Below are 166,354 nucleotides of genomic sequence, written 5' to 3'. Positions count from 1 at the left end.
TTCTCCGGCGGTACCGCCACCTTCATGATCATGGGTGACATCTGCACCCGTCGCTGCCCCTTCTGCGACGTCGGCCATGGCCGGCCAAAGCCGCTGAATGCCGATGAGCCGACGAACCTGGCCATCGCCATCGCCGATCTGCATCTCAAGTACGTGGTGATCACCTCGGTGGACCGCGACGACCTGCGCGACGGCGGTGCCCAGCACTTCGTCGATTGCCTGCGCGAGATCCGCAAGCTGTCCCCCGGCGTCCAGCTGGAAACCCTGGTGCCGGACTATCGTGGGCGCATGGACGCGGCGCTCGCCATCACCGAGCAGGAGCCGCCGGATGTGTTCAACCACAACCTGGAAACCGTGCCGCGCCTGTACAAGGCCGCACGTCCGGGTTCGGACTTCGAGTGGTCGCTGGACCTCTTGGAGAATTTCAAGAAGCGCGTGCCGCAGGTACCGACCAAGTCCGGCCTGATGCTGGGCCTGGGCGAGACGGACGATGAAGTGATCGAAGTCATGCAACGCATGCGCGAGCACAACATCGACATGCTCACCCTCGGCCAGTACCTGCAACCGTCACGTAGTCACTTGCCAGTGCAACGCTTCGTGCACCCCGACACCTTCGCGCGGTTCGCCGAACTGGGCGCCGAGATGGGCTTTTCGAATGTGGCCTCAGGCCCCTTGGTGCGTTCCTCGTACCACGCCGACCAGCAGGTACATGGAAGGAAGATCGGCTAAGCGATTCTGGGAGACTCCATATCCATCAGCCGCAACGGCCCGTAGGTTGGTCCGAGCCCACGATGCCCAACGCAGCAAGGCACAAACGCCGAAACGTTGGGCTTCGCTGCGCTCTGCACCAACCTACGAAAACCTCCTCAGCCCGGCAGACCGAAGGCCTGCCCGGCGTTACCCTCAGGCGAACTCCGCCCGCAACTGCCGCGCCGCCGCCACCATGTTCACCAGGGCCGCTTCGGTTTCCGGCCATGCGCGGGTCTTCAGGCCGCAATCGGGATTGACCCACAGGCGCTCGGCGGGAATGCGTTCGGCGGCCTTGCGCAGCAGCGCGGCCATTTCGGCGCTGTCCGGCACGCGTGGCGAGTGGATGTCGTAGACGCCCGGACCGATCTCATTCGGATAGGCAAAAGCCTCGAAGGCATCCAGCAGTTCCATGTCCGAGCGCGAGGTCTCGATGGTGATGACGTCGGCGTCCATGGCGGCGATGGACTCGATCACATCGTTGAACTCGCTGTAGCACATGTGGGTATGGATCTGGGTCTCGTCGCGCGCACCGCTGGCGGTCAGGCGGAAGGCTTCGGTGGCCCAGTCCAGATAGTGCTGCCACTCGGCCCGGCGTAGCGGCAGGCCCTCGCGGAAGGCCGCCTCGTCGATCTGCACGATGCGGATGCCGGCCTCCTCCAGGTCCACCACTTCGTCACGGATGGCCAGCGCCAGCTGGCGGGCCTGCACTTCGCGAGACACGTCCTCACGCGGGAAGGACCACATCAGCATGGTCACCGGCCCGGTCAGCATGCCCTTCATCCACTTGGCGGTCAGGCCCTGTGCGTAGCGGATCCACTCCACGGTCATCGCCTGCGGACGGCTCAGGTCGCCGACGATCACCGCCGGTTTCACGCAGCGGGAACCGTAGCTCTGCACCCAACCGAAACGGGTGAAGGCATAGCCGTCCAACTGCTCGGCGAAGTACTCCACCATGTCGTTGCGCTCAGCCTCGCCATGCACCAGCACATCGAGTCCCAGTTGCTCCTGCACCTCCACCGCATGACGGATTTCGCTGTGCATGGCCTCGGTGTACTCGGCCGCCGACAGCTTGCCTTGCCTGAAGGCCTGCCGTGCCAGACGAATGGCCGAAGTCTGCGGGAAGGAGCCGATGGTGGTGGTGGGGAAGGCCGGCAGATACAGACGCTCACGCTGCTCGGCGATGCGCACGGCGAAAGGTGACGAACGCTGGCTGTCTTCCGGTTTCAGTGCTGCAACACGGGCCTGCACCTCGGCCTTGTGGATGCGCGGCGAGGCGGCGCGACCGGCCTGTACCGCACGGCTGGCGGCCAAGGCATCGAGCACGGCCGGCGTTTCGGGTTCGGTCAGGGCGCGGGACAGCACGGCCACTTCCTCGCATTTCTGCACGGCGAAGGCCAGCCAGCTCTTCAGCTCGGCATCCAGCTTGTCTTCCCGGGCCAGGTCCACCGGGCTGTGCAGCAGCGAGCAGGACGGTGCGACCCAGAGGCGCTCGCCCAGACGCTCGTGGGCATGGCGCAGCACGTCGAGGGCCTTTTCCAGGTCGCAGCGCCAGACGTTGCGGCCGTTCACCACGCCAAGGGACAGCACCTTGTAGGCCGGCAGGCGGTCGAGGATGGTCGGGAACTGCTCGGGCGCGCGCACCAGGTCAATGTGCAGGCCATCCAGCGGCAGGCTGGCAGCCAGGCCGAGGTTGTCTTCCAGGCCGCCGAAATAGGTGGCGATCAGCTTCTTCAGCGGTTCTTTCTGCAACAGGTTATAGGCGCGTTCGAAGGCGTTCTTCCAGTCCTGGGGCAGGTCCAGCACCAGGATCGGTTCGTCGATCTGCACCCACTCCACCCCCTGGGCGGCCAGGCGCTGGAAAATCTCGCCATACACCGGCAGCAGGCGTTCCAGCAGGTCGAGCCGGTCGAAGTCGCCTCCCTTGGCCTTGCCCAGCCAGAGGTACGTCAGCGGACCGATCAGCACCGGCTTGACGTTGTGGCCAAGGGCGCGGGCCTCATCCACTTCCTCGAACAATTGCTCCCAGCTCAGGGCGAACTGCTGGTCAGCGGTGAATTCGGGGACGAGGTAGTGGTAGTTGGTGTCGAACCACTTCGTCATTTCCTGGGCATGGGCACCGCCGCAGCAGCCCTTGCTGACCCCACGGGCCATGGCGAACAGCGTCTGCAGGCCCGGTTTGCCGTCGTGGGGGCGGAAGCGCTCGGGAATGACGCCGAACGTGAGGGAATGGGTCAGCACCTGGTCGTACCAGGCGAAATCGCCCACCGGCAGCAGGTCGATACCCGCGTCCTTCTGCAGTTGCCAGTGCTCGGCACGCAAATGGCGGCCGACCGCACGCAGGCCAGCTTCATCCAGCTCGCCCTTCCAGAAGGCTTCCAGCGCCTTCTTCAGTTCACGGTCGCGGCCGATGCGCGGGAAGCCGAGGGAATGGGACAGGGCCATGTTGAAAATCTCCATACAAATGATGGAGCGATTGTCGACAGCCCCCACCACTTGAGACAAACTCAACAAATTCGCGTTGATCTCAAATTCTGCTCATGGAGGGCCGCCATGCTCGAGCTTCGCCATCTCAAGACCCTGCACGCCCTGCGCGAAGCCGACAGCCTGGTGGAAGCGGCCGAACGCCTGCACCTGACCCAATCGGCCCTGTCCCACCAATTCAAGGAACTGGAAGAACGCCTCGGCATGCAGCTGTTCGTGCGCAAGACCAAGCCCGTGCGATTCACCAGCGCCGGCCTGCGCCTGCTGCAACTGGCCGACAGCCTCCTGCCGCAACTGCGCAGCGCCGAGCGCGACCTGGCGCGCCTGGCCGGCGGCACCGCTGGCCGGCTGCACATGGCCATCGAGTGCCATAGCTGCTTCCAGTGGCTGATGCCCACCATCGACCAGTTCCGCGATGCCTGGCCGGAAGTGGAGCTGGACCTGGCTTCGGGTTTCTCCTTCGCCCCCCTGCCCGCCCTGGCCCGTGGCGACCTGGACCTGGTGGTAACTGCCGACCCGGTGGACCTGGCCGGGATCACCTACGTACCGCTGTTCACCTACGAGGCACTGCTGGCGGTGGACAACCAGCACGCCCTGGCGAACAAACCCTTCATCGTGCCCGAAGACCTGGCCAGCCTGACCCTGATCACCTACCCGGTGGAACGCGACCGCCTGGACGTCTTCACCCGCTTCCTCGAACCGGCCGACGTGGAACCGGCCCAGGTACGCACCTCGGAACTCACGGTGATGATGATGCAGTTGGTGGCCAGCGGCCGTGGGGTCTGCTGCCTGCCCAACTGGGCGCTGCATGAATACAGCTCGCGGGGCTATGTCACTGCCAAGCGCCTGGGGGAGAAAGGGTTGTATTGCACGCTCTACGCGGCGATCCGCGCCGACATGCTGGACGCGCCGTTCATGCGCGACTTCCTGCTGACGGCGAAGGACACCTCGTTTGCGACGCTCGAAGGGGTGAGTGCAGCGCGGTGAACCACCCTCACCCCCGGCCCCTCTCCCAGAGGTAGAGGGGTGACTCGCGCCTGTCAGGCCCTGCCTGGGCACATCCCCTGTAGGGGCGATTTCAATCGCCAAGCAGAACGCAGTTCTGCCGTAGGTTGGGTAGAGGAACGAAACCCAACGTGCCCATGCCCGGCACAGTACAACCTGGAACCAGCCCCTCCCCCACCCTCACGGATGCATCGAAAGCGACGGCCCCAGGTATTCATTCGCATGCTGGATATCGTCCTCCCCCAACGACCCCACCGCAGCCGCAAGCCGTAGGCGCGACAGCAGGTAGCGCAGCTTGGCCTCCAGCAGATCGCGGCGGGCGATGAAGGCTTGTTCTTCGGCATTGAGGATATCCAGGTTGGTACTGGTGCCGGCCTGGAACCCCTTGCGGGCCGAATCCTGGGCTCGCTCGCTGGATACCACCGCCTTCTCCAGTGCCCTCACCCGCTGTTCGCCGCTCTGCACGCCGCGGAATTCGCGGGTGGTGCCTGACAAAACTTCCTCACGGCTGGAGTTCAACTGGTCGTTGGCCAGTTCCCGGTTGGCGCTCGCTTGGCGCACCTGGGCGTTGGTGGCGCCGCCGGTGAAGATCGGCATGCGAAATTCCACTCCCACCGAGCCGTACTTGTTCGTCTGGTTCTGAGTGGAAACGGAATCGCTTTCCGAGTCGTTGTAGGCGGCGACGAAATCCAGGGTCGGCCAGTGCCCGGCCTTGGCCCGGTTCACCTCTTCGTCGGCAATGTCCAGGCTGCGGCTGCGAGCGATGATGGTCGGGTTGTTGGCCCGCGCATCGCTGATCCAGTCCTGCAGGGTCGGCGGCTCCAGCGGCGGCGTGGGGAACTCGGTGCGCAAGGTGGACATTTCATCGGGCAGCACGCCAAGTAATTCCTGCAACAGGCGCCGCGCCACCAGCAGGCTGTCCTCGGCCTCGATCAGCTCGGCCTGGGCCAGGTCACGCCGGGCGGAGGCCTGGTCGACGTCGATCACGGTACCGTCGCCCAGCTGGAAGCGCCGCTTGGCGGCCATCACCTGTTGATCCAGGTTCTTCAGCTTCACCTTGGCCAGGTCGATGGTTTCCAGCGCCAGCAGCACCGAGAAATAACGGCTGGCTAGGCTGACCGCCGATTCCTGGGTCTTGGCGTCGAACACCGCGTCACTGAACAGGGTGCGCTGATTGCCCTGGCGGTACTCGGCCATCCTCTGCTTGTTGAACAGGGGTTGGCGCAACTCCACCACCCCCCCCTTTGAGTCGTACTCCAGGTCGCTCTCCACGGAGCGCCCCAGGAAGTTGTCCTGCTCGCTGGTGCCATCCACCCGTTTCCAGTAGGCAGTGGCGTTGATGTTCGGCAGCAGGCCAGCCTTGCCCAGCTCCTTGAATTCCTGGCCGGCCTGGCGCTCGTGCACCGAAGCCAGATAGGTCGGTCCCTGGTTCTGGTAGACGTTCCAGGCTTCGTTCAAATCCATGGCCGTCGCGGGCAGGGCGACAGCTCCGAGAAAACCGGCTATGGCCATCCGGGCTCTCATTTCACTGCTCCTTGAATGCGTTACCGACGCGGCCCAACAGCGGTTTCATCAGGTAGCTCATCAGGCTGCGCTCACCGGTCTTGATGGTTACGGTGGCCGGCATGCCTGCCCGGATATTGTTCGGCCCGAGCATCTTCATGCCTTCTTCGGTCACTTCCACCTGCGTCAAGTAATAGGGCTGTTTGCTGGCTTCGTCCACCAGCCGGTCGGCGGCGACCGTCAGCACCCGTCCGGGAATGTTCGGCGTCTGTGCATGGTTGAAGGCCGGGAAGGTGATATCCACGGGCAGGCCCGGCACCATCTTGTCGATCGCCTGCACCGGCACCTGGGCGTCCACCTGCAGGGGCTCGCTGTCCGGTACCACGTCCATGAGCCGCGCGCCGGGCTGGATCACACCACCAACCGTGGTGATGGTCAGGCCGAGGACGATGCCGTCGATGGGCGAACGGATCACGGTGTTCTCCACCTGGTAGTCCACCGAACGCAGGCGCTCGGCCAGGGAAGTGGTCTCCTTCTGGATATCGGTGAGCTGGGATTCCACTTCCTTCTGGAAATCCTGCTCGCGCTGGAGGATGCGCAGCTTGAGTTCGGCGATCTGATTCCGGGTGCGCCCGATGTCCGCGATGTTCTGCGCCATGGAACCGTTCAGTTCCGAGGCGTTGCGTTCCAGTTCCAGCATGCGGTTGCGCGGGATATAGCCCTCCGCCGCCAGGCTGCGCACACCGTCGAGTTCTTCGCCCAGGAGCTTCGACTGGCTGGAACGGGTGGCCTGCACCTGGCGCAGGCCCTTGAGCTGTTCCTCGGCGCCATTGAGGTTCTCATGCAGGATGCTGATTTCCCCCAGCAGGGCCTTGCGCCGGGTGTGGAACAGCCGTTGCTGCAGGGCGATGGCTTCTTGCAGCCGTGGATCACCGCCGAAGCGCTCCAGCAGTCCCGGGGTGAAAGTGACGGTGTCGGCGCCATCGCGTTCGGCCATCAGGCGGTCTTCCACGGTCTTGGCGACGATGTACTGGGAACTCAGGGCGCCCTGCTCGGCAATCGCTTGGGTCGGGTCCAGGCGCACCAGCTCCTGGCCGGCGCGCACCTTGTCGCCTTCGCGCACCAGGATGGCGTCCACCTCGCCGCCAGTGAGGTGCTGCACCGTCTTGCGGGCATTGGTGACGTTGACCGTGGCGTTGGCCACCACGCCAGCATCCAGCGGGGCCAGCACGGCCCAGACCAGGAAGCCGCCGAACCCTGCCAGCACCATCCACACGCCCCAACGGGCCGGGCGGGTGTCATCCAGGTCCACCACCGTCGGTTTTTCGACCCTTACCAGGGCCTTGCTTTCGCTTGCCGCTTGCATGATCGATTACTCCTTGGCCCGCATCGAAGCCAGGTTTGGCGTGCCCACGGAGGGCATGACGCTCGCCTGGCGCAATGCTGCGAAGACCTCTTCACGAGGACCAAACAACTGCACGCCGCCGTCGCGCATCAGCAGGACCTTGTCCACAGTGCTGAGCACGCTGGGACGATGGGAAATCAGGACCAGTGTCTTGCCACGTTTCTTCAGGTCGAGGATCGCTTCCACCAGCGCCGCTTCGCCCAGGTCGTCGAGGTTGGCGTTGGGCTCATCGAGCACGATCATCGAGGGGTCGCCATAGATGGCCCGAGCCAGGGCGATGCGCTGTTTCTGGCCGCCCGACAGCGGGCTGCCATCCACGCCGAGCGGCGTGTCGTAGCCCTTCTCGAAGCGCAGGATCATGTCGTGCACCCCGGCACGCCTGGCGGCGAGGATCACCTCCTCGCTGTTCATCTCGCCGAAGCGGGCGATGTTGTCGGCAATGGTGCCTTCGAACAGTTCCACGTCCTGCGGCAGGTAACCGATCCAGGGACCGAGTTCCTCCTTGTTCCACTGGAAGATGTCGGCACCGTCCAGGCGCACCTTGCCCGCTTGCGCCGGCCACACGCCTACCAGCAGGCGCGCCAGGGTGGACTTGCCGGAGGCCGACGGGCCGATGATGCCGAGGGCTTCACCGGGCGAGAGACTGAAGTTGATCCCGCGCAGGATGGTGACGACGCCACCGGGCGCGGCGGTCATGGCCTGTTCCACCGACAGCGCGCCCTGGGGCTTGGGCAAGGCCATGGCGGTGTTGCGCGCCGGGAAGTCCTGCAGCAGCTTGGACAGCCGTTCCCAGGAGCCGCGGGCCGCGAGCAACTGCTTCCAGACACCGATGGCCTGTTCCACAGGCGCCATGGCGCGGCCGCTGAGGATGGAACTGGCGATCATCATCCCCGCGGTGATCTCGCCCTTGATCGCCAGCAGTGCGCCGGCGCCGAGGATCACCGATTGCAGGGTGACCCGCACGAAGCGGCTGGCGCCGTTGATGTAGGCGGCACGGTCAGAAGCCTGGGTCTGCTTCTCCAGAATGCGCTGGTGGCTGCCGAACCAGCGCTCACGAATCGCCGGCAGCATGCCCATGGCTTCGATCACTTCGGTATTGCGCAGGTTGTTGTTCGCGAAGGAACTGGAGGCCATGGCCGCCTGGTTGGCCTCCATCAGCGGGCCGCGGGTCACCACTTCGGTGAGCAGGGCCAGGAAGAAGAGGATCGCCGAACCGACCAGGGTGATGACGCCCAGCAACGGGTGCACGAGAAAGATCACCAGCAGGTAGATGGGCGTCCAGGGCGCATCGAAGAAGGCAAACAGGCCGTTGCCGGTAAGGAATTGGCGAACCATGGACAGGTCTTGCAGCGCCTGCGCCGGGTTGCCGCCGGCGCGGCGCAGGTTGCGCTCGAACGATGCGTTGAAGATCCGCTTGTTCAGGCTCATGTCCAGCCGGTTGCCAAGGCGGATCAGTACGGTCGAACGGACCACTTCCAGCAACGACATGAGCACGTACAACCCGAGCATCAGTACCGTCAGCATCGCCAGGGTGGTGATGTTGCTGCTTGCCAGCACGCGGTCGTAGACCTGCAGCATGTAGAGGGCGGGCGCGAGCATCATCAGGTTGATGATGCCGCTGAAGCCCCCCACCACATAGAAGGTATGACGGAGGCGATTCAGGGCTTCGGACAACTCGGTACGGGGCTGCGAGAAATTCTTCATCTCGGCGCTCCATTGGCTGAGTGATGGGTTCGGCCGTGCCTCGGCCGCCTTCTTATAGTTCGAGCCCCTGGAGCAATACGCCGCTGCCCCCACAGAAGCCTACAGACATGCTTAGCCAAGACTCCGACGCACCGCCAGAGCCGGACCCCACCTGCCGGACGGCTGCGGGATTAACCCCGACCAGCGACACGGGACACTCAGGCGAGAGCGCTTCTCATATAGGCCGTAATGCCCGTTCTAGAGCTGACTGACCCACTTTTGGGGAAATCTGGTCGAGCGGGGAAGGAACCCAAAGGACGAAACTGGCGCCGGATAAATGACGTATAGAGCGGACGATAGGTTCGATGCAGGTTGGATAGCGCCGATCTATGAATCCTGCGCCACAACCAACCGTAGGCAGCGCCCTGCGCACCGGGCTTTGTGTCAGGTGGATGAAGAGCGTAATCCGGCAACACCGCTGGTGCGCGCGGCGCACCCTACCGGCGCGATCCACCCTCGCGCGTAGCCAACCGCAGGGTCAGCTCGCGCTGGCTCGCAGCGCCGGGCTGGACTTGAGCATGTCCATCAGGCTGTTCACCAGGTTTTCGGCCTCGTCGGCCAGGGAGTAGCTTGCCGGCACCAGCAGCCAGTTGGTCTGGATACCCTCCAGGTAGGCGTGCACGCTGATGGCGGCGCGGCGGCAATCCAGATCGACGGGCAACTGGCCACGGATTACCGCATTGCGCAGGGCCTTGGCGATGCGCTGGTCGCACTCGACGCTCTGGTCTTCCATCTGCTGGCGCAGGTCGCCCAGTTCCTCGGTGTATTCCACCTTGTGCCGGAGAATTTCGTGGATGCGCCGGCTCTGCGGGTCCAGCTCCACACGCCGGAGCAGGCGCACCATCAACTGGTGCATGCGCCCGAGCGGATCGGGCTCGTCCTCGCTCTCGCTGGCGCGGGCCAGCTCCTCCAGTGGCGTGTGGATGCGTTCGAGCATGGCCTGGAACAGGTCGTTCTTGTTCTCGAAATGCCAGTAGATGGCGCCACGGCTGACCCCGGCGGCAGCCGCGATTTCCGCCAGTGAGGCACGGGAAACGCCCTTCTCGTGAAATACCCGTTCAGTGGCGTCGAGTATCTGCACGCGCGTTTCTTCGGCTTCCTCTTTGGTACGTCTGGCCATTCGCGGCTGGGACCTATCTGCTTGCTCTTAAAGGAAAAATCGTCTCTGCACCGTAATAAATTCTGACATCGGAAACAGAAGATTCAATTTACAAACATTCACGCATGTAAGTATATTCGTACACCTTCGCAAGAATCCAGAACCTGCCCTGCGCCCAGCTTTCCTTCAGAAAGCTGTACCCCCAAAAAATGAGGTCCCTTCAGATGCCCATGAAGCCAGCCTTTGCCGCCTTGGTTTCCGCCATGGCTCTGGCCACGCTCGCCCTGACCGGCTGCCAGGAAGCCTCGGCTCCGCCGCCCGCCCAGACGCCCAAGGTCGGCGTCGTGACCCTCCAGCCCCAGAGCTTCACCCTGACCACCGAACTGCCGGGCCGCACCGCGGCGTTCCGCATTGCCGAAGTGCGTCCGCAAGTGGACGGCATCATCCAGAAGCGCCTGTTCACCGAAGGCAGCGAGGTCAAGGCCGGCCAGCAGCTCTACCAGATCGATCCGTCCGTCTACACCGCCACCTACAAGAGCGCCCAGGCCAGCCTGGCATCGGCCAAGTCCCTGGCGGAGCGCTACAAGGACCTGGTCAGCGACCAGGCGGTGAGCAAGCAGGCCTATGACGAGTCCCAGGCTGCCCGCCTGCAGGCCGAGGCCGCGCTGGAGAAGGCCAGCATCGACGTGCGCTACACCAAGGTACTGGCGCCGATTTCCGGCCGCGTCGGTCGCTCTGCGGTCACCGAAGGTGCCCTGGTGAGCAACGGCCAGACCCTGGCCATGGCCACCATCCAGCAGCTCGACCCGATCTATGTCGACGTCACCCAATCCACCAAGGACCTGCTGCGCCTGCGCCGGGAAATGGCCGAAGGTCAGCTCGAAAAGGCCGGCGCCAGCGGCGCCAAGGTGTCCCTGCTGCTGGAAGACGGCAGCGAGTACCCGCACAAGGGCAGCCTGGAGTTCTCCGAAGTTTCCGTGGACGAAGGCACCGGCTCGGTGACCGTGCGCGCGGTCTTCCCGAACCCGGAACACACCCTGCTGCCGGGCATGTTCGTCCACGCCCGCCTGGGCTCGGCGGTGAAGCAGGAAGCCATCCTCGCACCGCAGCAAGGCGTGACCCGCGACCTCAAGGGCCAGGCCACCGCCATGGTGGTGAATGCCGAAAACAAGGTCGAGCTGCGTCACCTGAAAGCCGAACGCGCGGTCGGCGACCGCTGGCTGGTCAGCGAAGGCCTCAACCCCGGCGACCGCCTGATCACCGAAGGCCTGCAGTTCGTGCGGCCGGGCGTGGAAGTGGACGCCGCGCCGGCGACCAATGTGGCAGCCCAGCGACCTGCGGGTGACAACCTGGCCAAGAGCCACTGAGGAGCCCATAGATGTCGAGATTCTTCATCGATCGCCCAATCTTCGCCTGGGTGATCGCGCTGGTGATCATGCTCGCCGGCGGCCTGTCCATCCTCAAGTTGCCGATCAACCAGTACCCCAGCATCGCCGCGCCGGCAGTGGGCATCCAGGTGAGCTACCCCGGTGCCTCGGCGCAGACGGTGCAGGACACCGTGGTGCAGATCATCGAGCAGCAGCTCAATGGCATCGACGGCCTGCGCTACATCTCCTCGGAGAGCAACTCCGACGGCAGCATGACCATCACCGCCACCTTCGAGCAGGGCACCAACCCTGACATCGCCCAGGTGCAGGTGCAGAACAAGCTGCAGCTGGCCACCCCGCTGCTTCCGCAGGAAGTGCAGCAGCAGGGCATCCGCGTGACCAAGGCAGTGAAGAACTTCCTGCTGGTCATCGGCGTCGTCTCCGAAGACGGCAGCATGGACAAGAACGACCTGGCCAACTACATCGTCTCCAACATCCAGGACCCGATCTCGCGGACCAAGGGTGTGGGCGACTTCCAGGTATTCGGCGCCCAGTACGCCATGCGCATCTGGCTGGACCCGGCGCGGCTGAACAACTACCAGCTGACCCCGGTGGACGTGAAGACCGCCATCCAGGCGCAGAACGTGCAGATTTCCTCCGGCCAGCTCGGCGGCCTGCCCGCGTCTCCCGGCACCCAGCTCAACGCCACCATCATCGGCAAGACCCGCCTGCAGACCCCCGAGCAGTTCGGCGCCATCCTGCTGAAGGTGAACCGCGACGGCTCCCAGGTACGCCTGCGCGACGTGGCGAAGATCGAACTGGGCGGCGAAAACTACAGCATCAGCGCCCAGTTCAACGGCAAGCCGGCCTCCGGCATGGCGATCAAGCTGGCCACCGGCGCCAACGCCCTGGATACCGCCAAGGCGATCCGCGCCACCGTCGCCGAGCTGGAACCCTTCATGCCCGCCGGCATGAAAGTAGTCTTCCCCTATGACACCACTCCGGTGGTTTCCGCCTCCATCGAAGGCGTGATCCACACCCTGGGCGAAGCCATCGTCCTGGTGTTCCTGGTGATGTACCTGTTCCTGCAGAACTTCCGCGCCACCATCATCCCGACCCTCGCCGTACCCGTGGTACTGCTGGGCACCTTCGGCGTGCTGGCGATGTTCGGCTTCACCATCAACACCCTGACCATGTTCGCCATGGTGCTGGCCATCGGCCTGTTGGTGGACGACGCCATAGTGGTCGTAGAAAACGTCGAGCGGGTGATGGCCGACGAAGGCCTGTCGCCGCTGGAAGCCACCCGCAAGTCCATGGGCCAGATCCAGGGCGCGCTGGTGGGTATCGCCCTGGTGCTCTCGGCGGTGTTCCTGCCCATGGCCTTCTTCGGCGGCTCCACGGGCGTGATCTACAAGCAGTTCTCCATCACCATCGTCTCGGCCATGGCCCTGTCGGTGCTGGTGGCGCTGATTTTCACCCCGGCCCTGTGCGCCACCCTGCTCAAGCCCATCGCCAAGGGGCACCACGAAAAGCGCGGCTTCTTCGGCTGGTTCAACCGCAGCTTCGACCGTAGCGTGCAGAGTTACGAGCGCGGCGTGCGCGGCGTGCTCAAGCGCAAGGTGCCCTACCTCGCCCTGTACCTGGTGATCATCGTCGCCATGGGCTGGCTGTTCACCCGCATCCCCACCGCCTTCCTCCCCGAGGAAGACCAGGGCGTACTCTTCGCCCAGGTGCAGACTCCGTCCGGCGCCAGCGCCGAGCGTACCCAGGTGGTCGTGGACCAGATGCGCGAATACCTGCTGGACCAGGAAAAGGACACGGTGAAATCCGTGTTCACCGTGACCGGCTTCAACTTCGCCGGCCGCGGCCAGAGCTCGGGCATGGCCTTCATCATGCTCAAGCCGTGGGAAGAGCGTACGGCCGAAGGCCAGAGCGTGTTCGACCTGGCCCAGCGTGCCCAGAAGCACTTCTTCAGCTTCCGCGATGCGATGGTCTTCGCCTTCGCCCCGCCGGCGGTGATGGAGTTGGGTAACGCCACCGGCTTCAACCTGTTCCTGCAGGACCGCGCTGGCGTCGGCCACGAAGCGCTGAACGCCGCCCGCGACCAGTTCCTCGAACTGGCGGCGAAGAACCCGGTGCTCAACCGCGTGCGTGCCAACGGCCTGCGTGACGAGCCCCAGTACCAGCTGCAGATCGACGACGAGAAGGCCCGTGCCCACGGCATCTCCCTCGCCGACATCAACAACACCGTCTCCATCGCCTGGGGCGCCAGCTACGTCAACGACTTCATCGACCGTGGCCGGGTGAAGAAGGTCTACCTGCAAGGTGAACCCGAAGCGCGGATGAACCCGGACGACCTGAGCAAATGGTACGTGCGCAACGACCAGGGCCAGATGGTGCCGTTCAGCGCCTTCGCCAGTGGCGAATGGACCTACGGCGCGCCCAAGTTGGCCCGCTACAACGGCGTGCCGGCGGTGGAAATCCTCGGCGAGGCGGCTCCGGGCCACAGCTCGGGTGAAGCCATGGCCGCGGTGGAAGAAATCGCCAAGCAGCTGCCGGCCGGCGTCGGCTACTCCTGGACCGGCCTCTCCTACGAGGAGCGTCTGTCCGGCTCCCAGGCCCCGGCCCTCTATGCGCTGTCGCTGCTGGTGGTGTTCCTCTGCCTGGCGGCACTGTACGAGAGCTGGTCGATTCCGTTCTCGGTGATGCTCGTCGTGCCGCTGGGTGTGATCGGCGCGCTGATGTTCACCAGCATGCGCGGCCTGTCCAACGATGTGTTCTTCCAGGTCGGACTGCTCACCACCATTGGCCTCTCGGCGAAGAACGCGATCCTCATCGTCGAGTTCGCCAAGGAGCTGCACGAACAGGGCAAGAGCCTGTTCGAGGCTGCCGTGGAAGCCTGCCGCATGCGCCTGCGCCCGATCATCATGACCTCGCTGGCATTCATCCTCGGCGTGGTGCCCCTGGCCATCTCCAACGGTGCCGGCTCCGGCAGCCAGCACGCCATCGGTACCGGCGTAATCGGCGGCATGCTCACCGCCACCGTCCTGGCCATCTTCTGGGTGCCGCTGTTCTACGTGCTGGTCTGCTCGCTGTTCAAGGACAAGGCGAGCAAGGCTGCGATCAAGAAGGAGGCCCTGCAGTGAGGCGTTCCCTGATGTCCCTGGCCATCGCCGCGACCCTGCTCGGTGGCTGCTCCATGATCCCCGACTACCAGCGCCCGGAAGCGCCGGTGGAAAACGCCTGGCCCGAGGGCGAGGCGTACAACCAGGGCGCGGCCCAGGTAAACACCACCGCCGCCGATCTCGACTGGCAGGCATTCTTCCAGGACCCGGCGCTGCGCCAGTTGGTGCAGCTCGCCCTGGACAACAACCGTGACCTGCGCACCGCCGCGCTGAACGTCGAGGCCTACCGCGCGCTCTACCGCATCCAGCGCTCCGAGCTGTTCCCCACTATCTCGGCCGACGGCGGCGCTACCCGCCAGCGCACGCCGGGCATCATGAGCCAGAGCGGCCAGGCCGACACCAGCAGCCAGTACAGCGCCACACTCGGCACCAACGCCTGGGAGCTGGACTTCTTCGGGCGCCTGCGCAGCCTCAACGAACAGGCCCTGGAACAGTACTTCGCCACCGAACAGGCACGGCGCAGCACCCAGATCAGCCTGGTGGCCTCGGTGGCCACCGCGTACCTGGACTGGCAAGCCGACCAGGCCCTGCTGCAGCTGACCCAGGACACCCTGAAGACCTACCAGGAGAGTTACGCCCTCACCAAGCGCAGCTTCGATGTGGGCGTTGCCGACGCCCTGGCCCTGAGCCAGGCACGCACCGCCGTGGAGAGCGCCCAGGTCAGCCTGGCGCAGTACACCCGCCTGGTGGCCCAGGACCGCAACGCCCTGGCCCAACTGGTGGGCACCGGCTTGCCGGCGGACCTGCCCAAGGGCCTGGCGCTGGACGACGACCTGCTGGCCGAAGTGCCGCCGGGTCTGCCGTCCGACCTGCTGCAACGCCGCCCCGACGTGGTCCAGGCCGAGCACCTGCTCAAATCGGCCAACGCCAACATCGGCGCGGCACGTGCGGCCTTCTTCCCCAGCGTCAGCCTGACCGCCAACGCCGGCAGCATGAGCAACGAGCTGTCCGGGCTGTTCGACGCGGGCTCCGGCAGCTGGCTGTTCCAGCCGAGCATCAGCCTGCCGATCTTCACTGCCGGCCGCCTGAAGGCGAACCTCGATTACACCGAGCTGCAGAAGGACATCCAGGTGGCGCAGTACGAGAAAGCCATCCAGGTGGCCTTCCAGGAAGTCGCCGACGGCCTCGCCGCGCGCACCACCTACCAGCAGCAATTGGGCTCCCAGCGCTCCCTGGTGAAGACCACCGAGGAGTACTACCGCCTCGCCGAGCGTCGCTACCGCACCGGTGTCGACAGCTACCTGACCCTGCTGGACGCCCAGCGCCAGCTGTTCAGCGCACGCCAGCAACTGATCGGCGACCGCCTCAACCAGCTAGCCAGCGAAGTGAACCTGTACAAGGCACTCGGTGGCGGCTGGAAAGAACAGCGGGAAACCTCCCCGAACGCTTGACCCGCGACTCCCCAATCCTCACGGACGAGGAATCCACGCGGCGCCCCGCCCTTTTGGCGGGGCGTTTTTTTGTGCTGGCGATGAGTGCGGCCGGCATCGCGACCCCGCCACGTCTCCAGCTCCACCCGCAACGACGCTTCGAATCCGGGCAGAAACGTCGGAAATATCCATGCCAGTCAATGCCTTGCATTAGTCCGCCGGTCCAATTTCCTGCCATCCGTCAGTCCCTCACCTCTGCCTGTAACAATGGCCGATCCTGTAAATCCACTCGTTGGGGAGCGAGAGGGGGAAACAAGAGGTACGGATCATGAAATCGACATTCAGCACGACGGCCCTCAGCGGCCTGCTTCTGGCCCTCGCAGTGACCGCGGGACCAGGCCCGGTCTTCGCAGAAAATGGAAGCGATCGCCTGAACGAGTATCGGACGCGCAACCAACAGATCTTTCAGATGAAGGAGGATTCCAGCGAAAGCTTTACCCGGATGGTCGAGCAACAGCCGACCGCCGCCGGGCAAAAAACCCAGGATGACGACATGCGGTCCAGTGGGCGGCAGACCCAGCAGTACCAGTCGCCGATCTACAAGCAACGGCTTGAATACGGAAAGTGACCCCAAGTGACCGCCCGTCGGATGCGCACCCATTGCTGCGCACCCGGCGGGCAGCATTCTGAAGATTTTCCGACAATCGGCCCGCCCTGCCGGAGCCCATCCCAGAGCCATTCCGCCCGCCCCACCCCACTCGCACCCCTGCCACGCGTCTCCTGCCTCTTGCAGCGCTGGGCACACCGATCCTAGTGTTTGCGCATCCTCGAACTGGCGGAGGCATGCCTCTATGCCGGTGATTCGCTCAACGGATTGATCCACCGCAGAACCCGGCTTCGGCCGTCGTCCCTGGAGATTCAACCCGTTGCAGAAGCCTGCCTCCCGCCGCTTCGGCGTATCCCTGTCCTGGCATTTCCTCGCCCTCCTGCTTTTTGCTGGCAGCCTGCTGTTCGGTACCGACAGCGCCAAGGCCGCCTGGAGCCTCGATCCCGTCCTGCGCAAGGCGGAAAAACGCTACGGTCGCAGTGGCCCGGCCAACGACCGTCTTCAGGCCTGGCACGACCTCCTGGAAGGCAGCCGTCGGAAGTCCGAGCAAGAGCAACTGCAGGCGGTCAATCAGCAGATCAACCGGCAAGTCCGCTTCAGCGACGACAGCGAGCTGTGGCAGCGCCGCGACTACTGGGCCACCCCCGTGGAAACTCTGGCCAAGGGCGCTGGTGATTGCGAGGACTTCGCCCTGGCCAAGTACTTCACCCTGCTGCAGCTCGGCGTCGATCCGCAGAAGCTGCGCATCACCTACGCCCGCGCCCTGAAGCTGAACCAGGCGCACATGGTGGTGACCTACTACGAAACCCCGGACGCCGATCCCCTGGTCCTCGACAACCTGGTAGACGACATCCTCCCCGCCTCCCAGCGCAAGGACCTGGCCCTGCGCTACGCCTTCGATGCCCAAGGGCTGTACGCGATGGATCACGGTGCGCTCAAGCGCATCGGCGAACCCACTGAACTACGGCCCTGGCAGGTCGTGCTGACGCGAATGGAGCGCCAGGGCTTCCACCTCGCAAGCGTGCAATCCCAGTCCGCCGGCGGCTGAGGCCGTCAGCGCAGCGCCCCCTTGAGGACCTTGCCCGCCGCATTCATCGGCAGTGCCAATACCACCTCGACGCAGCGCGGCACCTTGTAGTTGGCCATGCGCTCACGACTCCAGGCGATCAGCTCATCAGGCGCGAGCACAGTGCCCTGGCGCGGGATCACGAAGGCCTTGCCGACCTCCCCCAGCCGCTCGTCCGGTACGCCGACCACCGCCGCCTGGGCCACTGCCGGATGTTCCATGAGCAGACGCTCGACCTCGGCCGGATAGCAGTTGAAGCCGCCAACGATGTACATGTCCTTGAGGCGGTCGGTAATCCGCAGGTAGCCGCGCTCGTCGAGCACGCCGATGTCGCCGGTATGCAGCCAGCCCTGCGCATCCACCGCCTCGCGGGTCGCCTCCGGGTCGTTGAAGTAACCCTGCATCAGGTTGTAGCCGCGGATCAGCACCTCTCCCGGCTCGCCCATTGGCACCGGAATTCCGCAGTCATCCACGCAACGCACCTCGATTCCGTCCAGTGGCCGCCCACAGGTGCCGGCGACCGTCAGCGCGTCATCGCCGGGCCGGCATAAGGTCGTCAAACCACAGCTTTCGGTCAGCCCATAGGCCGTGACCACGCTGGCAAACCCCAGCTCCTCGCGCATTCGCTCCACCAGGACCGGCGGCACAGAGGCCGCTCCGGTGACGGCGACACGTAGCGAAGACAGGTCGAATTCCCCCCGGCGCGGATGGTCCAGCATGGCGGCGTAGAGGGCGGGTGGGCCGGGCAGGAAACTCACCCGATCGCGTTCGATACAGCGCAGCACCGCCTCGGCTTCGAAGGTCCGCGCCGGCAGGATGGTTGCTCCCCTGATGAGCGCAGCGAGCCAGCCGGCCTTGAACCCGAAGCTGTGGAAGAACGGGTTGACGATCAGGTAGCGATCACCGCTGTGCAACCCGACGATCTCACTCCAGCTGTCGAACAACCGCAGGTTCTGCCCGTGGGCGCAGAGCACACCCTTCGGATACCCCGTGGTGCCGGAAGTGAACATCAGGGCGGACAGGCTGTCGCCGTCAAGGCCATCGATCCGCTGTTGCAGGTCCTCATCCGGCACTTGCCCGGACAGGGCAAGAAAGTCCTGCCAGGTCTGGTCGCCTTCACGGGCCTCTTCGAAGACGATCCTGTGCCGGAGGCCGTCCAGCGAATGCTCCGCCAGCAGCGCCGGGTAATAACTGCCCAGAAACTCGCCAATGCTGAACAGCACACGCGCACCGCTGCGCCTGAGGATATCCGCCGCCTCCCCGCCTTTCATGCGCGTGCTCAGGGGCACCAGCACTGCGCCAGCCATCAGGCTGCCCAGCGCCGCCACCAGCCACTGATGGCTGTTCGGCGCCCAGATCACGACGCGGTCACCCGGTTCCACGCCAAGGGCCAGCAATGCCCGGCCGGCAGTCCGGCTGAGCTGCTCCAGCTCTGCATAACTGATCCGTACCGCGCCTTCTTCAATGGCGATGTGCGACCCATGGCGGCGGGCGGACAGCGCCAGGGCGGCGGGGATGGTGCGCGCAATGGCGGCGGGCGGAGTCATGGGCGACCCTCCTGCGAATGGTCAGTTGCGTCCAGGGCTGGATAGTCGGTGTAACCGCGAGCCCCCGGGGTATAGAGCGTGGAACGGTCGAACCCGGCGAGTGCCTGCTGCTCGCGCAGGCGCGCCACCAGGTCCGGGTTGCCGATGAAATGACGCGCAAAGGACACCGCCTCCCCCACGCCATCTGCAATGGCCTGTGCGGCACTGGCGCCATCGAAGCCGTCGTTGAGGATCAGCGGGCCGCTGAAGTGCCGACGCGCCAGGGCAAAGGCATCCAGGCCTGGCTGCGGTGAGCGGCTGACCTGGACGTAGGCCAGGCCCAGCGGGTCCACGGCGTCCAGCAACGCACCATAGGTGGCGACGGGATCGTCGTCCTGCATGTCGTTGTAGGGATTGCCCGGGATGATCCGCAGGCCGACCCGGCCAGCGCCGATAGCTCCGGCCATGGCCTCCAGTGTTTCCACCACAAAGCGAATGCGCGTGGGCAGCGAGCCGCCATAGCCATCCTGGCGCCGGTTGCTGCAGGCCAGGAGGAACTGCATCGGCAGATAACCGCTGCTGCAGTGCAGCTCCACACCGTCGAATCCCGCTGCACGGGCATTCAGGGCCGCCTGCCGGTAGGCCTCGATCACCCTGATGATTTCCGAGGTTTCCAGGGCGCGCGGCGGGTCCATCGGCACCATGCCGTGGATGTCGCTGTACAGGCTGCCCTGCGCGGCGATGGCCGAGGGCGCCACGGTATCGGCGTCCACCGCTTTGTTGTGTCGACTCGCGACCCGTCCCACGTGCATCAATTGCAGGACCGTGCTGGCCCCGCCGCTCTCGCGCACACGCCCGGTCACTCGGCGCCAGGCTTCTATCTGCCCGGCCGTGACGATGCCCGGCGTGCGGCAATAGCCCTTGCCTTCGGGACTGGGATAGGTGCCCTCGGCAATGATCAGGCCGGCTTCCGCACGCTGGCCGTAGTAGGCCGCGTGCAGTTCGCTCGGCGCATCGAAACCGTCGGCGCGGCTGCGGGTCATGGGCGCCATGACGATGCGGTTGGCCAGGCGCAGCTCGCCCAGTTGCACCGGCTCGAACAGGCGGTCGAGGGTGGCGGATTCGACACGGGCCATCAGCGCACCCTCACCCGAGGTGCAGACGAACCGCGCCGCATGCGTTCCAGGAACGCGTCCAGCGGTGCGGGCTCGGCCACTTCCGGCAGGGCATCGCCCGGCTTTTCGCTCCAGAAGGTCTTCCAGCTCGGCCACAGCTCATGCCAGGAGCCGTCATAGGGCTCGCGACCTGGCCAACGCATCTTCTTCTCGCCAATCGGCGGGCGGTTCAGGTCGCTGGCGTAGAGGTAGCACGGCAGGCGCCGGCGGAAGTACCAGCGCCCATCGATGCGCTGATAGTCGTCCCAGTAGAGCATCTGCATGATCACCCACTCGGGGCCGGCCTCATGCTCGTTCTTCGAATAGACCACGCCACAGGCGTTATCCGGGTCCTTGAACTCGATGATGTGGCCACCGATGTGGTGCGACGTGGTGCTGAACTGCAGGCGCAGGGTGTCGTCGATCCAGGCCTTCAGGTGAGCCCGGCCGACCTTGTCCTGACCGACCTTGATGTCTTCAGGGAACAACCCGACCCAGGCGTCCAGGTCACGCATGTCCAGGGCCAGCGCGTACTTGGCTGGCAGCATGCGGATTTCCTCCAGCGACTCCAGCCGGTCCAGCCGCGCCTGCAAGCTTTGCTCGTTCATGGCGATCTCCCGGATCAGCGCTGCGAGGAAATGTTGCCGCCGTCGACGACGATCTCGGCGGCGTTGATGTAGCTGGCCTCGTCGGACAGCAGGAAGCGCACCACCCGGCCGATCTCCGCAGGCTGGCCCAGGCGGCCGAGGATGATCCGGCGCTCGAAATGACCGGGCCGCGCGGCCGCAATTGGCGCCACCATCGGGGTGAGGATCTGCCCCGGCGACACCGAGTTGACGCGGATACCGTCGGCGCCAAGGGCATCGGCCATCGAGCGAACCATCGACAGCATCCCGCCCTTGGAGGCGCTGTAGGAAGGAATCAACCCATTACCCAGGGTGGCGTTGATCGAGGCGATGCCGACCACCGCAGAGCCCGGATTGGCCCGCAGGTCCGGCAGCATGGCCTGCACCAGCAGTGCCATGGCGCGCAGGTTGACGTTCAACACCAGGTCCCAGCTGTCCGCCGTCAGATTTTCCAGGCCGCTCTGGTCAACGACGCCAGCGGCATGCACCAGGCCGCCCGGTGCCCCGAGTTCAGCACGGGTCTGCCCCAGGGCCGGGGCGATGGCGGCCGGATCGCGCAGGTCGATGCCCAGGCCCAGGCACGGCACGCCGTATTGCTCGGCCAGACGCGCCGCCACGGCCTGGGCCTTGTCGGCCTGCAGGTCCCAGATGGCGACAGGGCGTTTCACCGCTGCCAGAGCCTCGGCAGTGGCCTCACCGATACCGGAGGCGCCGCCAGTCACCAGCACCGGGCTGGCGGGAATATTCAGTTGGATATCCATGGGTCACGCCTCGCTCAGGGCCGATCTGATTTCAGTGGAGGTCGCCGAGGTGTAGTCGCTGGCGCCGACGTTGAGTTCGCAGGTCTTGCCGCCATCGACCACCAGGGTCTGGCCGGTGATGTAGGAGGACTCGTCCGTGGCGAGGAAGAGGATGGCGTTGCCGACCTCCTCCGGCTGGCCGATGCGCCCCAGCGGCACGGCCCGCGCTGTGCCCGCGATCATCTGCTCACTGCGCATCGCCTCGCGGGTGCCTTCGCTCCAGACGATGCCGGGAATGACCACGTTGACGCGGACTTTCTCGGCCGCGCCTTCCAGGGCCGCCGCGCGACTGAAGTTGACGACGCCGGCCTTGGCCGCGCCGTAGGCGCTGAGACCGGGACTGCCGAGCAGGCCGGCGACCGAGCCCATGTTGATGATCGAGCCGCCCTTGCCCTGCATCACCCGCATCGCCGCACGGGTGCCGAAGAAGGCCACATCGAGGCTGCCGCGCAGGCTCTTGTGCCACTCCTCGGTGGAAAGGCCCACCAGCGGGCCCCAGGTGTAATTCACCGCGTTGTTGACCATGACGTCGAAGCGGCCGAAGCGCTCCAGGGTCTTGCTCACGGCATTTTCCACCGACTGCTCATCGGTGACGTCGGCCTGCACCCAATCGGCCTCCCCACCTTGCGCGCGAATCTCCGCCACCACCGCCTCCAGCGGTGCCTGGCGACGTCCGCAGACCATCACCTTGCAGCCCTGGGCCGCGAACAGCCGAGCCGCCGCCGCGCCGATTCCCGTGCCGGCGCCACTGATCAGCGCCACCTTGCCTTGCAGTCGTCCACTCATGGGAAGTCCTCTCAGAGCATCATCATGCCGCCGGCGGCGGCGAGGGTTTGTCCGGTAAAAGCGCTGGCTTCATCGCTGGCCAGGAACAGGCAGGTCCGCGCGATTTCTTCCGGCTCCAGCAGGCGGCCGAGGGGAATGGCACGCTCCAGGGCCTGCTGCCATTCGCGGGAGATCGACTGCATCATCGGCGTGCGGGTCGGCCCCGGGCAGATGGTGTTGACGCGGATGCCGCGCGGGCCGAGGTCGCGAGCCAGGCACTTGCCCAGGCCGATCACGGCGGCCTTGGACGCGCAGTAGGCAAGCGGCCCTTCACCGCTGAGCGCGGACAGGCTGGCGATGTTGATGATCGAGCCCATCCGGCCGCTGGCGATCATCAGGCGCACCGCCGCACGGCTGCAGTAGAAGGTGCCATTGAGGTTGATATCGACGATTCGCTGCCAACCGGCATCGGTCAGGTCGACGATCATGTCGGTGAACACGTCGGGCTCCACGCCCGCGGCCAATTGCTCGCTGCGCTTGGCCAGGCGCTGCTGGTACTGGTCGAAGCCATCGCCGGGCACCTGGCCGACGCCGGCGTTGTTGACCAGCACATCAAGGCAGCCGTAGCGCTCGTCCACCTCGGCAAACAATCTCGCCACCGACGCGCTGTCACCGATGTCGCAGGCACTGGCGAAACTGCTCTCGCGCGTTGTCAGTTCGGCGACCGTGCGCTGCGCCGCCGCCTCGTCGATATCCACCACCACCACGCTCGCCCCTTCGGCGGCGAACAATGCCGCCGTGGCACGCCCCATTCCCGATCCCGCGCCGGTAACCAGCGCGACCTTGCCTTCGAGCCTCATGTCCCGTCCTTCCGCTTGTTGTTGTTCTGAAATGCCGCGCTCAGATCAGGTGCAGCTGGCTGCGGGCCTGTTCAGGCACCTCGTCGAGCTGCTGCCAGACACCGCCCTTGCACTCGAATACCTTCCGGGCCGGCGCAGGCAGGTCGGCGACATCGGTGTAGAACTGCTCGTACCACTCGCGCAGCTGGTACACCGGGCCATCCCCTTCGCAGAGGATCGGTTTGTCGATGCGGGTCTTGCTGTTCCAGATCTCCACGTCCTGGAAGAAGGACTTGTGCGCCTGCCCGGCATAGACCTCGGCGATGGCCTCGTTCTCGGCTTCGGAGAGTCCCGGCTGCTTCCTGACCTTGATCGCGTAGCGCAGCTCGAAGCTGTTCTGGTCGATGGGCACGTGGCAGTTGAGCAGCAGCGTGTCGAGGGTCTGCCCGCCGGCCTGCGCGGTCATGCGGGTGATGTGGTAGGCGGGCCCGAAGTAGGCGCTGTCCGCGCGCAGGCCGCTGCCCAGCAACTCGCTGTCCTCGCCCTGGAACATCTGGTAGCCCCGGTGTCCGTCGAAGGTGTTGCAGAAGTAGCTGGCCGGCGAGCCATGTACCGGCCCGAAATGCGCGAAGTCGGCGAGGTTATCCACCAGCTCGCGGCAGTTGGTCTGGATGACCATCTTGCGCATCATCCACTCCGTCCACTCGGCCGAATAACAGGCCTCGATGCGCGGCGCCTCCACCTCGGGGTCCGGCGCATTGCCTTCGGGGTCGTTCCAGACGTACAGCAGCTGGTTCTTCTCCAGCGTCGGCCACGCCTTGACCCGCGCCCGCATGGGCACGCGCTTGCAATAGGGAATCGACACGCACTTGCCGTCGCTGCCCCACTTCCAGTGGTGGAAGGGGCACACCACGGTATCGCCCTCCACATGCCCACCGGCGAGGTCCGCGCCCATGTGCGGGCAGTAGCCGTCGAGGATGTGCATCGCGCCGTCTTCGCCACGGAACGCCACGAGACGGGTGCCGAAGATGTTCAGTGGATGAGGCTTGCCGTCTGCGTAATCGGTTACCAGGCCGAGGCAGTGCCAGCCTCGCGCGAAGCGCGGCGCGGATACGCCGCCATGAAGGGGAGTCGACCGTTCCATGCTGATCTCCTGAAGGGGGATGGATGTCAACTCGAACTATTCTCCATCCCCGATTCCCGGACATCCTTGCCCGGGACTAGCCCACGCGGGTTAGACCTGCCGCCCACCCTACAAGCTATGGCATTACGTCCAAACACTGGTGCGCACAGCGCACCCCACGGCGCTGTGGGAGCGAATGAACCCGGAGGGACGTAGGGTGGACCACGCTTCACCGGTCCACCATCGGCGTGCGGCATGACAGGGACGGTGGAAATGAAAAGCGATTTCCACCCTACGGCACGATGTCCAAGCACTGGTGCACACAGCGCACCGAGAGCGGAGCTACGGGACCGGGTTGGGATAGGCCTCGAGGAACTGCCCGGCGAAGCGTTCAACAGCCCCAGCCGGCAAGCGATTGATACCGGCGGCGCGCTTGCGCCCTCCCCCGGTGGCGAACCCCCGACAGAAAGCATCCGCCTCCAGGCTGGCCGTGGCCGGCACACGCAGGCTGAACATCCAGTCACCGTCCGTCCGGACGCTCAGCAGACCGAGTGCACGCCCCGGATCGCGAGCGGCCAGCTGGTTCGCCAGCACGCCGCTGACCCGACGCGCCCAGGGCTCGGCCGGCAAACGGTAAAGCGTCGCGCCACTCCCCAGCTGCCAGGGCTCCAGGCTGGCTGCCTGCGCCATGTCAGCAGCGTGCCCGGCACGCAGGCGGGCGAAGCTGGGGCTATTCCGGATGAAGTCGAGCGGGTCCTGATACGGCAGCAATTCCGCTGCCAGGGCCACCGGGTCAAAGTGCAGGTCGGCCAGGCTGTCCCCGTAGGCGTTGTAGTTCAGCAACAGGCCCAGCTCTTCGAGCGCGCGAGTGTCCTCGTCCGCCAGCCCATGACGCGCGGCCAGCGCCCTCGCCGGGCCAGCCATGCCATCGCCGAAGACCGCTGCCACCGCCCAGCGGTGGAATCGCCCCTCCAGGAAGCGATCCACCAGCAGACTGGTGCAGACATCCGCAGCGGTGTCGATGTACGACTCGAAGCCAGGATGGTCAGGCAGCTCCCCGGCGAAGTGGTGGTCGAAGTAGCGGACACGGGCGCCCGCGCCGAGCAACCGCGCCGCATCGGCGCGGTTTTCCTCGTGGGAGACGTCGAGCACCGTCACCCGCTCCCCGGCTCCGGCCTGCACCCGTTGCAGCAAGGCAATGTCACGCTTCACCCCGCTGACCAGGCGCACATCCGCCGCCAGTTCACCCGCCAGGCGCAGCTGCTGCAGGGCGCAGAGGCCGTCCGCATCACCGTTGAAAGCACAATGATCGAGCATCGTCGTCTCCCCCTCACTCAGCGCATCAGCTCGCCGCCATTGGCGTCCAGCTGCACACCATTGATGGCGCTGGCGTAGTCGGAGGCCAGGAACAGGGCCGCACGGGCGCACTCCTCGTCCCCCGGCATACGTCCGCCGGGAATGCCCGCGCTGAATTCGGCTCGCACCTGCTCCTCGCTGACACCGCGCGCGGCGGCCGCCTCGCGTACATGGGCCTGTACCGGCTCCCCCCACATCCAGCCGCAGGCCAGGCCGTTCACCCGCAGGCCATGCTCGGCCAGTTCAGATGCCAGGTAACGCACCGCCACGGACAGCGTGCCCTTGGAGACGGCATAGGCACCACCGCCGGCATAGGGCTGGTGCACGCCCAGGGTGCTGATCATGACGATGGCGCCAGCGCGCTGGGCCTTCATCTGCGGCAGCACGGCGCGGGTCAGGTGCAGCGAGCCGAACAGGTTGACGTCCAGGGCCTCCTGCAGCAGCTCGTCCGAACAGCCTTCCAGTGAGTCGAAGCCGCCATGGGCATAGGCGCTGTTGACCAGTGCATCGATGCGCCCGAAGCGCTCCAGCGTGGCCTCGGCAAAGGCCCGGCAGGCCTTGGCGTCGCTCACATCGGTGGGCATCCAGAACACCTGGCAGTCGGTGCCCAGGGCGCGGATGCGCTGCTCCGCGTCACGCAGACGCGCCTCATTGCGGGCGCAGATGGCGACGGCGCGAGCGCCTTCACGGGCGGCTTCCAGGGCGAGCTTGATGCCCATGCCCGGGCCGATGCCGGAGATCATCACAACCTTGTCTTTCAGCAACATGTTCGGTTCCTCTTGTTGTTGGTCTTGGAATCTCAGTGCGCCAGGTGGCGGGCGCGGTACTCGCCGTAATCGCGCTGCAGCCGCGCCTCGTCGAGGCCGAACGCCTCAGCGTCGTAGTGATGCGCGGCGCGTTTCTCGCGGCCGTTGGCGGCCAGCCAGTCGGTCATGGCAGCGCGCACATCCGCCGTGAGTTCCAGCCCGGCGAAGCGGTAAATCCGCTCCACCACGTCCAGCGGCTGGCTGACGGTGTCCTCGAAGTGCACGTCGAGAAATGCCCCGTCCGGCATGGGCTCGCGGACCGCCATGGTATGGCGCAGGGCGCGGGCCATGCGGGTGTTCCACTGCTCGCCCACCTGGGCCGGGTCCGCCTCTTCGCTGTAGATCTGCCAGAGGGTGTGGATAAAGCTCGCCAGGGAGGGGATGGTCTTGCCCGGATCGCGATGGGTCAGCACCACCTGAGCGCGCGGGAAGACCTGGAACAGCAGCTCCAGGGTGTGCAGGTGTTGCGGGCTCTTCAGCAGCCAGCGGCGACCCGGTGCGATGCCACGACGGGCCTGCTGCCAGCTCAGGAACTGCAGCATCTTCTTCAGGTAGGCGTAGACCTGGACCTGGTCCTGGCGATCGAGCCAGGCGGTGTAGGCCGGCACGTTCACATAGGAATCCATGGCGCAGAGGAAGGAGTGCTCCATGAGCATGAACTCTTCGTCCGGCTGCTCCGCGTCCAACGGATGGATGGTGAGGATTTGCGGCACGAATTCGATCATCGCGGCGACCTCGGCCTTTGCCCGACCGATCCGCACTTCAGGCTGCTCCAGCGTCTCCCCGGGCAACGGCGCCGGGTAGCGGGTCTCCCACCATTGCGCCTTGCTGAACTGCGGGTCCACCGACAGCACGCGCTGCAACAGCGTGGTCCCGGTGCGCGGCAGGCCGACGATTACCAGCGGGTCGTCGATGGGCTGCTGGAGGATTTCCGGAAAGCGCTTGCAGTGGTCTTCGATCACCAGGCGGTTGACCAGTTGCGCCACCAGTTTTTCCCGGAGCAAGCCGCGCCCGTGGGTGGAAAGACGGGCCTCCCGGTTCAGGGCGCCCTCAAGGACCTTAAGGGCCTCGCGGAAGTCGCCGGGACCGAAGTCCTCCAGGCCACCAGCGCGGGCACTGGCCTCGGCCAGCAGGCTGTCGGGGGCGAATTCGCTGCCCGGTGCGATGGAATGGGTCATTGCAGCTCCTTCAGGTGGTTCAGCTTGACCACGCGGGTGGTGGGGTGGACCGGCTGGCTGGCGCCGACCCAACGCAGACAGAGGGTGCCGTTGGCATGGCCGGCGGTTTCCAGCCAGTTCGGCAGGCCGGGGTCACGGTGGCTCAGCACCAGGCGCACGCCGCCGCGCTTGTCCAGCTGCGCCGAGTGCTTGTTCAGGCAGATGCGGTGGTGGCGGTAGTCCAGCGACTCCATCCAGTAGTTGTTGATCTGCAGATTCCAGAAGTCGCAGTCGGGCACCTGGTCGACTTCGATCAGCAACGCCTCGTCGTCGGCCAGCTCCCAATAGCCGTGGTAGTAGAAGATGTTCGGATCACCGCCCACCGACTGGCACAGGGCCTGGTCCGCCGGTGGCAGGCCATTGGTGTGGGCCTGGTAGCCCTCGGCCCAATCCGCGAACAGGCGCGCGGTGTTCTCGACGAAGCTGGCGGCGCGACCCAGGCTCTGCTGCAAGCGCGCGGCGCTCAGCGGTTCGGGCTGCTGGCGACTATCCAGCCGCTCGATGCGCAGTTGCGCGGGCTGCTCGCTGGCGCGGTCGAGGAAGGTCTGGCGCACGATCAGGGCGTTGCTCTCCGGTTCCACGCGCACCCAGTTGCCCTTGGCCGGTGGCTCCTGGCTGAGGATGACCTCGAAGCTGCCATCGGCCTCCAGTTGCAGCTGGCTGGCGTCGATGAAGCCGGTCTGGATCATCTTGCCGTCGCTTTCATAGCCGCCCTTCTGGGTGCCGAAGCTGAGGTAGGACACGCTGCCGCGACGGCCGCTGACGCGGTACTGATGCTGGCCGTTCAGGCGGGCGTATTGGTAGAGGTTGTCCGGGTTGTCGGCGCCGATCTTGGCCGTCTCGTGGGACGGCGAGAAGAAGCCGGGGAAGTCCGGGTCAGCGAACTCCAGGTGCATTTCCAGGGCAATGCGCAGCAGGCGCGTGAGGTAGCGGAACCCCTCGGCGCGGGTGTGCGCATCGCTGGGTGCCTCGCTCCGCAGGATCTGCTCGCCACTACGTTTGAGCTGGTCGCAGAAATCGCTCCAGACCTGCCCGCTGCACACCTGTTGCTCGATGTTCTCGGTCGTCATCTCGGTCTCCTCTGGTCCGGCGGATGGCCCGCCACTGCGGAAACCTTAGGGAGATGGGCGGGGCGGATTCTTCGTCTGGGCGGACTAAATCACCGGCTGGCTCGCTGCTGGATGTAGCTCCACCCATCCTACGATCTGGATGTAGGTGCGAGCTTGCTCGCGAAAGCGGGCGCATCATTCGCCGGCAAGCTGGCTCCTACAGCGAGGCAATGAGCGGGAACCTAGTCCACCCGGACGAGGAAGCGGCAGCGGCGTGCGCGGAGCATCGGCCGGATCGGCGCCGCGCGGTGCGGCGCCTGTTTCCCGAGGAATCCCCGATGGCTGAAGAAAAGAACCTGGTGCGGTCGCTGACCGTGGATATCGCCGCCCCCGCCGAGCTGGTCTGGTCGGTGCTGGTCGATCTGGAACGCTACCCGCAGTGGAACCCCTTCACCGTCAAGGTAGAGTCCAGTCTGCGAATGGGCGAGCCGGTGAACCTGTACCTGCCCAACCCCGCCAGCCCCGGCGAGTTGGTGCATGTGATCGAGCAACTGGTGGCCTTCGAACCGCACCGCCTGCTCTCGTGGGAGATGTTCGCCAGCGCCGACAACCCGGACGCCGCCCGTCGCGACCAGGTGATCGAAGCCACAGGCCCCGACAGTTGCCGTTACTACACCACCGACCTGTTCCTCGGTCCTACCGCCGATCAGGTGATGGAGCTGCATGGCCCCTGGGTCAAGCAGGGCTTCGATGCGGTCGCCCTGGCGGTGAAGGCACGGGCCGAATCCCTGATTGGCACCCGCCGCTGAAACCTTGTCCGGTCAGACGAAGAACCTGCAGCGACGCATTCCCTACCGTGGAAAAAAGCCGGCCCGCCCCATGCGGCGCCGGCTCCATCCAACGGAGGCAAGCGATGCTGACACACCTACAACGACTGGAAGCGGAGAGCGTCCAGATCATCCGGGAAGTCGTCGCCGAGTGTGAAAACCCGGTGATGCTCTACTCCATCGGCAAGGACAGCGCGGTCATGCTGCACCTGGCGATGAAGGCTTTTGCCCCGGGCAAGCCACCCTTCCCCCTGCTGCACGTGGACACCACCTGGAAATTCCGCGAAATGATCGCTTTCCGCGACCAGACCGCCGAGCGCCTGGGCCTGGAACTGCTGGTGCACATCAACCCGGAAGGCCAGGAACGTGGGATCAACCCCTTCACCCACGGCTCGGCGCTGCACACCGATATCTGGAAGACCCAAGGGCTGAAGCAGGCCCTGGACCTGTACGGCTTCGACGCGGCCTTCGGCGGTGCCCGCCGCGATGAGGAGAAGTCCCGCGCCAAGGAGCGGGTGTTCTCGATCCGCTCCGAGCAGCACCGCTGGGATCCCAAGCAACAGCGCCCCGAACTCTGGCGCCTGTACAACACCCGCAAGCGCAAGGGCGAGAGCCTGCGCGTGTTCCCGCTCTCCAACTGGACCGAGCTGGATATCTGGCAATACATCTACCTCGAAGGCATCCCGATCGTACCCCTGTACTTCGCCCAAGAGCGTCCGGTGGTACGCCGGGACGGCACCCTGATCATGGTCGATGACGAGCGCCTGCCGCTGCTGCCCGGCGAAACGCCGGAACTGCGCAAGGTGCGCTTCCGCACCCTCGGCTGCTACCCGCTGACCGGTGCCATCGACAGCGAGGCCGACAGCCTCCCGGCGATCATCCAGGAAATGCTGGTGAGCCGAACCTCCGAACGCCAGGGCCGACTGATCGACAGCGATTCATCCGGTTCCATGGAGAAGAAGAAGCAAGAGGGGTACTTCTGATGAACGCCATTTCGAACCTGGACCAGTACCTGCAGCAACAACAGCGCAAGGACCTGCTGCGCTTCATCACCTGCGGCAGCGTCGACGACGGCAAGAGCACCCTGATCGGGCGCCTGCTCTACGAAACCAAAGTGCTCTTCGAGGACCAGCTCGGCCAACTGGAAGCGGACTCGAAGAAACTCGGCACCCAGGGCGGCGAGCTGGACTTCGCCCTGCTGGTGGACGGCCTGGCCGCCGAGCGTGAACAAGGCATCACCATCGACGTGGCCTACCGGTTCTTCGCCACCGACAAGCGCAAATTCATCGTCGCCGACACCCCCGGCCACGAGCAGTACACCCGCAACATGGTCACCGGCGCCTCCACCGCCGACGTGGCGGTGATTCTGGTCGACGCGCGCCAGGGCCTGCTGCCGCAGACCCGCCGGCACAGCTACCTGGTGTCCCTGCTGGGCATCCGCCGGGTGCTGGTGGCGGTGAACAAGATGGACCTGATGGGCTATTCCGAAGAGGTCTTCGCCCGAATCGAAGCCGACTACCGCGCGTTTGCCGAACAGCTCGGCCTGAGCGATATCCAGTGCATCCCGCTGTCAGCGCTCAAAGGCGACAACCTCATCGAGCGCAGCACCAGCATGCCCTGGTACCAGGGCCCCAGCCTGCTGCAGCACCTCGAAACCGTGCCCCTGGACGACGACCGTGCGAGCCACGCGCCGTTCCGCCTGCCGGTGCAGTGGGTGAACCGCCCCAACCTCGATTTCCGTGGCTACTCGGGCAACGTGGCGGCGGGCAGCATCCGTGTCGGCGAGCGCATCCGCGTGCTGCCGTCGGGCAAGCAGAGCCGGGTGAGCGGCATCCTTGGCCTCGCCGGCGAGCAGCAGGAAGCGGTCTGCGGCCAGGCGGTGACCCTGACCCTGGAAGACGAGATCGACATCAGCCGTGGCGACCTCATCGCCCTGGCCGACGCGCCGCCAGCGGTGGCCGACCAGTTCGAATCCACCCTGGTCTGGATGGGCGAAGAGCCGATGCTGCCTGGCCGCCCCTACCTGCTGAAAATCGGCTGCCGCACCTTGGGCATGAGCTGCACCACCCTCAAGCACAAGGTGGACGTGAACAGCCTGCAACAGCTGGCGGCCCGGACCCTGGAGCTGAACGAGATCGGCGTCTGCGACCTGAGCCTGGACCAGCCGATCCCCTTCGATGCCTATGCGGATAACCGCGATACCGGCGGCTTCATCATCATCGACCGCCTGACCAACCAGACCGTCGGCGCCGGCATGCTGCACTTCGCCCTGCGCCGCGCGCAGAACGTGCACTGGCAGGCCATCGACGTGAACGGTGCGGCCCGTGCCACCCTGAAGGGCCAGACGCCGCGCATCCTCTGGTTCACCGGGCTTTCCGGCGCTGGCAAGTCGACCATCGCCAATCTGGTGGAGCGCAAGCTGCACGCCCTGGGCCGTCACACCTACCTGCTGGACGGTGACAACGTGCGCCACGGCCTGAACCGCGACCTGGGCTTCAGCGAGGCGGACCGGGTGGAGAACATCCGCCGCGTAGCGGAAGTGGCGCGGCTGATGCTGGATGCCGGGCTGATCACGCTGGTGTCCTTCATCTCGCCATTCCGTGCCGAGCGCGACCTGGCACGCAGCCTGGCGGGCGAAGGGGCCTTCCTGGAGATCTTCATCGACGCATCGCTGGAGCTGGCCGAGAGCCGCGACCCCAAGGGCCTCTACCAGAAAGCCCGGCGCGGTGAACTGAAGAACTTCACCGGCATCGATTCGCCCTACGAGCCGCCGCTGGCACCGGACCTGCGCATCGATACGGCGAGCGAATCGGCCGAAGCCGCCGCCGAGCGCATCGTCGAGCACCTGTTGGCGCTCTAAGCCCGCTCCCTCGACGGGGCTGACCCGTAGGAGCGAGGGGGACGCCGAGTTCTTGCTCGCGAATGTCCTGTACTCGGACGTTCGCGAGCAGAGCTCGCTCCTACATTTCCCAGCCAACCAAATCGATCCCCTACCGCCACTAGGCCAAACGGACGATTTATCCACAGTCCGGCGCGCCAATACTCGGCCCATCCAGCCCGACAACCACAACAAGCGAGGCGAGGATGAACGACTACCGACACGCCCATGAACTTGCAGCCATCAGCTCGGCGGAACTCAGCGAGCTGCTGGCATTGACCTACCAGGGCCCCCTGGAACCCACACCCTGGGCCGGCCTGCTGGAAGCGCTGCGCCTGCGTTTCGAGGCCAGCTTCCTGACCCTGGTATTGCGCAACCCCGCCCACGAACGGCCGGGGCTGATCGTCAACGCCTCGATCCACGGGCCGCACCTGCCGGGCGAGCCGTCCTACAGCGAGCACTACTACTCGATCTGCCCCTTCCTCCACTGGTCCGCCGACCAGGTGGCCAGCGCTGACCAGGTGATGGGCAGCGACCACTGGCTGGCGCACGACTTCTACCAGAACTACCTCCAGCCGCTGGACCTGCGCTACGTACTGGTGGCCAACATGCGCACGACGGCAGGCATGCATTGCGCGCTGTTCGCCTGCCGCGAGCACGCCAGCCGGGACTTCGACGATAGTGAAATCGCCCTGGTGCGCCTGCTGCTGCCACACCTGCAGCAGGCCGTGGACTTGCACTCCACGGTGGACCAACTGGACTCCGAGCGCCTGCTCTATGCCGCCACCATTGACCGCCTGCTGGTGGGCACTGCCATCCTCGACGAAACCGGCAAGGTGATGCGCAGCAACCAGGCCGCCCAGCAGCTGTTCGACAGCCATGACGGCCTCGAATGCCGACAGGAAAAGCTCAGCGCGTTCTCTGGCCAGGACAACCGCAACCTGCAACGGGCGATCCTCGCCGCGCTGCAGCATCACCAGCACGGCCGGGAAGACTGTGTCGAAGTGCTGACTCTGACCCGCCCCACTGGCGAAGTGCCGTTGAACGTACTGCTGCGTCCCATCGCCCTGGACCACGAAAGCCGTGGGGCAGCCCGGAGACCGGCGGTGGCGGTGTTCATCCGCGACCCCAGCGACTCGCCCCAAGCCTCCCGGCGCCTGTTGCGCAGCCTGTTCCAGCTGACCCGCACGGAAACCGAGGTGGCGATGCTGATCATGGACGGCCTGACCCTTGACGAAAGCGCCGAGCGCCTCGGGGTCACGCGCAATACTGTGCGGGCGCACCTGCGCGGCGTGTTCGCCAAGACCGGCGCGACCCGCCAGGCGCAACTGGTGAAGACCCTGCTGAACAGCGTCGCTTCGCTGGCTTGAGCAGATTTCGTTCGGTAATCGGTCCCCTCGGTGCAGCCGGTCTGTCAGCGGCGGCTGCCCTGGGGACCACGTGATAAAACGCCTAGCTCGTTCGAACGATGAACGGGTCAATCATCCGGGTAACGCTGTATTCCCGGACCAGTTGATACCGCGCGACTGCCATGATTTTCGCGACGCCTGCGGGGTGAATAAGAATTATGAATCCATCCGACATCTCTCTGGATCAACTCAGCCAGCTCATCGAGCAGATCTACGAAGGCGCCAGCGAAGAGCTGCCCTGGCAGCGAAGCCTCGAACAGCTGCGGACTGCGCTGGGCGCCAACTACGTCACCCTGATCCTGCGCCCCAGTGCGCCAGGTGATCCCGGCTTCATGGTCAACGCCGGCCCGGTCGAGACCTGGGCAGTCTCCGCATACAGCGAAACCTATTACGCCCTCGACCCCTTCGTCGGCCTGCCCGCTGGCGAAGTCCACACGGTGGCCGAACTGCTGGGCGAGGAGCGCTGGCTGAAATCGGATTTCTACCTGAGTTTCAATGCACCGCTGGATGTGTTCCACATCATGGGTGCCGACCTGTACACCGCCAACGGCATCGAGTGCCGCCTGCGTGTCTGCCGCCCGCACCAGGACAGCAGTTTCACTGCGCAGGACAAGGCGTTCTGCGCACGCCTGCTGCCGCATCTGCGGCGTGCGGTAAACCTGTATGGCCAGCTCAAGCGCAGTGAAGTCGAACGCCAGCTGTATGCCTCGGCGGTCGAGCGCATGCAGATCGGCACCATCATTCTCGACAACCATCTGCAGGTCATGGAAACCAATCAGGCCGCCAATGAAATGCTAGGCGAGGGTGATGGCCTGAACGTCGCCGGAGACCGTCTCGGTGCAGCCTATCGGAGCGACAACCAGGCCTTGCAGCGCGTGATCAAGCAAGCCTTGGAGCAGCGCGTGTCGGAGGGCCCGCGAATCGCCGAAGCCATCACCCTGCAGCGCCCCTCCGGCCGCAGCAGCCTGGGGGTGGTGGTGCAAAGCCTGCCCCGCGAGGAAAGCCTGGAAGGCCGGCATCCGGCCGTGGCGGTTTTCCTGCGTGATCCGGAACGCCGGGCAGACGTGCAACAGCAGCCGCTACGCCAGCTGTTCGGCTTCACCCCCGCCGAAGCCGCCCTGGCGATCCAGCTGGCCCATGGCAACACACTGGACGAAGCCGGCGTCCAACTGAACATCCGCCGCAACACGGTGAAGGCGCACTTGCGGGCGATCTTCTCCAAGGCCGGGGTTACCCGTCAGAGCGAACTGGCCTATGTCCTGCACAACAGCGTGGCCGTGCTGGGCGGCAGTGTCGCGGGTGCGGAAAGCACCAGAAGCCTGTAGTTCGGTTGTGGGGGCGAATTTATTCGCCCCCACAGAAAAGCCGTTCGATGCCAGGCCTTTCGCCTTACACCGCCATCTTGCGCAGGGCGTCCTTGGTCACCTTGCCGGCCGCATTGAGCGGCATGGCATCGACCAGCAAGGCACGGCGCGGCACCTTGTAGTTGGCCATCTGTTCGCGGCACCAGGCGAGGAAGGCCTGGGTGTCCACCGGCTTGCCGGCGGCGGGCAGCAGGAAGGCCATGGCCACCTCCCCCAGGCGCTCGTCGGGAATGCCGATGACCGCAGCCTGGGCCACCCCCGGATAGCGCAGGATGACCTGCTCGATTTCCGCCGGATACACGTTGAAGCCACCGGTGATGAACATGTCCTTGAGGCGGTCGGTGATGCGCAGATAACCGTCCTCGTCGAGCACGCCGACATCGCCCGTGTGCAGCCAGCCATCGGCATCGATGGCTTCGGCCGTGGCCTCGGGGTTGTTGAAGTAGCCCTTCATCAGGTTGTAGCCGCGCACCAGCAGCTCTCCGGGTTCGCCGGTCGGCACCGGGTTGCCGGCGCCATCGACGCAGCGCACTTCCACATCCGGGAAAGCGCGGCCCGAGGTGGTTGCGATCCGCTCTGCGGAATCCCCCGGACGGCAGATGGTGACAAAGCCGCAAGCCTCGGTCAGGCCGTAGGCGGTGACGATGGTCTCGAAGCCCAGTTCGCTGGCCATGCGCCGCACCATTTCAACCGGCACTGAAGCGGCGCCCGTCACCGCTACACGCAGGCTGGAAAGGTCGTATTTCTGGCGATCGGGGTGGCTGAGGATCGACTGGTACAACGTCGGCGGGCCGGGCAGCACGGTAATGCGTTCGCGTGCGACACGCTCCAGCATCACCGGCACGTCGAACACCTGCTGCGGCAGGATGCAGCAGCCGCGCATCAGCGCCGCCAGCCAGCCGGCCTTGTAGCCGAAGCTGTGGAAGAACGGATTGACGATCAGGTAGCGGTCGCCCTGGCGCAGGCCGACCATGGCGCTCCAGTCACGGACGATGCGCAGGTTCTGGCCGTGGGCGGTCATCACGCCCTTGGGCTTGCCGGTGGTGCCGGACGTGAACAGCAGGTCGGACAGGCTGTCCTGGCCCACTTCGTCTTCGCGCACCGCGAGTTCCGCTGGCGAGACGTCCTTGCCCAGGGCCAGGAACGCGTCCCAGCCCAGGCAGCCCGGCGAATCCCCACGCAGGCAAACGCGCGTGCGCAGCTCTGGCAGCGCCTCGCCGGCCAGCAATGCCGGGTAGTCGGTGCCGAGGAATTCGCTGACCACGAACAGCAGGCTGGCGCCGCTTTCGCGCAGGATGAATCCGGCTTCGGCGCCCTTCATGCGGGTATTCAGCGGCACCAGCACGGCGCCCACGCTCTGCAGGGCGATGGCAGCGACGATCCATTCATGGATGTTCGGCGCCCAGACAGCCACCCGTTCGCCGGCCTGTACTTCCAGCGCCAGCAGGGCGCGGGCGGCCTGGCGGCGCAGCTCGTCGAGCCGGTGATAGCTGATGCTGGTGCTGTCGTCCTCGATGGCCATGGACTCGCCGTAACGGGTCGCGGCGGCGGCCAGCAGTTCAGGAATGGTCAGGGCGCTTTCCAGGTCGGTCATGGGCTTTTCTCGGGCGCGACGGGGCAACGGCCGGAAAGACCGGCCGTTGCAGGGAGGTTGGAATCAGGCTTGCGGTGGTGCGAAGCGTCGGCCGGCGGAGAAACCGCCGTCCACGGCGATCATCTGGCCGCTGACGAAGGAGGACTCATCGGACGCCAGGAACAGCGCCACATTAGCCACTTCCACCGGCTGCCCGGCACGGCACAGCATGTGCTGGGAGGAGAAGTAGGCGTGGAACTCCTTCTGCTCCTTGACCATCTGCGTCATGGGGGTGTCGATCAGCCCCGGGCACAGGCCGTTGACGCGGATGTTGGCGTAACCGTAGTCGATGGACATGGAGCGGGTGAGCTGGCTGATACCGCCCTTGGCGGTGTTGTAGGCGGCGTTGCCGTCGCAGCCCTGGAGGCCGAAGATCGAGCCGAAGTTGATGATCGAGCCGCTGCGCTGGGCGATCATCTGCGGCAGGGCGTACTTGCTGGTGAGCATGCTGCCGGTGAGATGGATTTCCAGCACTCGGCGCCATTCCTCGGTGCTGGTCTCGGTGATGCTGCCACGGCTGGAGATGCCGGCGGCGTTGACCAGCGCGTCGATGCGGCCGAAGCGCTTCACCACTTCGTCCATCACGGCCTGCACCCGGTCCTCGTCACGCACGTCCAGGGTCATGAACAGCGGCGCCGGCTGCAGCCCTTCCAGGCTTGCGGCAGCCTCAGGGCGCGGCTCGCCCATATCCAGCCCGACCACCTGTGCGCCTTCCTCGGCAAAACGGCGGATGCAGGCCAGACCGATACCCGAAGCGGCACCGGTGATGACCGCAACCTTGTTGGACAGACGCGCCATGGCAAACCTCGATGTCTTGTTGTTGGAATGGGGCTTTCGGCGGAGTCTACCGCCGGAGTGGGCAGGAGTGATCGTCCGTTGAGACTACGCGGCGGAATGACTATCACACCGATCGCTGTGGGGGCGAATTCATTCGCAAAGGGGAGCGCAGCTGCCCCCTTCGAGGCCACCGGGCGAACCTTCGGTCCGCATAGCGATTGAAATCGCCCCCACAGACGTCGCCCGGCCCCCACCGTAGGTTGTGGCTGAACTACGCGAAGCCCAACACCCAGTCGGGCTTCGCTGCGCTCTGCCCAACCTACATCTTCAAAATAAAAAACCCGGCCGAAGCCGGGTGTAAAGGCACAGACATACACGCTCAATACCACCGGTGAGGGCGGTAGCCCCCGGCTGTCACCCCGGAAACTTGAGTTTCAGCCGCGCACTGCCCGGGCGGCCCTGGCATGCCAGGGTCCAGCCTTCGGCGAGTTCCGCGGGGCTGAGAATATCGTTGCGGGAGAGCACCACTTCGCCCTCCTCCACCTTGCACATGCAGGCGCCACAGAAGCCTTCTTCACAGGAGTAAGGCGCGTCGAGGCCCGCATTGCGCATGCTCTGCAGCAGGGTCTCACCTGATTGCACGGGCACTTCGCTGAGCTGGCCGTCGAGTTCCACCAGCAGTTGCTCCGCCTCAACGCCAGCGACAGCCGGAACGGCTTCCTGGGCATCCGGATCGGGCGGCGAGACGAAGCGCTCCACATGGATGCGATCCGTGCTCTCACCGGCCGCCAGCAGGGCGCGCGCCACGGTGTCCATGAAAGGCCCCGGCCCGCAGATGTAGAACTCCGCACCGGCGTGACCACGCACCAGTTGGCGAACTTCGCCGTCCGTGAGGAAGCCCTGCACCGAATCCAGCACATGGATCACTTCCAGCTGGTCGACGTGGGCCTTGGCCAGCGCCTTCAGTTCATCGCGGAAGATCACCGAGGACTCGTCTCGGTTCGCGTACACCAGCTTGATGCGGCGCTGGCTGGTCTTCAGCGCCGACTTGAGGATGGAGAACACCGGGGTGATCCCCGAGCCGCCACCGAACAGCACCAGGTCATGCTCGCCGGCACTCAGATGGAAATGCCCGGCCGGCGGCAGGACTTCCAGCAGGTCGCCGGCACGGACCTGGTCGTTGAACCAGTTGGACACCCGGCCACCGTCCACCCGCTTGATGGTGACCTTCGGCAGGGTGTCGCAGTCCGGCGAACTGGACATGGAATAGCAGCGCGTCAGCCGCTTGCCGCCGACCATCACGCGGAAGCTGAGGAACTGCCCCGCCTTGTAGCGGAAGCGTTCCTCCTGCCCCGCCGGAATCCGCAGCACGACGGAACGGCTGTCGTGTGTTTCGGCGATCACCTCGGCCACTTCCAGTTGGAAGGCACCGGACTGCTGGTTTTCGATCACGATTGGCTGCGCGCTGCCCATGTCCATCTCCGGGTCAAATCAGGCCGCTGATGGTCTGCGCATTGTCGATGCGCAGCTCGCTGCCGTTGATGAAGCGCGACTCGTCCGAGGCGAGGAACAGCACCAGGTTGGCGATGTCGCGCGGGGCGCACATGCGGTTCTTCGGGTCCTGGTCCAGCACCTCTTGCGGCACGTTCTGCAGGCCCGTCAGCGGCTGGGTCATCGGTGTGTTGATGCCGTCCGGGTGCACGCTGTTGCAACGGATGCGGTAGCCCTGCTGCTTGCAGTGCAGCGCGACGGAGCGGGTCAGTGCGGCCACCGCGCCCTTGGAGGCGGAGTAGGCGCAGAAGGCCGGCATGCCACCCAGGGCGGCAACCGACGACATGTTGATGATCGAGCCGCCGCCGCTGTCCTTCATCGCCGCGATGGCGTGCTTGCAGCCGAGGAAGTAGCCGTCGCTGTTGATCCGCTGGATCTTCTGCCAGAGCTCAAGGCTGGTGTCCTCGATGCTGGCCAGGGCGAGGATACCGGCGTTGTTCACCAGCACATCGAGGCGGCCGAAGGTTTCCAGGGTGACCTTGATGACGTTCTGCCAATCGGCTTCGCTGGAAATGTCCTGGCGGACGAACACCGCGTTCGCGCCGATCTCCGCAGCTACCTGGCGGCCGGCCTCGTCATTGAGGTCGGTGAGCACCACTTTCGCCCCTTCGCTGGCCAGCAGCAGCGCGTCGTCGCGCCCCGCACCACTGGCGGCGCCGGTGACGATGCAGACCTTGCCTTCGACTCGTTTCATTGTTGTTCTCCTTTGGAAGCCTTGGCAGCCCGAACCAGACCGGCGACGTGAGCGCCGGCGCGGCGCCCTGAGTAAACGCAGTCAGCCAGGGACAGGCCGGATACATAGAAATTGGAAGCGACGCCCACCGCATTGCGGCCGGCGCTGAACAGGCCGGGAACCGGCTGGCCCTGGTGATCGAGCACCTGGCCGCTGCGTTCGCAGACCCGCAGCCCGCCGAGGGTGATCACCGCACAGGGGTAAAGCTTGCTGGCGAATGACAGGTCCAGGGCATACCACGGGCCTTCATCCAGCGGCGCGAGAAAGCCGCGCGACTTGCCCAGAGCATCTTCGCGATCACCCCGGGCAGCGGCGTTGTAGGCCGCCATCGTCTGCTCCAGGGCCTCGCGGGGAAGGCCCATACGGCCGGCCAGTTGGCCGACGCTGTTGCCGCGCCGGGCGTTGAACAGCAGGTTGAGCAAGGCCGGCATGCGCTGGAAGGACCAGACCTTGCCCGGCCCGATCTGTGCGAAGGCTTCGCGGTACAGCGCCCGGTTGATGATCAGGATGGCGCGGCCGCCCTGCTCTTCCACCATGGCGTGACCCAGCTTGGCGCCATAGACCTCTTCGTTGCAGTAGCGCTGCCCGGCGGCGTTGACGACGATGCCCCTGGCCCAGGCCAGCGGGGGGTTGAGAAAGCGCCAGGCACTGACCTTCTCCATGCGCTGCAGCTCACCACCGGCGCTACGCCCCAGGCGCATGCCACTGCCGTTGCAGCCGCTGGTGCCAAGGGGCAGGCCATCCAGATAGCGCGGCGCATGCACGGTCAGCATCGCGCGGTTGAACACGAAACCACCGGCGGAGAGCACCACGCCGTGCAGAGCACGGATCAGTCGGCGCTCCCCATGGGCCAGTTCCAGCTCCCGAACCCTGCGCCGCAGGCGCTCAGCCAGGGGCGGCGCGTAGGGATGCAGCGCGTCGGTCCAGCGTGCCAGTCGCGCATGGCGTCGCGCAGCCCGGCTGCCAGCGGGAATTTCCCAGGCCTCGACGCCAATCACCCGGCCACTGGCATCCATCACCAGACGGCGTACTTCGCACTGGCTGCGCAGGCGCACACCCTGGCGCAGCGCACTGGCCTTGAGTGGGTTGTAGAGGTTGTAACCGGACATCCCGGAGCCCAGGGCACGGTGCCCACGCGGCGCTGGCCGGGCCGTGGCGGCATAGCTCGGCACGGCTTCGTTGCCGGAGTAATAGAGGAAGTACTTGTCGCTCGGATAGGACGTCTTCATCGGCGGCACGCTGCCCTGGAAGCCGGCACCTTGCCGTTCCAGCCAGGCCAGGTTGTCGCGACTGCGCTCGCAGAAGTCCCGCAGCGTCTCTTCAGACACCGCATCGCCGACCTCCTGACGGAGGTAATCGAACATCGCCTGAGGTGAGTCCTCGACCCCAGCTTCGGCCTGGTGCGGAGTGCCGCCGCCGGCATAGACCACGCCGCCGCTGCGGGCCGTGGCGCCGCCACCGGCGAAGCGCTCCAGCGCCAGCACGGACACGCCTTGGCCGCGCGCCTCCAGGGCGGCGCAGACACCCGCGCCGCCAAGGCCCACGACCAGCAGGTCGGCACTGTCATCCCAGCTGAGCTGGGCGGCGTCGGCGACCTGCAGTGGACTGTCGAGCCCCTGCTCCATGGCGGTCATGGGCAGCCCTCAGCTCGCAACGGCCAGCGACGGCGCAGTGGTGGTATACGCGCCGTTCAGATAGACCAGAGGACTGATCTCGGCGCTGTTGTGGATCTCCACGATGCGGCCGATGAAGATGGTGTGGGTGCCGTAGCTGAACTTGCCGTCCTGCTGGCAGAGGATGGCCGACTGGGCATCGCCCAGGTAGGGAATGCCACCTTCGCTGTTGCGCCAGTCACCGCGCTGGAAGCGCGCTTCGCCCTTCACCGGGCCGCTGCACAGGTGGGACAGCTCTTCCTGTTCCAGGCCGAGGATGTTGACGCAGAAGTCCGCGCCCGCATCCAGCACGGCGTGCAGCGACGCGGTCTTGTTCACGCAGATGAGCAGCGACGGCGGCTCGGTGGAAAGCGAATCCACCGCCGTGGCGGACATGGCGAAACGCTCGCTGCCATTGCTGGTGGTAATGATGGTCACGGACTTGGCCAGACGACGCATCGCCTGGAGCATCTCGCCTTTCAGATCGGCCTGGCTCATCGCACTGCCCTCTTGTTGTTCTAACAGTGGTGCCGATTCTTCGCCTTGACCCGCCCTGCAACATCGTCCGAGGGGACTAGTCAGAACGCCGGTACGTGGGGCTCTTTACCTGTGGGGGCGAATTCATTCGCTAATGGCAGCGCAGCTGCCACCTGTTGGGCCGAAGGGCAGACCTTCGGCCTGCATAGCGAATGAATTCGCCCCCACAAAAGAGCAGTCCATGCAAGCAGGCAACTCCGCGCTCGTGCATATGGTCCGTTTGAAGGATGCCGCCCCGCTTGCCCGTTGTTTGAATGCCCGGCGATAGGTGGAAAAGCCTTCAACAGGAGAACAACAACATGCTCGACCAAGACCTGATCCGCCAACGCCTGAAACAACGTGCCAAAGAGCTGGTGCCCGTGCTGCGCGAACGCGCGCCCCTGGCCGCGAAGAACGGCCAGTTGCCCGAAGAGACGATCCGTGACTTCCAGGAAGCGGGCTTCTTCCGCATCCTCCAGCCCGCGCGCTGGGAAGGTTATGAGCTGGAGCCCAAGGACTTCTTCGAGGTGCAGATGACCCTCGCTGAAGGCTGCATGTCCTCGGCCTGGGTGCTGGGTGTGGTGGCCATCCACAACTGGCAGCTGGCGCTGTTCGACGACCGTGCCGCGCAAGACGTCTGGGGCCAGGATTCGAGCGTGCTGATCTCCTCGTCCTATATGCCGGTGGGCAAGGTCACCCGCGTCGAGGGCGGCTTCCGCCTCAGCGGCCGCTGGGGTTTCTCCTCCGGCAGCAAGCACTGCCAGTGGGCCTTCCTCGGCGCCATGGTGCCCCCGGAGAAGGAAGGCGACGGCCCGGACTACCGCACCTTCCTGGTTCCGCGCAGCAACTACAGCATCATTGACAACTGGGACGTGATGGGCCTGGAAGCCACCGGCTCCCATGACGTCCTGGTGGAAGACGTATTCGTGCCCGAGTACCACACCCACCGCTCCATCGACGGTTTCATGCAGAACAGCCCGGGCAACGCGGTAAACACCTCGCCGCTGTTCCGCCTGCCGTTCGGGCAGATCTTCGTGCGCGCGGTGTCGTCCTCCACCATCGGTGCGTTGCAAGGGGCCATAGAGCTCTTTGTCCAGGCCAACAAGGGCCGCGTCGGGGTCAACGATGGCCGCAAGATCATCCAGGACCCCGGCGCCCAGACCGCCCTGGCCAACGCCATGGTCACGGTGGACGAGTGCCGCACCGTGCTGCTGCGCAATTTCGAACTGATGATGGATCGCGCCAAGGCCGGAGAACCGCTGACCATGGCCGAGCGGGTGAAGATGCGCTACGACTCGGCCATCGTCCCGGACAAGTGCGCCGAGGCGGTGAAGGCCCTGATGTACAACAGCGGCGCCTCCACCATCTTCCGCCAGCACGGGATCAACCGCGCCTTCCGCGACATCCACACCGGCCGCGCCCACGTGGCCAACTGCCCGGGCAAGTACGCCCTTAACCTGGGCGGCGTGGAAATGGGGTTGGACAGCACTGACTTCTTCCTCTGATCCCTTTGCGCAAGAGCTAGCTTCTGTAGGATGGGTGGAGCTTGCGATACCCATCAATCCGCGGTGATGGGTATCGCTCCGCTCCACCACATCCTACGGTCCTGAGATCGCGATTCGCGAGCAAGCTCGCTCCTACGTAGGAGCCAGCTTGCTGGCGAACCCGCCTCGCCACGACGCCCGCCCCGCGCGGGCGTCGTGCTGTGCGGGGCATCAAGATGACTAGTCTCTTTGGGGGATTCAGCGCGGTTTTCGATCCCACACCATGCGCTCAAGACCCGACATCTCCGGGTTGACCGATCGAAGAACAACAAGGGCCAAGCGCATGAAATTCTCCCTGATCTACGAGGCACAGACGATCGACAGCAGCCGCGAAGGCGACCGTCGCATCTTCGACGAAACCGTCGAGCAGGCCGTGCTCGCCGACAAGCTCGGTTTCGACAACTTCTGGTGCGTGGAACACACCGCGCTGACCAACTACTCCCACATGTCGGCGCCGGAAACCATGCTGGCCTTCGTCGCCGGCAAAACCGAGCGCATCGGCATCGGCCACGGCGTGGTCTGCCTGCCGCCGGCCATGAACCACCCGGTGAAAGTGGCTGAGCGCATCGCCACCCTCGACCTGCTGTCCAAGGGCCGTGTGCATTTCGGCGTGGGCAAGGGCGGTACCCAGCAGGAAGCCGGCACCTTCGGCTACGACCTGGCCACCCTGCAACCGCAGATCGACGAAGCCATGTACCTGATCCCGAAGATGTTCGTGCAGGACGAGATCGAACATAACGGCGACTTCGTGAAGATCCCCAAGCGCCCGATCCATCCCAAGCCCTACCAGGACCCGCATCCGCCGATGTACCTGGCCTGCACCAACACCGAGTCGCTGAAGAACGCTGGCGGCCGCGGCATGGGCGCCCTGGTGCTGGGCTTCGGCGGCCCGGAGGAAATCGCCAAGAAAGTGGCCGTGTATCACGAAGCCTGGGACAACCGTGACGAGAAGAACCAGGTTGGTTTCCGCCCGAATCGCCACATCGCCGCCCTGTGCCCGGCCATCGTTCTGGAAGACAACGAGAAGGCCCGCCACATCGGCATTCGTGGCCAGCGCTACTTCATGGAATCCCTGGCCTACTGGTACGCCGGCGGCGAACGTCCGGACCCGGAGAAGTGGAAGGACGACACCTTCGTCGACGGCAACGGCCAGGCGGTGATCAAGTCGCGCTTCGCCTCCGAGGAGGTCAAGGTCGACTTCTCCGACCCGACCATGGCGATGATGAACCCCAACCATGCCTACGGCACCGTGAGCGACTGCATCGGCTATGTGCAGCGCCTGATCGACGCCGGCGCCGACGAAATCCTCTTCATCTGCCAGATGGGCACCGTGCCCCAGTGGGCACAGCTCGAGACGCTGAAGAACATCGGCGAACACGTGATTCCCTACTTCCGCAAACAGAAGGACTGACCTGAGCAGCGGAGTGAGGAATGGAAAACGGGCCTTCGGGCCCGTTTTCTTTTTTGGATGGCACAACGGCAGGGGCTCTTCCTGTGGGGGCGAATTCATTCGCTAATGCAGATCGAAGATCTGCCGTAGGTTGGTCCGAGGAACGAGGCCCAACATTGCGGTCTCGATCGTTGGGTTTCGCTTCGCTCTACCACAACCTACGCAAGGTCCGTCGCTCCTGTGGGATGTGGGAGCACATCACCTGTAGGGGCGAATTCATTCGCCATGCAGATCGAAGATCTGCCGTAGGTTGGTCCGAGGAACGAGGCCCAACGTTGCGGCTTCGATCGTTGGGTTTCGCTTCGCTCTAGCGGAACGCCGCCCGCCACAACCTACCTAGCCCGACTTCTTCACAATCGCCTCGGCAATGCTCGCCGGTGCTTCGGCGTAGCGGGCGAATTCCATGGAGAAGCTGGCGCGGCCCTGGGACATGGAGCGCACGTCGGTGGCGTAGCCGAACATCTCGCCCAGGGGCACTTCGGCGCGGATGATCTTGCCGGACACGCCGTCGTCCATGCCGTGGATCAGGCCCCGGCGGCGGTTGAGGTCGCCCATGATGTCACCCATGTAATCCTCTGGCGTCACCACTTCCAGCTTCATCACCGGCTCCAGCAGCACCGCGCCGCCCTTCTGCGAGAGCTGCTTGGTGGCCATGGAGGCGGCGATCTTGAAGGCCATCTCGCTGGAGTCCACATCGTGGTAGGAGCCGTCGAACACCGCGGCTTTCAGACCGATCAGGGGATAACCGGCAAGCACGCCGTTCTTCATCTGCTCCTCGATGCCTTTCTGGATGGCCGGAACGAACTCGCGGGGCACGACGCCGCCCACCACTTCGTTGACGAATTCCAGGCCCTCCTGCCCTTCGTCCGCTGGTGCAAAGCGAATCCAGCAATGACCGTACTGGCCACGGCCGCCGGACTGGCGAACGAACTTGCCTTCGATCTCGCAGGTCTTGCGGATGGTCTCGCGGTAGGCCACCTGAGGTTTGCCGGTGTTGGCCTCGACGCCGAATTCGCGCTTCATGCGGTCGACGATGATGTCCAGGTGCAGCTCGCCCATGCCGGAGATGATGGTCTGCCCGGTTTCCTCGTCCGTCTTCACCCGGAACGACGGGTCTTCCTGCGCCAGCCGGCCAAGGGCGATGCCCATCTTCTCCTGGTCAGCCTTGGTCTTGGGTTCGACGGCGATGGAGATCACCGGCTCGGGGAAGTCCATGCGTTCCAGCACGATCGGCTTGTTCAGGTCGCACAGCGTGTCGCCAGTGGTGACGTCCTTCATGCCGATCAGCGCGGCGATATCACCGGCGCGTACTTCCTTGATCTCCGCGCGGTGGTTGGCGTGCATCTGCACCATGCGGCCGACGCGTTCCTTCTTGCTCTTGACCGAGTTGAGCACGGCATCGCCCGAGTTCAGTACACCGGAGTAGACACGGACGAAGGTCAAGGTGCCGACGAAGGGGTCGGTGGCGATCTTGAAGGCCAGGGACGAGAAGGGTTCGGCATCGTCAGCGTGGCGTTCGTCTTCCTTCTCCGGGTGGTCCGGATGGGTGCCGCGAATGGACGGAATCTCGGTCGGTGCCGGCAGCAGCTCGACCACGGCGTCCAGCACCAGCGGCACGCCCTTGTTCTTGAAGGACGAGCCGCACACTGCCGGCACCACGTCGCAGGACAGGGTGCGAATGCGCAGGCCGGCCTTGATTTCCTCCTCGGAAAGATTGCCGCCGTCGAGGTACTTGGTCATCAGCTCCTCATTGGCCTCGGCCGCGGCTTCCAGCATCACGTTGTGCCAGTGATCGGCCTCCTCCCGCAGTTCGGCGGGAATCTCCTCTTCGCGGAAACTGGCGCCCTGGTCGGCATCGTTCCAGTAGATGGCCTTCATGCGGATGAGGTCGATCTGGCCGGTGAAGTTCTCTTCCTGGCCGATGGGCAGCTGAATCGGCACCGGGGTATGGCCGAGGCGCTTCTTGATCTGCTCCACCACCCGCAGGAAGTCGGCGCCGGCGCGGTCCATCTTGTTCACGTAGGCGATGCGCGGCACGTGGTACTTGTCGGCCTGGCGCCAGACCGTCTCGGATTGCGGTTCCACCCCGTCGGCGCCGCTGAACACCACCACCGCGCCGTCCAGCACGCGCAGGGAGCGCTCCACCTCGATGGTGAAGTCGACGTGGCCGGGGGTGTCGATGATGTTGACGCGGAACTTGTCGAGCTGCTTGCGCGAACCGCTCCAGAAGGCGGTGGTGGCGGCCGAGGTGATGGTGATGCCGCGTTCCTGTTCCTGGACCATCCAGTCCATGGTCGCGGCGCCGTCGTGCACCTCGCCCATCTTGTGGTTGACCCCGGTGTAGTAGAGGACCCGTTCGGTGGTGGTGGTCTTGCCGGCGTCCACGTGGGCCACTATGCCGATGTTGCGGTAATGGCTGATGGGAGTTGTACGGGCCATGGCAATCACCTCCGTGCGGGTTATGAGTTATGGCAGGGCCGCACGCACACCGGCGGTGCCACCGGCACCGGGTTCGAGTACAAGGGTTGTGGGCAAATGGCCTGCTGCAAGGGAATGACAGTCCCCAAGACCGCACGTCCCCTCCCCTAACGCTAGCACCGCCTCGACCACACCACCGGCCACTCATCCGCTAGTCCGGGCGGACGATGCCGGACCGCGCGCCAGGCCGCATGGTCTGGGCGCACCCATAACAACAAGGACCTTGCCGTGGAAAAGATCATCTACACCCTGTGGCGCGACCCGCAGGACAGCCTCGACAGCTTCTCCCAGCGCCTGCGTGGTGCAGTCGCCGAGCAGCTCTTCACCCTGGGCGCCCGTGGCCTGCAGGTGAACCTGGCCGACGCCGACGTCGCTCCCGCCGCCGGCCTGCGCCAGGAAAACAACCGGCCGCTGCCGGACGCTACCCTGTCGCTCTGGGCCGACAGCGCCAACACCGACGTGCGCCGCCCCTTCGATGACGTCCTGAAGGCGGTTTCCAGCCGCCTGGCGGCCTACCTGGTGAGCGAATCGGTGGTGATTCGCAATACCCGCTTCCCCGCCCACGTCGGCCAGCGCACCCACGGTTTCTCGCAGATCGCCTTCCTCAGCTGCCCGCCGCGCCTGACCCGCGACGCCTGGCTGGATATCTGGCGCAACCACCACACGCGGGTCGCCATCGACACCCAGGACAATTTCCTCTACGTGCAGAACCTGGTGGTGCGCGCCCTTACCCACGGCGCCGCACCGGTGGACGCGATAGTCGAGGAAGCCTTCCCGCCGGCCGCCATGACCGATCCCATGGCCTTCTTCGATGCACCGGGAGACGAGGCGAAGTTCCAGCAGAACCTCGCGGCGATGATGGACAGCTGCAATCGCTTCATCGACTTCGACAAACTCGACGTACTCCCCACCAGCCAGTACGTGCTCAAGACCGCGGCCTCGCTTTGAGCCCAAGGGGAGCGGCCGTCCGGCTGCTCCCCGTTCGTGGGCAGGTCCTGCTACAGGCCGCCGAGCAGGCGCCGGAACTCCTGCTCCGAGTAGCCGCGCAGTGTCTGCGTCCTGACATTGCCCAACTGGCCCGTCTTGAGCAGCAAGGTGGTCGCCGCCGCCTCGTCCCCTTCGACAATCAGCACCAGGTCGTAGCTGCCCACTGTCCAGTAGGCGGTCTTGACCGAAAGGCCAAGCTGCTCGGCCAACCCTTTGAAAGCTACGAAGCGGTCCGGGGAATCCTTGACGTTGCGAATGCCCTGATCGGTGAAAGTCGCCAGCGTGATGAAGGTAGCCATGTCTTCGCTCCAGTTGCGTTGCAGAGCGACGGTCCGATTACGGAAGCCACTGCATCGGAAGAAGGCCGACATTCTCCCGGCCATGCATGCCCACCAGGCGCGACCCGCCACGGGCCCTGTCGACAAACATGCTTCCGACGACCTCCTTCGGGTAGGAATAGCACCCCCGGGAATCGGTGCATGACCGCTGATCTTCCGCCTTCCGGGCAGCCTCGAAACCCCGACCTATACTGTTAGCCCCGGCAGGCCACAAGGCTCGCCGCGATCTGTGCTGCCCTCGCGGTAGCCCCCGACAGCCAGACACAAAGGAGGACGTACATGGCAATCCGCATTGGTGATGAAGCGCCCGATTTCACCGTGGACAGCACCGAAGGCACCATCAATTTCCACCAGTGGATCGGTGACCAGTGGGCCATCCTGTTCTCCCACCCGAAGGACTTCACCCCGGTCTGCACCACTGAGCTGGGCTACATGGCCAAGCTCAAACCCGAATTCGACAAGCGCAATACCAAGGTGATCGGCCTCTCCGTGGACCCGGTCAGCGACCACCGCAAATGGGTGGGTGATATCGAGGAAACCCAGGGGCACGCGGTCAACTACCCGATGATCGGCGACGACAACCTGGTGGTGGCCAAGCTCTACGACATGATCCACCCCAACGCCAGCGCCGGCCCGCGCACCGCCGTGGACAACGCCACGGTGCGTTCGGTGTTCATCATCGGCCCGGACAAGAAGGTCAAGGCCATGCTCATCTACCCCATGAGCGCCGGCCGCAACTTCGACGAGGTGCTGCGCCTGCTGGACTCGCTGCAGCTCAACGCCAAGCACACGGTGGCGACGCCGGTGAACTGGCGTCCGGGTGACGACGTGATCATCCCCACCTCGGTGTCCGACGAAGACGCGAAGAAGAAGTACCCCGATGGCTACAAGACCCTGAAGCCCTACCTGCGGGTCGTCGCCCAGCCGAAATGACCGCTCGCGCGCCCTCCACGGAGGGCGCGCCACGGCCTGCCATACTGTCCTGCATGGTCAGGGCAACATTCCGTTTCTACGAAGAGCTCAACGACTTTCTGCCGGCCGGACGGCGCCGACAGGCCTTCACCTGCGCCTGCGCCCGGGCGGCCACCGTCAAGCACATGATCGAGGCACTGGGCGTGCCGCACACCGAAGTCGAACTGGTGCTGCTCAACGGCGAGTCGGTGGGCTTCGAGCGGGTAATCCTCGACGGCGACCGGGTGGCGGTCTATCCCAAGTTCGAGACGCTGGACATCAGCCCGCTGCTCATGGTCCGCGCTCGCCCGCTGCGGGTGCTGCGCTTCGTCGCCGACGCGCACCTCGGCGGCTTGGCCAGCCTGCTGCGCATGTGCGGCTTCGACACGCTCTACGACAACGGCTTCGAAGACGGCCAGATCGCCGAGATCTCGGCCCATGAAGGGCGCATCGTGCTGACCCGCGACCGCGAGCTGCTCAAGCGCCGCATCATCACTCACGGCTGTTACGTGCATGCCCTGAAACCCTCGCTGCAACTGCGCGAGCTGTTCGAGCGTCTGGACCTGGCCCGCAGCGCCAACCCCTTCAGCCGCTGCCTGCACTGCAACCACCCGCTGCAGGAAATCGCCCCGGAACTGGCCCGCCCGCGCCTGCCGCCGCGCATCGGCTCGCTCTACTCACGCTTCCTCAGTTGCGCCGCCTGTGATCGCCTGTACTGGGAAGGCTCCCACTGGCGAAGCATGTGTACGCTGCTCGCGCCCTTGATGGTTGTGGATAAATCCAACGAAGCCTGATCGGCGTCTACCCACAAAAACGGTGGATGAAGCTGTGGATAACCTGTCGGGAGATGGCCAGGGGCCAGATGTCGCGCGGGGCTGCGCGCCTCGGGTCAATTTCTGAGCGGTTTCAAGTGGTTAAGGACGTCCGCGCCGGCTGATACACCCCTCACCCCCGGCCCCTCTCCCGAAGGGAGAGGGGTGACACATGCCGGTCATCCCGAGGCACGGACAGCCCCCTCTCCCTCTGGGGCGAAGAGGCACGCTTTCGAAAGCACTGCTTTCGGTGCCGATGAGCGCCTGGGAGCGAAGCGAGCTGGCCGGGGCGCAGAGCGGGGTTGGGGTGAGGGAAGTTGGCCCAGCCCCGAATTCTCCCCCTACAACGGCATCCGCGCCCGCCTCGACTGCTGCCCAACGGGCGTGGCCGCCGGCTGACGAATCAGCGCCGCGCGCCATTCGTTGGCGGTGGCAGGATCAGCGTCCTGCAACAGGTTCACCTTGCCCGCCACCAGGGTCGCCACCGGCACGCCATCGCGCAGCAGCAGGCGATTGCCTGCCACGGCCGGTACCTTGGCGCCAGCCAGCAAGGTGCCCAACAGGTTCAGCGGATCGCAGGCAGCGAGGCTGACCAGGCTGCCGTCCAGCGGGCGCTTGCGGACTTCCCGCAGCAGGCCGACAGCTTCCGGCAGGGCGAACTGCTCGCCGGACACGCCGGCCACGAAGCGCCCACCGCGAATCTCGCCGCGCGCTTCCAGGCGGTGATAGACCCGCAGCAGGTCGCGCCAGGGCGGTAGCCAATCGGCTTCCCGCTCCAGCAGGCGCCAGCCCACCACGCCATAGCGGCGCAGCAGGGTGCGCGCCACATGCTCCAGGCTTTCGGCCGGAACCTTGCCGTTGCCCTCCTCCGTCCTGCCCCGCAACAAGGCCCAGCGCCCGGCGTCCTGCATATTGGCCAGGGCCATACGCGCACGGCGGTCATGCCGGCTGCGGCGCGCGGCCGGCAGCAGCAGGGAACGCAGGCCGGCGAAGCTGTCGGCATTGGCCAGGCCCAGCGCCACCAGCTCGCCGAGGCAATCCCAGCTCACTGCGCAGCAGGTGGGCTTCGTCCATCAATTCGTCGAAGAACAGCGCGCCCTGGCTGGCCAGCACCTGGCGCACCCGCTCGGCGCGCGGGGACGGTTCCGGGGTCGGCGCATCCTGCAGGCAGGCCCGCCAGAGGCCCAGGCTCTTGCGAGGTAATAGCAGGATGGGGGTGCTGCGTACCGGTCCCGCCGCCACCTTGCCGCGTCCGCCCAGGCGGCACCAGACCAGCCGGCCGGCGCGGCACAAGTCATCCAGCCAGTTGATGCCGTAGTCGGCCACGCGGCTGGGCAATATCTCGCTTTCCCAGGCGCCAGCCGCCGCCTCAAAGCCTTCCAGCTGCCCCAGCACCGTGGCCAGGGCTTCGGCACCGCGTACCTGGGCGGAGGGCGCGACGCGCTGCCAGTCGAACAGGAAGCGCATGAAGTCGGCGCGCTCCACGGGTTCGATCTCCCGGCGCAACCGCTTGACCGTGTAGCGATGGATACGCGCCAGCAGATGGCGCTCGCACCATTCCTCTTCCGCCGCTCCGGGGGTGAAGCGGCCTCGCAGCACCTGGCCTTCACGCTCCAGGCTGGCCAGGGCGAAGGTCAGGTCCGCAGGGGGCTGGTGCAGATCAGCAGCCAGTTTCACCAGCGTCAGGGGGCCGAAACCACCAAGCCGGGCACGCACCACTTCCAGCAACGCCGTGTCCGCTGACCAATCGGCGGTGAAGCCCTCAGGCGCCGTAATAGTCGGTTTGAGAACGGCATCCGGAAAAAGCGCACGGAACTGTTCCAGCCGCTCAGCCGCCAGCCACAAGGCCGGCTGGCCATCCACGTGCAGGCAAGTAACGCGGCGTACCTTGGCCAGTTGCGCCAGCCAGCCGCTCCAGCCCTGATTGGCCTCCACTTCGGCCTGGGTGATGCAGGCCAGGGCCAGCACGGCTTCGTGCATTTCATCGGCATCGCGTACCTGCGGCCAGGCTTCCTCGGCTACCGCCGTGATGGCGTCGGCGTCCAGCGCGCCCAGGTCGTCGGCGGACTCCGGATCGGTCCAGCGGCGTTGCTGCACGGCCTGGGTGCGGCGCTCTTCCAGCGGTGCATCGTCGAGGAAGGCATAGGGGCGCGCGCCGAGGATTTCCGCGGCCAGGGATGACGGCGCCGGCAGGTCGCGGGCGACCAGTTCCACCTCGCCGCGCTCCATACGCCGCAACAGCGCCAGCCAGCCTTCGGTATCCATGGCGTCGTGCAGGCAGTCGTCCAGGGTCTGGGCCACCAGCGGGTGATCGGGAATCTCGCGCTCGCCCACCAGGTTCTCCTGGCAGGCCACCTGGTCGGGGAAGACGCTGGCCAGCAGGTCTTCGCTGCGCATGCGCTGGATCTGCGGCGCCACCTTGCGGCCACCGGAATAGCGCGGCAGGGCCAACGCGGCAGAGGCGTTCCAGCGCCAGCGCACGCCGAACAGCGGCGCGTCGAGGATGGCCTGGATCAGGAGATGCTCGGCGCTGTTGGAGTGCAGGTAGCGCCAGACTTCGTCCAGCGGAAAGCTGTGGCTGGTGGACAGCGAAAGGATCAGCGCATCCTCGGTGGCCGCCGCCTGCAGCTCGAAGTTGAAGCTGCGGCAGAAGCGCTTGCGCAGCGCCAGCCCCCAGGCGCGGTTGAGCCGGCTGCCGAAGGGCGAATGGATGATCAGCTGCATGCCGCCGGTTTCGTCGAAGAAGCGCTCCATCACCAGCCGCCGCTGAGTCGGCAACGCACCCAGCGAAGCCCTGGCCCGCGCCAGGTATTCGACGATCTGCCTCGCTGCCGCGTCGCTGAGGCCGACTTCTTCGCGCAACCCCTCGACAGCCCGCTCGATGTCTTCCCCTCGCTCGGACTGCTCCCCTCTCCCTTCTGGGGTGAAGAGGCATGCTTTCGGAAGCACCGCTTCCGTTGCCGATGAACGACTGAGCGCGAAGCGATCAGGCTGGGGCGCAGAGCGGGGGCTGGGGGTGAGGGTAGTCGCAGTCTGCTCGGTGTCTCCCAATAACGCTTCAACCATCCCCCTCAACCTCGCCACCGCCGCCGACAGTTCATCCGTGCGCCCTGGCGCTTCCCCCAGCCAGAAGGGAATGTTCGGCGGCTGGCCCTGGGCGTCTTCCACCCGCACCCGGCCCGGCTCCACCCGGAGGATGCGGTAGGACTGATTGCCCAGCTGGAACACGTCACCGGCCAGGCTCTCCACGGCAAAGTCCTCGTGCACGCTGCCCACCGGCACGCCCTGGGGTTCCAGCACCACCGCGTAATCGGCGGTCTCGGGAATCGCGCCACCGGAAGTGATGGCGGTCAGGCGCGCAGAACGCCGGCCGCGCAGACGGCGATTCACCGCATCGCGATGCAGGTAGGCGCCACGCACGCCCTGGCGGCCGTTGTAGCCCTCGGACAGCATCCTCACCAGGGCGTCGAAACGGTCCCGCGCCAGGTCCGCGTAGGGCATGGCGCGGATCATCAAGCGGTACAGCTCATCCTCGCCCCACTCCTGGCAAGCCACCTCGGCCACCATCTGCTGGGCCAGCACATCCAGCGGCGCATAGGGGATGACCAACGCGTCCAGTTCGTCGCGGCGCACGCAATCCAGCAAGGCTGCGCATTCGATCAGGTCGTCCCGTGATTGCGGGAACAGCCGCCCCTTGGGCATGCCGCCGACGCTGTGACCGGAGCGTCCGACCCGCTGCAGGAAGGCGGCGATGCTGCGTGGCGAACCGAGCTGGCAGACCAGCTCCACGTCGCCGATGTCGATGCCCAGCTCCAGCGAAGCGGTGGCCACCAGCACCTTGAGCTCGCCCCGCTTGAGGCGCTGCTCGGCGTCCAGGCGCAGGTCCCGCGCCAGGCTGCCGTGGTGCGCTGCCACAACGGCGTTTCCCAGGCGCTCGGAAAGGTGGCGGGTGGCGCGCTCGGCCAGCCGCCGGGTGTTGACGAAAACCAGGGTGGTGCGATGTTCGGCGACCAGCTCGGCGAGGCGGTCGTAGACCTTCTCCCAGGCGTCATTGCTCAGCACCGCTTCCAGCGGCACCGGCGGCACTTCGAGGGCGAGATCGCGTTCGCGGCTGTAGCCCACGTCCACCAGGGTGCAGGCATCGCGGCCCTGCCCCATGAGGAACTCTGCCACGCGCTCGACGGGCTTCTGCGTGGCGGACAGGCCGATGCGCTGCAAGCTGCGTCCGCACAGGGCCTCCAGGCGCTCGGCACTGAGCATCAGGTGGCTGCCGCGCTTGCTGCCGGCGATGGCGTGGATCTCGTCGATGATCAGGCTGCGGCAGCCGGCCAGCATGGCGCGGCCGGATTCGGAGCCGAGCAGGATGTAGAGGGATTCCGGCGTGGTCACCAGGATGTGTGGCGGGCGCTTGCGCATGGCATCGCGCTCGGCCTGGGGCGTATCGCCGGTGCGCACGGCGGTGCGGATATCCACATCCTCCAGCCCCAGCCGCGAAAGCTCCGCGCGGATGCCCGCCAGGGGCTCCTCCAGATTGATGCGGATGTCATTGGACAACGCCTTCAGCGGCGAGACGTAGACCACTGTGCAGCGGTCCGGCAGGCCGCCCTGCTCCAGCCCCTCGTGGACCAGTTCATCGATGGCTGAAAGGAAGGCGGTGAGGGTCTTGCCCGACCCGGTAGGCGCTGCCACCAATGTGCTCGCGCCAGCGCGTATGGCCGGCCAGGCGCGGGTCTGGGCTGCCGTCGGCGCGGGGAAGCTGGTGCGGAACCAGGCGGCGACGGCGGGATGGAAACCCTCCAGCGCGGCCGGTGTGGATGAGCGGGTCGAGGTCATGGCTCCCACTATGGTTGGCCCGCAACCACCGCTCAAGGGAGACGGACCGATGGTCGCCGCCCTATCCGGCAGACTGTTGCCTGTCGACGGCAAGCCCCTGCCGCAGTATTGGCACGCTAGTACTCAAAGTCCCAGCAGCCACGGGCCTTTCAGCAAACTGGCCCGAATAATGCTGATCAGGTGGTCAGATCGCGCAGAGGAACTGCCATGACCACCATTTCCACCAATTCGGCCATTTCCAGCTACCTCGGTCTCGCCTCCCGGAGCAACAGCAGCAACAGCACCGGCACAGATAAGACCGAGTCCAAGGCCGCAGACAAATCGACCGCCACCCAGGACCCGGTGGCCGACCTGCGCCGCTATGCCAACGCCCTGATCGCCCAGAGCCGTGGCGGCCTGTTCCGCGCCATGAGCGGCGGTGGCAATGCCATCGGCGGCAGCCATTTCAGCGGCACCCAGCCCACGAAGACGACCCCATCAACTGGCGGCGCCGACAAGATCCAGCTGCCGGATGTCGCCGAGCTGGACCGCGACGAAGCCCTGAAGCTCAAGGACAAGGTGCAGAAGCTGATCGACGCCGGCTTCGACGAGAAGGACAGCGGCCTCGGTTTCGTCGGCTACGACGGCGACAAGAAAACGAACTCCCTGACCACCTACCGCGACTGGCTGCAGGCCAAGGGCGGGGTCAGCATCTACGTCTGACCGCTGGCTGCCGACCGCCGGCCACTCATCGGCTGGCCTGACCGGCCGGCAATAAGCCATTGGCTGGCCACTAAACTGAAAGTGTCCCGTGATTGCGGGACACGGAGGGGGCCACTCCAGCTACACACGACTCGGCTGCCGCGGCTCCTTCCACAGTCTCTCCACGCTCCCCGCCGCTTTTCGCTAGCTGCCCGCTCATCGAAGGAGGACAGGCAATGGACGAATCCAGGCTCAACGAGTTCATGGGCAAGCTGGTCTCCGACATGGGTGGCGCAGCGATGCTCGCCAATATCATCGTCGGCGACGAACTCGGCCTGTATCGCGCCATGGCCGACAGCCAGCCGGTAAGCCCGGACGAGTTGGCCAGCCGCACCGGTTGCAACGCGCGCCTGCTGCGCGAATGGCTGAGCGCCCACGCCGCTTCCGGCTACATGGAGCACGACAACGGGCGCTTCCGCCTGCCGGAAGAACAGGCGCTCGCCCTGGCCGTGGAAGACTCGCCGGTGTACGTGGCCGGCGGTGCTTCGGTCATCGCGGCGCTCTTCCACGACAAGGACAAGCTGGTGAAAGCCATGCGCGGCGATGGCGCCCTCGCCTGGGGCGATCACCACCCCTGCATGTTCAGCGGCACCGAGCGCTTCTTCCGCCCCGGCTACCGCGCCCACCTTGTAGCCGAGTGGCTACCGTCACTGGATGGTGTGGTGGACAAGCTCCAGGCTGGCGCCAAGGTCGCCGACGTCGGCTGCGGCCACGGCGCATCCACCGTGATCCTGGCCCAGGCCTTTCCCGCCTCGCGCTTCATCGGTTTCGACTACCACGGCCCCTCCATCGAGACCGCCAACCGGCGGGCCCAGGATGGCGGTGTGGCGGACCGCGCGACCTTCGTCCAGGCCAGCGCCAAGGACTACCCCGGCGACGGGTTCGACCTGATCTGCTACTTCGACTGCCTGCACGACATGGGCGACCCGGTGGGTGCCGCCCGGCATGCCTATCAGACGTTGAAACCCGACGGCACCGTGCTTCTGGTCGAACCCTTCGCCCACGATCATCTCGACGACAACATGACGCCGGTGGGGCGCCTGTTCTACTCGGCCTCAACCTTCATCTGCACACCCAATTCCCTGTCTCAGGAAGTCGGACTCGGCCTCGGCGCCCAGGCCGGCGAAGCACGCCTGCGCAAGGTGTTCGAGGAGGCCGGCTTCACCAGCTTCCGCCGAGCCACGGAAACGCCGTTCAACCTGATCCTCGAAGCACGCAAGTGAAGCAACCGGTGGGCGGAGTTCGAACCGCCCACCGCCCACCGCCTTGAACATCTCCAAGAAAGTCCTTGTCAGACAGGGAGTAATCTCGCTATTACGCTGATCCATGACCGCCAAAACTTTCCCGCAATAAATCCGTAACTTAGTAGTGCCCAGATAAGAAACACCGCCTCAACCTGCGCCATGGAAATCGGCGCCCAGCATTCCGCCGCGTTGGGTCGACCGGCCCTCCGGCATCGTTGCAAGGAAATTCCGAATGCACAGAAGACAAGTCATCAATGCCCAGGTCAGCCCCAAGGGCGCCCTCGACACCCTCTCCCAATTCGAAGTGCAGCAGCTCAGCGAAGCCGGTTCCGGCCGCATGTACCAGCTCTTCCGCCAGTGCGCCCTGGCCATCCTCAACACCGGCGCGCACAGCGACAACGCCAAGACCATCCTCGACGCCTACAAGGACTTCGAAGTTCGCATTCACCAGCAGGACCGTGGTGTGCGCCTGGAACTGATCAACGCCCCGGCCGACGCCTTCGTCGACGGCGAGATGATCGCCGGCACCCGCGAGATGCTGTTCAGCGCCCTGCGCGACATCGTCCACACCGAGAACGAACTCAAAAGCCGCCGCTTCGACCTGGAAAGCTCCGAAGGCATCACCGACTACGTTTTCCAACTGCTGCGCAACGCCCGCACCCTGCGCGCCGGCGTCGAGCCGAAGATCGTCGTGTGCTGGGGCGGCCACTCCATCAGCACTGACGAATACAAGTACACCAAGAAGGTCGGCCACGAACTGGGCCTACGCAGCCTGGACGTCTGCACCGGCTGCGGGCCGGGCGTGATGAAGGGTCCGATGAAGGGCGCCACCATCGGCCACGCCAAGCAGCGCACCCACGGCGGTCGCTACCTGGGCCTGACCGAGCCGGGCATCATCGCCGCCGAGGCACCCAACCCCATCGTCAACGAACTGGTGATCCTCCCGGACATCGAGAAGCGCCTGGAAGCCTTCGTTCGCGTGGGCCACGGCATCATCATCTTCCCGGGCGGCGCCGGTACGGCGGAGGAATTCCTCTACCTGCTGGGCATCCTGATGCACCCGGACAACCAGGACCTGCCCTTCCCCCTGGTGCTCACCGGGCCGAAGAGTGCAGCGGCTTATCTGGAGCAATTGCACGCCTTCGTCGGCGCAACCCTGGGCGAAGCCGCACAGGGCCGCTACAAGATCATCATCGACGACCCGGCAGCAGTGGCCATCGAGATGGCCCAGGGCCTCAAGGCGGTGAAGCAGTACCGCCGCGAACGCGCGGATGCCTTCCACTTCAACTGGCTGCTGAAGATCGACGAAAGCTTCCAGCACCCGTTCGAGCCTTCCCACGAGAACATGGCCAGCCTCGAACTGCGCCGCGACCTGCCGCCACACGAGCTGGCCGCCAACCTGCGCCGGGCGTTCTCCGGCATCGTGGCCGGCAACGTGAAGGACAAGGGCATTCGCCTGATTGAGCAGCACGGCCCCTACGAGATCCACGGCGACGCGGCGGTGATGCAGCCGCTGGACGAGCTGCTCAAGGCCTTCGTCCGCCAGCACCGGATGAAACTGCCCGGCGGCGCAGCGTATGTGCCCTGCTATCGGGTGGTGCAGAGCCACGTGGCGGAGCTGGTGGGCTGAAGTTCCCACGGAAACACAATTGCGGATTCGGTCCGCAATCTTGTAGGGGCGAATTTATTCGCCAAGGGCAACGCAGTTGCCCCTGACTCCATTGGGCAGGCCGTTGGCCTGCTTGGCGAATGAATTCGCCCCTACAGGAAAAGCCATCGGCGCTATTCCGGGCCCCCAAATGGTGGCCCCCATCATTCACCCCAGGACGTGACACGAGGCACTCCGGTCGCGAGATGGCCCGCTCGGGGCTAGTCTCTCCGGGACGCTCGACAGGGGGAATAAAGCGCCATGCGATCCAGCCTTGCCTCCGGCGTGACGCGCCGGGAAATCTGGGCCTGGGCGATGTTCGACTTCGCCAACTCCGGCTACACCACGGTGATCATCACCGCCGTCTTCAACGCCTACTTCGTCGCCGTGGTGGCCGAAGGGAAATCCTGGGGCACCCTGGCCTGGACCAGTACCCTCGCCCTCTCCTACGCCCTGGTGATCCTCACCGCGCCACTGATCGGCGCCTATGCCGACGCCACCGCACGCAAGAAACGCCTGCTGTTGTTCAGCACCCTCGGCTGCGTGATCTTCACCGCCGCGCTGGCCTTGGCCGGACCGGGCGCCATGGCACTGGCGGTGCTCTTCGTGGTGCTGTCGAACTTCTGCTTCGGCACCGGGGAAAACCTGATCGCCGCCTTCCTCCCGGAGCTCGCCCGCGATGACGCACTGGGCCGTGTCTCCGGTTGGGGCTGGGGGCTGGGCTACATCGGCGGCCTGGTCAGCCTGGGCGCCTGCCTGGGTTATGTGAGCTGGGCCCAGGGGCAGGGCCAGACTGCCGCGCAGTTCGTGCCGGTCTGCGTGGTCATCACCGCCCTGCTCTTCGCCCTCGCCAGTACCCCGACCTTCCTCTACCTGAAGGAACGCAGCCAGCCGCAACCGGCCGTGGCGGGCGGCGCCTGGGCGCGTTTCGCCCGGACCATGCGCGAAGCCAGACACTACCGCGACCTGATGCGTTTCCTCGCCTGCACCGTCTGCTACCAGGCCGGCATTGCCGCAGTGATCAGCCTGGCGGCCATCTACGCCGACCAGGTGATGGGCTTCACCACCCAGGACACGCTGATGCTGATCTTCATCGTCAACATCACCGCCTCCGTCGGCGCAGTGCTGTTCGGCTGGCTGCAGGACCGCATCGGCCACCGCCCGACCCTGGCGCTGACCCTGCTGGGCTGGCTGGCCATGGTCGGCATGATCTGGCTGGCCAGCGGCCCGACCCTGTTCTGGGCCGCCGCCAACATCGCCGGCCTGTGCATGGGCGCCAGCCAGTCGGCGGGGCGCGCCATCGTCGGCCTGCTCGCCCCGCCCACGCGGCTGGCGGAGTTCTTCGGCCTCTGGGGCCAAGCGGTGAAGCTCTCCGCCATCCTCGGCCCCATGACCTACGGCCTGGCCAGTTGGCTATCCGGCGGCGACCACCGACTGGCCATGCTGATCACCGGCAGCTACTTCGTGATCGGCCTGCTGCTGCTCGCCAGCGTGCGCCTGGAGCGTGGACGGCGGGCGGCGCTGACCGGCTGAGGCTCATACGCCAAACCAGTTCAGGGCGGCCGGGCTGGTGTTCAGGTAGAGATGCTTGATCTCGCTGAACTCCTCCAGCCCGGCCCGCGACAGCTCGCGACCGATCCCGCTGGACTTGTAGCCGCCCCAGGGTGCCTGGGGGAAGGCGGCGTTGTAGTCGTTGATCCACACCGTACCGGCCCGCAGCCGGCGAGCCACGCGATGGGCCTTGGCGAGATCGCGGGTCCAGACACCGGCAGCCAGGCCGAAGGGCGTGCCGTTGGCCAGTTGCAGCGCCTCGGTCTCACCCTCGAAGCGCTCGACGGTGATCACCGGGCCGAAGATTTCTTCGCGGGCGATGCGCATGGATGCACGCACGTTGCCCAGCAGGGTCGGCTCCAGCCAGAAGCCCCGCTCGAATCCCTCGCCCTGGGGAATCTGTCCACCGGCCAGGAGCTGGGCGCCTTCCTCCAGCGCACCGTTCACCATGTCCAGAACCTGGTCGCGCTGGCTGGCGGAGATCACCGGCCCCATCTGCGTGCCGTCGGCCAACCCGGCACCCAGGCGGATGCGCCGCACCCGTTCCGCCAGCGCCTGGACGAAATCGTCATGGATGTCCGCTTCCACCAGCAGCCGCGAGCCCGCCGAGCAGACCTGGCCGGCATTGAAATAAACGGCGTTGAGCGCCTGATCCAGTGCCACCTCGAAATCGGCATCGGAGAAGACGATGTTGGGGTTCTTGCCTCCCAGCTCCAGCGCCACCCGCTTGAAGTTGCCACTGGCCGCGCGCATCACCTTGCCTCCCGCCGTTGCGCCTCCGGTCAGGGACACCAGGTCGATATCCGGGCTGGCGGCCAGACGCTCGCCGATCTCACCTGGTCCTGTGAGCAGGTTGAACACGCCTGCCGGCAATCCCACCTGCTCGATCAGCTCACACAGGCGCAGGGCCGTCAGTGGCGTCAGGCTGCTCGGCTTGACCACCAGGGTGTTACCCGCCGCCAGCGCCGGGGCGACCTTCCAGGCCAGTTGCAGCAACGGATAGTTCCAGGGCGCGATCAGTGCACAAACGCCCACCGGCTCACGCTGGTTGAGGCTGATGACATGGGCCGGCGCATGGGTGTTGACGGTCCCGCCCTCGGCTTCCAGCAAGGCGGCGTAGAAACGGAAGGTCGCCACCACATTGGCCACATCGCCCTGGCTCTCGCCGAGGGTCTTGCCGGCGTTGAGGGTTTCCAGCCGCGCCAGGTGCTCGCCATCGACCTCGATGGCGTCGGCGATGCGCCGCAGAACTGCGGCCCGCTCGCAGACACCCAGCCAGGGCCATTCACCCTGGTCGAAGGCGCGGCGCGCAGCATCGATCGCCAGGTCGGCATCCGCCGCAGCGGCGACCGCCACCTGCACCAGCACGTCCTCATTGGCCGGGTTGATCACCGGCCGCAGCCGGGGTTCGACCGGGTCACGCCATTGGCCGTCGATGAAGAGTTGGTGGGTCGCCATGGGCATCTCCTGGGTTCGGATTGAAGGTGGCGTCACTGTCGGCCACCCCACTGGCGTGCGGTTGATGGATTGCGGCGAATCGCTGGCGCATTGCGTCGGTTGAACGAACGCGCCAGGGAAGGTCGCTCCACATCAAGTCGCCCGACCTCGGCTCCCTAGACTCGAATCCAACAACCCACCCCGCATGGAGTCCCCATGGACAAACTCGATCACTGGCAGGCGCGGGTCGACCTCGCCTGCGCCTTCCGCTGGGCCGCCCGCCTGGGGCTGCACGAGGCCATCGCCAACCACTTCAGCCTGGCGGTATCCGCCGATGGCCGGCAGTTCCTGATCAACCCCTACGGCAAGCACTTCTCGGAAATCCGCGCCAGCGACCTGATCCTGGTGGACGCCGACGACCCGAGCACCCTCGACCGCCCTGATGCCCCGGACATCACCGCCTGGGCCCTGCACGGCGCCCTGCACCGCAACCAGCCCCAGGCCCGCTGCGTGCTGCACACCCACTCGAAATACGCCACCGCCCTGGCCTGCCTGGCCGACTCGCGGCTGCCGCCCATCGAGCAGAACTGCATGCGCTTTTTCGAGCGGGTGGCGATAGACGAAGGTTTCGACGGCATGGGGCTGGGTGATGAAGCGGAACGGGTCAGCCGCCTGCTGGATGGCAAGCCGGTGCTGCTGATGGGCAACCACGGCGTGATGGTCGCCGCCACCAGCGTGGCCCAGGCCTTCGACGACCTCTACTACTTCGAACGCGCCTGCGAGACCTACATCACCGCACTGGCCACCGGCCGACCGCTGCGCATCGCCAGCGATGAGGTGGCGCGCAAGACGGCTCGACAGTGGCTGGAGTATCCGGACTTCGCCGAGAAGCACTTTGCGGCGCTCAGGCGGATGCTCGATCGGGAAGAGGTGGAGTATCGGTTGTAGCCCAGCGGTCTTGCCGTAGGTTGTGGCTGAGCTCCGCGAAGCCCAACGGGGAATGTGCCCAGGATTGTTGGGCTTCGCTTCGCTCTGCCCAACCTACGGAAACATCGAGCAGGAAAATCGCTATCCCTAGCTCGGGGCTTTTCCCTGTGGGGGCGACTTCAGTCGCGAAGGCAGATCGCAGATTTGCCATTGGAAACTCGAGCCGGCCCACCACCCTCATCCGAACGCGGCCCGCCCCGGCCCCTCTCCCGCAAGCGGGCGAGGGGTGACTCGCGCCGGCCATTCGGTGCCATCCGGTAGGCACCTTTCCTGTAGGGGCGAATTCATTCGCCAAGCAGGCCGAAGGTCTGCCCTTGGGAGTTCGAGCGGGGCCTACTCCCCTCACCCCAACCCCGCTCTGCGCCCCGGCCAGCTCGCTTCGCGCCCAGGCGCTCATCGGCACCGAAAGCAGTGCTTTCGAAAGCGTGCCTCTTCGCCCCAGAGGGAGAGGGAGCTGTCCGCGCTCGGATTGGAATCTCTGTGGGGGCGATTTCAATCGCTAAAGCGGATCGCAGATCCGCCCTTCCTACGCCCCCTGCCTGGTCAGCGGCTGACGCATCACCGGGGCGGTCCAGGTCTGGCTGCGGTCCTCGCTGGGCGGGCAGCCGAAGCGGGCGCGGTAGGCGCGGGAGAAGTGTTCCAGGGAACCGAAGCCGGAACTGGCGGCCACCTGGGCGACGCTGAGGTTGGTCTGTTGCAGCAGGTTGTGGGCACGGGCCAGGCGCAGGGCGATGTAGTACTTCAGCGGCGACAACCCGGTGTGCTGCTTGAACTGGCGTTCCAGTTGCCGGCGCGACAGGCCGACGCGGCTGGCGATGGCCTCGCAGTCCAGGGGTTCTTCCAGGGTCTGCTCCATCAAGCGCACAGCCCGACGCAACTTGCCTTCGTGCAGCGGTTCACCCTTCTGGCCATCGTCCAGTTGGCTCTCCGTCGGCGCGCGCACCTGCCCCACCAGCAGGTGCATGCCGATTTCCCGGGCCAGGTCAGCGTCGATCCGGCTGCCCAGCCAGGTGAGCATCATGTCCAGGATGGCGGCGGCACCAGCGCAAGTCAGGCGCTGGCGGTCGAGGCAGTAGAGCTGGGCGCGGGAGCGCACCTTGGGATAACTCTCCTGGAAACCCGGCAGGTTGTCCCAGTGCACCGCGGCGTCGTAGCCGTCCAGTACACCAGCCGCAGCCAGCAGTTCGGTGCCGGTTTCCACCCCTACCAGCACGGCACCGAACAACGCCTGCTTGCGCAGCCAGCTCTTCAGCAGGTTGTTGCGGCAGTGCCGGTGCACATCGAAGCTGGCGATGACGAAGCAGAGGTCGAATTCCTGCTCCGGGCTGATGCCTGCCTCCACCTGGCTGGACAGGCCATTACTGGCCTGTACCGGCTGACCGTCCAGCGACAGCACGGTCCACTGGAACAGCGGCTTCTGGCTCAGCCAATTGGCGATGGCCAGCGGTTCGGCCACCGCCGCCAGCCCCAGGCTGGGGAATGACGGCAACACCAACAGGCCAACGCGCAGCGTGCTGTCGCCGCCCAGCGGGCGTTCCCGGGAGTTCAGGCCTTCCACGTTCGGCACCTCTCGTCAGTGCTCTGGTTATCGTTGTTGTCCACGCCAGTCCGGATGGGTCCATACCGGGACCTGGGCCGCAGGCAGGGGTGACTGGCCCCGGATCATATCGCTGGCCTTCTCCGCGATCATCACGGTTGGCGCATTGGTGTTGCCACTGACGATGATCGGCATGATCGACGCATCCACCACCCGTAGGCCTTCCAGCCCGTGCACCCGCAGTTCGGGATCGACCACCGCTTCCGGGTCGCTGGCCGGCCCCATCTTGCAGGTGCCACTGGCGTGGTAGCCGGTTTCGGTCACACGCCGGGCCCAGGCATCCAGGGCCTGGTCACTGAGGTTATCCGGCCCCGGCACCAGCTCCTTGCCTTTCAGCCCGCGCATGGCCGGCTGCTCGATGATCTCCCGCACCAGTCGCGCACCGGCGCGCATGTCGGCGCGGTCCTGCTCGGTCTTCAGGTAATTGAACTGGATGCGCGGCGACAGCCGTGGATCGGCGCCGCGCAGGGTGACGCTGCCGAGGCTGGTGGGGCGCATCAGGTCGATATGAATCTGGAAGGCGTGCGATGGCACGAGGTCAACGCTGCCCGGCTGTACCGCGAGCGGCATGAAGGTGAGTTGCAGGTCCGGGTGCTCGACGCCCGCCCTCGAACGGATGAAGGCCCCGGCCTCGAAATGGTTGCTCGCGGCCAGGCCGTCGTGGCTGACGAACCAGCGCGCGCCGATCCACCATTTGCCCGGCGCGCGGGTCCAGGGGTAGATCGACACCGGCTGCTTGCACAGGTACTGCACCACGGTGTCCGGATGATCGTTGAGGCGCCGGCCGACGCCGGGCAGGTCATGCACGACCGGAAGGCCATGGGCGCGAATTTCCTCCGCCGGACCGACGCCCGATAGCAACAGCAATTGCGGCGAGTTGATCGCCCCGGCGGCGAGGATCACTTCGCGGCGGGCGCGGGCCTGGTGCACCTCGCCGTTCTGCTCGTACTCGATACCGCAGGCGCGGCGCCCCTCGAAGAGAATGCGCAGGCTCAAAGCACCGGTGGCGACCGTGACATTGCCGCGTTGCAACGCCTCGGTCAGGTAGCCACGGGCGGTGCTCCAGCGCTTGCCCTTGCGGGTGGTTCGATCCACCGGACCGAAGCCTTCCTGGCGGAAGCCGTTGAGGTCGCGGCTCTGCCCATAGCCCGCTTCCACGCCGGCCTGGACGAAGGCGGAACAGAGTGGCGTGTCGATGTTGCCCGCGGTCACGTGCAGGTGACCGGCGTCGCCGTGGTAGGCGTCGGCGCCGTGCTCGTGGTTCTCCGCGCGGATGAAATAGGGCAGCACTTCCTGGTAGCTCCAGCCGTCGCAGCCCTGCTCGGCCCAGCTGTCGTAATCGCGGGCATGGCCACGGATGTAGACCATGCCGTTGATGGACGAGGAGCCACCCAGGGTACGCCCGCGCGGCGTGCCGATGCGGCGGTTGTCCAGCCAGGGCTCGGGCTCAGTGCTGTAGCTCCAGTTGTAGCGACTGCCGCCAACGACGATGCCCACGGCCGAAGGCATGTCGATGGTCCAGCTCTGGTCCAGCGGCCCGGCTTCCAGCACCAACACCTTCACACCGGGCTCGGCGCCCAGGCGGTTGGCCAGCACGCAGCCGGCCGAGCCGGCGCCGACAATCAGGTAATCGAACTCGGACATGGCACGTCCTCCGGAAGCGGGCTCAGGCCCGCTCCTCGCCATGGATGCCCTTGAACACCAGGCGGTGGAAGTGATGCACCAGGTGCTCGCTCTCGTTGCTGCGCTGGGCGTCGATCATGTAGCGGCCCTGGTCGTAGCCGAGGGAATGCAGACCCTTCTGCACGGTGATGTTGAGCTCGATGTCTTCCGGCCCCAGCTCTTCGTTCATCCAGCGCATGCAGGCCTTGCTGACCTCCGCTGTCTCTTCGTTCGAGCTGTAGTAGCCGAAGCGCAGCAGGGAACGCTCGGCATCCAGCGGAATCATGATGAAGGTGCCTAGGAACTCGGAGAACGGGAAGGTGTAGAAGGTGTTGTTCGGCCACATGCCGATGTTGAAGAAGCACTCGTCCGGATTCAGGTCTTCCCGCAACTTCACGCCGTAGGCTTCGCCGGCCTGGAGGTTGGCCGGGGCGATGTAGGTCCACCAGTTGTCGCGCTTGGTCAGGCGGTAGCCCTTGAAGTCGATCAGCTTGGCCAGATCGATGTGGCAGGGGCCGGACAGCTTGAAGTGATAACCCTCGATGGAGTTGTCCATGATCACCTTCCAGTTGGCCGGCACGATCACGTCCTGCTCCTCGATCAAGCGCATACGTTCGAGATCGGGGAACACCCGGTGCATCTCCTCGTCGGCGCCGGGGAACAGCTCGGCCAGGGACGGCGCATTGGGATCGAGGTTGAAGTAGATGAAGCCGCCCAGTTCCTCCACCCGCACCTGCGGGATGTTGAATTGCTGCAGCTCGAAGTCCTTCATCCGCTCGCAACGCGGCGCGCTGCGCAGGCTGCCGTCCATCTCGTAGCACCAGGAGTGGTAGGCGCAGCGCACCACGCCGCCGGTGGTGCCGCGACGGCCTTCCAGCAGGCGGTTGCCGCGGTGCTGGCAGACGTTGTGGAAGGCACGGATCTCGCCCTTCATGCTGCGCGCCACCACCACACTCTGGTCGAACATATCCACAACCACGTACTGGCCCGGCTCGCGGAACTCGCTCTTGTGCCCGGCCACATGCCAGGCATGCATGAAGATGCGGTCGCGTTCGGCCTTGAACAGGCTCTCATCGAAGAAATAGCGCGACGGCAGGGTGAAGGCGGATTCGGGGTCCTGTTCGGCCCAGCCTTCGATGGAGGTTTGCAGTTTGATGGCTTCGACGGATTGCATGATCGGTACTCCTCCCAGGTGTTGTTCGTGCGGCTCGGCGGCCTGCTTTGGGAGCCAATCTAGGGGAGCGGAATTTGGCTGAATTGATGTCAAGCGACGAGTTGCCAGCGCAAAAGATCAACACCCTCCCCCGCCGTTCCTGGCTGCGGCAGAAGATGTCGTTTCCCATCAAGTGGCAGGTTCCACCCCTCCTATGCTCGGGCAGGCGAAGGGGCCTGAAGAGCCCCACAGCATCCCGCTGACTTCTGCCGTAGCCGCCCGATAGGAGCGTCAACCATGTCGAAGAAAGTCCTGTGCCTGCTCGCTGCATCCCTGTTCACCAGCCACTCGCTCACCGCCCTGGCGGCCGAGCCCGCCAGCTGCAAGACCGTGCGTATGGCGGAAGTCGGTTGGGCCGATATCTCCGCCACCACGGGCCTGGCCAGCACCTTGCTCAAGGGGCTGGGCTACAAGCCGCAGACCCAGCTGGCTTCCATTCCCATGGCCTACATGGGCATGGAGAAGAACAACATCGATGTCTACCTGGGCGCCTGGATGCCCTCGATGGAAGTGATCGCCAAGCCCTTCCTGGACAAGGGCAGCGTAGAGAAGGTGCGCACCAACCTGCTGGGCGCCAAGTACACCCTGGCGGTGCCGGAGTACACCTTCGATGCCGGCCTGAAGGACTTCAAGGACATCGGCCGCTTCCGCCAGCAACTGGAAGGGCACATCTATGGCATCGAACCCGGCAATGACGGCAACCTGCTGATCCAGGGGCTGATCGACAAGGGCCAGTTCGGTCTCAACGGCTTCAAGCTGGTGGAGTCCAGCGAGGCCGGCATGCTGGTCCAGTTGCGCCGCGCCGTGCAGGCACAGAAGCCAGTCGTATTCCTGGCCTGGGAACCGCACCCGATGAACACGAAGTTCGCCATCCGCTACCTCAGCGGCGGCGACGCCAGCTTCGGCCCCAATTACGGCAGCGCGGTGGTGGATACCCATACCCGCAAGGGCTACAGCGCAGAATGCGGCAACGTCGGCACCCTGCTGAAGAACCTGGAGTTCAGCCTGGCCATGGAGAACCAGATCATGGGCGCCATCCTCGACGACAAGGAACAACCCGAAGCGGCTGCCAAGGCCTGGCTGAAAGCCAATCCACAAGTGCTGGAGCAGTGGCTGGCGGGGGTGACGACCTACGACGGAGCGGCGGCGCTGCCGGCGGTGAAAGGAAGTCTGGGCCTGTAGCCCGTAGGGTGCGCTGCGCGCACCGCATCGGCGTGCGCAGCGAATCAAAGGAACGGCGCCCGGCACATGTTGGGCTTCGCGTAGCTCAGCCACAACCTACAGGTTCGCCCCGTCTGTGCCCGCGCCGCCGTCTAGACTGCTTCCATTCCCACCGAAAGGAAGCGCCATGCCTGACGCCACGGAAGTCCTGCTCGATTTCGCCAGCGCCCTTGCCGTCGGCCTGTTGATAGGCGCAGAACGCGGCTGGCGCGAGCGCAACAAGGAAGCGCTGCGGCTGGTTGCCGGCATTCGCTCGTTCGGCCTCACCGGGCTGCTCGGCGGATTCGCCTCCTTCCTTGGCGAGCAGTTCGGCACGGCGGTGTGGGTGGCGATCTTCGCCTGCTTCGCCGTGCTGGTCATCGCCTCCTACTTTGGCGAGCTGGTGTATATCGGCGACCTCGGGCTCTCCACCGAATTGGCGTTGCTGATCACCTTCCTGCTCGGCAGCCTGGCGGTTGCCGGCCACCACGTGCTGTCCGGTGCTGGTGCCGTCGTGGTTGCGCTGCTGCTGAGTCTCAAGGACGCCCTGAACCACGCCCTGCAGCGGCTCAGCGAGGAGGAGCTGCTGGCCGCCCTCAAGCTGCTGTTCATCTCGGTGGTATTGCTGCCGATCCTGCCCAACAAGGGCTACGGCCCGTGGGAGGTGTTCAATCCCTATGCGACCTGGTGGATGGTGGTGCTGATCGCCGCGCTGGGCTTCGCCGCCTACTTCGCCATCCGCCTGGTGGGCACCCAGCGCGGGTTGCTGCTGACCGCCTTGCTCGGCGGCACCGTGTCCTCCACCGCCATGACCATCACCCTGTCCCATCTGCAGGAACACCGTGCCCTGCGCCCGCTGCTGGCGGCGGGCCTTCTGGCCACCTCGGCGCTGATGTTTCCCCGCGTGCTGCTTGAGGTAGGGCTGGTGAACCCGGCCCTGCTGTCACGCCTGGCCTGGCCGCTGGGTATCGCGGCGTTGGTCTATGCAGCGGGGGCACTGTTTTTCTGGCGAGTTGCGGCCAACCGCGAATCGCCCAACGCCGAGCCGCCGCTGAAGAACCCCTTCGAGTTGGGCCCAGCCCTGCGCTTCGCTGCCCTGCTGGCGCTGATCCTGCTTCTGGTGGAGGCCGCCCGGCGTTACCTGGGGGACGTGGGCGTCTACCTGGTCTCGCTGCTCTCAGGCCTGACGGACGTCGACGCCATCACCCTGTCCCTGGCGCGGGGTGCGAACCGTGAACTGGGGGCGGAAGTGGCCGTACGTGGCATCTTCCTGGCGGTGCTGAGCAACAGCCTGGTCAAGGCGGGACTGATCGTGGTGATCGGTGGCAAGGGGCTGGCGCTGCGCACCTTCCCCTTCATCGCCGGCGGCCTGCTGGCCGGTACGGTGGCCTTGCTGATGGTCTAGGGATTCAGCGCTTCAGGAAGCCTTTCAGCAGCTCGCCAACGCGCTCGCCCAGTTCCTGGTTGGCCGAGAGCTGCAGCCCTCGCGCCAGCTCGCTGTCCACCACCTGTTCCACCAACGGACGCAGCGCCAGCAACTGGCGATTGAGTTCGTCCAGTTCGCTGACATGGGGCAGGCTGCCGGACAGCAGCGGGTTGACCAGGTGCTCGACGATCATCCGCACGATGCCGGCGGACACCGGCTCCACTTGGCGGCGGATCGCGACGAATTGGGCCAGCAGCACGTCCAGCGGAATCCCGGAGCGGTAGAGCTGCACCCCGGCGCTGAACACACGCGGATTGAGCACCCGCAAGTGATCACCGGCGAACTCGATCAGGCCCAGCTCGCGGGCGCGGTCCATGTTGTCGTCGGTGAGGTCGGCGCCGAACAGCGCCTGCACTTCGTCGAAGCCCAGGCGCGTGGGTTCCACCAGGTTCCAGGCGCCGACTATGGCCTGCTCCAGCCCCAGCACATGGGCGAGGTCCTGCCCCTGTTCCCAGGCTTCCAGCAGTTCGCGAATGCTGGCGATGCTGTAGCCGCGCTCCAGCAACTGGCCGATCAGCCGCAGCCGGGCCAGGTGCTCGCCGTTGTAGATGCCCACCCTTCCGCGCCGCTCCGGCGGCGGCAGCAGGCCGCGGTCCTGATAGGCGCGCAGGTTCCGTACCGTGGTTCCGGCCTCAAGGGCCAGTTCGTCCACCGTGTATTCGGCGTCCGGCACTACCGGAGGCTCGGCGGCCTGGTTGAGGAGTTTGCTGAGAAAGGAGGGGACATTTTTCATGGGCCGGATCATATCGCCGCCCCTCTTCCGCCAACAACAGCCCCCGGATTGGCCCAACCATTGGCTGGACTTGTCGTGGGACACCTTTCACGGCAATGGGGAAATTTCGCTGCAGACGCTCTATTTCGCACCCTGTAACCATTCGGTAACGCGGTAACAGCGGAGGCATTGGGCATCGGCAAGCTATGGCCAGGGCCGGAATCCCTGTTCAAGAATAACCGTGACATTGACTGATGTAACAGTCACGACACGGAGATTCCCATGCCTGCCCCTGCCCTCAGTGCCCAAGATCTGTCCGAGTTCCGCAATGTGCAGCAACTGGCCTATCGCTGCGCCCAAGCCATCGCCGCCGAACTGAAACCCGGCATCAGCGAGAAGGAAGCCGCCGCCCTGATGAAGACCTGGTTGCAGGATCACGGCGTGCGCGACTGGTTCCATCAGCCTTTCGCCTGGTTCGGTCCGCGCACCGCCTTCAAGGGCTTCGACGGGCTGCGCCACCTGGGCGGATTCAACCTGGCCTTCTACCCCGGCAAGCAGCGCCTGGAGGAAGGCATGCCATTCATCCTCGACTGCGCGCCGACCCTGGGCGCCTACACGGCGGATATCGGCTACTCCGGTGCCCTGGGCAGCAACCTCGTGGTCGAGCGCCTGATGGACGACCTGATGGAGCATCGCCAACTGATCCTCGACCTCGTGCAGCAGCGCCAGCCGCTGGCCAGGGTCAGCCAGGCGGTGGACAGCCTCTGCGCCCGCCAGGGCACCCTGCCCCGGCACAAGGCCTATCCGTTCGAGGTGCTGGCCCACCGGGTGGAAAAGCTCGGCGAGCGCAAGCAGGGCCTGTCCATCGCCCGCTTCGGCGTGCGCAACATCTACACCCTGACCCGCAACGCGCTGATCACCGGCCGCCGCGAAGGCTGGTCGCCCCTGTGGTCGAGCAATAGCCGTTCGGAGCATCCGCCAACCCCCGGCCTCTGGGCGGTGGAACCGCACCTGGGTTTCCGTGGCGTCGGCGCCAAGTTCGAAGAACTGCTGGTGGTGACCGAGGACGGCGCCTTCTGGCTGGATGACGACCTGCCCCACGTGCGCCGCTGGCAGGCCCGCCAGCAGGGCAAGCAGGTGGCCGCATGAACGCGCCGCTGATGCTGGAACCCCAACGCTTCGCCGTGAAGGGCGATGGTGTCGAACTGGCCGCCTACCGCTGGGGCAATGCCGCCGGCCCGACGCTGCTGCTGGTCCACGGCTATCCCGATAACCACGAGGTCTGGTTGCCGCTGATTCGCGAGCTGGCCGCCGACTGCCAGATCATCGCCTACGACGTGCGTGGCGCCGGCGCCTCGGACATTCCGCGCAAAACCCGCGACTACCGGCTGGAGAAGCTGGCCAACGACCTGGAAGCGGTGATCAAGGCCGTCAGCCCCGATCGTCCGGTGCACCTGATCGCCCACGACTGGGGCTCGATCCAGTCCTGGGAAGCGGTGACCGAACCCCGTATCCAGCCGCTGCTGGCCTCCTACACCACGATTTCCGGTCCCTGCCTCGATCATGTCGGCCACTGGATGCGCGCCCGCCTGAAGGAAAAGCGCCCGCGCGCCCTCGGCCAGGTCATCGGGCAACTGGTCAGCTCCTGGTACATCGGCTTCTTCCATACCCCGCTGGTGCCTGAGCTGCTCTGGCGCGCCGGGCTGGCCCGCGCCTGGCCGACCCTGCTGCGGCGGCTGGAAGGCGTACGCGAATCACGCCCCAATCCGACCCAGGCGTCCGATGGCCAGCACGGGGTCAAGCTGTACCGCGCCAACTTCATCAGCAGCCTGTTCCGCCCGCGCCAGCGGCCGACCGAGGTGCCGGTGCAACTGATCGTGCCCACCCGCGACCGCTTCGTCCGTCCGCAGTTGTTCCAGGATCTCGATCGCTGGGTACCGCGCCTGTGGCGCCGTGAGGTGGCCGCCGGCCACTGGCAACTGATGGCCGATCCCAGTCGCCTGGCTGGCTGGATTCGCGAGTTCGTCGATCACCTGGAAGGAGGCGACATCAGCCGCGCCCTGCGACTGGCCAAGGTGCGCCCCGGCAGCGGCAGCTTCGCCGGCAAGCTGGTGTTGGTGACCGGTGCCGGCGGCGGTATCGGTCGCTCCACGCTGCTGGAGTTCGCTGAGCGCGGCGCCAATGTGCTGGCCGCCGATATCGACCTGGCCGCCGCCGAGCGCAGCGCGGAGCTGGCCAGGGCCCTGGGCGCGGAAGCCTGGGCCAGGCAGCTGGACGTCAGCGACAGCGCGCAGATGGAAGCCTTCGCCGACTGGGTGCGGGACGAGTTCGGCAGCCCGGACCTGGTGGTCAACAACGCCGGCATCGGCATGGCCGGCGCCATGCTCGACACCCGTCCCGAGGACTGGGAACGCCTGCTGCGGGTCAACCTGTGGAGCGTGATCGACGGCTGCCGGCTGTTCGCCCGGCAGATGCTGGAGGCCGGCAAGGGCGGGCATATCGTCAACGTCGCCTCGGCGGCCGCCTTCGTGCCCTCGCGCAACTACGCCGCCTATGCCACCAGCAAGGCGGCGGTGCTGATGCTCAGCGAATGCCTGCGTGCCGAACTGGCCGGCAAGGGCATCGGCGTTACCGCAATCTGCCCGGGGCTGGTCAACACCGGAATCATCCAGGCCACCCGCTTCAACGGCCTGGACGGGGAAGCCGAAGCCAAACGCAAGGCCAAGGTGCAGCGCCTCTACCAGCGCCGCAACCTCACCGCCGAAACCGTCGCCACCCGCATCGCCGACGCGGTGGAGCGCAACAAGCCGGTGCAGGCCGTGGGCAGTGAAGCCCACCTCAGCGTCGCCCAATGGCGCTTCGCCCCCTGGCTGTCGCGCCTGTTGGCGCGCCTCAACCTGTCTGCCTGAGGACCTGTCCATGAGCCAAGAGCATCACCGCCTGGAACAGCGCAAGGTGCGCTTCGACTTCGCCGACACGCCGCTGCACTGGGTACCCGGCGAACCGGAGGCCTCGCACATCATGAACACCCTGCACCTGATCCTGCCGGCCGGGGAATTCTGGTTCTGCCGGGTTTACAACAAGGCCCTGCCGCTGATTACCGACGAGCAGTTGCGCGAAGACGTGCGCGGCTTCGTGCGCCAGGAAGCGCAACACGCCCGCGCCCACGACAGCGCGCTCACCCCTTACCTGGAACGCCACGGCATCGACCCGACGCCCTTCACCAAGGGCATCTACTGGCTGTTCGAGAAGGTGCTGTGCGACTACCCCCTGGGCGAAAACACCTTCACCCGCTGGCTACAGCCCTGGTGGCTGCGCCAGCGGGTTGGCCTGATTGCCGCGGTGGAGCATTTCACCTGCGTGCTGGGCAACTGGATCATCACGACCCGCAGCCTGGACGACGCCGACCCGGTGATGCTCGACCTGCTGCGCTGGCACGGCGCCGAGGAAGTGGAACACCGCTGCGTGGCCCACGACCTGCACGTGCACCTGAAAGGCAGCCTGCTGATGCGCTGGTTCTACATGCTGGTGGCCAGCGGTGCGCTGATCTTCCTGTTCAGCCGCTCGATGCGCACGCTGATGCGCCAGGACCCGTCCACCCGCTACCACTGGGGCTTCCTCCGCCTCTGGCGCGCCCTGGGCAAGCGCGACCTGCTGCCGCCCATGGGCAGCATCGGCGTGGCGGTCATGCGCTACTTCCGGCCGGACTTCCACCCTCGTACCGAAGGCGACCTGCAGGTGGCGCTGGATTACCTGGCAAGCTCCCCTGCCGCGCAGCGGGCTGCGGCGGAGGCGGCGGGTTGAAGCTGGTGGGATGAATTTGTGTGCGGTGGGGAAGGTGTAGCCGAGAAGTCCGCCGCCCTCACCCCAACCCTCTCCCAGAGGGAGAGGGGTGCCTCGCGCCGGCTACTCCGTGCCAACCGGCGGACACCTTTCCTGTGGGGGCGATTTCAATCGCCAAGCAGCCTTGTAGGGTGGGCTTTAGCCCACGCTGACCTGCGATGGTGGGCTGAAGCCCACCCTACCGACCTGTGTGCGAACTCATTCGCGAATCGTAGGTTGTGGCTGAGCGACGCGAAGCCCAACAATCGGACCCCGCGAAATCTCACCCCTCGAACTGCTCATCCAGCAGCGGCAACCCCGCTGCCCTTTCCAGCAGGTCATTGGGCAGGCTCTTGCTGGCGCGGGCGCCGAGGAGCTTGAGGTTTTCCACCCGGCTGATGAGGTTGCCGCGGCCATCCACCAGCTTGTTGCGGGCGTTGGCGTAGGCCTTGTCCAGCTGTTGCAGGCGGCTGCCCATCTCATCCAGGTCCTGGACGAAGGCGACGAATTTGTCGTACAGCGCCCCGGCGCGCTCGGCGATCTCGCGGGCGTTCTGGCTCTGCCGCTCCTGGCGCCAGAGGCTGTCGATTACCCGCAGGGTGGCCAGCAGGGTGGTCGGGCTGACGATCACGATGTGCTGCTCGAAGGCTTCCTGGAACAACCCCGGATCAGCTTGCAGGGCAGCGGCGAAGGCGGCTTCGATGGGCACGAACAGCAGCACGAAGTCCAGGCTGTGCAGCCCTTCCAGGCGCTGGTAGTCCTTCACTGACAGTCCCTTGAGGTGGCTGCGCAAGGACAGCACGTGTTGCTTCAGGGCCTGGCTGCGGGCGGCTTCGTCGTCGGCGGCGATCAGCGCCTGGTAGGCGGTGAGGCTGACCTTGGCGTCCACCACCACCTGCTTGTCCCCCGGCAGCTGGATCAGTACGTCGGGCTGGAATCGCTCGCCCTCGGCACTCTTCAGGCTGACCTGGGTCTGGTATTCGCGCCCCTTCTCCAGGCCGGCGTGTTCCAGCACCCGTTCCAGCACCAGCTCGCCCCAGTTGCCCTGGGTCTTCTGGCCTTTCAGGGCGCGGGTCAGGTTGGTGGCTTCATCGCCCAGGCGTTGGTTGAGCTGTTGCAGGCGCTCCAGTTCCTTGCCCAGGGAGAAGCGCTCGCGGGCTTCCTGTTGATAGCTCTCCTCTACCCGCTTCTCGAAAGCCTGGATACGTTCCTTGAGGGGGTCGAGCAACTGGCCAAGGCGCTGCTGGCTGGTTTCGGCGAAGCGCTGCTCGCGCTCGTCGAAGATCTTCCCAGCCAGTTCGGCGAACTGCGCCCGCAGGTCGTCGCGGGCCGCCTGCAGGTCGGTCATGCGCTGCTCGTGGGACTCGCGCTGCTCCCGCAGTTCGGCTTCCAGGCTGGCGCGGTCGGCATCCAGGCGGCGCAGCTCGGCATCCTTGCGCTCACGTTCCTGGTTCCAGGCCAGCAAGGCCTCCCGGGCACTCTGGCGCTCGACGCCGAGCAGCTCGGCCTCGCGGCGCAGGGCTGCCAGTTCGGCCTGTTGGGCGGCGTTCAGGTGGTTGAGCTCGCGATTTTCCTCGCGGCTGTCGTCCAGTTGGACGGTGAGGCCATCCTGGGCCAGTTGGGCATTGGCCAGGCGCTCTTCGAGCAGGGTCTGTTCGGTTTGCAGGGCAGTGAGCTTGCGCTGCTGCTGCCAGGCCAGGCCCAGCAGGGGTAAAGCGGCGGCCAGCAGGCCGATCAACAGGTTGGGGATATCTAGGGGCATGAGCGGCTCCGCGCTGGAATGCCGGGAGTATACCCAGCGGCGCGGGGCGCGATCAGGAATGCTGAGGGAGGCGGCCGAGTAGGCGTTTGGCTTCGTGGGAACCCTGGGAAGCGGCCTGTTCCAGCCAGTGGCGGGCCTGCTCGGGTTCATTGACGCGGGGCTGGCTGCACAGGCGCCCCAATTCAAGCTGCGCGCGGCTGTCGCCGGCGCGGGCGGCCTGGCGCAGCATGTCCAGGCCGATGCGGCGGTCACGCTGGTTGCCGCAGTCGCGGCAGAGCATCTGGCCCAGGCGGCTTTGCGCCACGACCACGCCTTCCCGTGCCGGCTGCTTGAGCAACTTGCCAGCGATCCGCTTCACGCTCTGCGCCTGGCCCAGGCGCGGGCTGTCCAGCAGCCAGAGGGCAACGCGGGTGGGCAGGGTTTTCTGGCTGGAAACAGACTCAGCGGGGACGCGGAACTTCATGAAAAGGGGGCAGGTGGCCGGAAAGGCGCGCAACTCTACTCCTTTTTCGTGGCAGGTAAAGTCTTGCAATTGCCGCAGATGGCGTTCTAGAGCAAGTGCTCAGGACAAATCCACAGAACCTGTGGATAACTCTGTTGAGAAGATGCTCGAAACGTCACCGAGTGCTCATGGTTCGTGGGCTCCGCTCAAACTGATGATTTTTTCACCAATTATAAAATTCCTTATTTTTCATGTAGTTATGAAATCATCTCTGAGAATCAAGCGTTTACGGGGCATTTCATCAGCCCTTTGCGAGGCTGCATCGCAACTGTGCACAACTTGAAACTGTCAAGCCCCTACCCGCCCCGTTACGGGGCATTTTGCTCTGAAATGCGCCTGGAACCTGTGTTGCACGGGCGTTCCAGACGGCGACGAATGGCACGAAAAAAGCGCTCCGGGCACTCTCCGGAAGCTGGTACGAACGTCCTTCTGCGCCAACACTGTGCACAAGTTCGTCCCCCTCTTGTACGAACCCGTTTTCCTCCCACGCGGGAAGGCTTTTAGAATGCCCAATCCGGCCCTTCGACCCCTGCTACCCCATGGACAAAGCCCGCATCCATCGCCTGATCCTCGACAAGCTCGCCGCCGACCTGCAATTGCTGCAACGCGCGGCGCAGACCGCCTACGAGGCGGCTACCCACAAGGAGAACATTGCCGAGAACAAGTACGACACCCTCGGCCTGGAAGCCTCCTACCTGGCCACCGGCCAGGCGCGCCGTGCTGCGGAGATCAAGCAGGCACTGGGGTTGTTCGAGAGCCTCAACCTGCGCCCCTTCGACCCGGCACGCGGAATCCAGCTCAGCGCACTGGTGCTGCTGGCAGCCGAAGACGGCAGCGAACAGCGGTTGTTCCTCGGCCCCGAGGCCGCCGGCCTGAAAGTGGTCGAGGAAGGCGAGGAAATCACCGTGATCAGCCCGCGCTCACCCCTGGGCCAGGCGCTGCTGGGCAAGGCCGAAGGCGCCGAGGTGACCTTGACCATCGGCAATGGCCAGCAGACCTTCGAGGTGCTGGAGGTACACTGAATACCTGCCGCCACACCGTTTTGGAGGCTCCATGGCTCGCCCACGTCGCATCCTGCGCATCAGCTTCAATCCCCTGGTCCTGACCCTCAGCGTCGCCCTGGGGGTCTGGCTCGGTTTCATTGCCATCGGCCTGACGACCTACTTCGGTTACCAGCTCTACACGGCCGACAACAAGGCCCCGGTGGCCGAGGTTTTCATCCCGCCGCCTGCGCCGCCGCAAGCGGAACCGGAGCCGGCGCCCCTGCCGCCGGGCACGGGCGAAGAGCGCCTGCAGAAGTACGAGGAGAACTACAACGCCGCCCAGCGCGCAGACAACGAGCGCCAGGAACGGCTGGAGGAACAGCGCCGGCTGAACGATGCCAAGTGCCAGTTCTGGACCGAGCAGTACCGCAATGCGCCGACCGAGAAAGCCAAGCGCAACATGGCCCAGGAGTGTGGTTAGCAGGCGCACCTCGTCTGATTTCAGTGTGCCAGCCGACCAAAGGCAGCCGGCTTCAATTGGCCGTCACACTGACCCGGCTAGACTCATGTCGTGCGCCCTCCACTTCGGCGCCAGAGGCGGTTCGCAATGGGTCCCGAAATTTTCATAGCCCTGATGATCATGGGCTGGCTGCTGGCAGCGGTCGCGTTGCTGTGGGCCATGCTCAGGATCTCCCACCATCACCACCACCATCACAGCCGGCCTTCGCCACCCCACTCCTCCCGCTCGTTCCGACGGCACAAGGCGAAGAACGCACCGGTTATCCCGCACTGAACCTCTTGTTGAGCCGGGGGCGCTTCGCGCCCCTTGGCGAATGAATTCGCCCCTACAAAGGCCGTGTCAGGGCGAGGAGGTTTTCGTAGGTTGGTGCGGGCGGCGTTCCGCTAGAGCGCAGCGAAACCCAACGCTTCGGCGCCTGTGCCTTGCCGCGTTGGGCCTCGTGGGCTCGGACCAACCTACGAGGCCGCCGCGCGGCCCTTGGCGAATGAATTCGCCCCTACAGCTGTCGTGTCAGCCCGTAGGATGGGTGGAGCCTGAGATACCCATCTTTCGCTGCCAATGGGTAGCGATCTTCTCCGATCTAGTGGAAATCTCGGCTTCTCACATCCAGCCCCGACAGCAGCGGCGTCAGGTCGTGCAGGCGGCGGGCGATGAGGTGGCGAACGCCGTCCACCGACTCCAGGCGACCGTCCACCTGCAATAGCTGGGAGACCACCAGTACCCGGCGCTGGCGTTCGGCCAGGTCGTGCCAGACCACCACATTGACCATGCCGTGTTCGTCTTCCAGGGTGACGAAGATCACCCCGCTGGCGGTCTGCGGACGCTGGCGCCCGACCACCAGGCCGGCGACGCTGACGTTCCGTCCGTGATCCACCGCCAGCAGCTCCCGCGAGCTGCGGCAGCGCCGCTTGTGCAAGGCCGCGCGCAGCAGGGAAACGGGGTGCGGCCCGAGGGTGGTGCCCAAGGTGGCGTAGTCGGTGAGCATGTCTTCCCCCACGCTGGGCAACGGCAAGGCCACCTGCATTTCTTCCTGCTCCGGCAGGCCGGCGAAGAGCGGTGCCTGCACTTCCACCCCGGCGACCGCCCAGCGCGCCCGGTGACGATGCCCGGCCAAGCCGCGCAGGGCGCCGGAGTCGGCCAGCAATTCGCGGGCGCGGGCGTCCAGATGGGCACGCTGGACCAGGTCACCGACACTGCTGAAGGGGGTGGCCTGCCGCACGGCCTCCATGCGCCTGGCATCGTCCTCGCGAAAACCCCGCACCATCCGCAGCCCCAGGCGAATGGCCGGCTCGCCCTCCTCTCCCGCCGGCTCCAGGGAGCAATCCCAGTCGGAATAACGCACATCCACCGGACGCACCTCGATCTTGTGGCGGCGCGCGTCCTGCAGTACCTGGTCGGGGCTGTAGAAACCCATCGGCCAGCTGTTGATCAGGGCGCAGGCATAGGCGGCCGGCTCGTGGCATTTCAGCCAGCAACTGGCATAGGTGAGCAGGGCGAAACTGGCGGCGTGGGATTCGGGGAAACCGTAGCTGCCGAAGCCCTTGATCTGCTCGAAGATCCGCTCGATGAAGTCCAGTTCATAGCCCTTGGCGAGCATCCGCGACGTCAGCCGCTGACGGTGGTGCTCCAGGCCGCCATGACGCTTCCAGGCAGCCATGTTGCGGCGCAGTTCGTCCGCCTCGCCGGGCGTGTAGTCGGCGGCGACTATGGCCAGCTGCATCACCTGCTCCTGGAACAGCGGCACGCCCAGGGTGCGCTTGAACACCGGGATCAGCTCGTCCTTGGGATAGGTCACCTCCTCCTCGCCCTTACGCCGGCGCAGGTAGGGATGGACCATGTTCCCCTGGATCGGCCCCGGACGGACGATGGCGACCTGGATCACCAGGTCGTAGAACTCCCTGGGCTTCAGGCGCGGCAGCATGGACATCTGCGCCCGCGACTCGATCTGGAATACGCCGATGGTGTCGGCGCGGCCGATCATGTCGTAGGTGGCCTCGTCCTCCTTGGGCAAGGTAGCGATGGTCCACTGGATGCCTCGATAGCGCTCGATCAGGGCGAAGCAGCGGCGCAGCGCGCTGAGCATGCCCAGCGCCAGCACGTCCACTTTCAGCAGCCCCACCAGGTCGAGGTCGTCCTTGTCCCACTGGATGACGGTGCGCTCGGCCATGGTGGCGTTTTCCACCGGCACCAGGCTGTCCAGCGACGCTTCTGAAATCACGAAGCCGCCGGGGTGCTGGGACAGGTGGCGGGGAAAGCCGATCAGTTCGTTGGTCAGCGTCACGACCCGGCGCAGCACCGGGCTTTCCGGGTCGAAACCCACCTCCCGCAGACGCTCCGCCGAAGGCCCCTTGTCGCTCCAGCCGCCGCAGCAATCGGCCAGGGCGTTGACCTGGTCCGGCGGCAGGCCGAGGGCCTTGGCCACATCGCGTACCGCGCCGGCGCCGTGGTAGGTGTTGACCACCGCCGTGAGCGCCGCCCGGCCCCGTCCGTAGCGACGGAATACGTACTGGATGACCTCCTCGCGGCGCTCGTGCTCGAAGTCGACGTCGATATCCGGCGGTTCGTTGCGCTCCTTCGACATGAAGCGCTCGAACAGGAGTTCGGTGGTGCTGCAGGGGTCCAGCTCGGTGATCCCCAGGGCGAAGCACACCACCGAGTTGGCCGCCGAACCGCGCCCCTGGCAGAGGATGTTCTGACGGCGGGCGAACTCGACTATGTCGTGCACCGTGAGGAAGTAGCTCTCGTAGCCCAGCTCGGTGATCAGCGCGAGCTCCTTTTCCACCAGCGCCCGCGCCTTGGCCGGCGCGCCATCGGGCCAGCGTCTCAGCATCCCCTCCTCGGTGGCGGCGCGCAGCCAGGTGCTGGGGCTGTGCCCGTCCGGCACCAGCTCACGGGGGTACTGGTAATCCAGCTGGCTCAGGCTGAACTCGCAGCGGCGGGCGATGCGCACCGATTCGGCCAGCAACTGCGCCGGGTAGAGGCCAGCCAGCACCTCGCGGCGGCGCAGGTGGCGCTCGCCATTGGGGAACAACCGCAGCCCGGCCTCGGCCACCGTGCAGTGATGGCGCACGGCAGTCATGCAGTCCTGCAGGGCGCGGCGGCCACGGGCATGCATATGCACATCGCCAGTCGCCACGGGCGGGATGCCGACGCGCTCGGCCAGGGCCAGCAGGCGCTCCAGGCGGCCGGTGTCGTCCGGTCCCTGGTGCAGTTCCACCGCCAGCCAGAGGCGTTCGGGGAAACACTGGCGCAGCCACGAACCTTCGCGGTCGTCGTCTTCCCGGTCCGGCACCCAGAGGGCCAGCAGGCCATCCGTGGGTTCGGCCAGGTCATCACGCAGCAAGCGGTACTCGCCCTTCTTCGCCCTCCGCCGGGCCTGGGTGATGAGCCGGCAAAGGCGCTGGTAGCCGGCCAGGTTTTCCACCAGCAGCACCAGCTTCGGGCCGCCCTCGACCCGCACTTCGCTGCCGATCACCAGGGGCAGCTCGCTCTTCTTCGAGGCCTGCCAGGCGCGAACGATGCCGGCCAGGGTGCATTCGTCGGTGATCGCCAGGGCTGCGTAGCCATGATCCTTCGCGCGCTGGAACAGCTCATCGGCGCTGGAGGCCCCGCGCTGGAAGCTGAAGTTGGACAGGCAGTGCAGCTCGGCGTAGGCGTTCATGCGAACCAGCCGTGCAACAGCAGCGGCCCCTCCCCGTTCACTGGGCGGAAGGCCCAGCCACGCTGGCCACCGCGGGTTTCCACCAGGTAGTAGTCGCGGCGCACGTCGCCGCCATCCCACCAGCCGGACTCGATGCGTTCGGGGCCGGCGAGGATGCGGACGGACGAGTCCCGCAGGGGCACGGGTTCACGCAACAACCAACCGGGACGGGGCGGACCAGGCGGGAACGGCGCCTGCGGGCCCTCCGCATCCAGTTGCCAGGCGCATTCGGGACGGTGGTCGGCACGGGCAGTCAGGCCGTGCACCGCGTCGTCTCCCAGGCGTGCCCGCAGGCGTTCGCGCAATTGCTCCCAGGGCAGGGATTGCTGCGGGCGCTCGTCGAACAGCTCGCGCCGCTCCGGGACGAAGGCCGGCAGGTCCCGCGCCTGCAGGCGGAAGGCGCGCACCGGGGCCGGCACCTGCAACTGCTCCAGGCGCCCACGGGCCAGTTCGAAGAGCATGGCCGCCTCACGCTCGGCGCTGAGCAGCCCCACTGGCACCCGGGTTTCCGGCTGGTCGCGGTGTTCCAGATGGAGGGTGAAGCGCTGCACGCCGCTGTCACGGCAGGCGAGGAAAGCGGCCAGGTCAGCGGTGAGACGCCGCAGGGGGAACAGCAACGCCTGATGGGATTCCACCTCGAAGTTCAGCTCGATGCGCAGGTCGAACTCATCCGGCGGCCGATAGCACTCCAGCGCCAGGGGACGGTCGCCCAGAAGCGTATCGAGGTGCTGCAGCACTTCGGCCGGAAAGCGCCTGGCCACTGTCTCCCGGGGCAGCGCCAGCACCTGTTCCAGGTGGCGCAGGCCCATGCGGGCAAAGGCAGTGGCGGCCTCCCGTGCCAGGCCGGCGCGATCCACCGGCATGCGCCCGAGGGCTTCACGCAGTTCATCCTGGCTCGCCACCGCCAGGCCATCGTAGGCATTGGCCAGCACCCGCGCCGCCGCCGGGTTGGGAGCCGCGACGATGCGATGGCGGAAGCCCAGGGCCGTCAGCTCCCGCCGCAACCGGGCCTCGAAGCGCGGCCAGGGGCCGAACAGGGCGAAGCTGGATTCCACCTCCAGCAGCAGGCAACGCGGATAGCGCAGGCTGACCTGGGAACTGAAGCGATAGGCCCAGGCAGCCAGCAGTTGCTGCCAATGCTCGATCCGCGCCGGGTCGTACTCCACCAGGGTGAAGTCGCGGGTCAGGACGTGGGCGGCGGTCAGCGACTGGCCGGGGCGCAGTCCCAGGGCCTTGGCCGCCGGGTTGAGGGCACGCAGCACGCGGCGTTGGGGCGTGCCCGTTACCAGCGCCAGGGGCGCTTCGGGGTCGGGGTGGACGCGCAGCACGCCATCCAGTGCCAACTGCGGCAGCAATATGCAGGCCCAGCGCATGACGGCATCACCGGGACAGGGCGATCGGCGCCGCGGGCGGCAGGCCGCCCCGGCACTTGAGCACCCGCAGCTGCGCCGGCCAGCCGTCGACGGCGATGCGCAAGGCCGCCGGCGAGGGGTTCAGGGCGGCATCCAGCGGGCGGTAGGCGAAGGCCAGGGTCTGGCCGGTTTCGGCGGCCACCTGCAGGCGTCGCAGGGCGCGGTCATCGGCCTGTTGCGGCCAGCACAGCACCGCTGCGCAACTGCCGGAACGCAGGCATTGTTCGGCCGCCCAGAGGGCATCGCGGCCGCTGGCCTCCACCAGCGCCAGCCAACGCAGGTCAACGCCGGCAGCCTGCCAGGCCTGTGGATAAGGGATATGCGGCGGCGCCACCAGCACCACGCGCTCAGCGCTGGCGGTCAGCCGTGCCAGTGTGGGCCAGAGCAGACGCAGCTCGCCCAGGCCTGCGGCCGGAACGAGGATTTCGCTGAGCGCAGCCTCAGGCCAACCACCGCCGGGCAGGACCCGGTCCAGGGCAGCAAGGCCGGTGGGTTGGTCGCTATCGGACGGCAGCGCGCCGGGCTGGCCTTTCCAGACCCGCCGCTCATTGAGCAGGGCATCGAGGGCAACGACAGCGCCCATCAGCTCCACTCACTGCCAGAAGAGAAAAACGGCAGCCCCGGGGCGGGGCTGCCGAAAGGGCCAGGAACAATCATCAAGGCCATTAGGGGAAATCCTACGAATACTGTATTTATATACAGTAAATCGCAGAGACTTCCTACGGTCAATTCAGAAAAGACGGAAGGCCTGCGAAAGCACGAGGCTCCGCAGGCCCGCCGCCCTTCCGTCATTTCACGAAGTGATTACCCCAGCGCTCGGACTGGCGCACCGACTGCACACGCAGGGTCTTGGCACCCTTCGCCTGCTCGGCGGCCGCGGCGATCTCGTCATCGATGATCTTGGTCGACAGCGACAGCCAACTGGTGGCGAAGGCCATGGCGTCCCCGTTGATCTCCAGGGCGTTCAGGTCGATGTTGGCGGTGTTGTCGCAGCCCTGGTGGTAGCAGGGGTCGAAGGGCTGGCCGGCGGCGCCGCCGTACTTCTGCGCCTGCTCTTCGCTCTTGATGTCTTCGGCGCCGGTGAACAGGCCGCCGAAGGGAATGCCCACCTCGAAGAACTGCGCATAGTCGGAGCGGAAGTCGATCTGGGTGCCTTCGGCAGGCTCGCCACGCAGCTTGAAGTAGGCCTCGAACAGACGCTCGATGGCAGCCGAGCCGGGCGGGCCCTGCAGGCCAAAGGAAGAGCCGTCGCCGTCATAGATGAAGTTGCCGAAGTTCGGCGAACCGATCATGTCGAAGTTCAGGTACGCCTTGATCTGCTTCCGTTCCTCATCGCTCAGGCTGTTGACGTAGAAGGTCGAGCCCACCAGCCCGGATTCCTCCGCGCCCCACCAGGCGAAACGCACCTTGTTCTGCGGGTGCGCCTTGCGCAGCAGCACGGCCATTTCCAGCAACGCCGCGCTGCCCGAGCCGTTGTCGTTGATGCCGGGGCCTTCGAACACCGAATCCAGGTGCGCACCGGCCATCACTACGTTCTTCGGATCGCCGCGCCGGGTTTCGGCCACCAGGTTGAAGGTCTGCGTCTTCTCGCGGATCACGTCCGCCACCATGCGCAATTGCAGGCCGGGGGTCTGGGACCAGGCAACGCCGTTGTCATAGGTGGCGAACAGCACCGGGATGCCGCCCTCGTAGGTGTCGCCCAGGGTGACGTTTTCCAGGCCTTTGCGCTCCTCGGTATTGCCCTGGTTGAAAATGATCACACCCGCCGCACCAGCCGCCGCGGCGTTCTCCGCCTTCAGCTCGAAGTTGCAGCTGCCGCGCTGGACCAGGGCGATGGCGCCGCTGGGGAATCCGGCGAAATCCTCCGCCTCGCAACCGCTGGTGGAGGTGTTGCCGGCGCCGAGGGCCAGGTCCACCGGCACCACCGGGGCGCTGACGTCGCCGGCATCGGTCTGCGACAGGTAAGTGAAGTCCTCCTCCCAGACGTATTCCGCCGGTTGTGGCGTCAAAGCCTGCAAGGTGCCTGGCCCCTTGGGAAAGTAGGCGGTGAAGGGGAACGGCTGCACCCGCACCTGGTAGCCGGCGCGCTCCAGGGTCTGCTTCACGTAGTCGATCGAGGCCTGGTAGCCCGGCAAGCCAGCCGCGCGGTTGCCATCGTTGAGGGTGGCGATGTCCTGCAGCTCCTGCAGGCGCTGCATCACGTTGCTCGCCTGCAGACATCGCGGCAGGCCCACGGGTGTGCCAACCAGCACCGGTGATTTGCAGAGAGCGGGGTTGGGTTTTCCGGGACTCCAGTAATCGCCGAAGGCATCGCCTTCAGGCGCCGGGGCGGCAAGGGTGGAAGTGGAAGCGGCGAGAATCAGGGAACCAACAACACGTCTGACGTTGTTCTTGTGGGTCATGACTTCAATCCTTTTGAAGTGGTTGTAGGCGGCCTGCCGTGGCGTTGCGCCACTGTCCTGTACGGCATCCTCGGGTGCAGGCCTGAGAGAACAGACTGGCGCAAGGTCATTCGGTTCTTCCGGGCACGTGTAAAAAACGTGCACTTTGTCGCCTTTTTCGCAGCAAATGGCCGGAGATACGCCACTGGATAGCCATCAAATAGATGGCCACCTCATATCACCAGCGCGTATGGCAGCTGTGCGGGTTCTATGCTGAAGGCATTCCCCGATGCAGGAACCAGCCATGTGCGGCCGCTACGTCAGCCCCTCCGATCGCGCCATCGAAGACTATTGGCACATCGGCGCGCGGGACTCGGGTCGCTGGATCCAGAGCTTCAATGTGGCCCCCACCAGCCAGGTGCCAATGCTGCGCCTGGATGAACAAGGGGAACTGGAACTGGTGTCGGCGCGTTGGGGCCTGATCCCCTCCTGGTGGAAGGAGACGAAGCCACCGACCATGTCCTTCTTCGCCCGCAGTGAAGAGGCCGCCGGCAAGCCCCTGTGGCGCCAGAGCCTGCGCAGCCACCGCTGCCTGATGCCCGCCCAGGGCTGGTACGAGTGGAACCCGAATCAGCAGGTTCGCAACGCCAGCGGCCGCCTGGTCCACCAGCCCTACTACCTCTACAGCCCGAATGACCCGCTTCTGGCCATCGCCGCGATGTGGGCCACCTGGACCGGCCCGGAAGGACAGGCGATCACGTCGTGCGCCCTCCTCACACGGGAAGCCGCACCGGCCATTCGCACCATCCACCAGCGCATGCCGGTGATACTGCCGCCGGAACAGTTCGCGCTGTGGCTGGCCCCCGAAACATCCGGCGAGCACGTGCAACACGTCATCGCCCAGGCACGCGATGACTTCACCGGGCACGCGGTCTCCACGCGGGTGAACAGTGCTCAGAACGATGACGAGGGGTTGATCGAGGCGATTGCCGAGCCAGGCTGCTGAAGGGCCCGGCCCGTTTAGGGTGGATTATTCGCCAGCCACCAACCGCAATCGGGCGGGCGTCGACGTTCGCACGTCGATATACGAAGAGAGGGTCGTGTACGCGCTGATGGCTATCCGTTCAGCCACCAACAGCCGCTCGAACTCCATCATCTGATCATCCGACCAAGGGACTGCTGCTTCTTCCAGGAAAGCCACCATGGCGATGTGCGCGGCAGAGACATTGAGCGAGAGCCGGCGCAGCTCCGCCCAGTAAACCGGTTCGATCACGAATCGCTCCTGGTGCATCACGTTTCCAGATGCACTTGATTAGCAATAGCGTACCAACCTCAAGCTCGCCAGCCGGGAACGAGAAATCCGGTGAACGGCACTCGCAGAGTCGCAAGCGGCCCTCTTCAAGACCAGCGCCCTTTCGTTCGCCCGATGCCGGCATACACTTGTTCCGCACAGGCAGCGGCCAACCGGGGGAGGATTCCCGCCCCCTTCGTCGACGGCCTCCGCCCCCAGGCGCCCTGCCCCGACGGCTAACCGACAACAAGCCGGGTAGCCAAATGCACCAGCCTGGAGCAACAGCCATGAAAAAAACCCACCCTGGCAACCCTTCAGCTTCATTCCTCGGCGGCAGTGTCCTGATCCTTTCCACCCTGCTGATCGCAACAGGCTGTGCGCAGAACCCCGATATCAGAAGCAGCCGGGACGGCACGTCCGGCGTCACCAGCCGGGGCAATTCCGACTACGTGAATTGCGTGAAAGGTGGCATGCGGCACGACGCCGAGACTTTCACCTCGGAAGAGAACGGCAAGACCCTCCTCTTCGTCGGCAGCACCGACCCCAACAAGGCCTCAGGGCTGGTCGAACTCTCCGACGGCCAGGGACAGAAGCAATTCTCCGTCTTCCAGCGTAATGCCTGGCAGGACAAGGGCCGGCTGATCAATGCAGCCATGATGTGCTCGAACTCCTGACCCCCTGAAAGCAAAAAGCCCCGCAGTCTTTCGACTGCGGGGCTTTTCTGGATATGGCGGGAAGATAGGGATTTGAACCCTAGGTGCCATTGCTGACACAACGGATTTCGAATCCGTCCCGTTCGGCCACTCCGGCATCTTCCCGAACGGCGCGCATGATACCAGCTGAAAGGCCATTGGCGAAGCCCGTAGGGGAGATTTTTTCGCGTGGTTTCAGATGGTTGCGGTGCGAGAGGGATCGAGGCGCGATCCTTGGCGAATGAATTCGCCCCTACAGGGAGGGGCGAATTCCGGGTGGAGCGATCAGGACGTCAGCTTGGTCAGGGCTTCGCGGTACTTGTCGGCGGTCTTCTGCGCGACTTCGGCGGGCACGGCGGGCGCCGGCGGTTCCTTGTTCCAGCCGGTGGATTCCAGCCAGTCGCGGACGAACTGTTTGTCGAAGCTCGGCGGGTTCTTGCCTTCGACGTAGCTTTCCACCGGCCAGAAGCGGCTGGAGTCGGGGGTCAGCACTTCGTCCATCAGGGTCAGGGTGCCGTCTTCGTCGATGCCGAATTCGAACTTGGTGTCGGCGATGATGATGCCGCGGGTGGCGGCGTATTCGACGGCGGTAGTGTACAGGGCGATGGCGGTGTCACGAACCTTGGCGGCCAGTTCCTTGCCAATGATGGCTTCGCACTGCTCGAAGGAGATGTTCTCGTCGTGGTCGCCAACGGCGGCCTTGGTCGAGGGGGTGAAGATGGGCTGCGGGAGCTTGGAGGCTTCCTTCAGGCCGGCCGGCAGCTGGATGCCGCAGACGGTGCCGGTCTTCTGGTATTCCTTCCAGCCGGAACCGACGATGTAGCCACGCACGATGGCTTCGACGGCCACAGGCTTCAGGCGCTTGGCGACCACGGCGCGGCCTTCCACCAGCGGCAGTTCGGCGGCGGGAACCACGTCTTCGACCTTGTCGCCGGTGAAGTGGTTGGGCACGACGCTCTGAAGCTTGTCGAACCAGAAGTTGGAGATCGCGGTGAGGATCTTGCCCTTGTCGGGAATCGGCTGCTCGAGGATCACGTCGAACGCGGAAAGGCGATCAGTGGCGACCATCAGCATGCGCTTGTCGTCGATTTCGTAAAGGTCGCGGACCTTACCCGAGTAGATCTTCTTCAGGCTGAGGGTGGTGGGTGTGCTCATGTCGTTTTCCGCCTTTATCAAACGAAACAGGCGAAACCCGGGGGTTTCGCCTTGTTGTTTCCACGATCCGCCGCGGTGCGGCGTACCTCTTGCCCTTAGCCGAGGTTTTCCTGGATCAGGGTCAGCACGCGGCGCGCCACTTCGGCAGGAGCCACGGTGTTGATGTCCTTCTCCACGGTGACCTGCACGCTCTCGCCAACGCGGGTCAGGCGAACCTGGTAACGCTCGGCGCGGGCTTCGATCTCTTCCTCGCTGGGGTCGCTGCCCCACAGGCTGGCGAAGAAACCGGGTTTCTCGTCTTTCTTCACCGCGCCTTCGGCGAGGTTGATGTAGTAGACGCCCAGGCTGCGGTTGAGGTCGTCGACGCGAACGTCGGCGGTTTCCAGGGCGCGGCCGACGCTGGACCAGGAACGGTCGAAGTCGGCGCCGAGGCTGAGCATGGGGTTGCCGTTGCCGTCTTCGGACAAGGTCACGCGGCTCGGGGCGTCGAAGTCGCGAGCGGCGAGCAGGGACACGGAACCGCCCTGTTCGGAGCTGCGCGCCATGCTGGCGAGCATTTCATCCAGCAGTGCGGCTTCCAGGCTCGGGCTGTCGGAACGGCTCGGCCAGCCGGTGTCGGCAGAGCTGCCGGCCGGACGGGAGGTGGTCAGGACGAAGATTTCGCTGGTGTTGCGCTGCACGCCCGGCTCGATACGCACACGGGCACGGATTTCGCTGTCCGGCTCGACACCGCTGACGCGGCTACCCAGGCGACGGGCCAGGGGACCGGAGAGCTGGTCGAGGCGCTGCCAGTCAGTGCTGAATTCGCCGGTTTGCGGACGCTCGTCGGCGATGCGGAAGACGCCGTCCTCAAAGAACTGGCGGGCTACCGGCCAGACTTCGGCCGGTACGCGCTGGGCAACCACCCAGCGAGAGTCGCCGCTCTTCTGCAGGCTGTAGTCGCTGACTTCGCCCTTGGCCTGGAGGGCCTGCGGGCGCGGTACGTCGAATTCGCCTTCGGCGCGGCTGTCGGCGACGTTCATCGGCACCGGCAGCAGCGGGTCGAGGCGCTTGGCGTCGACATTCGGCGGGAGCTGCATGGGTGCAGTCTGGCGTGATTCGAGATAGTCGCTGCCGCGGTCGCGGAAGTAGCCATCTTGGCCCCAGAGCCAGCCGCAACCGCTGGTGCTGGAAATGATCAGGGCGAGTGCGGAGAGTCCGGCCAGTCGCTTCATGCGGATTGTTTCCTTGGAATTAGGCCAGTACGCCGGTCTGGCGCATGGCTTGACGCAGAGGCTCGTGGCAACGCGGGCTGAGCCAGGTCAGCGGCAGGCGGATGCCGTCCGGGATCAGACCCATTTCGTGCAGGGCGAACTTCACGGGGATCGGGTTGGACTCGATGAACAGTGCCTTGTGCAGCGGCATCAGCTTGTCGTTGATGGCGCGGGCGGCTTCGGCCTCGCCACGCATGGCGGCGGCGCAGAGATCGGCCATGGCGCGCGGAGCGACGTTGGCGGTTACCGAGATGTTGCCCTTGCCGCCCATCAGCATCAGCTCGACGGCAGTGGCGTCGTCACCGGAGTAGACGAGGAAATCCTTGCTGACGCGGTTCAGTACTTCCTGGCCGCGCTGCAGGTCGCCGGTGGCTTCCTTGATACCGATGATGTTGCTGATCTTCGACAGGCGCTCGACGGTTTCCGGCAGCATGTCGCACACGGTGCGGCCCGGTACGTTGTAGAGGATCTGCGGGATAGCCACGGATTCGGCGATGTGGCGGAAGTGCTGGTACAGGCCTTCCTGGGTCGGCTTGTTGTAGTACGGGGTCACCAGCAGGCAGGCATCGGCGCCGACTTGCTTGGCGGCAGCGGTGAGTTCGACGGACTCACGAGTGGAATTGCCACCGGTACCGGCGATCACCGGGATGCGGCCATTGACCTGGTCGACCACTCGGCGGATCACTTCGACATGCTCGGTGACATCCAGCGTGGCGGATTCGCCCGTGGTGCCGACGGCGACTATGGCGTTGGTGCCCTCTTGAAGATGGAAGTCAACGAGCTTGGAAAGGCTGTCCCAGTCCAATTGACCCTGCGCATCCATGGGCGTAACCAGTGCCACCATACTGCCCGCAATCATGCAACCGCTCCTGCCGGAAAAAGAGAGCCGTAATGGTACTGTCGGCTCTGGCCTTGCACAAGGTGAACGCAAGCGCCGTCAGGCGGTTACGGCATTTCCCTCGGCGGCGCTTTTCGCTAACCTTCCCCGTTTGAACAGCGCGGCCCCGGCCGCCCTCCCTTCGCTTTAGGAATGCTGCATGTCCACCACCCCGCCCCGCGAACAATTCCTCTTGATCAGTGCCCTGGGCCGCAACCCGATGGAGCTGACCAACGTGCTGTGCCGAGCCAGCCAGGAAAACCGCTGCGCCGTGGTCAGCAGCCGCCTGACCCGCCACGGCGAATTCAGTGCCCTGGTGCTGCAGATCTCTGGCAGCTGGGATGGCCTGGCGCGCCTGGAGTCGGGCGTGTCGGCGCTGTCCAAGCGCCATGGTTTCACCGCCAACATGACCCGCAGCCACGCCATGGAGATTCGCCCCCAGGCCCTGCCCTACGTGGCCTACGTCAGCGCCGCCTATCGCCCGGACATCCTCAACGAGCTGTGCCAGTTTTTCATCGACCACCGCGTCGAGCTGGAAAACCTCACCTGCGATACCTACCAGGCGCCGCAGACCGGCAGCACCATGCTTAATGCCACCATCACCGTGACCCTGCCCGCAGGTACCCAGATCAGTTGGCTGCGCGACCAGTTCCTGGACTTCGCCGACGCCCTGAACCTGGATGCCCTGATCGAGCCCTGGCGTCCGCAACACCCCTGAGGAGCCCCGAAACATGGCCGTTTCCCTGAACCAGCCCGTCGCCGATTTCACCGCCCAGGCCACCAGTGGCGTGGAAGTCAGCCTGTCGGCCCTCAAGGGCAAGCAGGTCGTGCTGTATTTCTATCCGAAGGACAGCACCCCCGGCTGCACCACCGAAGGCCAGGGCTTCCGCGACCAGCACCAGGCCTTCCTGGCGGCGAACACCCTGATCTTCGGCGTCTCCCGCGATGGCATGAAGTCCCACGAGAACTTCAAGTGCAAGCAGGAGTTCCCCTTCGAGCTGATCTCCGACAAGGACGAATCCCTCTGCCAGCTGTTCGACGTGATCAAGCTGAAGAAGCTCTACGGCAAGGAATACATGGGTGTTGACCGCAGCACCTTCCTGATCGGCACCGACGGTGTGCTACGCCAGGAATGGCGCGGTGTGAAGGTCCCAGGCCACGTGGATGCGGTGCTCACCGCCGCCCAGGCGCTGAACAAGGGCTGATAGCCCCCAATAAAAAAGGCCGCGATTGCGGCCTTTTTTATTGGGCTGTGGATAGGTTCGAACCCGATCGACGGGTTTATCCTCCTGCGGCCACATTCCCGGGGCCTGCGCGGGGCCACGCGTCCAGTACGGCCTTGAACAGGGTGGCCAGCGGAATGGCGAAGAACACCCCCCAGAAGCCCCAGAGCCCGCCGAACAGCAGCACGGCGCAGATGATCGCCACCGGGTGCAGGTTCACCGCCTCGGAGAACAGCAGCGGCACCAGCACATTGCCGTCCAGGGTCTGGATCACGGTGTAGACCACCATCAGGTAGATGAACTGGTCGCTCCAGCCCCACTGGAACAGCGCGATCAGCGCCACCGGCACCGTCACCACCACGGCGCCGATATAGGGCACCACCACCGAAAGCCCCACCAGCAGGGCCAGCAGCGCTGCGTAGTTGAGCCCCAGCCAGACGAACGCCACGTAGGTGACCCCGCCGCAGATGACGATTTCGATCACCTTGCCGCGGATGTAGTTGGCGATCTGGATGTTCACCTCTTCCCAGACCTGGGTCATCAACCCGCGCTCGCTGGGCAGGTAGCCACTGAACCAGCGCCCGATCAGCTCCCGGTCCTTGAGGAAGAAGAACACCAGGATCGGCACCAGCACCAGGTAGATCATGATGTTGACCAGCAGCGGCAGGCTGGAGAGGGAGAAGGTCAGCGCCCACTGGACAAACTTGGCCACTTCGTTGCGCGTGACTTCGATAGCCCTCAGCACCTGCTCGTCGGTCACGACATGGGGGTAGCGCTCAGGCAGGAGCAGCAGCAGCGACTGCCATTCAGCGAGCATGCCCGGCAGTTCCTGGAGCAGGGTGCTGACCTGCTGCCAGAGCAGCGGCCCCAGAACGCCGAGGATCAGCGCCAGAGCGCTGATGAAGAGGGTGAAAACGATCCAGACCGCGAAGGTCTGCGGCAGCCGCAGGCGCTCCAGCAAGTTGACCAGCCCCTGCATGAGGAAGGCCAGCACCATTCCGGCCAGCACGGGCGCGAGCATGTTGCCGAGGGTGAGGACTGCGGTGAAGCCGAGAACCAGCACCACGGCCAGCACCACGGCTTCTTCATCCGAGAAGTAGCGCTGGACCCAGTCGCGAAGCACCTTGAGCATCAGAGTTCCTTGGATGGCCCGCCGTGGGGGCCCTTTGTCAGGCTTTTCGCAGCCAGTAGCGGAATACGCCGTCTTCGACCTCTTCTCGCAGCAACTGGTGCCCGGCCAGTTGCGCAAAGGCACGGAAATCCCGCTGGGAGCCGGCATCGGTGGCGATCACCTTGAGCACCGCGCCGCTGGGCAGCCGGTTGAGTTCGAGCTTGGCCTTGAGCAGAGGCAAGGGGCAATTGAGGCCGCTGGCATCCAGCTCGACGTCGAAGGCTTCGGCTCGACTGGCGGTGTCAGTCATGGTGGTTCTCCGGGAAAGGTGCCTGGCGGCTCGCTCGGGAAGGTCGCGGGGCGGTAATACTTGAGCGGACGGTTAGGATACCGAAGGCAGAGCGCCGCTGGCCAGCCGGCGCTGCTGGAGGCTACATTTAGGCCTTTGCCGCCAACGAGCCCAGTGCATGAATCTTCTGCGCCCTACTCTGCTGACGCTTGCCTGCTTCCTCGCTACACCCGTCATGGCTGACGACCTGCCTTCGCTTGGGGACTCCAGCTCTTCCATCGTTTCCCCGGAACAGGAACACCAACTCGGCCGCGCCTGGCTGAGTCTGCTGCGCGGCCAGGTGCCGCAACTCGATGACCCGCAGCTCAAGGACTACGTGGAATCCAGCGTCTATCGCCTGGCCGAGACCAGCCAGTTGCAGGACCGGCGCCTGGAATTCGTACTGCTCAACAGCCCCCAGTTGAACGCATTCGCCGCACCGGGCGGAATCATCGGCGTCAACGGCGGCCTCTTCCTCTACGCACCCACCGAAGCCGAATACGCTTCGGTACTGGCCCACGAACTGGCGCACTTGTCCCAACGCCACTTCGCCCGTGGCGTCGAGGCCCAGCAGCGCATGCAGGTGCCGGTGATGGCCGCAATGCTGGCGGGTATCGTCGCCGCTGCGGCCGGTGCCGGGGATGCCGGCATGGCCGCGATCCTGGGCACCCAGGCCGCGGCCATCCAGGAACAGCGCCGCTTCTCCCGGCAGAACGAACAGGAAGCCGACCGTATCGGCCTGCTCAACCTGGAAAAGGCCGGCTATGACCCGCGCGCCATGCCGCGCATGTTCGAGCGCCTGATGCGTCAGTACCGCTACGACGCCAAGCCGCCGGAATTCCTCCTCACCCACCCGGTGACCGAGAACCGTATCGCCGACACCCGCAACCGCGCCGAGCAATTGCCGCCCGGAGGTGTCGAGAACAGCCTGCGCTACCAGCTGATGCGCGCCCGCGTGCAGCTGATGTTCGAAGAAACGCCGGGGATAGCCGCCAAGCGCTTCCGCGCGATGCTCGACGAAGACCCGAAACTGGATGCGGCCCGCTATGGTCTGGCCATCGCCCAGATCAAGGGCGGCCAGCTCAATCAGGCGCGGGATAACCTGGCGCCCCTGCTGGCCAAGGCCCCGAACGAGATCGTGTACAACCTGGGCCAGGTGGATCTGGACATCACCGCCAACCGTCTGGCCGAAGCCCAGCTGCGCGTCGACCGCCTGCTCGCCCAATATCCCAACAACTACCCGCTGAAGCAGATGCGCAGCGACCTGCTGCTCAAGCAGAGCAAGCCAAAAGACGCCGAGAAGGTGCTCGACGGGCTGCTAAAGAGCCGGCCGAACGACCCGGATGTCTGGTACCAGGTGGCCGAAGTCCGCGGTCTGGCCGGCAACACCATCGGCCTGCACCAGGCTCGCGCCGAGTACTTCGCCCTGGTGGGCGAATTCGACCAGGCGATCGAGCAGCTGGGCTTCGCCAAGCGTCGTGCCGGCAGCAACTTCCCGCTGGCCGCACGCATCGACGCCCGCCAGCAGGAGCTGATCCAGGAGCAGCAGATGGTCAAGCAGATGATGCGCTGATCAGGTCCCCGAAAACGAAAAAGCCCGGACTTGTCCGGGCTTTTTTCTGGGCGGGAATCAGGCGTTGCCGGCCTGCTTGAGGCGAGCAGCCTGGGTGAAGTCCAGCATGCGCTTGAGCGGCTTCACCGCCCGCGGGATCAGCGCCGGTTCGACGAATATCTCGTTGGTGCCTTCACGCAGGCACTGCAAGGTGCGCTCCAGGGTGTTCATCGCCATCCACGGGCAGTGGGCGCAGCTGCGGCAGGCCGCGCCGTTGCCAGCGGTGGGCGCTTCGATGAACTGCTTGTCCGGGCACAGCTGCTGCATCTTGTAGAAGATGCCGCGGTCGGTGGCGACGATGAAGGTCTTGTTCGGCAGGGTCTGCGCAGCTTTGATCAGCTGACTGGTGGAACCGACCGCATCGGCCAGTTCGATCACCGCCTCGGGGGATTCCGGGTGCACCAGTACCGCGGCATCCGGGTACAGGGCCTTCATGTCTTCCAGCTGCTTGGCCTTGAACTCCTCGTGCACGATGCAGGCACCGTCCCAGAGCAGCATGTCGGCGCCGGTTTCACGCTGGATATAGCGGCCCAGGTGCTGGTCCGGCGCCCAGATGATGGTTTCGCCGTTGTCCATCAGGCTCTCGACGATTTCCAGGGCGCAGCTGGAGGTCACCACCCAGTCGGCGCGGGCCTTCACGGCCGCCGAGGTGTTTGCGTAGACAACCACAGTGCGCTCGGGGTGCTGGTCGCAGAACGCGGAGAACTCATCGACCGGGCAACCCAGGTCCAGGGAGCAGGTGGCTTCCAGGGTGGGCATCAGGACGCGTTTTTCCGGATTGAGGATCTTCGCGGTCTCACCCATGAAACGCACGCCGGCCACGACCACGGTCTGCGCCGAATGCTGGTTGCCGAAACGGGCCATTTCCAGGGAGTCGGATACGCAGCCACCGGTTTCCTCCGCCAGCGCCTGGATCACCGGATCGCAGTAGTAGTGGGCGACCAGCACGGCATCGCGCGCCTTCAGTTCGGCGGCAATGGCGGCACGGTAATGTGCCTCCTCCTCGGCCGTCAGCTGTTTGGGCTGCTTGGCGGCAAGGTGGGCCTGGACCAGAAAGCGTTCGGAAAGCTGTGTCATGGGAGCTGAACCTGCGAGCGCGTGGCGCAAAGACATTGTACACCTGCCCCTTCTGGCTCGGACGCCAGCGGGAGCGGGGGCGCGGATCATAACGCAGATTTGGCGGCTCCGGGACAACCCTGACAATCACCGTCCGTCCCCTTCCCTGGTAACATTTCTCCTTCGCATTCAGCTGTCTTCCAGCCCTGAAAACAGGCAATAAAAAGCCCGCCTCTACAAGGCAGGCTTGGACCAGCTACGCCTGTACCACTCCCTTCACCTGACCGGGCGCGCTCCGCGCTGGCACAGTCCCATGGACTCCCGAAGTCCCAACATCAACACCAACTGAAACTCGACCAGTTCCGGGCTCCCCCGGGCGTGGCCGCCTTGCAAAACAACAGGCCTATCGCTGTCCCTTCATGCAAACCATGGCCAGATACCCTCCAAAAATCACACTCGCCAGAGCGACCAACTGGTCGAAGTCAAAGTCGCTCTGGTTTCCCAGCATCAGTGAAAACTCGACAGACAAGCACAGTGCGCCTGCCACCAGAGCAAGCAGATACGTGCTGCTGGTCCTGGTTCGCCTTAGCAGGAACACCTTGCTCATGCCGTCGGCTTTCCACTCCCGGCTTGGAATGCACTGGACTTCCTCCAAAAGCACCAAACCCCACAGCAAGGCACACAGCCAGTAACCCATTGTTCGTCCTCCAGCTTGCTCGTTCATTGGACATAGTTGCGGCACTCGTTCCAGGCTGGACGTCCCACATCTGGCCCTACCCTGGTGCCGAACAGTTTCACTGGCGCTTGTATCAGCGCGGCTGAGGACGAACCCGGCACTTTCGGTGTCGGTGATTCCGAATCAATAGTTCAAGGTTGCTGGCGGAGGTATGCACCCCCACCAGTCATGGGATTCGGCAATGGGGCAACTATGCGGAAGCCGCACAAATGCAGGTATCGTCGTTAGCGCGTACCTGATGTCGTGGAATCGGCCAAGGTCGTGTAGGGGTTCGACTACAGGATGTCGCGCGTGCGCGAAAGTCGAAGGGATGGGCCAGGCTTTAGCCTCATGTCAGCAGGCCATTCTCGAGGGCATAGCGCGCCAGCTTGGCGTTGCTGTCCAACCCGGTCTTTTCCAGAATGCGCGCGCGGTAGGTCGTGACGGTGCTCGGGCTCAGGTGCAGGAGCTCGGCAATACGGACGATCCGCTCCCCCGATGCGAGCAGCTTCAGCACTTCAAGCTCGCGGTCCGACAGGGATTCGTGGGGGGCTGCGCCACCGCTGCCAATGGCGTTGAGGAGCTTTTCCGCCAGTTCCGGGGTGACGTGCTTGCCGCCCTGGGACGCCTTACGCACCGCATCGACCAGGGTGGACGCGGAGATGTCCTTGGTGAGGTAGCCCGAGGCGCCCTGCTTGATGGCGCGCAGGGCGTAGGCCTCGATCGAATGCATGCTGAGCATCAGCACCGCCATACCAGGCTTCTCGGTACGCATCATGCGCAGCAGATGCAGGCCACTCTTGTCGGGCAGGCTGATGTCCACCACTGCGACATCGAACTCCTGGGCCTGGACCAGCCGCATCGCTTCCTGGGCGGATTCCGCTTCACCGGTGACGTCGATCTCGCCGGCAGTCTCCAGCATGCGCCGCACGCCGCTACGCACAATGCTGTGGTCGTCCACCAGGAGGACCCTGGTTCTGCGGTCATTCATCTGACGCCTCTAGGCAGGCTCTGCCCTGCACATTCAGCTTTACCGACATTTCACACTATCCCTGCGGCCGGTACCCGGCAAGCAGCACCGCCGGGCGGCGGAAGCGCCCCTCCCCGCGCCCAGCCTGCCCGGCAGCTATATTTTCAGGATGCGCACACGGGCACCGTCCCGGGTGAGTTCCAGTCCGGGGCAGCTCCACCCTGGCGCCAGCGCATCCTGCCGACGCGAAACGCTCCGGGAGAAGGATTCATGTCCGACATCGATCCTGGCGGAGCAGACCATGTCTAGAGAGACGCCACCCGAAACACTGGACCTGGCGACCTTGCTCGCGACCCTCAGGGCATTTCGCAAGGGCGATTTCAGGGTGCGCATGCCGGACGACTGGACAGGGACGCCAGGCAAGGTCGCCGACACGCTCAATGAGATCATCGACGTGGCCGCCGACACCGCCGGCGAGCTCGAACGCGTGGCACGGCTGGTGGGCAAGCAGGGCAAGGTCCACGAGCGCGTCCAGCTACCGATGCTCAGGGGCTCCTGGCGCACCATCGCCGAGTCGAGCAATGCACTCACCAATGACCTGATCAGTCCCATGAGCGAAATGACCCGCGTCATCGGCTCGGTGGCCGACGGCGACCTGCGCCAGCGAATGCCCACCGAGTTCGACGGTCAGAAGCTGAAGGGGCAGTTCCTCAAATCGGCGGAAACCGTGAACACCATGGTGATGCGCCTCGGCGCGTTCACTGCAGAGGTGACTCGCGTAGCGCGTGAAGTCGGCACCGAAGGCATCCTCGGCGGCCAGGCCAAGGTCCCGGGAGTTTCCGGAACCTGGAGCGACCTGACTGACTCGGTCAACCGAATGGCCGCCAACCTCACCAACCAGGTGCGCAACATCGCCGACGTGACCACGGCCGTGGCGCGTGGCGACCTCGGCAAGAAGATCACGGTGGAAGCCAAGGGCGAGATCCTCGAACTGAAGAACACCGTCAACACCATGATCGACCAGCTCTCCAACTTCGCCGACGAAGTGACGCGGGTGGCCCGCGAAGTGGGCACCGACGGCAAGCTGGGCGGCCAGGCCACCGTGACGGGCGTCGGCGGCACCTGGAAGGCCCTCACCGACTCGGTGAACAGCATGGCCGCCAACCTCACCAACCAGGTACGCAATATCGCCGACGTCACCACAGCCGTGGCCAAGGGCGATCTCGGCCGCAAGATCAGCGTGGAAGCCAAAGGCGAGATCTTCGAGCTGAAGAACACCATCAACACCATGGTCGACCAGCTCTCCAACCTCGCCGACGAGGTGACGCGGGTGGCCCGCGAAGTGGGCAGCGAGGGCAAGCTGGGTGGCCAGGCCCAGGTGGCCGGGGTATCGGGAACCTGGAAGGACCTGACCCAGAACGTGAATTTCATGGCCGCCAACCTGACCAACCAGGTCCGCGGCATCGCCAAGGTGGTGACCGCAGTGGCCAACGGCGACATGAAGAAGAAGCTCACCCTGGAGGCCAAGGGCGAGATCGCCGAGCTGGCCGACACCATCAACGACATGACTGACACCCTGGCGCTGTTTTCCGAGCAGGTCACGTCGGTGGCGCGGGAAGTGGGCGTCGAGGGCAAGCTGGGGGGCCAAGCCAACGTGCCCGGCGCCGCAGGCACCTGGCGCGACCTCACCGACAACGTCAACGGCCTCGCCGCCAACCTCACCAGCCAGGTGCGCGCCATCGCCGACGTGGCCACCGCCGTGACCAAGGGCGACCTGACCCGAGAAGTACAGGTGGAAGCCAAGGGCGAAGTGGCGGAGCTGAAGGACAACGTCAACGAGATGATCCGCAACCTGCGCGAAACCACGCGGCAGAATGCGGAACAGGTCTGGCTGAAGGCGAACCTGGCGAAATTCACCCGACTGCTCCAGGGCCAGCGCGATCTCTACGCCGTCGCCAGCCTGGTGCTGTCCGAGCTGGCGCCGCTGATCGAGGCCCAGCACGGCGTCTTCTACATGATGACCGAGGCCCCGCCCGATGCGCCGAAGCTCAGGCTGCTGTCTACCTACGCCTTCAAGGAAAACATCAACGTCAACGACGAATGGCGCCTCGGCGAAGGCCTGGTGGGACAGTGCGCCTACGAGAAACGACGCATTCTGCTGACGGAGGTTCCCAGCAGCTACGTGGCCATTTCCTCCGGCCTGGGCGCGGCCGCACCGCGGAACATCGTCGTGCTGCCGATTCTCTTCGAAGACAAGGTGAAGGCAGTGGTCGAAATGGCCTCGCTCACCGCCTACAGCACTATCCACCAGCACTTCCTCGAACAGCTCGCCGAATCCATTGGCATCGTCCTCAATACTATCGAAGCCAACATGCGCACCGAGCAACTGCTGGCCCAATCGCAGTCGCTGGCCAAGGAGCTGCGAAGCCAGCAGGAAGAGCTGAAACAGACCAACGAAGAGCTGGAATACAAAGCGCGCCTGCTGGAGGAACAGAAGGCCGAAGTCGAGAGCAAGAACCGCGAAGTGGAGACCACCAAGCTGTCGCTGGAGGAAAAGGCCGAGCAGCTAATGCGGACGTCCAGGTATAAGTCCGAATTCCTTTCCAGCATGTCCCACGAGCTGCGGACGCCCTTGAACAGCTTGCTGATCCTCGCCCAGCAGTTGAGCGAGAACACCGAACGCAACCTCACGCACAAGCAGGTGGAATACGCGCGGACCATCCACGGCGCGGGCAAGGATCTGCTGGAACTGATCGACGAGATTCTCTATCTGTCCAAGATCGAGTCCGGCACCGTCACCCTGGAGCTCGACGAAACCCTGTTCTCCGACCTGCACCATCAGCTCGAACGAACCTTCCGTCCCGTTGCGGAGAGTCGCGGCCTGACCTTCACCATTGATCTCGCGCCCACCCTGCCCTCCCGTATCTGGACCGACAACAAGCGCCTGCTGCAGGTGATCAAAAACCTGCTGTCCAATGCCTTCAAATTCACCGATAGCGGAGGCGTCGGCCTCAGCATCGCTCCCGCCACGTCAGGCTGGAGCGAGGACCATTCCGAACTGAATGAAGCGGACTCGGCGGTGGAGTTCGTGGTCACCGACTCGGGCATCGGGATCTCCACCGACAAGCAGGGCATCATCTTCGAAGCCTTCCAGCAGGCCGATACCGGCACGTCGCGCAAATACGGCGGCACTGGCCTCGGCTTGTCGATCAGCCGGGAACTGGCTCGACTGCTGGGTGGCGAACTGAAGCTGCTCCACAGCGAAACCGGCAAAGGCAGCAGCTTTGCCCTGTTCGTTCCGGTACGGGGCCATGAGGTGGGCCGGCAGATACCCGAAGCGGACACCACCGGTTCCGAGGTTTCGCCGCCGCTCGCCCAAGAGCCCCAGACAACCGATGACCGGGAGTCCGTAAAACCCGGGGACCGCGTGTTGCTGGTTCTGGGCGCGGATGCACTCCTTATCGCCACCTGGCTCACCGCTGGTCGCCAGCAAGGCTTCAAGGGCGTGGTCAGCCCGCGTGGCGCCGACGCGATGGAGTTGATCGAGCGCTTCGCCCCAGCGGCCATCGTCCTCGATCTGGATGTCCCCGACATCGACGGCTGGCTGGTACTCGAACAGATCAAGCTCCAGCTCGCGACCCGGCACATTCCGGTGCTGGTCGTCGCCAACGAGGACAAGCGGGTACAAGGTCGGCGCCTGGGCGCGTTCAGCTACCAGGTCAAACCCCTATCGGAGAGCGACGCCAGGCAGGCGCTCGCCGCATTGGTGAAACACTCCCAACGCAAAGGCAGGAGCCTGCTGATCGTCGAGAGTGACGAGGGCCAGCGCGCACGCATTCTCGAACGGCTTGGCGACGGCAATGTGCAGTTGGAAGCGGTGGTCGGTGAGGACGCCCTGAAACGGCTGACGCGGAAACGCTTCGACTGTGTGGTGGTGGGTCTGGAGTCCAGTGGCGCCCAGGGGATCGATTTGCTCGAAGCATTGATGGAGAAGGATACGACCCGCGACCTGCCGATCATCGTCTTCGGCGGCGAGTCCCTCAGTCGGCCCGAGCGCAAGCGTCTGGGCGCGGTTATCAACCGTGGAGTGATCAAGGAAGTCCGGTCGCTGGAGCGCATGCTCGATGAATCGACCCTGTTCCTGCACCGGTCCGCCTCAGGCTTGCGCGAGCCGCAGCGCAGTGTGCTGGAACGGCTGCACAAGGCATCGGAGAACCTGGAGGGTCGCAAAGCCCTGGTGGTGGATGACGATGTGCGGAACATCTTCGCCCTGACCAGCGTGCTCGAGTCCAATCACATGCAGGTGATGTCGGCGGAAAACGGTCGTGCCGCCATTGAATGCCTGCAGCAGCACCCGGACATCGACATCGTACTGATGGACATCATGATGCCGGAGATGGATGGCTTCGAGACCATGCGCCAGATACGTCGATACAAGCAGTTCGAGGCCTTGCCCATGATTGCGCTGACCGCCAAGGCGATGAAAGGCGACCGGGAGAAGTGCATCGACGCCGGCGCGTCGGACTACGTGAGCAAACCGGTGAACACCGAGCAGCTCCTGTCTTTGATACGCAAATGGCTCTATCGCTGAAACCCTGCGAGCCACAGGTAAGCACAGGTATCCGACATGGGAACCGACCAGCGAGAAACACCCGTATTCCGGGAAGGAGCCCAGCGTCGCCAACTGACACCACCCGACGGAGTGCCGGCATCCATCCTGTTGGTGGATGACAACCCGGCCAAGCTCACGGCACTCGCGGCCGTGGTGGCTGACCTGGGCCTGGAAATCAGCACTGCCACCTCGGGACGCGAAGCCCTGCGCCTGCTGCTGCAACGTGATTTCGCCGTCATCTTGCTGGATGCGCGGATGCCGGGGATGGATGGGTTCGAGACGGCGAGCCTCATCCATGGCCGGCCGAAATCGGCGCACACCCCCATCATCATCATCACGGCGGAGGTCGGTTCGGATGCCGAGCGAATTCGCGGCTATGGCTCCGGGGCGGTGGATTTCATCTTCTCGCCGATCCTGCCCGAAGTGCTGCGCGCCAAGGTCCGCGTATTCGTCGATCTCTTCTACCTGCAACGCAAGCTGGCGCTGCAGGCTGAGGAACTCCTCAATTCGAAGGGGCAATTGCGCGACCTCGCCAACTACGAGGAGCAGATCCGGGAGGAAGAGCGCAAGCGTATTGCTCGCGAGGTGCACGACCAGCTGGGGCAGAGCCTCCTGGCCTTGCGGATGGATGTTTCCTTGCTGCAGGAGCGTGCGGAAATACTGCCCGAGGATCTGAGGGAGAGGATCAGCGACGCGATGAATCACATCGACACCGCCATCCGTAGCGTGCGCGCGATCATCAATGACCTGCGCCCACCCGTGCTCGACCTGGGTCTGCAAGCGGCCATCGAATGGCAGCTCGAAGAATTCCGCCAGCGCACCGGCATCGCCTGCACCCTGCAGGTCCAGGGCGACGACTATCACGCGGATCAAGACGACAAGCGGGCCACCACGCTATTCCGGATCGTTCAGGAAGCGCTGTCCAACGTCACCCGGCACGCACAGGCAACTCAGGTACAGGTGGAGCTGAAACAGGGCGACCAGTGGTTGCAGCTTCGCATTGGGGACAACGGCATCGGCATGCCGGAATGCCGCAAGGCGGATTCCTACGGGCTGGCCGGCATGAAGGAACGCATCGGCATGCTGGGCGGGGAAATCGGTATTTCCAGCACCCCGGGCGGCGGAACGACGCTGACCATCACCATGCCGCTCGACGCTTGAAGGCAATACCGCAGGCGATGCCAGGGCGGTAGAAACAAAAAAGCCCACCTGATTCCAGGTGGGCTTTTCGATCTTGCGAATTTGGTGGGTCGTGTAGGATTCGAACCTACGACCAATTGGTTAAAAGCCAACTGCTCTACCGACTGAGCTAACGACCCAACGCGAGGCGCATGATACTGATTTTATTCAGGAATTCAACACCTCTGTGAAAAAATTTTACTGATAGCGAGTTGGGTCCTCGACGCCAGCTGCAACGAAGCCCGCTGCACGCAGCCGGCAGCTGTCGCATTTGCCGCAGGCACGTCCCTCGTCATCTGCCTGATAGCAGGAAACAGTGAGGCCGTAATCGACGCCGTGGCGGATGCCGGCCTGGACAATCTCGGCCTTGCTCAAGTTCTGCAACGGCGCCTGGATGCGGAATCCGTCCCCTTCAACACCGGCCTTGGTGGCCAGGTTGGCCATACGTTCGAAGGCCTCGACGAACTCAGGGCGGCAATCCGGGTAGCCGGAGTAATCCACCGCGTTGACGCCGATGAAGATGTCGCGCGCACCGAGCACCTCAGCCCAGCCCAGGGCCAGCGACAGGAACACCGTGTTGCGCGCTGGCACATAGGTGACCGGGATGCCTTCGGTCGGGCTCTCGGGAACGTCGATGGAGGTGTCGGTCAGTGCCGAACCACCAATGCCATTGAGGTTAAGGCCGATCACCTTGTGCTCCACCACACCCAGCTGGCGGGCAACACGCTCCGCCGCTTGAAGCTCGGCGCGGTGGCGCTGGCCGTAATCGAAACTCATGGTGTAGCAGGCGTAGCCCTCGGCACGGGCCAGGGCGACCACGGTGGCCGAGTCCAGGCCACCGGACAACAGGATGACCGCTTTCTTCTCGCTCATGGGATATCCCTCGAAATCAGCCTGTCGCGCACGCCATGCGCAGGCAGGCAAGGTGAAGTCGTGCCGGATCAGTGACCGGGCTCGTCGTTCCAGAGGATCTTGTGCAGCTGCAGTTGCAGGCGCACGGGCAGGTTGTCGGCCACGATCCAGTCAGCCAGGTCGCGGGCGCTGACTTCCTTGTGGCTGGGCGAGAACAGCACCTCACCCGCTCGCTGATCCAGGCGGTATTCGATCAGCTTGGACACTGCCCAGTCATAGTCCTCGCGGGAGCAGATGACGAACTTCACCTGATCGTTGGCCGTCAGGTGGGCAATGTTCTCGTAGCGGTTGCGGCCGACTTCGGCGGAGCCCGGGGTCTTGAGGTCGACCACCTTGCTCACTCGCGGATCCACGGCGGACACGTCGAGGGCGCCGCTGGTCTCGATGGAAACCTCGTAGCCGGCATCGCAAAGACGCTGCAGCAGCGGGATGCAATTGGGCTGGGCCAGCGGCTCACCGCCGGTGACGCAGATATAGCGCGGCTTGTAGGCGGCGACGCGCTCGAGGATGGCGTCCAGCGTCATGAGCTCACCGCCACTGAAGGCATAGGCGGTGTCGCAGTACTGACAACGCAGGGGGCAGCCGGTCAGGCGCACGAAGACCGTCGGCAGGCCGGCGGTACGTGTTTCCCCCTGCAACGAGTAGAAAATCTCGGTAATTCGCAGGGTTTGATGCATATCAGCCACGGGCGTGACGGCTAAACAGGCCATCCGCCTCCGTTGCGGGATTGAAGATTGGAGGTCGGCGATTCTAACGAAAAAACCCGCGACTGGCGCGGGTTTTCGTGAATCGGAGGTCCGGGATCAGGGCAGACGCTGCAGGTCGCGCTGGGCCAGTTGGGCGGCCGAGCTGCCCGGGAACTGGCTGATGACCTGCTGGAGGATGGTCTTGGCCTTGTCGGTATTGCCCAGGCGCTGCTCGACATCCGCCAGCTTGTACAGGGAGTCCGGCACCTTCGGATGCTGCGGGTAGGCCTGGCCGACACGGGCAAAGGCCTGGCTGGCACCTTGCAGGTCGCCCTTGGCGAGGTTCACTTCGCCCAGCCAGTACTGCGCGTTGCCGGCGTACTGGCTGTTGGGGTACTTGCGCAGGAAGGCGTTGAAGGCCTGGCTGGCCTTGTCGAAGTCCTTCTGCTTGATCAGGTCGAAGGCAGCGTCGTAGTAGAGCTTTTCCTTCGCGGGGTCACCCGGCTCGCTGCTGGCAGCCGGTTGCTGCGCGGGAGCGGCGGGGGTGCCGTTGGCAGCGGGTGCGCCAGCGGCAGGGGAATTCGGGGCTACCGGTGCGCCAGCGGCGGCACCACCGGAAAGGCGACGATCGAGGTCCTGGTAACGCTCCAGGCTTTCCTGCTTCAGGCGCTGGATTTCGTACTGCTGCTCCTCGAGCATGCCACGCAGGCGAGTGATCTCTTCCTGCATTTGCTGGAGCTGCATGAACAGCTCGCCCTGCGCGGAGACGGGGGCCGCGGGGGCCCCTGTCCCGGCGTAGGCAGCGCCAGTCGTACCGTAACCGGCCGGCGGATAACTACCGCCGTAACCGGCGTCGTTGTCCACCACGGGAACCTCAGCCAGCGCCGCGAACGGCAGACCGGAGAGGGCCAGGAAAGTCAGAGCACGACTGGGCTTGCGCATAGCGAATTACTTACGCAGTTCTACGCGGCGGTTTTGCGCCCAGGACTGCTCGTCGTTGCCAGTGGCAACCGGACGCTCTTCGCCGTAGGAAACCAGTTCGGCCTGAGCCGGGGAAACGCCCTGCAGAACCAGGTAGCGCTGAACGGCCTTGGCACGACGCTCGCCCAGAGCCATGTTGTACTCACGGGTACCACGCTCGTCGGTGTGGCCTTCCAGGACAACGCGGTTGCCGTTGGCTTTCAGGTCTTTGGCGTGTACGTCCAGAGCGCGCATGGCTTCCGGCTTCAGGTCGGAGCTGTCGTACTCGAAGTAGAAGGTGGTGATAGCGCGCAGAGCGGCTTCTTCGCTCATGCTGCCATCTACACCGCTACCACCGGCGTTGTAGCCAGCGTTCGGGTCAACGGCACCTTCGCCAGTGCCTTCGCCGCCTTTGGACGAGCAACCAACAGCTACGGCCATAGCCAGAGCGAGAGCGGCAAATTTGCCGAATTTCAGCATTTCCATCATGTAACTCCTAATGAACCCCAGGTGTGTTTAGCAAAGGTATTTTTTAAGGACCGCTTCAGTTCAGGTACGGCGACCAGGACGGTTCGCGAATGTCGCCCTGAACTGTGGGAATCGGGACTCGTACGCGCCCGTTTGTAGACACGAGCATCAGCACGCCGCCCCCCTGCTGGCGAGTTGCGTAGATTAGCATGGTGCCATTAGGCGCAACAGTGGGAGAGTCGTCCAGGCTAGTGCCGGAAAGGATGCGCGGAGCACTGCCCGAGCGGGTCAGATCCTGGGCGGCCACCTTGAAGTTGGTGAAGCCGTCCTGACGGTGGATCATCACCAGCATCTTCTCGTCAGCCGATAGTTTCGGGTTGGCGTTGTAGTTGCCCACGAAGGTCACGCGCTGCGGCTCGCCACCGTTGATGTTGGCCTTGTAGATCTGCGGCTTGCCGGCACGATCCGAGGTGAAATAAATGGTCTGGCCATCGGCGCCCCAGAACGGCTCGGTGTCGATCGCCATGTTATTGGTCACGCGACGCAACTGGCGGCTGCCCAGGTCCATCACGTAGATCTCCGGGTTGCCATCGCGGGACAGCACGAACGCCAGGCGATTGCCTTCCGGAGACCAGGCCGGAGCGCCGTTCAGGCCTTCGAAGTTGGTGATCTGCTCGCGGCGGCCGGTGTCGATGTGCTGGACGAAGATGCGCGGACGCTTCTGCTCGAAGGACACATAGGCAATACGACGGCCATCCGGCGCGTAGCGCGGCGACAGGATCGGCTCGCGGGATTGCAGCAGGGTCACGGCGCGCTGACCGTCGTAGTCGGAACGCTGCAGGGTGTAACGGGTGTTGTTCACCGAGAAGCGCTCTGCGGTCACGTAGAGCATGCGGGTGGAGAACGCACCCTTGACGCCGGTGAGCTTCTCGAACGACTGGTCGGCGATGTAGTGCGCCATGTCACGCAGCTGGTCGGTGGAGCCGCTGACGTTCCCAGCCATGACCTGCTGCTCGGTGGTGACGTTGAACAGGGCGAACTGCACCTGCAGGCGGCCACCGGCCGGAACGACGCTGCCTACCAGCACGTACTGGGCGCCCAGGGCCTTCCAGTCGCGGAAGATCACTTCGCTGGCCTGGGTCGGCAGGCTGATCATGTTCTGGCGCGGGATCGGCTCGAAGTAACCGGAGTTGCGCAGGTCATTGCCGACGACTTCGGAAATGTCGGTGGGCAGCACGGTGCCGCCCTGCCAGCCAAAGGGCACCACGGCGATCGGGGTCGCCCGGTCGGTACCGCTGGTGATCACCAGCGGGTCAGCGGCCTGGACGGAGCCGGCCAGCATGGCGACTCCGATCAGGACGATACGAATCAGGGTTTTCACAGACCTAAATCCTCCGGTTTGAAGATGATGCGGCGCTGCCTGTACATCTGGTCAAAGGTAGCGCGGTCCAATTGTTGCATTTCGGGGATGCGGCCAACGCTGCGGACCGCACTAACGGCCGAGCTGTCGAAGGGCGCATCGCCGCTGGAGCGGGTGACACTGGCGTTGGTGATGGTGCCGTCAGGCAGCATCTCGATCAGTACCTCTACGCTCATGCCGTTACGTGCCGATGGCGGACGGCGCCACTGCTCGCTGACCAGCTTGATGATCAGGTCATCGAGACTGCCTGCGACCTGGTCACCGACCTCGTCAGCCAGGGCCTGCTGGTGACCCACATCCTCGGACAGCAGCTCGGCCAGTGCCGCAGCTTTCTTGTCCTCGGCAGCCTTGCGCTTGGCTTCGTCTGCCGATTTCTTCTTCGCAGCGTCAGCAGCAGCCTTCTTCTTGGCTTCTTCCGCGGCCTTTTTCTTCGCCGCCTCGGCTGTCGCTTTCTTCTTCGCCTCTTCCGCGGCCTTTTTCTTAGCCTCTTCAGCGGCTTTCTTCTTCGCCTCTTCGGCCGCCTTTTTCTTGGCTTCCTCTTCGGCTTTCTTCTTGGCGAAATCGGCCTGTTTCTTCTCTTCGACCTTTTTCGCCTCTTCAGCTTTCTTGGTTTCAGCTACCTGCTTGGCTTCCTCGGCCTTCTTCGCCGCTTCGTCGGCCTTTCGAGCCTCCTCGGCTTTCTTTTGTTCCGCCGCCTTGGCTGCCGCCGCTACCTTCTGTTCCTCAGCCTTCTTCTGCTCCAGCTGCTCGGTTTCATACTGAGGAGCAGTGGTCTGCTTCTTCTCGCCGGCGATCTTCTGGTTGGTCTGGGTAGTGGCCTGGCTCTGGGATTTGAGCTGGTACAGGGTGGCCTGCACGATCGGCCGGGAAGGCGGCAATTCCGGGGTGAAGGCGAAGCTGACGAACAGCATGCCGAACATCAGGGCGTGCAGGGACACGGCCCAGATGGTCGGCCAGAAGTAGCTTTCCGAGGAGGAGCGTTCGCTCTGCTGCTGCATCAGGGCGCCTCGGTGATCAGCCCGACGTTGGCCACGCCAGCCTTCTGCAGGCCGCCCATCACAGCCATCACGGCGCCGTAGTCGACTGTCTTGTCGCCACGAACGAAGACCTGCACGGTCTTACCCTGGCGGCTGTTCTCGGCCATGATGCCGGAGGCCGCCTGGACCAGCTGGTCGAGGGAAACCGAGGTCTCGCTCTTGCGGGTCTGGTCGGTCTGGACCTCTTCGCCCATGTTCCAGTAGTAGGACTTGTCGGCCTTGATGGAGATGGTCAGGACGCGAGCATTGTTGTCCTGCGGCAGGGCCTCGCTGGAGACCTTCGGCAGGTCGACCTTGACGCCCTGGTTGAGCATGGGCGCGGTGACCATGAAGATCACCAGCAGCACGAGCATGACGTCGATGTAAGGCACGACGTTCATCTCGGCGACCGGTTTGCGTTTTTGGCGGATTCTGGCCATTGCTTGAAACCTTTCCTGTCAGGGTCCCGGCGACTTACTCGTCGCTGGTATGCACCTTGCGGTGCAGGATGGCCTGGAACTCGTCGGCGAAGGTGTAGTAGCGGCCAACAAGGGTTTCACCGCGAGCGGCGAAGCGGTTGTAGGCGATAACGGCCGGGATCGCGGCGAACAGGCCGATCGCAGTGGCGATCAGAGCCTCGGCGATGCCGGGGGCCACGGTGGCCAGGGTCGCCTGCTGTACCTGGGCCAGGCCGCGGAAGGAGTTCATGATGCCCCACACGGTACCGAACAGGCCGATGTACGGGCTGGTGGAACCGACAGTGGCGAGGAACGGCAGGCTCTGTTCAAGCTTCTCTTCCTCACGGGAGATGGCCACGCGCATGGCACGGGCAACACCTTCCATCACCGCGTCCGGGTCGACGCCGGCCTGCTGGCGCAGACGGGAGAACTCCTTGAAGCCGGCACGGAAGATCTGCTCCACACCGCAGTCCGGGTCCGGGTTGCTGCCCGCCTGGCGGTACAGCTTGGACAGGTCGATACCGGACCAGAAGCGCTCTTCGAAAGTCTCCAGGGACTTCTTGGCGGCACGCAGCATGTTGCTGCGCTGGAAAATCATGATCCAGGAGGTGACCGATGCGGCCACCAGGGTCAGCATGACCAGCTGCACCACGATACTGGCGTTGCTGATCAGGCTCCACATGGAGGTATGGTCGACGACGTTGGCTTCCACGCTTAATCTCCTGCTGGGAATAGACCCGGGTCGGCGGCGAAGGCTTCACGCAGCGCTTCGGGAATCGCCCGGGGTTTCAAACTGTCGGCACGTACACAGGCAATCAGGAATTGCCCTTCGCATAGCAGTGCATCATCGGAAGCGCGCCTGACCTGTTGACGAAAACGCAGGCTCGCACGGTTCAACTCCATTACCTCGGCACTGACGTTCAGCTCGTCGTCCAGCTTCGCAGGCGCCACATAGCGCGCCTCGGCCGAATGCACGACGAACAGCAGGTTCTCCCCGGCCAGCTCGGACTGGGCAAAGCCCAGACTGCGCAGACGCTCGGTTCGAGCCCGCTCCATGAACTTGAGGTAATTGACGTAGTAGACGATTCCGCCGGCATCGGTGTCTTCGTAATAGACACGACAGCGATGCTGGAACGGCTGGGCCCCATTTTGCGCGCGCATACTCTAGTGCTTACTCCTAAGGTTGCCAATCCGGCCAGGCAACTGTTTTTTCATGGCTGCATCCCTGCCGAGCGCTTCGACCACGGAAGCGTCTAATCGTCACCCGAACCGAACAGATCGGCGGTCGGATTGTCCGCCATACGTTTGGGCAGGTTCAGCCCGAAGTGTAAGTAGGCATGACGGGTGACCACCCTCCCCCTCGGCGTCCGCATGATGTAGCCCTGCTGGATCAGGTAGGGCTCGAGAACATCTTCGATCGTGTGGCGTTCTTCGCTGATCGCCGCCGCCAGGTTGTCGATCCCCACCGGGCCGCCATCGAACTTGTCGATCATCGTCAGCAGTAGACGCCTGTCCTGGTGGTCGAAGCCACGTTCATCGACGTCCAGCAGATTCAGTGCCTTGTCGGCGATGATGCGGGTGATGTGCCCCTCACCACGAACCTCGGCGAAATCTCGCACCCGACGCAACAGGCGGTTGGCGATCCGCGGCGTACCACGGGCACGCCGCGCGATCTCGAAGGCGCCCTCGGGCTCGATCTGCAATCCGAGGATACCGGCGGATCGGGCGACGATGGTCGACAGGTCCTGGGTGCTATAGAACTCCAGGCGCTGGACGATGCCGAAGCGGTCGCGCAGCGGGTTGGTCAGCATGCCGGCACGGGTGGTGGCACCCACCAGGGTGAAGGGTGGCAGGTCCAGCTTGATCGAACGGGCCGCCGGGCCTTCACCAATCATGATGTCGAGTTGGAAGTCCTCCATCGCCGGATAGAGCACCTCTTCGACGATGGGTGAGAGGCGGTGGATTTCGTCGACGAAGAGCACGTCGCCGGCTTCCAGGTTGGTCAGCAGCGCCGCGAGATCGCCGGGCCGCTCCAGTACCGGGCCAGAGGTGCTCTTGATGGCTACGCCCATCTCGCTGGCGATGATGTTCGCCAGGGTCGTCTTGCCCAAACCAGGCGGGCCGAAGATCAGGGTATGGTCGAGGGCCTCGCTGCGCCCCTTGGCAGCCTGGATGAACAGCTCCATCTGCTCGCGCACCACCGGCTGGCCGATGTAGTCGGCCAGCCGCAACGGGCGAATGGCACGGTCCAGCTGTTCGTCGCGGTCGCGACTGCTGGCAGTGATGAGGCGGTCGGCTTCGATCATGCGGACTTACACCATTCCTTTCAGGGCGCGGCGGATCATTTCTTCACTGGACAGCCCGTCTTCCTTGATAGCGGAGACCGCGCGGCTGGCTTCCTGAGGCTTGAAGCCGAGGGCGATCAGTGCGGCCAGGGCGTCATTCTCCGCACTGGAGACTGCCACGCCAACCCTGGGTTCGACCACCAGGGTGGCGATGGCCGGCATGCTTTCCCAGGCTTTGAAGCGATCCTTGAGCTCCACCAGCAGGCGTTCAGCGGTCTTCTTGCCGACGCCCGGAATCTTCACCAGGGTAGAGGTGTCCTGCGCCTGCACGCAGCGCACCAGCTCATCCACTTCCAGGCCGGACATCAGCGCCAGGGCCAGTTTCGGACCAACGCCGTTCAGGCGGATCAGCTCCCGGAACAGCTCGCGCTCACGCTTCTCGAAGAAGCCATAGAGCAAATGAGCATCCTCGCGCACCACCAGGTGGGTGTGCAGGGTCACCGGCTCACCCACCGAAGGAAGGCGATAGAGGGTGGTCATAGGCACTTCCAGCTCATAGCCAACACCGTTGACGTCGAGAATCAGGTGCGGCGGTTGCTTTTCCGCCAGGTTGCCGCGCAGGCGTCCAATCACGAATAGCGTCCTTTGAATTGATTACAAACGGAGACGGCCGCCACGCCGCTTGGCGGTGGCCAGTCCATGGGGAATAAGGCTCTGCCGGTGATGCGCGTGGCACAGGGCGATTGCCAGGGCGTCCGAGGCGTCGATCTGCGGTTTCTGCACCAGCTTGAGCAGGTGCATCACCATCATCTGCACCTGCTGCTTGTCGGCACCGCCGGTACCGGCGATAGCCTGCTTGACCTGGCTGGCAGTGTATTCGGCGATCTCGAGGCCCGCCTCGGCCGCCGCGACGATGGCGGCACCACGGGCCTGACCCAGCTTGAGGGCGGAATCGGCATTGCGCGCCATGAACACCTGCTCGATGCCCATGGTCACCGGCTCATAGGAGCGAATGACTTCGCTGACGCCGCGAAAGACGATCTGCAGGCGCTCGTGCAACGCGCCAGCGCCGGTACGGATGCAGCCCGAGGCGATGTACTCGCAGCCACGCCCGGTGTCACGAACCACACCGTAGCCGGTGATGCGCGAACCGGGGTCGATACCAAGAATCAGGGTCATGCAGCCGCCAACTCCACAGGCCGGTACAAGGCCAGCACACTGTCTATTTATCCAGCCGCGAGTATACGGAGCCGTCCGCCAACAAAAAAGCCGGAAGCGCTCGAGGCGACTTCCGGCTTCGGGATCACGCCAGCACTCAGCCGAGCTGCTCCATGATCTCGTCCGAGATCTCAGCGTTGTGGTAGACGTTCTGGACATCGTCCAGGTCTTCCAGCATGTCGATCAGCTTCATCACCTTCTGCGCGGTTTCCAGGTCGGCGATTGGCGCGGTGATCGACGGGATCATCGCCACTTCAGCCTCGTCGCCCTTGAAGCCGGCGGCGGTCAGCGCCTCGTTCACCGAGAGGAAGTCGGCGAAGGTGGTGTAGACCTCGACGGAGCCGTCTTCGTCAGCCACGACGTCATCAGCACCAGCTTCCAGGGCTGCTTCCATCAGGGCTTCTTCGTTCACGCCAGGCGCGTAGCTGATCTGGCCCTTGCGGTCGAACATGTAGGCCACCGAACCATCGGTACCCAGGTTGCCGCCGCACTTGCTGAAGGCATGACGCACTTCTGCCGCGGTGCGGTTGCGGTTGTCAGTCATGGCTTCGATGATGATGGCCACGCCGCTCGGTGCGTAACCTTCGTAGCTGAGTTCGACCATGTTGTCGGCTTCGTTGGAGCCGGCACCACGGGCGATGGCGCGATCGATGGTGTCGCGGGTCATGTTCGCGGTCAGCGCTTTATCCACAGCCAGACGCAGACGCGGGTTGTCCGCCGGGTTGCCGCCACCATGCTTGGCAGCAACGGTCAGCTCACGGATGAGCTTGGTGAAGATCTTGCCGCGCTTGGCATCCTGGCGTTCTTTGCGGTGCTTGATGTTGGCCCATTTGGAATGACCAGCCATAACTCACTCCGTACTCTCTATAACGGACGGCGCCCTGTGGCGCCGTCTTGGGTTGGTTCTGATTACTCGGCCTTGGCCTGTTCGCGCAGGCGAATGTTCAGCTCGCGCAGGGCCTTGGCGTCCACGGTACCCGGTGCCTGGGTCATGACATCGCCAGCACTCTGGGTTTTCGGGAAGGCGATCACTTCGCGAATCGAAGAAGCGCCGGTCATCAGCATCACCAGACGGTCCAGACCGAAGGCCAGGCCACCGTGCGGCGGTGCACCGTACTTCAGCGCATCGAGGAGGAAGCCGAACTTCTCTTCCTGCTCCGCGTCGTCGATGCCGAGCACGCGGAATACCGCCTGCTGCATGGACTTGTCGTGGATACGGATGGAACCGCCGCCCAGTTCGGTGCCGTTGAGCACCATGTCGTACGCGCGGGACAGCGCGGCGGCCGGGTTGACTTCCAGCTCCTGCGGAGAGCACTTGGGCGAGGTGAACGGATGGTGCAGCGAAGTCAGGCTGCCGTCGTCGTTCTCTTCGAACATCGGGAAGTCCACGACCCACATCGGCGCCCACTCCTTGGTGAGCAGCTTGAGATCATGGCCGACCTTGATACGCAGGGCGCCCAGTGCGTCGCAGACGATCTTGGCCTTGTCGGCGCCGAAGAACACGATGTCGCCATCAACCGCGCCGACGCGGTCGAGGATCACATTGAGGTTCTCTTCGGGGATGAACTTGACGATCGGCGACTGCAGGCCTTCGACGCCCTTGGCGCGCTCGTTGACCTTGATGTAGGCCAAGCCCTTGGCGCCATAGATGCCGACGAACTTGGTGTAATCGTCGATCTGGCTGCGCGGCATGGAAGCGGCGCCCGGTACGCGCAGAGCGGCGACGCGGCCTTTCGGATCGTTGGCCGGGCCGGAGAACACCTTGAATTCCACGCCCTTCAGTTGGTCGGCTACATCGACCAGTTCCAGCGGGATACGCAGGTCAGGCTTGTCGGAGCCATAGCGGCGCATGGCTTCTTCGAACGGCATGTGCGGGAACTCGTCGAACTCGACATCCAGCACTTCCTTGAACAGCTGACGCACCATCTTCTCGGTGATTTCGATGATGTCGCTTTCTTCCAGGAAGCTGGTCTCGATGTCGATCTGGGTGAATTCCGGCTGGCGGTCGGCACGCAGGTCTTCGTCACGGAAGCACTTGGCGATCTGGTAGTAGCGGTCGAAGCCGGCCACCATCAGCAGCTGCTTGAACAGCTGGGGCGACTGCGGCAGGGCGAAGAAGTGGCCCGGGTAGGTACGGCTCGGCACCAGGTAGTCGCGTGCGCCTTCCGGAGTCGGGCGACCGAGGATCGGAGTCTCGACGTCGAGGAAGCCGTTTTCGTCCAGGTAGCGGCGGATGCTGCTGGTGATGCGCGCGCGCAGCTTCAGCTTGGCAGCCATTTCCGGACGACGCAGGTCGATGAAGCGGTAGCGCAGGCGGGTTTCTTCGCCCACGTCGGAGTATTCGTCCAGCGGGAACGGCGGGGTCTCGGCCTGGTTGAGGACTTCCAGCTCGTAGCCCAGCACTTCGATGGCACCGGACGCCATGTTGGAGTTACGCGCGCCTTCCGGACGCAGGCGGACTTTGCCGGTGATCTTGACCACGAACTCGCTGCGGACACGGTCGGCGCGGGCGAAGGTTTCTTCGCGATCCGGGTCGAACACCACCTGGGCCAGGCCTTCGCGATCACGGATATCGAGGAAAATGACCCCGCCGTGGTCGCGGCGGCGGTGTACCCAACCGCAGAGGGTGATTTCCTGGCCGTCCAGGCTCTCGTTCAGTTGGCCGCAATAGTGGCTGCGCATCATGGTCGTGTTTCGCTTCTCTTGAGTCGTGAATTCGTCCGCCCGCCCTGAGGCGACGGAGCATCCGGCGGAGGTGCAACCCCCTGCCGGACAGGCCGGGGTTCGCGGCAAAGAGCGGGATTATATAGCGTAAATTGCTACCGCGCAGCCGCCCTCCCCTCCACCCCGCGAGCCCTGATCGGGAGCGGGTTCCCTTGCTGGGCCACCGGGCAGTGTCTAAGCTCGCCAGCACTCGCCCGACGGACGGACGCGAAGCACACAAGGAAGGAGTGAAGATGCAGTCGCTTGCAGGGAAAGTCGCAGTCATCACGGGAGCGGGGTCCGGCATCGGCCGCGCCCTCGCCCATCAGTTGGCAGACATGGGTTGCCATCTGGCCCTTGCCGACATCGACGCCGACGGTCTCGAAGCCACCGCAACGCCACTGCGCCGCGAAGGCCTGCAACTATCCACCCACGCACTGGACGTCTCCGATCGCGAGGCCGTTCACGCTTTCGCCGACAGCGTTATGGCCCGACACGGGCGAACCGACCTGGTGATCAACAATGCCGGCGTGGCGGTTTCCCAAACCATCGCTGAGCTGCGCTACGACGATTTCGAATGGCTGATGGGCATCAACTTCTGGGGCGTGGTCCACGGCACCAAGGCCTTCCTTCCTCACCTGCTGAACCAGGGCGAAGGGCATATCGTCAACGTATCGAGCATCTTTGGCATCGTCAGCATGCCCACCCAGGGCGCCTACAATGCCAGCAAGTTCGCGGTGCGAGGCTTCACCGAAGCACTGCGACAGGAACTCTGCGGCACCGCCATCAAGGTCAGCTGCGTTCACCCGGGCGGCATCCGCACCAATATCGCCCGCTCGGCACGCTTCTATCGGGGTATCGATGGCAAGACAGATGCAGCCAAGGCGGCCGTCCATTTCGACAAGCTGGCGCGCACCTCGGCACAGCAGGCGGCGCAGGTCATCATCAAGGGCATGCAAGCCGGACAGCCACGCATCATGGTCGGCGCCGACGCCCGCTTCCTCGATCACCTGCAACGTTTACTGCCCGCCAGCTACCCGCGGCTACTGGGCAAACTGCTAAATAAGAAATGAAGCCAGCGATGACCAATAACTTCTGAGCATTGCATTCATTGATAGAAGACAAGGCTGACCAGTACCCGGCCCGTGTTAGGCTTTTTCCATCACGGGCCCGGTCTGGGCCGCAAGCTACCGAGAGGAGAACTGGTATGGAAATCAACATCGGAATCGCGGAACAGGATCGCGCAGCCATCGCAGAGGGCCTCTCCCGCCTGCTGGCTGACACCTACACCCTCTATCTCAAGACCCACAATTTCCACTGGAACGTCACCGGCCCGATGTTCAACACCCTGCACCTGATGTTCGAAGGCCAGTACAACGAACTCGCCCTGGCGGTCGACTCCATCGCCGAGCGTATCCGCGCCCTGGGCTTCGCAGCCCCCGGCACCTACGCAGCCTACGCCCGCCTGTCCTCCATCAAGGAAGAAGAAGGTGTGCCGGCCGCCGAAGACATGATCAAACAACTGGTGCAGGGCCAGGAGGCGGTAGTCCGCACTGCCCGTGGCATTTTCCCGCTGCTGGACAAGGTCAGCGACGAGCCCACCGCTGACTTGCTGACCCAGCGCATGCAAGTCCACGAAAAAACCGCGTGGATGCTCCGCAGCCTGCTCGCCGCCTGACCTTCAGGCGCTTCAAAAAGGCCCGGGAAACCGGGCCTTTCGCTATGCGCGACAGTCCGCCTGATCTATGCTCTGGCAATTCGACATCCCTCCACAGTGAAGTGCATGAGCCAGCCTCCGAAACATCCGTCGCTGCTTGAGCTTTTCCCCGAAGAAACCCGTGAGGCCGCCGACCTGCTCAAGCAGGCCGTTCCTCATATGGTGCGGCACTCCATTCCGCCGAACCCGGTGCATTACGCCCTCTGGTACACCTACAGCAAGGGCATGGAGCCTGACCTCAATCGCCGCCTGGACAAGATCACCAACGACTTCGATGTCTTCCCCCCTGATTCGGCCCTCAAGCTGTTTCGCGAGTACATCATCCGTGGCGAGCTTGAGGAAGCGCGCCAGGGGCAGCAGCAGGTCATCGACCTGGTGGATGATATCGAGGGTGATGTCAGCCGCAGCGTCAGCGGTAGCCAGGCGTACCAGAGCAGCCTGACAGCCGGACTGGCGGCACTCCACGAGCCCATCATCGACGACCTTCCCAGCGTGCTGAACCACCTGCAGGAAAGCACCCAACTGATGCAGGAACAGCAGGAGCAATTCCTCTATCGCCTGCAGGCCGCCCAAGCGGAAATCCAACACCTGCGTAACCAGTTGGAGCGTGCACAGCTGGCTGCCACGCTGGATGGCCTGACCCAGGTATTCAACCGCCAGGCCTTCACCCGCCTGCTGGAACAGTCCCTGAAGAACGGCCAGGAAGGCCTCGCGCTAGTAATGCTGGATATCGACCACTTCAAACAATTCAACGACCAGTTCGGCCATCCGCTCGGGGATCGCGTGCTCCAGCACGTCGGCCAGCTACTGCGGGAACTGCTACCACCTCGCGGCATGGCGGGTCGTTACGGTGGGGAAGAATTCTGCGTGTTGTTGCGTGACTGCCAGAACCTGAACACAGCCCGCACCTTCGCCGAGCAACTGCGCAATAAAATGCAGGCGCTGCGCGTGAAGGTCCGCCGCACGGATCAAGTGCTCGACACCATCACCGCAAGCTTCGGCCTCGCCCTCGCGGAACCCGGCGACACCCTCGAAAGTCTCATCACCCGAGCCGACGACGCCCTCTACCAGGCCAAGCGCAATGGCCGCAACCAGGTGCATCCCGCAGCCCCTGAAGCAGCGCTAACCGCTTGATTTGAGTAGCCCTGTCCTTTGCTGTTAAATACAGCCGGTGCCGCAAGTCGACCTGTGACCTGCGGCATAGGCCGGCTCCATGCCCTTTTCATCCCGCATGTACCGGCTCTTTTCCGTCTGAGATTCCGTTTCCAAGGTGAATCCATTGAACATGTTGAAAATCGTCCATCTGTTGACGGGCGCTGCCGCTTTATTGCTGTCCTTCATTCCTAGCCTGCGCGCCGACGCCCTGCCCTACCTGCAACAACCCGAAGCCCTTTACCTGGCCTTCTTCGGCCTGCTCAACCTGCTGCTGGCACCGGTGGTTCCGGCCTGGGCCAAGGGACTGCACAACCAGCTGCAGACCCTCGTCTCAGCCCTGCTGGTCCTGGCGGTGATCTTGCAAACGCTGATCCTCCTGGCGCCGATGCCCGAAATCGGTGCTCAACCGGCCATCCTCGTCAGCCTTCTGACCGTGATCCTCGCCGTTGCCCTGCACCTGGCCATCAACCTGCGCAAGGTGACCCAGGCTCCGCTGCTACCCCAGGACATGTCCAACCGCGAAACCGGAACGGTGAAGTGGTTCAACACATCCAAGGGCTTCGGCTTCATCTCTCGCGATTCCGGGGATGACATCTTCGTGCACTTCCGCGCCATCCGCGGGGAAGGTCACCGCGTGCTCATCGAAGGGCAGCGCGTGGAGTTCTCGGTCATCCAGCGGGACAAAGGCCTGCAGGCAGAAGATGTGATTGCCGCTCTCCCCAGCCGACGCTGAAACAGATGAAAAAGCCCGCCAATTGGCGGGCTTTTTTGTGCCCTCAATAATGAGGCGGTGGCGCCTCATCCTCGTTCGACCCGAACTGGCTGAGGAGCTCTTCCTGACGCCTGGCCAGAGCCGACACTTGGAGTTGCAGGCGATCCACCAGACGCTGCTGTTCGACCAGGATGTCGTTGAGGGTCTGGATGGTGTCGTCCTGGAAGGCCAGCCGGCTCTCCAGGTCAGCGATGCGCATTTCCAGACTCATGCCTCAACCCTCCACAAAGCGGAAATCATCGGCCAACACCAGACGCAGCTTGGCGAGAATGGCGGCCACTTGCTCGGGCGAGTAGGCCACCGCCGGATGACGACCCCAGACCGGCGACGGCCAGGCCACGTCCTCGCGGCGACGCACGATCACGTGCATGTGCAACTGGCTGACTACATTGCCCAGGGTTGCGACGTTCATCTTGTCGGCACCGAAGGTGTCCTTGAGGGTCTCGGCCAGGAAAGTGGTTTCCTGCCAGAGCTGGCGCTGCTCGTCAGCACTGAGCTGGAACAGCTCGCTGACCTCTTCGCGACGCGGCACGAGAATGAACCAGGGGTATTGGGCGTCATTCATCAACAGCAGCCGGCACAGGGGGAAATCACCGATGGGCAGGGTGTCCTGCTGAAGTCTTGGGTCCAGGGCGAACATACTGGCCTCTCCTGTTCGACTGTAGGGAATTCGAGATTAGCACCCCCGACCTAACGACCGGCACAGGGGCGCGCAGCATAGCCAAGGCTCACGGCGAGCGGAACTCGCTCGTTGGCACCACCTATATAGAGGAAGCCTCTGTCACGACGCGCACCAGGATCGCGCACGCTTAACATTTCGTTACCTACCGCCACACTCGGGTTACGCACCGCCTGCCACGACGCGGGGTAGAGGCTTTCCCAGACCGTTCAGGCAATGCCTGTCAATAGCCATCTAGCGCGCAAAATGCCTCATTTCAGGGCAGTGGCTTTTCGTATCAGGCATAGGTAGATCAGGCACTGGAAGAGCGGCAGCGAGCGCCCCCTGTGGCAAATGCCAGTTTTCTTTCCATACTTGGTCGTTTGTGCACGTTTGTTGCTTGGCTGGAGCCAGGTCACACGCGGGAAGGGGAGCGAATCCAATGGACGCCCACCCGCACCGTGCCTCGGATACATAGGGGTTGAAGGGATGCAAGAGCGAACCTATAGATATGCGACACACTTCTTCTCGATTTGCGACAGCACTGTGAAGAAATCGTAAGGACTAGGTTTCAACTATCGCCAATATTGTCGCCGTGCTATAAGTTAGCGCCGACACAAAAAGAAAGAACCGCCTTCAATCAATAAAGAAAGCGGCGAGAATCTTCAAAACCAAAGGAGCAATCACAATGCAAGTGATGAAGTGGAGCGCACTGGCTCTGGCCGTGACCGCCGGTACCACTCAATTGGCTTTTGCCAGCGCCCAAAGCGATTCCAAGGGCTTCCTGGAAGACAGCAGCCTGAATCTGCTTAACAAGAACTACTACTTCAATCGCGACTTCCGCGACGGTGGTCGTAACAACTCCGGTCGCAATGCACTCAAACCCGCCAATGAGCGTAAGGGTTACCGCGAAGAGTGGGCCCACGGCATTATGGGCTTCTATGAGTCGGGCTTCACCCAGGGCACTGTGGGCTTCGGCGCTGACGCCTATGGCTTCCTCGGCATCAAACTGGATTCGGGCGGTGGTCGCACCGGCACTGGCCTGCTGCCGATCGGATCCGACGGTCGCCCGCAGGACGACTACAGTGAAGCGGGTGGTGCAGTTAAGCTGCGCCTGTCCAATACCGTGCTGAAATACGGCGAAATGCGCACCACCGCACCGGTATTTGCCACTTCCCACAGCCGCCTGCTGCCGGAAACCGCCACCGGCTTCCACCTGAGCAGCGAAGAAATCGAGAACCTGGCTCTCGAAGCCGGTCACTTCACTGCCTACAACAACCGTGACTCCACCAACAGCGATGACGAGCTGCTGATCAACTACGGTGCCAATGAAGTCGGCAAGACCATGGACTACGTCGGTGGCGCCTACGGCATCAACGACCAGCTGAGCGTATCCCTGTACGGCGCCAAGTTCGAAGACACCTGGAACCAGTACTACGGCAACGCCAACTACACCCTGCCGATCACTGACGACCAGAGCCTGAACTTCGACTTCAACATCTACCAGACCAACGACACTGGTAAGAAGCTGCAGGGCGAGATCGACAACACCACCTTCAGCATCGCCTCCACCTACACCATTGGCGCGCACAGCTTCCTGCTGGCCTACCAGAAAGTAGACGGTGACACTCCGTTCGACTACGTCGGCGGTGACTCGATCTTCCTGTCCAACTCCATGCAGTACTCCGACTTCAACGGCGCGAACGAGCAGTCCTACCGTGCTGGCTACACCCTGAACATGGCTTCCTACGGCGTACCGGGCCTGACCTTCATGGCCACCTACGTCTACGGCGACGACATCGACGGCACCAAGGCTGACCCGGACGGCGGCTACGCCGACCTGCAAGGCGCCGACGGCAAGCACCGCGAAACCAACCTGGACCTGAAATACGTAATCCAGGAAGGCGCGGCCAAAGACCTGTCCTTCCGTGCTCGTCAGGCGTTCCACCGCGCCAACGACGATCAGGCCGAAGGCGATATCGACGAGTTCCGCCTGATCGTCGAGTACCCGCTGAGCATCCTGTAATCACAGGATCGGTACTTCGATACATCAAAAAGGAAGCCCGACATGAGAATGTCGGGCTTCTTTTTTTGGAAATGAATCAACTACTGCTCAAAAAACATTCACCACGTTCAGTGCGGCAATACATAAGTACCGGTCACGTGCGCAACTAGATCCTCTTCCGCCCCTTGTGAATAAAGTGAAACTTCACATACCGCTTGACGCCGACCCAGTTTAAGAATATGCGCCTCGGCAAGTAGATCCACCGGCTTGGGTCTGGCCAGGAAGTTGATATTCAAGTTGGATGTCACTGCCATTTCGACTTTACCCAACCGTCCCAACACCACTGCATACATGGCGGCATCGGCCAACGCCATGATTGTAGGCCCGGACAATGTTCCTCCCGGTCGCACCAATCTGGGCTGGAAGGGCACGCGCGCCAGCGCTCCCCGCTCATCCATCCGCTCGATCCGGAGGTCGATGTCTTCCGCCATTGGCACACCATTGCGAATGAGCGCCTCCACCTGCTCCGCTGTCAGACTCACTACGTCGCCCTCCCCGCTCTGCCGGACCACAATCCTGTACGCCACTTGATCAGCGCCGTACAATGCCGAGCCATTCAAACCCATCGCAACCGACAAAACGGCCAAACATGCGTACCAGTCAGTACCTGCTGTCTACCCTCAAGGAAACCCCCGCCGATGCCGTGGTGATCAGCCACCAGTTGCTGCTGCGCGCCGGCATGATCCGCAAGCTCGCTTCCGGCCTCTACACCTGGCTGCCAATGGGCCTGCGTGTTCTGCGCAAGGTCGAGGCGGTGGTCCGCGAAGAGATGAACGCCGCTGGTGCGCTGGAAGTATTGATGCCCGCCGTGCAGCCTGCCGAACTGTGGCAGGAATCCGGTCGTTGGCAACAGTACGGCCCTGAGCTGCTGCGTCTGAAGGATCGCCATGAGCGCGATTTCTGCGTCGGCCCGACCCACGAAGAAGTCATCACCGACATGGCGCGCAACGAGCTGAATAGCTACAAGCAGCTGCCGCTGAACTTCTACCAGATCCAGACCAAGTTCCGTGACGAGATCCGTCCGCGCTTCGGCCTGATGCGGGGCCGCGAGTTCGTGATGAAGGATGCCTACTCCTTCCATATGAACCAGGAATCGCTGCAGGAAACCTACGACCGCATGCACCAGGCTTACTGCAATGTGTTCAGCCGCCTGGGCCTGGATTTCCGTCCCGTACTGGCCGACACCGGCTCCATCGGCGGCACCGGCTCCCACGAGTTCCACGTGCTGGCCGAGTCCGGTGAAGACGACATCGCCTTCAGCGACAGCTCCGATTACGCCGCCAACGTCGAAAAGGCCGAAGCCCTGCCCCGCGAGACCGAGCGTCCCGCACCGAGCCAGGAGCTGAAGCTGGTCGACACCCCGAACACCAAGACCATTGCCGACCTGGTGGAAAACTTCGGTCTGGCGATCGAGAAGACCATCAAGACCCTGGTGGTCCACGGCGCCGAGGAAGGCACCCTCGTGGCGCTGATCATTCGTGGCGACCACGAACTGAACGAAATCAAGGCTGCCAACCTGCCCCAGATTGCCAACCCGCTGGTGTTCGCCAGCGAAGCCGAACTGCGCCAAGCCATTGGTGCCGGTGCCGGCTCGCTCGGCCCGCTGAACCTGCCGCTGGCTTGCGTAGTCGACCGTTCCGTTGCCCTGATGAGCGACTTCGCCATCGGCGCCAACATCGACGACAAGCACTACTTCGGCGTGAACTGGGAGCGCGACCTGCCGCTGCCGGAAGTCGCCGACCTGCGCAACGTGGTCGCTGGCGACCCGAGCCCGGACGGCAAGGGCACCCTGGTGATCAAGCGCGGCATCGAAGTGGGCCACATCTTCCAGCTGGGCACCAAGTACAGCGAAGCCATGAAGCTGAGCGTGCTGAGCGAGCAAGGCAAGCCGGTGACCCTGATCATGGGCTGCTACGGCATCGGCGTGTCCCGCGTGGTGGCTGCCGCTATCGAGCAGAACTATGACGAGCGCGGCATCCTCTGGCCGGCGGCCCTGGCGCCCTTCCAGGTCGCCCTGGTGCCGCTCAAGTACGAGACCCCGGCCGTCAAGGAAGCGACCGACAAGCTCTACGCTGAACTGCGCGCTGCGGGCGTCGACGTGCTGCTGGACGACCGTGACAAGAAGACCAGCCCTGGCGTGAAGTTCGCCGACATGGAGCTGATCGGCATTCCGCACCGCATCGTGGTGAGCGAGCGTGGCCTGGCCGAAGGCAACCTGGAATACAAGAACCGCCGCGAGGCCGACAACCAGGCTGTAGCGGTCACTGAGGTTCTGTCCTTCATCACTGCCCGCGTGAATCGCTGATCGAGAAAATGTCCAAGCGCAGTTCCCATTACCTGACCGGCGCCGCCTTGTGCGGCGCCCTCTTCGTCAGCGGTTGTGCCAACCATTTGCCGCAACGCAGCGAGCACGAGGAGCGAGTCGAGCGCAAATTGCTCAATCACAGCCTGCAGATCGAGGTGGGTGATCCCCAGGTCCTGGAACTGCCGCAGCGACGCGTCCGCATCAACGAGCAGAAGACCTTCGAAGTCACCGAGTTCGAGGTTAGCCGTCACTACGACCGCTACACCCCCTACCAGCCCTGGCGGGAACTCTACGAGGTTCCGCTGGGTGCGGTAGCAGTGGTTGCTGGCGTCGGCGCCAATGTGCTCAATGTGGTACTGCTCGGCAGTCTGCCAGACACCGCCACCAGGGACTGGATCAGCTATGGCTTCGCCGGCCTCAACCCGGCAATGAACGTCGAGTCCAACGGCCGTTCCGAACAGAACCTGGCCAGCCTCGACGAGAAGCAGATGGACAAGCGCATGGAATACTCCAGCACGCCATGGGCGGAGCGTCCGGTGCTGGTCAAGCTGGGCAACCACACCCATGAGCTGCTCACCGATCGCAATGGCATCCTGCGTCTCAATCTGCTGGACGGTCCCTTTGCCGATCAGGACGTCAGCCGCATCGGCAAGTTGCAGCTGAGCGTCGAAGATCCCACGGACAGCGCCCGAGCCGACGCCACCCTGGGCATCAGCCACTCCCTGCGCGGAAAGCTGGCGGAAGCCCATTCGCTGATCTTCGAAGACCTGGAGGACGATGAAGTCCCGCAGTGGGTCCATCGCGTCAAGCGCCTGTCGGAACTGGGCCTGGAAGAAGAAGCCAGCGAACTGGAGCAGAGCCTGATCGAGCTGACCCGAAACGATCCGGAACTGCAGCAGGAGTTTCTCCAGTCGCTGATGAAGGATGCCGGGCGCCTGGCAGCCGATCCGGGCGATTCGGACTGAGTGAATCCGGGAGCGAGCGCGTCTCGCTCCCGCCTCGCGGCATCAGCGCCGCACGATGAAGCCGGTAATTCCCTGCAGCGGTTGCTCCTGAAGCTCAACGCCGGTCACCTTCGCCTCGGCAGGCCCCTGTTCAAGCCAGCCGGCCAATTCGCGCACAGCGTCTTCCTCCCCCTCCAGAAGCACCTCGACCCGGCCATCCGCCAGGTTGCGTACCCAGCCATCCAGCTCCAGGCGGTCGGCCTGTTCCTGGGTCGACTGGCGGTAATAGACACCCTGGACCTTGCCGCTCACGTAGCCGTGCAGACAGATTTTTGCCATGCCCCTAGCCCCCCTTGCGCAATTCTTCGAGGCGGGCGGTGAGGCCGGCGGCAGTTTGCTCACCCATCAGGCGCTCCCGCAGTTTTCCCTGGGCATCGATGATGTAGGTGACAGGCAGAGCCTCGCTCCGAGGCAGGTCGTAACGCTTGGACGGGTCCTCCGCCAGTACGGTGAACTGGATGCCCATTTTCTGCGTGGCCTGGCCAAGCTCGCTGCCTTGCAGCCCGTCGAAATTGACGCCCAGCACTTTCACGCCCTTGTCCTTCTGTTGCTCCGCGAGGGCGTTCAACTCGGGAATTTCCGTACGGCAGGGCGCGCACCACTCGGCCCAGTAATTGATAACGAGCCACTGGCCTTCGAGGCGCTCAACCGTTACCTTCTGCCCATGCTGATCGACGCCCACGTCGTCCGAGCAGCTGGCCAGGAGCAGGCCGGCGCCCATCAGAGCGAACACCCCTATTACAGCCTGGAGTCGCGATCCCATGCATTCGGTCCTCGTGTACGCGGGGTTGATATGACGCTGGATGCCTTGCGCCTGGAAGTGCCGGACATCCTGGAAGAGAACAGCACTCCGCTGGCAAGCGTGCCGACGCTCCTCGCACAAGCGCGCCAACTCCCTCAGGATAGTGCCCTGCAGCAGGTCCTGGCTCATTTGTTCAGGCTCAACCGCAGCGCTCTGACCTTACTCGAAAGGCAGCGCGTGCTGCAAAGTTTCAGCGAGGAGTTCCGCCACTACACCCAGGCTGCTCAGGACCGGGCTGTGCCATCCGGCCTCTTCGTCAAGCTCTGCGACGAACTGGCCTGCGGCTTCAAACGCCTGTTGCTGCAGATTCTCCAGGGTCACCAGCCGTCACGCCCGCACCTGGCCTGGTGCCTATACATGGCCCAGCACTTCCTCGCCCAGACCCAGTTGCGCCACTACCAGCTCTATCAGGAGCCAGGCCCAGGGCTCTGGCGCGACAGCCATTTGCTGTACTGGATCGGCGAGCACCAGCAGTGCCTGGACGAACCGGTCGCCGCCGCCTTCCGCCCCACGCCGGCCAATACTCTGCGGGGGCTTTACCAGCAGATGCTACTGCTTGCCCTGAGCAACCCCTTCCACCTGAGCGAAGGCGAATGCCCGCTTCTCTTCGGCGCCCTGGCGCCGATCGCCGGCCTTGCGCGGCTGCTGCCGTGGGACGAGGACGACGAGAACGGCAGCCCGACCGTCGACCTGACCGAGTCCCAACCCTGTCTGCCGCTGGACCAGCACCCCGATGGCGCCAATACCTACCTGCGCCGCTTTGAATTGGGTGCCCTGCTGATCGCCCTGCATGAGCCCTCGCCCCTGCGCAGCGAGAGCGAGCACGAGCTCCTGGAGAGGGTCCGCCAACACTGGCTGGGACGACAGCAACGCCGCCACCCCCGTACCGAACAGACCGGAAGCTGCCAGCTGGTGGTGGGCCTGAGCTCCATCCATGCTGACCTACTGACGCAACACCCCGGTCGCAGCGGCGCCCAGGTGCTCGATGCCAGCCCGGGCGGCGCCCGCCTGCTCTGCCATGGCAACCTCGCGAACCAGTTACCGGTAGGCCAACTGGTGCTGGTGCAGACCCAGAGCACACCGGTCCTCGCGCTGGTGCGCTGGCGTTACCAGAACACCGAGGGCCTGCACCTCGGCGTGCGCTACCTCAAGGGCCTGCCCCGCCCGGTCTGGCTACGCCGCGCACCCAGCGCCCAGACACACCCCGGCGTCCTGCAAAGCACGCCCGAGCCCGGCAATGGCTGGCATCACGGTCTCTGGCTACCGGGCAAGCAGTTCGTTGAAGGGGAAAATCTCTGGCTGCAACTGGCCAGCGTCCACAATCAGGCCATCGTCCCGCTACCGGCCCCCAACCTCCGCACCTCATTGGTGGCTCGCTATCCCCTGCAGCTTGCCTGAGTGGTCAAACTGCGAGGCGGGTCACGCCAGCCGGCGGCCAAGGCGCACAGTTCGCATGGGATTGGCTGCTTATAATTGAATACCACCGGTACGAACGTACCCTTTCCAGCCTGGATGCCCCATGCAACAGCACGACAGCCTGATCGGCCCGGTTCCTGCCCGCGTCGTCGAAGTCGCCCGCTCCACCCTCACGGCCTTCGACGGTCGGGTGGCGGACTTCAATGTGGCGGCCTGGCTGCACCTGCCCGGCATGACGGATCTGCCCGTGTCACTGATGGTGGTCTACATGGATGGCAGCCAGCGCCGCGAGGTTGCGGTGGATCACGGCAAGCTCAACCCCAAGGGCAAGATCCTGCTGTCGGGCGTCGCCCGCTTGCCGTTCAAGCAAAAGATAGAACAGATGCAGGTGCGCCTGCGCTCCGCCGTTCCGATCAAGGGGCTGCTGGTGGAAGAACTCTTCGTGCAAGCGGTGGAGCTGGCCGAGCAGGCCAGTCGCCAAGTCCGCGCCTGAAACCGGTTTCAGCCAGGTAGAGCGCGATTGCCCTCAAGGGCCGGCCGCTCGGTTTCGTCCTGCTCTTCTTGCAAAGTCAGCGGGGCCAGGGATTCTGGCCAGTGACGGAATTTCAGCCCGGTCACCCGGTTCAATCCCTCCAGCGCCCGTTGCGGTGCGCGCTCGTGCAAGTGAATCAGCTTGTCTTTCGCGGTACCCATCGCTTCCATCCCCTGGCCATCGTTTTGATGGCCTCTTCCTTGTCAGTGCCATAAACATGCCAATCACTGCGGCCTGCTGTTGCATGGACCGCAGCGGAGTTCGCCTGGTTCACTCACCGGCTGACTGACAATTTTCGTCAGTCGTTTCCCGGCTTGAGCCATTGCGCCAGGCTGCCACCGAACAAGGCTTGCTGCTCTTCCTGAAGCAACTCCAGCGCCTTGCGCAGTGGCGGATACCACGCTTCGTCCAGATGCTCGGGCAACTGCCCCAGCCGTGGTAGGGGCCAGGGCATATGGACGAGCAATTGATGGAAACTGTAGCCGCTCAGATCACGGCAGAGCACCCAGGAACCTCCACTGGCGCGGCAGACCAGGTGCTGGCTTTCCAGCAACTCCAGCATTTCCAGCCACTCATCCTCCGGCAGGTGCCAGCCGGCACGCTGCACGTCCAGGTGGCGCACCGGCATGCCGCGCATCTGGCGGTCGTGGAACACCCGCAGGATGCCCAGCAGCACCAGCAGGCGGGGCAGCGCGCGGCGACGCCAGTGCCAGGGCGTGGAAAGGTTGCACACCAGTTCAGCGCCGAACAGCACGATCACCCAGGACAGGTAGATCCACAGCAGAAACAGCGGCACCGTCGCGAAAGCGCCATAAATCAGCTGGTAGCCGGGGAAGAAGCTGACATAGAGGCCGAACAGTGCCTTGGCCGCCTCGAACAACAATGCGGTGAAGACGCCACCTGCCAGGGCATGGCGCACCGGCACCCGGGCGTTGGGCACCGCCGCATAGATCAGGGTGAAGGCCGCGATGCTGGAAAACAGAGGCGTGAAGCTGAGCAGGGTCTTGGCGCCAATCAGCGCATCCAGGCCGGAAATCAGCGATAGCGAGGTAATGTAGGTACTGACGGCGAAACCGGCGCCCAAGAGCAACGGGCCAAGACTGAGGATCGCCCAGTAGAGCAGGAAGCTGGAGACGCCCCGGCGCGGCTGACGCACCCGCCAGATGGTGTTGAAGGCCTTTTCGATGGTCACCAGCATCATGAAGGCGGTCACCACCAGAAGGCCGACACCGACCCATGTCAGGTGCCGCGCCTGCACCGTGAAGCCACGCAGGTACTCCTGCAGGGTTTCCCCGGTGGACGGGACGAAGTTGTGGAAGATGAAGCTCTGGATCTGCTCGCCCGTGCCCTGGAAAGCCGGTATGGCCGAGAGCATGGTGAAGGTCACCGTCATCATCGGCACCACGGCGAACAGGCTGGTGTAGGTCAGGGCCGCAGCGCTGTTGGTGCCACGATCGGCAATGAACCGCTGTAGCAGGAAGCGCCAGAATTCGACGACGTCGGTGAGGCGTTGGCGCATTCCATCTCCTTGATTCTGATCGACCCGGCCCGGCTCAGCAGACCGCAAGCGCGGCGCACGGTTCAGGCGGGCACCACGACGCGGTTAGAATAGCCGCCTCGACCAAGCCCATGCGACCCCCGACATGACTGAACTGACCCTCTACCACAACCCGCGCTGCTCCAAGTCCCGCGGTGCCCTGGAACTGCTGGAAGCCCGCGGCCTGGCCCCCACCATCGTGCGCTACCTGGAAACCCCGCCCAGCACCGCCGAACTGCGGGACCTGCTGGCCAAGCTGGGGCTGACCGCCCGCCAGTTGCTGCGCACCGGTGAAGACGAGTACAAGGCCCTTGGCCTGGACGACGCCAGCCTCTCGGAAGAGCAACTGATCGCCGCCATGACCGCCCACCCCAAGCTGATCGAACGTCCCATCCTGATCGTCGGTGACAAGGCCGTGGTGGGTCGTCCGCCGGAGAAGGTACTGGAGATCCTGCCTTGAGCGCGCCCTACATCCTGGTCCTCTACTACAGCCGCCACGGCGCCACCGCCGAAATGGCCCGGCAGATCGCCCGTGGCGTCGAGCTGACCGGCCTGGAAGCGCGCCTGCGCACCGTGCCGGCGGTGTCGACCGAATGCGAAGCGGTCGCCCCGGACATCCCGGCCGATGGCGCTCTCTACGCCACCCTGGACGACCTGCGCCACTGCGCCGGACTGGTCATGGGCAGCCCCACCCGCTTTGGCAACATGGCCGCGCCCCTGAAGTACTTCCTCGACGGCACCAGCAGCCTCTGGCTCACCGGCGAGCTGGTGGGCAAGCCAGCCGCGGTATTCACCTCCACCGCGAGCCTGCATGGCGGCCAGGAAACCACCCTGCTGTCGATGCTGCTGCCGCTGATGCACCACGGCATGCTGGTCACCGGCCTGCCCTACAGCGAACCGGCACTGCTGGAAACCCGCGGCGGCGGCACGCCCTATGGCGCCAGCCACCACGCTGGCGCCGATGGCAAGCGTCCGCTGGACGAACACGAGATCGCCCTGTGCCGCGCACTGGGCCAACGCCTGGCGCAAACCGCCCAACGCCTGGAGGCCCCGCGTGGCTAAAGAACCCAAGAAACTGCCGGAACTGGACTGGCTGGCGCCGCGCATGTCGGTCAGCCGGGTAGTCAGCCTGGCGAGCTTCATCGCCCTGGCCGTGCTGCTGACGGTAAATACCCTGTTCTTCGCCGACCTCCACGGCGCACGAACCTGGGTCGTCCTGGCCATCCTGCTGGTCCCCCTGGCGCTGCTCGCCCCCGGCATGATCCTCGGCAACGCCCGCGCGCACGCCTGGGCGTGCTTCGTGGTGAACCTCTACTTCATCCAGGGCGTCCTCGCCGCCATCGACCCCGCGCGTAGCCTGTTCGGCTGGCTGGAAGCCGGCCTCAGCCTGCTGCTGTTCTGCGCGGCGCTGCTCTATACGCGCTGGCGCTTCCAGTACAACCGCAAGCTTGCCGGGGAGTGATTCCCGCCCAGCAATGAAAAAGCCCGGACTTCGATCCGGGCTTTTTCATTGGGCGACTGACTGGAAATGCGGGCTACCAGCCGAAAATTTCCTTGAGGAACGGAATGGTCAGCTTGCGCTGAGCCTGGAGCGAGGCCTGATCGAGGATGTCCAGCAGGTCGAACAGCAGGTTCATGCTGCGCGGACCACGGGTGAGGATGAAGCGCCCCACTTCGTCGGTCAGGTGCAGACCACGACGCGACGCACGCAGTTGCAGGGCGCGGAGCTTGTCCTCGTCGGACAGCGCGTGCAGCTGGAACACCAGAGCCAGGGTCAGGCGTGACTTCAGGTCAGGCAGCTTGATCCCCAGTTCGCGAGGCGACTTGCTGGCCGAAAGCAGCAGTTTGCGACCAGCATCGCGCAGGCGGTTGAACAGGTGGAACAGCCCTTCTTCCCACTCCGGGCGCCCTGCCAAGGCATGCAGGTCGTCCAGGCACACCAGCTCGCACTGCTCCAGGTTGTCGAAGACTTCCGGGCCGTAGTGCACCAGTTCGTCCATGGGCAGGTAGATGGCCTGCTCGTCGCGCTGCTCGAAACGCAGGCAAGCGGCCTGGAGCAGGTGGCTGCGTCCCGCACCCTCACCGCCCCAGAGGTAGATCAGGCTCTCGGTCCAGCCGGCATCGGGCTCGCACAGGCGCTCGACATAGCCGAGGGCCGCGGCGTTGGCGCCGGGATAGAAGTTGGCGAAGGTGGCGTCGTCACGCAGACGCACACTCAGGGGAAGCTGAATCGGTGTCATGCCGTACTGGGAGGGTCGTCGGGACCGCTACTCGACTGTCCGTAAAGGTCGGAAAGTTTATAGAAATCATGCGCATGGCGCAGCAAAACCATGATGATCGCTGCCACGGGCAAGGCCAACAGCACGCCGGTGAAGCCAAACAGCTGGCCGCCAGCAAGTATCGCAAAGATCACCGCCACCGGGTGAAGTCCAATGCGATCACCCACCAGGAGCGGGGTGAGCAGCATGCCTTCGAGCAACTGCCCCACACTGAACACAGCTACGACGCCGATCAGCGGATAGAGTTCGAAACCGCCGAACTGAAAGAGTGCAGCAACCAGTGCGGCACCAAAACCGACCACGAAGCCCATATACGGCACGATGCTGGCCAGCCCCGCCAGCAGGCCGATCAGCAAGCCCAGGTCCAGCCCCACCAGCATCAGGCCGACGGCGTAGATCAGCCCCAGCGCCAGCATCACCAGCAACTGGCCACGCAGGAAGGCGCCCAGCACTTCATGGCACTCCCCCACCAGCCCAACCACATAGGATTCGCGGTTGCGCGGCAGCAGGCCACGGAGCTTGGCCACCATCAGGTCCCAGTCACGCAGCAGGTAGAAGCCCACCACGGGAATCAGCAACAGGTTGCCCAACCAGCCCAGCAGCGCCAGGCCGGATGCTGTGACACTCGCCAGCAGGGTGCCGGCGATATCGGTGGTCTGGCCGAGGTGGCCGGTGATCACCGCCTTGAGCCTGTCGACGCGCCAGAAGTCACCGGGCAGGCCAAGCTGCGCCTGGGCCCAGGGCAGCGCGCTTTGCTGCAACCAGTCGAGCATCTGCGGCGCCACTTCGTAGAGGCGGAACAGCTGGCGGCCGAGCATGGGCAGCAGTACCAGCAACAGGGTCAGGAGGATCAGGCCGAACAAACCGAACACCAGCACCACGCCCCAGGTGCGCGACAGGCCCAGCCGCTCCAGGCGGTCCACCAGGGGGTCGCCAAGGTAGGCGAGCAGCATACCCACCAGGAAGGGCGAGAGAACGGGATGCAGCTGATAGATCAGCCACCCCAGAAACAGGAAGCCGCCCAGCCAGAGCCAGCGGCGCGAATCGGTCATGTCAGGCCCTCATCCTTGCGTAGCGATATTTCCGTCCCCAATCCCAGACGTACTGGGTCCCACTGCACAACGTCACCGCCATCACCAGCCAGCTCAGCGGCCAGCGCAGCGACGCCAGAGCCGGCAACAGGCTCAGTTCCAGCAGCAGGCAGAGGACCAGCAGCATCTGCAGCAGCGTAGTCAACTTGCCCAGCCAGCTCGGTGAGAACTCTGCCGGTCCGGCCATCAGGCGAAATAGTCCGGCTCCCAGCAGGATCACCAGGTCGCGCAGGAACACCACAAGCGTCAGCCACAGCGGCAGTACCTGGGTAATGGTCAGGCAGATGAAGCTGGTCACCAGTAAAAGCTTGTCAGCCAGGGGGTCGAACAGCGAGCCGAAGCGGCTGGTCCAGCCAAAACGCCGGGCAAGGAAACCGTCCAGGGCATCGGAGCCTCCTGCAATGGCGAACAGCACCAGCGCCTGGCCATACCGATCGGACAGCAGCAGCCCGGCAATGGGAAAAACCAGTGCCAGGCGCAGCAGAGTCAACAGGTTGGGCAACTGGTGCATGGCATCCCCGTTTCGGGTAGGCCGCCAGTTTACGCCCGCTACCAGCGGAAACGCAGCACGTTGTTGCGCGGCACCACCTGGGGTGCCGGAGCAGCCTGCGGATCAGCGGCAGGAGCCGGCGCGGCCGGAGCCTCGGGCGGCGCCTCCTGGAGCCCGGCCAGGGCCAGTTGCGCGCGCAGCTGTTCGGGGCTGGCGTTGACCTGGTACTCCAGGCGGTCACCCTCGACCTTGAGCAGGCGGGCACCGAAGGGTTCCAGCAGGCGCGACAGCTCGGCATAGCGGGCCAGATTGGCGCCCTGCACTTCCAGCTCCAGGTTCTGTCCGGCGCCGGGTGCCACCACGAAGCGCGTTGCCAGGCGCTGGCTCACTGCAGACATCACGGCATCAGCCAGCGCAGCGTTGTCTGCGCCTTCAGCGGTGCCCTGCTCGCGGCTGTCGCCCAGCCACAGGCGCCATTGCGCCTGCCATTTGCCGTCGGCCTCGCTGGCATCCACCGCCAGCAGGGCGTCAGCGCCGTAGCGCTCGGAAGCCTGGGTCAATGCACCGGGTTGGGCGGAAGTCAGTTGCTCGGGCGTCGCCAGCAACTGCTCATTGAGGTCCGCTATCGGCAGACGCAGCGGCAGGCCGCGGTTCTGTGCCGCCTGACGCAGAGGCGTCGCGGCTTCCTGGCCGTCGCCCACCAGATTGTTGCTGCCCTCACCGGAATGGTTCAGCCACCAGGCCAGGATGGCCGGGCGATTGGGGCTCCACAGCGGGATGCCGGCCTGGCGCAGAGTGCGCTCGGTGGTGATGGGGTCGAAGTCCACCACCAGCACCTGCCCTTCATAGCCGTACTGGCTGATGAGCTGCTGCGGGTCCTTGCGCACCGCTTCCAGAGCCGGGTTCTGGGCGGCCTTGGCGTCCCCGGACAGGCGCAGCACCAGGGTTTCCAGGGCACGCACCAGGGCCTGGCTGCGCTCCTCCGGCTGCTGCGAAGTGACAGGTTCACGAACCTGATAGAGGTTGTTGACCGTTTCGGCCTGGACCGATAGGCCGAACAACGTCAGGCAGAGCAGTACAGCTTGAGCGAGCAGGCGCATGGCGGAATCTCTGTAAGAAAACAGGTGCAGCATAGGCCGCAATCGAAGGGCTATACCTTAATCAGCCGTCTGCCCCGGGGCAACGCGCGTGTTTTCTGGTTCTTTTCACCAGGGCCGACCGCTGCCGATGGCCGCTACCGGGCAAGCCTGATAAAATCGCGCGCCTTCGCAAACCGGCAGCCAGACTTGCCGGTCGATCCTCGAATTTCCCCCTATAGGCCTGGATTTATGAGCAAGCAACCCTCCCTGAGCTACAAGGACGCCGGTGTAGACATCGACGCTGGTGAAGCCCTGGTCGAACGCATCAAAGGCGTGGCCAAGCGCACCGCGCGCCCGGAAGTGATGGGCGGCCTGGGTGGCTTCGGCGCCCTCTGCGAGATCCCGGCCGGCTACAAGCAGCCGGTCCTGGTGTCCGGCACCGACGGCGTCGGCACCAAGCTGCGCCTGGCACTGAACCTGAACAAGCACGACAGCATCGGCCAGGACCTGGTCGCCATGTGCGTGAACGACCTGGTGGTCTGCGGCGCCGAGCCGCTGTTCTTCCTCGACTACTACGCCACCGGCAAGCTCAATGTTGACGTGGCCGCCACTGTGGTCACCGGCATCGGCGCCGGCTGCGAACTGGCCGGCTGCTCCCTGGTGGGCGGCGAGACTGCCGAAATGCCCGGCATGTACGAAGGCGAAGACTACGACCTGGCCGGCTTCTGTGTCGGCGTAGTGGAAAAAGCCGAGATCATCGACGGTTCCAAGGTTCGTACCGGCGACACCCTGATCGCCCTGCCCTCCTCCGGTCCGCACTCCAACGGCTACTCGCTGATCCGCAAGATCATCGAAGTCAGCGGCGTCGATATCGAGCAGGTCCAACTCGACGGCAAGCCCCTGGCCGATCTGCTGATGGCCCCGACCCGCATCTACGTCAAGCCGCTGCTGCAGCTGATCAAGGAAACCGGCGCGGTGAAGGCCATGGCCCACATCACTGGCGGCGGCCTGCTGGACAACATCCCGCGCGTCCTGCCGGACAACGCCCAGGCCGTGATCGATGTCGCCAGCTGGCAGCGTCCGGCGGTCTTCGACTGGCTGCAGGAACAAGGCAACGTCGACGAAACCGAAATGCACCGCGTACTGAACTGCGGCGTGGGCATGGTCATCTGCGTTGCACCGGAGCAGGCCGAAGCCGCGCTCAAGGTCCTGCGCGCCGCCGGCGAGCAGCCCTGGGTCATCGGTGAAATCGCCGCAGCCGCCGAAGGTGCCCAGCGCGTCGTACTGAACAACCTGAAGGGCCACTGATGGCCGCACGCTGTGATGTGGTGGTGCTGATCTCCGGCTCTGGCAGCAACCTGCAGGCGCTGATCGACAGCATCACCGGCGACGACCATCCGGCCCGTATCCGCGCGGTGATTTCCAACCGCGCCGATGCCTTCGGGCTGGAGCGGGCCAGGAAGGCTGGCATCGATACCCGCGTACTGGACCACAAGGCCTACGCCGATCGCGAGGCCTTCGACGCCGCCCTGATCGAAGTCATCGATGCCTACAAACCGCAACTGGTAGTGCTGGCGGGATTCATGCGAATCCTCACGCCCGGCTTCGTGCGCCACTACCAGGGACGCCTGCTGAACATTCATCCCTCGCTGTTGCCGAAGTACAAGGGCCTGCACACCCACCAGCGCGCGCTGGAAGCCGGCGATTCCGAGCATGGCTGCAGCGTGCACTTCGTCACCGAAGAACTCGATGGCGGCCCTCTGGTGGTACAGGCCTTGATCCCGGTAGAGTCGGACGACACGCCGGAAAGCCTGGCACAGCGGGTTCATGTACAGGAACACCGCATTTATCCGCTGGCCATGCGCTGGTTTGCCGAAGGCAGACTGCGTCTGGGCCAGAACGGCGCCGAACTGGATGGACAAGCGTTGCCCCCTTCGGGGCAACAACTGCGTAACTAGGAGATTCGCCAATGCGTCGTGCCTTGTTGTTGCTCCTCGCCCTTTTCACCCTGCCCACTGTCGCGGCTGAGCTGAAACCCTTCGAGGCCAGCTACACCGCCGACTGGAAACAGCTGCCCGTCAGCGGCACTGCCGGTCGCAGCCTCAAACAGCTCGACAATGGCCGTTGGGAACTGGACTTCGAAGCCTCCATGCTGGTGGCCAGCCTGAGCGAAGTGAGCACCTTCCGCGTCGAGAGCAATGCCTTCCTGCCCCTGACCTACCGCTTCAGCCGTAGCGGCCTGGGCAAGAGCAAGCAGGTGGAGTTCGATTTCGACTGGGCCCAGAAGCAGATCATCGGCAATGACCGCGGCAACCAGGTGCGTCTGCCCCTGAACCGCGGCATGCAAGACAAATCCACCTACCAGTTGGTGCTCCAACATGACGTCGCCGACGGCAAGAAGAGCATGAGCTACCAGGTGATCGACGGCGACGAGGTCGAGACCTATGACTTCCGTGTGCTGGGCGAGGAGCGCGTGCGCACCAAGGCCGGCCTGGTGGATGCCATCAAGGTCGAGCGTGTGCGCGATCCCACCCAGAGCAGCCGCAAGACCGTCCTCTGGTTCGCCAAGGACTGGGACTACCTGCTGGTCCGCCTGCACCAGGTGGAGAAGGACGGCAAGGAATACCAGATCATGCTCAAAGAGGGCTCGGTGAACGGCAAGCCTGTGCAAGGCCTGCCGGAGTAACACCTCCCCCCACGAAGAACCGGGCCAAGCGCCCGGTTTTTTGTGCCTGCAGGAAAGCCTGCCGAACCAAGGTGGGGCCCCGGAGAGGCGAAACAGGCTGATACTTGAGAGAAGGCCAAGGCGCGCCGACAACGCCTATGCTGAACATCCGACACGCCGCAGAGGAAACCGCCATGTCCGAGGAATACCTGCCGCTTTCCTGCGACCTCTACGACTACATCGAGATCGCCTGCCTGCATCGCTACCAGTTGCATATCGAACTGGCCGGCGGCGCCCGCCTCGATGCCCGCGCCATGACCACCCTGACGACGCCGGACAAGGAAGAGTTCCTCATCGTGCAGAACGAGGGCGGCCAGGAACGCTTGCGCCTGGACCAGATCACGGCGATCACGCCGCTGACGGAAGGGGCGAGTTTCGGGCGGGTGTTGCTGGGAAATCAGATCTGCTGAGTGCCACGTATTTCACGCGGGATACGGACTGAAACTGTAGGGGCGAATTCATTCGCCATGCAGGACGAAGTCCTGCCATAGGCTGCTACAGGACTCTCAGCGACACCCAAAAGAAAACCGGGCCAAGGCCCGGTTTCTTTACATCACCACATCAGGTCGTCCGGCACCTTGTAGGCCGCGTACGGATCGTCGGCATCCGGCTCTTCCACCTGGGTATTGAGCAACACGACGCGACGAGGATCGCGCTCCTGGATGCGCAGGGCCGCATCACGCGGGATCACCTCGTAGCCGCCACCGTGGCGGACGATAGCAAGGGAGCCGCGGCTCAGCTTGTCGCGCATCATGGCGTTGACGGCCAGGCGCTTGACCTTCTTCTCGTCGACGAAGTTGTAGTAGTCGTCCGTGGTCAGCTTCGGCAGGCGGGAGCTTTCGATCAGTTGCTTGATCTGCGCAGCCCTGGCCTTTTGATCGGCCTTTTCCTGCTGCTGACGGTTCAGCTCCTGGTCGCGGGAGGCCTTCTCGGCCTGGGCCTGCAAGGCTGCCTGACGCAGGCTGTCGTCCTTCTCGACCTGGTTCTTCTTCTCCAGGCGCTGTTGTTTCTGCTGTTGCTTGCCGGCCTGCTTGACCTGCTTTTCGTTCACCAGCCCGGCTTTCAGCAGCTGGTCGCGGAGGGAAAGGCTCATGACGGGGTTCAATCTCTCGAATTAACAGCCAAGGCTGAGTTTTTCCTGTTTCTTGGCTTCGCCCCAGAGGGCATCCAGTTCTTCCAGGGTGCAATCTTCAATGGGACGGCCCGCTTCGCGCAATGCCTGTTCGATAAAGCGGAAGCGCCGCTCGAACTTGCCATTGGCGCTGCGCAACGCAGTTTCCGGATCGACCTTGAGGTGGCGGGCCAGGTTGACCACCACGAACAGCAGGTCACCCACCTCATCGGCGATGGCCTGCGGGTCGTTCTCGCTCATGGCCTCCAGCACCTCGTCCAGCTCCTCGCGCAGCTTGTCGATCACCGGCAACGCCTCGGGCCAGTCGAAGCCCACCTGGGCGGCACGCTTCTGCAGCTTGGCGGCTCGGCTCAAGGCCGGCAGCGCCGTGGGCACGTCGTCCAGCAGGGAAAGCTGCTCAGGCGCGGCTGCCTTTTCGGCACGCTCCTCGGCCTTGATCTCCTCCCAGCGCTGCTTGATCGCGGCTTCTTCCAGGCGGGCCATGTCCGGGGCGCCGTAGAGGTCGCCGTCGGGAAAGACATGGGGATGACGGCGGACCAGCTTGCGGGTGATGGCATCCACCACGCCGGCAAACTCGAAGCGCCCCTCCTCCTTCGCCAACTGGCTGTAATACACCACCTGGAACAACAGGTCGCCGAGCTCACCGGGCAGATGGTCGAAGTCGCCCCGCTCGATGGCGTCGGCCACCTCGTAGGCTTCCTCGATCGTGTGCGGAACGATGCTGGCGTAGTCCTGCTTGAGATCCCAGGGGCAGCCGTACTGCGGGTCGCGCAAGCGGGCCATGAGGTGCAGCAGGTCGTTGAGTTGGTACATGACGGAATCCTGTAGGGATCATCAGTAGGTTGGTGCAGAGCGGAGCGAAGCCCAACATGGGCGTTGGGCCTCGCAGGCTCGGACCAACCTACATCAGGCAGCCCGGTTGCGGCGGGCTTCGATGATATTCGGCAGCTGGGAAATCCTGGCCAACAGGCGACCCAGCGCATCCAGACCAGGGATTTCGATGGTCAGCAACATGGCGGCAGTGTTGTCTTCCTTGTTCGAGCGGGTATTAACCGCCAGCACGTTGATGCGCTCGTTGAGCAGCACCTGGGAGACGTCACGCAGCAGGCCGGAACGGTCGTAGGCACGGATGATGATGTCCACCGGATAGGTCTGCACCGGCACCGGACCCCAGCTGACCTGGATCATCCGCTCCGGCTCGCGGCCGGCCAGTTGCAGCGCCGAAGGGCAGTCCTGGCGGTGGATGCTGACGCCACGGCCGAGGGTGATGTAACCCACGATAGGGTCCCCCGGCAGCGGTTGGCAGCAGCCGGCCATCTGCGTGAGCAGGTTGCCCACGCCCTGGATCTGCACGTCGCCGCGCTTGCCCGGCTTGTAGTGGGAGGCCTTACGCGGGATCAGTTCCAACTGCTCGCTGTGACCGCGCTCCGGCTCCACCAGCGCCTGGGCGCAATTGACCACATGGGCCAGGCGCAGGTCGCCGGCGCCCAGGGCCGCGTGCATGTCTTCGGCAGTGCGCAGGTTGCACTTCTCGGCCAGCTTCTCGAAATCCACCGGCGGCAACGCCAGTCGCGACAGTTCGCGCTCGAGCATGGCCTTACCGGCGGCGACGTTCTGGTCGCGGGCCTGCAGCTTGAACCAGTGGACGATCTTCGCCCGCGCCCGGGAGGTGGTGATGTAGCCCAGGTTCGGGTTGAGCCAGTCGCGGCTGGGCGCGCCCTGCTTGCCGGTGATGATCTCCACCTGCTCGCCGGTCTGCAGCCCGTAGTTCAGCGGCACGATGCGGCCGTTGACCTTGGCGCCCCGGCAGTTGTGGCCGATCTCGGTGTGCACACGGTAGGCAAAATCCAGCGGCGTGGCGCCCTTGGGCAGGTCGATGGCGTGGCCATCGGGGGTGAAGACGTAGACCCGGTCGGGCTCGATATCCACCCGCAACTGCTCGGCCAGGCCGCCGATATCGCCCAGTTCCTCGTGCCATTCGAGCACCTGGCGCAGCCAGGCGATCTTTTCTTCGTAATGGTCGGAGCTCGACTTGACGTCGGTGCCCTTGTAGCGCCAGTGGGCGCAGACCCCGAGTTCGGCTTCCTCGTGCATGGCGTGGGTGCGGATCTGCACCTCCAGCACCTTGCCGTCCGGACCGATCACCGCCGTGTGCAGGGAGCGGTAGCCGTTCTCCTTGGGGTTGGCGATGTAGTCGTCGAATTCCTTGGGAATGTGCCGCCAGAGGGTGTGCACGATACCCAGCGCGGTATAGCAATCGCGCAACTCGGGCACCAGCACCCGTACCGCACGCACGTCGTAGATCTGGCTGAACTGCAGGCCCTTGCGCTGCATCTTCCGCCAGATGGAATAGATGTGCTTGGCGCGGCCACTGATGTCGGCCTTGACGCCGGTTGCTGCCAGTTCCTCGCGCAGCTGCTTCATCACGTCGGCGATGTACTGCTCGCGGTCGAGGCGGCGCTCGTGGAGCAGCTTGGCGATCTGCTTGTACTGGTCCGGCTCCAGGTAGCGGAAGGACAGGTCCTCCAGCTCCCATTTGATATGGCCGATACCGAGGCGGTGGGCGAGCGGCGCGTAGATGTCGAACACCTCGCGGGCAACGCGGTGGCGCTTCTCCTCGTCGGCGTTCTTCACCTCACGGATGGCGCAGGTACGCTCGGCCAGCTTGATCAGGGCGACGCGCACGTCATCGACCATGGCCACCAGCATCTTGCGCAGGTTCTCCACCTGCGCCTGGGTGCCAAGAACCATGGAATGGCGGGGATTGAGACTGGCACTGATGGCGGCCATGCGCAGCACGCCTTCGATCAGCCTGGCCACCACCGCGCCGAAGCGCTGCTGCACGGCTTGCAGCTGGATCTTGCCCTCGCGCACGCCGCGGTAGATCACCGCGGCCACCAGGGATTCCTGATCCAGCTTCAGGTCCGCGAGGATCTCGGCGATCTCGAGGCCCGTCTGGAAACTGGAATTACCCTCGGCCCAGCTGTTCTTCGCAGCGATGGCCTGTTGCTCGGCGTCGCGGGCGAACTCGCATGCCTCTTTGAGTACCGCGCGATCGAGCACCGGGTCGAGGCTGATGACATGGTCCAGCCACGCCTCGAGGTTGATGCTGCCGTCTGTATTGACCGGCTGTTGCGCTCTCACCTGTACCATCTTGCCTACCTTCCCTACGACGTGAACCCCTCACGTCGAATTGTCGCCAGCCTCTGTCGTGCCGGTCGGATTACGCGGGCTTCCTAGCCCGCCTCGAATAACGCCATGGCCTCGACATGGGCCGTCTGAGGAAACATGTCGAGAATCCCGGCCTTCTTCAGCTGGTATCCCTGCTTGACCAGTTCGGCACTGTCACGCGCCAGGGTCGACGGGTTGCAGGATACATAGACCACTCGTTTTGCACCGGTTGCAGCAATCTGCCGAACGGCTTCGAACGCGCCGTCACGCGGCGGATCGAGCAACACGGCATCGAAACCCTGCCGGGCCCAGGGCGCATCGGCCAAGGGGTTCGACAGGTCGGCCTGGAAGAAGTGCACATTATCCAGGCCATTGGCGGCGGCATTGCCGCGCGCCCGTTGCACCATGGCCTCGACACCTTCCACCGCCACCACCTCGCGCACCTGGCGCGCCAGCGGCAGGGCGAAGTTGCCGAGCCCGCAAAACAGATCCAGCACCCGCTCGCCCGGCTGCGGTTTCATCCAGTCTAGCGCCTGCGCCACCATCGCCTCGTTGACCGCCTCATTCACCTGAACGAAGTCGCCGGGGCGATATTCAAGCTCCAGGCTCCACTGCTCCAGGCGAAAGCCGAGGCGCGCGCCCGGCTGATCCGGATGGGGCTCGCCTTCGCCATGCAGCCAGAGCTGAGCCTGGTGCGCTGCGCAGAATTCGCGCAGGCGCTGCAGGTCGGCCTCGCTCAGGGGCTGGGTATGACGCAGCAGCAACGCCGACGCGGTGCCGTGGAACAACTCCACGTGGCCGACTACCTGCGGCTTTTCCATCTCCTTCAGCACGTCAGGCAACGCACGCATCAACGACTGCAAGGGCTGTACCAGCACCAGGCAATCCTTGATCCCCACAATCGCCTGGCTGGAAGCCGCGCGGAAGCCGACGTCCAGCTGACGCGCCTTGACGTCCCAGCGCACAGCGATGCGAGCACGGCGCCGATAACCGAAATCGGTCCCCACAAGTGGGGCCACCCATTCCTGCGGCTGGAGGTCGGCGACGCGCGTCAACTGCTCGGCCAGGGTGCGCTGTTTCAGGGCAAGTTGCTCGACATGGGGCAGGTGCTGCAGGGTGCAGCCACCGCATTGGCCGGCATGGGCGCAGGGCGGCACCAGGCGTATCGGGCTGGCACTCAGCACGCGCTCGGCACGGGCTTCCACCACCTGGCTGCGGGCGGCAAGAACACGGGCCTCCACCTCTTCCTCGGGCAGCGCCCCGGCAACGAACCAGGTGCGTCCTTCGATGAAAGCGATGCCTCGTCCGTCGTTTGCCAGGCGCTCGATGACCAGCCGCTGCTTCTTGCCTACGGGGACTTGTGGGGTCCGCGCTCCGCCGCTGGGCTGGAAGCGCAGGCCGGTGTTACGCCGGGACATGGTGAACGCTCTGAAGAGATCGTGACGAGCGGCCCGAGAGCAAGGCGGACGGAGCGCAGCGACGAGACATATCGTTTGGATAGGCAAGGAGCGAGCACCGCCCAACGCAGCTATCGGGACGCGCAGTAGATATCTTCACAGCCGTTCAGGGTCTTCGTAGATGCCGGTGGATAGATAGCGATCGCCACGGTCGCAGATGATCGCCACCATGACGGCGTTCTCCACTTCGCGGGACAGACGCAGCATGGCTGCGACCGCACCACCGGAGGAAACGCCGCAGAAGATGCCTTCTTCGCGGGCCAGGCGGCGCATGGTTTCCTCAGCTTCGATCTGGGCCATGTCGACCACGCGATCAACGCGCTCGGCCTGGTAGATCTTCGGCAGGTATTCCTGGGGCCAGCGGCGGATGCCGGGAATGGCCGAGCCTTCCTGCGGTTGCAGGCCGACGATCTGGATCGCCGGGTTCTGCTCCTTGAGGTAGCGCGACACACCCATGATGGTGCCGGTGGTGCCCATGGAGCTGACGAAATGGGTGATGGTGCCCTGGGTCTGCTGCCAGATTTCCGGGCCGGTGCCGACGTAGTGGGCTTCGGGGTTGTCGCCGTTGGCGAACTGGTCCAGCACCTTGCCACGGCCACCGCGCTGCAGGCTTTCGGCCAGGTCGCGGGCCCCTTCCATGCCTTCTTCGCGGCTTACCAGAATCAGCTCGGCGCCGTAGGCGGTCATGGCGGCCTTGCGCTCGGCGCTCATGTTGTCCGGCATGATCAGCATCATCTTGTAGCCCTTGATGGCTGCTGCCATGGCCAGGGCGATGCCGGTGTTGCCGGAAGTGGCCTCGATCAGGGTGTCACCGGGCTGGATGTCACCGCGCAGTTCGGCGCGAGTGATCATCGACAGGGCCGGGCGATCCTTGACCGAACCGGCGGGGTTGTTGCCTTCAAGCTTGACCAGGAGGGTGTTGCTGGTTTCGCCAGCCAGGCGCTGCAAACGCACCAGCGGGGTGTGGCCGATGCAATCGGCGATTGTGGGGTACTGCAGAGTCATGGCGGGTTTCGCAATCCAGACGCAGGGGGTGCATATGATAGCGGCAAACCGCGCAACACCATATGGCGCGAGCGTTTCGGCTTATGGCGTGCAGCTATAACGATGTAGCGGAAATGCATTTCCCCGCCACCTGCGCACCAGCCCGCCCTGGGAAGCTCCGAATCCTGCGGATAGGAATGAAGCCACCGCGATTCCGACGAGCCCGCCCGGCCGCTGCCGATGTACAGCGTTAATGGAAATAAATACTATTCGCCTCCACCCCACCCAACCCCGGTAGACCGCCATGCTCCTGCACATTCCCGGAATCTTCACGACGGAAGAGGCAACGCGAATCCGCGAAGCACTGGAGCAGGCCGAATGGGGGGACGGCAAGGCCACCGCCGGCTATCAGTCGGCCAAGACCAAGAACAACCAGCAACTGGCGGAAGGCGACCCACTGGCCCGCGAAATCAGTACCGCCATGCTGCAACGCCTGTGGAACAACCCGCTGTTCATCTCCGCGGTACTGCCGAACAAGGTCTACCCGCCCCTGTTCAACCGCTACAGCGGTGGCGGCGCGTTCGGTTACCACATCGACAATGCCGTGCGTGCCATCAAGGGCAGCCCCGAGCAGGTGCGCACCGATGTCTCCGCCACCCTGTTCTTCAGCGAACCGGAGTCGTACGACGGTGGCGACCTGGTGATCCAGGACACTTACGGCGAACACCGTGTGAAGCTGGCCGCCGGCGACCTGGTGGTCTATCCCGCCAGCAGCCTTCACCAGGTGGAACCGGTCACTCGGGGCGCTCGCCTGGCGTCCTTCTTCTGGATCCAGAGCATGATCCGCGAAGACAGCCAGCGCGCCCTGCTGTTCGACATGGATCAGGCGATCCAGAGCCTGGCCCGTGACGTACCGGACCACCCTGCGCTGGTCCGGCTCACTGGCAACTATCACAACCTGCTGCGACGCTGGGCGGAGGTCTAGGCAGCGCATTTCCTGTACAAGACCCGGACGCGAGTCAGGCCCCCGGCCGAGGCCGCCAGGGCTGCAGGACGTCCATGAGAATCAGATCGAAGTCTTCCTCATGGAGGAGCCCCAGGCCTTCTTCGCCTTGCTGGTGAAGCGCGACGTCAAAACCGCCGTCTTGAAGGTGCTCATGCAGATGGACAGCCAGCAACGGCTCGTCCTCGACGGCAGGGATGCGCACGAGGGCCTGGGAAGTGGCCAGCATGGAAATCACCGGTAAATGAAAAGGATTGTCGAGTACGAACTTCGACAGATCTGCCGGAAGATTCCCATCCAATGAGCCGCTACACTGCGCGGAAAACGCATGGGGAGGACGGGCGTGTACAAGGATCTGGGCATCAAGGGCCGCGTGCTCATGCTGACGCTGCTGCCCACCAGCCTGCTGGCACTGGTACTGGGCGGCTATTTCACCTGGATACAACAGGCCGATATGCAGGCCCAGTTGCTGCAGCGGGGCCAGATGATCGCCGAGCACCTGGCGCCACTCGCCGCCCCCGCCCTGATCCGCGGCGACGCGGTGCTGCTGGAGCGTATCGCCGACCACGCCCTGGACCAGGCCGACGTGCGCGCAGTGAGTTTCATCGGCGCCGACCACAAGCGTCTCGCCCACGCCGGGCCGCGCATGCTCAATGAAAGCCCCGATGGCGAGGGCAACAACCTGGCGCTCAAGAGCAACACCGAAGCCACCCGCTTCCTGCAACCGGTGTTCGAACGCCACCGGGTGCTTTCCGGCGACAAGGCGAAGCTGCCCAATGACGACCTATTGGGCTGGGTGGAACTGGAGATGTCCCACCAGGGCACCTTGTTGCGCGGCTACCGTAGTCTGCTGGCCAGCCTGCTGCTGATCGCCACCGGCCTGGGCGTCACGGCGCTGCTGGCCCTGCGCATGAGTCGGGCGATCAACGATCCGCTGCGGCGCATCAAGCAGGGCGTAGCGCTGCTCAAGGAAGGCCGCCTGGAAACCCGCCTGCCCCCACTGGGCAGCCATGAACTGGACGAGCTGGCCTCGGGCATCAACCGCATGGCCGAAGCCCTGCAGACCGCCCAGGAAGAGTTGCAGCACAACATCGACCAGGCCACCGAGGACGTGCGCCAGAACCTCGAAACCATCGAGATCCAGAACATCGAACTGGACCTGGCGCGCAAGGAGGCCCTGGAGGCCAGCCGCATCAAGTCCGAATTCCTCGCCAACATGAGCCACGAGATCCGCACCCCGCTCAACGGCATCCTCGGCTTCACCAACCTGCTGAAGAAAAGCGACCTCACTACGCGCCAGCAGGACTACCTGAACACCATCGAGAAGTCCGCCGACAGCCTGCTCGGCATCATCAACGAGGTGCTCGACTTCTCGAAGATCGAGGCCGGCAAGCTGGTGCTGGAAAGCATCCCCTTCAATCTCCGCGACCTGATCCAGGACACCCTCACCATCCTCGCCCCGGCCGCCCACGAGAAGCGCCTGGAGCTGGTCAGCCTGGTCTACCGCGATACCCCGCTGCAGCTCATGGGCGACCCGATGCGCCTCAAGCAGGTACTGACCAACCTGGTGAGCAACGCCATCAAGTTCACACGTGAAGGCACCATCGCCGTGCGAGCCATGCTCGAGGACGACAGCGACGACGAACTGGCGCAGCTGCGCATCAGCGTGCAGGACACCGGCATCGGCCTGACCGACGGCGACCTCCGCGCCCTGTTCCAGGCCTTCACCCAGGCCGACAATTCCCTCTCCCGCCAGGCCGGCGGAACCGGCCTTGGGCTGGTGATCTCCAAGCGCCTGATCGAACAGATGGGCGGCGAGATTGGCGTCAGCAGCACGCCGGGAGTCGGCTCGGAATTCTGGATCACCCTCAGCCTGCCGAAATCCCTGGACGAGATCGAAGACAGCGCGCAGCCCTACCTGGAAGGCCGTCGCGTGGCGGTGCTCGAACCCCAGGAGCTGACGCGCCAGGCCCTGCGTCACCAGTTGGAAGACAGTGGCCTGGAAGTGCTCGACTTCCCCAGCATCGGCAACCTGGTGGACGAAGTCGCCGCTCACCGCCTTGGCAATCGCCCCATTGGCCTCGCGGTAATTGGCGCGGATGTCCAGGCGCTCTCGCCGGAGCAGCTCAGCCAACGGGTCTGGGAGCTGGAGCAACTCGGCTGCAAGAGCCTGGTGCTCTGCCCCACCACTGAACAAGCCCTTTACCACCGAGCCCTGCCGGAAGCCCACAGTCAGCTTCAGGCCAAGCCTGCTTGTACGCGCAAACTGCAACAGGCGCTCGGCGGGCTGATCAGCCCACGTCCAATCCGCGTCGATCCGCCGCAAACACAAAGCAGCCGCGCACCGCGCGTGCTCTGCGTCGACGACAACCCGGCGAACCTGCTGCTGGTGCAGACCCTGCTGACCGACATGGGCGCCGAGGTGCGTGCCGTCGACAGTGGCTTCGACGCCATCGAAGCGGTGCAGCGCGAGCGCTTCGACCTGGTGCTGATGGACGTGCAGATGCCCGGCATGGACGGCACCCAGGCCACCGAGGCGATACGCCGCTGGGAGAACGAGCAGCGCATCGACCCGGTTCCCATCGTCGCCCTCACCGCCCACGCCCTGGCGAACGAGAAGCGCGCCCTGCTCCAGGGTGGCATGGACGATTACCTGACCAAGCCCATCGGCGAACGTCAACTGGCCCAGGTGGTCCTCAAGTGGACCGGCCTAAGCCTCGGCGGCCAGCAGATTCAGCGCCAGGGAACGGGACGGGATAGCCGGGACGACAACGGCCTGGAAGTGCTAGACCCCGAAGAAGGGCTGCGCCTGGCAGCCGGCAAGGCTGACCTCGCCGCCGACATGCTGTCGATGCTGCTGGCTTCCCTCGACGCCGACCGCGAAGCCATCCGGTTTGCTGCCCGCAGCGGCGACCGAAGCACCCTGCTGGAACGGGTCCACCGCTTGCACGGCGCCACCCGCTACTGCGGCGTTCCGCAACTGCGCGCCGCCTGCCAGCGCAGTGAAACCCTGCTCAAGCAGAACGACCCGGCCGCCTCGCAGGCCCTCGAAGAACTGGACGCGGCCATCGCCCGCCTGTCCGAAGTGGCGCGGATGGAGGCCTGATCCGGGACAACGTGAAGTGGCCAGACGCCAGCTATGCTGCTGAACAACCAAGGAGAATCCATGCGCACCATTCTGTTCAGCAGCCAGGCCTATGACCGCGAGAGCTTCCTCGGCGCCAGTCCCACCTTCGAGCTGCACTTCCAGCAGGCACGCCTGACCCTCGATACCACTGCACTGGCCAATGGCTTCGACGTGGTTTGCGCCTTCATCAATGACGACCTGTCCGCCCCGGTGCTGGAGCGTCTGGCCAACGGTGGAACCCGTTTGATCGCCCTGCGTTCGGCCGGCTACAACCATGTCGACCTGGCAGCCGCCAAGCGTCTGGGACTGACCGTGGTGCGGGTTCCGGCCTACTCGCCCCATGCGGTGGCCGAACATGCGGTGGCCCTGATCCTGGCCCTCAACCGCCGCCTGCACCGCGCCTACAACCGCACCCGCGAAGGCGATTTCACCCTCCACGGCCTCACCGGTTTCGACCTGGTGGGCAAGACCGTGGGCGTAGTTGGTACCGGACAGATCGGCGCGACCTTCGCCCGCATCATGGCCGGCTTCGGCTGTGGCCTGCTGGCCTTCGACCCACAGCGCAACCCCAGTGTCGAAGCGCTGGGGGCGGTCTATGTCGACCTGCCGGAACTGCTGGCCGACAGCGACATCATCAGCCTGCACTGCCCGCTCAACGAAGCCACCCGCCATCTGATCAATACCCAGAGCCTGGAGCGAATGAAGCCCGGTTCCATGCTGATCAACACCGGACGTGGCGCGCTGGTGGATACGCCAGCGCTGATCGACGCGCTCAAGTCCGGCCAGCTCGGCTACCTGGGCCTGGATGTCTATGAAGAAGAAGCCAACCTGTTCTTCGAAGACCGTTCCGATCTGCCGCTACAGGACGACGTACTCGCACGGCTACTGACCTTCCCCAACGTGATCATCACCGCCCACCAGGCCTTCCTCACCCGCGAGGCCCTGGCCGCCATCGCCCGCACCACCCTGGACAACATCTCCGCCTGGGCCGCCGGGCGGCCGTGCAATCAGGTGGACGCCTAGGCCATGTTAGGATGCGCGCCCTAGCCGGAGGACCTATGGCCGAACACGATTTTCGCTACAACCTGCTCAACCCCGCCCACACCTTTAAAATCAACAACTTACAGTAGTTTAACAAATAATTTCTACGCACTAATTCTACGCAAAACCAAGGCCCTTCACCAGCCGTTTTCGGCTGTCACGCCGTGTCTCCAGGCAACAAGGGTTGACAGCTAGCGCCCTTACGTGGTTGACAAATCAGAAATCCCGTGTACAATGCTCGGTTCAGTTTGAACAGGGTTCAGGCTGGCGTCAGCACTTCTCGGGATAGTAACGGGCCGGGTGTTGATGGGCGGGGAAGAGGTTCCCGCCAGGGGAAGGCTGGTAGACACGCCCCAACCTCAGCTTGAAAGGTGGAAGAGGGTCAGGCCGGTAACAACACCGGAAAGCCACCAAGGCGAGTGAAGTTGTTTAAACCTCGCCCCAGGCAACGCAGACGCCCGCTCTGACGTTGTGACGCGCCCCGCGTCGATTCTCACATCCCAATCTCCAAGAGAGGACTTCCACGGAAGCGCCTGACGGGCATTGTTTGTTTGAAATCTGGATTAGAGCCTGTGCTGCTTATCGATGCCTTCAGTTGCCGCAGGGTGACACGTCCGAGTCAGGGCGAAGGTTTGGAGCGGCATAGGACCGCTTTATCCAGAGTTCTTCAAACCCATCTCCAAGAGTAAATCTAATTCTTCTTCAGTCTGCATCTATCACTAATCCCGGTCTGCACACGTTCCAGTTTCCCCAGTCTGCGAACATCCCCATCCAGTGTTTAACAGGTTTCGTCGTTAGTTGTTCTGGTTTGCCAATTAGCAAGTTAAGAAAGTTGCAAATAAAGTTACTCTTAGAGCGTGACTTCTATTGACAAATCACAACTTAGATGCGATAATATCCACATGAGCTGAAGAAAAGATTTAGCAACTCCGCACCACTTCAGCCGTCCTCGCTTCACCCTCTCAGATTCCTCTAGATCACTTGGGTTTCTCATTCCCAGTCCAGCACTTTGTCTGCGGTGTGTGGTCGCTTGCAGATAGGCCACCTCAACGCGCTTTTCCAGTAGCGGGCCGAAACTGGCTGACAGTTCGTTTAATCGCGTGAGCTTGCCCCGTTTGCCGGGGGTCTGTCGCAACGGCTAACTCCAAACTCTTGATAATGTGCATGTGTTCGGATGGCGGGCCTTTGGGCCCGTTTATTCGGTCCTGCACTTTATTTCTTACACCCCAACACTAACAGGAGGGCCACATGGCTCTGATGGTACTTTATTGCCAAAACAAAACTTGCCCATCCCCCCGGATGCTGGCCCGTCGCAGAGACAAAAAGTTCTGCTGTCACAATTGCTTGATGCAAAGTCGCCGCGAACAGGAACGCGAAGCCCGCTTAGCTGAAGAGCAAAGCGTTCTGGAGAAATTCCAGGCTGAACAAACCAACCCCCAACCCACTCAAGGATAAACAATGTCCCTCTTCAACATCACGTACTTCTTCCGGGTCAGCAAGACTACGGCCAACATTGAATCTGTCGTCTACATCCCAACCATCGAAGCCGTTGAAACCGCTTCAACGATGTTCGTCCCTGCCGACAGTTACACAATCCACGCTTGGCAAAAGCTGCAAGGCAACGGCCCGGTAAACATCAACGAGATTGTACCCGGCACCATCCAGCCGAAAACAAAACGCTAACAATCCCAGGAGGAAGGAAGAAAACATTATGAGCTCAATAATCAGGACACCCCCGCCTTGGCAAACTATCTTGTACTCAATATCAGCAGTAACCTTCTTACTGACATAATCACTTCCAGTTACACCCCGCTCGATACCAGCGTAACCAAGTTCATCAAGTGCAACAAGAAACTTGAGAATGCGTACTTCCGGGCTAAAGGCCGAAAGCCCACAACACTCCCCGACTACGGGGCTGTCCTCAAACTCGCTAAGCTTGAAGATGATTTAGTCTTCACTGGTACACCGGGCAGCAATGAATCTTGGAACAAGCTCACTCCTGAAGAAAGGCTTTCGTTCTTGGCTGATGCCCAAGCACAGTTGAAACGTGGTCGGACTATCGCACAAATCGCCTACGCCCTCGCTTGTTCAGAGCATGACGTTAAAGTCCTTCTAAGCCTGAAATAACATCAAATCTGGCCGTCTGAGTACGGTCCCCCGCAGACAGCCAACTTTGACACCCCGCCAGCCCAGTAATTTCGCGGTTCCGCTGTGTGCCGTTTGGGCCATCCTCGCCCCCCGAAAAGGATAAACATGGAACTAACGCTTTACCTGGCTTTGCATGTTCGAAGCCAGTGTTTTACGGGAATAGTCGAATCACTCCTGCCGCCAAAACCTAGGGCCGATTACGAGTATTACGCCGTGACACCTCCCTGTGCCCGGAAGTTCGCCCGTCTCCAAGACAGGCTTGGACTTACGTGGATTCCAAAATCACAGTTCGAAGTTAAACCGCTTCACACCCTCTACACAATTTAAAAGGAAACAACACATGACCATTATCAAATTCGAATTCTCCCAAGCTGAACTGGAAAGCCGCGTACAGGTAGCCCTTTCGAACTACGAGTTCCACACACCTAAGTATGGCCGTCTAACTGCCCTGGAACTATTCCAATCCAACAGCGTTGCCCATGCCCTGGAGCTTTACCACGAGAAGCGTAAAGCCGGATATACGCAATCGGAAGTATCTCCGCTTTACTTCGATCACAATCCGGGTACAGGTTCGTTTTCCTGGATCGAGTTCCACTTGTACAAACCTGAGAAACAGCAAGCCAAAGACAAGGCCGCTATTGCTGAAAAAGTTGAAGCCGACTACCGGGCTGAACTGGAGCAACTGTTTAACGAGCATGTGGAAATTGAAGCCCGCCGTTCTGTTGAACGTCGTCAGCGTGAACTTGAAGCCGCACGTATCGCTGAAGAGCAACGCCAGTTAGAGGAAGCTCGCCAGGAAATCATTAACCTTTACAAAGGGCAGGCCGCGTAATGGATCAAACAGAGCGCATCCTGAGACAACGCTATTGTCCAGAAACATTAAATGAAACAACGCCGGAGAAATCCGGCGTTGTCGTTTATAAAGCTGCGTTGCCTGAGCTTTCCGGGTTCGAAACCTTTGGCGAATGGTTGGCAGCTTGTGAAGCGAGCATGTTGGGATACCCGCCGAAGCTGAAAGAACTTGTTGTTAAGCAAGCCCTGGCGAATTACGTGAAGGAGGCCGGGCAATGATGACGAAAGAACTCGCCCGGTTGTTCGCAACGCTGGGCTTCAAGGTCGATACGACCGGACTCGATAGATTCCAGGCAGCCCTGAGCCGTGTTGAAAAACAAATGCAAGGCGTATTGAAGAAAGCGGAAGCCCTGGAGAAGAAGCTAACCATCAAACCCAAAGTTCAGGACGTGAAGGCGAAGCGGGATAACAGTGTTCGTCAGTCCTTGGAACGTGAATACAAGTTGGAACGTGCCGCCCAGGCTGCGAAGCGGGATACATTCAAGGCTGAGCTTGAAGGGCAAAAGTTAAAGTTTGCCGCTGAGAAACAATCCGCCATGTTGGCCAGTAGTGCGTTACGCGATAAACAAGCGATGGCCGTACTTGCTGCGAAGGAAGCCAAGGCCACTCAGGAACGCCTCAAGGCGGAAGGGTTGGTAGCCAAGAACGCCCACAACGTAGCAGCCGCCAAGCTTCGCCAGGAACGTTTAGAGCGCATCCTAGGTCAGGCCCAGTCCCGAACCTACATCCTTCAGCAGAAGGCCCTACAAAGCCTTTCCGCGACGGCCAAAGCAGAGCTTGTTCTGCAACACATCCGCGAACGTGGTGCGCGTGCCGTCGAGCAGCATCAAGCCCGCCAAGCCACCCACGCTGCCCGTGAACAACGCCAGCAAGTGAGAGCAGCCCAGCAGCTCCAGCGACACGAATGGGCCAGTGCCCGCCATCAGGTATGGCAGGCCAATCAGGCCCGTAAGCAGTCGCAGCGGCAAGGCAATGTTGTCTTTGACATGGCCCCCATGCTGACCCGACTTGGCCTTATTGGTGCCGCTGTCGGGTCCGTAGCCGCCGCCGTGGCCCTTGTTGGCCAACGCCTGGACAAGGTTCAGGAACGTGTATCGGGCAACGAGCAGTACGCGAACACCCTGGAGCAGGCTGGCGGGTCCAACCCGGCTAACCAAAAGCTGGCCAAGGATGCGTTCATCCACATTTCCGACAAGTACGGCACGTCAGCCGACCTTGAATCCGCGAAGGCTTTCCGCACCTTCGTAATGTCGCAGACTGCGGGTGGAAAGATGGGGTTGCAGGACGCCATCAACATGTTCGAAACGCAGTCTGCCGCCTTCCGGGGCGCCGGAATGAGCAAGGAAGAGAGTCGCCGGGCTTCCCTCCAGCTCCAGCAGGTACGGGCGAAGACGAAGGGCGATGCTGAAGATGTGCAAACCTTCGCAGAAGCTGGCCCGCTGCTGATTGAGCCAATCAAACGTGCATGGGCTGAACGTAACAAGTTCAAGGGTGACGCCCAGGCCCTGGACAAAGCGTTTCGTAATTCCACGAAGGAAGGCAACCTGCTAGCCGTAGACTTCGAAAAGGGCCTGGAACGATTCGTTCGGGACAATGGCCCGTCCATCGAGAAGCAGGCGAAGAGCATCGAAGCTAACCAAACCAGATTGGACAACGAAAAGTTACTTCAACAGTTCGGCCTGGATCAGAACGCAGAGCTTAAAGCTTCGATCAATGACCGTATCAAAGCGGAGCGTGAGTTAAACGAAGCGATGAAGCCGCTACGTGAAACAATCGGGCAGTGGGATACGGCTCTCCAGTCTTCTACGGCGTCCATGTTGACTTACTTCTTCAAAGCGCCTTCCCTGGAAAAACTGGAAAAGCGTGTTGAGGATGCCAGGGAAAAAGCTGAAGCCACGTCGAAGTTTTCGCCAATGCACCCGGCCCGTATGTTGGCTGAATCGGAGTTAAACGAATCGCTCCAGGCACTGGCAGACGCCAAGACAAAGGCAGGATTGAACAAGCCCGAAAAGGCCCTGCAATACCTTCTAACCAAACCCGCCGACGATAAGTCCACCGACTGGCCCGACTTTAAAAAGTTTGCCCAGCCAGCCCCGCAAGTACCATCGCCATTAATTGTTAAACCTGTCGCCCAGGTAGAACAGGATGGTGAAGGTATTGCGGAAATGGTGAGTGCATTTGCCCGTAAGGCTGCTGAGTTCCAGGCAACACCGTTGATGATGGGGATTCAGAAGTTTGAAAGTCAGCAGCAGCCAACTCCGTTAGTTACGCCTGTCAATTCGGTTAAGCACGTTAACAACACCGTGAATCTAGGCGGTATCACCGTCACGGTTGAAGGTGGTGCGGACGAAAAAACTCTTGCAGCGATTGCCCCGGCTGTTGAGAGTGCAGTTGATAGGAAGTTTGATCGTATTATCCGGGCTGCCGACAACGGCGAATCTGAAATCGAGTAACAAAACAGCGGCACGCAACGTGCCGCTTTCTCTCTTACATTGGATGAAAAATGAAAGCTCTACAGACAATCGGACTGTGGCTGGCGCTCGTGCTATGCCCGCAGTTCATAACTTTAAAAGTAGCAACATGGGCATTCTCAACCGAATCCCACGCCACGTATGAACGTGTTGAACAACTCCTGGACCAGTATGACGAACGCCAGGAAAACAGAATGGCCAACATCGCCAGGATGGAAGCCAAGTTGAACGCCCGTGATGGGGAGATTCTGGCTGAAGTCGATAAACGGATTTCTCTGGCAATCCAGCGCCACGAACAAATCAAGCATGAGGATAAACAATGAAGCTTCGAATCATAACCTGCATTCAATGTGGGAATGTCTTTAGTAGCACCCGCCCGAAGAAGTTCTGTTCCGGTATATGCCGGCACACTCACGACAACCTAACTAAAGGAGCCGACCACGATGGGGCTACAAGCAAAGCAAGCAACAACGGCTAAGCCGCGTAAGAAAGTGGATAAAGTTAAAAAGTGCAAATGCTGCCGTAAAAGTTTCCGACCAGACGTTGCAAATGAAGAGTTCTGCAAGCCTGAATGTAAGTCCACGCGACAGGCTGCTGATAAGCGTAAGGCCCTGGAAGCGTCCAGGCTGGAACGCTTCATGAAGAGTGCCTTTGCGTATTGGATGGCCACTGAAGCCCAGCGAGCGGGATTGCTAGATGTGTTCTGTGGCCACACCGTAGAAAGCCTTCTGGAACTGTACGGAGTTTACAAGTATTGGCTCCGGGCTAATGGGTTGGGCAACGATGCCAAGCTCTACGCTATCGCTCATGTTCACCCGGTAAAGCCGAAGGAGGGTGACTACATCGGACTCCTTCACGCGGAAAACTTGTTTGTTTGCCCTGAGCTTCCAAACCGCCAACATGGGAACAACTATTTCGGACAAGGCAAGTCCATCCACCGTTCCCAGACTTCCGCCGCCAACTTCGTTTCAGAGGACGAATCCCGCAAGGGCATCATTCGCCGAATCGTTCGTTATCTTGGTGAGGACGTAATCACAGAGTTTGCTAAGAAGGCTCGTATCCAACCGACACAGCGTATTAAGCGGTTGATGCACCTTGAGCTATTCCTTGATGAGCTTGGCCTGTCCCTGGAACAGCTTCACGATTGCAGTACGGCTAAGCTCGGACAGCTTCAATCCCAACTCACCGGTAAGAAGGAGTTTGTCAGGGCTGGTGGGAGTTACGATCCCTTGTGTGTTATGCGTGATGAGTTGGAACGCCACGCCAAGTTCCGCCCTGATGGTATTGAAGAAGTCGCAGAACTGGCCGCAATCTTCTATCGCCAACAGTGCGCCTCTCAGAACGTAAACGGGAACATCCCCGAACCCGTAGCCTCCAAGATCGCCATTCACATGTGGAATGTCCTGCACGGCAAAGAAGCTGACGCTGATTACGTTCAGACTCTGATGAAGCCGCACTTGAAAGAGATTGAAGAAGTGTACTTCTGAAGAAAGGCGAAGCATGTAGTAGAGAATTCAATTAGCGGAACACTCAAAAACAGCCCTCTAAGCCTACTGCCACTAAGGCTTCAGCGTTTTTGAAATGTAGACATCCGCTGGTCCACTCTACTCGATTAACTGGTCGTGGCCACGACTCTCCCCGTTCAATCTGCGGAAACAATAAGCCCCGGCCAAGTGCTGGGGCTTTTTATTTTAACTTTCAAAAAACCTAGCTATGCAGTCGCCGCCTCAGTAGTAGGGCGACAACTGCACTAAGACCCACTCCGGTTAGGATGTAAGCCATCCCGTCACCATTGGTCAGGAGGGTAAGAGGCGTCTTGTCGTGAACAATGTAAGCGGCTGTGAAAGCAACCGCTCCGCTGAATGCTCCGATCAACACCTTTGCACGGGTGGATTTCTTCTTTGCCACCATCACGACAGAAGCAAAGATTGCTCCCGCTAGGAAAGACGGGATTCCGCCAATCACGTAAGCAAACGGAACCCCCACCACCATCGTCATGACCCAAGCTGAAAGGCCGGACGGGCTGAACTCCAAGTTTACAAGTGCAGATGCCGTGCTGAGCAGAAAGGCACCGATCAAGGGACCAACGGCTAGGAAAACAAGTGCGGACTTCATGCACGTAATCACTACTCGCCAGCCCTTCTGTGTTGTGTCTTCCATCCCGTAGTCCTTATCAGGGGGAGAACAGGGAATCCGTGCCCCTGCGGTTATTGGTCATGATAGCCGGGAGCTAGTACACAGCCCAGCAACTCCGGGGCCTAGGCCAGCCAGTTGCCCAGCTAACCCGCGTTTCTACGCCTGTTTTACAAAGTGAACACATATGTTCGATTTGAGCAACGCCTGAATGATAATGGTACTGTTCAAATAACGTACAGCCGTCCCCGTTCCGCAGGCTGGCCGCAGATTGTTGGTGGATGTGTCATTCCCATCGTTGGTTACGGGTAGTCCAGACCATTGCCCGTGTTCATTGGGGTAAACGCTCACGACCACGGACGGCTGAATACAGTCCGCCAGGGAATCACGTATTCATTAGGGTTGATTCTGATAATGAACACGGGTAGAGTGCGAACCTCTAGAGGCAAATGAATACAGGGCAGGGAAATGGCGAAGGTTGGGTATGTAAGGATTAGCTCGGTTGACCAGAACACGGCACGTCAGTTGGATGGTGTGCAGGTTGATAAGACGTTCACGGACAAGGTGAGTGGTGCCACCACGGACAGGCCCCAGCTTCAAGCCATGCTGGAATACGTTCGGGAAGGGGACACGATTGTTGTCCATGAGATTTCCCGCTTGGCCCGTTCGTTGGCTGACCTACTGTCGCTGGTGGAGACGCTGAACAAGCGTGGTGTAGCGGTTCACTTCCACCATGAAAAGCTTGAGTTCACTGGCGAGAACAACGCCATGCAAAAGCTGATGTTGTCCATGATGGGTAGCTTCGCAGAGTTCGAACGTGCCATTAGCAAGGAACGCCAGCGTGAGGGAATCGCCAAGGCGAAAGAGAGAGGCGTGTACAAGGGCCGTGTTAAGACGGTGGATGATGAAGCCATTCGGGCCGCTGTCGCTGCTGGTTCATCGTTCCGTCAGGCTGCTAAAGATTTGAATGTCAGCTTGTCCACGGTTCAGCGAGCCATGAAGGGATAACCCCCGCCATACGCCCCACACAAGCCGCCTACGGGCGGCTTTGTTGTTTAAGCGTGTCTGCCAGCGTGGTTAGTGTTCCGCGTGCTGTCGGCCCTGGAGACGCCCTGGAAGGGCTCAGATATTCGCCAATTCCTGTCGCCCAGGTTGGCCCCGGTCGCGGCTTGCTTAATTCTGCCGCTGGGTGGCGGGGTTTTCCGAAAAATTCCAGCCCGTAACCCCCGGTATGTGCCCTGTCTGAAAAAATGGGGGGGCCTGTTATGGCGTTTAGCAAAGGGGTCCGAAAATTTTGGGCGGGGGCAGGGGTTGGCTGTTTGGAAACGTCCCCCCCTTCAGATAGTTCGCTAACGCTCAGGATATTCCCGCCCAGCCACGCCCGACTTTCCCGAACATGCTCGGTTGCTGGCGCGGGGGCGCCAGGGTTTCCCGATTGGAAAAGGGGTCCGAAAATGGGCAGGGGTAGTTAGTTCCGTGGGGGAAACGTCCCTAGCCCACAGGAACCTCCTCAATTTCCAAGGCTGCAAGCTCCGGCATGTCATCAATCAGGCGCTGCTTGTATTCCTTCGCTACTGTAATTCGCTTCACCTGTTGTAGATCGATTTTCACGCTTCCGACGTTTCGCCACTCTCGTTCGGTGTAATAAAACTTGAGGTGTTCAATTGGTAAGTCTCTATCGTAAGGCTTAATAAATGCAGCAAAATGGCGGGAAAGAACATCTTCGACCCGTTCAAGATCATTCTTCGCCTTATCTTCGTCGGCGCGAATAAAGAGGCTTTTTATTTCTGACTCTAATTTTTCAATTAGCCAACCGCCATTAGTGCCAATCACCTTACCGGAATATTCCTCTTCCGAGAATGGCAGATAGTAAACCGGTCTAGCGCCCACCCGCGCTAGGTAATCAAGTCGAAAGCCAATGCCGAATTTTCCATACTTGCTGTAGTGAATCCCTTGGGCTTTAAGCGGGATATCACAGAAGCATGTTATGTTGGCAGTCACTAAATCTTCATCTCGCAAGTTGCCGCCGAGGTTAATCATACACTGTAAATCCCCCAACCTAAGCTGCAACTCTCCTGTCTCCACATCTTTAGCTGCAACGTAGCCACTTTTTAATATTTGTTTAAGCTTCCTGAAGCAGTCTTCATCATCAAGAGGATTATTTCTTCCGACAAAGTGGTAAAGCACATCTGACACATACTCTTGATCCATCGCAAATTTCCTTTATGCCGATTCAAAATAGATTTGCGGAACAATCTTCCTCAACCGCAGATGGAACCCTTCAATCTTGTTAATCGCGTCCAGTCTTGCCGCAAGGCTGGTCCCGCCTGAATACAAGCCGTAAGACATTGTAGTTTTCTTGTGCCCTAGGATATCGGCAGCAATGTTTTCCGGTATCTCTGCCCGTTCAAGCTGCGTTGCAAGTGAATGCCTGAGTGAGTGGAATGTCTTTTCCTTACCGTATTCCAACGCACGTTTCAACTTGGAAAAGCGTGTCACCAGCAGCACGGACCTTTTCCCAATTCGACTTTCAGTCTCGTAGTCTAGCAAGTATTCCGACTTGCTTTCCGTGTCCAAGAACAGGATCAGCGGATAGAGGTCATTGTGAACGGGAACCGCCCGAATCCCCGCCTTCGTTTTCGTACCAACATCCCGAACGTTGATGATGTACTTGTTTTCTTCCGGCTCCTGAATATCGGACTTCTTGATTTGAGCAATCTCTTCGGCCCGCATTCCGGTGTATGCCGCAATGGCAATCGTCGCCGCCAGCAACGTGTCCTTGGCCTCCACCGCTTTCTTGAAGATGTGCCCAACTTCGATGGTTTCGAACGGTAGCCGTGGCTCCTTCATCGTCTCCTTCCGTTTCACCTTCGGAAGCGACTGATTGTCGAACGGATTGTCCACGGTGGTCGGGTAGAAGCCTTTCGTCTGCAACCACTTGATATACGTTTTCCCCGACCGGAGCTTGCTGCGTTTAACAATCGTCTTCACGTCCAGGGACGCTATCCAGAGCCCCACGATGTCTGCTGAGAAACCGAATTTCCTCGCCTTGAGGAAGTCCCGGAACTGTTTAACATCTGCAACTTCCCGCTCGGCAGACGTTAGCTCAACCTGCCCCAATCGGACTTCCTTGAACTGCTTTAGAAGTACGTCGTTGAAGATGTCCACATCCGGCGGGCTGCCCTGCGTGAGCATGTGGTGTTTCTCGTGCTCCAGGCTCTGCCGCAGGTCTTCGGGCACGCCATTCGGGAACGCGGCAGATATGGCCCGATCCCAGATGGATTCCAGTTCCATCGCATCCGGCGCCGTTCTGGCGAAAGCAGCGGTTTCCCGATGCTGGCGAACGTCTTCAAAGACTTCCACCTTCCATGTGGAGTTGGTCAGTTTGCCTCGTGCCTGAAGGATTTCCGCCCGCCAGTCGGCCAGCACGCGGCCAAGTAACATCTTCGCTTCCGGTAACGATGATGTTCTTAAACTTCGGCTGTAAACTCGCTTCCCAATGATGCCCCGGACGTCTTCGGGGACGTCCAAACGGGCATGGTAGGTGGTGCCACGGAGCACCAGCAGCTTTTCAGAGGTTGCCATCTACGCGCTCCGACAGGATTTGATTTCTACGCAAGGCTTCTACGCAGTGTAGCTCTAGAAGCCGCAAACCATTGAGGTTACTGGGCCAATGGCCACAATTCACGATTTTCGCTACAACCTGCTCAACCCCGCCCACACCCTGAACGAATGCCGCGCCCTCTCCCCGGGCCTCTATCAGGTCACGGGCACCGGCGGCTCGATTCAGACCGGCGACACCCTGCTGGTGACCCTCAAGGGCAGCCGCGACCTCAGCATGCGTCTCACCGTGGACAAGGTGCGCCACCTGATCAACCCGCCCGGCCAATGGCTGGCGGTGGCCAAGGGCCCGGCCTTCAAGGAACTCGCTATCCACAACTGGCACGTCGACTGCGACGCCTGCGGCAAGCGCCTGGACTTCGAATTCGCCGTCGACAGCGGCCTCGGCAAACAGGCCCAGGCACCGGCCGCCGAGGCGCGCATCGCGGAACTGGGCTGGCGCAATCACGCAGGCAAGCACTTCTGCCCGAATTGTCGTCAGGAGGACACCCAATGACCCGGAATACCCTGCTGCTGGCCGTTCTGGCCGCCGCCATCACCGGCTGCGCCAGCGATAGTCCGCAACTGGAAACCGGCACGACCTACCAGGTGGAATGGATCGGCGAGCGCCCGCTGATTGATAACAGTCACCTGACCATCACCCTGGGCGACGGCAACCGCGCCTATGGCAACGCCGGCTGCAACCACTGGTTCGCTTCCTACACGATGGAAGGCGACAAGCTGACCTTCGGCGCCGCCGGCAGCACTCGCAAGATGTGCGCGCCCGCGCTGATGGAACAGGAACAACGCTTCCTCGACGCCCTGGGCAAGGTGCAGCGCTGGGACATCTCCCCCATCGACCAGCTCCGACTGTGGCCGGCCGAGGGCAAGGCGATCCGGCTGTGGCCGGTGGAAGGTTGAGCTCGCCGCGTCGATCCCCTCTCTTGTAGGGGCGAATTCATTCGCCAAGCAGACCGAAGGTCTGCCCTCAGAAGTCGCGTGGGGCAGCGTTGCTGCCCTTGGCGAATGAATTCGCCCCTACCGATAAAAGCAGGCCGTGCCTTAGAAGAGGTTGAGCTGCTCGACTGCGCCACGCAGGTCCTGCAAACGCACCCCTACCCCGATCAACCGCACCGGCTTGTCGCCACGGGCGAAGGCCGCGCTGAGCAATTGCCGGTAACTGTCCAGGTCGCGGCGGGCGCCGGCCTGTTCCAGGGTGGTCTGGGTGAAGTCGTGGAACTTCAGCTTCACGAAGGGCTTGTCAGGCTTATAGCTGCTGTCCAGGCGCGCCATGCGCCCACGCAGCTCATCCAGTAGTGCCGGCAGTTGTTCCAGGCAGGCATCCAGATTGGGCAGGTCCTGGTCGTAGGTGTTTTCCACGCTGATGGACTGCCGCCTGCTGTCCACCTGCACGATGCGGTCATCCTGGCCACGGGCCAGGTTATAGAGCCGCTCGCCAAAACTGCCGAACTCCCGCGCCAGCGCCAGCTTGTTCCAGTCGCGCAGGTCGGCGCAGGTACGTATGCCGAGGCGCGCCATCTTCTCCGCCGTCACCTTGCCCACGCCGTGCAGCTTGCTCACCGGCAGTGCGGCAACGAACTCATCCACCTGGTCCGGCGTGACCACGAACATCCCGTCCGGCTTGCGCCAGTCGCTGGCGATCTTGGCGATGAACTTGTTCGGCGCCACCCCGGCAGACACCGTGATATGCAACTCGGAGGCGACGCGCCGACGAATTTCCTGGGCGATGCGCGTGGCGCTGCCGTTGAAATGCGGGCTGTCGGAAACGTCCAGGTAGGCCTCGTCGAGGGACAGCGGTTCGATGATCTCGGTGAAGTCGCGGAATATCTGATGGATCTGCCGCGACACCGCCTTGTACACATCCATGCGCGGCCGGACGATGGTCAGGTCCGGACACAGCTTGACCGCCGTCCGCATCGGCATCGCCGAACGTACACCGTAGGCGCGGGCATCGTAGTTGCAGGTCGCTACGACCCCACGCTTGTCCGGCGAGCCGCCAACCGCCAGGGGTTTACCCGCCAGCGACGGGTCGTCGCGCATCTCGATGGCGGCGTAGAAGCAGTCGCAGTCAATGTGGATGATCTTTCGTTGCGGCATGGTGATCGGTGGTGCGAGGGCGGTTCGGATAGCAGGCGATGATACCGCAGCCCGAGCCCTCTCCAGCCGCTCTAGCACACGTCCGGGCAGCGCCCCTTCACCTCACCCGATTGCTAAATATTTGAGGGAAAAAGAATTTTTCTGCGAAATCGTTTGACAGCCCCTCGCAGAACTGTAGAATTGCCGCCGCGGGATGGAGCAGTCTGGTAGCTCGTCGGGCTCATAACCCGAAGGTCGTTGGTTCAAATCCAGCTCCCGCAACCAACATTAGAAAAAGGCCACTCTTCGGAGTGGCCTTTTTCGTTTGGGTCGAAATAAGTATTTGATTTAAATGAAAGAAATCGTTTGACAGCCCTCCGCAGAACTGTAGAATTGCCGCCGCGGGATGGAGCAGTCTGGTAGCTCGTCGGGCTCATAACCCGAAGGTCGTTGGTTCAAATCCAGCTCCCGCAACCAGTTTCCAAAAAGGCCACTCTTCGGAGTGGCCTTTTTCGTTTCCGCCTCCCTCCTCCGTCCGTCAAGGCTGCTCGTCAGTCCCCCATCCGGAAAAGTCCCGACTTCTATACTTGAAGCGCACCTGTCCACCTGGTGGAGGTTCGCCATGTCCGGTTACTGCGCCTCCAGTGAGGAAGTCGAATACCTGAACCGCGCGCTGCGTACGCTGAGCGGATGCAATCGAGCCCTATTGCGCGCCGAAGACCCGTGCTTCCTGTTCAAGGAAATCTGCCGGGTGGTGGTGGAGGAAGGCGGCTATCGCATGGCCTGGGTGGGACGGGCCGAACATGACGAAGCACAGTCGGTGACGCCCCTGGCTCACATTGGACTCGACAAGGCGTATGTCGACTCGCTCAACATCACCTGGGCCGATCGCGAACGCGGACGCGGCACCACCGGTACCGCCATCCGCACCGGCGTCCCGACCATCACGCGCAATATCCTCACAGACCCCAGGCTCAGCCCCTGGCGGGAGAGCGCCATCACCCACGGCATTGCCTCGGTCCTGTCCCTGCCCCTGCGGGTAGACGGCGAGATTTTCGGCGCCCTGGCCATCTGCGCCAAGGAGCCCGATGCCTTCGGTGAACGGGAACTGGCACTGCTCAGTGAAGCCGCCGACGACATGGCCTTCGGCCTCCAGGCCCTGCGCATCAAGGCCCGACGCCGGCAGGCCGAGCAGCAGGTGGAAGCCCTCAACCGCGCCCTGGCCACCCGGGTCGCGGTTAATCATGCGGTGATCCATGCCACCAGCGAAGCACCGCTGCTGACGGAAATCTGCCGGGTCCTGGTGGATGAATGCGGCTATCGCCAAGCCTGGGTCGACTACCGCCAGGACGACCCGGTGCGCCCATACAAGGTGATGGCCTGCAACGCGGCCAATGGCATCTGCCAGGGGTGGGGCGCGGGGGGCCATGACGGCAGCTTCCATGGCCAGCTGGAAACCGCCTTGCAGGCGGGCGACCCGCTGGTACTGCGTGACCTGCTCAACGACCCGGAAGCCGCGCTTCATGAAGAGGCTCGTGAATATGGCTTCGCGTCGGCGTTGGCCCTGCCCCTCAAGGTGGAAGACACAGTCATCGGCATGCTGGTGATCATGGCCGAGCACGCCGATGCATTCGATGAGAAGGAAGTTGAACTGCTGCTGGCCACGGCCCATGACCTGGGCTTCGGCATCTCCACCCTGCGCACCCGCGCCCGTGCGGTGGAAGCCGAGTCGACCATCCGCCGCATGGCCTATGAAGACGCATTGACCGGCCTGCCCAACCGCGTGCGCCTGCGCGAACTGCTCGATACCGCCATCGCCAATGCCCGCCAGGAGCGCCGCCCCTTCGGCCTGCTGCACCTGGAGATCGCCCGCAACCAGGAAATCAACGAAACCCTCGGTTATCGAGAAGGCGACCGCCTGCAGATCGAAATCGCCTCCCGCCTGAAGCAGGTGGTGGGGGCAGAACGCACGGTGGCGCGAATGGGCGAATGCGAATTCGCCGTGCTCATGCCCAATGGCGGCGCCGAGCACGCCTCGCAACTGGCCAAGCAAATACTCATGGCGCTCTACGACCCAGTTGAACTCTCCGGCCTCTATCTGGAAGCACGGGCCAGCATCGGCATCGCCCTCTACCCCGGCCACGGCACGGCACCGGAAGCCCTGATCCGCCGCTCCGGCAGCGCGATGGAACAGGCCAAGCGCTCCAATGCCGGCTTCGCGGTGTTCCAGGGCGGCCTCGATCAGGAGTGCGCCCAGCACCTGACGCTGATGGGCGACCTGCGCCGCGCCATAGACCGCAACGAACTGCTGCTCTACTACCAGCCCAAGGTAGAGATCGCCAGCAATCGCGTGTGCGGCACCGAGGCGCTGGTGCGCTGGCGCCATCCCCAACACGGCATGCTGCCGCCCGACGAGTTCGTGCGACTGGCCGAGAACACCGGCCTTATCACCCCACTGACCCTCTGGGTGCTGGATACCGCACTGGGCCAGCGTTATGCCTGGCATGAAGAGGGAGATGAGCGCCCCATTTCGGTCAATCTCTCTGCCCACGACCTGCGCGACCCGCGGCTGCTGGAACGCATCCAGGGCTCCTTCGCCACCTGGGGCGCCAAACCCCACTGGATCGAGTTCGAGCTGACCGAAAGCGCGCTGATGGAAGATCCGGCGGCCTCGCAGCAGACCCTGTCGGCACTCAAGGACCTGGATGCGCACCTGACCATCGACGACTTCGGCACCGGCTATTCGTCCCTGGCCTACCTGCAGAGGCTGCCGGTGGACTCGCTGAAGATCGACCAGTCCTTCGTCAGTGGCATGACCACCAACGCGGGGTCGGCGAAGATCGTCCGCTCCATCATCGAACTGGCCCACAACCTGGACCTGACGGTGGTGGCCGAAGGGGTGGAGGACCAGTTGACCTTCAACCAGCTCGGCCAATACGGCTGCGACATCGCCCAGGGCTACAAGATCAGTCAGCCGATTCCAGCCGAACAGTTCCGCGACTGGGAGACCCGCTCGGTCTGGCACTGACCGGCGGGCCGTCGCGCGGCAAATTGCCGCCCTCCCCTGACGCTCCCCGACTTCCCGCAGCGGCGGGACTCCCTGCTCGCCTAGACTTGCCGGTGCACCCGGCCGTTTTTGCGCGCTAGACCATCGAAAGGCCGGCGAAGAAAAAGTT

Annotated in this window: 149 protein-coding genes, 4 tRNA genes and 1 pseudogene; 71 read left to right on the top strand and 83 right to left on the bottom strand. The window is 63.9% G+C overall.

Annotated elements, in window-relative coordinates; genetic code table 11:
• Positions 1–729: lipoyl synthase (gene lipA, locus E8F06_RS15045; RefSeq protein ID WP_280368559.1), on the top strand; the 729-nt coding region annotated here is incomplete at its 5' end.
• A 174-nt stretch (positions 730–903) separates the two neighbouring features.
• Here the strand turns inward: lipA and metE are convergent.
• A complete protein-coding gene (gene metE / locus E8F06_RS15040) occupies positions 904–3,192 on the bottom strand; it encodes a 5-methyltetrahydropteroyltriglutamate--homocysteine S-methyltransferase (RefSeq protein ID WP_280368556.1) in 2,289 nt (762 codons plus the stop codon).
• Between the two features lie 108 nt (positions 3,193–3,300).
• Between metE and metR the strand changes: the two genes are divergently transcribed.
• A complete protein-coding gene (gene metR / locus E8F06_RS15035) occupies positions 3,301–4,218 on the top strand; it encodes a transcriptional regulator MetR (protein WP_190831342.1) in 918 nt (305 codons plus the stop codon).
• A gap of 198 nt (positions 4,219–4,416) precedes the next feature.
• On the opposite strand, the gene E8F06_RS15030 is transcribed toward metR, so the two are convergent.
• The 4 genes from E8F06_RS15030 to E8F06_RS15015 all read right to left on the bottom strand — a co-directional run bounded on the left by E8F06_RS15030 (position 4,417) and on the right by E8F06_RS15015 (position 10,007).
• Positions 4,417–5,760 carry a TolC family outer membrane protein gene (locus E8F06_RS15030; protein WP_280368552.1) on the bottom strand — a complete coding sequence of 448 codons (1,344 nt, stop codon included), beginning with the start codon at positions 5,758–5,760 and terminating at the stop codon, positions 4,417–4,419.
• Between the two features lies 1 nt (position 5,761).
• Positions 5,762–7,105: an HlyD family type I secretion periplasmic adaptor subunit gene (locus E8F06_RS15025; RefSeq protein WP_280368550.1), complete on the bottom strand. Its 1,344-nt coding sequence runs from the start codon at positions 7,103–7,105 to the stop codon at positions 5,762–5,764.
• A gap of 6 nt (positions 7,106–7,111) precedes the next feature.
• Positions 7,112–8,848, bottom strand: coding sequence for a type I secretion system permease/ATPase (locus E8F06_RS15020; protein ID WP_280368548.1), 1,737 nt, complete (start codon positions 8,846–8,848; stop codon positions 7,112–7,114).
• Between the two features lie 517 nt (positions 8,849–9,365).
• On the bottom strand, positions 9,366–10,007 hold the full coding sequence (locus tag E8F06_RS15015) for a TetR family transcriptional regulator (RefSeq protein WP_280368545.1): 642 nt from the start codon (positions 10,005–10,007) through the stop codon (positions 9,366–9,368).
• Between the two features lie 203 nt (positions 10,008–10,210).
• Between E8F06_RS15015 and E8F06_RS15010 the strand changes: the two genes are divergently transcribed.
• The 5 genes from E8F06_RS15010 (at position 10,211) to E8F06_RS14990 (ending at position 17,563) form a co-directional block, all read left to right on the top strand.
• A complete protein-coding gene (locus tag E8F06_RS15010) occupies positions 10,211–11,353 on the top strand; it encodes an efflux RND transporter periplasmic adaptor subunit (RefSeq protein ID WP_280368543.1) in 1,143 nt (380 codons plus the stop codon).
• An 11-nt stretch (positions 11,354–11,364) separates the two neighbouring features.
• Positions 11,365–14,499, top strand: a complete 3,135-nt coding sequence (locus E8F06_RS15005) for an efflux RND transporter permease subunit (RefSeq protein ID WP_280368541.1) — start codon at positions 11,365–11,367, stop codon at positions 14,497–14,499.
• Positions 14,496–15,929, top strand: coding sequence for an AdeC/AdeK/OprM family multidrug efflux complex outer membrane factor (locus E8F06_RS15000; protein WP_280368539.1), 1,434 nt, complete (start codon positions 14,496–14,498; stop codon positions 15,927–15,929). The genes E8F06_RS15005 and E8F06_RS15000 overlap by 4 nt, the downstream gene beginning before the upstream one ends.
• A 307-nt stretch (positions 15,930–16,236) precedes the next feature.
• Positions 16,237–16,536, top strand: coding sequence for a hypothetical protein (locus E8F06_RS14995; RefSeq protein WP_280368537.1), 300 nt, complete (start codon positions 16,237–16,239; stop codon positions 16,534–16,536).
• 298 nt (positions 16,537–16,834) lie between these two features.
• Complete coding sequence (locus tag E8F06_RS14990) at positions 16,835–17,563, top strand: transglutaminase-like cysteine peptidase (protein ID WP_280368535.1); 729 nt, start codon at positions 16,835–16,837, stop codon at positions 17,561–17,563.
• A gap of 5 nt (positions 17,564–17,568) precedes the next feature.
• Here E8F06_RS14990 and E8F06_RS14985 read toward each other — a convergent pair whose 3' ends face one another.
• The 11 genes from E8F06_RS14985 to E8F06_RS14935 form a co-directional block, all read right to left on the bottom strand.
• On the bottom strand, positions 17,569–19,128 hold the full coding sequence (locus tag E8F06_RS14985; protein ID WP_280368533.1) for a FadD3 family acyl-CoA ligase: 1,560 nt from the start codon (positions 19,126–19,128) through the stop codon (positions 17,569–17,571).
• A complete protein-coding gene (locus E8F06_RS14980) occupies positions 19,125–20,243 on the bottom strand; it encodes an alkene reductase (protein ID WP_280368530.1) in 1,119 nt (372 codons plus the stop codon). Before E8F06_RS14980 ends, E8F06_RS14985 begins: the two co-directional genes overlap by 4 nt.
• Positions 20,243–20,869, bottom strand: coding sequence for a nuclear transport factor 2 family protein (locus tag E8F06_RS14975; protein WP_190831320.1), 627 nt, complete (start codon positions 20,867–20,869; stop codon positions 20,243–20,245). Before E8F06_RS14975 ends, E8F06_RS14980 begins: the two co-directional genes overlap by 1 nt.
• Before the next feature lie 14 nt (positions 20,870–20,883).
• Positions 20,884–21,648 carry an SDR family NAD(P)-dependent oxidoreductase gene (locus E8F06_RS14970; RefSeq protein WP_280368526.1) on the bottom strand — a complete coding sequence of 255 codons (765 nt, stop codon included), beginning with the start codon at positions 21,646–21,648 and terminating at the stop codon, positions 20,884–20,886.
• Positions 21,649–21,651: 3 nt separating this feature from the next.
• A complete protein-coding gene (locus E8F06_RS14965; protein ID WP_280368524.1) occupies positions 21,652–22,473 on the bottom strand; it encodes an SDR family NAD(P)-dependent oxidoreductase in 822 nt (273 codons plus the stop codon).
• 11 nt (positions 22,474–22,484) lie between these two features.
• Positions 22,485–23,312 (bottom strand): SDR family NAD(P)-dependent oxidoreductase, encoded by an 828-nt coding sequence (locus E8F06_RS14960; protein WP_280368522.1) that lies wholly within the window; start codon positions 23,310–23,312, stop codon positions 22,485–22,487.
• Positions 23,313–23,352: 40 nt separating this feature from the next.
• A complete protein-coding gene (locus E8F06_RS14955) occupies positions 23,353–24,435 on the bottom strand; it encodes a Rieske 2Fe-2S domain-containing protein (protein WP_280368520.1) in 1,083 nt (360 codons plus the stop codon).
• A 321-nt stretch (positions 24,436–24,756) separates the two neighbouring features.
• The gene (locus E8F06_RS14950; protein ID WP_280368517.1) at positions 24,757–25,731 is read right to left on the bottom strand and encodes an acetyltransferase; all 975 of its coding nucleotides are present in this window, start codon (positions 25,729–25,731) and stop codon (positions 24,757–24,759) included.
• A gap of 17 nt (positions 25,732–25,748) precedes the next feature.
• Positions 25,749–26,537 carry an SDR family oxidoreductase gene (locus tag E8F06_RS14945; RefSeq protein ID WP_280368514.1) on the bottom strand — a complete coding sequence of 263 codons (789 nt, stop codon included), beginning with the start codon at positions 26,535–26,537 and terminating at the stop codon, positions 25,749–25,751.
• Positions 26,538–26,569: 32 nt separating this feature from the next.
• Positions 26,570–27,754 (bottom strand): sulfotransferase, encoded by a 1,185-nt coding sequence (locus E8F06_RS14940; RefSeq protein WP_280368511.1) that lies wholly within the window; start codon positions 27,752–27,754, stop codon positions 26,570–26,572.
• Positions 27,751–28,863, bottom strand: a complete 1,113-nt coding sequence (locus tag E8F06_RS14935; RefSeq protein ID WP_280368508.1) for a DUF1214 domain-containing protein — start codon at positions 28,861–28,863, stop codon at positions 27,751–27,753. Before E8F06_RS14935 ends, E8F06_RS14940 begins: the two co-directional genes overlap by 4 nt.
• A gap of 317 nt (positions 28,864–29,180) precedes the next feature.
• On the opposite strand from E8F06_RS14935, the gene E8F06_RS14930 reads away from it, so the two are divergent.
• The 5 genes from E8F06_RS14930 (at position 29,181) to E8F06_RS14910 (ending at position 35,281) form a co-directional block, all read left to right on the top strand.
• A complete protein-coding gene (locus tag E8F06_RS14930; protein ID WP_280368507.1) occupies positions 29,181–29,651 on the top strand; it encodes an SRPBCC domain-containing protein in 471 nt (156 codons plus the stop codon).
• Between the two features lie 86 nt (positions 29,652–29,737).
• Positions 29,738–30,652, top strand: a complete 915-nt coding sequence (cysD, locus tag E8F06_RS14925) for a sulfate adenylyltransferase subunit CysD (protein WP_280368590.1) — start codon at positions 29,738–29,740, stop codon at positions 30,650–30,652.
• A complete protein-coding gene (gene cysN / locus E8F06_RS14920; protein WP_280368504.1) occupies positions 30,652–32,529 on the top strand; it encodes a sulfate adenylyltransferase subunit CysN in 1,878 nt (625 codons plus the stop codon). The genes cysD and cysN overlap by 1 nt, the downstream gene beginning before the upstream one ends.
• 224 nt (positions 32,530–32,753) lie before the next feature.
• Entirely contained in the window at positions 32,754–33,917 is a 1,164-nt protein-coding gene (locus tag E8F06_RS14915) for a helix-turn-helix transcriptional regulator (protein WP_280368501.1), read from the top strand.
• Positions 33,918–34,114: 197 nt separating this feature from the next.
• Complete coding sequence (locus E8F06_RS14910; protein WP_280368499.1) at positions 34,115–35,281, top strand: LuxR C-terminal-related transcriptional regulator; 1,167 nt, start codon at positions 34,115–34,117, stop codon at positions 35,279–35,281.
• Between the two features lie 64 nt (positions 35,282–35,345).
• Here E8F06_RS14910 and E8F06_RS14905 read toward each other — a convergent pair whose 3' ends face one another.
• From E8F06_RS14905 to E8F06_RS14880, 6 genes are all read right to left on the bottom strand, one after another.
• On the bottom strand, positions 35,346–36,914 hold the full coding sequence (locus E8F06_RS14905; protein WP_280368497.1) for a FadD3 family acyl-CoA ligase: 1,569 nt from the start codon (positions 36,912–36,914) through the stop codon (positions 35,346–35,348).
• A 63-nt stretch (positions 36,915–36,977) separates the two neighbouring features.
• Positions 36,978–37,751 carry an SDR family oxidoreductase gene (locus E8F06_RS14900; RefSeq protein ID WP_280368494.1) on the bottom strand — a complete coding sequence of 258 codons (774 nt, stop codon included), beginning with the start codon at positions 37,749–37,751 and terminating at the stop codon, positions 36,978–36,980.
• Positions 37,752–38,144: 393 nt separating this feature from the next.
• A complete protein-coding gene (locus tag E8F06_RS14895) occupies positions 38,145–39,203 on the bottom strand; it encodes a ferredoxin--NADP reductase (protein WP_280368492.1) in 1,059 nt (352 codons plus the stop codon).
• A gap of 13 nt (positions 39,204–39,216) precedes the next feature.
• Complete coding sequence (locus tag E8F06_RS14890; protein WP_280368490.1) at positions 39,217–39,975, bottom strand: glucose 1-dehydrogenase; 759 nt, start codon at positions 39,973–39,975, stop codon at positions 39,217–39,219.
• Positions 39,972–41,648: an FAD-binding protein gene (locus tag E8F06_RS14885; protein WP_280368487.1), complete on the bottom strand. Its 1,677-nt coding sequence runs from the start codon at positions 41,646–41,648 to the stop codon at positions 39,972–39,974. The genes E8F06_RS14890 and E8F06_RS14885 overlap by 4 nt, the downstream gene beginning before the upstream one ends.
• A gap of 9 nt (positions 41,649–41,657) precedes the next feature.
• Positions 41,658–42,164, bottom strand: coding sequence for a flavin reductase family protein (locus E8F06_RS14880; protein ID WP_280368484.1), 507 nt, complete (start codon positions 42,162–42,164; stop codon positions 41,658–41,660).
• 338 nt (positions 42,165–42,502) lie between these two features.
• On the opposite strand from E8F06_RS14880, the gene E8F06_RS14875 reads away from it, so the two are divergent.
• Positions 42,503–43,687, top strand: a complete 1,185-nt coding sequence (locus tag E8F06_RS14875) for a flavin-dependent monooxygenase (RefSeq protein ID WP_280368482.1) — start codon at positions 42,503–42,505, stop codon at positions 43,685–43,687.
• Positions 43,688–44,009: 322 nt separating this feature from the next.
• Positions 44,010–45,137, top strand: coding sequence for an LLM class flavin-dependent oxidoreductase (locus E8F06_RS14870; protein WP_280368480.1), 1,128 nt, complete (start codon positions 44,010–44,012; stop codon positions 45,135–45,137).
• A gap of 375 nt (positions 45,138–45,512) precedes the next feature.
• Here the strand turns inward: E8F06_RS14870 and fusA are convergent, their stop codons facing one another.
• Complete coding sequence (gene fusA, locus E8F06_RS14865; protein ID WP_280368478.1) at positions 45,513–47,615, bottom strand: elongation factor G; 2,103 nt, start codon at positions 47,613–47,615, stop codon at positions 45,513–45,515.
• A 267-nt stretch (positions 47,616–47,882) separates the two neighbouring features.
• On the opposite strand from fusA, the gene E8F06_RS14860 reads away from it, so the two are divergent.
• Positions 47,883–48,602, top strand: a complete 720-nt coding sequence (locus tag E8F06_RS14860) for an EthD domain-containing protein (protein WP_280368476.1) — start codon at positions 47,883–47,885, stop codon at positions 48,600–48,602.
• A gap of 50 nt (positions 48,603–48,652) precedes the next feature.
• On the opposite strand, the gene E8F06_RS14855 is transcribed toward E8F06_RS14860, so the two are convergent.
• A complete protein-coding gene (locus tag E8F06_RS14855) occupies positions 48,653–48,940 on the bottom strand; it encodes a GYD domain-containing protein (protein ID WP_151136092.1) in 288 nt (95 codons plus the stop codon).
• 318 nt (positions 48,941–49,258) lie between these two features.
• Here E8F06_RS14855 and E8F06_RS14850 point away from each other — a divergent pair, with 318 nt between their 5' ends.
• Together E8F06_RS14850 and E8F06_RS14845 are read left to right on the top strand one after the other, a co-directional pair.
• Positions 49,259–49,912, top strand: coding sequence for a peroxiredoxin (locus tag E8F06_RS14850; RefSeq protein WP_280368473.1), 654 nt, complete (start codon positions 49,259–49,261; stop codon positions 49,910–49,912).
• A 53-nt stretch (positions 49,913–49,965) separates the two neighbouring features.
• A complete protein-coding gene (locus E8F06_RS14845) occupies positions 49,966–50,724 on the top strand; it encodes a Mut7-C RNAse domain-containing protein (RefSeq protein WP_280368470.1) in 759 nt (252 codons plus the stop codon).
• A gap of 359 nt (positions 50,725–51,083) precedes the next feature.
• Here the strand turns inward: E8F06_RS14845 and E8F06_RS14840 are convergent, their stop codons facing one another.
• A complete protein-coding gene (locus tag E8F06_RS14840; protein ID WP_280368467.1) occupies positions 51,084–51,791 on the bottom strand; it encodes a hypothetical protein in 708 nt (235 codons plus the stop codon).
• Positions 51,682–55,575, bottom strand: coding sequence for a DEAD/DEAH box helicase (locus E8F06_RS14835; protein ID WP_280368465.1), 3,894 nt, complete (start codon positions 55,573–55,575; stop codon positions 51,682–51,684). The genes E8F06_RS14840 and E8F06_RS14835 overlap by 110 nt, the downstream gene beginning before the upstream one ends.
• 207 nt (positions 55,576–55,782) lie before the next feature.
• Between E8F06_RS14835 and E8F06_RS14830 the strand changes: the two genes are divergently transcribed.
• From E8F06_RS14830 to E8F06_RS14815, 4 genes are all read left to right on the top strand, one after another.
• Complete coding sequence (locus tag E8F06_RS14830) at positions 55,783–56,277, top strand: hypothetical protein (RefSeq protein WP_280368463.1); 495 nt, start codon at positions 55,783–55,785, stop codon at positions 56,275–56,277.
• A 215-nt stretch (positions 56,278–56,492) separates the two neighbouring features.
• The gene (locus E8F06_RS14825) at positions 56,493–57,539 is read left to right on the top strand and encodes a class I SAM-dependent methyltransferase (RefSeq protein ID WP_280368461.1); all 1,047 of its coding nucleotides are present in this window, start codon (positions 56,493–56,495) and stop codon (positions 57,537–57,539) included.
• 253 nt (positions 57,540–57,792) lie between these two features.
• Positions 57,793–59,190 carry a nucleotide 5'-monophosphate nucleosidase PpnN gene (ppnN, locus tag E8F06_RS14820; protein WP_280368458.1) on the top strand — a complete coding sequence of 466 codons (1,398 nt, stop codon included), beginning with the start codon at positions 57,793–57,795 and terminating at the stop codon, positions 59,188–59,190.
• A 279-nt stretch (positions 59,191–59,469) separates the two neighbouring features.
• The gene (locus tag E8F06_RS14815) at positions 59,470–60,741 is read left to right on the top strand and encodes an MFS transporter (RefSeq protein ID WP_280368456.1); all 1,272 of its coding nucleotides are present in this window, start codon (positions 59,470–59,472) and stop codon (positions 60,739–60,741) included.
• Between the two features lie 3 nt (positions 60,742–60,744).
• On the opposite strand, the gene E8F06_RS14810 is transcribed toward E8F06_RS14815, so the two are convergent.
• Positions 60,745–62,217 carry an aldehyde dehydrogenase family protein gene (locus E8F06_RS14810; RefSeq protein ID WP_280368454.1) on the bottom strand — a complete coding sequence of 491 codons (1,473 nt, stop codon included), beginning with the start codon at positions 62,215–62,217 and terminating at the stop codon, positions 60,745–60,747.
• 195 nt (positions 62,218–62,412) lie between these two features.
• On the opposite strand from E8F06_RS14810, the gene E8F06_RS14805 reads away from it, so the two are divergent.
• Complete coding sequence (locus tag E8F06_RS14805) at positions 62,413–63,144, top strand: class II aldolase and adducin N-terminal domain-containing protein (protein ID WP_179060173.1); 732 nt, start codon at positions 62,413–62,415, stop codon at positions 63,142–63,144.
• 565 nt (positions 63,145–63,709) lie between these two features.
• Here E8F06_RS14805 and E8F06_RS14800 read toward each other — a convergent pair.
• The 3 genes from E8F06_RS14800 to E8F06_RS14790 are packed head-to-tail and all read right to left on the bottom strand — an operon-like array spanning position 63,710 to position 67,616.
• On the bottom strand, positions 63,710–64,741 hold the full coding sequence (locus tag E8F06_RS14800) for a GlxA family transcriptional regulator (protein WP_280368451.1): 1,032 nt from the start codon (positions 64,739–64,741) through the stop codon (positions 63,710–63,712).
• 27 nt (positions 64,742–64,768) lie between these two features.
• Entirely contained in the window at positions 64,769–66,424 is a 1,656-nt protein-coding gene (locus E8F06_RS14795) for a choline dehydrogenase (protein ID WP_280368449.1), read from the bottom strand.
• 22 nt (positions 66,425–66,446) lie between these two features.
• Positions 66,447–67,616: an aromatic ring-hydroxylating dioxygenase subunit alpha gene (locus E8F06_RS14790; protein ID WP_280368447.1), complete on the bottom strand. Its 1,170-nt coding sequence runs from the start codon at positions 67,614–67,616 to the stop codon at positions 66,447–66,449.
• Between the two features lie 276 nt (positions 67,617–67,892).
• Here E8F06_RS14790 and E8F06_RS14785 point away from each other — a divergent pair, with 276 nt between their 5' ends.
• Positions 67,893–68,837, top strand: coding sequence for a choline ABC transporter substrate-binding protein (locus E8F06_RS14785; protein ID WP_280368445.1), 945 nt, complete (start codon positions 67,893–67,895; stop codon positions 68,835–68,837).
• Between the two features lie 166 nt (positions 68,838–69,003).
• Positions 69,004–70,260, top strand: a complete 1,257-nt coding sequence (locus E8F06_RS14780; protein ID WP_179060178.1) for an MgtC/SapB family protein — start codon at positions 69,004–69,006, stop codon at positions 70,258–70,260.
• 4 nt (positions 70,261–70,264) lie between these two features.
• Here E8F06_RS14780 and E8F06_RS14775 read toward each other — a convergent pair whose 3' ends face one another.
• Complete coding sequence (locus tag E8F06_RS14775) at positions 70,265–71,074, bottom strand: MerR family transcriptional regulator (protein ID WP_280368441.1); 810 nt, start codon at positions 71,072–71,074, stop codon at positions 70,265–70,267.
• A gap of 261 nt (positions 71,075–71,335) precedes the next feature.
• On the opposite strand from E8F06_RS14775, the gene E8F06_RS14770 reads away from it, so the two are divergent.
• Genes E8F06_RS14770 through E8F06_RS14760 form a run of 3 tightly spaced genes read left to right on the top strand, consistent with a single transcriptional unit; the run spans position 71,336 to position 74,857 of the window.
• Positions 71,336–72,202, top strand: coding sequence for a M24 family metallopeptidase (locus tag E8F06_RS14770; protein WP_280368438.1), 867 nt, complete (start codon positions 71,336–71,338; stop codon positions 72,200–72,202).
• Entirely contained in the window at positions 72,199–73,962 is a 1,764-nt protein-coding gene (locus tag E8F06_RS14765) for an SDR family oxidoreductase (RefSeq protein WP_280368437.1), read from the top strand. Before E8F06_RS14770 ends, E8F06_RS14765 begins: the two co-directional genes overlap by 4 nt.
• 10 nt (positions 73,963–73,972) lie before the next feature.
• Complete coding sequence (locus E8F06_RS14760; RefSeq protein WP_280368434.1) at positions 73,973–74,857, top strand: metal-dependent hydrolase; 885 nt, start codon at positions 73,973–73,975, stop codon at positions 74,855–74,857.
• A 301-nt stretch (positions 74,858–75,158) separates the two neighbouring features.
• Here the strand turns inward: E8F06_RS14760 and rmuC are convergent, their stop codons facing one another.
• Both rmuC and E8F06_RS14750 read right to left on the bottom strand, forming a co-directional pair.
• Positions 75,159–76,523, bottom strand: coding sequence for a DNA recombination protein RmuC (gene rmuC / locus E8F06_RS14755; RefSeq protein ID WP_280368587.1), 1,365 nt, complete (start codon positions 76,521–76,523; stop codon positions 75,159–75,161).
• A gap of 166 nt (positions 76,524–76,689) precedes the next feature.
• Positions 76,690–77,100 (bottom strand): sel1 repeat family protein, encoded by a 411-nt coding sequence (locus E8F06_RS14750; protein WP_280368585.1) that lies wholly within the window; start codon positions 77,098–77,100, stop codon positions 76,690–76,692.
• A 578-nt stretch (positions 77,101–77,678) separates the two neighbouring features.
• Here E8F06_RS14750 and E8F06_RS14745 point away from each other — a divergent pair.
• The 3 genes from E8F06_RS14745 to E8F06_RS14735 all read left to right on the top strand — a co-directional run bounded on the left by E8F06_RS14745 (position 77,679) and on the right by E8F06_RS14735 (position 78,915).
• Positions 77,679–78,161 carry a GreA/GreB family elongation factor gene (locus tag E8F06_RS14745; RefSeq protein ID WP_280368432.1) on the top strand — a complete coding sequence of 161 codons (483 nt, stop codon included), beginning with the start codon at positions 77,679–77,681 and terminating at the stop codon, positions 78,159–78,161.
• A gap of 31 nt (positions 78,162–78,192) precedes the next feature.
• Positions 78,193–78,603, top strand: coding sequence for a hypothetical protein (locus E8F06_RS14740; protein ID WP_280368431.1), 411 nt, complete (start codon positions 78,193–78,195; stop codon positions 78,601–78,603).
• A gap of 126 nt (positions 78,604–78,729) precedes the next feature.
• Positions 78,730–78,915: a hypothetical protein gene (locus E8F06_RS14735; RefSeq protein WP_280368428.1), complete on the top strand. Its 186-nt coding sequence runs from the start codon at positions 78,730–78,732 to the stop codon at positions 78,913–78,915.
• Between the two features lie 307 nt (positions 78,916–79,222).
• Here the strand turns inward: E8F06_RS14735 and E8F06_RS14730 are convergent, their stop codons facing one another.
• From E8F06_RS14730 to E8F06_RS14715, 4 genes are all read right to left on the bottom strand, one after another.
• Entirely contained in the window at positions 79,223–82,303 is a 3,081-nt protein-coding gene (locus E8F06_RS14730; protein WP_280368426.1) for an error-prone DNA polymerase, read from the bottom strand.
• Positions 82,300–83,715: a DNA polymerase Y family protein gene (locus E8F06_RS14725; RefSeq protein ID WP_280368423.1), complete on the bottom strand. Its 1,416-nt coding sequence runs from the start codon at positions 83,713–83,715 to the stop codon at positions 82,300–82,302. Before E8F06_RS14725 ends, E8F06_RS14730 begins: the two co-directional genes overlap by 4 nt.
• A gap of 7 nt (positions 83,716–83,722) precedes the next feature.
• Positions 83,723–84,337, bottom strand: coding sequence for a translesion DNA synthesis-associated protein ImuA (gene imuA / locus E8F06_RS14720; RefSeq protein WP_280368421.1), 615 nt, complete (start codon positions 84,335–84,337; stop codon positions 83,723–83,725).
• Positions 84,338–84,542: 205 nt separating this feature from the next.
• A complete protein-coding gene (locus E8F06_RS14715; RefSeq protein ID WP_280368419.1) occupies positions 84,543–86,156 on the bottom strand; it encodes a M28 family metallopeptidase in 1,614 nt (537 codons plus the stop codon).
• 268 nt (positions 86,157–86,424) lie between these two features.
• On the opposite strand from E8F06_RS14715, the gene E8F06_RS14710 reads away from it, so the two are divergent.
• Positions 86,425–87,141 (top strand): SOS response-associated peptidase, encoded by a 717-nt coding sequence (locus E8F06_RS14710; RefSeq protein ID WP_348532257.1) that lies wholly within the window; start codon positions 86,425–86,427, stop codon positions 87,139–87,141.
• Between the two features lie 24 nt (positions 87,142–87,165).
• Here E8F06_RS14710 and E8F06_RS14705 read toward each other — a convergent pair whose 3' ends face one another.
• Positions 87,166–87,408, bottom strand: a complete 243-nt coding sequence (locus tag E8F06_RS14705; protein ID WP_271472082.1) for a hypothetical protein — start codon at positions 87,406–87,408, stop codon at positions 87,166–87,168.
• Between the two features lie 305 nt (positions 87,409–87,713).
• Between E8F06_RS14705 and E8F06_RS14700 the strand changes: the two genes are divergently transcribed.
• Positions 87,714–88,100: a hypothetical protein gene (locus E8F06_RS14700; RefSeq protein ID WP_280368416.1), complete on the top strand. Its 387-nt coding sequence runs from the start codon at positions 87,714–87,716 to the stop codon at positions 88,098–88,100.
• A gap of 54 nt (positions 88,101–88,154) precedes the next feature.
• Here E8F06_RS14700 and E8F06_RS14695 read toward each other — a convergent pair.
• The 4 genes from E8F06_RS14695 to dapA all read right to left on the bottom strand — a co-directional run bounded on the left by E8F06_RS14695 (position 88,155) and on the right by dapA (position 91,385).
• Positions 88,155–88,244, bottom strand: a tRNA-Ser gene (locus E8F06_RS14695).
• Positions 88,245–88,403: 159 nt separating this feature from the next.
• The gene (locus tag E8F06_RS14690; RefSeq protein ID WP_280368413.1) at positions 88,404–89,273 is read right to left on the bottom strand and encodes a phosphoribosylaminoimidazolesuccinocarboxamide synthase; all 870 of its coding nucleotides are present in this window, start codon (positions 89,271–89,273) and stop codon (positions 88,404–88,406) included.
• 95 nt (positions 89,274–89,368) lie between these two features.
• Positions 89,369–90,487 (bottom strand): outer membrane protein assembly factor BamC, encoded by a 1,119-nt coding sequence (gene bamC, locus E8F06_RS14685; protein WP_280368410.1) that lies wholly within the window; start codon positions 90,485–90,487, stop codon positions 89,369–89,371.
• 19 nt (positions 90,488–90,506) lie between these two features.
• A complete protein-coding gene (gene dapA, locus E8F06_RS14680; protein ID WP_190831253.1) occupies positions 90,507–91,385 on the bottom strand; it encodes a 4-hydroxy-tetrahydrodipicolinate synthase in 879 nt (292 codons plus the stop codon).
• Between the two features lie 178 nt (positions 91,386–91,563).
• Between dapA and E8F06_RS14675 the strand changes: the two genes are divergently transcribed.
• Both E8F06_RS14675 and E8F06_RS14670 read left to right on the top strand, forming a co-directional pair.
• Positions 91,564–92,121 carry a glycine cleavage system protein R gene (locus tag E8F06_RS14675; RefSeq protein WP_151136158.1) on the top strand — a complete coding sequence of 186 codons (558 nt, stop codon included), beginning with the start codon at positions 91,564–91,566 and terminating at the stop codon, positions 92,119–92,121.
• 13 nt (positions 92,122–92,134) lie between these two features.
• Positions 92,135–92,608 (top strand): peroxiredoxin, encoded by a 474-nt coding sequence (locus tag E8F06_RS14670; protein WP_280368406.1) that lies wholly within the window; start codon positions 92,135–92,137, stop codon positions 92,606–92,608.
• Positions 92,609–92,684: 76 nt separating this feature from the next.
• Here the strand turns inward: E8F06_RS14670 and E8F06_RS14665 are convergent, their stop codons facing one another.
• Both E8F06_RS14665 and E8F06_RS14660 read right to left on the bottom strand, forming a co-directional pair.
• Positions 92,685–93,758 carry an AI-2E family transporter gene (locus E8F06_RS14665; RefSeq protein WP_280368404.1) on the bottom strand — a complete coding sequence of 358 codons (1,074 nt, stop codon included), beginning with the start codon at positions 93,756–93,758 and terminating at the stop codon, positions 92,685–92,687.
• A gap of 37 nt (positions 93,759–93,795) precedes the next feature.
• Positions 93,796–94,047 (bottom strand): sulfurtransferase TusA family protein, encoded by a 252-nt coding sequence (locus tag E8F06_RS14660; RefSeq protein WP_151136164.1) that lies wholly within the window; start codon positions 94,045–94,047, stop codon positions 93,796–93,798.
• A 157-nt stretch (positions 94,048–94,204) separates the two neighbouring features.
• Between E8F06_RS14660 and E8F06_RS14655 the strand changes: the two genes are divergently transcribed.
• Positions 94,205–95,638 (top strand): M48 family metalloprotease, encoded by a 1,434-nt coding sequence (locus tag E8F06_RS14655; protein ID WP_280368402.1) that lies wholly within the window; start codon positions 94,205–94,207, stop codon positions 95,636–95,638.
• 57 nt (positions 95,639–95,695) lie between these two features.
• Here the strand turns inward: E8F06_RS14655 and nadA are convergent, their stop codons facing one another.
• The 3 genes from nadA to E8F06_RS14640 form a co-directional block, all read right to left on the bottom strand.
• Positions 95,696–96,754, bottom strand: coding sequence for a quinolinate synthase NadA (gene nadA / locus E8F06_RS14650; RefSeq protein ID WP_151136168.1), 1,059 nt, complete (start codon positions 96,752–96,754; stop codon positions 95,696–95,698).
• 382 nt (positions 96,755–97,136) lie between these two features.
• A complete protein-coding gene (locus E8F06_RS14645) occupies positions 97,137–97,430 on the bottom strand; it encodes a hypothetical protein (RefSeq protein ID WP_280368399.1) in 294 nt (97 codons plus the stop codon).
• Between the two features lie 367 nt (positions 97,431–97,797).
• Entirely contained in the window at positions 97,798–98,439 is a 642-nt protein-coding gene (locus E8F06_RS14640) for a response regulator transcription factor (protein ID WP_280368397.1), read from the bottom strand.
• Positions 98,440–98,719: 280 nt separating this feature from the next.
• On the opposite strand from E8F06_RS14640, the gene E8F06_RS14635 reads away from it, so the two are divergent.
• Complete coding sequence (locus tag E8F06_RS14635; RefSeq protein ID WP_280368395.1) at positions 98,720–103,009, top strand: response regulator; 4,290 nt, start codon at positions 98,720–98,722, stop codon at positions 103,007–103,009.
• Between the two features lie 36 nt (positions 103,010–103,045).
• Positions 103,046–104,191 (top strand): response regulator, encoded by a 1,146-nt coding sequence (locus tag E8F06_RS14630; RefSeq protein ID WP_280368393.1) that lies wholly within the window; start codon positions 103,046–103,048, stop codon positions 104,189–104,191.
• Between the two features lie 82 nt (positions 104,192–104,273).
• On the opposite strand, the gene E8F06_RS14625 is transcribed toward E8F06_RS14630, so the two are convergent.
• The 15 genes from E8F06_RS14625 to aspS all read right to left on the bottom strand — a co-directional run bounded on the left by E8F06_RS14625 (position 104,274) and on the right by aspS (position 116,317).
• Positions 104,274–104,349: transfer RNA gene (locus E8F06_RS14625), tRNA-Lys, on the bottom strand.
• Between the two features lie 58 nt (positions 104,350–104,407).
• The gene (gene queC / locus E8F06_RS14620; RefSeq protein WP_280368391.1) at positions 104,408–105,082 is read right to left on the bottom strand and encodes a 7-cyano-7-deazaguanine synthase QueC; all 675 of its coding nucleotides are present in this window, start codon (positions 105,080–105,082) and stop codon (positions 104,408–104,410) included.
• Positions 105,083–105,150: 68 nt separating this feature from the next.
• A complete protein-coding gene (gene queE, locus E8F06_RS14615; protein ID WP_280368389.1) occupies positions 105,151–105,798 on the bottom strand; it encodes a 7-carboxy-7-deazaguanine synthase QueE in 648 nt (215 codons plus the stop codon).
• 126 nt (positions 105,799–105,924) lie between these two features.
• A complete protein-coding gene (gene ybgF / locus E8F06_RS14610; RefSeq protein ID WP_280368386.1) occupies positions 105,925–106,749 on the bottom strand; it encodes a tol-pal system protein YbgF in 825 nt (274 codons plus the stop codon).
• A gap of 6 nt (positions 106,750–106,755) precedes the next feature.
• Positions 106,756–107,253 carry a peptidoglycan-associated lipoprotein Pal gene (pal, locus tag E8F06_RS14605; RefSeq protein WP_028627602.1) on the bottom strand — a complete coding sequence of 166 codons (498 nt, stop codon included), beginning with the start codon at positions 107,251–107,253 and terminating at the stop codon, positions 106,756–106,758.
• 58 nt (positions 107,254–107,311) lie between these two features.
• On the bottom strand, positions 107,312–108,616 hold the full coding sequence (gene tolB / locus E8F06_RS14600; RefSeq protein ID WP_280368384.1) for a Tol-Pal system beta propeller repeat protein TolB: 1,305 nt from the start codon (positions 108,614–108,616) through the stop codon (positions 107,312–107,314).
• Positions 108,613–109,653 carry a cell envelope integrity protein TolA gene (tolA, locus tag E8F06_RS14595; protein ID WP_280368382.1) on the bottom strand — a complete coding sequence of 347 codons (1,041 nt, stop codon included), beginning with the start codon at positions 109,651–109,653 and terminating at the stop codon, positions 108,613–108,615. Before tolA ends, tolB begins: the two co-directional genes overlap by 4 nt.
• Complete coding sequence (gene tolR / locus E8F06_RS14590; RefSeq protein ID WP_151136188.1) at positions 109,653–110,111, bottom strand: protein TolR; 459 nt, start codon at positions 110,109–110,111, stop codon at positions 109,653–109,655. The genes tolA and tolR overlap by 1 nt, the downstream gene beginning before the upstream one ends.
• Before the next feature lie 34 nt (positions 110,112–110,145).
• Complete coding sequence (gene tolQ, locus E8F06_RS14585; RefSeq protein WP_190831225.1) at positions 110,146–110,841, bottom strand: protein TolQ; 696 nt, start codon at positions 110,839–110,841, stop codon at positions 110,146–110,148.
• A 2-nt stretch (positions 110,842–110,843) separates the two neighbouring features.
• The gene (gene ybgC, locus E8F06_RS14580) at positions 110,844–111,290 is read right to left on the bottom strand and encodes a tol-pal system-associated acyl-CoA thioesterase (RefSeq protein ID WP_271472139.1); all 447 of its coding nucleotides are present in this window, start codon (positions 111,288–111,290) and stop codon (positions 110,844–110,846) included.
• A gap of 92 nt (positions 111,291–111,382) precedes the next feature.
• Entirely contained in the window at positions 111,383–112,435 is a 1,053-nt protein-coding gene (gene ruvB, locus E8F06_RS14575; protein ID WP_280368378.1) for a Holliday junction branch migration DNA helicase RuvB, read from the bottom strand.
• A gap of 6 nt (positions 112,436–112,441) precedes the next feature.
• Positions 112,442–113,047, bottom strand: a complete 606-nt coding sequence (gene ruvA / locus E8F06_RS14570; RefSeq protein ID WP_151136196.1) for a Holliday junction branch migration protein RuvA — start codon at positions 113,045–113,047, stop codon at positions 112,442–112,444.
• 21 nt (positions 113,048–113,068) lie between these two features.
• Positions 113,069–113,593, bottom strand: a complete 525-nt coding sequence (ruvC, locus tag E8F06_RS14565) for a crossover junction endodeoxyribonuclease RuvC (RefSeq protein WP_280368376.1) — start codon at positions 113,591–113,593, stop codon at positions 113,069–113,071.
• Between the two features lie 136 nt (positions 113,594–113,729).
• On the bottom strand, positions 113,730–114,479 hold the full coding sequence (locus tag E8F06_RS14560; protein ID WP_280368374.1) for a YebC/PmpR family DNA-binding transcriptional regulator: 750 nt from the start codon (positions 114,477–114,479) through the stop codon (positions 113,730–113,732).
• A gap of 62 nt (positions 114,480–114,541) precedes the next feature.
• Positions 114,542–116,317, bottom strand: coding sequence for an aspartate--tRNA ligase (gene aspS / locus E8F06_RS14555; protein ID WP_280368372.1), 1,776 nt, complete (start codon positions 116,315–116,317; stop codon positions 114,542–114,544).
• Between the two features lie 272 nt (positions 116,318–116,589).
• Here aspS and E8F06_RS14550 point away from each other — a divergent pair, with 272 nt between their 5' ends.
• The 5 genes and pseudogenes from E8F06_RS14550 (at position 116,590) to E8F06_RS14530 (ending at position 119,940) form a co-directional block, all read left to right on the top strand.
• A complete protein-coding gene (locus E8F06_RS14550; protein WP_280368369.1) occupies positions 116,590–117,408 on the top strand; it encodes an SDR family NAD(P)-dependent oxidoreductase in 819 nt (272 codons plus the stop codon).
• Between the two features lie 134 nt (positions 117,409–117,542).
• Entirely contained in the window at positions 117,543–118,013 is a 471-nt protein-coding gene (locus tag E8F06_RS14545) for a Dps family protein (protein ID WP_151136205.1), read from the top strand.
• A 105-nt stretch (positions 118,014–118,118) separates the two neighbouring features.
• Positions 118,119–119,186, top strand: a complete 1,068-nt coding sequence (locus E8F06_RS14540; protein ID WP_280368367.1) for a GGDEF domain-containing protein — start codon at positions 118,119–118,121, stop codon at positions 119,184–119,186.
• A gap of 151 nt (positions 119,187–119,337) precedes the next feature.
• Positions 119,338–119,661 (top strand): annotated as a pseudogene (locus tag E8F06_RS14535) (cold shock domain-containing protein membrane protein); the annotation flags it as partial.
• A 54-nt stretch (positions 119,662–119,715) separates the two neighbouring features.
• Positions 119,716–119,940 carry a cold-shock protein gene (locus E8F06_RS14530; RefSeq protein WP_162945915.1) on the top strand — a complete coding sequence of 75 codons (225 nt, stop codon included), beginning with the start codon at positions 119,716–119,718 and terminating at the stop codon, positions 119,938–119,940.
• A 43-nt stretch (positions 119,941–119,983) separates the two neighbouring features.
• On the opposite strand, the gene E8F06_RS14525 is transcribed toward E8F06_RS14530, so the two are convergent.
• Both E8F06_RS14525 and E8F06_RS14520 read right to left on the bottom strand, forming a co-directional pair.
• Positions 119,984–120,190 carry a SlyX family protein gene (locus tag E8F06_RS14525; RefSeq protein ID WP_280368365.1) on the bottom strand — a complete coding sequence of 69 codons (207 nt, stop codon included), beginning with the start codon at positions 120,188–120,190 and terminating at the stop codon, positions 119,984–119,986.
• Between the two features lie 3 nt (positions 120,191–120,193).
• On the bottom strand, positions 120,194–120,619 hold the full coding sequence (locus E8F06_RS14520; protein WP_280368363.1) for an HIT domain-containing protein: 426 nt from the start codon (positions 120,617–120,619) through the stop codon (positions 120,194–120,196).
• Between the two features lie 706 nt (positions 120,620–121,325).
• Between E8F06_RS14520 and E8F06_RS14515 the strand changes: the two genes are divergently transcribed.
• The gene (locus E8F06_RS14515; RefSeq protein ID WP_280368361.1) at positions 121,326–122,663 is read left to right on the top strand and encodes an OprD family porin; all 1,338 of its coding nucleotides are present in this window, start codon (positions 121,326–121,328) and stop codon (positions 122,661–122,663) included.
• A gap of 107 nt (positions 122,664–122,770) precedes the next feature.
• Here the strand turns inward: E8F06_RS14515 and E8F06_RS14510 are convergent, their stop codons facing one another.
• Complete coding sequence (locus tag E8F06_RS14510; protein WP_280368580.1) at positions 122,771–123,178, bottom strand: PaaI family thioesterase; 408 nt, start codon at positions 123,176–123,178, stop codon at positions 122,771–122,773.
• A gap of 113 nt (positions 123,179–123,291) precedes the next feature.
• On the opposite strand from E8F06_RS14510, the gene E8F06_RS14505 reads away from it, so the two are divergent.
• The gene (locus tag E8F06_RS14505; protein WP_280368359.1) at positions 123,292–125,007 is read left to right on the top strand and encodes a proline--tRNA ligase; all 1,716 of its coding nucleotides are present in this window, start codon (positions 123,292–123,294) and stop codon (positions 125,005–125,007) included.
• Between the two features lie 8 nt (positions 125,008–125,015).
• Positions 125,016–125,972, top strand: coding sequence for a hypothetical protein (locus tag E8F06_RS14500; RefSeq protein ID WP_280368357.1), 957 nt, complete (start codon positions 125,016–125,018; stop codon positions 125,970–125,972).
• A gap of 42 nt (positions 125,973–126,014) precedes the next feature.
• On the opposite strand, the gene E8F06_RS14495 is transcribed toward E8F06_RS14500, so the two are convergent.
• Positions 126,015–126,290, bottom strand: coding sequence for an acylphosphatase (locus E8F06_RS14495; protein ID WP_280368355.1), 276 nt, complete (start codon positions 126,288–126,290; stop codon positions 126,015–126,017).
• Positions 126,291–126,294: 4 nt separating this feature from the next.
• Complete coding sequence (locus E8F06_RS14490; protein ID WP_280368353.1) at positions 126,295–126,774, bottom strand: TlpA disulfide reductase family protein; 480 nt, start codon at positions 126,772–126,774, stop codon at positions 126,295–126,297.
• A gap of 30 nt (positions 126,775–126,804) precedes the next feature.
• On the opposite strand from E8F06_RS14490, the gene E8F06_RS14485 reads away from it, so the two are divergent.
• Together E8F06_RS14485 and E8F06_RS14480 are read left to right on the top strand one after the other, a co-directional pair.
• Entirely contained in the window at positions 126,805–128,211 is a 1,407-nt protein-coding gene (locus tag E8F06_RS14485; RefSeq protein ID WP_280368351.1) for a PilZ domain-containing protein, read from the top strand.
• Positions 128,212–128,332: 121 nt separating this feature from the next.
• Positions 128,333–128,722 (top strand): hypothetical protein, encoded by a 390-nt coding sequence (locus E8F06_RS14480; protein WP_280368348.1) that lies wholly within the window; start codon positions 128,333–128,335, stop codon positions 128,720–128,722.
• Positions 128,723–128,730: 8 nt separating this feature from the next.
• Here the strand turns inward: E8F06_RS14480 and E8F06_RS14475 are convergent, their stop codons facing one another.
• Together E8F06_RS14475 and E8F06_RS14470 are read right to left on the bottom strand one after the other, a co-directional pair.
• The gene (locus tag E8F06_RS14475) at positions 128,731–128,922 is read right to left on the bottom strand and encodes a hypothetical protein (RefSeq protein ID WP_280368345.1); all 192 of its coding nucleotides are present in this window, start codon (positions 128,920–128,922) and stop codon (positions 128,731–128,733) included.
• 137 nt (positions 128,923–129,059) lie between these two features.
• Entirely contained in the window at positions 129,060–130,280 is a 1,221-nt protein-coding gene (locus tag E8F06_RS14470) for a YihY family inner membrane protein (RefSeq protein ID WP_280368343.1), read from the bottom strand.
• A 124-nt stretch (positions 130,281–130,404) separates the two neighbouring features.
• Between E8F06_RS14470 and arsC the strand changes: the two genes are divergently transcribed.
• The 3 genes from arsC to E8F06_RS14455 are packed head-to-tail and all read left to right on the top strand — an operon-like array spanning position 130,405 to position 131,760.
• Positions 130,405–130,758 carry an arsenate reductase (glutaredoxin) gene (gene arsC, locus E8F06_RS14465; RefSeq protein WP_280368341.1) on the top strand — a complete coding sequence of 118 codons (354 nt, stop codon included), beginning with the start codon at positions 130,405–130,407 and terminating at the stop codon, positions 130,756–130,758.
• On the top strand, positions 130,755–131,360 hold the full coding sequence (gene wrbA / locus E8F06_RS14460) for an NAD(P)H:quinone oxidoreductase (protein ID WP_280368339.1): 606 nt from the start codon (positions 130,755–130,757) through the stop codon (positions 131,358–131,360). Before arsC ends, wrbA begins: the two co-directional genes overlap by 4 nt.
• Entirely contained in the window at positions 131,353–131,760 is a 408-nt protein-coding gene (locus E8F06_RS14455; RefSeq protein ID WP_280368337.1) for a DUF2069 domain-containing protein, read from the top strand. Before wrbA ends, E8F06_RS14455 begins: the two co-directional genes overlap by 8 nt.
• A gap of 73 nt (positions 131,761–131,833) precedes the next feature.
• Here the strand turns inward: E8F06_RS14455 and hda are convergent, their stop codons facing one another.
• From hda to E8F06_RS14435, 4 genes are read right to left on the bottom strand one after another with little or no spacing between them, the layout of a single operon-like run.
• Positions 131,834–132,538, bottom strand: a complete 705-nt coding sequence (gene hda / locus E8F06_RS14450) for a DnaA regulatory inactivator Hda (RefSeq protein WP_028627573.1) — start codon at positions 132,536–132,538, stop codon at positions 131,834–131,836.
• On the bottom strand, positions 132,535–133,629 hold the full coding sequence (locus E8F06_RS14445) for an AI-2E family transporter (protein WP_280368335.1): 1,095 nt from the start codon (positions 133,627–133,629) through the stop codon (positions 132,535–132,537). Before E8F06_RS14445 ends, hda begins: the two co-directional genes overlap by 4 nt.
• 1 nt (position 133,630) lies before the next feature.
• Positions 133,631–134,179, bottom strand: coding sequence for a CDP-alcohol phosphatidyltransferase family protein (locus tag E8F06_RS14440; protein WP_280368333.1), 549 nt, complete (start codon positions 134,177–134,179; stop codon positions 133,631–133,633).
• Positions 134,180–134,217: 38 nt separating this feature from the next.
• A complete protein-coding gene (locus E8F06_RS14435; RefSeq protein ID WP_280368331.1) occupies positions 134,218–135,258 on the bottom strand; it encodes a DUF2066 domain-containing protein in 1,041 nt (346 codons plus the stop codon).
• A gap of 228 nt (positions 135,259–135,486) precedes the next feature.
• On the opposite strand from E8F06_RS14435, the gene purM reads away from it, so the two are divergent.
• The 4 genes from purM to E8F06_RS14415 all read left to right on the top strand — a co-directional run bounded on the left by purM (position 135,487) and on the right by E8F06_RS14415 (position 138,372).
• Positions 135,487–136,545 carry a phosphoribosylformylglycinamidine cyclo-ligase gene (purM, locus tag E8F06_RS14430; protein ID WP_280368330.1) on the top strand — a complete coding sequence of 353 codons (1,059 nt, stop codon included), beginning with the start codon at positions 135,487–135,489 and terminating at the stop codon, positions 136,543–136,545.
• Entirely contained in the window at positions 136,545–137,195 is a 651-nt protein-coding gene (gene purN, locus E8F06_RS14425; RefSeq protein ID WP_280368328.1) for a phosphoribosylglycinamide formyltransferase, read from the top strand. The genes purM and purN overlap by 1 nt, the downstream gene beginning before the upstream one ends.
• 11 nt (positions 137,196–137,206) lie before the next feature.
• Positions 137,207–137,923, top strand: coding sequence for a DUF3108 domain-containing protein (locus E8F06_RS14420; RefSeq protein ID WP_280368326.1), 717 nt, complete (start codon positions 137,207–137,209; stop codon positions 137,921–137,923).
• 173 nt (positions 137,924–138,096) lie between these two features.
• On the top strand, positions 138,097–138,372 hold the full coding sequence (locus tag E8F06_RS14415) for a Rho-binding antiterminator (RefSeq protein ID WP_151138908.1): 276 nt from the start codon (positions 138,097–138,099) through the stop codon (positions 138,370–138,372).
• A 143-nt stretch (positions 138,373–138,515) separates the two neighbouring features.
• On the opposite strand, the gene E8F06_RS14410 is transcribed toward E8F06_RS14415, so the two are convergent.
• From E8F06_RS14410 to cysM, 5 genes are all read right to left on the bottom strand, one after another.
• Positions 138,516–139,055 carry a DUF2058 domain-containing protein gene (locus E8F06_RS14410; protein WP_280368324.1) on the bottom strand — a complete coding sequence of 180 codons (540 nt, stop codon included), beginning with the start codon at positions 139,053–139,055 and terminating at the stop codon, positions 138,516–138,518.
• Positions 139,056–139,076: 21 nt separating this feature from the next.
• Positions 139,077–139,907: a nucleoside triphosphate pyrophosphohydrolase gene (gene mazG, locus E8F06_RS14405; RefSeq protein WP_280368322.1), complete on the bottom strand. Its 831-nt coding sequence runs from the start codon at positions 139,905–139,907 to the stop codon at positions 139,077–139,079.
• Between the two features lie 93 nt (positions 139,908–140,000).
• The gene (gene relA, locus E8F06_RS14400) at positions 140,001–142,247 is read right to left on the bottom strand and encodes a GTP diphosphokinase (protein ID WP_280368321.1); all 2,247 of its coding nucleotides are present in this window, start codon (positions 142,245–142,247) and stop codon (positions 140,001–140,003) included.
• 83 nt (positions 142,248–142,330) lie between these two features.
• Positions 142,331–143,683, bottom strand: a complete 1,353-nt coding sequence (rlmD, locus tag E8F06_RS14395; RefSeq protein ID WP_280368319.1) for a 23S rRNA (uracil(1939)-C(5))-methyltransferase RlmD — start codon at positions 143,681–143,683, stop codon at positions 142,331–142,333.
• A gap of 135 nt (positions 143,684–143,818) precedes the next feature.
• Positions 143,819–144,727 (bottom strand): cysteine synthase CysM, encoded by a 909-nt coding sequence (gene cysM, locus E8F06_RS14390; RefSeq protein ID WP_190831169.1) that lies wholly within the window; start codon positions 144,725–144,727, stop codon positions 143,819–143,821.
• A gap of 283 nt (positions 144,728–145,010) precedes the next feature.
• On the opposite strand from cysM, the gene E8F06_RS14385 reads away from it, so the two are divergent.
• Positions 145,011–145,691 (top strand): Fe2+-dependent dioxygenase, encoded by a 681-nt coding sequence (locus E8F06_RS14385; RefSeq protein ID WP_280368315.1) that lies wholly within the window; start codon positions 145,011–145,013, stop codon positions 145,689–145,691.
• Between the two features lie 34 nt (positions 145,692–145,725).
• On the opposite strand, the gene E8F06_RS14380 is transcribed toward E8F06_RS14385, so the two are convergent.
• Positions 145,726–145,938: a response regulator gene (locus E8F06_RS14380; RefSeq protein ID WP_280368314.1), complete on the bottom strand. Its 213-nt coding sequence runs from the start codon at positions 145,936–145,938 to the stop codon at positions 145,726–145,728.
• Between the two features lie 114 nt (positions 145,939–146,052).
• Here E8F06_RS14380 and E8F06_RS14375 point away from each other — a divergent pair, with 114 nt between their 5' ends.
• The 10 genes from E8F06_RS14375 (at position 146,053) to E8F06_RS14330 (ending at position 156,835) form a co-directional block, all read left to right on the top strand.
• Complete coding sequence (locus E8F06_RS14375; protein ID WP_280368312.1) at positions 146,053–148,815, top strand: response regulator; 2,763 nt, start codon at positions 146,053–146,055, stop codon at positions 148,813–148,815.
• A gap of 60 nt (positions 148,816–148,875) precedes the next feature.
• Positions 148,876–149,859, top strand: coding sequence for a 2-hydroxyacid dehydrogenase (locus tag E8F06_RS14370; protein WP_280368310.1), 984 nt, complete (start codon positions 148,876–148,878; stop codon positions 149,857–149,859).
• 1,266 nt (positions 149,860–151,125) lie between these two features.
• Entirely contained in the window at positions 151,126–151,332 is a 207-nt protein-coding gene (locus E8F06_RS14365; RefSeq protein WP_280368308.1) for a hypothetical protein, read from the top strand.
• Between the two features lie 3 nt (positions 151,333–151,335).
• A complete protein-coding gene (locus tag E8F06_RS14360) occupies positions 151,336–151,560 on the top strand; it encodes a hypothetical protein (RefSeq protein ID WP_280368307.1) in 225 nt (74 codons plus the stop codon).
• Between the two features lie 57 nt (positions 151,561–151,617).
• The gene (locus E8F06_RS14355) at positions 151,618–152,004 is read left to right on the top strand and encodes a hypothetical protein (protein WP_280368306.1); all 387 of its coding nucleotides are present in this window, start codon (positions 151,618–151,620) and stop codon (positions 152,002–152,004) included.
• A 361-nt stretch (positions 152,005–152,365) separates the two neighbouring features.
• Positions 152,366–152,857: a hypothetical protein gene (locus E8F06_RS14350; protein WP_280368305.1), complete on the top strand. Its 492-nt coding sequence runs from the start codon at positions 152,366–152,368 to the stop codon at positions 152,855–152,857.
• A complete protein-coding gene (locus E8F06_RS14345; RefSeq protein WP_280368304.1) occupies positions 152,857–153,096 on the top strand; it encodes a hypothetical protein in 240 nt (79 codons plus the stop codon). The genes E8F06_RS14350 and E8F06_RS14345 overlap by 1 nt, the downstream gene beginning before the upstream one ends.
• Positions 153,093–155,330 carry a tape measure protein gene (locus tag E8F06_RS14340; RefSeq protein ID WP_280368303.1) on the top strand — a complete coding sequence of 746 codons (2,238 nt, stop codon included), beginning with the start codon at positions 153,093–153,095 and terminating at the stop codon, positions 155,328–155,330. The genes E8F06_RS14345 and E8F06_RS14340 overlap by 4 nt, the downstream gene beginning before the upstream one ends.
• Before the next feature lie 50 nt (positions 155,331–155,380).
• Positions 155,381–155,671 (top strand): hypothetical protein, encoded by a 291-nt coding sequence (locus E8F06_RS14335; RefSeq protein WP_280368302.1) that lies wholly within the window; start codon positions 155,381–155,383, stop codon positions 155,669–155,671.
• 120 nt (positions 155,672–155,791) lie between these two features.
• Complete coding sequence (locus E8F06_RS14330; RefSeq protein WP_280368301.1) at positions 155,792–156,835, top strand: hypothetical protein; 1,044 nt, start codon at positions 155,792–155,794, stop codon at positions 156,833–156,835.
• Between the two features lie 220 nt (positions 156,836–157,055).
• On the opposite strand, the gene E8F06_RS14325 is transcribed toward E8F06_RS14330, so the two are convergent.
• Positions 157,056–157,508 carry a hypothetical protein gene (locus tag E8F06_RS14325; protein ID WP_280368300.1) on the bottom strand — a complete coding sequence of 151 codons (453 nt, stop codon included), beginning with the start codon at positions 157,506–157,508 and terminating at the stop codon, positions 157,056–157,058.
• 426 nt (positions 157,509–157,934) lie between these two features.
• Between E8F06_RS14325 and E8F06_RS14320 the strand changes: the two genes are divergently transcribed.
• Positions 157,935–158,489: a recombinase family protein gene (locus E8F06_RS14320; protein ID WP_280368578.1), complete on the top strand. Its 555-nt coding sequence runs from the start codon at positions 157,935–157,937 to the stop codon at positions 158,487–158,489.
• 483 nt (positions 158,490–158,972) lie between these two features.
• Here E8F06_RS14320 and E8F06_RS14315 read toward each other — a convergent pair whose 3' ends face one another.
• Both E8F06_RS14315 and E8F06_RS14310 read right to left on the bottom strand, forming a co-directional pair.
• Positions 158,973–159,692, bottom strand: a complete 720-nt coding sequence (locus E8F06_RS14315) for an abortive infection system antitoxin AbiGi family protein (RefSeq protein ID WP_280368299.1) — start codon at positions 159,690–159,692, stop codon at positions 158,973–158,975.
• 12 nt (positions 159,693–159,704) lie between these two features.
• A complete protein-coding gene (locus E8F06_RS14310) occupies positions 159,705–161,066 on the bottom strand; it encodes a tyrosine-type recombinase/integrase (protein WP_280368298.1) in 1,362 nt (453 codons plus the stop codon).
• An 88-nt stretch (positions 161,067–161,154) separates the two neighbouring features.
• Here E8F06_RS14310 and E8F06_RS14305 point away from each other — a divergent pair, with 88 nt between their 5' ends.
• Both E8F06_RS14305 and E8F06_RS14300 read left to right on the top strand, forming a co-directional pair.
• Positions 161,155–161,598, top strand: coding sequence for a hypothetical protein (locus E8F06_RS14305; protein WP_280368297.1), 444 nt, complete (start codon positions 161,155–161,157; stop codon positions 161,596–161,598).
• Positions 161,595–162,002, top strand: a complete 408-nt coding sequence (locus E8F06_RS14300) for an META domain-containing protein (RefSeq protein WP_280368296.1) — start codon at positions 161,595–161,597, stop codon at positions 162,000–162,002. Before E8F06_RS14305 ends, E8F06_RS14300 begins: the two co-directional genes overlap by 4 nt.
• A gap of 141 nt (positions 162,003–162,143) precedes the next feature.
• On the opposite strand, the gene dinB is transcribed toward E8F06_RS14300, so the two are convergent.
• Positions 162,144–163,199, bottom strand: coding sequence for a DNA polymerase IV (dinB, locus tag E8F06_RS14295; protein WP_280368295.1), 1,056 nt, complete (start codon positions 163,197–163,199; stop codon positions 162,144–162,146).
• A gap of 187 nt (positions 163,200–163,386) precedes the next feature.
• On the opposite strand from dinB, the gene E8F06_RS14290 reads away from it, so the two are divergent.
• The 3 genes from E8F06_RS14290 (at position 163,387) to E8F06_RS14280 (ending at position 166,206) form a co-directional block, all read left to right on the top strand.
• Positions 163,387–163,463, top strand: a tRNA-Met gene (locus tag E8F06_RS14290).
• A 115-nt stretch (positions 163,464–163,578) separates the two neighbouring features.
• Positions 163,579–163,655, top strand: a tRNA-Met gene (locus E8F06_RS14285).
• Between the two features lie 145 nt (positions 163,656–163,800).
• Positions 163,801–166,206 carry a GGDEF domain-containing protein gene (locus E8F06_RS14280; protein WP_280368294.1) on the top strand — a complete coding sequence of 802 codons (2,406 nt, stop codon included), beginning with the start codon at positions 163,801–163,803 and terminating at the stop codon, positions 166,204–166,206.
• Positions 166,207–166,354: the final 148 nt, after the last annotated feature.

This window comes from Pseudomonas sp. BN411 (assembly GCF_029871235.1).
In the GTDB taxonomy this organism is placed as follows: Bacteria; Pseudomonadota; Gammaproteobacteria; order Pseudomonadales; family Pseudomonadaceae; genus Metapseudomonas.
This window is presented reverse-complemented; position numbering and strand designations above follow the sequence as displayed.

Coding starts and splice junctions, on each gene's coding strand:
- nadA (WP_151136168.1), bottom strand. CDS start 96,754: ATGACACAGCTTTCCGAACGCTTTCTGGTCCAGGCCCACCTTGCCGCC.
- E8F06_RS14385 (WP_280368315.1), top strand. CDS start 145,011: ATGCTCCTGCACATTCCCGGAATCTTCACGACGGAAGAGGCAACGCGA.
- E8F06_RS14760 (WP_280368434.1), top strand. CDS start 73,973: ATGAGCCAAGAGCATCACCGCCTGGAACAGCGCAAGGTGCGCTTCGAC.
- E8F06_RS14365 (WP_280368308.1), top strand. CDS start 151,126: ATGGCTCTGATGGTACTTTATTGCCAAAACAAAACTTGCCCATCCCCC.
- E8F06_RS14435 (WP_280368331.1), bottom strand. CDS start 135,258: ATGCGCCTGCTCGCTCAAGCTGTACTGCTCTGCCTGACGTTGTTCGGC.
- E8F06_RS14970 (WP_280368526.1), bottom strand. CDS start 21,648: ATGGATATCCAACTGAATATTCCCGCCAGCCCGGTGCTGGTGACTGGC.
- E8F06_RS14815 (WP_280368456.1), top strand. CDS start 59,470: ATGCGATCCAGCCTTGCCTCCGGCGTGACGCGCCGGGAAATCTGGGCC.
- pal (WP_028627602.1), bottom strand. CDS start 107,253: ATGGAAATGCTGAAATTCGGCAAATTTGCCGCTCTCGCTCTGGCTATG.
- E8F06_RS14960 (WP_280368522.1), bottom strand. CDS start 23,312: ATGAGGCTCGAAGGCAAGGTCGCGCTGGTTACCGGCGCGGGATCGGGA.
- E8F06_RS14335 (WP_280368302.1), top strand. CDS start 155,381: ATGAAAGCTCTACAGACAATCGGACTGTGGCTGGCGCTCGTGCTATGC.
- E8F06_RS14735 (WP_280368428.1), top strand. CDS start 78,730: ATGGGTCCCGAAATTTTCATAGCCCTGATGATCATGGGCTGGCTGCTG.
- cysN (WP_280368504.1), top strand. CDS start 30,652: ATGAACGCCATTTCGAACCTGGACCAGTACCTGCAGCAACAACAGCGC.
- E8F06_RS14660 (WP_151136164.1), bottom strand. CDS start 94,047: ATGACTGACACCGCCAGTCGAGCCGAAGCCTTCGACGTCGAGCTGGAT.
- E8F06_RS14300 (WP_280368296.1), top strand. CDS start 161,595: ATGACCCGGAATACCCTGCTGCTGGCCGTTCTGGCCGCCGCCATCACC.
- E8F06_RS14475 (WP_280368345.1), bottom strand. CDS start 128,922: ATGGGTACCGCGAAAGACAAGCTGATTCACTTGCACGAGCGCGCACCG.
- E8F06_RS14975 (WP_190831320.1), bottom strand. CDS start 20,869: ATGAACGAGCAAAGCTTGCAGGCGCGGCTGGACCGGCTGGAGTCGCTG.
- E8F06_RS14630 (WP_280368393.1), top strand. CDS start 103,046: ATGGGAACCGACCAGCGAGAAACACCCGTATTCCGGGAAGGAGCCCAG.
- E8F06_RS14845 (WP_280368470.1), top strand. CDS start 49,966: ATGGTCAGGGCAACATTCCGTTTCTACGAAGAGCTCAACGACTTTCTG.
- mazG (WP_280368322.1), bottom strand. CDS start 139,907: ATGTACCAACTCAACGACCTGCTGCACCTCATGGCCCGCTTGCGCGAC.
- E8F06_RS14330 (WP_280368301.1), top strand. CDS start 155,792: ATGGGGCTACAAGCAAAGCAAGCAACAACGGCTAAGCCGCGTAAGAAA.
- E8F06_RS14955 (WP_280368520.1), bottom strand. CDS start 24,435: ATGGAACGGTCGACTCCCCTTCATGGCGGCGTATCCGCGCCGCGCTTC.
- E8F06_RS14900 (WP_280368494.1), bottom strand. CDS start 37,751: ATGGCGCGTCTGTCCAACAAGGTTGCGGTCATCACCGGTGCCGCTTCG.
- metE (WP_280368556.1), bottom strand. CDS start 3,192: ATGGCCCTGTCCCATTCCCTCGGCTTCCCGCGCATCGGCCGCGACCGT.
- E8F06_RS14420 (WP_280368326.1), top strand. CDS start 137,207: ATGCGTCGTGCCTTGTTGTTGCTCCTCGCCCTTTTCACCCTGCCCACT.
- E8F06_RS14880 (WP_280368484.1), bottom strand. CDS start 42,164: ATGAGCCAGGCCGATCTGAAAGGCGAGATGCTCCAGGCGATGCGTCGT.
- E8F06_RS14560 (WP_280368374.1), bottom strand. CDS start 114,479: ATGGCTGGTCATTCCAAATGGGCCAACATCAAGCACCGCAAAGAACGC.
- E8F06_RS14440 (WP_280368333.1), bottom strand. CDS start 134,179: ATGCACCAGTTGCCCAACCTGTTGACTCTGCTGCGCCTGGCACTGGTT.
- metR (WP_190831342.1), top strand. CDS start 3,301: ATGCTCGAGCTTCGCCATCTCAAGACCCTGCACGCCCTGCGCGAAGCC.
- E8F06_RS14745 (WP_280368432.1), top strand. CDS start 77,679: ATGGACAAAGCCCGCATCCATCGCCTGATCCTCGACAAGCTCGCCGCC.
- E8F06_RS14945 (WP_280368514.1), bottom strand. CDS start 26,537: ATGTTGCTGAAAGACAAGGTTGTGATGATCTCCGGCATCGGCCCGGGC.
- E8F06_RS14370 (WP_280368310.1), top strand. CDS start 148,876: ATGCGCACCATTCTGTTCAGCAGCCAGGCCTATGACCGCGAGAGCTTC.
- cysM (WP_190831169.1), bottom strand. CDS start 144,727: ATGACTCTGCAGTACCCCACAATCGCCGATTGCATCGGCCACACCCCG.
- E8F06_RS14740 (WP_280368431.1), top strand. CDS start 78,193: ATGGCTCGCCCACGTCGCATCCTGCGCATCAGCTTCAATCCCCTGGTC.
- E8F06_RS14665 (WP_280368404.1), bottom strand. CDS start 93,758: ATGCTCAAGGTGCTTCGCGACTGGGTCCAGCGCTACTTCTCGGATGAA.
- purM (WP_280368330.1), top strand. CDS start 135,487: ATGAGCAAGCAACCCTCCCTGAGCTACAAGGACGCCGGTGTAGACATC.
- E8F06_RS15020 (WP_280368548.1), bottom strand. CDS start 8,848: ATGAAGAATTTCTCGCAGCCCCGTACCGAGTTGTCCGAAGCCCTGAAT.
- E8F06_RS14730 (WP_280368426.1), bottom strand. CDS start 82,303: ATGAACGCCTACGCCGAGCTGCACTGCCTGTCCAACTTCAGCTTCCAG.
- E8F06_RS14770 (WP_280368438.1), top strand. CDS start 71,336: ATGCCTGCCCCTGCCCTCAGTGCCCAAGATCTGTCCGAGTTCCGCAAT.
- E8F06_RS14980 (WP_280368530.1), bottom strand. CDS start 20,243: ATGGCCCGTGTCGAATCCGCCACCCTCGACCGCCTGTTCGAGCCGGTG.
- E8F06_RS14505 (WP_280368359.1), top strand. CDS start 123,292: ATGCGTACCAGTCAGTACCTGCTGTCTACCCTCAAGGAAACCCCCGCC.
- E8F06_RS14350 (WP_280368305.1), top strand. CDS start 152,366: ATGACCATTATCAAATTCGAATTCTCCCAAGCTGAACTGGAAAGCCGC.
- E8F06_RS14965 (WP_280368524.1), bottom strand. CDS start 22,473: ATGAGTGGACGACTGCAAGGCAAGGTGGCGCTGATCAGTGGCGCCGGC.
- E8F06_RS14765 (WP_280368437.1), top strand. CDS start 72,199: ATGAACGCGCCGCTGATGCTGGAACCCCAACGCTTCGCCGTGAAGGGC.
- purN (WP_280368328.1), top strand. CDS start 136,545: ATGGCCGCACGCTGTGATGTGGTGGTGCTGATCTCCGGCTCTGGCAGC.
- E8F06_RS14915 (WP_280368501.1), top strand. CDS start 32,754: ATGAACGACTACCGACACGCCCATGAACTTGCAGCCATCAGCTCGGCG.
- E8F06_RS14885 (WP_280368487.1), bottom strand. CDS start 41,648: ATGACCGCCATGGAGCAGGGGCTCGACAGTCCACTGCAGGTCGCCGAC.
- E8F06_RS14775 (WP_280368441.1), bottom strand. CDS start 71,074: ATGAAAAATGTCCCCTCCTTTCTCAGCAAACTCCTCAACCAGGCCGCC.
- ybgF (WP_280368386.1), bottom strand. CDS start 106,749: ATGCGCAAGCCCAGTCGTGCTCTGACTTTCCTGGCCCTCTCCGGTCTG.
- E8F06_RS14750 (WP_280368585.1), bottom strand. CDS start 77,100: ATGAAGTTCCGCGTCCCCGCTGAGTCTGTTTCCAGCCAGAAAACCCTG.
- E8F06_RS15015 (WP_280368545.1), bottom strand. CDS start 10,007: ATGGCCAGACGTACCAAAGAGGAAGCCGAAGAAACGCGCGTGCAGATA.
- arsC (WP_280368341.1), top strand. CDS start 130,405: ATGACTGAACTGACCCTCTACCACAACCCGCGCTGCTCCAAGTCCCGC.
- fusA (WP_280368478.1), bottom strand. CDS start 47,615: ATGGCCCGTACAACTCCCATCAGCCATTACCGCAACATCGGCATAGTG.
- E8F06_RS14305 (WP_280368297.1), top strand. CDS start 161,155: ATGGCCACAATTCACGATTTTCGCTACAACCTGCTCAACCCCGCCCAC.
- E8F06_RS14280 (WP_280368294.1), top strand. CDS start 163,801: ATGTCCGGTTACTGCGCCTCCAGTGAGGAAGTCGAATACCTGAACCGC.
- E8F06_RS14360 (WP_280368307.1), top strand. CDS start 151,336: ATGTCCCTCTTCAACATCACGTACTTCTTCCGGGTCAGCAAGACTACG.
- E8F06_RS14870 (WP_280368480.1), top strand. CDS start 44,010: ATGAAATTCTCCCTGATCTACGAGGCACAGACGATCGACAGCAGCCGC.
- E8F06_RS14810 (WP_280368454.1), bottom strand. CDS start 62,217: ATGGCGACCCACCAACTCTTCATCGACGGCCAATGGCGTGACCCGGTC.
- E8F06_RS14635 (WP_280368395.1), top strand. CDS start 98,720: ATGTCTAGAGAGACGCCACCCGAAACACTGGACCTGGCGACCTTGCTC.
- E8F06_RS15010 (WP_280368543.1), top strand. CDS start 10,211: ATGCCCATGAAGCCAGCCTTTGCCGCCTTGGTTTCCGCCATGGCTCTG.
- E8F06_RS14725 (WP_280368423.1), bottom strand. CDS start 83,715: ATGCGCTGGGCCTGCATATTGCTGCCGCAGTTGGCACTGGATGGCGTG.
- E8F06_RS14415 (WP_151138908.1), top strand. CDS start 138,097: ATGTCCGAGGAATACCTGCCGCTTTCCTGCGACCTCTACGACTACATC.
- E8F06_RS14525 (WP_280368365.1), bottom strand. CDS start 120,190: ATGAGTCTGGAAATGCGCATCGCTGACCTGGAGAGCCGGCTGGCCTTC.
- E8F06_RS14445 (WP_280368335.1), bottom strand. CDS start 133,629: ATGACCGATTCGCGCCGCTGGCTCTGGCTGGGCGGCTTCCTGTTTCTG.
- E8F06_RS14470 (WP_280368343.1), bottom strand. CDS start 130,280: ATGCGCCAACGCCTCACCGACGTCGTCGAATTCTGGCGCTTCCTGCTA.
- E8F06_RS14310 (WP_280368298.1), bottom strand. CDS start 161,066: ATGGCAACCTCTGAAAAGCTGCTGGTGCTCCGTGGCACCACCTACCAT.
- E8F06_RS14515 (WP_280368361.1), top strand. CDS start 121,326: ATGCAAGTGATGAAGTGGAGCGCACTGGCTCTGGCCGTGACCGCCGGT.
- E8F06_RS14700 (WP_280368416.1), top strand. CDS start 87,714: ATGAAAAAAACCCACCCTGGCAACCCTTCAGCTTCATTCCTCGGCGGC.
- E8F06_RS14935 (WP_280368508.1), bottom strand. CDS start 28,863: ATGACGACCGAGAACATCGAGCAACAGGTGTGCAGCGGGCAGGTCTGG.
- E8F06_RS14890 (WP_280368490.1), bottom strand. CDS start 39,975: ATGAAACGAGTCGAAGGCAAGGTCTGCATCGTCACCGGCGCCGCCAGT.
- dinB (WP_280368295.1), bottom strand. CDS start 163,199: ATGCCGCAACGAAAGATCATCCACATTGACTGCGACTGCTTCTACGCC.
- E8F06_RS14530 (WP_162945915.1), top strand. CDS start 119,716: ATGTCCAACCGCGAAACCGGAACGGTGAAGTGGTTCAACACATCCAAG.
- E8F06_RS14950 (WP_280368517.1), bottom strand. CDS start 25,731: ATGCTCGATCATTGTGCTTTCAACGGTGATGCGGACGGCCTCTGCGCC.
- E8F06_RS14485 (WP_280368351.1), top strand. CDS start 126,805: ATGACGCTGGATGCCTTGCGCCTGGAAGTGCCGGACATCCTGGAAGAG.
- imuA (WP_280368421.1), bottom strand. CDS start 84,337: ATGGGCGCTGTCGTTGCCCTCGATGCCCTGCTCAATGAGCGGCGGGTC.
- E8F06_RS14540 (WP_280368367.1), top strand. CDS start 118,119: ATGAGCCAGCCTCCGAAACATCCGTCGCTGCTTGAGCTTTTCCCCGAA.
- E8F06_RS14780 (WP_179060178.1), top strand. CDS start 69,004: ATGCCTGACGCCACGGAAGTCCTGCTCGATTTCGCCAGCGCCCTTGCC.
- E8F06_RS14520 (WP_280368363.1), bottom strand. CDS start 120,619: ATGTTCGCCCTGGACCCAAGACTTCAGCAGGACACCCTGCCCATCGGT.
- E8F06_RS14830 (WP_280368463.1), top strand. CDS start 55,783: ATGACCACCATTTCCACCAATTCGGCCATTTCCAGCTACCTCGGTCTC.
- E8F06_RS14825 (WP_280368461.1), top strand. CDS start 56,493: ATGGACGAATCCAGGCTCAACGAGTTCATGGGCAAGCTGGTCTCCGAC.
- E8F06_RS15025 (WP_280368550.1), bottom strand. CDS start 7,105: ATGCAAGCGGCAAGCGAAAGCAAGGCCCTGGTAAGGGTCGAAAAACCG.
- E8F06_RS14670 (WP_280368406.1), top strand. CDS start 92,135: ATGGCCGTTTCCCTGAACCAGCCCGTCGCCGATTTCACCGCCCAGGCC.
- E8F06_RS14835 (WP_280368465.1), bottom strand. CDS start 55,575: ATGACCTCGACCCGCTCATCCACACCGGCCGCGCTGGAGGGTTTCCAT.
- E8F06_RS14480 (WP_280368348.1), top strand. CDS start 128,333: ATGCAACAGCACGACAGCCTGATCGGCCCGGTTCCTGCCCGCGTCGTC.
- relA (WP_280368321.1), bottom strand. CDS start 142,247: ATGGTACAGGTGAGAGCGCAACAGCCGGTCAATACAGACGGCAGCATC.
- aspS (WP_280368372.1), bottom strand. CDS start 116,317: ATGATGCGCAGCCACTATTGCGGCCAACTGAACGAGAGCCTGGACGGC.
- ppnN (WP_280368458.1), top strand. CDS start 57,793: ATGCACAGAAGACAAGTCATCAATGCCCAGGTCAGCCCCAAGGGCGCC.
- E8F06_RS14345 (WP_280368304.1), top strand. CDS start 152,857: ATGGATCAAACAGAGCGCATCCTGAGACAACGCTATTGTCCAGAAACA.
- tolA (WP_280368382.1), bottom strand. CDS start 109,653: ATGCAGCAGCAGAGCGAACGCTCCTCCTCGGAAAGCTACTTCTGGCCG.
- E8F06_RS14340 (WP_280368303.1), top strand. CDS start 153,093: ATGATGACGAAAGAACTCGCCCGGTTGTTCGCAACGCTGGGCTTCAAG.
- bamC (WP_280368410.1), bottom strand. CDS start 90,487: ATGAAGCGACTGGCCGGACTCTCCGCACTCGCCCTGATCATTTCCAGC.
- E8F06_RS14640 (WP_280368397.1), bottom strand. CDS start 98,439: ATGAATGACCGCAGAACCAGGGTCCTCCTGGTGGACGACCACAGCATT.
- tolR (WP_151136188.1), bottom strand. CDS start 110,111: ATGGCCAGAATCCGCCAAAAACGCAAACCGGTCGCCGAGATGAACGTC.
- E8F06_RS14495 (WP_280368355.1), bottom strand. CDS start 126,290: ATGGCAAAAATCTGTCTGCACGGCTACGTGAGCGGCAAGGTCCAGGGT.
- E8F06_RS14785 (WP_280368445.1), top strand. CDS start 67,893: ATGTCGAAGAAAGTCCTGTGCCTGCTCGCTGCATCCCTGTTCACCAGC.
- E8F06_RS14805 (WP_179060173.1), top strand. CDS start 62,413: ATGGACAAACTCGATCACTGGCAGGCGCGGGTCGACCTCGCCTGCGCC.
- E8F06_RS14325 (WP_280368300.1), bottom strand. CDS start 157,508: ATGGAAGACACAACACAGAAGGGCTGGCGAGTAGTGATTACGTGCATG.
- ruvC (WP_280368376.1), bottom strand. CDS start 113,593: ATGACCCTGATTCTTGGTATCGACCCCGGTTCGCGCATCACCGGCTAC.
- ybgC (WP_271472139.1), bottom strand. CDS start 111,290: ATGCGCGCGCAAAATGGGGCCCAGCCGTTCCAGCATCGCTGTCGTGTC.
- E8F06_RS14795 (WP_280368449.1), bottom strand. CDS start 66,424: ATGTCCGAGTTCGATTACCTGATTGTCGGCGCCGGCTCGGCCGGCTGC.
- E8F06_RS14380 (WP_280368314.1), bottom strand. CDS start 145,938: ATGCTGGCCACTTCCCAGGCCCTCGTGCGCATCCCTGCCGTCGAGGAC.
- rlmD (WP_280368319.1), bottom strand. CDS start 143,683: ATGTCCCGGCGTAACACCGGCCTGCGCTTCCAGCCCAGCGGCGGAGCG.
- queC (WP_280368391.1), bottom strand. CDS start 105,082: ATGAGCGAGAAGAAAGCGGTCATCCTGTTGTCCGGTGGCCTGGACTCG.
- E8F06_RS15030 (WP_280368552.1), bottom strand. CDS start 5,760: ATGAGAGCCCGGATGGCCATAGCCGGTTTTCTCGGAGCTGTCGCCCTG.
- E8F06_RS14910 (WP_280368499.1), top strand. CDS start 34,115: ATGAATCCATCCGACATCTCTCTGGATCAACTCAGCCAGCTCATCGAG.
- E8F06_RS14995 (WP_280368537.1), top strand. CDS start 16,237: ATGAAATCGACATTCAGCACGACGGCCCTCAGCGGCCTGCTTCTGGCC.
- E8F06_RS14710 (WP_348532257.1), top strand. CDS start 86,425: ATGCAGGAACCAGCCATGTGCGGCCGCTACGTCAGCCCCTCCGATCGC.
- E8F06_RS14895 (WP_280368492.1), bottom strand. CDS start 39,203: ATGGGCAGCGCGCAGCCAATCGTGATCGAAAACCAGCAGTCCGGTGCC.
- hda (WP_028627573.1), bottom strand. CDS start 132,538: ATGACACCGATTCAGCTTCCCCTGAGTGTGCGTCTGCGTGACGACGCC.
- E8F06_RS14315 (WP_280368299.1), bottom strand. CDS start 159,692: ATGGATCAAGAGTATGTGTCAGATGTGCTTTACCACTTTGTCGGAAGA.
- E8F06_RS14645 (WP_280368399.1), bottom strand. CDS start 97,430: ATGGGTTACTGGCTGTGTGCCTTGCTGTGGGGTTTGGTGCTTTTGGAG.
- E8F06_RS14675 (WP_151136158.1), top strand. CDS start 91,564: ATGTCCACCACCCCGCCCCGCGAACAATTCCTCTTGATCAGTGCCCTG.
- E8F06_RS14500 (WP_280368357.1), top strand. CDS start 125,016: ATGTCCAAGCGCAGTTCCCATTACCTGACCGGCGCCGCCTTGTGCGGC.
- E8F06_RS14985 (WP_280368533.1), bottom strand. CDS start 19,128: ATGACTCCGCCCGCCGCCATTGCGCGCACCATCCCCGCCGCCCTGGCG.
- E8F06_RS14855 (WP_151136092.1), bottom strand. CDS start 48,940: ATGGCTACCTTCATCACGCTGGCGACTTTCACCGATCAGGGCATTCGC.
- queE (WP_280368389.1), bottom strand. CDS start 105,798: ATGCATCAAACCCTGCGAATTACCGAGATTTTCTACTCGTTGCAGGGG.
- E8F06_RS14850 (WP_280368473.1), top strand. CDS start 49,259: ATGGCAATCCGCATTGGTGATGAAGCGCCCGATTTCACCGTGGACAGC.
- E8F06_RS14690 (WP_280368413.1), bottom strand. CDS start 89,273: ATGAGCACACCCACCACCCTCAGCCTGAAGAAGATCTACTCGGGTAAG.
- E8F06_RS14940 (WP_280368511.1), bottom strand. CDS start 27,754: ATGACCCATTCCATCGCACCGGGCAGCGAATTCGCCCCCGACAGCCTG.
- E8F06_RS14545 (WP_151136205.1), top strand. CDS start 117,543: ATGGAAATCAACATCGGAATCGCGGAACAGGATCGCGCAGCCATCGCA.
- E8F06_RS14875 (WP_280368482.1), top strand. CDS start 42,503: ATGCTCGACCAAGACCTGATCCGCCAACGCCTGAAACAACGTGCCAAA.
- E8F06_RS14930 (WP_280368507.1), top strand. CDS start 29,181: ATGGCTGAAGAAAAGAACCTGGTGCGGTCGCTGACCGTGGATATCGCC.
- E8F06_RS14410 (WP_280368324.1), bottom strand. CDS start 139,055: ATGAGCCTTTCCCTCCGCGACCAGCTGCTGAAAGCCGGGCTGGTGAAC.
- E8F06_RS14490 (WP_280368353.1), bottom strand. CDS start 126,774: ATGGGATCGCGACTCCAGGCTGTAATAGGGGTGTTCGCTCTGATGGGC.
- ruvB (WP_280368378.1), bottom strand. CDS start 112,435: ATGATCGAAGCCGACCGCCTCATCACTGCCAGCAGTCGCGACCGCGAC.
- dapA (WP_190831253.1), bottom strand. CDS start 91,385: ATGATTGCGGGCAGTATGGTGGCACTGGTTACGCCCATGGATGCGCAG.
- E8F06_RS14550 (WP_280368369.1), top strand. CDS start 116,590: ATGCAGTCGCTTGCAGGGAAAGTCGCAGTCATCACGGGAGCGGGGTCC.
- E8F06_RS14655 (WP_280368402.1), top strand. CDS start 94,205: ATGAATCTTCTGCGCCCTACTCTGCTGACGCTTGCCTGCTTCCTCGCT.
- E8F06_RS14715 (WP_280368419.1), bottom strand. CDS start 86,156: ATGACCCACAAGAACAACGTCAGACGTGTTGTTGGTTCCCTGATTCTC.
- E8F06_RS14905 (WP_280368497.1), bottom strand. CDS start 36,914: ATGACCGACCTGGAAAGCGCCCTGACCATTCCTGAACTGCTGGCCGCC.
- E8F06_RS15005 (WP_280368541.1), top strand. CDS start 11,365: ATGTCGAGATTCTTCATCGATCGCCCAATCTTCGCCTGGGTGATCGCG.
- E8F06_RS14790 (WP_280368447.1), bottom strand. CDS start 67,616: ATGCAATCCGTCGAAGCCATCAAACTGCAAACCTCCATCGAAGGCTGG.